Consider the following 230,686-nt stretch of genomic DNA (forward strand, 5'->3'; position numbering starts at 1 on the left):
AAGTTCTGCATATTCTTTCAGCAGTTCATTACCTGATGCCTTTCCGCTATGATATACTGCTTCTAACGCTGCCTTATCTATTATCGCATCACATAATTGGCTGTCCCCGGTATGAAACTGTACTTGATAAGCCTCCTCTGCACAAGAAGACATCCATGGCGGCAATACAGTAAAATCATGTTCTTTAACCGCTTTTAGTATAATCTCAGGTGTTATGGTTCCACGGGATATAAATATCCCGGGTACTTCCTCGTTTATATAGACTTGTTTAATTGCCGCTTTTAGATTATGAAAATCATTTCCATACAAAAACGTATCAAAAACAGATATGTCTTTTACCAGCTCTTTGATTGTATCCCAAATTTTCTCACGTTCTGATTCCAACAACTGTTCGGCAGTTATATCTCCATTCCTGCCCCATCCTTTATCAGACAGCAGACGCAGGCAATCTTCAAAATTCTTACAGGCTATTAGCTGATCAAAAAAAGTTTTATCCAGCAAAGAAAGTTCTAAAGAACGTATACGCGCTACCGCATATATATATTGGTTATCAGCCATATCAATACTCTTCCTTTCTAACCGTATTCCTAATCAAATAGAACTTCACTCACTTTATCCTGCAGGTTTTCTTTTGCTGCGGCAAATAAAGCATCAAAGGAACAGTTTATTTCCACGTCACCATATACTAATATAAATCCACCGTTTACATTAACCGTATCACCGGTTAATGTTAATGATGCTCCTGCTTTTCCTGACAAACAGTTTTTCAGAACTTCATTAAATTGTGACGGTAATCGTTTAGAATCTGTTTCAGAAAACAGAATATATCCTGCCCCAGTCAGCGCGTGCTTTTGTACCATTTTGATAATTACATCAAAATACTCCTTGTCAGGTAATTTTAAAAGAGAGTTTTTCGCATTATTTATAACTTCGCTGATAATTTCCTGCTTAGCCTTTAATATTAACTTCTTTTCCTGTAAATTTGCAGCAGATTCTGCACGGCTTAAACATGACTGAACATCCATTTTTGAGTCTTCAGCAATTTTGGCACATTTTTTTTCACCTTCAGCACGTGCGTCAGCCATAATCTCATCGGCTTTCTGTTTCGCTTCAGCCAGACATTGCTCTGCAGCAGAAACGGCATCCTCTTCGATATGCTTTAATATCTTATCTAATCCAGTCATCGTTTAACTCTCCTAACTGTTATAAGTTTAATGCGGATACTCCATTCACTGCCAGCATGGAAATAAGCAATGCAAAGATAGCGTATGTTTCAACCATTGCCGGGAAAATCATAGATTTACCGAATTGTTCCGGTTTTTTGGCAACTAGGTTAATACTCGATACGGCAGCTTTTGCCTGACTGATTGCTGAAAAATATCCAACTAAAGCCATTGGTAAACAGGCTGCAAGGTACAACAATCCTTTCGCTAAAGAAATGTCACTGCTGCCTCCTAATACACCAATCTGGGATAATGTTATAAATGCAATCAGCAAACCGTAGATACCTTGTGTACCAGGAAGAAGTTGTAAAATTAATACCTTACCGAATTTCCCCGGGTCTTCTGTTACTACTCCCGCAGCTGCTTGTCCTCCCATACCAACTGCAACGGCAGAGCCGGCACCAGCCATAAGTGCAGCTAAAGCCGCTCCTAATAAAGCAAATACTATTCCATATTTATCCATTGTTTTTCTTCTCCTTGAATTTGTAATATTTTGTTTTAACACTGAAAGGATTGAACATTCGTCCTCCACCCTCATAAAATTTACCAAAAAATTCAACATATTGCAAACGATTCGTATGCACATAAGCCCCTAAAGCATTAATTCCTAAATTTAAGGTATGCCCTATAACTATGATAAGAACAAAAGGAATTATACCGATTGCTCCTCCCGCTGCCATTCCGGCCATTTTATTAATAACATTTCCAATTACACCGGTTGCTAATCCAAGAGCCAACAGTCGGGAATACGATAATACATCACTTAAATATCCGGATATTCCATATAATGCATAGGCACCTTTTAAAAACCGTTTAAAAGGATTTCTGGATTCACGGCCATTTGTCAGTATAATGCCTACAGAAGACATAATAGCAATAATACTGCAGATTTTAATCATAATTTCCGGTATGCCCAACTGTATTCCAAATATATCGCTTATCATCTTTGTGGACAATAAGATTATAATTGAGCTTAATAAAAGCATAAGCCAGAAGATTACATCATATACCATAGATTTATAATCTTTTTTCTTGATACAAAGATATAACTTAATTAAAAGACCAGTAAAAATGTGAATAATGCCAAGCAACATGGAAAATACCAGCATTCGCATAGGTTCATTCACAGGTATAAACCAAAGTGGTGGAATAACCACTTTATACCCAAAGAATGATTCTGATACTACATCTACCAGATCACCAAAATAACTGCCAAACATAATTCCCCAGAAAACGGTAGAAATTCCACAGAATAAATACATCCTTAATGTTTTACTCATTGATTCTTCCAGCGTTTCTTTAAACTTAACCAGCCCAACTGCACAACCAATTGCCATAATAGCACCATAACCGGCATCAGAAAGCATTAAACCAAATAACATATAATAAAACAGCGACATAATAAATGTAGGATCCACATCATCTTTTCCGGGTGGGCTAAAGGCTTGAACCGTACCCTCAAGAGGGCTGCTAAATCCATTATTATGAAGTAAAACAGGTACTTCTTCCTCCTCATCCGGGTCCGTATAATCTATTGCAAGTTCAAATCTCTGATTTAGTAACGATGATATATCGTTCACTTGATCAGTTGGTATAAAACCATTTAAAACAAATACCTTGTTGGTTTGAAGTAAGGAACCAATCACACCATACTTCTCCAACCTCATAGTTTCATAGTCTTGGAGGAAACAAATATCATTTCTTGAATCCTTGTATTTCTTAATCTCCTCCTGGGATTGATTAATTATCACCTCAGATTGGGATATCTGATTATTAAGATCCTTTAAATATTCTTTTGCAGCTTTATTAATCTGAGAGCCCGGATACGAAAATCCGATCGACCTCAAAGCCTCTGATACTGCCTCAGCTTTTACCTTAAGACATAAGATAAAGATACAGGTCTGTTCACGGGAAGTACTAATTATTTCAACATTTAGTGGAGCTTGCCCTGCCAGTTTCTCGTAAATCATTTCCAATGTCCACATATCCGGCAATGTTCCGATAAAACTACTTGTAGTTTGTGTACCTGTAAAATTTAATGGAATATCCAATCCCATCCAGGGCGAGAGTACTTCTACCTGCGCTTGCAGTCTGAGAATCTCTGCCTTGTTTTCTGCTATGGCTTTAGCAAGAGATACAATTCTATTTGCCATATGAACGATATCGCTGTATTTAGTATTAAAATTATCGTATGAATCTGAATTTACTTCTTTTCTTCCATATAACGCATTCAATACAGATTTTTTCTCTGGTACGTAATTATTAAGAATTTCTAATGCTTCTTTCGCTGTATTTATATTTTTTGTTAATAAATTTTCAGCGGTGGAAACATCTGCTTTATGAAACACACTGTCCTCAGGCAATATATCATTAATTTCTACAATTCCACGGCGTTGTAATAGTTCCAGAATCTTTTTTCTGTCTTTTTTCAGGGCACATATACATATACGCTGCATTTGCAGCACTGCCATATAGCAAACACCTCCTTTGTTTTTTGTTTAAGTAAAAATAAACTCTTATGAAAACAGATGAGTTAAATTACTTCTGAAAGAACAAGGTCAATTGCTTTCTGTTCTTTACTTTTTACCACTTCTTTTAGTAAAAGTATCTCTTTTACTGCTTTTTGTACAGCAGTCACCATAAGTTCTTCTCCCTGAAGCTGTGCTTGTATCAAGTCTTTTTGAGCTTTTGCTTGAATTTCCTTTGTCATTGATACTATTAAATTTTTTGAATCATCGTTTGCTTTTAAAATTATTGCTTCCGCTTTCTGAGATGCCTCCTTTTCAGTTTTTACAGCTTCCTGTTCAGCCTTGCGAACAGCCTGTACTATTTCATTAGCCACATTTTCACCTCCAAATTTAAACGGTAAGTTTTCTTAAACTGTTATATTTTAATATCATACAGATGGAGAAAGATTTATCTGTATATATGATATTTCAAACAATTATTATTTCCAAACATTGCTTATATTATTGTTATTATATATTATTTTTTAAGCCTTTTCTTAAGATAGAGGTAAACAATAATAACAGCGATAACACCCAATACTATTAACGTAATTTTTGTATACAGGTCGGTTCCGGCTACAATCTTTTCCCAGGAGGAGCTGGCAGCTACACCCAAATATACTAATACCGTATTCCATACGAGAGAACCGGCAGTTGTTAAGATAAAAAAGAAGCCAAATTTCATTTTTGCCATACCTGCAGGTATGGAAATTAAACTGCGTACTATGGGAATACAACGACATATAAATACCGTGCCTTTTCCTTTACTGTTAAACCAGTCACAGGCTTTAAAAACATCTTCTTTATTAAAATGAAGTATCTGACCGATTTTACCGTCTAACAGCTTTCCTAATCTTTCAGCTGAAAGAATATTACCTACACCATATAAAACACATGCTCCTAATAAAGAACCGCCGGTTGATGCTATAATAACCCAGATAACTTTTAAATCTGTATAGGTTGTCATAAATCCGCCGAAAGTTAAAATAACTTCCGATGGTATCGGCGGGAAAATATTCTCCAAAGCAATTAATAAGGTTATACCTAAATAACCAAACTGGTTCATAAAATCAATAATCCAATTCTGCATGTTTTTCTCCTTAAGTTTCCTTATGAGCCAAAAAATCCTTATTTCAATTATATTGTATAGAATACTATTTTACAACCATGTTTTCATCCAAATTTCTGTTTATAATTTAACATGACTTTTCCAAAATTTATAAAATTATTTTCATTATAGAATTTTACAGATGAGCAAATACTATACATGCTATTAATATAATTATTAAATACCGATTGTCAATTGTATACTTTACTTTTTATTGTTAATTACCTTGTTACCAATATTATAGAAAGGAGTCGTTTTATGAATAAAGTACACTATAATGTATCCGGTTTATTAAATGAAAAAATGAAAACTCAGGTAAAAAATGTTTTAAATAAAGTTGAGGGTGTAAGCTCCATTAATGTGGATCTTGTTAGAGGGACCATTGAAGTCGGTTATAATGATCCAGCTGATGCCAAAGAAATAACCGATGGTATTGAGCGGGTTGGATGTAAAATAGAGGGTTAATTTGTTAAAATAACTACAAATCTACATTGGAATTATGAAGTCTACAGACTCAATTCCAAATACCATTATTTACAAGTTCATTAATGTATATTAAATCTTGAATTTGATATAATAATGAATGGATACAAAAACAAGTTCTTTTTATGAATCTAATTCATAAGATGAATTTTATAAAAGTATCCTTCCGATAGAAAATTAAGATTTTGTAGTTTAGTCTCAGAATTGCAAAAGAGAAAAGTTCTTTACCAAAACTTTAGGAGATGGTTGTCTTGGACTGGCTTAGTGTCACAAAAAATTACTATTTCAGATAATGTTGGTAAGACGGATTTTTAATCGAATGAAAACTGAATATTGAGTGAGACACAAAAAATAAAAGCAGGGATTTTAATTAATCTCTGCTTTTATTTTTACATAAAAAACAGTTGCAGCTTATAAGCTGCAACCGTTTTAATCGATAATCTTATTTTATCCGTCTTACTTTATTAATAACAAATCTGCTTTTCGGAAGAGTCGGTATTCTTTTTAAAGAATACGTTAAATTCTGTCTGGGTACATTATAATTTATTTTATTCGCCATATAACCTAAACTTGCTTTCATAATTTCAATTACAACCATTTCGCCGGGGCAGCGGTGTCCATCATAATAATCCCCTCCTCCCTGTGGTATAAAACTGTATGGATTGCCACCCCATTTACGGAATCTTTCCGGTTGAAATTCATACGGTTTTCTCCATAAACGGGAATCATGATCAATTCCGTAAACATCTAAAAGTACTAAGGTACCTCTTTTGAATAAACAGTTGCTCCATACAAAATCATTTCTGACCCTTGCACCTACAAAAGGGGTAAATGGAAAATATCTTCTGACTTCCTGTGCAAACATAAGATTGTAATTATTTTCATTTTTAGCTAGCTTTATTCTACAATCCGGATGTTCATACATGGCCACAGCCCCAAAAGCAACATAAGTAGCAATTGCGACAATAGGCCTAATAATGTTAATTAATTCTACCGCTGCTACTTGTATATTTAACAGTTTACCGTTCAGGCTCCGATGCCTGGCTATGGTATAAGCGGCTGTATTTTTTGCTGCCTCTATTTTTCCCTGACGTATCTGCATAATTATACCCTTTATCCAGCTCTCTGTTCTTTTACGCGCACAGAGTCCTTCGTAATATCTGACACCGATTCCTCCGAAACCGTCAATCAGTTTGCCAAGGTCATCCGCCCGTTGTTTTACCTCTTTTGCACTTAATGGTACACCAGCCCATTCACATGCAATCTTACACATTATATTCTGCACTTCATCAAATAAAATAATCTGTTTTGGATTAAGGAAGGATTTATTCCTGGATTTTGTTTTCCTTTCCCATTCCTTTCCTGCACTTTCCCAATGTTTATTTGTGATAGCTTCCAATTGACTTAAGTTATAAGGTGTCATTATTGACATAAACATTGCCTTGCGGTGTTTGTGGGCATTTCCGTCTAATGCCTGTACTCCGTTTACGCCAAATAGAGTCTTCTGTACCCGTTTAGGAGCTGCACCTGTTCTTGTGAATTTCTGATTATCATAAAAGATTTTGGCAGCTTCAACCCCGCTGATGCAAATTACTTTTTCTCCCAACAATCTTGTTATAAATATATCAGAATGATATTTTCTGCACCTGTTTGGAATAAATTCATATCCCTCCATTAACAATGCCATACTGTTATCTAAGGTTTTATCTTTTGGAACTTTACCCATTACATTCATTTTCTATATCCTTTCTTCTAAACCTTTTTTAACTTTAAACTTTTATTGAATTCAATTATTCCCAATTTTTAATCGTTATTGTTATTATGTGTACATAATGAAAAATAATACCAAATCATATATAAAAAGAGCCGGATTATAACTTATCATTAATACTTAAAGATAAGTTATAATCCGGCTCTTTTTTTAACTTCTTTTATATATTTATTAATATAATAAACTGCGTGTGACACTTTATTAGCTGGTATTAATTTTATTGAACTTACAACAAGCTATTTAATCTTAACAAAATCAAATAACAAAGAGGCAAAATCACCACCGGCCCGATTTAAATCTTTACGGTTTATGATTAGTCCGATATTCATCAATTCATCCCCATATGCTTCCATAGTTTTACCAAGACAGGAAACCTGATACAACGCCCCCTCATCCAATCCTTTTACCTTTAATCGCAGCCAGCTGGCATTTACTTTATTTAAACGCTGATAAAAACCTGCAATTGCTTTCGATTTATCATCTGACACCACAATCCAAGCCGTATCATTGCCCTCAAACGGACTCTTTAGTCTGTAAAAGGTACCCTGCTGTATAAGAATGCGGTTTTCCTTATAATATTGTACCTGTTCTTTCACTGCCGTAATTTCTTCCTCTGACAATGTATTTAAATCCAACTCGTAACCAAATGCACCGAAAAATGCGACATTGGCTCTGGACTGTATCGGTGTCAGTCTTCCAAGCTGATGATTTGGAACCGCCGATACATGCGCACCAATGCTGGAAATAGGATAAACCATACTGGTTCCATATTGTATTTTTAATCTTTCACTTGCATCCGTATTGTCGCTGCACCAGGTCTGCGGTGCAAAATATAACATACCAGGATCAAAACGTCCGCCGCCACTGGCACAGGATTCAAACAAAATATCCGGAAATTCAGTAATTAATCTTGTATATAAATCGTAAACCCCCAAAATATACTTATGCATTACCGTACCTTGTTCTTCCGGCAAGACCGCCCTTGAATAACATTCCGTAATATAGCGGTTCATATCCCATTTAATATAAGAAATTTTTGATTCCCTTATAATTCCGGCAATCATAGAATGAATATAATCCACGATTTCCTTTCTTGAGAAATCCAACACATGCTGAGTACGGCTTAAGCTATCAAACCTGCCAGGTGTTGAGATAATGAAATCCGGATGATTGCGGTATAAGTCGCTGTTTTTATTGGTCATTTCCGGTTCGATCCAAAGCCCGAACTTCATACCCATAGCTTCAATTTTCTCGGATAAACCACTAATACCGTTCGGCAATTTTCTTTTATCTACATACCAGTCTCCTAAGCTTTGTTTATCATCGTCTCTTGTACCAAACCATCCATCATCTAAAACAAATAATTCCACTCCTACTGATTTGGCTTTTTCTGCAATCTTTAAGATTGCTTCTTCATTAAAATCCATATAAGTAGCTTCCCAGTTATTTAACAGGACAGGACGGGCTTTATCCCTCCACATTCCTCTTACCAGTCTGGTTCGGTATATCTTATGATACGTCTGGCTCATCTTATTTAGCCCCTGATTGGAATATACCATAACTACTTCTGGCGTCTGGAAAGCTTCCCCTGTTTTTAAAGGCCACTCAAAATTATTAGGGTGAATTCCGAATAAAACCCTGGTCATATCATGGGTACAAACTTCAACCTGGGCCAGGAAACTCCCGCTGTATACCAGACTAAAACCATAAACTTCTCCCTCGTGTTCTGTCGCTTCCGGACGTTTCAGTGCAAGAAAAGGATTATGTTCCGTACTGCTGGCACCGCGCATGCTGTATATAGACTGTATTCCCTGTTCCAGTTTTCTTGCCTTTACATAACGTTCTCTTGCCCAGGCACCCGCCAGATGAAGCATCTCAAAGTCCATATCGGGCAAGTCAATGCTTGCGCTCATAGCATTGGTAAGGCAAATGGCATCCTCTCCCTCCTGAATAAATTTGGCACTTCTTGTTATTACGGGCAATTCAGCGTATATGGTATAAAAAAGGAACAATCTTGTGCCTGTCAGGGCATCAAATAACTGAATTTCAAGACTGTCGGCTTCCTTTTCTTCTTCCACATAAACAGCAGGAAGCGGTTCTATCTTTTTCTTTCCTTTATAAATAGTATGATCAACATATTCAAAATGACTGATTCTGCTTCCGTTATTCTGTTTTATTTCAAAAGCCGGATAACGATAATCTCCGGTACCATAGGAGGGATATTCCTGTTTGGTATATTGTAAACACAGCTTGGACGGTTCCGGTAAATGGACTGCAGACTGGCTCCGACTCATTTCTTCATGCAGATGGGCAAAAGAGTCCCGATCTTTTACTTTCTTTCCGTAATAAAGATTTCCCAGCTGATTGTCTTCCATTATTTCTATAATATAACTGATTTCGTTATTATAAAGATGGAATTCTTTTGATTGTTCATGGTATCTAATTGGCATAGTTTTCTCCCTTATCTGGTTTTGTTCTTTTATGATGTGATTTTAAAGATCTTATATTTCTTACAGCTTACCGCCGCTGGTTGCAATTCCCTCAATAAATTGTTTCTGGAAAATGATATAAATAATAATCATAGGAATGCAGGCAAGTAAAGATGCGGCCATAAGTTCCGGATAGTTGGAGGCGAATTGACCCTGAAGTTTCGCTAATGCTGCTGATAATGGCATAGTATTTTGTTCCGTATTTACTACTAACGGCCACATAAGGTCCTTGTATGCAAAAAGGGCAGTAAAAATTCCAAGGGCAACCATAGCAGATTTCGTAAGCGGAGCCATGACATATAAAAATATTTGACCGATATTGCAGCCATCAAGTGTAGCTGCTTCCTCTAAATCCTTCGGAAGACTCATATACGCCTGCCTTAAAAGAAATGTACCAAAAGCAGTTACCAGCCCCGGAAAAATAAGTGCAAAACTAGTATTTAACATTCCCATTTTACTAACTATTAAGTATTGAGGAATTATAAATATCTGACCAGGAACCATCATTTGGAATAATACTAAAGAAAAAGCGATATCCCGTCCTCTAAAGGTAAGACGTCCGAAAGCATAACCTGCCATAGTGGCCGTAAGAACGGCACAAATAACACGGCCCGCAATTAATATTAATGTATTCAGATATAATCTTTCAAAATGCATTTTGCTTAAAACCGAAGTGAAAGCGTCCGTTCTCCAAATAGTCGGAAAAATAATAAACGGATTCATTTGTGTAGATTCGGATATTGACTTGAATGAAGTTAATGTCATCCATAAAAAGGGAACAAGCATGGTAATTGCTCCAATAATTAATACGAGGTGTATAATAGCTAGATTGATTTTACTCTGTTTTCCCATATCTTCTTCTCCTTTCTAATTATAGTTAACCCATTTTTTCTGAAACTGAACCTGGATTATGGTTATTATCATAATAACCAGAAGCAATAGCATTACAATTGCAGAACCGTAACCTTTATTGGACTCGATAAAGGAATATTTATAGAATAAATATACCAGGGACTGAGTTTTGGGAAATGCAGGATTTGTTCTGTCCATCATCATAAAGATAGTATCAAATACCTGCATTGCACCAATAATTCTTGTTATTGTTACGAAAAACATTGTAGGAGAAATTAAAGGCAAGGTTATTGCAAAAAATTGTTTAAATCCGTTAGCACCGTCAATTTCCGATGCTTCATAATAATCCCTTGGAATTTCCTGAAGACCTGCCAGAAAAAGCACCAAATTATAACCGATAACAGACCAGATACCTACTGCTGCAATCGATATAAAAGTAAAATTAGGGCTTGAAATCCAATTAACAGATTTTAACCCAATGGAATTTAACATATGGTTTAACAGACCAAACTCAGAATTATACAGCCATCTCCACACCATAGCTATTGCTGCCGGTGCTGCGACCATAGGCAAAAAGTAAATAGTTCTGTAAACCGTACGTCCATGTATTTTACGGTTTAATAAAACAGCCAGAACAATCGCAATCGCAATGGAAAAAGGTACCTCTATGACAGCATATTTAAATGTGTTAATAAGTGCCTGCCAGACATTTTCGTCTGCAATCATTTTTTTATAATTATTAAAACCTATAAATATATTCCCCTTACCAAACGCACCGGTCTTAAAAAAACTCTGGTATATAGTTTGAAAAATAGGAATAATGTTTAATACCACTAAGCCGATCATAGTAGGCAGAATAAATAACCATCCCCAGAAAAATTCATTTCTTTTCTGATTTATTCCTTTTGATTTTACTTTTCCTGACACGATATCATCTCCTTATATAATTTCTCTTTTAGAAGAATGGCAGACTTCACCCATTGCTACCTGGACGATGCCTGCCACAATTGTTCTTCTGTTATTCTTAGTATTAGCCCCGAAGCAGTATCAGGAACTATTTCTATTATTCTTCTGCTAATGTTGCATTCATTTCTGTAGTGATGTCTTTACATACATCCTCTACACTCTTCTTACCTGTCCAGGCATCTACTAATTTTTCACTAATCATGTTTTCCCAAGTTACTGTTGTTTTAGAATATGGTCTGATTACTAAATCTTTCATCATATCCAGATATGCCTGAGTATTAAAATCAGGATAAGCTTTTGTCCAGTTAGATACGGTTCCTTCATAAGCTGAAATAACGATACCTAAATCGGATTGTTTTTGCTGAGCTTCCTGTGAGCCTAAATATTCGATAAGTGCCCATGCCTGATCCGGTTTATTCGTGTTAGCTGCTGCTGCCCAGCCAAGACCATTATAGATAGATGCTCTTCTTCCGGTCGTTGCATCTTTAGGAAGTACAGCAACATCACAGTTTGCTTTTACATAATCATTGTTGCAAAGGTCTGCAAGCATCCAGGAACCCTGTGTGATCATAGCAACTTTACCTGCTTCAAATAAAGCATTTGCATTATTTTCAGCAATTGTTTCATATGGCGGTGTTAAACCTTCTTTTACTAAACCGGATGCAAAATCAATTGCTTTAATGGTACCAGGCTGATCAAATCCGGAGGCTTTCTTATCATCAGATATAACGGTTCCGCCCATATCATAAACCATATTATACCATCCATCCTGGTTACTGCTTGGTGCAAGTGTAAATCCGTATTGACTACCGTCCGGTTTCGTTAACTTCTTGCAGGCATCTTTAAAATCATCCCAGGTCCAGGAATCATCCGGATAAGAAAGACCTGCTTCATCAAACATAGTTTTGTTATACCATAATGCTATCGTATCGATATCTTTTGGCATAGCATATTGCTTTTCACCCTGCCATTTGTAGATATTTACAATGTCTTGCGGGAATTTAGACATATCTACCACACTACTTTTATCGATTCTGTCAGTTAAATCAAGTAACATTTCATATTCGGAATATTTAGCAATTTCATTAGAATGCATCCAAAATACATCAGGTAATGTTCCGCCTGTAGCACCTGCTTCCAACATGGTCCAGTATTGATCCCAGGGAGTAACCTGTATTTCTACCTTAGTACCGGTCTTAGCTGTAAAATCATCCATAATTTTTCTTAATCCCGGTTCCTGATTAGTATCCCAGATAGCTACCGTTAATGTATCTGCGGAAACCTCTTTTGTGGCATCTGCCTTACCATCTGCAGTCTGAGTTGCTTCTTCTCCTGATGATTCACTTACCGTATTGGCAGTATCTGTTGAGCCGCTGTTTTGTTTGCTGTTACCACATGCCGATAAAGACATTACCATAATTGTTGCCATCGTTAAAGCTAATAACTTCCTAAGTTTCATAAATTTTCCTCCTCTTATTTATAATGCCGAGTGCTCTACCGAATCAATAAACAGATTCAATGTAGTTATAATTATATAGACATATTAACAATTAGAAAATGGATTTATGTTATATAAACATGTCATTATGTTGCTTCTAAGTCAGTTTTTTATTCTTTTACTTATGCATTTTAACCATAGTGTCAGTATCAGATTAGAAATGCATTAAAAAACGTGAACTTTCTTTGTTATTTTTATATGTTAATTCCTATAAATTTATACCTTAATCGTAAATATGCCAGTAAGATAAAAATATTGTGTTATTATCCCTGAACTTCGATTGAATTAAATTAAAATATCTGATAAAATTATAATAATTTATATTTTGGATATTAACCTATTAACAAGAAGTTGAAAGGGGAGGTTTTATGGAAAAACCTACAACCTATAATACAACAGTCGGATTTCGCTGTCTTAGAAATATTAAAAAGCAGACGAATGATTTGTATCTGGTGCATTGCGGACAGCAGCAATGTCCGCCGGGATACACCTATAATCATAAGATACCTAATGAATACCATCTTCATTTTGTACTAAACGGCAAAGGTTCTTTAATTATAGATGGTAAACATTATCAAGTTAAGAAAGAGAATATTTTTTTAATCCCAAAAGATGTTTCTTTTCAATACAATGCCGATATGGAGGAGCCCTGGGAATACATCTGGGTTACTTTTGACGGAGTTAAAGCGGCAGACTATTTAACTTATGCGGGACTTTCAGCGGATAATCCCGTGGCCGTTTCCGCAATCCCCATCGCAACCTATCTGCCGATGGTTAAAAAGATGCTGGATTCCAATATCCTCACCTTAGCTAATGAAATAAGACGAGTGGGATATTTATTTGACTTGCTGTCTACGTTAATTGATGCGCAAAGTTCAACCAGAAGTAAAGACAAACGATACGATTATTCCAGCGAAACATATGTAGAACATGCCCTTCAATATATATCCTTAAACTATGGTCATGTAAAAGTGTGCGATATAGCGGATTATATTGGAATTAACCGTTCTTATCTTACTTCCATATTCAAAAAGGAACTGCAGGTATCTCCCCAGGAGTATCTGGTTAATTACCGGTTACGTAAAGCCGCCGAATTGATTCGGACCACAAATTTATCCATACAAGATATTTCAAATCAGGCCGGCTATGATAATCCTTTCAATTTTTCCAAGATGTTTAAAAATACTTATGGCGTAAGCCCTAAGACTTACCGCCTTGAGAATTCAAAATTAACGGAACCGATTGACTAATCGGACAAGCTGTAAAATAAAGTGTCAGGCTTGCCAGACTCCTGTGCTGACGTGCTGTCACGACAGTGACATCTTCCTTAAGCGCGTCATGTGCATCCTGCCGGTCGGGCTTTTTATGCAATAGGACGCAATGTCCTATAGCATAAAATAAGGCTGTTGCTTAATCATTATCTTATTACATTCTGCTGAATGTGATAATACTGATTTGCAACAGCCTTAGTATATCTCAATTATCTTAATTCATGTTTATTTTTTATCTATATTACTAAATTATTTTGATGTTTTCTTTTTCTGAGATAAAAGCACCACACCTCCGAGTAATGCCGCAACTCCGGCAATACCTATGATTGGCAAGCGATTATTATCTTTGGAGGCTGTTTCCTCAACTGGAGTGTTATCAGCTATACTGACAACTTCCATATTGCCCTCTCCTGCTTTTACCTTACCGTCCTGTACTGCATTGGCAGTTTTTACTTCATCTGCTGCAAGACCGGATGTTGCCATTAACTCCGGCTCTTTTCCCAGGACAACTTTTACCATATCTTCACCGGTCAAACTATAAATAAATTTAGCATTATCTTCATTGTATGGATTTATTCCAACTTCGATATGACCGTCAATAGGAGTTGTATACATAATAGAAATCCCTTTCGTTTCTAACTCAGAAACCTTATCTTCAAACAAGGTTTTATTCACTTCATCCTGTCTGGTAACCAGATTATTATCTATCCCCTCCGATGATACTGCGGTATCCGGTGCTTCTGCCTGACAGGCTACATATGATACGGCTTCTTCCCCTTTTATAACCTTTACTTTTTCATTGCCAAAGATGTCGTACAGATAATCTGCATTTTCATCACTATAAGGAGTAATCCCAATCTCTACATAATGATCTGCCGGTACGGTATGGGTTACGGTAAATCCCATTTTTTCTATTTCTTTAAAATGATCTATAAACACATATTGGTCAATTTCACTCTGTAATTTCAATAATTCACTGTCAATTCCGGAATCCTGTGCTGTTACTTCTGCTGATTTACTGTCAATGGTTTCTGCAAATGCCACACCTGTAGACAAAACCGATACACATAAACCTAACATAATAGCTTTCATAAATTTAGTCTTTATCATCAATAATACCTCATCTCTCTTATAATAAAATTTATATGGTAGTCGCTGTCCAATTTCATATATTTATATTGAAGTCATATAATTTTCTTTTGAATATGTCATTTTTCACTTTATATTAATTTTTTGTCATATAATACTTTTTCATTTTATTTTTCGTTCAATTATTAGTTATCATTAAATTTAATAATGATTAATTATTTTATCATCTCTATTCCAACAGATAATCTCTTTGGTACCGAAAGAGATTATTTAAGTGCCTCCTTTCTTAAGCCTTTACATTGATTAGACGAGAGTATTTATTTTATGGTTCCATAATATTAAAAAATACTAAAAATTTTTTCAAATTTTTTTTGAACTTAAGAATAGTAGATTTAGAGCACAAAAAAGCACAAAATTGATGTGATTTTTGTGCTTTTTATTTGGGCCGCTATTATTTTCCCTTACCTATTCTAATTTCTTATTGTTATCCGTATCACTTAAATTTAGATTATATCAACCACTCCGGCATTAATCAGCTTGGCAAGTAATTCTTCTACCTCCATCCTGGATTCCTCTTCATCCAAGTCATTTCTTACAGCGACTGCCTGTATCAATTCATTATAAGTTGCGTGTTTTTCCAGCCTTGACCAAAGAAAACATCCTAATTCATTTATAGAATTCATACTTATTACAGCACCTGCACCATCCTTCTCATTAAAGATATTAAATTCTCCGCCAAACTCTCTTAAAATATATCCTTCCTTGATCCTGACCTTTTGTATTATCATAATATTTCCTCTCAAAATCACCTCATAATAGGAACTCCCTGTTTCATTAATTCAATATCTTCCTGATCCGGTTGTACACTCACCATAAGAACATCGGCATACAGCCATTCATACACAACGCTTACCGCCTGATGAAGTGCGGTTGTTACGACAGCGGCAGCATCAAAAATGCCTGCTGCTTTCATATCGGTAAATTCATGTTTTACTAGGTTATAACCTATTTTACCTGCCGAATCTTCCATAATCTTTAAAGATTCTTTTTCGCCCAGTCCATCCTTACGGACAATGATTCCGGCCGGAGCTCTTAAAGCATCCAATATTAATAATTTACCAAGAATTTCATCTTTTAAGTCATTCTTATCATAAAAACTGTCCACCAGGATATTGGCAATCGCAGCTAATGCACTTCCTCCTCCGGACAGCACTCCTCCTTTCGCAACTGCTCTGACAAAGGCAAGTGCCGACTGAATTTTATGCGTCTCCTCATGCATCTGCAAAAGAGTATGTCCTCCTACCCGTATGAATGCAATTTTACCCTCAAGATTGCCGATTCTCTCATAATACTGATTCTTATCCAAAAACTCTGTTTCATTTGATTGAATGTATTCTTTTATTATTTCAACCCGTTTCTTGACAGCTTCCTTTGTGCCCCTGCTATTCAGAAACAAAGTTTTATTCTTTTCAATTCTGACTTCCCCGGCTCTTCCCAGCTCAGATAATTTCACATTTTCTAACGTGACTGCGTTTTCACTGCATACACAGCCACCGGTAACCACCGCCAGGTCATTCAGTAAATCCGCTTTTCTTCTGCCGATTCCGGGAGCTTTAATAGCCACAGCGTTAAAAACCTTTTTCTGAATATTACTAATCAAAAGTGTCAACGCTTCCCCCTGAATTTCTTCCGCTATGATGATCAGTCCGGCATTCGTCTCAACAATCTGCTCCAATACCGGAAGAAGTTGTGCAAACTGATTAATTATCCCGTCGGTAATTAATATATATGGCTGCTGCATTATTTTTACATTACTTTTTAAATTGGGACATATGCTCTCTGTCAGATAACCTCCAGGAATTTCAAATCCCTCCATAAATTCAAGTTCCGTCTTAAGTCCATGGCCTTCTTTTACAATAACGGTACCGTCTTTACCAACTTTCTCATATGCATCATAAACCAGTTTTGTAAGTTTTTCATCCGCTAACTCATATTGAAGTAATTCAAGAAGTTTTTCTTTGGTAAAAGGTTGTGCCAGCTCTTTTATCTTTTTTAGAACTGCTGGCAGCGCTTTTTTTAATCCCCGGCCCAGAATGACCGGATTTGCTCCGGCAGCCATTAACCGCTTTCCCTGATTGATCATCTCATTGATAAATAACAAGGTCATAACCGATCCGTCCCCTGCCAGCCTTTCTGTGTTGAATGCAGCTTCTTTCGCCAGCTGTATGCCTTCATCTACAAATAAATCTTTTGCTTTCAGGTTACGCAGAATGGAATAGGTCTGGGAACTTAATAACAGATTTCCATTTTCATCATCCAAAACTGCGTTACAACCTGTTGGACCAAACGTTGAGGACAGTAATTTATATACCTCCTGAATTCCTTCGGCTAGGGCTGCTCTGGCATCTTCTGAATATTTAAAATTTTTAATCATAGATTCCTCCGTTCCTGCGTAATTATTTTACGAATACGCCTCCGATTTATATTTTAGTCATTATAATTATAATGCAAACATAGTCTGGTCTCCCACCAGTTCAAAACTGTATAAAGAATCTGTCAGCTCCCGCTGCGCAAATATTAATAATTCATGGTGTTTCTCTTTCTCTTCCTGATACCCTATCGTTACAAGAACGCTGAAGGTAGAATCGTCTTTACCGTTTTTGTATAACTCACATTTTACTTTTGTTTTCTCTCCAATCTGATACTTGGGATTTAATCCTATGTAGGCTACTTCACAAAATGACATGACACAGTTACCCAAGGTTATACCCTCTTCACAGATTGCCTGGAACGTTGAACAATAACCTTCCGGAGTATATTCAAATACTTCCTTTCCCTCGTCATTCAGCTGTTCATAGAATTTTTTACTCAGAAACATCTTGCAGGTAAGCATTTCCTGCTCTTTTTCCTGTCCCGGCCGTATTTCCTTATTCTCCATACGCAATCCTTCCTTTCCGATATTTAATCTATTTCAGATCCCGGTACTGCATTTGCTGCAATTGCTGCAATCTCCACATTTCTGGTACAGGTTTTCTATTACCTGCTCTGTCCCCATCTTAAACTGCAGAAGTGAATATTCATGTATATACCCACTGCTGTCAGTGATCCGTACGGATTGGTTCAGAAATTCAATATTGATCGGATAAACCTCCATAGCATCAATATCTGTCTGACTTATTTTCTGTTCCGGTGCAATACGGATTTCTTCCTTTTCAGAAGTGAGTACCACTGCTGTAATCGTTGTCTTCAAAGCTTTTAAAGTACCATTCTCATAAAAACTCAAAGAATTCTTTTCTCCATGAATACCTAGGGGATGATTATCATAAGCAAAAAAGCTGCAGGCATCATATGTTAAATGTACCGGATTCTCCGGCTCAATGGATTCGACAGCACCACTTTCATAAAAAGAAATTCCGAAACGCACCTTAATTTTGCTGTAAGGCGTCTTTATATCAACATTTTCTCCCGGCCATAATGTCAGACTCTTTACTGCTCCTGATTCATAAAATACAATACAGCTGATTTTTGCCTCTATCTTCTGTTCCCCTATTTCAATTGAATAAGATGTCAGTAATTCAGCTTCTTCCCTTTCCGACCAGTAACCGTTTATCTGCCCATAAACCGGAAAGATACGCAAGTATCTGCCGGACTCATAGAAGGATACAAATTCTGCTTTCATCTTTCCCACAGGACAATCTATCTCCTGCCGTTCGTTTAGATACAGGGATTTTAACTTACCGCTCTTATAAAAAGAAACAGCATCCCGGTAACGGGTCCTGACATCTCCGCTCTCATATTTAGGAATATAAATTTCCCCATGATGTGATATTTTATTCCGGCTTTTAAACATACAGGAACGAAGTATCCCGTCTTTATCAATCCGTTCACCGACAACTCCGGTCAATAAGCCTATTTCGGTGTAAAATTCTTTATCTTTTAACATACACATTCACCTCACTGCTTTTTACAGCTTTTATGAGTAAGCAATATATGAGATACTCCATTTTCACGTTTTGATTCCATGTTCAGCCCATGACTTTTAACAAACTCATCCAGCCATGGCATGACATGCTCACACCGAATCAGAAGGGAAAAAAATAAGTCATTGGTTAAAAAAGGAATCAACATTTTTTTACTTGACAATTCCGGATGGCATTTTATAGCTTTTGTAAAATCAAAGAAATAATTCCCCTCATCATCTGTCGGAATAGGTGCTGGTGGTACCATCTCAATTTCTTCCGGTCTTTTATCTTTTATCATTAAAAAATCAGCATAAATCTCATCCAAAAGCTGATTGCTGATATTATCTGCTTCAAAAACTTCCAAGCCGGCCCTGCAAAGTGTATGATAGGGGATTCCGATAATCTCTTTTCCTACAATGTTATTGCAATTCCTATCCAAAATATCTTTTGCAACTTTTTCGGCTTTCTCTCTTACTGCAGCCGCAGTAACCATATTTGGCTCCGGAAGAATCGGAAAACGGTCTACAATACTCCACTCTTTCTGCTTTTCATAAATAAAAACTTCCCTGATGGCATAATATCCGGCCAGTTTTTTGTCAGAACCGACTGCCAATGCAATTCGCTCCATCCCTCCACCTCCTATAAGCTATATTTTAATATGTCAATTAATGTCTCTTCAACCAGCTTCACCTTATGTTTATCTACCCCTAAATCAAACAGTCGTTCCGCGGAGTGAATCAGATCATACATATTACAATTTCCGGCTCTTTCTCCGATTCCAAGTAATGTACAGTCAAGCAGTTTGGCTCCGGCACCTGCCATCGCTATTGTATTTGCAACTGCCATTCCCAGATCATTATGTTCATGTGTTTCAATTGTAACAGGTATTTCCGATATCAGTTCCTTTACCATCGCTATACTGTTTGAAGGTACAAATACACCTACCGTATCTGCCAGCCGTATTGTAGATGCACCCATTTCACTCACATAACGAGCCATTCTTTTAATGAATCCGATATCAGCCCTGGAAGAATCTTCAAAACCGACTGTAGCAGAGATTCCTGCCTTACTGATAATCTCAAGACATTTTGATGTCTGATTGATAATCCAGTCCTTATTTTTATTTAATTTTCCATAGATCTGAATGTATGAAACCGGCATTCCTATATGAATCCGGTCAGGGCATAAGCTCACGGCAAACCTGACATCTTCTTCTACCAGCCTGCACCATACTGATATCTCTGAATTTTTCTTATGGCTTATTATTTTATCAATAATATAAGCTTCCTGCTCTTTGGCAAATACGCCGATTTCTATCTCATGAATACCTATCTCATCCAGAAGCAGGGCCAGTTTTATCTTGTCTTCAGGCTGAAAAGCAATTCCAGGACATTGTTCTCCATCCCGTAATGTAGTATCAACAATCCATCGTTTTGGTTTCATTATAACAACCCTGCCTTTCTCACACTTGTAAAACTTCGAGCCTCTGACATTTTTTTAACTCTTCATGATACAATTGCACCCGCTCCTACCAGCCTGTTAACAAGTTCCGTAAATTCCTCATCTGACACACTTCTTCTGTTTCTCATGCTGATTTCCTTGATCTGAGCCAGAACATATCCAGCCTGCTCTTCCGTCAATTTTGGCAGCTTCAGCTCTAACCTTTTATATTCAACACTTGCTTTTCCGGAATGTTTTCCAAGTACAATCTGCCTTGTTCTTCCCAGTATCTGCGGGGAAACACATTCATAATTTGACGGTTTCTTTAAGACCCCGTCAACATGAATTCCTGATTCAATATCGAAAATAGAATCTCCTACGATAGGGCTTTTGCTCCCGACTTTACCAAGACAGAGTTCTTCATATAATTCCTTCATTTCAATTAACGCTGTGTAATTCTGTTTCATACGGAATTGACCGGTCACTTTAAGTGCCAGCAGTACCTGTTCGGTTGCCGCCAGATTTCCCACTCCCAAAAATGAGGTAATTACATCCCCACCGCAGTCCATGATATATTCAACCGCAATTGCAGTGGCACAATTAAGATTGTTTTCGGGACGTATGATAATCCGGTCTGTATTGACATATTTCCTGATCTGCCGGAATTTAGTCTTATAGTCAAAACAGATAAAATCATCCAGACCGGTCAACATAACACCACTGGATAAATTAAAAGTTTTTAACTGCATGATTTCCCGGACATCGTTTAACTGATAACTGCAAATCACCTTGTTTTCACCGGTGTGATGTCTCTTAAAGAAATTACTGATGCCCCAGAAGCCAGAGGGTGATTCCAATGATTCCAGTTCCAAATATAACTTTACATCTGTCGGAATTTCACCCTCTAACAACCGATATACATACTTGGAAATCAAAATATCATTAATCCCGGCTTTCTTAAGTAAACTTATAAACTGTAATACATTTACTTTAGTAAATTCCGTATTTTCTTCGGTAATATAGTTAAGAGTTGAATCAATGATATGAAACATAAAATCACCCCCGTTTTTTGTTTCATCGTTATCAGATCATTAAATCTTTTACCGGTGCTCCGCCTTCGAAATGCTCATCGAATATTCTTTCTACATCCTCCTCCGACACATTGCCATACCAGACACCTTCCGGGTAAACTACAACAATCGGCCCTTTCTCACAAATACCAAAGCATCCGGTATTATTCACTACTACCTCTCCTGACAGATCCCGGTCCGTGATCTCTTCCATAAACTTTTGTAAAAGAGGAACGGAACCCTTATTATAACAGAACCCCCTTTGCTGACCTGTAATTGTGCAGCTTGTGCAGATAAAAACATGATATTTTGGCTGAACCATATAAATTCTCCTTTCTTGTTGATTTAATAATTTTCCGCAGCTTTTACCACTGCGTCCGTTACCCTGTCGTAAGTTGTAATAACTTTGATACCATGTTCCCTTAATTTATTTTTAGGATTTTCTCCTATCCTCATGGATAGGACTCCATGGCAATCTTTTACAGAAGTGATCATACGTTCTATTTTATCTGATTCCTCCTGACATTCACTGTTTCCGCCGCAGTATTTATCAACACTTCTGATTTCCAGTAAATTAGCTTCTCCGTCCTTGTACTCATAGATATAAAATTCTTTGGCATGACCGAAATGCAAATCGACCAGGCTGCCGTTTTTCGACGCTACTGCAAAGCGGTAGTTTTTATTTGCTTTACTTAAGGATTCGTTATCCTGAAATCCATATATATCGATTGATTTATCCTCATCCAGGGTACCCACCGCGTCTGCTCTGCACTGCTTGCAATGATACATTTGTTTTAATATGCCGCTGCATTGCTGTCTTATTTGTTCCAGTTCTTTTTCATTTAACTTGGGCAGCTTTTCAAATACACTTCCCTCCACACTGATATGGGGCATAATATTGGTAATGAAACCACCGATGTCCTTTACCGTCTGCACAATTTCAGGAATATGAGTATCATTAATTCCTTTTAATGTTACAATATTAACCTTACAAACAACACCATGTGCAATCAGGATTCTCAGACCATTCAGCTGGTTGGACACCATAATTCCGCCTGCAGCATCTCCCTCATATCTTTTTCCCATATAATAGATGTACTTGTATATCTGTCCGGCAATATGGGGATCCACCGCATTTATGGTAACGGTTATGTGGGATACTCTCAGTTTAACCAGCTCTTCTGCATATGCGGGAAGCATTAACCCATTGGTGGAAAGGCAAAAAGTTACTTTTTCATCATATTTCCGTATTAGTTCCAGGGTATGTTTTGTCTCTTCCCAGTTGGCAAGTGCATCCCCCGGTCCTGCAATACCAACAACGGTAAGATTTTGCATCTTTTCTTTTACTTTTTTGTAACGCAGGAAAGCTTCTTCCGGAGTCAGCACACTAGTTGTTACTCCGGGTCTACTTTCATTGGGGCAGTCAAATTTTCTGACACAATAATTACATTGAACATTACATCTGGGTGCGACGGGAAGATGAATCCTGGCATACTTATGGGCAGCGCAGTTATAACATGGATGACTTTCTGTTTTCTTATGCAGTTCTTCTCTTCGCCGGTCCAAAATAAACTCTGCGGCGATTTTACCTTTATCCGGAGCCTGAACCGTATTAGTATCAATTTCGGTTCCTTTATAATATTTATTGTACACTTCCTCCCGAAATCCGGTTTCTTTCCGGCTTAGAATCGCATTGGTTATCTCATCTAAAAGAGTCAGTGTGCCCTCATATCCCAAAAGCCTTAACCTCTGGCCTCCCACGCGGTCATGAATGGGAAATCCCCGTCTGATGAGCGGGATTCCAAGACTATGCTCTATCCTCCTGCCGTCTGAGTTACCAATTAAAATATTGGCCTTGTGGCTCACTGCCATAGATTCGATTTCCTTAAAGTCTGTATCATCTTTTATTTCATAATCCGATATCAGATAGTTTTCCGCGACTTTTTGTATTTCTCTTTCCACATAACGGGCAAGATTCGGACAGGTGGAGCCCGTTGCTACCGAGATGGGAACGATACCATTTTCCCGACAGAGACGTACGATAGATATGATTTGATCCGGTTCTCCAAAAACAACCGCTCTTCCTTCTGAATTATATTTATGGCTGTCTATCATACTGTCCAGATAACGACTCCTTTGTTTCTTTATCTCTTCCGGAATTTCCCTGCCGGATAATCGGGCCAGTTCCTCATAAAAGAAATCCGTATCCCTAAGGCCTGTGGGCAGATTTAATCTTTTATAGGGAACCCCATATTCTTGTTCCAGATATTTTCCGGGAGATTCCGTAAGCTCCATATTACACAATTCCAATGTAACTGCCGCACCGGCCATTTTCCTTATTTCTTCTATAGGGGTACCGCCCTCGGGGAGTTTGTTATAGTTTTCCTTAAAACCTCCATCCAGATTATCCGATAAATCCGGTAAAAGAATAATATCCAATCCAAAAAGTGAGAAAACCTCTTTTAAAAATCTGGTATCCGCTGCACTGATATACGAAGTAATAACATTTATTTTTTTATTCGGTTTACTCTCCATTGATAAACGGGAAACAATATGGTACAGTGCCTTAAAATAACCCTCAAACTGGGTCCCGCCATATCCTGCCGAGTTAACCGGGATGATTACCACATCTTTATACTCAGGATTTTCATCATAAAAATTATTGATGATTCTCGGTACATCCTCACCAATAGTCTCCGCCAGACACGTGGTGGGCACTCCTACAACACTTGGCCTATAAATATCAATTAGATTTTTCAAACCCTTTTTCAAATTGACCTCTCCGCCATAAATAGTACCATTCTCAGTGAGGGAAGAAGATGCTATATCTACCGGTTCATTATAATGCGTAGCCATATGACGCCTTATATATGTGCTGCAGCCCTGGGAACCATGCAAAATTGACATACACCCATGAATTCCATACAGTGCGGTTACTGCCCCCAGTGGCATACACATTTTACATGGATTAGTATTAAGATTCACTAATGGTCTTATTGTTGTTTTCATACACATCACCTGATTTCTGAGATCTTAAGTATTGCCATACCGGGCTGTTAATACTTTGATTTATCTCCCTTGTAAAATTATAAATACCCTCAAATCCTGCTAAAGGATGCTTTCTTTCATGGTTATGGTCGCAAAAGGCAATTCCCAGTTTATATGCTAGGGGCCTTTCTTTCACTCCCCCTACTAAAATATCCGCCCCTTTTTCTTTCATAAATTTTTCTAACTCTGCCGGATTGGCATCATCCAGTATCACCGTATCCGAATCTGCAAGCTGTTCTATGATCTCGTATTCATCCTTTTTTCCTGTCTGGGTACCAACAACAACCGTTTTCATTCCCATATAATTAAACTGTTTTATTAATGATATTGCTTTGAATCCGCCGCCTACATAAACAGCAGCCTTTTTTCCTTTTAACTTAGGCCGGTAGACTTTTAAAAATTCTTCTGCTTTATTCGCTTCTTCCATACAGAACTCTTCTGCTTTTTTTCTTGCTTTCTGATCTCCCAGCGCATCGGCTATTCTGACCAAAGAGGAGGATGTATCTTCAATACCAAAGAAGCTGACTTTAATATACGGTATTTTGAATTCTTCCTCCATACGTGCCGCAAGATATGTGCTGGAGCCTGCGCATTGGACTATATTCAGTACTGCCTGCGGGGCTTTTATCATATTATCGTAGCTTGCATCACCGGTAAAAGTTGAGACTACGGGTATTCCCATCTTTGTTAAATAGTTTTTAATGATCCACATCTCACCGGCCAGATTAAAATCTCCCAGAATATTGACTCCCTGTATTTTATGCTCCGTTTTATGTGGCAACAGTACTTCCATAATGGCATTACAAGCCATTTTATAACCGGTGGATTTATTTCCCGAAAATCCTGCAGATTTAACAGGAATAACAGGGACATGATATTTTAATGACATCTGTTTGCAGACAGCGTCCACATCATCTCCTATAACACCTACTATGCAGGTTGCATAGATAAAAATAACCTTGGGATTATAGCTTTCTGCAACTTCTTCAATAGCCGCCGTAAGTTTTTCCGCTCCGCCGAATATAACATCTCTTTCTCTTAAATCCGTTGAAAAGCTGTTTCGGTATAAGTCATCTCCACTGGAGAGACTTCCTCGGATATCCCAGGTATAACTTGCACATCCAATCGGCCCATGGACGATATGAAAAGCATCTGTTATAGGATTTAGAACTACCCTGGCTCCGCAATATACACAGGCCCTCTGGCTTACCGAACCGGAGACGGAAGACGTATCACAGCGAATACCGCTTCCGTCTCCGCTGCAGCCACCCTCGCTCTTAAACAAAATAAACTGTTTTCTCTCTTCCAAAACCGAACTATTATTAACAACAGTATTATCATTCATACTTATCACCCCTATCTTTTCCTGTATAATCTTTAAGCAGGTACCATTATGCGCTTTCACATACTATCACCTGCCTAAAGTTTATAAACTACATAACCATTTCAACATCTTTTTCATCACAATGACTGTCCTGATAATCCATAAGGGCATTTGTGATTTTATCTAACATATGAATCGCACCCCGGTATCCGACCAAAGGCATGTGATAATGAACATAGCGGTCAATAATGGGAAATCCCATTCTAACAAGCGGTATATCTTCCGCACGGGCAATATATTTACCGTGTGTTCCTCCTAGCAGAATATCAACCGGATCATTTTTAATCCATTGATGTAGCAGGAATAGGTCCGTCGTTGTATTTAACTGTGTCGCTGCCTGAACCGTACATCCCTCCACACCGTATTTTGTAAGTAACGCCTTTCCTTCACTTTCAAAAAACTCACTAGGTGTACCTGTAATACAATACTTTGGAATCATACCAAGTTCCAGACAAAACTGCATAATGCCAAGAACCGTATCCGGGTCACCATAAATGGCGGCTTTCTTTTCATAAGTATACTGGTGGGTATCCGTCATCATATCAACCAGCTGACCTCTTTCATATTCAATTTCCTTAGGAACCTCTGTACCGGACACGGCCTGAAGCTTCATGATAAAATCATCCGATGCCTGTATTCCCATTGGGTATGGCAATACATCACCTTTAATTTTTGTACTCTTTTCAAAGAAGTTGACACATGGCGTGGAAATTGTTGTTCCAAGTCCAAGTGAGGCCTTGCAATTACCCATATCCTGAATATCAGAAATTTTGGTGCCTCCTGCGGGATACATCTCATAGGTACCTGTTAACGGTGTATCAACTACTCCGTCCGTATCCGGAAGCATGATAAAAGGGACCTGCATAAGATTTAATAATCTCTTTAGCTCTGCATAATCTCCCGGATTTCCCCAGCCCGGAAAGATAGCAAGCTTTCCGTTGGCTTTCGTCGCCGGCTTAACGAGATATTTTAAGAATCCGTTTACCATATTAAAAAAACCGTTTATATGAGATCCCGAGTAACTGGGTGTATTGCAATGTACAATATATTTTCCTTCCGGAAGTGTCGGTGTGATATCCGTTAGCAGAGCATTGAGGTCATCACCGATTGTCTCCGACAGACAAGTGGTGTGCACGGCTATAATATCAGGATTATAGATATCCATAATATTTTTTGCCGCCGTCTTTAAGTTGGAACCACCGCCAAATACTGATGCACCCTCTGTAAAGGAACTGGTCGATGCCTGAATCGGATCTTTAAAATGTCTGGTCAAGTACATTCTGTGAAAAGCTGCACATCCCTGGGAACCATGGCTGTGAGGAAGACAAGCGTGTACTCCCAATGCAGCATACATGGCACCAACCGGCTGGCAGGTCTTACAAGGGTTAATAACTAACGAGTCTCTATCTGCTATAACTTCCTTAGTAGTATAATTTAACATTACACTTCACCTCCTAATTCTCCGTTTAAGGTAGGTACGGTTTTCCAGGGTGCTTTCATAAAGCTCCATGCCGGAGTATAAAGGCCCATTGTTAAATCATGTGCAAAATTAACTGCTCCCTGAAAACAGGAATACGGTCCCTGATAATCATAAGAGTGTATCTGTCTGGATAAACGTCCGCCTTTCTGGATCACAAATTTATCTTTAATACCGGAGAAGAATACATCCGGTTTTAAGGCATTCACAAACTCCTCTGTTTCAAAATGGTTTAAGTCATCGGTAATAATAGAGCCGTTTTCCATATCCTTAAACATACCGCCGTAATAATTCAGCTTACCCTCTCCTTCCAGCTTTTGCCTTCTCTCTTCCGGTATCCGGTCAGTGCGGTAAAGCAGCGAATCCGGTTCCATCGTCAGATTTTCAATGTTCTTGGAATCTGCATCCGGCTTAATATTAGGAATTACTTCACGGCCTTCGTAATCATCCCTGTGGGCGAATTCATATCCAGCCAGCACTGTCTTCATACCTAGATCCATCATCAGGAGCTGATAATGGTGGGAACGGGATCCCCCTACATAAATAGCAGCGGTTTTGCCTTTTAACTTGTTTCTGTAAAACTCTATATCTTCTTCTATCATTGTACATTCATCGGTTATTACTTCTTCTACTGTCTTAGTTAATTCGGGATCATCAAAATATGCAGCGATTTCCCTTAAAGATTCTTTTGTTGCTTCAATACCGATAAAATTAACTTTGATCCAGTCCATACCATATTTGTCTTTCATCATTTCCGCAACGTAATTGATGGATCTGTGGCACTGAACCAGATTCAGGTCCGCCAAATGCGCATTTTTAATATCCCTGTAACTTCCGCCGCCGGTAAAAGTTGATACCACTTCAATCCCGCATCGTTTTAACAGTCTTTCGGTTTCCCATCCGTCACCTCCGATGTTGTATTCTCCCAATACATTCACGGTATATTTTGCTTTCGGTTTGGTTGTACCTGTTCCGACAATATAACGGATTAACTGGTTTGAAGCAATATGATGTCCTGCCGACTGGCTGACTCCCTTATATCCCTCACAGGAGAATGCAATACACTTTAACCCCTCATATTCGTCCTGGGCCCATTTAGCAACTGCATGAATGTCATCACCTATGAGTCCTACCGGACAGGTTGAACATATGGAGATTAATTTGGGATGGAATATTGCCATACACTCTTCAATCGCTTTTTTTAATTTTTTCTCTCCGCCGAATACAATGTTAGACTCCTGCATATCGGTAGAAAAACAATATTCCAGATAACAGTCCGCATGTTCTCCATTTTTATCATTGGCGGTATTTTTATGTCTTCTGGTACCCCAGGTATAAAAGGAACATCCGATTGGTCCATGAACAATAATTGCATTATCTCCCATCGGTCCAAGTACAACACCCTTGCAGCCTGCAAAACAACAGCCGCGCTGTGTAATAATACCGGGAATTGTACGAACGTTAGCAAGCACTTCATTCGATTCTGTTTCACCAACGGTGATTACATGCTGTTTTCTGTTTCTATATACTTTAGCACTGTACTTTTCAAGTACCAGCTCTCTTATATCACTCATGATCTCGACCTCCTTGTATCATTTTATTTAAATATCATTTTCTTTCTTCATAAATGTGGAATTTCTCAATAAAATACTTAATATCCGTTATTAAAAATTCGGAAAATGTGACATTGCTTATCATCTGATTTGTGTTATAATATTAATGAGAATACTCTTAAAAATTTGATTAACTGGCTGGTTAATATATTAATTTTACTTTGAGGTATTCTCTTTTTCGCCTGCAGGTTCTTTATAAACAACCAGCTGCTAATATGAATCATTGTCACTTTGCAGGGAACCATCCCGAACACGAAGTGATTCCATTACGGGGAGGACAAAGATTTTGCCGTCTCCCGGGTTACCCGTGCTGTTCACGTCCATTATAATATTAATAATTTTATTAACATCTTCATTCTGGACAAACATATTGATATATCTTTTCGGGAATAACCGGATAGCTTCCAGAAGGTTTTCACTTTTTGCAAGAGGCAGACTATCTGGTGCAATTGCATCCACAAGTTCCATATTAAAAATCTGTTTTCCTCTTCCCATGCAATTTCTGCAGGTCATTGCCGGGTAGCCGGCTTCAAGGAGCGCCTGTTTCGTCTGATTAATCTTATTCATTCGGATAAAAGCTAAAATTTCTTTCAACCTAAAGCACCCCCTATAATTCTTTCTTTTTCGTACTGACTGTATAGGCTTCTTCCACGGGTGAAACGAAGATACGTCCGTCACCAAAATTACCATTCTCACCTGTTCTCGCATATTTCATAATAATTTTAACCAAATCGTCTTTATCTTCTTCTTTACATACGATCAAAAGCATTTCCTTAGGAATTTCATCATAATAAATATTTCCGATCTTAACACCTTTTTGTTTACCACGTCCGAAAACATCCATTTTCGTTACAGCCGGAAAACCTGCTGACATCAATTCCTCCAGAACAACATTTGTCTTTTCCGGTCTTATTATAGCTCTGATCAAATACATATTTTTTTCCTCCTTTATTTTTTTAAGATAATTAATCCAATGCACCATATTCCTGAAGAATAGTTTCCAGTTCTTCTATATTCATCGGATTAGGAATTACAAGCATGGTATTGTTTAATACTTTCTTGGACAACGCTCTGTATTCATCTGCCTGCGGTACATCCGGCGTACATTCAATAACTGTTTTCTTTTGATTTTCTGCATGCTGTACTGCGTTATCGCGGGGTACAAAATGTACCATCTGGGTACCGATTTTTGCTGCTACCTGTTCTACCAATTCTCTCTCGTTATCAACTTTACGTGAATTACAGATCAAACCACCAAGTCGAACACCTCCGGTTGTGGCATATTTTCTGATACCTTTTGAAATATTGTTTGCAGCATACAGAGCCATCATTTCACCTGAGCAAACGATGTAAATTTCCTGTGCTTTACCCTCGCGAATCGGCATTGCGAAACCACCGCAGACAACATCCCCCAATACATCATAAAATACAAAATCTAAATCGTCCGTATAGGCACCTAATTGTTCCAGAAGATTGATGGAAGTAATGATACCGCGGCCGGCGCATCCGACACCAGGTTCCGGTCCGCCGGACTCCACTCCCCTGATATTGGAACAAACGGTTCCGTCCGGACCTGTTTTCATAATTTCATCCAGGTCGATGTCATCCCCCTCTTCACGAAGTGTATCAAGAACTGTTCTCTGTGCCAGACCCCCAAGAACCAATCTTGTTGAATCTGCTTTTGGATCACATCCGACAATCATGATGTGGTTACCCATTTCTGCTAATCCTGCACATAAATTCTGGGTAGTAGTTGATTTACCAATTCCTCCCTTGCCATAAATAGCCAGCTGTCTCATTGTCATAACCTATTCCTCCTTGTTTGATTTTTTAGTGTTATTAATTAGAAGCAGAGTGCTTTAATTTCATAGGGTATTCTACGAAATAAAAAAGTGTTCATAGAGGCTCAGTTTTCACCGATCGCTCTATCAACACCTTTGTCATAAACGAATCCTATATTCTAAGTAGTGAAGCATTAAAATAAATCCCGTTATACCCTAATCATTAAAATTGAAACATAAACCAATAAAAACATTATGTCAGGTTTTTTGTGGTTCGCGTGCATATTCGCATTCATCCGGAATCATTAGTAATGCAAATTATACTTTCACGAAAAAAGCGCCATCACTTTAACAAGTAATGACGCCTGTGTCAAATAGACTGCATGCAATTTCTATAGGTTAGATTCTATCATCTCATAAATATTTATTCAATACATCGAATTGTCAATAATTTTTCTCAATAAAGCATCTTTTTGACTAAATTGACTATAAACTTATTCATTCTGTCTCTTTTGTGTTATGATAAACTCTTTCTCGTGTACCTTAAGGAAAACCGATATCGTACTCCCTCCTCAAAAAGTGTATGGTATGCCAGACTCTGGCGCTGACGCGTTGTCATTTCAGTGACAATCCACCTCTGGTGTCTCATGTACATCCTGCCCGGTAGGGCTTTTTATTTTAAAGGGAAGTTTGTAGAATTATCCTTAAATGAAAAATAAGTGTTAATATAAACTTAAAAAATAAGTTTTCTATTAACACTTATTGACACCTGGCAAACGAAAACCGGTAAATACAAGCCAACGTTCAGTCTGCCAGACTCTAGCGCTGACGCGCTGTCACTTTAGTGACAATCTACCTCTTTAATTACCAGAGAAGGCATTAATCTTCATCCTGCAGAGCAGCACAACCGGATTCACCGGTGCGTACTTTAACAACATTTTCAACATCATATACAAATATCTTGCCGTCACCGATATTTCCGGTATACAGGGCTTTTTTCGCCTCATTGATAACAAGATCTACCGGAACATTGCATACGGTGATTTCCACCTTAACCTTTGGCAGAAGATTCATTTCCAGGGGAACACCGCGGTAATATTCCGTCGCTCCTTTTTGTATACCGCATCCAAGCACATTGGTAACTGTCATCCCAGTAACACCAATGGCATTCATAGCTTGTTTCAAGGTTTCAAATTTACTTTGTTTTGCAATAATTACAATGGTTGTAAGTTTACTTCCGTCAGATTCTGACTCTGTATAGCCGACTTTGGATACAGGAACAGCCTGTTCAGCCGGTACTTTCTGAAATTCGGAAATTACATCTACTGTAGGCATAAAATCAGCATATGCACTTGTTAAACCATGTTCTTTTACATCAAGACCCATGATTTCTTCTTCTTTGGATACCCTGAGTCCTATTGTATGTTTAATAATCTGGAAAGTAATTGTAATTGCTACTGTAACCCATGCGATAACAGCAACAACACCAAGGATTTGTGTTAATAATAGGGATACTCCGCCGCCATAAAACAAACCGTCTTCCTGTGCGAATAAACCTACCATTATCGTACCTGAAGCACCGCATAAACCATGAACACCAACTGCACCCACCGGATCATCAATTTTTAATTTCTGATCTATAAATTCTATACCAAATACTACAATAAATCCGGCAATAATTCCGATAAGAGCCGCTCCGAAAGGTGTTACTAAATCACAGCCTGCAGTAATAGCAACTAAACCTGCAAGAGAACCATTAAGAGTCATGGATACATCCGGTTTTTTATAACGAATCCAGGTGATACACATTACTGTAACCGTTGCCACCGCTGCTGCCATGTTGGTAGTTACAAATATGTTACCCATGGAAGCCAAAACATCATCACCGGTAGCGGATACGGTTGATCCACCGTTAAAACCAAACCAGCAGAACCATAAAATAAATACACCTAAAGCGCCAAGTGTTAAGCTGTGTCCCGGAATTGCTTTTGATTTTCCGTTTTTATCATACTTACCGATTCGTGGTCCAAGGATTTTAGCCCCAATAAACGCCGCTACACCACCAACCATATGAACTGCGGTAGAACCGGCAAAATCATGGAAACCTAATTGTGCCAGCCAGCCCCCGCCCCAGATCCAATGTCCGGAAACCGGATAAATGATTGCACTGATTACCATACTATAGATACAATAAGCCGAGAACTTCGTTCTTTCAGCCATAGCACCGGATACAATGGTTGCTGCTGTTGCACAGAAAACTGTCTGGAAAATTAAAAATGCCATAAGCGGAACGCCGGCCGGTAATATGGAGGAGTAATCTCCTTTTACCATAGGGTCAAAACCACCGATCAAAGCGCTGCTCCCGCCAAACATAATACCGAAACCTAACAACCAGTAAATTGGTGTACCTAAACTAAAATCCATTAAATTTTTCATTATAATATTACCGGCATTTTTTGCTCTTGTAAATCCGGTTTCTACCATTGCAAATCCCGCCTGCATAAAGAAAACAAGTGCTGCGGCAACTAAAACCCAAATTGTATTTTCTGCTGAGTACATAATTTTTCCCTCCCAAATAAAAAAAACATATACTTTGGCTTTACTATCCTCCAAAATACACGTCTTTGCGTTTTGTTTTATTCAATTTGTTAATAATTTAGTTACTTCATATTAAATAATATTTTATTTGCTTAAAAACTATTTTAAATTAGACATCCTCCATCTGCAATATAATAAATAAAGATTACCCAAACTACATCCCTCCTTTAATACCGATGATCTCACTTGGTTCATTTTTGCTCTAAATTTGAAAATACCTTTTTAAAGTAAAAAAGAAAAAAGCGCTGTAGGTATTAGTCCTACAGCGCCTTTGCTTTATTGGTCTAGTATAAATGGCAAATAGTTGTTTGTCAATTAATTCTTTACAAGATTTCAATTTTCCTATATATTTCATAATTTTTTTTCAATTTTAATGGTATTTTTGTTTAAATGCACCAAGTTAATTCTCATCTATTCAGATTAAAGTAATTCTTTTATTTTCTCTTCCACCACTAATAAGGGTTCCGTCGGCTCAAATCTTTCTGTTACATTACCGTTACGATCAATTAAGAATTTAGTAAAATTCCACTTGATACTGGGGTCTTTTTCATAATCAGGATCCGCCTCAGACAGCATATTCTTTAAAACAGGAGTTAACTTATGATCTTCATCAAAACCTGCAAACCCTTTCTGACTTTTTAAAAATTTATACAATGGATCTGCATTTTCACCATTTACTTCAATTTTTGAAAACATAGGAAATGTAATACCGAATTTTGCATCACAAAAACTTAATATTTCTTCATTACTGCCCGGGGCCTGATTGCCAAACTGATTACATGGGAAATCTAAAATAATAAAATCCTTGTCTTTATATTTTTCATATAAATCCTGTAATTCATCATATTGAGGGGTAAAACCGCACTTGGTGGCAGAATTAATTATTAAAACTACTTTACCCTTATATTTTTCCAGTGAAACTTCTTCTTCCTTAACATCTTTTACTTTAAAATCATAAATATTCATATTTTTTCCTCCTGATATCTTTTTATGTTTATTTTGTTTGATTCATTTAACTTATATGACTAAAATATATTTTAGCAAATCCATATATATATCGTTTTCAATTTAATTGTATTCAATTAATATTGTTTTGTCAATACTTCCTTGACTTTTTTTTAAATCTTTATTACTATTTAATTGCTAAAATGTATTTTTTCATGAAAGTTAACCTTAAATATATATATTTAATACTAATAAAAGCATTCATTAATTTTGATAAAATGAGGAAGGATACTACTAATATGAGTGATAACCAAGCTGATAGGATCAAAACGGTTACTATAACTAATAATTCAGGAGATGAAATGTTAAAACTGGATAATCAACTCTGCTTTGCCCTGTACGTCTGTTCCAAGGAAATTATCCGGAAATATAAACCCATTCTGGATCCCCTGGGTCTTACTTATACCGGATATATTACTCTCTTAGCATTATGGGAAGAGGATAAAGTTACCGTTAAAGAGCTTGGGGCACGACTTTATTTAGATTCCGGAACACTGACCCCGCTTTTAAAAAAGTTAGAACAGCAAGGTTATATTGAAAGAACACGAAGCACTTCAGATGAACGTAATGTTCTAATTCAGTTATCCAGTGAAGGAAGAGAGCTAAAAAACAAAGCATATCAAATACCGAAAGACTTAATATGCGCTACTAAATTGGAAAGTTTTGATGCTTACAGCCTTTTATCGGATTTGCATAAATTTATGGCACAAATTATTGATAATTAAGATTTATTACTATTAATTCTCCTTACTGAAGAATGTAATTTATATTTCTAATATCAGCAAAATCTTATATTTCCTTTAAGTTTTAAAAGTTTTACTGCAGATTAAGATATATTGCTTGTTATGTTGCCGCTTAAGTTTTACATCTTATTCCGGAAATTTAAACTACATTCCTTCTGTAAGTCCATGTATTTTATCTGTTTGCTATCTTTTATTATTGTTTGACAACCGTATTATACATTGCTACTACATCCGTACCAACATTCGTAAAATCTCCCCGAATCATTTTCAGAACGGTCTTTTCAATATTGATTTCTTCCGATGTCCTAATACCCATCTTTCTAAGAATCGGTAAACTTGGGCACCATCCGTATAAACCATGGTTTAATAAGAATAATCCCACCATACTGGTCAAACAGAACCAGAAACGACCTCCTTTTACTCCCATTAATGCACTAAGAAGAATAAGCGAGGCTGCATGAACTTCAATAACTCTTTCTGTATCCCATTCACAGTTAAGTTGTTTTATTTGTTTTGATATTTCTGCTTTACTGCTGTTTTTTACCTTATTTAACTTGCAGATAGTCTGGTTTCTGATTAAGTTATTCTGACTCGGGCAGGTCTTAAGGGGAACTCGATGTGTGGTATGTGGAATTTTTTTCATTTGTTTCTTCATAATAATCACACTCCTTTCAATTTGTCCAAATTAGTATGTGCCTAAAATTTCATATCATACTTCATTTTCCGATTGTAAAGCTAAAATTATGTTACTGTTCACAGGCAACAAATTATTCCTGCTAAAGTTTTATTTTTTAATACCAGACTTCATAAAATAGGTTACATATGGTAAAATTGGTTAAAAGACATTTGAGGGAGGATACAAAAATGAAATTACTATGGAGGCTTGGCAAAGAGGCTATAAAGTATAAAACCTTATACTTCATAGCCATTATTTCCACCTTGGCATTGACATTCCTTAATCTGGCATCACCTAAAATTCTATCATCCATGACTGCAATTGTAGAGAAAGGTGCCTCCGAAGGAGCTTCAAAAAAGATTTTTTTATTAACTGCTATATTAGTCATCTTATATTTATTTCGGATTTTATTCCGCTATCTCAGTAATTATCTGGCACATAAAGCAGCCTGGAATCTGGTTGAGGATCTCAGAGTGAAAGTATATCAGCATATACAAGAATTCTCCATGAATTTTTTTCATGACAAACAGACCGGGGATTTAATGAGCCGGGTAATAAATGATACTGCTACTTTTGAATTATTATATGCCCATATCATACCGGAAATGGTAACTAACATAGTTACAGTTTTAGGTGTTATGATTATCTTATTAACCATTAACGTAAAATTAGCTCTTTTAACCTGTATTCCGGTTCCGTTGATTTTATTTTCCGGCTGGGTTTTTGCGACAAAAATCCGTCCGAATTTTAAAGTATCTCAAAAGGCACTGGCAGATTTAAATTCAAAGTTACAGGATAATTTCTCCGGAATCCATGAAATTCAGGCCTTTTGCCAGGAAGAATATGAACAGGTTCAGGTTACGGAACATGCCGGCCATTTTACTAAGGCCATGCTGCATGCCCTGAATTTAAGTGCCGTATTTCATCCGGGGGTTGAATTTCTTTCTTCTGCCGGAACCGTTATCGTTGTAGGTGTAGGCGGTGTTTTAGCTTTTCAGGGAGAATTATCCGTAGCTGATATCGTCGCCTTCTTATTGTACTTATCGCTGTTTTATACTCCCATATCCGGACTTGCCAGGCTATTGGAAGATGTACAGCAGGCTTATGCCGGTGCAGAACGTGTTATGATAATTCTGGATACACCTACAGATATAAAAAATGAAAAAAATGCAGAGGATTTAAAAGAAGTAAAAGGCAGTATTACCTTTGATTCCGTAGATTTTGCTTATGAAGATAATGTACCGGTCTTAAAGGATATTAATTTCAACTGTAAACCCGGGCAGATGATAGCACTGGTTGGTCCCACCGGTGTGGGTAAAACCACTTTAACTCAGCTGATATCCAGATTTTATGACCCTACAAGCGGACGAGTTTTAGTTGACGGTAAAGATATTAAGAAAGTTACTTTGGAAAGTTTACGTTCCAATATAGCTCCCGTACTTCAGGATACTTTCCTTTTTAACGGAACCATAGCTGATAATATCGGATACGCCAATCCTTGTGCCGATATGGATGAAATCATAGCTGCGGCAAAAGCTGCCAGAATCCATGATAATATAATGGATATGCCAAATCAATATGAAACGAAAGTCGGCGAGCGGGGAATGCGTTTGTCCGGAGGCCAGAAGCAGAGAATTGCCATTGCCCGTGCCATTTTAAGAAAAGCTCCTATTATAATTCTGGATGAAGCCACCGCTTCCGTAGACGCCCAAACGGAACGGGAAATTCAGCAGGCAATTAATGATTTAGCAGGTACCAGAACAATCGTAGCTATAGCTCATAGACTTTCCACAATTCAAAACGCCGATCTGATTCTGGTTTTAGAAGAAGGTATGATTGTACAAAGCGGTACCCATAATGAATTACTGAATCAGGATGGCTTATACAGACGTTTAAATCTGGCGCAAAATAAACAGGTTTCCTGATACTTCTTCTACTATCTTGTTTAACGTAGTTATCAGCAGCAAATGATATTTATTTTAATGTTCTCATAAATCGAGGTGTAACATGGAAAATTCATTATTAATTGATATCCCCCAATATAAATCCTGGAGAAAAATTGAAAAAATTAATTATGGATGGTCGGACGATATAAAATTCTATGATTTCAACCGCTGGGAATGCGGTGACCGCTATGAGGAATTTTATAAGCTTCAAAGTTGTGACGTCGACCTGAGTACTGCATTTTCAATAGGGCAATTATTTGGGTATTTTGATGGTGAACCGCCTTTGGATTTCTGGAGAATTCAGGCAGTTTATGTTGCACACAGTGCATTATTTTCCATAGAATGGGCAGCCAGATTCGGAGAAAAAGAGATTGCTAATATGACACGTATCTGTCAGAATGCATTTCGTGATTACGATAATTTCAACCTGCTAATACCCAAATGGTACATTGAGAATAAAGATAAGTTCATGTCAAGTTAATTTGCTGTTTCCTTAATAACTATTAATAATAAAAATATATCATCCAAAATATGCCCCATGCTTTTTTTAGGAAAGCATGGGGTTTTTTAGATAATTTTGTATAAACTTTTACAATTATTACTTGTTTACATTCGAACATTTGTTTGTTATAATTATTTTCAACGGAGGTAAACATATGTTCGACAAAATTATATTTCATGTAGATGTGAATTCCGCATTTTTGAGTTGGGAAGCCGTCTATAGACTAAAAATACTCGGGGAAAAAATTGATTTGCGTGAAATACCATCCGCTGTAGGCGGTGATGTAGAAAAAAGACATGGAATAATTCTTGCCAAATCAATCCCGGCGAAGAAATATAAGATACAGACTGGCGAATCGATCCATGAAGCACTTATAAAATGTCCTAATTTAACATTGGTACAGCCTCACTATGATTTATATGATAAATCCTCCAAATCTTTTATTGAGATATTAAAAGAATATTCTTCTTGTGTGGAGCAATATAGTGTTGACGAGGCTTATTGCGATATGACGGGAACAGATTATTTATTTGGATCACCAGTTGTAGCCGCCACTATAATAAAAGATCGTATTTATAGGGAACTTGGATTTACTGTAAATATTGGGATATCCACGAATAAACTTCTGGCTAAAATGGCCGGTGACTTTAAGAAGCCGAATTTAGTTCATACTTTATTTCCGGATGAAATTGAAAAAATGTGGCGTTTACCCGTATCCGAATTATTTTATGTAGGCAGAGCCACTACAAAAGTTCTGTTAAAATTAGGAATCAAAACAATCGGAGAATTGGCAAAAGCAGACGTCACTATGCTGCGGTCACATTTAAAGTCCCATGGTGAAGTAATTTGGTGTTTTGCCAACGGTATCGATGTATCAATCGTAGAGCCGCAAGCTCCGGCTAATAAAGGATATGGTAATTCAACGACTATTGCCTTTGATGTGGAAAATGCTGCTATTGCTAAATTAGTCTTACTTTCTTTAGCAGAAACTGTATGTACCAGATTACGTAAAGATAATATGATAACCTCTGTAGTTTCTGTAAGTATTGTCAATTTTGAATTTAAATATGTCTCTCATCAGATGACTTTATTTACGGCTACTAATATAACAAACGAAATACACAAAGCATCCTGCCGATTATTTGATGAATTATGGGATGGTACCCCCATTCGAAAGCTTGGCATCCATACCAGCAGAGTTATTGAGAATGACCATGTCCGGCAGCTTGATTTATTTACAATGGATAAATACGAAAAATATGAAAAACTTGACAGGGCTATTGATACTATTCGTTTCAGATATGGAGAGCATTCCATCATGAGAGCAACTTATTTAAACGGAATTTATAAGATGGATCACATGAGCGGCGGAATTAGCAAAGAAAAATTAAAACCGGAAGGAGAAGAGGTGTTTTATAAATGAATACCGGTATCGATGTTGTGGCAGCATTTAATCCGATTGGAGATATCAGACCTGTTTATGTAAGAATCGAAGACGAAAACCATGTGCTTAAAACCTGTAAAATAGAAAATGTAACTAACAAAAAAACAGAGAAATATTCCGGAATTAATGCTGTTCTTTTTAGTTGCTCGGTCCAGTATGACAGCCAAACAAAAGAGATTAGACTTCGGTTCTATTGTGACTCTCACAAATGGGTATTAGTTATATAATTCAGTTGATTTAAGAATTAAGCTGGAAATTGGAATAAAATGGTGGTTTTAATCTGCTTATAGTGGTATAATATGAATGGTTCGCGTACGAATCCAAACGCCCCAAAGGATGTTTATCAGGATTATGATATTGTGTATGTAGTTGAAAAGTTTGAAACGTTTATTGCGGATATTAATTGGATAGATATTTTTGGTGATAGGCTTATGCTGCAAATGCCTGAAGCAATGCGTTATCCAAGCGGTAAAGGGCATTTTAATTGGATGATGCTATTTACAGATGGTAATCGTCTTGACTTGACTCTTATTCCAATTCAAAAACTTGAGCTTATTGGAAATGATAGCTTGAGTACAGCATTGATGGATAAGGATGGTATTTTGCCGCCATTTCCCAAAGCAAGTGAAAACGACTATATCATTAAACCACCGTTTGAACTGTTTTATTTGTCTTGCTGCAATAATTTTTGGTGGTGCTTACAAAATGTTGCTAAAGGAATAGCTCGTAATGAATTACCTTATGCTATGCTGATGTTTCACAATGTTGTCCGTGAGGAATTGCATAATATGGTGGCATGGTATATTGGTACCATCACTGATTTTACTGTTTCAACTGGTAAAATAGGGAAATATTTTAAACGATTTCTGCCGACAGAGGTTTATGAACAATATTTGCTTACTTATTCTGACAGTGATTACAATAACATGTGGAAAACGGTATTTAATGCAAGTGGTCTTTTCAGCTTTCTTGCCATACATGTTGCAGACCATTGTGGTTATTACTATAACAAGCAAGATGAAGATAATATGAGAATTTATTTAAATAATGTAAAAAATAATGTTTATTCGGAAACATCTTGTAGGCGGTAAATATAATGAAAAAAAAACTAGCAATAATTACCTTAATAATCGTAGTATTCCTCATTACATCAAATATAAAAAAACAGGAAAAAATCGAAATCTATTCTTTTAGCGGTGAAAATGAAGCTGTAACGATAAATAATGGATTAATTATTGTAACTGGTAATTTAGAAAAATTTATTGGAGGAGATTTGTCTTTTAAAGGTGAAAAACCATCCGATGTTAAATATAGTAATACCAAATTCTTTTTTTATAAGGACGGGTTTGTAGATACTATTTTAAATAATTCTCTAAGTTTTGAAGGCACAGCTAAAGGTACACATATTGAACAAGATATGGGATTGATTAGTTCAAAAGACCTGTTTTACGGAGATGATTTGGAACTAATTCAGAAATCGCTAAATTTTTCGATAAGTGGTATTTACATGAATGGAGAAAGTTTTAAATATAATTTAATTCTTGATGTTAAAAAAGCTTATTAAACCGGCATCAAAATAAATACCAATTTTAATAATTGGTGTGGTAAGTAATAAAATACCACTATTATTTTTCCAGCAGTATCAGAAACTTTTTTAAGTAAGAACCATAAAGATTTTTCATAAAATTAACCCGCTACTCCTAAGGGGAAGAGTTTATATTCAGAATGTATCATGGGGAGGTCAGTTCGGACCAGCTCTGTTACTATTAAGGTTATACTGATAAGTGAATTTTTTAATTTACCTCTGTCCTATCACACCCCCGCATAATGCGCATATATTAAATATAAATGTTTACTCTAAATGAGAGGTTTTTATGGATATTCATGTCGTTCAGCCGGGTGAAACCTTAGGCTCTATTGCAAACCAATATGGCGTGACACAGGATAGATTAATAACAGATAATGAACTGCCAAACCCTGATAATTTAGTGGTCGGACAAAGCATAGTGGTTTTATATACAGAGGTAACACATACGGTTGTAGCCGGCGATACATTGTATGGGATTGCAAATGCCTATGATGTTACTCCCACACAGATTCTTCAAAATAACCCCTGGATAAGTGAAGCGGAAGGATTGGTTCCCGGACAACTGGTAGTTATCCGGTTCCGCAAGGATGAGAATCTTGGAAACCTTATAATCAATGGTTACGCTTATCCATTTATTGACAGGACCGTACTTAGGAAGACTTTGCCTTTCCTTACTTATCTATCCATATTTAATTATGGTTTTACCCCAGAGGGAGAACTAATTCCTCCTGATGATGAAGAGCTGATACAAATTGCAGATGACTTTGAGGTAGCTTCTTTAATGGTGCTAGCTCCCATGGATGCAAAAGGTGCTTTCAGCAATGAACTTGCACATGCCATGTTCGTTAATACAGCCGGACAGAACCAGTTAATTCAAAATATATTAACCACATTAGGTGAAAAGGGTTACCGAGGCGTGGATATTGATTTTGAATTCGTTTTGCCGGAGGACAAAGATTTATTTATAAATTTTATCAGAAATATGAAAAATGCTTTGGAACCGGCTGGGTATATATTAACCGTTGCCCTGGCACCCAAAACCTCCGGTGAACAGGTCGGACTCTTATATCAGGCCCATGATTATCCAACCATCGGCGGAATTGCAGATTTGGTACTGCTTATGACTTATGAATGGGGATATACATTTGCGCATACTTGTTACAGGTAATTAATAACGTAACATTTGACTTAAAATTGGGGCTTCGAAAATTAGCATAGAAAGTAATGATATTGCAGGTGGACCCGTTACATTATACCAAAAGGATAAAAAGCCATAGCCGTAGAAGAATCTTCAAAGCCATGCATTTCGTAAAGAGGCCTACCCATTTCAGTCGTGTTCAATAAGATTCGTTGGCATTGATATTGCTTTGCTTCTTCTATAAGATGAGAAACAATATTTGAACCAATTCCTTTTCTTCTAAAATCAGGCAGAGTATATACATTACCAATATAAGCAGTTTTTCCATTAGGACACCAGTCGTTGGGTGGAAACGAAAAGAAATTAATACATCCCATGCTCACTATATTTTGACTATTCAGAGCAATCCAGGATATAAGCGATTTATTTGTCATTCCATCAACTAAAAATTGTTTTGTATTTTCTTTCATTAGATTTCTTTGGCTATTTGATAACGCTCTCTCCTCGCAAAGCATTTCAACCCGCATATTAGTTAATATATCAATATCAGGTAAAGTGGCTTTTCTGTATTCCATAAATACTCTCCTCCCGTTTAATAATAGCTATAAATCATTTTATATCTATTATTTGACTAAGTAAACTAAAACTTGTTAATAAAAGTAATCCATTAAAAAGCATTTTTATGGCTTTTTATATGTAAAAAGGATGACTTTAATAAAATTGGAATAAATAGGTAGAGATAATCTTTTCCTGGTGGTATAATACATTTATTGATTCGCTATAGCTTTATAGAACAAATGAAAAATCATTTATATACTGTGGAGGTAGTAAGCAATGGCTGATTTAACTTTATCAGAAATAATGAATATGCAAAAAGAACTTCAAGATAAACACAAAGGTAAATGGACACCATTAACTCCTAACTATGGTCGGAGCAGTTTGCTTTGGATGGTAGAGGAACTTGGCGAGGTTGTATCTGTAATAAAAAAGCGCGGTGAAAACGCTATTATGACAGATTCATTAGTTCGAGAGGCTTTTATTGAAGAATTTGTGGATGTCCTTATGTTTATGAATGATGCACTCATGTGTTATGATATAACCGCTGAAGAATTGTCTGAAGCTTTTATTAAAAAACATTCAAAAAATATGGGGCGCAACTGGGAAGAAGAAGATGCAAAATATATTCGACGCGAATGATACTACTGTATAACATAATGTGACGTTATTACTTCGTTAACTTTCACAATAGACCTTTGAAATTATTGATGGTTTGAAGAAAATGGGTTAAGATAATAAAAAGAATTCGTCCTAGCAAAGGAGAACAAATGGCAAGATCTATTTTTGTAAAAATTCTATTAATAGTGGGTACTGTATTGATGATAATATTTATAGGTGGATTATTTTATCTCCACTATGATTATTATACGAATTCATCACCGTATGCCTCTACGCCATTATCTGTTTATTATTGGATTCATGGATTATTTTTTTTAGTTCCTAGTCTTTTATGTTTTCTAATTTCACTGATTTTAAGGGTTCACTCTAAAAATAAATGAATTTGTATGGTTAAATATATCAAATATTATATCGATGCCTAGTCAATGTTAAATACAATTATATTACGTGTCTATATCGATATTATCAGTTTAGCATGTATACCTTAATGCCTCATGCGCTCCTCTATTGCGCAAGGGGCATTTTTGTTTCGTATTGACAAATCAGGTAATTTCCCCCATACTATAGGTATTATTTTACATAGGAGGATGTATATATATGAAAAGGATATTATCATTATTTTTAATTATCATCTTAACTTTATCGTTAGCTCCATCTCAAACGCAGGCTGCTACGGTAAAGTTAAACAAAACTAAAATAACACTGAAAGTTGGTTCTACATTTAAGCTTAACTTAAGTAAAATAAGCGGCAAAAAAGTTTCATGGTCTTCTAACAAAAAATCTGTAGCTACCGTCAGTAAATTGGGAACAATAACAGCAAAATCAAAAGGTAAAGCCACAATTACAGCAACATATAATAAGAAAAAATATACCTGCGCCGTAACTGTAAAGGCAAAAGACTATTCAGACTGGGTGGAATATAGTACTGACGACTTAGATAGTTTAATGGACGGTATTCTAAGCGGTAATATCGTTTCTATTAATGGAAAATATTATTGTTCTCCCGAATACTTTGAAATGTTCTCCGATGCAGGATCATATGAATTGGATGATTCTACCGTTGATGCAATTAATCAGCATTCATTAGATCCTAATGCAAAATTTACATGGGAAGATGACACTGAAGAAAGCAAGGCGGAAGATGATGCGGCATTACAAGCAAGAATAAATGAAATACTTAAATCAGGATCCGCCAGTGCAAGCGACAAAGATAAAAGCACTGAAGAAAGCAGTGCAGAAAAAGCCTATAAGGATTTTATCGCAAACTGGATAGGTGAAACTGAATTAAAAGACAAATACCAAATAACCGTAGATTGGGATATGGATGAGCAATATATTACTCTAACCTCAGACACTGGTAATGTATACACTCTTGATGATATTTCTAATTTCTATACTATTGGAGAAGTTCAAACTTCTGGTGGTATCCAATACCGAGTGGATGATTTTTTTAATTTATATTTCAACAGAAATGATTTAATAGCTAAAGGTATTATAAAATAAAAATGAACCCCGGTCATTGTAGTGTCCTACCGTCAATTGGAACACCATAGTCATTGACCGGGGTATTTATATTATTCTAACAATCTCTTAAGAGCAGTAGCGCCTAATTTTCCATTAGCACTCCATTTATTTAATTTCCGAAACTTATTTACGGATTCCGTTGTCTTCACTCCCCACTTCCCATCTGTGACCAGTCCGGCCTTTATTTTACGATTAAGGGCAATTTTTACCGCCATAGTAACATATTGAGTTGTATGTCCAGAATAAAAGAGAGTTGTAAAATCTCCCTTGACCTGAAAATGAGGACTGTCCGGATTGGCCCCCATTTCTAACTTTAAGACCGTGATTCATGATCTTTATAAGTACCAATGTAGAATATGCAAAAAACATGTAGAATGCGCAGATATTATTGATAATATTTGGAAAATGTGTTAGGCTTGTCTTATATCAAATCACCGTACAGCATAAGTTAATCATCAGATATTATAGTATTCTCTAAATTTTTAATCCGGATGGAGATGCTTTAATATAAAGATAAGGAAGTGTAATTTATTAATTATAGTTATGTAGAAAGGTGGTTATTTATTATGAAGAAATTGAAAAAAATGTTTACCAGAATTCTTGCTCTTGTCTTAGTTGCTGTATTTTTTACAGCTCCTTCTGTCGCTCCTTCTGTCGTACAAGCTGCTACTACACCACAGCCAGTACTAATTCAAAATGAGGAGTGGCTAAAGTTCTATGAATATCAACCAACTCCAAAAACCGTAAGAAGAACAATCGGCGAAACATTACGCAATACAATACGCTCTGATAATAAGTGGTACATACCAGCAAATAAACAAAGTACGTTTTATGTATCTTTTGCTTACCCCTGCGATTATAGAATTACAATACTAAGAGATGGCGTACCTGGTGTATATTATGGTAGTAATTACTATGATTCAACATCTATGTCTATAAACTTAGATCCTTCGCCGACAAATGGATATTATCAGTTTTTAGTAACTGCTTTATCTGATGAAATTGCAATAAAAGATTACCTTGTTTTATTTGATACTGATGATACATATTAAAATTTAATTATTAATTATAGTTTTGTCACGTTTACCTAAGGCTGCCGAGAAAGGCAGCCTTATTTTTTTTTGTCACTTTAGCTTTGCTAAGGTCTCTCTTGTTCCCGATCCGACAATCCATCCGGTGTCCTTACCGTCCTGTTTCCATCCTCTGGATTCCCAGTATGATAAAACACCAATCCGAACTTTTTGGCTGTAAATGCCGTCCACCTTAAACGGTACGTACTGACAGTCCGGAACTGCTTTATTAAGCTTCTCCTGGAGCCACTTAATATCCTCTTTAGAAGAGTTTCTGGTTATATCACCCTTTGGCATCTTTACATCCTCCTTGTATGTAACACCAAAGTATTTACAGATTCCCCTGCAGCATGCTTCTGCATCGACTCTCTGAAAATCAGGATCCAGCATTGTCTTAGCCTCGGTTTGGTTGTCCATAAACCCCGATTCCGTTAGGATAGCCGGCATGTTGGTATTACGCAACACAGCTATATTAATGTCAGACTGTACGATATCTGCTTTAACACCTCGATCTGTTCTCTTATGTGTCCGTACCAGTTCTGCTTGAACCAGATTAGCGAGTTTCTTACTGTCCAACCCTGCATACTGTGAGATAATCGTTTCTATCCCATTTGCGCTACCCCATTTACCTGTAGATGCATTGTAATGCTTTGATATAAAGGCATCTGCCTTGGCAGCATTGGCAGCCTTCCACCGGTCAGTTAGTGGGACGTCTTCCATTCCAGGACTTACATTTAATGTTTTAAATCCGCACCTCTCTAAAGCTTTAATCAGGTATTCCGCTGTTGGTTTATTGAATTCCTTTTCATGGATACATTCACCTTTTTTCTTATTGAACCAGGCTTCTGGAATGGCAGGAGTCCGCTTCCCTGGTGTTTCCATACCATGACCACTATCTACTGCTATTAAATAAGACATATTTATTCACCATCTTCCTTGCTTACTTCCGGAAGACCGGCAACAGAAGTCAGTATAGAAAGAATTCCGGATAATACTGCCGTACTTGCTACCATTGTCCAATCTACACCGCCAAGAGTTGCTGTTGTTCCGATTGTTGCTACTGCCGTCTGTGCTACTGTTTTTAATGCTCTTATTCCAGCTGCTTTTAACCATTTTTTACTCATTTAATTCACCTTTTCCCTTTCTTATTTTAATCCTATCTGCACCGCTAAAAAAACAAGTACTATCGTTACGATTCCAGCTACCAGAAGCCATTTAAACTTATCCCATTTATTAATATCCTTGTTCTCAAGTTTATCTAGTCTTTCTATAGTTTTGTTAAGGTCCTCACGCATGTATTTGGTTTCTGTTGCAAGTTCCTTAATTGCTATAATGAGGTTATTGTTTTCTTTCATATCAGCTTCAATTTCATCCAGCCTTTTGGTATTGGATTTAGACCTCTCTTCAACCTTAGTTAAAGCAACTTCCAGGCTATTTACCTTTTCATCAAGTGTCATAGGCACCCCCTATAATATTTTATAATATGGTTTCTCTTCCCCTAAGAACCAGTAACGAATGTAATCATCCAGGATAATGGCAGGAAGAGATAAAAGAAACCACAAGTCTGTATATAAAAGGCATATCTGCCCATAAAAATTGTAGGGCATCCGGGAATAATCCCAGACACCCCAGCCCAAACCTATATTAACGATAAGCCCGGTTATTAACTCTAAAACAGCTATAACCAAAGCAGAGATAAACATTTGACTTATTAAAGCCATATCCCAGGAATACAGCTCATTAAGCAAACCTATAATAATAAAGCAAGTACCACCTAAAAACATCATAGACCAGTGTGAATACCCACGCCATAGCATTTCTACCATGTAGTAAGCTATACCGCCGATCAACCACAAAAATAGAGCCTTAAGTATTTTTCTCATAGGCTCCTCCTAAAATTCTATGTTTACAATCATAACGTCATCTTTGGTTTTCGCTGTATTAATATGTGCTTCTATTGTCTGCTGCTTGCTGACTAAAGGCCTTACAACGGCTTCTGCTTCAAATGCTAATTGTTGTAATTCTGCAAGCGTCCAGTCATAAGTACAAGGTTCCCCTTGGGCATTCCAACTTGGTTGATAATCTATTCCGGCTTGAATAGCAACCTGCGTGATAAGTATCATCTGCGTAAGAAGCGATTGTTTTTCTTTCGTGATGGAATAATTCTTTTTTATACCACCGTGGCATTTGGATGTGACCGGATTGTTTTCTAGATAAGCTTCAAGATTTTCTTTACTCTTTGCTATCTGATAGGCTTTCAATTCCTCTATAGTACAAGTATCCAAATCTAATGAGTTAATGTCCCAATAGATAGGTTGGTGTGGTGTTATTAAGGTATCTATCCTATTAATGTATTTTCCCTCCGGTATCTCAACCCACATAAAAGGCAGTCCTATAGGTTCATTTACATTACCTGAAGCCTGATAATATAACTTGCCTGTATTATCATAAATAATTAAGCTTTTCATTTATTTTATCTCCTTTCTACTATTCAATTGCTATCCAGTTATAAGTAAAAGTACGACCATATACTGGTAATTGGAATCCGGAACTATTAACATAAGCATTAAATGTTAAACGATAAGTTGCTGTGTCTGCATCATCTCTCATCTCAGCAATTGTATTACATACTATTATCTTAGCATCTGGATAACTTGAGAAAAGATTCATATCCCCTCTATAAAGTGTTAAACCACCTAGAGCAGAACCTGTGGCATGAGTTAATATTATTATTGAAGGAGTAAAACCGAGCCCATTAACAGTTACATATGGAACTGTTCTGCTAGTTTCTTTTTGTCCTGTATGAAAAGTAGTGGTATCTGAAGAATAAACTGTACCGCTTGCAAACCGTTTGCCAGATATAGCACTTCCCAGTACACCCATAATTGTTTTTCCATTCAATATATTAGATGGTATTAAATCTGGTTGATAACTTCTTACCCAACGAACACCTTTATAATAAGCATCACCGAAGTCTACTGATAAATATACATGAAGTGCATTAGGATCACCAGAATACGGTCCGACAGCAATTTGCGATGAATATATTTGGTCTCCATAATCCGGATTTACAATTGGAATACTTCCTGTAACTTTATTTCCTTTTACATATGCTGTCTTACCAGATAACATATCGCCTGCTACTGCATCTGCATCAGAGGTAAAGGTTCCATACATTTGCCCTGTTCCATATCCAGGATATTGTCCGATACATTGACCAGCGGCAATATTGGATGGTATTAATCCCCATAATTGCATCTTAATTTTGGTAGTATTATTAATATAACCTGTAACACCATACGAATTTGGGACAGTAAGATTTCCCATTCGGGTATCGTCTGATTGAACTTCAACAACCATTGCATCACCATGATTCGCTACAAATACAGTATCCCCGCTACGATTTGGCATAGTTCCTGTTATTTTTACTCCCTTAACATATGCTGTCATACCAGCAAGTATCTGCTCCGCTATTGCTGTGGCATCATCCGTATTAACACCGGTCTTTATCTGGTTTATAGCCGTTGCTAATTGTGCAAATGTAGCATCGGTTGGTATCGTTACTTTCGGATCCACGCCAGTAATGGCATTTTTAATTACTGCTTTCCCATTACTGGCTGACTGAAAAGCCTCGTTTGCTTTTTCGCTTATTTCTTCCAGTTTCTCATCAACGGTACTATCCCCGTGTTTCACCACAGAAGAATCCGTATGAGGATAATAAATATTCCCATTACTATCCTGCATTTCAATTTTATTGATTGACAATGTTGTCACCCCCATTATGAAGTAATTTTAAAGAATAATTTCGCCTGGGTACCGTTCGCATATGTAGTTCCGACCCTTACCGTTTCCCCTGTGTCTCCTTTAGGTCCGGTAGCGCCAGTCGCACCAGTTGGACCCGTCGCTCCGGTAGCACCCGTCGGGCCAGTCGGACCGGCTGGACCTTTAATCGTTCCACTATAGACCCATTTTGCAACGGACGCTGCTCCGGCTACTGTACAGGAATATACATATCCGGTAGATATATTTAAGTACATATCGCCGACCAATGCAGATGATACCCCGGAACCGGAAAATACCGCCGCTGTAGTGCTTGTACCTGTAATCCCTGTGCCGCTATACCATTGGCTGCCTCTCTGCCCTGTTGCTCCCGTAGCTCCTGTAGCTCCGGTTGCTCCTGTGTCTCCTTTTGGTCCGGTTGCTCCTGTATTACCTTTTGGACCTTGTAACGTACCAGCATCAAGTTTCTGCTGAAAAGTTTCTCCATCATCAAACTTAACTGCATCGGCACTGGTTAATACATCAACTTCTTTTAGTACTTCTCCTGTTGATCCATCCAATAACTGAACTCTAACTTTTTCTAACGATGCCATATTAATATTCCTTTCTTCTATTCTTCTATTTTAAGCCCCATGGTAGGGCTTACTACAATATTGTTACTCACTCCCTGGTTAACGGTATCCGTTATCTTAAAATACAGGGTATTTTCTTTCCGGTCACTTACTTCCGGCAGTTTATCCGATATGACGATTTCCCATTTCTCAGCTACATCCGCTTTCGTCGCAAAAAACAGGGATTCATTTATGGTTGCCGTTACATTGGCTGCATCCCCTACTATGGCCGTAAGATTAACGACTTTCTCAATTATCTCCGAAGACTGCGGCGGTATATACTCCGCAAGTGTTCCTGCATTACCATAACAATAAAGGATTTCACCGATATCCGGATCTTGGGCGAACAATCCTATCTCCCGCCAATAGAAGCCGGTACTGATATCCTGATTCGTAAAAGTTCCTTTTATCTCTGCATAATTCGTATTCCGTCTTATGTCAGATATGGTCAATATCACTTTTGGTTCGATCAACTTGGTTAGTGTAATTTGATTCTGCCCTCCCAATGTCCCGGAACCCATCGCAATCTTTGTAAAATTTAAGGCCGCACCTGCTAACGCTTTCGCCTGCAGGGCACGACCCTTTTCCGTAAATAATATTGTACTAAAGCTCAACCCTTATCCCTCCTGTCTAAATGTAATAGATTCACCGGTATGTAAGAAAAATCCGTAGTAGGTATTCATTACTGCACTTAAGGCGATTTCAACCGTATCCAGGATAGCAGTTTTCCTCTTGATCTGGCTGATAACGGTACGGAATTCCTGGATGGTATCCCCGGTGATATTCGGGTTTGATGTAATGATCTTAAAATGATGGGGCGAGCCATCATAATCATACCATTCATTCACTTTCCCTTCTCCGAATAATGTGGTAACAAGTTCTTCCACTGCTGCGACCGTACCTGCTTTTTGGTACCAGATTAAGGTATTGGCAACTAATTCCCTTTTAATTTCTACAGAGAGTGACGTGGAATAATACTGTGTCCGAAGTTCTGCTGCCAGGTAATCCAGTAGGCTTTCATCGACTTCCATAAGGTTTGACCAAATCGCTATCTTTTTGCACCGATTAAGTATTTTCTGCACCTGCTTATCCACCGCATAACAAAAAGCCTGTACCTTGGGATCACATTTCGTATGGGGCGGTACGATGTCCACCAATTTACTTTCATACAAATCAATCATCTTCCATCCCTCCATATACCAGGGCTACCTTGCTTTCGATTGCTATAGAGGTATCATTGATATTGGTAAAGGTTGGATTGGTAAGCTCTGCCCTCTTAACACCGGACTTCATAAGCAGGTACTGAAGATAAAACGGGTTTAAATCCCTGCCTATCTTCTCTTTCTGCCACAACCGATATTCCTGTATGGCCTGAAGAACCGCACTCTGTATTCTTTCTATATTAACTGCATCACTTCTATTAATATAATAAGTTCCGGTTATGTCATAATTCACAACCGTTGGTGCTGTGACTATGACCTTTTCCGTTAAGGGTTTAATATTATTGTTCTGCAGATAATCCTGAATATCCTTTAGAAAACTACTATCCGGGATTTCTCCCTCTTTTTTTAATAGAATAATTTGCACCACATCATCTTCCGGCGTAATTACCTTTACATCGGATATGAACGAGCTGCATTTCTTAACCCAATAGATATAGGCATCTTCCGGCCCGGTGGTTGAATATCCACTAGGCGAAAGATAAATCTTTTCCCTGAAATCATCATCTGACATAATATCCTCACCGCCACTGGAGGCAGCTATATTCTTTACGGATTCTATATAGGGAATCGGTTCGACTAAAACATTGATCTGCCCGATCACATATCCATTGCCCACGGTACCTGTCACCTTACAAATGGTATTGACAGTTACTTCGGAAGTTCCCGGCGGGATCTCTGCATATTCCTGTGTCTCAAAGTATACCCCATCCCCTGCGGTCACCTGGGTTGCTTGGGGGATGGCTACGACACTTGTCTGTAATTCACTTAACGTAAAGGTCACCGGGCAGGTTGCCGCTTTCTCCTCATTCATCTCCACTCCTCTGGCAGCACCCAGATTCAATAAATAATCGCCGGAGGAATATTTGAGTAAATTCATTTTCCCGGCGCGGTCGATGTATTGACAAACCTGATAATTTTTAAGTGCAACAGCATTAAGCAGAATCCGGTATTTATCGAATTCTCCTAACACTTCGTATTCACCGGTTAATTCATTATATTTTTCCTGAAAATCGCTTATCATTTCTTCCAATAACGTGTCCGCGGTCAAATCATCAATAAAGCTGATCTCCGGCAAATCATAAAGTTTCTGAATATCATTCGCCACGGCTTACCACCACCTTTGCTACTAATTTGCCGGCTTCCACGGAAATAAACTCAATATCCGTTACTTCCAGGTCCAGATATAACCTGGTCTTTTTAATAACCTCAACGGAGAACAGATTCTTTGCCATATCAGGCGGCATACTTAGGAAAGACATATCCAGGCCTTTCTCTCTCTCCATAGGGATAGTGCCAACCGGCGTATCATAAAGATTCTTTAAACCATCGATTTCCTCCTGGGATATATCTTCTGACGCTTCAATTCCTACTTCATACATAAATACCTCCTATTTGTTTTTGCCCGGATTAATCCATGATCCGGGAGAGCCTTTCACTTTTGTTACATTTACCATGCCATTGGCCAGGTTAAAAACATAATACGTTCCCGGATATACTTTACCGGTCCGGTTGGTAGCTTTTAAGTTCTTGGCTTCCATGGATGTATAATAACCGGTCAGGTGTGTTACCACCTTGTATGTTCCTCCTACTTTTAAACTGCTTGCAGACACCTTTTTGTTGGACAATAATTTCTTAGTCTTTGACGTTTTCGTGCTGCTTTCTTTCTTCTTTGGAGCATCCGTTACATATTCGGATAAGGTTATGGAAATGTCGGCGGTTAAAAGTTCTCCCTGATTCAATAAGTTTTTCCAATCTTCCGAGATATTGACTATCTTCCATTCGTATTTCCCAACCTGCTTTCCACCAATCACAAGGATATCATGATGACCGCTTTCTAATAAATCGCCCCACTTTTCTATCTCTGCTCTTGGTTTCACCCCAAGGCCGACATCCAATTGAATATCCAGCGTGATTGTTTCCAAACCGGTTCCTGTAAATTCAGAGACAGGTTTATTATTATAACGTTCATGCTCTTTCCACTCTGCAGTTCGGGTGCGTTTCATATTGCCGAAAGAATATACCTTTTTACTGCTTACTGCAAATGTTATTTTTCCGAAACTTCCAACACTCATGTCTCACCGTCCCGCGTAAAGTTTCCACGAACTACGATGTTTTCCGCCTTTATAGTTAAGGTCTTGGAGCTTTTATCATATTCGATATAAGCATCCGTATCATAGTCTTTCCGGATGATATTTTTATCACCGCGCTTTGGGATATTATTTTCATTAAAGGGTTTGCCCAAAATAAAACCTTGGGTATTGTCAAGGAAAACCGCTAATACCATATCTCCGATATCCGGAGGATTATATTCAAAGCTTAATAGCGGTAAATCAAAGGATACGGCATCATCCCGGTCCTCCTGTACAATCTTAACGGTTCCCTCTTTATAATTAATATTGGTTACGGTTCCCCGCCTTATTAAATCATTCATTTTATCCACTCCCATTCTTATTCGGATTGATCCAGGAACCCGGCACCCCTTTGACTTTTGTTACATTTATCATTCCATTTGAGGTATTGTAAATGTAATAGGTTCCCGGATATACTTTCCCGGTTTTCTTCACTGACTTCTGGCTCTTTGCTTCCTCTGCGGTATAATATCCGGTAAGTTGGGTTATGACCTCATACTGACCATCTTTGCCTGCTGTGGTACCTGTCGTTTTGCTATTACCTGACACGGCATCTACCATATGCATTTGCAGAGTGACTGTGTAACCGCCGCTTAGGGTGTGAACTGCCTTATCAATGTAATAGTTACCGTTAAACTTTCCAAAACCGGTTATATTAAAACAAGTACCGGCAATGTATTTAATATCTCCCTTAAGAGTCAGATTTATCGTTCTTGCATCTTTATTACTTTTCCTTAATTTTGCCTTTGCTTTTATCTCTGCATCCGCCAGGCTGTCGGCCTTTTCATTCAGTTTTAGAATCCGCTTACCTTGAGACTGCATGTATTTATAGGTATAAGTTTTATTGGTTTTCGATACAGTGTATTTCATGATGACACCGTGATATTTTCCTACCAGGGTGCCGTTTAATGTGTAGTTTTCACAGTCCTTTTTATCTATTGTACCTACCGCTTTTTTCTTCTCGTAGGCTGTCTCACTGAATATGACAAGCTTGGAATTGTAGATTTTCATAGCAAGTCCATAACTATCACAAAGCCGGAATAAGAAAGTCATGTCTGTTTCGTTTGATTGTTCCAGCTTTTCAATCTTATAGATATCAGCATCATAATGGAGGCTTATGCCTGCGGATTTGGCAATAGTGGAAGCGATTCCTTTGGTCGTGGTTTTACTCCAGGACTTGCTTTTTGTTGTGGATGCGAAGTCTGTATCGATTGGGCAGGATATCGCATTCAGGTTGTAGACATCTGGTGGCCCATTAAAGGTAAAATCATCGACCATAAATTTACCGCATTTTAATCTCCTATTATCACCCTGAAAGTTCCAATCCTTTACCTGTACGGAAGCTTCCATATAATCTTCCTCGACCGGAAACCAGGCATTGATCCATTTATGTTTTTCTTCGGACAAAACAATAGCGAGTGTATCGGTTTCCCCACTCGCTACGTCCGTATATGTAAAGCTTTCTAATTGATCTGTGATTGCTGCTGTAACATTTTTACCGTTGTAAGATAATTCTAAGGCTGTTCTCCTGGGTGTGTTCATCCTTTCCTCCAATCCGGTAAATCATCTGTCTCTTCCTCGTTCAGCTCCGGTACAACAATTTCGGTACCGGCACTAAAAATGAAGATATCCAATAGGTTAAAATTGTTCTGCATAAGGAGGCCGATCTGTTTGGACGTCCCATAAACTTTATAGGAAATCATGTCCCAGGTATCACCTTGTACTGTTATGTATATATCCATCATCTGCCTCCCATACTGGTTCTTGTTATTTCCTTATCATACCTGCTCATATATGATTTAAATTGCGCGTAACTGTCATTAATTGCTGTCTTAACTTTACCAAGGTCAGCTCCACTTTCCACTGTGATATGATTTTCAATCGTTATGGTAGGTGCATTGGTTACACTGCTGTCTGTAGAAGTATTATTCACTAACTGCTGATAAGAATTCGGTATAGATATACTTCTGCTTTTATACTCATTGTCCAGATCAAACATACCAAGAATCTGACCTGCCATCTGCCACAAACGTATGGCTTCTGAGGAACCATCTAAGGGTATTGCTGCTTCCGGACCATCTTCGGCAAACCACGCAACGTGAGGGGTGTCAAAGATTCCGCCATCTTTATGTCCGGCCAGTTTATTTGCTTTGTCAAATACCGTTTGAAAGATACTCGTGGAGGTAGTTTGTCCTGACAATTTTATATTGACAGGAACATCCGCATTTACGCCCTTTTCCAATTCTGTTTTCACAGTATTTAAGATACCATTTGCCGTTACTTGTAGTTCCGGTATTTTATACCCCATGCCATCAACGATTTCCTGCCCTACATTTACCCCGTTGTTATATGCCTCTTGTGTTAATTTAACCTGTTCCGGAGAATCTGCAATTTGTGCACCTATCATCTTTAAAATAGAATCTGTATCCCCTGTTAGGGCTCCAAGGCTTGCACTATCCAGCAGTCCCTCTGATAACCATTCTGGAATGCTTTGACCGTTATTAATATAATTGGCCCTTAATTGTTCCAGGCTTTCCTGTGTTGGTAGTAAATTTTGAAATAAAGCCGAGATATTTGCTTTCTCAGTTTTATCCAAACCATCAAAGTCCAGCAGTTCATCATAGAGTACCGGAAGCATCTTACCCCATAACCCATCTTGTGCCACATTTTCCATGGATTCATTAACCGTGTCATTCAGGTATTTTTCAAATTCCGGCATAGCCTTACCGATTTCATCCGAATAAGCGTCCAGAATTGTTTGATACTGAAAATGAAAAGACTTTACTTCTAATTCTCCGACCTGATTCCGGTAACTATCTTTCGCCATGCTTACAGCATCGTTATATTCCTGTTCGCTGAGTCCTCCCTTGTCTTCTCCTAACTCATAGGCTGCTTTATACGACTGTAATGTACTTGCAAGTGCTTCCGTATAGTCTTGCTTGCTTTTTTCAACCTGCTCACTTAATTCTGCCTGCAGGTTTTGAAAACTCTCCGGTGTCAGCCCGGTTCCGGTATATTCCGTTCCAAGGGCTGTCATTTTTGCTTCAAATTCAGCATTGGCTATCTGTTCATTAATATCAGCCATCTGCTGCATGTAATCCGATATCACTTTAGATTCATCGATGGTCAGTAACCCATCCGAAAATGCCTCGTTCACAGCTTTCTGCAAGTCTTTCCCAAGTCCGCTTATTTTGTCATAATTACTATCATAGAATGTCTTCATTTTGCTCTGGATCTTACTAGCGGTTTCACTGCCGTCAGTAAACAATTCCATATTGATATTGAGCTTATATCGATCCTCAAGCAAAAGATTCTGTGATTCACTAATGAAATTGGTTATATCTGATATGTACTGTGATTGATCCTCTTTGTCTAACTTTAATCCAATACTGACCTTCCAGTTAAATTTCTTTAATGCAGCCATGGTATCGTCCAGTGAATCTTTAATCGTATTAAGACTTTCTTGTGAACTTAGGGACTCCGATAACTTACCCATATTGTCATTGTGAATGATATCGGCTGCAATCGCATCCAAATCTTCCAAAGATAACGAAATATCACCAAATCTGGACGCTAAGTCTGCTGCCCGTAATTCTTTGTTTGCACTTGATATGCTTTGGGCAAACAGGGCTACTCCACCGGCAACTGCACCTATTGCAAGTGCCCATGGATTGGTTATAACGGTTGATAATAGTTTTAAAGGTGAACCGGCTGCCTTTACTCCCTTTACAATTTCCCCGATATTTTTCCCTAACTTATATGTAACAATGGCTCCGCCGGTGGACTTTAAGAAATTCGGGATTAAATCCGGATTATCATCCAAGAGATCAAATACCGGTTTTAATCCGGATAAGAATTCCTTACCTCCCTCTGCAAAAGATTTCATTTGATATACAGCGTTGGGTAAAAACTCTTGAAAGGTATCGGATATTCCTGCCACTGCATCATTTATAATCGGTGCATTTTCTTCTGCAAAATCCCCGAACATCTTTGCTAAATTACCGGTTGTCTCAGAAGCCAGGGTGGAAAGCGGTAACAGAGTATCCCCTATCTTTATCTGCATGGCCTTTATCTTATTATCTCTTAAGATATCTGTATTGGCCGCGGTAGAGGAAGCAGAGATATATTCCTGTTCCATACTTCCTGCATATAGGGCAGAGTCACCAACTTTATTAAACTGTTCTTTTAAGTTATCCAGATTTGCTACCAATGGCGCTATGGAAGATAATGATTCACTTCCGAATAAATTCTTCATGACTGAAGTCTGTTTGTCTTTATCCAGTTTATTGATTCGTTCCAGAACATCCAGGATCGTTCCCTGGGAATCGGTCTGCATCGCTTTGGCAACCTTACCGGCTTCCAGTCCTAATTCTTCAAATGTCTTAGCCTGCTTTTTTGTCGCGCTTTCACCAGATACCAAAGCAAGTGAAAAATTCTTGATACCGGTTGCTGCTACTTCAGGAGCAACCTTGGTCATGGAAGCGGACAGTGCAGCCACACTTGCCGCAGAGATTCCGGCTGTATTGGCCAAGGCACCCACTCTGGTTACGACATCACTTATTTTAAGAGCATTTTCCGACGTTGTGTTTCCCAGGTAGTTTATCTGGTCAGCTAATGTAACAACACTGCTCTGATCTAACTTTAGTGCAGTTCTCCAGGCTGCCATCCAGTCCCCGGCCTGCTCTGCTGTGGTATCAAAAGCGATGCCCATTTTGGTGGCATCCTCCGTAAATTCGGCAAGCTCATTTTTAGCAATATTGGATTGTCCGGCTGCTTCCATTATGGCTGCGATATCTTCGGCTGTCTTCGGCAAGTCTTCACTCATATCAAGAATGGAATCTTTCATCTCGTAATACGATTTGGTTACTTTTCCATTCTCATCCTTAAGTCCATCTACGACTTTCGCTACACCGGCCATAGAGGTTTGCATTTCTTTTGAGGCTTCTGTCGTTTCATCGAACAGGTCTTTTATCTTAATGGAAGCAAAAGCGGTAGCTGCTATACCCGCTACCGCTTTCACAGTTGACCCAACCGTATCTAATTTTCCATTGATTTCGCTGACACTTTTACTGAGGGAATTATCTACCTTACCGCCGATCGCAATCTGGAGTTCATAATCCGTTCTTTTTGCCAACTGCTTTTACCTCCTCTGTGATTTCAAATAATTCTTCGATGGGAAGTTTTCTTAAATAATCCAGATTAACATTTAATCTGGACATGGCCAGTCTGGTACAGATCTTACTTAATATTTTGCCGGTTCCGTACTTTACACCCTTCCGTAGAAAAAACGGTATACTTCCTTTTTTATCTTCATGGCTTCTTTCGCCGGAAGCTTTCCGAAGAATTCAAATGGCTTATCGCTTGCGATATGGGCCAGAATCAAACTGTATAATAACGTTGTTTCCGGATTAATCGAAGTTCCGCCTGTTTTCAGATACATATTTTCTGCGGTTAACAAGTCATCCGTCGACAGATCATCCAGACCGGACAAATCAATTTCTTTATATTCCATACACTCAAATAGATAGGGAGCCTTGAACTGTATTACATGTACCTTAGTTACTGTTTCTGTTGTTGTCATTTCTTTCTCATTCATTATAAATTAGCCCTCACTTTCGCAAACATATCTTTTCCATCGACGATGTAGATATTATTGAATTTGTCATATTCCAGACAAACCTCATTACCGATAATAATTTTTATATAAGTCATTTCTTTTGTGATACTTGAGTTCATTAATTTGGCCTTTTCCAAAGAGCCTAATTCATACTCTGTAGTTATGCCTCTTAAGGTAACAACCATGCTGACCGTATCCGCTTTGCTTGTCTCAATCTCCCTGGTCTGAATACTTGCGCGTAAGATAATATCTTCTTCTCCTGCTACCATGGCAAAATAAGAGTCTTTATCTATCATGGTAAAAGGTATTTTAATCTTCTGGGACGCCACATGTCCTATCACCGGTGCATCATATTCTCCCGGCATACCTGCCAAAGACATGGTATTCGTAATGTATTGGAATGACGGAAGTTCTACCGCTCCTGTGGTTCCAATGATTCTATTTGTCCCATTATATACGTTATAACTATGTATTGCTTCAGGTACTATCATACTTATTCACCTCCTAATGCTGTGCTGTTCAGCGTTGGATCAAACTCTGTTTTTGTTTCTATTACCTTGGCCGGAGTAAAAGGGGAAAGCTTTCTCTTAAAGCTGATATGGCCATCCAATATTTTGTCAACCGGATTGTCTTCTTTACTGAAGCTAATACTTCCACCTGCGATTCTGCCTTGTGAAGCAAGTGTAGCTAAAATCAGGTTTTCAGAATTAACTACTGCTTCTATTAATTGATAATTTGCAGGATTGTCCACTCTGTCAAAGAAATTTAACTTGAACGTGTTGTCCTGGTAATTATAAACACGTCTGCAGACGATAAACCGGTCTTTTACGTCCGTGTTGCCGGGATAACATCCCATCTCATTCCCCCAACTCTTCCAGCCATTCATATTTAAAGCAGTCATAATACCAGCTGCATTTATATCATTGGCTTCTGCCATGTCGAAATAAATCTCTTCTCCGCCCTCAAGACAAGTACCATCAATCTCAATTTTCTTATTGGATGGTGAGGCATAAGGCCCGCCATTAACATTATCAGTACTTGCAATGACACAGTCTATAATGGCAGATAAGAACAGCTCATATCCGTTTTTTATTACCTTGGGATAACATGGAATGTTATATTTATCATCATAACCATTCTTAACCTTATACTCCAAAAGTTCACCGATGGAAGTAATTACTTCGGTGTCTAAGTCCGTAATCGTGATAGCATAATACAGGCCATTCATTAATTTAGCTTTTACGCTTAACATAGCTGCGACCATAGGAATATGTGACCAGCCGGGCGCAAGTAATTGACAAGGAACTAACCCCAGTAAGGGCTGTACCATATTAATGCACTCTATTCCGCTTCTTTTCCTTGTCTCCGTATTAAATCCGCCTATAATATCTGCTGTTGTGACTAATGACGGATCAATCACGGAATAACCTACCTTTAAAGTTGCTGTACTTCCTATGGCACCATCCGGTATCATCGCAATCATCACTGTTCCATCTTCCAAGAACGATGCAATATAATCATCGTTTTTCTTATAAGTAACCGCTCCATCCGAAGATTTAATTACTATTTTGTCTAACAGAATTCCTTGTACTTCGATGGATATTTTTCCATTAGCAACCGTGAAATCACTAGCTGCAATATCTTTCTTATGTTTTGCCGGATCCAGTACATTAACAACCACTAAAGGTGCCATTTTAAATAAAATAAATCTGGCATAGATGCTTTGGCAGATTGTATAATTCTTAAAGTCATAGGAAAATCCAATCTTTTTCGCGACCTCATTAAAGTTTTGTATCAGTATCGGCACATTGACAGCCCCATATGGATTACTTAACAGATTAACCGGGGCGGTGCCAATTACAACTCCTATAGCACTTGCAATATTGGCCGGTTTTGGTATCTGGGTAGCAATTTCACTCGATATAATGCCATGTTCATAATTAGACATCACTATTCTCCTTTCTGGATTTTAATAAAAGTGAGGTTTTCAATCGTCCCTTTTATCTGAATATTTTTCTTTGTTTCTACTAATTTCTCAACAGGAACGATTAACCTCTTAACCTCTTTATTCTGCTGAGAGTACTCACTTAACTTTTTAGGCAGCCCATTATTATAATGAGCGAATTGGGCAGCAACCCCTTTTATGGTTGGCCCACAATAAACAAGAATTTCTGTGTTACTTTTTGGCTGCTTGCCTGACTTTCTAACAGCTTCCTCTTTTACCTCAGAAGTTTCATTTACGGTTTCTTCTACTTTCTCAGCTGTTTCATTTGATTTTTTCATTAGATGAATTCTTCCTCCTCTTGTTTCATTGTTTTTAGTTTCCAGTTAGTTTCGGCCCCTCCGATATATTTTGGGAAAGTATCTTCATCCTGAATCACCCATTTGAAAGGATATTGTATTTCATATCGATCATCTATAAATCTCTTATGAAATAGATGCTCATAAATAGTTGTTAGGATATTAATTACTTCCATATCCCCCTGGGCATTTTCATTGGAATCATAAATACCAACTACCAGGTAGATCATAACATTATGCTCTTCCTCATTTGGGACTTCTCCCTCTTCCAGACAAACCAGAATATAAGGAAATGGCCGTTTATCATCTTCTTTTTTCCGATAGGGAAGATGCTGTGAAAATACATTAATGTCTACAAACTCATTTTTTGAGTTATATAACTTATACCCTTGAAAGAGTTCTTTCATTTCTTTCACCAGAGCCTGTTGTAAGAAAAACGGAATCAATTATGCAGCCTCCTTAATTCATATTCGATTTCATGATCTACTCTTTGCCTTAACATTTTCATTGAATTCTTACTGATTTTTGTATAAACATCATCGCTTTTAATCATCTGTGGAACGGAAAGGGCCAGTTTCAACCAATTCTTAATATTATTATTTTCTTCTCTGGTTGCTCCCTCCGGCCTTTGTAATAACTGCCCTTTCGCATAAAACATTCGCTTTACTCCTTTAAAAGAACTTTTTCTTAAAACCCTGGCTTTATATACGTTAGGACTATATTTTCCTTTTTTTAATTTCTTTCTGACTTTCAAAGGAGTAACTGCCTTCTGCTTACCATCACCAAAATCAGCCAGAGCAAAAGAAGTACCTTTCGATTTGATGAAAGCAGTCGGATTATTTTTCGTAGCTTTTATCGTTGAGAGTGAACCCTTAACCGTTTTTTTATTAATAAGATAACGGAGACTTACCTGCTTCGCTATATCCGTTTTGGTGGTGCTTAAAGTACGGTTTATCGCTCTGTACCGGATCACATATGCCCTCTTGGAAAACTCTCCTAACCTGGCTTTAATATCCACAATATCCGGAGCTTCAATGTTAATTTCAATCAATCCTCATACCACCCAACTATAATTTTTAAAACATCTCCATTACTAGATGCCCCTATTACCTTGTACATATTATCATCTATTTCCATCAGTGCATTAATTGCCGGTTTACTCCCAATATCGCTTGTCTTAGCGTAAAACAGCAAAACAGATTTATATATACCGTCGTAATCAACATCTTGGGTAACCTTTAGTTCTTCCAGGGCATCCTCATCCATTATGATTGGCATTTCGACGCCATCAATAATATGGATTTCTGCAAACTCATCCAGGTTAAAAAATACTTCCAAATCATCCTCTAATGCTTCTTTAAAAGTCATCCTTACTCCTATTCTGCTGCGTTCTCCATTTCCTCGGTATAATTCAAGACTGCATCCACAAGCTCTTCTTTTGACATCTCAGCCTTAAGTTCGTCAAGGCCAATGCTTCCCGCATACTCAACGATTTTGGCTTTGTTTAATTTATTAAGTTCCTTTTCGGTCAGGAATTCAGCCGGTTCCCCATCACCAAAGAACGTATCCTCAGAGTCATCGAAATCTTCGGCTCCCTCAATTGCTTTTAATCTTTTTAGCCGTTTGATATCTTCCTCATTAAATTCAGAGCCCAGCTTTTCGCCGGGCTTATATGTTTTAACTTGTGATGTTATTATTACTAAAGCAATCATATTGCACCTCCTACAGAACTACAAGAACATACCAGCTGTCCACATCATCAGGTCTTGGAACAGGTCTGGAAGTCATTCTAAGTTTTTTCACTTCATTTTCATTATCAGCCCATGTCTTGGGAACCACCTCGGCTTCATATGTTTTATAGTTTCCCTCTTCCAGTTGGGTAACTGCTCCATACTCAAAGGTACCAATTCCTTTTGCATTGGCCATAATAACGGTTCCATTCGGAATCATTGGCTGTTCCTCTCCATCATCATCAAGAAACCATTCATCATAAGAATAAATTTCACATCCTAAGTCAGATATTTTCCCAAGGAAAGTCAAGGCCGGATCTATGATTTGAGGTTCTAAAACCACATTTTTAAGGTTCCGGATATCCATGGCTTCTTTTACTTTAGGATGTTTCATAAAAGCTTCTGCTGCATCCGATGCCATAATAAGAGTATCCGGTGCGACTCCGGTTTTTTTAATAATTAATCTTCGCTTAACTTTTAATAATGCAACCGGATCGGAAGTATCACTATTCCAGGTTTCGGTACCGGCAAGAATTTCACGGTTTGTAAAATTGTAATCAACCTGTACATCCAAGCCTTCCTCTTCATCCAGAACATGGAACTTACCAAATAGTAAAACCTCTCTGGCTTCCCACTCTTTACGCCTTTCAATAGCCTCCTGCAGATCTGTCATATCTTTTGCTAATAATTCATCTTCTCTTTCTTCCGGTGTTCTTCTGCTGTATGTATTTTCACCGATGGTACGTTTTGTAATATCGTCAATGGTAATAGGACGTTCCGGGGAAATCTTCGGAGTTTTAATAATGTTTGTCTTAAAACCCTCTCTTACCATAACTTTACCGCCACGCCTTGGAGCAACAAACGGAGCCATTTTCCTCTTGCCTTTTTTTACATCAATCTCAATAGTTTCCGCTACATGGGTGTTATTGCCCGGAAAAAAAGTACGTGACAAAAATGTACGTACCGGCGGAGTTTGTTCTAATGCGTCAAGCATTTCTCGTGTTGTATAATCTGGCATATTATAATACCTCCCTAATTAATAGTATTCTGCATGAAGATACCAAGCTTTCTTAATTCGTCTTCGTAGTCTTCCAGGTTAACGGTTTCATGAACATACAGTGCATCACGGTTAAAATCACCTGTTATGTATTGTGTCGTAACTACCGGATCTGTTGCTGTTGCCTCCCCGGTATCGGTATCATCTGTTAGCACCCCGGTAACACCGGTTGGAACATCGGATACCTTGGTTCCCGTCAGATAATACAGACTGTCTGCTGCTTTACCAATTAAACTGCCTCTTTTTAATATTCCCTGTTTCGGTGCAAGCTTGGCGCCTTTGGTTATTAATCCGATTTTGGTGGATACAATTAAGGAATCCGGTGTAAATTCACTTTCCTTATGAAATAAAACCTCTGCCATTACTTAACCCTCCTTTTGTCTTTATTTAGAAAGCCTGCTAAATTATTAACTTTAGCCTTTTGTTTCTCTTCCTTTGTTTTCTCAGGTTCATCGGCTCCAACTCCATCCGCACCTGATCCATTTAAATCATCTTTCATGTTGTTAAATGTCTGCTGCCCGATAGAATTATTTGCAATCATTACCTGATAAGCTAAATCTTTCGAAGAAATTGGTTCTTCATATTTTGCTTTATTTAGCATTTCTTCCGGCACACCTCCGGATAGCTTATCAATTTCCTGAAGCCTGTTTCTTTCATCTGTTACAGCTTGATTCATAGCATCAGAAATAATCTGATTCACATAATCCGGATAAGCCTTTTTTAAATCATCTACACTCTTAATCTCCATTTCGTCACTGGTTCCTTTCTTGTTATTATTTTTATTTATAAAATCCGCAGGTGCGGTTTTATCCAATAGATTGATAGGGAAGTTTTTATACTGCTTGTTGTTATATATAGTAGTCTGGTTTGTTGTAACATTATTTACAAACACTGCACCGTTTTTCATTTCAAAAGCTACTTCCTGAAAGAGAAGTTCATCCGCATATCCCAGATTAACTGCATCTCTTCCGGTCATCCATTCCTCGTTATTCATAAGGTCGTTTAGTTCATCTTCGGTTTTATCATATTTTGTACGATAAGATTCAATAATGGATTGCTTCACTTTCCGGTTTATTTCTGCTAATTTTTCTAAATCCGATGTTTCATAATACCCGTAAAGACCGACTTTATTATTGTGATACATAATTAATGCATTGGGTGCAGTCCTTATGGTATCTGCTGCCGCTGCCACAACCGTAGCTGCACTTGCACAGATTCCCTCAATAAGAGCAATTACTTTCGCAGAATTTAATTTTAAGTTAGTAAATATAGCATGTGCTGCAAATACATCACCGCCACCGCTATTGATATGTACATTAATTACTTCTCTTGTACCAAGCTTGTTTAACTCTTCTATAAACAGCTTATAATACACATAATCTTCACTAAACCAAGGTTCCTCTGACATGATCTCCCCATATAGGTTTAAATCCGCCGTATTATCGTCCCTTGCAACGAAATTCCAAAACTTATTCGGCATTTTGTACCTCGCTTTCTTTTCTGATCTGAATTTTTTCTACCTGTTTATTTTCTTTTTCCAACTGAGCAATATTTTTCTTATAGTCAGTTCCTGTAAGTTCCATCGCTTCGCGCTCTCTTGTGGAAACGCATAAATCAACCCTTGCTTTTGCAGCATTGATTTCTCTTACAGGATCAATCATACCTGCCGACGGTCCATTCCATTCACAATTACACCATGCTTTTTTTATAGCTGGATCCAAGAAAAAACCAGGCGCTTTAATTCTTCCAACAGCAATTGCTTCTGTAAGCCACATTTCATATACGGGCTGGCAAAAATCCTTTACTAACCATGCCCGTTTCATCTTGAATGCTTTCCAGGCTTCAAGCAAGGAAGCCCTTGCAGCACTATAACTACTGGTAAATGATAAGGTCAATAATTCAACCGGTATATCCAGCGCAGCTCCGATGTATTTGGCCATGGACGTAACGAAAGCATCGAAGTTCTGACTTGGTCTTTTACTGTCAGCGATTTCAATGCTTTCATTTTCATTTAGAATATTAATAGCACCTGGCCCTAAGGCATAATCATCGGGTGAAGTTATGAATCTTTCTCCCTCCTCTTCGATTCCTCCAAAGGTCATTTCACCAGGGTTACTGTCTGTTTTAATAAATACCGTAAAAATTCCGTTAATCACGGCAGCCATAAGCTCTGCTTCCGAATATCTGGTTAATTGTTTTAAACTCTCAATTACCGGTGCAAGATAAGGCACTCCTCTGTATTGATCTGCCCGTTCCGTTTCGAATATCATTAGAACGTTAGGCATTCCTGTTTTATCTCCAAACGCCTTTATTCTGTACCACTTTTTCTCCCTGCTCAACCTAGATGAGGGGTAAGTTGTACATATGTAATAAGCCACAACTGCTCCTTTGTCATTAATCTCCACACCATTATAAATTCGATTGCCATTCGTTGCTTTAGCATTTAAATTCACTGAATTACCGGTAGCATCCGGTGAGCATACCCTATCCGATTCGATCATATGTAATCGAAGTCCATATGGTAAAAAACTTGTAGGTTTATCGTATTCTACTAAACTACAGGCATCGCCATTAGAAAGCGCTGATATGATTGCAATTTGCTGCATATCATAGAAATCATGCACTTTAGTTACATCGCAGTGTTTTGATTCTGCCCACAATGCAAATTCTGTTTCCGTCCTTTTTTTCCATTGGTCAGCCTGTTCTGACGTTAGATTAAGAAGTTCAAAATCAATTGAGGGTTTCGGCCTAAGACCTGATCCAACAACATTTACAACATTCTTTCTTATAGCTGACTTGGCCAGGGGTGCATTCATGATTAGGCTTCTCGATCGTTTCCGTAACAAAGGAAGATTCATATCAATATCTTCCTGCGGGCTTTTACTATCTGCATTCCAGCCTTTCATCGAATTCTTTTTCCTGGAAGCTCCTCCCTCATCATAACCACTATTTTTAAAACTTCTTATGGTCTGCAATTTATATCTGTCGCTTTCTCTTTTAAGAGCAGCACTTGGATTCATATATTCCAGTGCTTTATCAATTAAATTCATTGTATCACCTGCCTTAAAGGTCTATTGGTACTACTCTTACCACTTTGTTTTTACCACCTGATTCCAGACGGGCAATTTCATTCTGCAGCTCTTTGATTTTCTTTTGCACATCATCCAGATCTGCTCTCCTTAATCTTTTGGTACCCATCTGGTGCTCCTGACTGGTTAAAATAGCTGCTTCCGCTTTCAAATATGCATTCAGCCTGTTTCGTGCCACGGTTAACTGTTCTTCTCTGCTTGCCATAATACCTCCTATATTTCGTATCCTCTGTTTACAATACCGGTTTTTCTTTCCTGTGCCGGTTTCTTTTTCGCTGTTACTTTCATATAATTAATGCCCTCTTTCACTTTTTTCTCTAACAGCCGCCAGTTTGGTTTTAATATTTCCACTGCTGCCGTAGCATAGTTTCTCATGTCCAGAGGTTCATTTCTTACACCTGATTTTTTAACCCAGACAATCTCCGGCTTACCTTTCTTATTTGTTCGGATTATTCTCTGTTCACTGGTTAACCCTTTCATATAATCCTCGTCATATCCCTTTTCACTTTCAACCGGAAAATGACAGTAGCCCGGGCCCACTTCCTTTAATTTTAATCTTGATAACAAGGTTTCTTTTCCGGAATCAACTCCTAACAAGAATATCTTTACCTTTTCACTATTGTTCGTACTGATCTTATATACAAAAGGAATTCCCTGTCCTCCCATACCTTTTATTCCATATACTCGCTTTCCCTTAGCTAACATCTTCTTTAGCCATTTATATGTCTTAGTCGTGTGGTGACCGCCTGTATCAATACAACTGGCTGCGATTATAAGGCCATTCCCATTTTCAAAATGAAATTCCTTATTTAGATATTCCTCTAAAGCTCTCCATGGTTCTTCCGAATTCTCCAAATCACCATATATTTTATCGGTACGGATTCCCCAGCTTTCATATTCTTTACCCCATCCGGTAATTTCTAATTCAAAACGATCATCTTGTACGTCAATACCTGCAGTTATGATTAATACTCCCTCCGGTAAATCTGCTGTATAGGTTTCTCTTCTTGATATTAAGGTGTCTTCATCGGCTGCTTCCCCTTTTTCCTCCCATGTTTCACCAAGGGAAGTATTAATCCACACCTTTAATGATTCTGGATTTCTTGTCTTTTTATATGTTTTCCAAGCTTTTTGATAATCCTTAATAATATCATTCCAGCTCTTCCAGGGGGATGCCATCTCATTTAAGTGAAACCCTCTGACCTTTCTGTTATCATTCTCTGCAATCCATTTACCCGGCTGCTGCTTCCACTCAACCTCTGAAAAATATTCTTCACAATATTTACATTTCATTTTAACATCCGAAAATCGTAATCTACCCCATTCAAAAGGCTGATACTGACCACAGCATGGACATGCAACATTCCATTTTTCCTTACTGCTTTCATTGTAGTCAATTTCGATTCTGGAAGCATTTTTTATAGTTGGTGTCGATACCTTTACAATTTTCTTATTCCAGAATGTAGTTGTACGCTTTTCAGCAAGGTCAACCGGATCACCTTCGGTACCGGCTGATTTCGGATAACGGTCTACCTCGTCACAAAGTAATATTTTTATGGGACGGGAGGCAAGACCGGAGGGAGCATTGGCACCGATCATGGTAATGTGACCACCTGGGAAAGTTTTATGTAATATCGTGTTCTCACTATCCCTAGATTTAGCCGATGATATTTTATCTGATAAGGCCGGTGTATCTCTTATCATTTTTGACAGTCTGTCTTTTGAGAAAGTTTCTGCCATTGAATCAGTAGGTTGAATCACTAATATCGGGGATGGATCATAATCAATATAATAACCTATGATATTTAAAATGATTTCTGTTTTGCCGACCTGAGCAGAACTCATAATTATAATTTCCACGCACTCATTATCATTGACTGCATCCATAATTTCCCTTTGGTATTCCGCTCTACTTGTATTCCACTTACCTGGTTCAGCACTTGCACCGGCAGAAAGAATTCTATAATTATCTGCCCAATCACTAACCTTTAATATTGGGGGCGGAGACATAAATTTAACGATCATACGGAATAATTTAATAGTCTTATAATCAATCTGTACTTCTCTTTTCTTACTCATAGGATGCTTCATCCTCTTCTGTATCAATATACTCTTCTGAGTAAAAATCATTTGGATCATAGTCTTTTAGTTCATTTAAGACCTCAATAACCTCTTTTGTTAATGATTCTCTTATCCAGTCGGCATTGTCCCTCATTACTAAAAGCGGTGCAACCTTTGACGGCAAGTTAAGCATTCTTGCCCGGAAAGAAGAAAGCATATCTTTCATAACAAGTTCAACATCAGAGGACTTATGTAATTCTCCCTGCATTAAAGAAAGCTTTAGCTGTGACATATGCATCTTTACTTTTTCATGCTGGGCTTTAATTTCCTCTAAGGTTAATTCCTTGTCCGGGTCCTCTCCATTATCTGCAGCGATTTTAATTGTAAGGATATAATTCTTAATACTTTCCTTAAGGTTATAACGGCCTTTTGCCGCCCGAACTAATATACCCTCATCTGCAAGCATTCGTACTCGTCGATCTCCAACACCCATAATCTCAGAAAGTACGGAAGCAGAAACCGTTACTGCACTGATATCTTTTGTTTTCATTGAATCAATTGTATTTTTTTCCATATTTACACATCCTTTCAGCTTATAATCGGAAACGGCAATTAACAAAATTTTTTATTAGTAACTAGGCAATTCTTGGGCTCGGCGACCCTCGACGCTCAAAAAAGGCGCTGGAAGTACCTTTTTCCAAACGCCTGTTCTTGCGATATTTGATTACGTTTTGGCTCACATGGAATCCGTTTCCATTTCATTCCAAATCATTTGACATATCTACAATTCTGTAAAGTATGTTAAAATTATGTTTCTTCTTATAGTAAGTCAGTCATTTTTTATCTGTTCCATTTGACAACCCCTTATTATGTCAAATGATAATTTAAATAATATATCGCTTCCGATTTTTATTATAAAAAGATAAAAAAATAAAGCCTTATAAAAAAGCCTTTCATTTACTCTAAGATATCAATTTCCTTATATATTTTATTCTTTGTATCCTGGTTAACACCAATATATCTGAGTGTCGTATGTGGGTTAGAATGGTTAAAGATATCCATTAGCATTGCAACATCTTTCGTTTTCTGATAAGTCAGATAACCAAATGTTTTCCGGAGCGTATGACAACCCACAGATTCAACCCCGAATTGTTTTGCTGCAATAGTTAATATGTTATAAGCTTGTTGCCTGGATATCGGTTTATTTAATTGCTTTGGTGATTTAAACAAATATTCGAAATCCTTTTTATCAGATATGTATTCATCTATTTGTCCGCGAAGATATTTATTAATCAGAATCAGCTTTTCTTTCTTGGTCTTTTTCTCTCTTATGCTGATGTATTCTTTATTCCGTACATCACGAATCCGAAGATTTAAGATATCTGATATTCGTAATCCTGTATAGACACCCATTGCAAACATCAAAGCATCTCTGCTATTTTTTAATTTCAGATAATCATGAATGTCCTTGACAATTGCCTTATCTCTGATTGGTTCCACTGTATTCATCTAATCACCTGCCTTTCAAGAAAGAGAGATACCAATTAACTGATATCCCTCTTCTAAAATAAATCTTTAAATAATACCCAAAGACAATTATAGTAATCGAACATGCGTTTGTCAATGAGTATTAATAATTTTTAATTATAAGCTCCTTATACTTTGCTCCCGCTGTTTTACTTACGAGATTATTTTGTCTTTCCGTTTCAATAATATTATAATCAGAATAAAGTTCCCTTATATATTCCGAATCATTGTAAGACAATATAAATTTCCCCTTGATATTACTAAGGGTTTCCCTTAACCTTAAGTGATCTGCTTCGGTAAAGTTAATGTCATAATATTTCTCTGCCTGGTAATAAGGCGGATCAAGATAGAATAAAGCACGTTCTCTGTCATAGGTTTTTATTAGATTTTCAAAATCCTTATTTTCAATCACAGTACTTTTTAACCGGTCTTTTACCAAACTTAAGTATTCAATGGAGTTATCAAGATTTTTACCTTTCAATGCAAATGAACGTAAATCGGTTCCAAAGCTGTTCTTGATTAAGATAAAATACCTTGCAGCTCTTTGGATGTCCGTCATGCCTCTGACTTGTATCTGTTCTTTGTAATCAAAAAACTGATCTCTTGATACCAGGTTCCATTCCAGTTCTTTCTGCAAAGCTTCGGAGTGATATTTCACACACCGGTATAAATTAATAAGTTCACTATTAGCATCATTGAACACTTCCAATTCTGCATGTTTTTCCTTTGAGAACAGAAGCCAACCGGCACCTCCGATACTTCTATGTACCGATCGTATTCTTCAGTGCCGGGGAATTGTTCTAATATTTTGTTACGTAGCAGCTTCTTGCCGCCAATCCATGATATAAAGCTATTCATGTAATCATCACCTTTCAAATAATATTGGGTACTATTTAGGTGATTTATTTATATATTAATAGATGCTTAGACTTACTGCCTAAACATTCCTTTAATATCCTCATGTTTTATAATCTTTAATTTATCATAAGTCCTGGTTGCATTAAGGTCTATCAAATATTCATCTGCAAATAACTTCTGTTTATCTGTTAAAGCTTTCAAAGAAAAAAGGAACCTAAGGAGGTTCCTTAGGTTCCTTAATAATTAATTTAAGTTATTTGATTTCAGTATCTAGGTTAACAACATATGTAATTTATCACATGCATCATCAATAATAGAGATATAATTCATAACTTCTTTTTTAGAGTTATCCATGTAAGTGGCATCATGTCCATGATCTCCATAGAATTCCTTTAATTTATTAAAAGTATCATCAACTAATGATATTAACTCTTGATTTTCATCTGTATTCTCACACTCTTTTAATAGCGTTATCTTATTTCCAACAGTCCTAATCATAATCAATGTCTTCTGATTATCTTCTTTACTTTGGTATTTTATAAAATCCTCATTTAAAATAATATTCTGTATTTTACTAAGTAAATAATTTATTTTCTCATTCTTTTTACTTTTATCATTTCTTAATTGAACTAAAAAATAAGATACAAGTATGACAGTTAATAAACTTAAAATTTGAACTAAAGATGATTGTAAAAAATCATCATTTTTTAAAACGTTATATATTATTAAAACTATGGATGCCACCAATATAATGCCAGGGATAAAAATATTGGATTTCTTATTCATAACACCCTCCCATGTATATTACAATTCTTTTTCAGCCTTACTTACATACTTTTCTATATCATTTTTTAAAGAAAAATCTTCTTTAGATATTATTTCAATATTATTTAAAATACCCTTAGTTCTTAATTCTCTTACCAGTCCTCCGAAAGACTCTTCGAGAAACGAAGTTGAATATCCGAAAGCTCCATCAAAATCTATTGATAATTTTTGATTTGTATCCTTAGCCTCAATATACTTAGGCTTCAAAAAATTTTTTCTGAATTCTTCGCCAGAAAAAGGGCCTTCCTTAATAGTTCTACCGCCAGGTGCATCTGAAAAATCTTGAGCTATTTTAATGTTTATCATATTATTCACTCCTTCCGGTAATCTCAAAGCTATAAATTGTTCCATATATTCTATTATTATTTTCTATTTTTGTCAAATTATTCTTATTTCCTTCATTATACAATTTACAAATACCTTTACCTGATAAAACAAAAAAGTTTGATAGCTTACCACTAACAACAAAATTTTTAATAGCTGGTAACCCAAGCCCCCTATTCTTTTGTTTTGTTTCAGTCCTAAATTCACCATTAAAAGCTGATTCTATAAGATCAGAGTCAGTATTCTTTTTTAATTTTACTATTTCCCAGAAATTCTTTCTTACTGTATTAGCTATTCCTAAACCAGTATCTATAAATATAAATTGCACTTTATTATCAATATGTTCAGCATATAAATACCAACAAGGAAACATTAATTCATCATCATCATTATATGCGTGATGTACTGCATTTGACATTAATTCAATTAACGTTTTAAATAAAGTAGTCGTAAATGCTCTGTTTTCGTCAAGTTTTTGCATAACAAACAAACACATTTGTTTAGCTATACTTTGATCCGTAACTTTCCCAGTAACTATTTGCATTTTTTCATTACTTTTAGGCAGTTCTTTATATGTAAGCTCAACATAGTTAAAAAATCCAGATTCTAAATATGTTTTTTTTGCTCTTTCTATATTGGGTAAATTTCCTTTAAAAGAATATCGTTTTATACGATTCAATTTGATATTATGAATTATAGCTATTATATATACTAATGCATCAGTGGTAACCAAACAAACATTTGCTGAATCAATAAAAAATGTTTGTTTAAACTTTCCATTTCTAATTTCATTTATAATATCATTAAAATACATAATTGTATAATCAGTATTTTTAATAAAGCTAAATATCGTCGGTGCATCTTTTGTATAAAATCCCCAATTAACATTATAAAAATCATTAGCTATTTTTGGCGTTTTAGCTAAATTATTTGAAGTTTTATTAGGATTATATTTCTTATTTCTTTTCTTGATATTATATTTTTTACTTTTATTATCAAGCCATTCCTTTCTTGTTAAACCCATAATATTCCCCCAAATAGTATTATAAATTATTATATACCATAAAAACCCATATTTCAATATAGAACACCTATTGTTTATGATATTTGGAGAGCATAATTAATAATGGATTATCCGCCATAAAAATAAATTTGCGGGATCAGTAACTCATAAATAAAATCATAAAAGACGCGCACTAATTTTCAGATACTCCTTGGGAGAGAAAAAAGGACACTTATAAAAGTGCCCATATAACAATATATTATTATTCTCTTACTCTTACATACACCTGACCAATAAGTTTTCCTGTATCATCAGTTGCAGTTACTAAAGCTAAACCCTTACTTACAGCTGTTACTTTACCATTACTTGCTACTGTAACAACCGACGGATCCATAGAAGACCATGTCACATTAACAGTATTAGTTAAATCATCAACTGTTAACCTGCATGACTTTCCCACTTTTAAGTCTACTGCCAATCTTAAATCTTTCGCATCATCTACAACCAGTACATTAATATAATCTGTATAAGTTCCATCTGCACTTGCTACTGTAATTACTGTATTTCCGGGTTTTAAGGCAGTAACTACACCGTTACCATCTACAGTTGCAACTGCATTATCTGAGGATGTCCAAATCATTTCTGTATTTACATCTAAATCATCATCTACACTTAATTGAAGTTGTTCATTTACTTCAAGTACAACTTTTAAAACATTTACAAGAGGTACTTCTGGTAGTACTGCAGAAGCTTCATCGGATTTTGGTCCTTCCGTTCCGGAAACAACAGCACTTACGACATAATAGTATGTTGTACCCGCTGTTACCTCAGTATCTATACATGTAATAGCTGAACCCGAGACTGTTTTTTGAACTGGCTCGATAGAAGTATAAGGACCTCCAAGTGTAATTGAACGTTTTAAGATGTAACTTGTTGCTCCATCTACAGCATCCCAACTCAGTTTTATTGCATTACTTCCTGGAGTAGCAACTAAATTTGTAGGTTGATAATAATCTACGAGGTATCCGGTATCGTCAATATCTATTGCATCTAACACGAATTCCTTTCCAATATCTTGATTTGTTATTCGAACGGTATGTATACCATCAGCCAACCCAGTTTTTTCATAAACTATAATTTGGGTTTTCCATGAACTCCTAATATCGGAATATTGTTCTATCTTACCATCTAAATTAATATAATTTGTACTTCTATATGATGAATCAGCTACACTAGATATTATACGTATTTTCGTACCTTTAAATTTAAACTTCATAATTCCATTTCCCGATTTTGTTACTGCTACAGTACCATCATAATGGTTTACATGATTAGTTGTTTTCCAATCATTACCTTCGTATGTGATATTAGGATTAAGGTTATCATATCTAAGCCAACCGTTTTCTGGAGTTGTTAATTGGTCACCAACTGTGGCAGCCTCTACATTAACAGGGGCTAAAAATAAAAAGAACATCATAAACAAAATTCCTAAAACACTTACTTTTTTAAATATGCTCATCTTTTGTATCCCTCCATAATTTTGATAATTAAATTATAAAATAATGTCGATTTAAGAAACAGTCTATAAAATAAAAACTATAAGATGTAAAATTAAAGGTTGGTATTATTACCCAATAAAAGATCCCTGTCCAATAAGAACAGGGCAATTAATTATAAAAAACTGTCACCAGACTTTTGACACCTGGCAGCCGCAGGAGGAAGTCTCATTGTAACTTCTCCATAATAATAATACCATATGTTTATTGGGAAATGGGGGAATTATGGGAATTTATAATATAGCTTCTAAATCTTTTTGAATATGTAGTTCTGTCCTTATCCTCATCTAGCTCAGTTGCTATTTCTATCCAACCCATTTTCTCATAAACTCTCATTTCGAATAACAATTGCAGCTCCGGATCATCAATTAGATTTATAAAATCTTCAATTTTCTGGATTCTGTTTTTATCCTCATTAATAGATTTTTCTAGCTTATGAATCCGGTTACTGCACTCATCCATTTCTTTTGGTTCATACATCTGTACATTGTAATGAGTTTCAATATAAGGAAAACTTTTAGACGATCCTTTTACCTTACCATTCACGATAGGAATATCTTTATTTCTTAACTTTTCAAGCTTAATTTCATTTCGTTCTAATCTTGCTTTTAATGCCTTATAATGGCTTAATTCCTTTTCCGTCAATAAATTTCCTCCTTTCCAGCAATTAACTGTTGTGTTTAAGAACACATGTTCGTATAATATATAGAAATCTTATTTGTGAGGTGCTTACTATGCCATTCTTCGAACCGGATCGTAGTCCGGAATATAAAATTAATTATAATAGCCGTCAGCCTATTTCCGTTATAGCTGCCTTTAATCCTACCGGTGATTTTAAGCCTGTTTGTTTTGGTATTAAGGATTTGTACAATAATGTTTGTAAAGTCCAAATTACAGGGGTTAAATACAGCAAGGATGTAAGAAATGGTAAGTCTTTTTGTTGCACCTATCTGGCAGGTGATCAGCAGAAAGAATGTATATTGACTTATTACATATCAGACCACCGGTGGGTATTAGGCTCCTGAAAATGTTCACAGTAACTTAACATTACCATCAAACCCTGTACACATATGAACGATATACTTAGTTCATAAGATAATAACAAGGTTCCCCACCTTGCTAACATAAATTTCTTTTTCATAAACCGGCCAGTAGGATAACCTGCTGGCCCCTCCTCTGTTATGGAGTAATTTTAGTTTAGCGAAGAAAAAACCTATCAACCTTATATTGATAGTTGATAGGCATAAACTATTTCTTATTAAATTAATTAAATAATTAATACGTTATTTACAATGATTGCAGACTAACTTATATACGTAATATGAATAAAACTAAAGAGCTACATAAAAGACCACTCATTATATTCATGTTTAAGAAATTCCACATCATATTCCCAATCAATCTGACTTAATTTTTTTAATTGTATAATTTCTATTTTATCGCTATTTTCTTGAAAACCCCAAGAAAAACCAGTCAGATAACGTATTTGATTACCATTCACATAACTTGGCATGTCAACCAAATATGTATTTGCACTCCATATTAATTCTTTGCCCATTCCATAACTGTTTACAGGTGCGTCATATGCTTCGGCAGGGTATCCATAAGAGAAAAACGGTATCTTTTTTTCTTGAAAAATTGGTGGTGTGTCTACAATTTTAACTTTATCTTTACTGTTATTAATTTCAACTATTTGTATAAATCCACAGTATCTATAAAATCCAAGCCTCGTATAAATGTCCTGCCGTTGTTTGAATAGCAATTGCGTTAGTTACATCTTTCGAATACAGTTTCCACATAGCTTCTGATTCATAACTATTTAAATGCCAGCAACTTATATATGTGTTTTCTCTATCTTTCTCTCCCGATTTATTTATTTGATTTAACAATTGCTTAGAATCCGCTTTTATCTGCTCATCTGTCAACTTACTTATATCTTGACCTGGTGCAGTTAAAATTGCCTTTTTGAAAAAATCCAGATAAAAACTATCCCAATCTTCCTTTTTATCCATTATTCCTTTTGCACCTTCAAATATATCTTCAAATGTATTAGCGGCGGCAAAATATAAATCTTTCCGACTAATCATAGAGATAAATTTTGATAAATCCATATATCTCCATAGCATATCATCTGGTAATGGTTCTTCATATTCAAGTTCTTGCCAATGATACCTTACAACAGTTTCCTCTAATAAATGTGAGCATTTATCACATAGAACAGCATATTGTCTCCCTGTCAAATATCCTAAATGCGCACAGTCTCCCTCTGTAAAACCTTGTCCACAATTCGTACATTTTTTTCTATGCTCATTATAAAAAATATCAAGTTCTCTTGTGTGTTTTAATGTCATTTCTTGCATATGCACCCCTATAGCTTTCTCGTCATTAATTCGCCATCGCTACCAACAGTGAATCAATATTTATACTATATCATACTGATCAGATCAATTCTACCTTTTTATTCCAATTCTATCAACTATCAATATTCAGTTTTCAATGTACATAATTAACTAAATCCTAATTTACTGACTAAACTCAACTACAGAAATATTATCCTTTATAGGTGTTCCGGCTGCATTAAGGATCGGATTTGCAACAAACGTTAATCCATCAACAGCATAGCACCCTCTAAACCCATCAAGCCATACACATAATGTTCCACATACTTCCTGTGGTTCAGATATCACAGTAAAAACTTTATCCTTGTTTTTTTCAGAAACAAAATACTTATCATTCATTTTTACTAAGTCATATTTATTTATCATAAAACTCTCCCTTCGTTAGATTTCTTCTTGTCTCCTGGGCAATATATAACTGTATTCAAATTAAATCTTCATCACCTTTATCAATTAACTAATATTGCTATAAAGGGGTGAATCCCTCACCCCTCCACTTTCCTCTTAAGCAATTACGGTAAACTCCGTCTGTGTCCCAACACCATCGGACAACTGATTTTTCAAATACTCAGCCACCGCTTCAACCGCTGCATTCCTCCATGCTCCGCCGTCTGCTTCAAATAAAGCACAAAAAACGCCTCTTTCCGAACTCTTCATTCGGAAAACAAATTCACTTGGTATCTGCTGTACTTCCTGGAATGTTCTATAAGGTGCCAGGGTAACCGGATTCGGTACCTCGAATTCTTCCTTACTTGCCAGGCCTGTTTTAACAGTAGCTTTCTGGGTAACTCCATCATCACCATAATTAGCGATTGTCTTATCTTCCACGTTCCCGGCAAATGCGGTAACAATCTTTCTTTCATCATCACTAACGAACTGCGCTTGCATCATGATAATGAATTCTTCCTGGATTACGAATTCATTCAGCCGGATTCTAGGCAGATTGGCTTGTACACTTATCAAGACTTCTCGCCTCCGATCTGCATCTAACATACTGGTTAATTGAACTTTATCCGGTGCCAGTACGTGGATTATCATTTTCGGTGCCATGGAATCAGTATTGCTCTTTATGTAGTCAAGCAGACTTGTAAGGGTTGACATCTCAAGGCTGCTTGCCCGGATATTCTTATCAAGCCTCTTTAAATCTTTATCCGTGAATTTCTCTTCACCAACATCATAAATCTTTGCCTCTTTTAAACCAACAATATACATTAATGCATCTTTAATCATCTTTCATTCCTCCTATTATTTGTTCATTGCTTTTCTAAAATCAGTTACTTTTTGTGGCTGTTCTGTGATATCTTCCTCGTCCGGCTCCGTGACCTCTTCAGATGGTTTTGCCTTATCAATCGGCAGGCTCATCTGTCCACGTATCGTATTGCGGTTACCATATTCTTCGAATTCGATCTCGCCGGTATCCAGATCCTTACCTACGAAGAACTGCGTTTTAGCAGGTAAGACTGCCGCAAGTTTTGTCTTAACTCCAATATCCACGCTGACATCATCTCTGGTTTCATTCTGCGAAAATGTAATATTAACCGTTATCCCTCTTTTGTCCTTGGAGCTGGTATTGACATCCTGCATATTATGTATGACCTGATAGAACGCCCTTGTAAATTTCTCGCTTAACACGCCTCCTGCAAATTGTTCTAAATTAACTTTTTGCATCTTACTACCTTCCTTTCGTTTATTTTGAATGCTTAGCATCACAATCTAACTAATTAATCAGCCTAGCTTATCAACTGCATTAAAAAATCATTATTTTCTTTTCTTGCCAGCGAATCTCGGATGGATTCATTGGGGAACTGAACCGGCAGCGCCATCTTACCGATCCGGCTTCTTATCCGTTCATCCAGTTTCAAATCTTCAATCCGGACATTACTTGTAAAGATAGTTATCTTCTTAGAAATCAAACGGTTGTCCAGAATGCTATAGAATTTTTCATCTACCCATGGAGAAGATTTCTCAACCCCGATGTCATCAATTATCAGAACCGGCACCTGGGTAATGTCATTGACTAATTGCATTTCTGAAAGCAGTGGCTTTTCTGCATCCCTGTTGCTATTCCAGGTGTTTTTAATTTCATCCAGAATGCGGATGGCTGTTGTAATCTTTGCCGACACCATGTAATTATTGATAATGTCATTTGCCATGGATACCGCCATTCGGGTTTTACCGCTTCCCTTTTCTTTGCTGTACAGGTATAGACCTTTACCGGTTTCTTTGATTTGGTTAAACTGGTTGATATAATTACGGCATATAGCTTTAACCATTTCTGCCTTTTCCCTGGTTTCAACTTTTGAATAACAGTCGGTTTTAAAGGATTCTACCGACAGACTTTCGAACTCTCTCGGAATATCCGCAAACTGCAGCTTATTACTCTTAATCTTTTTAATACGGCATCCGTTGGAACATTCCCTGCTGTATTCATAACCGTCCTTTATGTAGAATTCCCAACCTGTATCTTTGCATTTGGGGCATATGGATTTAGCTGCCTCTGTTTCGGAATGCTCTGATGGCTGCCTGTTCTGCTTCATCACTTGCATCCATTCCTCGGTTAACCGGTTGATTTTCTCCATCCTGTACACCCCCTTTATTGTTGTTATAATTACCCTCCACCACCTTGATGGCATTCGTGGAATTCATAAGCCAGTCGAAGCTGCACCAGCCGTTAGGCTTATATCTGCCTGTAAGGAAATCACTTTCCTGAGTAAGCTTAAATATATATTCAAATCGTTCATAGATACTCATATCACTTAGCACTTTTGCTTTATTCAGTGCATTGACTAAAGATTTAATCTTGCGTTTCCTTTCATCCGATACTGCTCTCACCTTAGGAAGATCAATACAGATCCGGTTATATAAATCAATAATCTGCCCATAATCAATTCTTTCACTGCCATTATTGTTATTACCGTCATTTTTTTCAGGTTCAGCCGGGTAATATTCTTCGTTAGAAGAATATATATTATTTATTTCTTTTTCTTTCTCTATTTCTTCTTCTATTGCGTGACTTGGTGTGACATCATCGTGACATGTCACGTGACAATCTTCAATCAAAGCGATTTCTTTTTGCTTATCCCTCTGCCTTTGTTTACGGATGCGATTCTGTTCTTTAATTTTTTCCATACCGTCAATATTCTGATGTTTTTCAAAATTAGTAATATAGATTCCCTTAACCGTTCGCTCTATCATGTTAAACCGTTCAAAGGTTGTTAAAGCCAATTTAACAGTATTAAGCTGCTTGTTAAAAATGGTTGAGAGCATCTCATCGTTATATGGGAAATCTTCTTCGATCAGTACATATCCCCCGGCATTACATTTACCCGCTAAAGCAATTAACCTGATCCAGATTACCAGTATGGAATCACCCTCCGGCAGCGCTTGAATCAACTTAATTTTTTCATCATCAAACATATCAATTTTTAATTTTATCCATGAAACCTCTGCCAACATTGTCACCCCTTAAAATATTTACTCATAATATCCCTTTTGGATTTTGGTTTATCATCCTTGGGCTGTTTTGGACTATGAGCCGATAAACCGGTGAGAAAATTCACATCTGCATTCAGTTTCATTTCTGAGGTGGCTTTTAGATTCTTAATAATCATATCCTGGTTATCCTTTATCTTCTGATATATCGCATTAAGGCGTGTCTTGGGATATGACAAACCGGATATCATGCAGACCGTTGCCTCTTCGTTGTAAGTCTGGAATGTATCAAGTGGTATACCAACCACTTTCTCAATATCTGCCACCTCAATCTCACCCTTGGAAGATAACGCTATGTATTTTACTGTCCCATCACTCTCGATCGGCGCCAGGGAAGTTTCATGCAGTGCTTTAATCAATCCCACCGAACCGGCTTCTTTCGCTTTCACCATAACGGCCATTCCATGGGTTTTCATGGTTTCTTCCATCTCGGCCTTATCAATGTTTCCCTTAATACTTTTATGCTTCTCCGGAATTTCGATAAAGTCCTGATATACTTCCACCAGTTCTTCATTCAGGGAAAGCTTCTCCCCTTTCTCATTGTCCAATACCAGTACAGACGCACTGCCCTGAATTTCGATTAATTCAGAAAAACACTCATAACTGTTAATCTGTGCCTTGATACTTTCCTTGGTACCTGGCAATATGGTGATTGCTCCGACTATCTTCTTTTCATCGATTAATAAATCCATAAGCATCGGCCCGGCTCCGCTTCCGGTACCGCCGCCGGAAGCAAATATCACATAAACAATATCCGTATTCAGTTTTAAATCAATTTCCTGCGCGATATTGTCAAAGTCATCAATAACCAGCTGTTTGGCTTTATGACGGTCTTTATTACAACCCTCTCCGCCCGTTATGTGATAGATAAATTTCACATCATCCAAGGTATCCAGATCCTCTTGTGATGTATTCACATGCAGAACGGGAAAGCCTTTCTTCTCGAACAGCCGTCCGATATTACCACCAGCCTGTCCAATCGCAACAAAGCCTATCCTTTCTTTCATCTGTCTTTTTCCTCCTTTAAGGCTTCTAAGCCCTGGGGAGTAATATAAAAGGTCATAGCATTGCCCTCTTTTGCCCCAAGACTTACGTAGCCTTTTTCCTGAAATTCTTTTAAATATTTATAAAATGTGTTACCCTTATATCCAATCTCCTCCGCAGTAATAATCTCATTCACAGTCATGCCGGTATTGCGGCTGAATGCTTCATTACCTGACAGAATGGATAAAATCAGTAATTGCAACCGGTTCACATCATCACCTTCCAACTTTGATTTCCTCTGATTTCCTCGGATTTTCTCTGATAGTCTCTGATTTCCTCGGATATGCTCTGATTGTTTCGGATTTTCTCGGATATCCTTGTCCTACTTTAATCTTGTAAAATGATACTTACCTACCTACTTTTGACAAAATGGCACAAATATGCTATTATGAATTATCATTATTTGTTTAAGCACTTTGTGCTTTGCCTGCCTAACTCGCAATTAGGTAGGCTTTTTTTCATTTTGATTCTCCGATAAATATACTGTTTCTGCTCCGCATTTCGTACAGGTATTGCTTCTCTGTACGGTCCATGTAATATACCCACAGCATTTACACTTTGTGAGATAAAAAGGAGCCGTGATCGGAGTTCCATCCGGGTAAGTAGTCATTTTAAACTTCATGAATAAACAACTTCGCCTCCCCACTTTGATAAATAGTAATCCATTGATCGCTTGTCCGACTTAGATACAACAGCCGCTTTGGCAATCCCTTTATTCCAATAACTTAACAATTCCGATTCATTAAGCTTATTGTCCGGTCTTAAAAGTAAATGTATCGCAGGGTGATTTTTCATAATCGGCTTTACAATATAGCAATACTTAAACTTACCTGTAATGCTCTTTTGAATCTTTTCCAAATATGTTAGAATATCTTTATTAACTGTCTCAGCATCCACTTCATTTCTGTAAGCGAGAATAATATGTAAGTCTTTACCCTTTACCTTTTTGTCTGAAGCTTCACTTAACTGGTCATCTACATTAATCACTGTTTCTCCTGCCTTTCTCTGACTTAATATATATGTCAACTTGTCCTCCTGGCAGCCACCTAGGTGGGCCTATCTTTATTTGTTTCTTCCAGTTCTTTCTTCTTAGCGTATTTTGCTGATAAATGCCTATATGCAATTTCATTGACCCGTTTCATAATCTCCAGGCTTTCTTCCGGACTTCTCATATAATCATCATGGATACGTACTAACCCACCTTTAATTATCATTTCTTTAACTACCACTTAATTCACCCCCTGTGGTATATGGTATGCGTTATCGTTTGTACAACTTTCGTGTTATTATTGTATATCTTCCATTTTTCTCCTATAATGTAATTACGGTACGGCAATACCGCAATTACATATGAAAGGAGATTCTTATGGGCATTGAAGCAACCTATGAAGTTGTTGAATCTGATGGTAAACTTGTAGAACTTCCTAGTGGTACTTATTTTTGTTTTGAATGTAATAAATTTAGAAAAACAATACCTTCACGATGCAAAGGCACCATCGAGCCATGTAAGTGTGGATCAACAACCGTATTTACCACTTAATAAGTATTACCCTTGGCGCCTTGTGGCCTTTGTGTATCCGGCACAAGGCGTTGAACCTTATTAAAAAATGTGACAAATTCTTTTTCGATTTCCTTTTGAATATCATCTGGTACTTGTTCCAATACTAAATCCACACGAACTCGCTGAGAATTTTCTATATCTAATGAATCCCAGTTAATTGTTTCTTTCATAATTTTCTTTAAATCAAACATGTTTTATTCTCCTATTCATAATTTTCTGCTGCCTTGTCAGGCAGATAACAATTTCTTTTCCCACTTAGCTCTTTCCTCTTCTTTACCCAGCATGTACCAGGCAACTTTATCTTTTGTCTCTTCATCAAGCTGAGTAAATTTTCCGGTCACTCTTTCTAAGATTTCACTTTTCTTTTGATTCATATTCTCACCTCGCTTTCTTTGTCCCTTGTAGCTACATAATAATCCCTTTAATTAATTTTGTCAATACATTTTTGTTGACTTAAGGGATTTTTTTTGATATATTTGTTTTTGGAGGTGATTAAACTTTGAATGAAAGATTGAAAGATCTTAGAAAATTTCTTAATCTAAATCAAGAAGATTTCGGAAAGAGATTGGGTGTAGGAAAAACTGCTATATCTAAATTAGAAAAAGGTGAAAACAATTTAACTGATTCTATGGTAAAACTAATTTGTAAAGAATTTAATGTTGATTACATATGGCTTACAACAGGAAAAGGTGAAATGTTTATTGAGCCTGATATCGATGCTATGGAAATAATTGATCGCATTATGACCGGAGAAAATAAATTCCATAAGGATTTATTTAAGACATTTGCACATTTGGATGAAGAGGATTTACTGGCTTTAGAAAGAATTATTGACAAATTCATAGAAATAAAAAAAGCCGACTAATCGGCTTTTTTTGTGTAAATATATAGAACCAGCTTATAGATTCTTTTTATGTTTGAGTTTCCGTTAATTTTATCAACCATTTTATGTATTGCATCTTTGTATTCTTTTTCATTCATTTATTACATACCCCCGTTGTAAAATCTCAGCCGCTAAGAAAATTATAGAACGTTTGTTCGTATTTTGCAAGGTTTAATTTTATTTATTATAACATAATCTTACATTTTTTACAAAATTTTCTTTCAATTTATTGAAATATGTCTTATTTTGGGATAATATAACATTATAAATAATTTATAAGGGGGAAGATATATGCATGAGTATGATTTTATTGCTATTGATTTCGAAATAGCAAATAACAACATGAATAGTGCCTGCTCAGTTGGTATTGCAGCTGTCAAAGATTTAAAAATTGTTGAAAGTGAATATCATTTAATCAAACCACCTACAGATAATTTTCGAAAGGAAAATACTGAGGTTCATGGTATAACTTTAGATGATGTTAAGAACGCCGATTCATTTCCTATTATCTGGGAAAAGATAAAAAAATATTTCGGAAGCTTTGTTATTGCTCATAACGCACATTTTGATATGTCTGTATTAAAGAATTCTTTCGATACATATGATATGGAAATACCTCAATTTTATTACCTGGACAGTATCACTATTTCTAATACTATATGCAGTACTGCAATTGGTACTTCTTTAAAAGATAGAACCGATTATTTCAGTATAGATTTGCAAAATCATCACAATGCCTTAGAAGATGCCACTGCATGCGCCAATATTGTAATCTGCTCCATAAAAGCAGGAGATATGATTAGTTTAGCTGATTATATCAATAAATACTATACCGTGAATCCGCATAGCTTCTCAGATATAAAAGCCAATAAAACTTTTAATGCCTCCAAACGTCCGGCATATTCAAACGTAAAGATTTCAGACATTGTAGCTACCACAACTACCTTTAATAAAAAGCACCCTTTCTATAAGAAAAATATTGTACTAACCGGGGAATTAACCACATTAGACAGAAAGGAAGCAATGCAGAAAATTGTTGATGTTGGTGGTCTCGTTAAAAGCGGAGTTTCATCAGTTACACATTATCTAGTGGTGGGTAGACAGGATAAAAAATTAGTCGGTGAAGACGGCCTGAGTGGTAAAGAAGAAAAGGTTTATGATTTGATTTCACAGGGATATAAAATTAAGATTATAAATGAAGAGGAATTCATTAAGTTATTGTCTGAATAATCTGGTTACAAATTTGGATGAAGAGGATTTACTGGCTTTAGAAAGAATTATAGACAAATTCATAGAAATAAAAAAGCCGATAGCTATTCGGCTTTTTTTGTGTAAATATAAAGAACCAGTTTATAGATCCTTTTTATGTTTGATTTTCCAGTAATCTTATCGACCATTTTATGTATTGCTTCTTTGTATTCGTTTTCGTCCATTAATTTTATTCCCCTGTATGTAATTACTTTCAGCCGCTAAATAAAATTATAGATCATATGTTTGTTTTTGTATGTTTTATTTCCCTTTTATTATTATTAATAAATCTAATTGGTGAATAATCTTGAAACATTAATAGTATTTTCAAGTTAAATTAATAATCTTAAAAAACATATTTTTATCATAATTATCTATTAATATTCTGTCTAAATTATATTTATAATTTGAATTTGCCTTAAACATAAAGTCATATGTACTTAAAATGATTCCTAATTTTTTGTTTTCATCTGACTCTCTTGAAATAACTCTTAAAGTGTATGAATTTATAATTGAACTTTCTCTAAGTAAATTTTCTAGTTCTGTTCTTAATTTTCCATTTAAAAATAATCTAGCCTTTTCAACATCTTTTATGCTTAAAGCCAATATGATTGGCCCGAAAACTTGCAACAAATAAGAAAGACCCGAATTCTCCATAGAATTAATATCCCCAGTCATTTTAAATATTTTTTGATAATATATATTATAATCTCTAATAGAAAATTTATAGTAATTTCCAATTTCACCCATTATTTTTTGAAAATATTTTTCAGAATTACTGTACGGATCAATAAACTTAATGTAATCATCTACATTAATATCTTTCAAAGAAAATTGAAAATCAAAAAATCTGTTCAAATAAGTGGTTCCATCAAAATGATACCCATAAAAATTTTTTATAGTATGTACTAATTGTTCTTTGTTTGTAGCGAACAAGAAAATTACTCTTTCATCATCAAAAAAATGTTTGACCTTTTCAAGTAATTTTACTGCATAATCTGGCCTACATCTATCCAATTCGTCTATGATTATAAGAAGTTTTTGAGTATGCTCTGTGATTATATCATTAAATATTGATTTTAATATTGATTTAATTTCTTCTTCTATAAGCACAGATTTTATATAAGTTTCTGGTTTTTCAATTAATTTCTCAAAATTAATATTAATACCTGTAAATGATACTAAAGAAGTAGCTAATGAAGCAATTTTTTCTTTAGCTTTGCTTATTTTTACTGCATCATCATTTCCATATCCACTTTTTATAATTGAAAATATAATTGATAATAATGGATCATTATGATCATCATATAGCCACGAATCATAATATATCGGAATAAAAGTTTTTTTCATTTCAAGATATTTTAAGTAATTACTATTCTTTACAATTTGTCTTATACGACTGTTAGTGTTATTCCTATAATAATTTAAAAGCAATTCCAACTGTTTAACAAAAAAAGTCTTGCCATTTCCCCAATTAGAATCTAATGATATATTAACGCTTCCATCAATTCCATCTAATATCATTAAAAAATCTGCTATTTCCTGGTTTCTTCCTATACAATCAATCTCTAAAGTATTTAATAAGTTTTCTTCTGTTACACTAAGTTCAAATTTCTTCATAAGTATTTACCTCACCTAATTATTAACATTTATTATCAATAAATAAATTAAACTTAATTTTCCTGTCTGGTTCATACAGCCAACATCCAGTCTTTTCGAATATTAGCTTAATTGTTAAATTTTCTTCTTCCGAAATTTTCAAAGTTTTGCGAAAATCACTTTCGTTTGATCTTTCAAAGTCTTCTTCTTTAGAAAGTGTATCTATAATCTTATCAGTATCAATTACATCATATATATTGTATCCCGAAGTACATATTCCTCCTCCAAAAGGATAATATGTACTTCCATCTTTTGTCGTAATTAATGTATTGACACCATTATACCTAAGTACGTATTTCTCCTTAGGTTCTAAATGGTCACCAGTAATCATTCTTGCTTTATAGACATCAATCAATTCTGGCCAATTATTGTGTAAAATTTCTAACAATTCAGAATTTACCCAAACTAAAGGATACTTCTTCCCATGTGGCATTGCTTGTATAACATAAGCATCTGTCTCAGTAAACATAGTGAATAATACATATTCCGTGCCTTTTCGCTTAAAATGAAGATGTGTTATTCCCCAATCATTAAGCATTAGTTCTTTAAAGTTTTCATCCTTTTCTAATTTACGAGATAAATAGGGATATAAGTCATTACCATTTCTTATCATTTTTTTAATTTCTTCATAATCGTTTGCATGTTTTGACGGAACACATAGCTCCTTGGATTCATGAATAGTCCTTTTGTTATTACTAATTACTATTCTTTTTAAATTTAAATAATTAGTAGTATTCCATTCAATTGTAGCACTCTGGTTATATAATTTCCCCAATATCACCATTTCCTTTTCCAAGTATTTCTTCCAATCTTCCATAAAATTTAACTCTATCATATTTCCTCCTCTAATTAGAGTTACTCTTTAAACATCCAAACAGTTATATTAGTTCATAATTACCAGTTTGTATATTATATTAAGTAAAGCGGCTTGCTCTACATTTAGCATATGATCACCAACCTTTGTAATTATTTAACATTATTTTATCACAAAATGGATGTTTGTACAATTTATTTACTCCTGTCATTTCCATATCTCTTAAGGATTATTTCTTACTTGATCTTATCTCCCTCCAATTCATTTTAAGTCGGCAACACAAAATAATATTGTACTAATTTATAGAATAATAGTTAATGCTTTTATTATCTCTATTTAATCTTTCCATTGACATACGCACATAACAGGCGCATAATAATATTCATAAGTAAGACCTAGTAATATAATTTTAGGAGGGATAACATTATGCCGGAGTTAAGTAGATTTCAGGGGATGATAATAAAGATGTTGTTTTTGGATGATGATAAACATCATAAACCGCATGTACATGTATACTATGGAGATTATGAAGCTTCTGTGGGAATTGACGGTGAATTGCTTGCAGGTTCTATCCCTGTAAAACAATTAAAGATATTAACTGCCTGGCTGATCATACATGAAGATGAATTGTATATGGCTTGGAACAACGCAGTAAGAGGCTTACATTTTGATAAGATAGAACCTTTAAAATAAAAAGAATGGAGGTATTTAAGTATGTATATAATTAATGGTATTGCTTATGCAGGTGAACCAACGGAAACAATTAAAGTGAAATCCGTTAAGGTAGTTTCTGACCTTTGTCTGCTTATAACATTTTCGACAGGTGAAAAACGTATCTTTGATGCTACTACCTTGTTACAATATCCCGTATATCAGCCTTTAACAAATGAAGAACTATTTAAACAGGCATATATTGAGGGCGGAACTGTCGTATGGGATAACGGAGAGATTGATATAGCACCGGAGACCTTGTATCATAACAGTTTTAAATACGATGAAATCAATGTGTGAATGTACAAAGGAGAGGTATTATGCGTAAATTAACTTATCTGGCTGTACTGGAACCCTCTAAGGATGGTTACGGTGTATATTATCCGGATTTACCCGGCTGTATCAGTACCGGAAATGATATCGAAGATGCTCAAAAAAATGCTAAGGAAGCATTAGAATTACATGTCTATGGTATGGAAAAAGGCAATAAGAAACTTCCTCTGCCCACCTATTCTTTGAAAACTAAGGATATAGAGGGCCGTATTGTTACTCCTATTACCATCTTTCCTGACATTGTACGCAACGATCAGGATAACCGGCGTGTTAAAACCAATGTAACTATCCCCTTATGGTTAAAGGATAAGGCAGAGGCGAGCGGTGTCAATTATTCCAGATTATTGGAAGTATCTTTAATGGATTACCTAGGTCTTACCGGCAAAGACTTAAGAAGCTAAGGAGTTAACGATGCAAGAAGAATACGCAATCTACTTAAGAAAATCCCGCGCTGACATGGAAGCGGAGGCCCATGGAGAGGGTGAAACTCTCCTCCGCCATGAGAAGACGCTATTAGATTTAGCCAGAAAGTTAAATCTAAATGTCACTGAAATCTATAGAGAAATCGTATCGGGTGAGACCATTGCCGCCAGGCCGGTGATGCAGCTGCTGCTCTCCGAAGTGGAGCAGGGTAAATGGAAAGGTGTCCTGGTTATGGAAGTGGAACGTCTGGCAAGAGGTGATACTATCGACCAGGGAATTGTATCCCAGGCGTTTAAGTTCTCTGGTACCAGGATTATCACACCGGTTAAAACCTATGACCCCTCCAACGAATTCGATGAGGAATACTTTGAATTTGGTTTATTTATGAGCCGCAGAGAATTTAAGACCATTAACCGCCGGATTCAGCGCGGCAGAATTGCATCGGTGAAAGAGGGTAAATATATCTCCTCCGTTGCTCCATACGGTTATGAACGAATCAAGTTAAGAAACGAAAAAGGTTATAGTCTAAAAATAAATGAAGAACAGGCCAAGGTTATCCGGATGATTTATAATTGGTATGTCTACGGTGATCTGCTGCCGGATGGTAAGAAAGAGATGTTAGGCTGCACTAAGATAGCCAGGAAGTTAGATTCCATGTCGATAAAACCCATGATTAAAGCTTCCTGGTCCAGAGCCTCTATTAAAGATATCTTAGAAAACCCTGTATACATAGGCAAAATTCGCTGGCAGCACAGAAAAGAAGTAAAACAGATTCGCAATAATGTAATATCCATTACCCGGCCTAATGCTACGGACTATATTCTGGCCGACGGTTTGCATGACGCAATTATTGAGGATGAAACCTGGTACAAAGCACAGGACATCTTAAAGAAGAGGGGTAAGCCTCCTATTCCGGGAAGTGCAGTCCTTAAGAACCCTCTGGCCGGTATCGTATACTGCGGTAAATGCGGTACCATGCTGACACGTCTTGCACCCAATAAAAAGACAGCTTACGATTCCATGAAGTGTCCCAATATGTATTGTAATAATATCTCCTCTCCCCTTACTGTTGTGGAGGATTCCATTATCGATGCCCTTGAGGACTGGCTGAACAATTTTAAGTTCCAATGGAACAGCAAAAAGCAAGACCTGCCTTATGAACAGTCAATCAAAGACAAAGAAGCCATCTTACGTGATATCAATTCCCAGTTAACCAAGTTACGCAACCAGCTGGATAAGACCTTTGAATTATTGGAGCAGGAAGTTTATACAACCGAAGAATTCCAGGACAGACGGAAGAAGTTAACGGAACAGATCAATACCCTGGAGGAAACAAAGCTTTCCCTGTTAAAAGAAATAAACGCTTTAAAGGAACAATATAATAATAATGATATCCTGATTCCTAAGATTGAACATCTGTTGGAAGTGTATTATGATCTGGAGGATGCCACCTCCCGGAACGAACTTCTGAAAGAAGTATTAGAAAAAGTGGACTACATAAAAACAGAGCCCAATAAGAAAGGAAAGCGGGAAAACCGCAATTTTACTATAGATATCTTTCCAAAAACAACTCAGATATAATGACCTATAACTTGCATGTGCATATACATTTGGCCCTCCAATGGCTACAGCGCCACTTGCAAGTGTGAGAAGGGTTTTAGAATATGGCGTATCGGTAATTGACCCGGATAAGATCCTAATGGGCATGCCTAACTACGCTTATGACTGGCCCTTACCTTTTATTAAACAACAGACTTCAGCCGAATCTATCAGTAATGTACAGGCAATTGAACGGGCAGTCCAATATGGTGTGGCTATTCAATTTGATGAACAGGCACAAACTCCTTTTTATTATTATACAGACGCTCAAGGAGTAGCACATGTGGTTTGGTTTGAAGATGCCAGAAGCATGAATGCGAAATATAGATTAATACCTGAATACAATCTAACAGGTGCTGGAATATGGCAGATTATGAATTTCTTCCCCCAGAGCTGGCTGATAGTGAATAACCTTTTTACCATAGCCAAAGTTTAAAGTTCAATGCAAAAGATATATTAATTCTTATATATGTACTTATAAGTCACATACAATTATAAAAAGGCCTGTTGCAGGGCCATAATTTATCTTAATTTGGATAGAATCGTTTATATTCCTGACCCAAACTCGATAAATTTGTTTTAGCGACAGACCTTTAAATGAATACCTACATCTAACCATGGAATTCGCTGACATTAACATTTCAGTCAACTTTAAATTATAAAAATTTTATTAAGCGTTTAAATTTATTAAACGTTTAAATTTTATTACGGTTAACCTTTAACGGTTTAACCTTTATTATTGTTCTATTTTCTTTTATTTATAATTACTAATCTAGCCTTATCCGAATTATAAAATAAATTTAAATTCATTCCGCATTTAATACACGGCTTAAAAATTCTCTGGTACGTTCTTCTCTTGGATTGTTAAAGATCTGTTCCGGACTTCCCTCTTCTGCTATAACACCCTTGTCCATAAATACAACTCGGTTAGAAACTTCTTTTGCAAATCCCATTTCGTGAGTTACTACCAACATAGTAAGCCCAGACTGGGCCAGTTCTTTCATAACCTTAAGAACTTCTCCTACCATTTCCGGGTCAAGTGCTGAAGTAGGTTCATCAAATAACATAACATCCGGTTCCATAGATAAAGCTCTGGCTATTGCCACTCGCTGTTTTTGTCCGCCGGATAATTGTCTTGGTTTCGCATTGATATATTGTTCCATACCAACTATTTTTAAATATTTCATAGCAACCGTTTTTGCTTCTTCCTTGGAACGTCCAAGTACTTTAACCTGTCCAACCATACAGTTGCTTAATACATCATGATTATTAAATAAATTAAACTGCTGGAATACCATACCGAGTTTAGTACGGTAAGCATAGATATCATGTTTATTATCCAGGATATTTTCCCCATTGTATATAATCTGTCCGCCGGTAGGCTTTTCTAACAGGTTAACACAACGAAGCAGCGTTGATTTACCGGAGCCTGAAGAACCGATGATACATACTACTTCACCTTTATTTACTGAGAAATCAATATCTTTTAACACTTCATGAGACCCAAAGGACTTACTCAGATGTTGAATATCAATTACTTTTTCCATTCTATTAACCTAACCTCTTTCCCTGTATTTTTCCTATACCTGCATCTGATTTCCCATCATAATGTAATTATCTGGGCCGTCTAATTTTCTTTCAATTGCGCGTAAGATTCTCGTGACTGTAAATGTCATGATAAAGTACAATACACAGGCAACTGCAAAAGACTCAAAATACCTGAAATTATTACCTGCAACGGATTTCGTCTGGAAGAATAATTCGGATACAGCAATTACATTTAATACGGAGGTATCTTTAATATTAATTACAAATTCATTACCTGTTGCGGGTAAGATGTTACGGATAACCTGTGGCAATACTACATGTAACATAGTTTTAATGTGGTTCATACCAATTGCAGCAGCTGCTTCAAACTGACCTTTATCAATGGAAACGATACCACCGCGGACAATTTCGGACATATAAGCTCCGGTATTAATGGATACAATAAATATTGCTGCAACGGACTTATTCATATCAATATGAAACGCCTGTGCAGAACCATAGTATATAACCATAGCCTGAACGATCATAGGTGTTCCCCTGAAAAATTCAATGTATACTGAAAGTATAATATTAATAATTTTTAATAGGATCTTTTTTAAACCACGTTCCGGTACCGGTATAGTACGAATGACCCCTACCATCAAACCAATCAGAGACCCTAATATGGTACCAATGATAGAAACGTATAAAGTAACCCCTGCCCCTCGTAAAAACATCGGCCAGTTATTTGATATAATCTTAATAAGCCAATCCAGGCTCATATCATTACCTCCTTAAATAAAAATAAACAAAATCATAATTGTTGAATCCTGAGTTTTAGCTCTAAATGTTTTCAACAACTTGAGTCCAGCTTATCAGACTCTGGCGCTGACACTTAATAATTTTTGCAGCAATTAACTCTTAAGTGTCAAACACCTCCCCCGGAGGGTTTTTATCTCATAGGATGAACTCTCCGATGAAAGATAGAAACCGGCTGCTTTCTTTATACACCCGGTTTCGTAAGTAGTCTCATTACTGAGCTGCTGGCTGATTTAATATAGCAGTGTCCATAATGCTTGTACGCTCTTCTTCTGAGACACCTGCTAAAATTTCATTGATTTTAGCAGTAAGGTCACTTCCTTTAGCAACACCGACTGCTATAGCAGTATCATCATCCGATGTTTGAAATCCGTCTGTAAATTCTACCATTGCAAAATTATCATTGGCCGCGGAAGCGCTGACACCCTCTGGGCGTTCTGAAACATAACCGTCAATGATTCCGGATTCCAGTGCGACTCTCATAGCCGGGAAGTTGTCCATTGCAGTTTCTTTTTTAACACCTTCAATTTGATCTATAACTGAATAATGAAAAGTATTTAACTGAGCTGTAATTTTAGCACCCTTAAAATCTTGAATAGATTTGGCATTTTCATATTTTCCGCCTTTTTTAACTACCATAACCAAATCAGATTTGTAATAATTATCTGTAAAATCAATGGTTTCTTTTCTCTCTGCGGTAGGTGACATACCTGCAATAATCGCATCTATTTTACCGGATGTTAAAGCCGGAACAAGACCATCCCATTCTGTTTTAACAATAACTAATTTTTTACCTAAACCGTCTGCAATTTTCTTTGCGATCTCTACATCATAACCGCCTGCAAATTCCGCACCGCCCTCTATAGCAACACCTCCGTTGGAATCATCCATCTGCGTCCAATTAAATGGTGCATATCCAGCTTCCATACCTACTTTAAAAGTCTCTTCCTCTGTTGTCTCTGCCCCTGAATTATCAGAAGTTGCAGCAGCATCCCCGGATGCAGTCTGTGCCGTGCCCGGATTCTGCGAATCGGTTTTGGTTCCGCATCCCGCCAATAAACAAGCTACCGATAATGACATTGCTAATAATACACCTAATTTTTTCTTCATATCTTATTTTCTCCTTCTTTTTATTAATTTAATTCTAAATTATATATGTTCTATACAGGGAAAACCTGACAAGACAAAACACCCTATGCTAGTTTCCTTGTTCGAAAATTTATTCGCCTTTACACTAAAATTTGCAAAGTCGAACAACAAAGCAAAGAAGTCCGAAGTTCGGAGAACTTTCCTATAAATAAGAAAGAGTCTGGTTTGTCAGACTCTAGCGCTGACGCGCTGTCACTTTAGTGACGATCCACCTCTGGCGCGTCATGTGCATCCTGCCCGGAGGGCTTTTTATGCAATAGAACGCAATTTCCTATTGCATAAAAAAAACCTGAGGAAACCTCAGGCAATATACAAGATTGACCTAATAACCCCCTTCTTTCCCAACCGAGATAGCACAACTCAACAAACTGGGATGTTCATTGAGACAGTCCTACAGCTGTTAACTGTAGGCCCAGCAGATAATCCTGAGTTATTATCCACTTCGGCGATATTTCCTTCTCTATAGCATCTTTGCTTCTCAAACTCCACTAAAGACTGTTAAATATCGCGCCTCTACCTCACCTGCATTAGTGAGGTTATATTTAAATTATGTTATATATCTTACAACAACAATCTATATCTGTCAATCTACCAAATTATATTTCTTACTATTAATTTTTAAGTATTTTCTATAATAAACCATAATCAGTGAAAGTGTTAGATTAATGCAACTTAATTAAAGGAGGGTAAAATTTTGTTATCGGCTGATTTCAGTAACCATCCCATATTTTTATCATACTATAAAATTAGTTTATTATAACTTATATTTGGAATAAATTTGGAGGTAATAATATGATAAAACTTGACACTGTATCTGTAGGCAGACAGGTTACTGTTGAAGAGTTATCATCCACTGATATAGTAAGGGAACGAATGCTCGCTTTAGGATTAACTAAGGGAGCTAAAATTGAAGTCATTCGAAAAGGACCCAGTGGTGATCCGACTATATATAATATCCGTGGTGCAATGATAGCCTTACGTAAAGAAGAGGCTTCTCTTGTAAATGTACTGGACGCTTAAGATAAACCGGTAGGTGAAAATTTGATTAAAATACCAAAAATAAGCTTAGGAGGTTCGAAATGGGTTTAACATTTCAATCGATACAATCCTGTTCCCTGACAGATATTTTTCAAATAGACAAATCTGAAAAACAATATGTCATTGCCCTTGCGGGTAATCCAAACACAGGTAAAAGTACTGTTTTTAATGCGTTAACCGGACTTCATCAGCATACAGGAAACTGGCCGGGTAAAACTGTTGTAAATGCCAGAGGTGAATATCCCTATAACGGCCTTGAATATATTCTGGTGGATCTGCCGGGCACTTATTCCTTATTTGCCACCTCGGCAGAAGAGACTGTTTCCAGAGATTTCTTGTGTTTTGGAAATTCTGATGCCGTAGTGGTTGTATGTGATGCAACTTGTCTAGAACGAAATCTGAATCTGGTTTATCAGGTAATGGAGCTTACAAACCGAGTTATATTATGCATCAATCTCATTGATGAAGCAAAGAAAAAAAACATTGAGGTAGATGCAAGAGGAATTGAAAAAGAACTAGGTATTCCTGTAATTTTATGCGCTGCCAGAAATGGTACCGGTCTTTTGGAATTAAGAGAAATGATATATAAAGTGACAACAGGTGACGTTAATCCAAGTCCAAATCCTGTCCATTACAGTAAGGATATTGAAGATAAAGCTGCTGCATTAATTCCCGTATTTGAAGAGAATGTAAAAGGTGTTAATTCCAGATGGCTGGCCTTGCGGTTAATTGATGGTGACACCAGGTTTTTGGATTCCATTTTTACAAATTTTGAACACCCTCTGATAAAAAAATATATTTCCACAGACTGTTCCTATGAAGCGGAAGCAGACAAAAAGAAAATACGAGACGAAATAGCAAAACAACTTTATCAGAAAGCTGAAACAATTAAGTTAAAATATATAACACAAGACAGTTTAAAAATGAATCGTGACAGAATACTAGATAATTATGTAACCTCAAGAATATTTGGAATTCCCCTTATGCTGCTTGTTTTAGCAGTTATTTTCTGGATTACCATATACGGAGCCAATATACCCTCAGCTATGATATCCAAAACGCTCTTTTATGTGGAGGATAAATTAACACTCCTTTTCACCCTGTTAAATGCTCCCCAATGGCTGCACGGTGTATTCATTCTCGGACTTTTCAGGACCATGGCATGGATTATCTCCGTAATGCTGCCTCCTATGGCTATATTTTTTCCGTTATTTACGATATTAGAGGATTTAGGTTATCTTCCAAGGGTAGCATTTAATATGGATCATTTATTTAAGAAAGCCTGTGCCCATGGCAAACAATGTCTAAGCATGTGTATGGGATTTGGTTGTAATGCGGCTGGTATTGTATCCTGCAGAATAATTGAATCACCAAGAGAACGGTTAATAGCAATTTTAACAAATAATTTTGTTCCCTGTAACGGTAGATTTCCTACTTTAATTGCCATATCCTCTGTTTTTCTTGTGACAAAAACAGGTATAAATTATGGTATACTTCCGGCTTTGTCCGTAACAGGCCTTGTCATTTTCGGAATCATTGTAACGCTATTGGTCTCTTATGGATTATCCAAAACTATATTAAAGGGTATCCCCTCCACCTTTACCCTGGAACTGCCGCCATACCGGGTACCCCAAATAGGCCGTGTACTTTATACTTCTATAATAGACAGAACTCTCTTTGTACTTTGGAGAGCAGTTGCCGTAGCAGCCCCAGCCGGAATTTTTATCTGGATTTTGGCAAATATTCGTGTAGGTGATTTAAGTATTATCAGTCATGTTGCATTATTTCTGGATCCATTTGCAAAAATGATCGGGCTGGACGGCTATATCCTAATGGCTTTTCTATTGGCTCTTCCTGCAAACGAATTACTGCTGCCGATTTTAATAATGAGTTATTTATCCACAGGTGCTATGGTACAATATGATAGTATAGAATCCTTAAGAAGGCTCCTTTTAGATCATAACTGGACCTATCTTACTGCACTTAACGTTATGTTATTCAGCCTTCTTCACTGGCCCTGCGCTACAACTCTTTTAACCATACGAAAAGAAACCGGAAGCCTTAAATGGACTATTCTTGGTGCTGTTATCCCAACCGTTATTGCAGTAATTATATGTTTTATGACAACAATGGTTTTTCGGATATTTAACTGGGCATAGACGATACTATGTTAAAAACTATTTTCTAATAAAGTGGTTGTTGCAAAATTCTTAAGATTTAAACCATATAATTTTGCAACAACCGGCTTTTCGTCAATGCTTATCTTTGGAATTCCGAAAGGTAAGAAAATTATTCATAACTTGCGGATTATTGTCGAAGAACTCTATAAAATCTTGAATTCCACGTAATATTTCGTTACTTATAGTATGTTCCATCTTTTCTGTACTATCTAAAAGACCGTCTTTAATGTTCAGCAGGGTCAAAAAGCGCTCTATTAAATTATGCCGGTTCAGTAATGCTTTTCCTATTACTACTCCGTTTGATTCAAGCATAATAACCCCATACTTTTCATATTTTAATAAATTAATATCCGCTAATTTCTGAATCATTTTCGTTACGGAGGGCGGTTGTACATTTAGTGCTGCTGCGAGATCGTTTACCCTGGTAAATCCGTTTTTCTCTGATAGTCTGTATATCATCTCCACATAATCTTCTGCCGATGCAGATAAGAGTTCCTGATCTTTTCTCATATATTCCCGAAAAGTAAAAAATTCATGTTCTTGCATAATAAGCCTCTGACTGAAAACTTTTATTAATCTCATTATATGATAATACACAGTTAAATATGGATATTGTTTAAATAAGTGAACCTAACTAACTCTATATCCTGCAGGTAGTTTCAATTAAACTAATGGTTTTTAGGCGGTTGCGAAACAGTGATATTGTTGCTATTAGCGGAACTTTGTCATATTAAACAAACGGTAATAATTCAGTTTAAATACTAAACTTACGGGTCCCTCCTTGCGTTTTCATTCTAAAACAGGAAGTCACTTGGTATTTTCAAACATAGTTTCCAGTAATATTTTGTAGAAATTTAAAATACAAACCGTTACAATAAATTAAGACATTTTATGTAAACCACTACTAACCTTCGGGAGGTTATTGAATGAAAAAAATCTATTTTATAATACTGTCTATCCTAGTGCTTGTATTAGTTGGCCTGACAGGATATCAGTACCTGAATAAAGATAAGACAGAATTAGAGATGTCCTACCCCTCATTTTTAGACCTGGCAGAGAAACATCAAGTGGAATCCGTTGTCTTTAATGTAAACGGCAATACTTTTAAAGCAGTTCTCGGCAATGAACCAGATAATATTTATATAGTACCTAATCCCAAAACAGAAGATTTTATTGAATATTTACTTACCAATAATATTACCGTAAGCTATGGCCAGGGCGGTGTGGGAATAAAATTTTTACAATTTGGCTTTCTTATCCTGATAGCAGGCGGTGTTTTCTTATATGTGCGTAAAGGCGGAAGTAACAAACCTATGATTTCGGACGCAAATAAAAAGACCGGCAATGACTTTCCTATCACCTTAAATCAGATTGCAGGTAACACTGAAGCTAAATTAATGGTTGAAGATATCATAGAATTTATAAAACAACCGGAAAAATACTCTGCTGTCGGAGCAAGAATGCCAAAAGGTCTTCTTCTTTATGGCCCTCCCGGTACCGGTAAAACCTTAATGGCAAAAGCTATTGCCGGAGAAGCTAATGTACCTTTTTATGCCATGAGCGGTTCGGATTTCGTTCAAATGTATGTAGGTGTAGGCGCAAGCCGTATCCGAAATCTATTTTCGAAAGCAAAAAAAAGTGAAAAAGCAGTTATTTTCATTGATGAAATTGATGCTATCGGTAAAAAGCGCGCCCGGAATACTTCTGCCAGTAATGATGAACGAGACCAGACCCTGAATGCACTTCTGACGGAAATGTCCGGCTTTCATGAGAATAAAGGAATTGTTGTAATCGGTGCGACCAATCGGTTGGATACTTTGGATGAAGCCCTTTTAAGGCCCGGTCGATTTGACAGGCAGATTGAAATCGGTCTGCCCGATGTAAATGCCAGAAAAAAAATTTTGAATCTGTATGCAGAAAAAAAGCCTATCTCTGATGATGTTGATTTAGATGCCCTCTCAAAATCCACAGTATATTTCAGCGGAGCCATGTTAGAAAATCTTTTAAATGAAGCTGCAATTAATGCTGCTAATGAAGAACAGTCTGTAATAAATATGGAACATGTTGAAAAAGCATTCTATACGGTTATTGCCGGAGCACCAATGCTAGATCGCAGTTTTATCTCCGATCGTGACCGCCGGATTACAGCTTATCATGAAGCCGGACACGCGCTGGTAACCAAACTGCTTCAACCCGACCATTATATTTCCAAAGTGACTATCATACCAAGTGTCAGAGGAGCCGGAGGTTTTAACCTAAGTATTCCGAAAGATACCATGTTCCAGACACAGAAGCAGATTAATGCTAATATTCAGATGCTGCTTGCAGGCAGAGCAGCGGAAGAATTAATCTTTGGAGAAGAGGAAATAACCACAGGTGCCAGTAATGACATTCAGAAAGCCTCCTCCATCATTGTGGATTATATTAACAAATACGGCATGGATCAGGATATGGGGTTATTCAGTACTGCTGTTTTATTGGATGGTTTTGACCGTGAGCTGGTGAACAAATGCAGGAATCAGATGAATCTTTTATATAATGAGACCAGAAAATTACTAGAAGCTAATTTAGAACTTCTTGAAAATATCACTGCTGAGTTATTAGAAAAAGAATCCTTGAATGGTGAAGATATAGAACGTATCTGTGCATAATTTTTCAAGGTTTAATGCAAGATTCTATTTATTATGTAATAAGTGAAAAGACATATACCATTATATTTTTTATATATAATTCATATTAAAAATGCAGTTAAACCGTATCTTTGCTTAACTGCATTTTATTTATATCTTTATAGTAATTCGAAAATAATTACAATTTGGGTTGTTTAATCTAAATTTTCACAATAACAACCCACCTGAAATTTTTATCGAAAAAGGAGCTTTCATATCACTCAGCTTTTATTAAATAACAATTTCAATCTGATTTCCATCCGGGTCCAATATACAGCTTTCATAATAACCATCCCCTGTAGTTCTTGGCATGCTTATGACTTTATAACCGTCTTCAGCTAATTTATCAGTCAGTTGATCAACTCTCTCCCTGCTTCCCACACTAAAAGCCAAATGAATGAATCCCAGATGATTAAGTGCCGATGTCCTGTCTTTTAAATCGGTTAAAAACATGAGTTCCAGCCTGGTATCCTCATCAAAGGTTATAAAATATGACTTAAAACCTTTTTGCTTGTTTTCATATAGATGATTAGCTTTCCCTCCAAAATAGGTAATATAAAATTGCCTCATTTCTTCCAGGTTGTCAGTATAGAGTGCCATATGATTAATTTTCACTTTTACTCCCCCTTTTATCAAAATACACATAACCAATTATTTTATATAGATTAATCCACCATGCATACGGGTAGTTAAATACCACTTAAGTAAATCAAACCGAATTAAACTACCCTGATCTGATGCCGATGCAATCAAACTGTCTTCTTTCATTTCGGCACCGGTAATTGTTATCCAATGCCAGGCCTGAAGACTGGTCTCCTCACCCCTTGACAGATTTAAAAATGCCAGCGGACAGTCTGATTCAAGTCCGTGGTTTACAAATTCAAATAATCTTTCAACATTTCTTTTCCTGGTAAAGCAATTCTCCACCGAAAATACTTCCGTCTCCAGTAATACACCTCTATCCTCTGCAAACTTGGTAATACCGCCGGTAAATTTATCCACATGGTTGACACCCATGGCACCGGGAGTTATATATTTAAAAAGTTCATCCATATGTTTTAGAAAATCATTTTTCTCCAAGCTGTTTGGTATAAACAGTTCCTTATATTTATCCCTGGTCTGTGCAAGATATGCAGTTATATTAGAAGCACAGGTAGGACCGCAGCCGGCTTCCCTATTCCATGCTTTTGTATACCAAACCTGATTAGCTCCAAAATATGTTTTATGTCCCAAGCTATCTGTAATGTTCAGCAGTTCCGGCTGATTAATAGATATAATCATATTTCAACCTTCTTTCTATCCGGATTTGATATACTTATTTATACGCTCTCCGGTCGTTTTACATTAAATATATCATATTTATGTTCCTCAATTATATGCGGTATTATTATGAAATGCAACAATAAATTTCAGGTAATTTTATAAATGACATTGGGAGTGAACAGTAACTAATACTGCAGGCCTCATACACAAAAAACAGCCTAGCTATTGCTAAACTGTTTTTTGTGTTCATACATTTATTTTATGTATTGTACCGCTAATTTACTTATTTAAATCAATAATAATTAATTTATCTGCATAAAACAACCATAACGTCATTCACATTGGTTCCGGTTGCTCCTGTTATTATTAAACCGTCCACTGCCTTTAATCCATGATAAGAATCGTTATTATTAAGTATTTCTTCTGTGTTCATACCCAGTTGGTTTAATTTATTAATAGTATCGCCATCTACCATTCCTCCGGCAGCATCTGTTGGGCCGTCGGTACCATCAGAACCCAGAGAAAAGATAAGAGTATCTTTCATTCCTTCAATTCCAATTGCAGCAGTTAATGCTAATTCCTGGTTTCTGCCGCCTAGACCGGTACCCTGAATTTTAACAGTGGTTTCGCCGCCTACAATAAGAGCACAAGGTGATTTAATACCGTATAGATTGCCATTACGAACTTCTCTGGCCATGGAGGATAAAAATTTGCCGGCCTCCTTGGCTTCACACTCTAAGGTTGAAGATAAAACATAAGGGCTATATCCAAGTTTTTGTGCATTTTCAGCTGCTGCTTTGCATAATTCGCTGACACTCCCGGTGATAACGGTTTCCACATTACTAAGTTCCTTTGGTGTTTCTACACTTAAAGCATTCATAACTGCTTCATTAAAATTTAAATTATACTTTTTAACTATATTTTTAACATCTGTTATTGTTGAGCTGTCCGGATAAGCCGGCCCGGAAGCGATAGAATCTAAACGATCACCGATTACATCGGATAAAACAATAGAATAAACTTTCGCCGGAGCACAAAGAGACGCAAATTTACCTCCTTTTACATCGGATAGGTGTTTCCGGATGGTATTCATTTCAACAATGTTTGCACCACTCTTAAGTAAATCCTCTGTAACATTCTTAATATCCTCTAAGCTAAGGCCTTCCGACGGTTTCTCAAATAATGCAGAACCTCCACCGGAAACTAAAAATACTACCTGATCCTCTTTCGTCAGCTCCTTAACGGCTTCAATTGCACGCACCGTACCCAGAACAGAATTTTCGTCCGGTACTGGGTGTCCTGCTTCAATAATTTCAAACCCCTCGATCTCTCCCTGAGAGTGATGGTATTTCGTTACAATGACACCTTTTTTAATGGACGAACCAAGTATATTCTTTGCAGCTTTCGCCATAGTCCAGGCAGCTTTACCTATGGATATCACAATGATATTACCTGAAAATGATTCATTTGCAAGCGCTTTTTCCACTGCTGTTTGAGGAAGTACGTTTTTTATTGACTCCTCAATGATTATTTTTGCCTCGTTTTGTATCTGACCCATTTTTATTCCTCCGTTGTTATTTAATCTCCGATAACGGTGCCTGAAATCTTAGCATAATATTTTGCTAAAGCACTATGATCATCTCCGCCGCAATGATCTGCATGCAGCGTTTGAAACATCTCCATAACTTGAGATGTGAGCGGAAGAGGTGCTCCGACTTCATGAGCGGTATCTAATGCATTGTTCAAATCTTTTATATGTAAATCAATTTTAAATCCAGGTTTAAAATTATTTTCCATCATCATAGGAACTTTGGCATTCATAACTGTTGAACCTGCTAACCCGCCTTTAATCGCATTAAATACGGATTCCGGATCTACCCCTGCTTTTTTGGCCAAGGTAAAAGCCTCTGCACAAGCTGCGATATTTAATGCCACAACTACCTGATTTGCTAATTTTGTTGTATTACCGGCGCCTATCGTACCGCAATAAACAGCACTGGCACCCATACATAATAAGATGTCCCGAACCTGTTCATAAATTTCTTTATTACCGCCGACCATAATAGATAGGGTTCCGTCAACGGCTTTTGGTTCTCCTCCGGATACGGGAGCATCTATCATATGAACACCTTTTTCAGCACAGGCTTTTTCAATTTCCTGGGATGCAATGGGAGCTATCGAACTCATATCAATTAATATACTTCCAGATTTTGCACCCTCTAATACTCCGCTTTCTCCCATAACAGCATTTTTTACATGAGGGGAATTTGGCAGCATGGTTATGATGATATCACTTTGCTCTGCTACTTTTGCACTTGTATTTGTCGAAGCTGCTCCTGCTGCAACAACCTCGTCAACTGAAGTTTTATTAATATCATATACTGTTAATTCATAACCGGCTTTTAACAGATTTATACTCATGGGTTTACCCATAATACCTAATCCAATAAATCCAATTTTCATAATAAGTCTTTCCTTTCTTATATAAATTATCTTAGGATTCGAGTGTCAAAAAGGTCAATTTTTTGTTTTGAATGAATACTAGCGTATATATATTCAATTTAGCTGCCTTTCCCTCAAGTTCCTCCGAACTGACACTCTTTCAGGTTATTGAAAATTTACTAATTTACAACATTAACCGGCTTACCGCTAAGGTATGCTTTCAGGTTCTCTACGGTAATCTCCATAAGCCTTTGTCTGGATTCCTTAGGTGCCCAGGCAATATGAGGAGTAATTATGATATTTTTAGCAGAAAGCAATGGGTTGTCCGATTTTATTGGTTCTGTAGAAACTACATCAACAGCAGCCCCTGCTACTTTACCGCTGTTTAAAGCATCCCTTAAATCTTCTTCTACGATGAGCGGTCCCCTGGAATCATTAATAATCAATACACCGTCTTTCATCTTGGCTATTGTTTCTTTATTAATAATTCCCTCTGTTTCAGGAAATAGAGGGCAATGAAGAGCAATTACGTCGGAATTTGAGAGTAATTCATCTAAATCTGCATATTTACAGGTTTCACTTTCCAGTTCCGGATGCCGGTTACGGGAATATGCTAATATTTTCATCCCAAGAGCCTGGGCTATTTTCCCAGTACCTTGTCCGATTCTCCCGAATCCTATAATACCCATGGTTTTTCCGGCCAATTCTATAAGCGGATAATTCCAATAGCAATAATCGTCACATTTAGCCCAGTCTCCCCTTAAAACACTGTCGGAGTGGGAACCAATGTGATGACACAATTCTAATAATAATGCTATCGTAAACTGACTTACCGCGTCGGTACTGTAAGCCGGTACGTTAGCAACCGGTATTCCTTTATTCTTGGCCGCTTCAACATCTACCACATTATATCCGGTAGCCAGTACTCCTATAAACTTAATGCCCTGACATTTTTCTAATATTTCTTTATTTATTACCGTTTTATTGGTATATATAATTTCAGCGTTTCCGATTCTCTCTATTGTTAATTCTTTTGGTGTACGGTCATAAACGGTCAGATCTCCCAATGCTCCAAGACTATCCCAGCTTAAATCACCCGGATTTTCCGTATATCCGTCCAATACAACAATCTTCATTCGTTTTTACTCCTTTAAAAAATAATATATTCCGTCCATGAAACACATATGTTTTATATTATATATTAAACTTGTTTAATTTTTCAATACACTTTAATTATGATTTTAAAATGATAAAAAATGAAACCAATTCTTTTCCTATCCGATATAGATTATAAATTATACCAGCCAATTATATCTAATCCTCTAACAGTGCCCATGCCCTGTTAATCACACGTTTGGTATTAGCAAGTATAATATCACCGTCTTCATCTCCCCATGGTTTTACTTCCATGGAAAGAACATAGGGATTTTCTTTGTTAAAAAATCCTTCCTCTTTTAATACCTTAAAAAAATCCAAAAGTTCCATGGTATCATTAGCACTTTCCGGGAAACCAAAACGTGGGTGCATATCACCATATGCAGTACAACCCGGTTTAACCACAGCGTTGCCGATGTGAAGATGAGTAATAAAGGGACGTAAAGTCTGAATTACAAATCTGCTGGTTTCATAGGTTGTAGGAAAATGGGACAAGTCTACAAGAAGACCGAAATTATTGCAAACCATTCTCATATCTGCCGCAAACTGTGCCGCATAAGGAGCCGGTCCAATTAAAGCTGCCTTATCCATATCAAAATCGAATACTTCCAGATTAACCTGCATATTCTTTTTGGCTGCATAATCGCATACTGCTTTAGTAGTTTTCAGAAGTTGGGAATACGCCAAACTCTTTGTCTCCTCTTCCCATTTGCCTGCTAAAAAAGCGATCCCTTTCGCTCCAAGATATTCCGCTTCATCTACCGCTTCCAAGAGAGTCGCTTCGGCTTTTTTTCTTCCCTCTTCATTGGTATCATTGGGATTAAGTCCTGTGGATAATAGCCTTGGCTGTGCTCCGTAACAAACTTTTAGATGGGACTGTTCCAATATCTTTTTTGCTTTTTCCCTGATATCATTATCCTTAATCTGTGTAATTTCAATCGCATCAAAGAAATCATCACAGGCTATGGTTTTAAGGGAATCCAGTAAATTATATTTATCCGGCGGATGACTCATCCACTGGATGGTACCGATTTGAAAAAATTTATGTATTGAATCTTTCATAAAACTAAACCTCCTTTTAATCAAGTAACTATATGTTTATTACTCAACAACTAAATATTAAAATACGCCGGTCAAAATAATACTTGTTTCATATTTAAGGTCCCTGTCAGCAGGTTATAGACTGAAACATAGTATTATTTCCGTTACTGTTCACGGGTAACAACGCGACGTGCTTTTTGTGAGTGTATTGTCACAGTAAAACGGAGAATTGCAGCGTAGGAATGCGCTGCCTCCTCGTTTTGTGTGTATCGTGAAGCGCGTTATAATCACGGAACAAGTAACTTATTTTCACGGCAAAGAAACGGTAATATTTTATTAATAATATAAATCTTTAAACATTACAGATATAATATTACCGTATATCAATAACTGATTTCAATTTTAATGTTTTAGGCTGGCCCTCTATAATATCCACGGTTACCATACCGGCTTCCATATCAAAATAATTATCACTTAAAATCAGGTCACAGTCATCCGATACGATCTCTACACATTTCGCATATGCTTTTGCTTCAACTGCAATCTTATTGCCTTCTATAGTATAGGTTAATTCCGGATCTACAAAGTGATAATGTTTCGGTGCAGTAAATAAAACCGTACCCTGGGATATAATCTTGCCGTCCACTTCATAATCATAAGTATAATGGTTATCCAGATAATCGGTATCACTGAAATCCTGTTCCTCTAACCATACACTTTCAAAAGATGGAACTATTAGGTTAACTTCTCCTGATTGCAGGACATTACTTCTTGCATCCCTTAAGGACCAGTGTACGATACCCTCCATATCGGATTTGGTTTCATTCGTTACGGACAACCTTGCCGTACTGATATTAGGTCCTGGTTCCGTCACTACTGCCAGACGGGTTGTTGTTTCACAAACTTCATGGCAGGAGATCATAACCGGCGCAAAGAAACGTTTTGCATAATAATGAAGCGCTTTCCATCTGCCATAATAATCGATGGAAGCCCAGGAGGCTACCGGCCAGATATCATTTAACTGCCAGTAAATTGCACCCATACAGCGGCCCCGGTTTCTTCTCCAGTGCTCCACACCATATTTAATAGCCTCTGCCTGAAGTAACTGGGAAGCATAAATTAAGGTTTCAAAATCATTTGGATATAAGAAAGTTTTTGATAAGTAATTCATAATCTTACCGTTAGCGCCTTCATTTCTTTGATGCATTTCCATTACTCTGGAAAATATATTACGGTCTTCTTCTAACGTAAAGGTTTCTATCGTTTTCATGGAAGGAAATGACTGAAAACCAAATTCGGAAGCATACCGGAAATAATACTTTCTATATTCAGAAAACGGTACGTTGCCGTGCCATACCTCCCAATAGTGAACATCACCTCTGTTTGGATCATTGGGTACATCAAAAGAACCGCCTGAAGACGGCGATGCCGGCCAATAGAACGTAACCGGATCTTCTTCTTTCAAAATATGAGGAATAATATGCTCATACATACGGATATAATGTGCTTTGGTTACATCGGTGCCGTCATATTGCATCGTTTGCGCAAACATTTCCATTTCATTATTGCCGCACCATAATCCCAGGGAAGCATGGTGGCGGATACGCCTTACGTTATCTCTTATTTCTGCCGTAATATTATCTTCAAAATCAAAATCCAGCTTATAATTGGCACAGGCAAACATAAAGTCCATCCAGACAACTAGTCCCAACTCATCACAGATGTCAAAAAACTCATCGGATGGATATGCTCCTCCCCCCCAGACACGAATGGCATTAAAGTTAGCATCCACACACTGTTTTAACAGTCTTCTGGTACGTTCCGGTGTAATTCGCGAGAAAATATTGTCTTCGGGAATATAATCGGCACCCATGGCAAAAAAGGATAAGCCGTTTACGCTATGGGCAAAACTTTCTCCCCATTCATCTTTTTCCCGGAGGATTGTCATGGTTCTTAATCCGATTCGTTTCTTGCTGCTGTCTACAACTTTTCCGTTCTCTTCCAATATAACCGTGACTTCATATAAGGGCTGATCACCCAGACCGTTCGGCCACCACAATTTTGCATCAGGAATCGTTACAAATTCCTCATTAACACCTTGTAATATTTTTCCGTCCGGAGTTTTTATTTCTATCCTGATCTTAGCATTACCGGATTGTTCTACTTTGGTTTTCACCTTAACCAATCCATCCTGATGTTCCTGGTTAATTATTACATTTTCAATCCTGGAACTGTTTAATCCGATTAGGTAAATATCTTTCCAGATTCCAGCGTCCGGGAGGCGTGGACCCCAATCCCAACCAAACATACAGTGAGGTTTACGAAGATGGGGAAATCCTAACATTGCATGATAAGAACCTCCCACATGATATTTTTCATCTTCTTCTTTTATAAATTTGGTAGGGGATGCAATTTTAACCGTAATCGTGTTATCTTCTTCCTTTAAGGCTTTGGTTACATCATATTCCCAGGTTCTGTGAAAATTATTGGCAGTCCCAATTAAAATATCGTTAATATATATGGTACATAACGTATCAAGGCCGTCACAGTGCAACAGAACCTTTGGACTATTTAATATTTGAGCAGCCGAAAAGCTGCGTTTAAACTCATAGTTTTTCTCCATAAGTTTCAGTGCGTTCAGTTCATTATCCCTGTAATAAGGATCTTCCATAACCTGGTTCTCCAGCAAGATTGCGTATACCGAACCAGGTATATTACCTTGATATAGTTCTCCTTCACTGGTAACCAGCTGCCATATCCCATTTAATAAAATTCTTTCCATATCGGCTCCCGTCTGTGTATATATAACACGCATATTATAGAATAAAGGTAATCTACCTTATCTTCTTATTATAATACTCCTAAGCCCTTTCAATTACAATCATTTCATGATCTGCTAAAGTTTCAATCATAAAAGATTTCATTTTGCCGTCTCCCATCAAAGTAACCGTTTTATCGGCCACTGTCAGTTTCGCTATTAAGGCGCCGGCATAATCCGCTTCAAACATAACAATAACGGGACCTACAGGCAATGTTTCATCAAGACAGCCTGGCGGGCAGTTACAGCCGTTCAAATTAACCAAATGAATGATATACTTACCATCCTGTTCATAAAAGTTAACATTAATATGCCCAAGGCCTTTTACTACAATCGGCAAATTATCCTTAGCCAGCCAACGTACACAGCCGGCTATCAGTTTACCGTGATCCGGAATAAGCTCTTTTCCGTAGCAGCGGTCAATGTCACCAGCGAAATATAAGATTCTGGAACCAGTAGACAAAGTACCTGCATAGATTGGAACTATCTCCTCCTTTTCCTCCCGGATCCAGGAGAATTCCGGTGGATAGATAGGAAATGCCGGAATATAACTGCATACCGCCTGCAATGTACCATCGCTTTCCATTATTTGAATACCGCCGCCAAAAGGTAAGATATCCGTGTCTTCAAAACCTGCAAATATTTCATGACGTTCCTTCGGAAGCCTGATATAATTATGAGCTTCATGATTCATCCAGTTGCTGTCCTGTTTGCCGAAAGCTCCTATGGTTTTACCGGTATGCCTTAAGCCCAATAATTTATAAATCGGGCTTTCTATAAAACTTTCACCCTCTTCATCCAATGTACCTGTTTTTCCTGTAAGGATCAGATTTTTTCCCTGACTTATGTAATCACATATACTCTTCTGCTGTTTCTTTGTTAAAATAGCTACTTCCGGAAGAATTAACGTTTGAATGCGGTCCGCATATTTTTCTATATCATCTGCATGGACCGGCAGAAAAGGAATACCGTACTTTGAGAGAGCTCTGCAAATCCCGGCCCATGGGTAGGATGTTTTCTCAACATAATCATTTCTTCCATAAAAATCAACGTTCTGCTGACTCCAGACTACTGCCACATTCGCCAGGTTTTTGCGATTATATAAATACTCTTCGTTTTTTTCATGCCAGGTTAAGGTTGGAATACTGGCCCCAAACTGTCTTCGGTCATTAGTACCACCGCCTACGTGATGATACCAGGGAGAAATACCTCCCGCAATTCCGGTCTGCATCCAGGTTGCGGTTTCTTTTGATGGGCTGGAAGATAAACGAAAAGTCCGGTTCCCCTTAAAATAGTGGGACATACTTTCAAGCACAATGATATTCTCATCACTTGCCAGACGAAGCAAAGCTCCATTCGCTGAATTCTGCTCAAATCCGTTCAGTGAATCCCTGGTCTGATGATCTGAAAATATAATAGGGCAGCGTTCCACCAGAGATTTAATATCCGTAAAACTTCCTACCGAACTAAAGGGATCCGCATTAATCATTCCAAACCACAGACATTCCTCACCACCGGCCTTTTTGGTTGTTACATTAAATAAATCCCAATTTTCATTACGGCACTCATAACTCCATCTTATCCAGGCACGATAAACAGGATCTTCCCAATTTACCTCATCGGGCAGATCCAGTCCATAGTCTTTTTTGAATTTTTTTCTGCAGTTTTCACAATAACATATAGTATTTCTTCCCAATCCCTTCCAGCTGTTATCAGCAAACCCATTGGGCTGGTATTTCTCAATAATTTCTTCTAATACTGCAGGTATGTATTCCTTATAATATCCGCTGTTAACACAGGATACATATCTCCCCTGGGATAAGATCGGCTTACCCTCCTTATCATAGGAAAACCAGTCCGGGTGTATATCATAAAATTCCTTTGTAGCACAATTTATATCCATTCTGGCTATCACTACCAGACCTTCTTCTCTGGCAGCTTTATTAAACTCACCAAATAAATCTTTACCGCCCAGACTTGCTGCATGATATTGCTGCGGGAATTTACTCTGGTAATAGGCTACAATTCCACCGCAATTAATTATAACACCCTGTACTTTAGCTGCTTTCCAATGATTTCTCCAGAAATTAACATCACACTTTTCCGGATCATCCTCCGTCAAATTGGTTTGTCCAAACCGATGAAGCCGTTTGTACCATGGTTCTTTCATTTCCTGATTCATTCTTAACCTCCGTAACCGTATAGAGATTTCCCGGAAAAAATATAACCGGGATTTCTCATGCTAACACCATTCATTCCTGACTTAAATCAGTGAGGAACAGCCGCTTTATGATTCACGAGCCTCTGATTAGAGACTTTTTGTCCTTTATTACTGATGAGTCGATTCCCGTTTTCAGATTTCTATTAGAAAAGCCGCATATTGATTTAATACCGGTATCCTAACTATATCGAATTCTACCAGCTCTATTTTACCATCTGCAAATAAACCATAAATATGTTTTGGCCTAATTTCATTAAAAGTAACTTCAATATTAGAAATCGGTATAGGTTCAAACACCGTAGTTCCGTTAAATCCGGATAAATTAAGAAGTTGCAGAAGATATTTATCTTTACCGCATTGATCAAAAAATACTTCCACCTGTTTCGGAGCATTGGTATCAAATGCATTTTTAATTGTTTTAATAGAATCAATTACATTTAACAGTACATATTTAAAGTCTTCAAAGCCCTGTTTATAATACAATGTTCCGGGTTTCCACGGAAAATAAACCGCATTATCCTTAATTGTAACGGATGGCTGATTTGTGATTTGGTGGCCGAAACACCGTTCCGGCGGACCATATCTGCTTGGAGTAATAAGAGGTAAAATATTCTGGTTTCCCCCTGATGTATCCATGTCATAATATTCCATATCCAGATAAACCCAATCACGTTTTTTAAATTGTTTAAATATTGATTTAGGTTCAGTAAGAAGATATCCCCCTCTTACTTTTTCTAACTTTTCTTTTAAGTTTACACCAAATATTTCTTTTAACTCGGCTTCATTCTGGATAAAAGATAAACCGGTTGATACAACACAGGCCTTCGTATGTTTTAAGGCTTCTATAAATATCTTGCTCTTAATGAAAGGAATGCCGGGGATCAATATCAACTCATACTTATCTAAAGCATTTGAAACGGCATCCAATCTTCCTGCTTCTGCCACATCAAATAAACGGTGTTCTTCTTTTAACATCTTAAAGATGCCCAGATATTCCTGTGAGGCAGGACTATGAACGCCAAATGGAGACGGATTTATGAGAAGTATCTTTGCCTGACCGATAAAATCGCCAAAATACTCCTCATATTTTTTATGGAACTGAAATACTTCTTTTACCGTATCAAAATTATCCTTATCCGGGTAATCCTCAAAAGAACCGATGATGCACCAGTCAAGTCCTCCGCCGGAAGCCATATCACCGTATAAACGGATCTGATTTAAATATTTCGATACGCCCATAAATCGGTAATAAATATCCACTGCATTAATTACACAATTACTGGAGATTTTATCAGTAAAGCTGCCCTCCACCACGGATACATTATTCTCGCTGGTATAAATCCAGAAAGGATAAGGCCGGTCTATGGCAGAATTAGATTCATTTCTGACCATATCCACTCCCTGGTGATTGTAAGTGCAAACCAATACGTCAGGATTCATTTTTTTGACCGCAGAACTGATTTTATTCAACAGCTCATCCACCGTAACCTGTTTGAATTCCTTATATTTCAAAAAAGCTTCATCCGACTCATTTTCTTCTTTCGGAAGTTCCATATGATACATCGCTTTAAAACGGCTCTTACAGCTGTCGCACTGGCATATTCCCACGTAATTGTCACTGTAATCTTTGGTCTGGTAACCAAACATATTAAAAAATACACCGTCAACCGGGTAACATCCCAAAACTTCTCCTAAAATTTCAAGAGAGCATTCCTGCTGATATTTTCCGTTTACACAGGTTGCCACAGTATCATGGTATCTGACCGGTTCCCCGAAAATGGATTTTGTAAACCATTCCGTATGTCTAGCGTATATGCTTTCATGGGTTTTACTGAAATCAAATCTTGCAATAACCCGAATCCCGTTTTGATGGCATTTTTCAATTAACTCACCGAAAAAATCACCATCCATATATGGATTACGATATTGAAATTCCAGATTTGTGGGATAAAAAGAAGTGATCCCACCACAGCCGACCATACAGGCGTTTGCCCCAAAATCCTTTAAAATAGAAATATACCTGTCTATATCCATTTTAGCATCAATATCACGTAGATTATTTTGTATCATCCGTAATTTATTATTAGACCACCAGGCCATATTGTTCACCTCTTATCGAATCAGTATCATATCCCAAAAATCCAACTGCTCTAAATTTATTGTAATATATCCGTCTTTTTCTTCCCAGTTTATTTTACTTTCACCGATTACGGAGGTTACATCATTTATTTGTTTTAAGGATGTTGGTTTAATCCGTAACTGTAGGTTATGGTATGGAATATTATTCGCTAAAGGTCTCTGTCCGATACCATTTACCAGATGTATCATGATTCGTTCCTTGCCGCCATATACCATAGCCTGTAAACCGCCTACCATGTCCATGGAAAATTGTTTCTGTTCCCCTAACATAAGGTCAAGACAGTTCTTCATCAGTGTATAATACTCATTGAACTTATATTCCAAGGCAAGTTTGCTAAGTTCAAAGGGTAGAAAAAGGACCTGGCCTTTCTTATAGTCCCTTAGGGTACATAATGGTAAGTCCGTATGGGATATACACATACTTGCTCTTTCCGGCGGGGCTCCTACACCGTCCATAGGTGCAAAAGGAGGTACCAGGGTTAATAAAGTTCTGGTGCCTGTACCCGGAGTGCAATATAATACTTTTTCCCGATGAGGCAGCAGTTCTACTTCATTCAAAGAATTTTTTAAACCCTGGCCTTCTGCCTCAAAACGGATATAACTTGCCAGTAACGGCGGACTGGTTGTTTTATCCTGTTTAATACCGATAAAATCTGCTAATTCCGTAAGCATCCTTTCATTGGTATTTTCTAAAATCAACTTTCCTCCGTCGGATACAAAGTCCTGTAATAAGGTAACAACTTCCCTGGTAAGGTTAAAATTATCCGGAACCAGAACCACCGGATATGCCTTCAGTTTATCCAGGCTTAGATGCAATTCGTCCAGTAAATCAAACTGGTACTGAGTATTCATCATAGCCTCCGCCCAGCCCATAGCTGCTTCACTGCCGTTCCATAATAATAAAACCTGTGCCAAACTTACTGCATCTTCCATAAATGGTTCACATTTTTTAATTCTTTTATTAACCAGACCCACACTATGTAAAATTCTTTTATCACTGATTGTATCATTAAATCCTGTAAGGGAATGCCATATATTTCCCTTGTTGGCAGGGACCTGGCTCATCCAGTAAAGATATTCCGCTATCGGCATACCTGTATGTCTCCAGTCCATTCCCGGGGAAGAGTGGATGATTCCAAACGGATTTGGTGTATTATCCATACTGTTTCCGATTTTCATATTTAAGGCAGGTTTCCAGGATTGTGGTATCCGCTTAAAACCTTTTGATAATACATCCTGGGCTTCGGTACAGATTAAATCTGCCGTAGCATAACGGTCATCCAAGTTATCGATACGGTTTTTACCACCCTCTTCAAAGGTGGAATAATATAAGATCACCGGAACCTCAGGGCGTATTTCTTTTACCAGACCGTAAATCTTACCTATATTATCACGTAAACATATAGATGCCCAATCCGGTTCAAAATCTTCTTTTGATTCCGGAAGTTCCTTTCCATAAAGATTGAAGTACTTACTCTTGCAAACACCGCAGTGACATTCTTCCACATGGGGTGCGTTAAAAAAGATTCCGTCAATCTTATAATTATCCAGAACTTCCTTTACAACGGGCATTGCCAGGTCTTCATTCCGGTAACCGCCATTTACGCAGGTAGTAACTAGCAGTGACCATTCACCCATCCGGTCTTTTCCGTAAATACGCGGTTTTTTGTCCGTATCACAGACAAACCAGCTAGGTTTTTCAAGATACACATAGTCATCCGTTTTGCTGAAATCAAACCTGGCTATTACTTTAATATCCAGGTTATGACATTCTCTAAGAAGTTCTTCCAGCAAATCATACTCAGTTGGCAGATATTCATTAATATGGTGATATTTTATTTTGCTTGGATACCAGGCATAAATACCACCGACATTTAAGACGACTGCATTTGCCTCCAATTCTTTTAAATCCTCCGCAATTTTCTTCGGATTCATCATAGGTGTATCTTTTACCTGAAGATTATATTGGATAATTCGCAATGGTTTTTGCCACCATGTTTTTTTTACCATAATTTTTACTCCTTATAAGCAAAGATATACAGATTCTTTACTGTTTAATACCGCTGACTGCTATACTTTGTACAATATGTTTTTGTAATAATAAAAATACAATCGTTAAAGGAATCGCACTGACTACGGCAACTGCCATTCTGGGTCCGTAATAAACTGCATCCTGCTGTGCATTAAAAGCAGCCACACCAACGGAAATCATCTGTTTCGTTGCTGTTTTAATGGTAACTAACGGCCACAGATAATTATTCCAGTTTGCAAGTATCTGAAGGATACTTAAAGTTGCAATTAATGGTTTGGATAAAGGAATTATAATTTTTAAGAAGATTGTCCATTCCCCTGCGCCGTCAATAAAAGCAGATTCACGGAGAGAATCCGGAATGGATTCAATATTCTGTTTTGCAAAAAAGGTACCGTAAACATAAGCAAAACTACCAAAGATCAAAGGAGCATAAGTATCCAACATACCCCAGTTTTTATATTGCATAAACAAAGGAATCATTCTGGATTCAAAAGGAATCATCATAACTGCCAGCATAAATATAAACCAGAATTTTTTAAGTATAAAATCGCCTTTTGCAAAAGCATAACCACACATTAAGGCAAAAAACACAGATAAAATTGTATTCGTTGCAGTAACAAATAATGTATTTGCATACAGTCTGGCAAGGGGAATTGCAGTAAAAGCATATTTATAGTTAAACCATGTAAATTTTTCAGGCAATAATGCAAATGGAGGCAAGTTTTGTAATGCATTACGATCAAAGGATAGAATCAGACACCAATACAGTGGAATTAATACAATGACTAACATAACGAATAATAAAATGCAAATCATTATTTTTCTTATTTTTTTAGCTTTCATTTCATCCGCTCCTAATATTTATTTTTCTTGAAGAATCCGGTCATCCTCAGATTTAACAAAGTAATTGCTAAGGTTACAACAAATAAAATCATGGCACCTGCTGATGCTACACCGTATTGAGGAGTTTCAAAACTAAACTGGTAAATATACATTAAAATTGTCTGTAATGTTCCACCCGGGCGTCCCGCAGAAGTATTTCCACCAAGTATGAAAAGATCGGTAAAACGTGCCAAACCGCCTATGATATTTGTAATAAAAAGGAATGCAAAACAGGAAACCATCTGAGGTATCGTAATATGTAACCAGCTTTGGAAACCGGTAGCCCCATCTACTTCAGCAGCTTCATATACTTCCCCCGGAATTGACTGAAGACTTGCCAGGTTAATTAACATGGAATACCCCAAATGACTCCATACGGATAATATGGTAGCACCAAATTTACCAAAGTGTGCATTTGTAAGCCATCCGATCTCTACCTGATGACCGGTTATAAAAGACAAAGCATTGTTTAATAAACCGTCATTTGCTTTTAATACAATTTGGAACACTAATATTACACTGACGCCGGTAATAATATTAGGGAAATAATAACCAACACGGAAAAATCCCTGGGCTTTTCCATCGCCAAGACTATTAATCAAGGAAGCCAATATAAAACCTACAGGAATGGATATCAGTCCCATTAAAGCTAATACCACGGTATTACCGACAGCTCTTAAAAAAGAAGCATTGCTTAATATCAAGTTGTAATTTTTAAGTCCGGCAAATTTTTCACCGAATCCAACTACGGAAACATCATAAAAACTATATTTAATCGTAGTTAACATGGGAATATAAGTAAGTATAATCAAAGTCAGGATACTAACAATGATAAAGGAATACCATGTCAGTTGTCTTTTCGCTTTATACCAACCTAAATTATTATTTTTCATAGGCTCTCCTTACATTTAACATTAAATTGTCTGAAATCTACCAAATGACAGTATCCGAAAGTGCTTTCGGATACTGTCTTTAGTAATTAGGTATTGTTCTCTAAATCTATATATTTTTATTAACTATTTTACTGAACTAAGATAATCATCCAAATTCTTCTGAACAAATGCCACTGCTTTATCCGCATCGGAATTGCCTACAAACATTTCATTTAATACGGAAGTTACATCATTGGCAAAAGTACCGAAGTTACCGCTGTCATAACACTCATTGGTAGATGCACAGAATTCCAAAGGCTGTTGATTTAAAATGGATTCAATCGCATTATAATAATCTGGTTGAACGCTGTCCTTTAACTTCTGAAGAGCTGATAAATTGTTAGGGATTGCATTACAATCAACGATCCATTGTTGAACTACTTCATCCGTAGCCATAAATTTAATAAATTCCCAAGCTAAATCTTTATTCTGGCTGGTATTGCAGACAGCCATGTTCCAGTCACCCATATGACTTGATGTAATTCCTGCGCTATCTCCGCTTTGGATTGCAGGAAGTGGTACAAACATGTAACGATCTAAAAGATTAGCTGCCGCAATCTGATTGTAATCATCCATAGGTGCTTCTGAAATACGCATTGCAAGATTATTTTCAGCTTTATTAGCTACAGAGGTGTCTAATCCTTCTAAGTAGTCAGGACTTGCAAAAGATTCTAATTTTGTTATGTAATTTAAAACGTTTTTGGTTGCATCTGTAGTAAAATCACCAGTTGTTTCAGCAAGAGTCTTACCGAACTTGAATACTGGTGCATTAAAACCGCGGGATGCCCAGATATAGTTTTTATTTGCACTGGCTGCTTCTAACATACTCATACCATAAGTCTGATTGCCTGTAACAGGGTCTTTGCCTGTTGTCTTCTCTGCTAAAGATAATACATCGTCAAAGGTCCAGGAAGCATCCGGTACTTCAACCCCGTAATCTTTAAATATCTCTTTATCAACGATAACAACAAGAGGATTAGCAGTAATTGATAAACCATAAGGAATATATTTTGAAAAATCTCCGCCATTACCTTCTGTCCTACGCATTGCCATCATACTGAACATATCATTTAATTCAGGATTTTTTTCAAGATAAGAACCAATCGGTTCCGCTATTGCGGTAATGGAGGCGCCATGGAGTAACACATCCACATCACCGGATAATGCCGATGTCTGAAGTACTGCTTTCCAGTTATCCCAAGGACAGGTTTCAATTTCAAGTTTTACATTTGGATATAATTCATTCCATCTCTGTAAGACTTTATCATATCCCGGTAATTGAATTCCGGTAACTAAATCTGTTGTTCCGGTTTCCCCTACAGAAGCAAATAGTCCAGGACCTGCTATTTTTAAAGTTGCACTTACATCACTTACAACATCTGCTCCGCCTGCTGTTGTGCTGGCTTCCGTCGTATCTGCAGCTGCTGTGTTAGCCTCTGCACTTGTTTCTGCATTACTGTCTGTTGCTGTTTCATCTTTTGATGAGCAAGCAGATAAAGATAATATCATAATTAAACATAATAAGAATGAAATTAATTTCTTCATTGATTTCATAAAAAATCCTCCTCGATTATTTACATGATAACATTTATATAAGTTTAACTGTTAATGTGTTTTATTATCGTCTATCCTCCTTTCTGATTCCAAAAATACACACCAACAATTTACTTCAAAATTAATTAAAATACTAAAGCATCAGCAGTTATTATTATTTTTAAATGCTTTCATACAATTAATGACTGCATCATTAAGCAAACATTCAAAATCACATTTTATTTATGTATTTAACAAACAATCCATATGGCATTTCATTGTATTACCCACCACTTGAAGATTTTTTTCACCTACAGCTTCTAAAATCAGCCTGTGATCTTCTAAATCTTTATCAGTAATATTGTTTACATAACTGGTAATCTCAGCCTTTTTACATATTAAGTCGATATATTCGTCAATCAGGGGATTACCACTTGCTTTTACTAAAGTATTATGAAATTTTATATCATATATAGAAAACGCTTTCCAAGATTCTGAATTAATAGTTATCAGTTTTTTTTCAGTATTCCACAGCTCTTCCATATTTTTTTGTATTTTTTTTAATTCTGATATCTCGTTTTCAGTGATATTATCGATAGCCCTTTCCAAAGCAAACTGCTCTAAAACTTCTAAAATCTCAACATAATAGTTCAGTTTAATATCTTTATAGGCAACAACCACACCATAACCTTGAATGCGTTCTAATAATCCCTCTTCCACTAAAACCTCAAACGCCTTTCTTATAGGAGTCCTGCTAACCTCCATAATCTTGCACAGATCTGTTTCAATCAGTTTTTGATTGGATTTAAACGTACCATCCTTGATTCCCTCTCTTAACTTGTTCGCTACCATATCTGTAATGGAAATATGTACAATGGACTGATTTGAATCCATGTTCGTAACATCACCTCTTTTGTGTTTTTTTACAATACATTTTATGTTTATTGTATGCAATTCATCAAACTTTTAGAGTTATTTTATTTTATATAAACTCGTTTCTGAATTTCTTGCATACATTGTACCAAACTTATACCTGTTTGTACATAACAATACTTCCTATATTATCATGTTTTTTTTGTATATATTGCACAAATATTCAGAGATGTTTCAAGAAATTAAAAAGCCTGCCATTTCTGGCAGGCCGTTTTTTGTATACAAAAAACCGATTTTATTTTTTTAATAAATTTGAATTGTATGCAATAATTTTGTCTCTCAATGATTTTGTACTTTTTTGGAAATGAATGTCCATATATTTTTTAGCTACTTCTGCTTCATGTTGGGCTAGGGCATTAATAATATCCTCATGTTCCTTACAACTATAGGGTATACGGCCTTTCTGAAAAGGTACAAAGTTTAATACCATACGTGTTTTTCGATGAAGAATCGCAAGTTGTTCCTCCAAAATAGGATTATGTGACAGTTTTGCAATATATATATGAAATTCAATATCATAACTATCAGCTTCTTCAGGGCTTTCATCTGCACAGATACGCATTTTATTATTGATTTCTCTTAGCTCATTCAGCTGCTCCTCCGTAATATAATTAGCTGCACTATATACGGATAGCTGCTCCAATACTCCTCTTACTTCATAAAGCTGTACAACATCATTAATACCGATGGAGGTTACAACAACACCAATTCTGGGATTATGTACCACAAGGCCTTCTGACTGCAGTATACGAAATGCTTCCCTTATGGGTGTACGGCTTACATTTAATTGCTTACTTAATTCCACTTCCCGGATTTTATCCCCTGACTTTAAAGTCCGGTTCATAATATCATCCCGTATTTTTTGCGCTACCATCTCTGCGATGGATTCCTGCACAACCCTCATAGAATTATTTGTCATTTTATAACATCTCCTGACTATATTTTGACACTATAATACCATAATATTTTTATTATCTCAAACAAAATTTGGCAATTAAGTAAATTCATTACAAATAATAATTAAGCAGGCTATTTTTTTCTGGTGGTCTGCCTGATAACCAAAGAGGTAGGAATCCGAATCACCTCAGATTTATTTTCGATTTCACCGGCAATAATAGCACTTAAAATCCGGGCAGCCTCTTTACCGATTGATTCCCTATCCTGATGAATCGTCGTTATAGCCGGCGACACATATTCACATAACGGTAAATCATCAAATCCTACTAACGATATATCCTCCGGTATTTTAAATCCCTGACTGTTTAAAACAGAGACAGCTGCTGCTACATATTCATCATAAGAAGCATAAATGGCAGTCGGCATATCGTCCCAGCATTGGCTTAACAACTGCCGGATCGCCTGTTCACCAGATTCCTTGGTAAATTTTTTCGCCTCCACAAAATAAGAGTCTTTTCTTTCCAAACCTTTTTTCTCCATAAATTCCACATAAGCTTCATAGCGTTCTTTTGCGGCAATACTGGTCTGTAAATCCGATGCGATATGAGCAATTTTCCTATGACCTAACAGATATAAGTGTTCTAAAGCCTGTAAGGTTCCAAGTCGATTATCAGCAATAACGGTATATACATCCGGGTATACGGTTTCAACTGAAACTTTAGGCAAATCTGATTCCAACACACTCTGCAGAGTACTGTTGAATTTTTCACTTCCGGCAAGTATTACCCCGTCAACCCCTCTTGCATTACATTTATCCAGGAGCGTTAATTTATCGGAGCCAACAGAATTATTCAAAAATATTGTATCATATCCACATTTACCTATGTTCACCTGAAAGCTTTCCAATATTTTATTAAAATGCGGATGTACAATACCTAAACCTTTTTCTTCCGAATACAATACTCCGATAAGCCAGGATCTTTGGGTAGCTAAAGTCCTGGCATATTGATTTGGAGTATATCCTGATTCTTCAACAGCTTTTTTTATAGTTTTCTTAGCTTTTTCACTAACACCGTAATAATTATTTAATACCTTTGATATGGTAGAAATAGAATAACCGGTCATTTTTGAAATATCGTATATTGTTAGCATGATCCCCTCTTTTATCTTAGGTAAAATATTTAATTTAATTTAAATAGATATTTTACATATTTTTCTTTAGAAAACGCTTTATTATTTTAGTATTATATTATATTTATTCTTTATAAGTCAATCACATTATTTCATAAAATAAAGAGGCTACTGCAGAATCTTTACTGTTCACAGGCGCAACGCGACGTGTTTTTTGTGAGAGTATTGTCACAGAAAACCGGAGAATTGCAGCGTAGGAACGCTGCCCTGGCGTTTTATGTGCATCACGGAACATGTTTTTGTTCGCGGAACTGCTGCTTTTTGCAGGGGAGTGAACAGTTACGCAGAATCTTTAGTTTGCAAATTTCGTACAAGTTAAACACTAAGAATTTTAAGTTAACGGACTTCTCCGTCGTAAGTTAAAATTACTTGATATAAATCAGGTCTGCGATCTCTGAAGATACCCCATTCCGCTCTTTGAAAAGCAATGGCATCCAAATCAAATTCCGCAGTCAGTATGGTTTCCTCCGTGCGGCCTGCTTCAGCAATCTTCTCTCCAACCGCATCGGTGATAAAAGAAGAGCCGTAAAAATTAATGCTGGAATCGCCGATTGTTTCATTTCCAATCCGATTTGAGGCTACAACAGGCATTAAGTTGCAAGCCGCATGTCCGATCATACACCTCTGCCAGTGATCTTTAGAATCAACCTCTGGACTTTCCGGTTCAGATCCGATTGCCGTAGGATAGAATAAAATTTCCGCTCCCATAAGTGCCATACATCTTGCTGTTTCCGGATACCACTGATCCCAGCAGATTCCAACCCCAATTTTACCAAATCTTGTATTCCACACCTTAAACCCGGTATCACCGGGATTAAAATAATATTTTTCCTCATATCCGGGACCATCCGGTATATGGCTTTTCCGATATACCCCCAGGACCTCTCCGTCAGCGTCAATCACAGCCAGAGCATTATATCTGGCATTATTTTTCTTTTCATAAAAGCTGATAGGGAGTACAACTCCCAGTTCTTTTGCTATCTTTTTAAAATGATTGATTGCCTTATTTTCAGATATTTCTTTAGCGTAATGATAATACTCCGGTATTTCTTTCTGGCAGAAATACATAGTCTCAAATAATTCCTGCAATAGAATGATCTGAGCACCTTGTTCCGCCGCCTTTCGAACCATATCTTCAGCTTTTGCAATATTTTTATCTATATTGTCGGTACAGCTCATTTGTGTAGCTGCGACTTTTACAATTCTCATTCTTATTTTCTCCTTATACCAACGGGCATTTGTTGGGTAATACAATGTACATTACCGCCCTCCTTAATTAAAGGCATGCCATCTACTTTTACTATTTTCCGATCCGGAAAAACTTTTAGCAGGATTTCATAAGCCATTTGATCCGTCTCTTTTGCATCCTCCCCAAAGACCGGCAGAATAATTCCATTATTTACAAAATAAAAATTAAGATAACTCAATGTCAGTCTTATATCCTTGTAACAGCGAACCGGCGGCTGGGGTATTTCGATTATCTCTAATTTTCTTCCAAGGGCATCTGTTTCATTTTTTAAAATCTCCAGATTTTCCATGGTAATTTCATAATTCGGATCCTTTTTGTCTTTGCAGGTTTGAATCAGAACTACACCGGGTTTGGCAAAGCAGGCAATATTATCAACATGTCCGTCTGTTTCATCTCCAAATAACCCCTGATTCAACCAGATTATTTTCTCTACATTTAATGAATTTTTAACATTTTCTTCTATTTCGTTCTGGGAAAGCTTAGGATTTCTGTTTGGATTAAGAAGACATTGTCTCGTGGTAAGTAATGTGCCTTCTCCGTCTACATGTATGGATCCGCCTTCCAGTACAATCGGTACATTTATAACTGGTACTTTATAATAATTTAATACCTCTGCGGCTACCTTATCATCCAGATCATAAGGTTTATACTTTTCTCCCCAGGCATTAAACCTCCAGTTTATTCCTTTTAATTCATTCTCCTTATTTATAATAAAAGTAGGCCCATTATCTCTGCACCAGGCATCGTTATGGGGGATTTCAAGTATTTCCGCGTAGGTTTTGCTTAATTTTTGAACCACTTTCTTGTCACTCTGGTTTACAATAATGGTAACTGTTTCAAATTCTGATATTGCTTTTACTATTGCAGCATACCCCTCACATACTTCTTCATAATTATCAGCCCAGACTAAGGATTCCTTAACCGGCCATTCTATAAATGTTCTTTCATGTTTCTCCCATTCTGCAGGCATGAAAAAATTATTTTCTTTTAACATGTTAACCTCCAAGTAAAACCTTTCACTTTGTCCCATCTATTATAACGATATCATCAACATCTGACAATCCCTAATTCGATTTCTTTCGTACCTCACGTACTGACATAATTCTTTTCTCCAGTCTAATCATTAATAATATAGGTAACAGCCAAACAAGAATATTCACGCTTAATGCAACTTCAGCGTTAAATCTTAAAAAGCCAATAAATTTATAAAATTCATATTAATTTATATGGTTTATTCAAAAAAATAAATAGTTACATATTATATAATTATAACAGACATGAGTAAAATACCGCAACTCTTGATATTTAATTGTCAATTCAGTCCTTATACATCATTTCTTATTGACATCTGTTGATTTATTTTACATAATTATACTAATATTTACGTATAAAGAAGGTAAAATTAATGTTGATTCTCACCACCGCGCTTTATTGTGAAGCGCTTCCTTTTATAGAATATTATCATTTAAAAAAAGATAATTCTTTTGTAAAAGTTCAGGTTTTCAGGAATGAAGATATCCTGCTTTTAATAACCAAATCAGGAGCCATCCATGCTGCTATCGGAACGGCTTATTTATGCTCCCGGATTAACCCCTCACCGAAAGATCTCTTCGTAAATATCGGAGTCTGCGGCTCTTCTTTAAAGGAAGATACCCCGGGAACCCTATATTTATGTAATCAAATAATGGAATGGGAAACAAAACGCTTTTTCTATCCGGATATCCTGTATACCCACCCTTTTAAAGAAAGAAGCATTATATCCAGCCCGATTGTTGTGAGTTCGGATAATTTTTTTACTGACCAAGCTGATGCAGGTAAAATAGATCTTCATCAAACCATTATTAATCAGGCTACTCTTGTTGATATGGAATCTGCCGGTTTTTATCAGGCAGCCTCTTATTTTTATCAACCCCATCAGATATTTTTCCTTAAAATAGTATCCGATAACTTAACAAATGCAGCTATTACTCCGGATAAAATTACTGCACTTATAAAAGGAAATATACCGCTTATAACAGACTGGACAGCAACTATAAAAACCGAATTTGATAAAAATAATTCCGCTCTTACTCCGGAAGAAGAAGCTTATCTTGGAACGCTGAGTAAAGATTTATGTTTATCCGTTTCCATGGAAAACCAGCTTATCCAACTTTGTAAATATTATAAATTAAAAGAGGGAACCTTGATCGAGCCTATTAGGGAATTCATTAAGGATAACGCTTTACCCTGCAAAACCAAGATAGAAGGGAAGAAGTATTTTGAACAACTCAGGCAAAAATTTATATAATCCTTATTTTTCCCATATATATATTGAAAATGATGTAAAAACCCATCCGAAAACCAGGGAGATTCTTTCACAGTTTCCGAATGCCAGGCATATTTTCATAAATCATTATAAAGATATTTTCAACAGGGGACATCAAAATTATTCACTTCAAAAAACAACCCCCAATCTGATACTCGCGCAAAAAAAACAACCCTATGTTTATGAAGGGGCTCCGGTCTGCCAGGACTTTGGAAATCAGCACTTTTATTATTCTTCCTCTGTTATGAACTGTTATTACGACTGTGAATATTGTTATTTGCAAGGAATGTACCCCTCTGCCAATCTCGTTATTTTTGTAAATCTGGAAGATATTTTTAATGAAGTAGAAAATTTACTAAAAAGTTATCCTGTATATCTATGTATCTCGTATGATACGGATTTACTGGCATTGGAAAATAAATTAGGTTATGTAAAGGAATGGCATAAGTTTGTGGGTACTCACCCTGATTTGACTATAGAATTACGTACAAAAAGTGCGAACTATCATGCTTTAAATAATCTTGAACCTCTGAATAATTTTATTTTAGCCTGGACCCTGACACCGGATTCCATACAGAAAAATTGTGAACATCATACCCCTGCTCTGGATGAACGGTTAAAATGTATAAAGCAAGCTATGGCAAAAGGGTTTTCTGTCCGTTTGTGCTTTGACCCGATGATTTATCAAAAGCATTGGAAATTATTATATGAAGATATGATAAATACAGTCTTTTCCGGGATATCTGCCGATAAAATAAAGGACGTAAGTCTGGGGGTATTCCGGGTTTCTCATGAGTATATGAAGCAGATGAGAAAACAGCGGCCTAATTCTATTATTATCCAATATCCTTACGAAAATGATAATGGAGTATGCCACTATGGAAAACAGGTGTCCCAGGAGATGATTTCCTATACCTACAACCTGGTAAAAGGATTTATTCCTGAAAAAAATATTTATGTATGGAAGGAAACACAGTAATGAAAGCAGCAATTGTAACCGGGGCATCCTCCGGAATCGGTCTTGAAATCAGTAAAATATTAATCAGCAGACAGTACAAGGTATATGGAATAGGCAGGGATTTTAAAGAGATCAATTTACCCGCAGAAGATTTTATCAAAGTACCCCTTGATCTTACTAAGTCTACTGAATTAGTAACCAAAATAAAAGAAATAAAAAACTCAGAGGAAATCCATATATTAATCAACAACGCCGGTATCGGTTATTTTGGCCCACACGAAGAACTAAATCCCCAAAAAATTCATGAAATGGTTACGGTAAATCTGGAGACTCCTCTTGTTTTAACCCAGCTGCTTTTAAGAGATTTAAAAAAATTCAGAGGATATATCATAAACATATCCTCTGTTACGGCTAAAAAATCCAATACCCATGGATGTGCATACGGAGCTACAAAAGCAGGCTTATCCAGCTTTTCAGACAGCTTGTATGATGAAGTAAGAAAATACGGTGTAAAAGTAATCACCATTCACCCCGATATGACAAAGACGAATTTCTACCGGAATTCTGCCTTTTGTGAAGGTCCATCAGAAGATACCTATGTCAAACCGGAAGAGATCGCGAATGCCGTAGATTTTATTCTGAGCCAAAGGGAGGGTATGGTGGTATCGGAAATTACCTTAAAACCTCAAAAGCATCAGATTCAGAAACGTTAAATAAAGAAACAATATTAGCAGGCATGCTTATACATTATTAACTTTTTATCCTATATCAGTCACCATGCAGACCTTTTATTTTATCCTTATCAAGCACAACTTCCTGCCCATAAGCTGCCATTGAAAAAATTTTTTCTGCTTCTTTAAGAGCGATTCCTTTCATTATCATATGACTGGGATCTGTTTCTCCAACCCGGCTTTTTGACAAGGCATATAGATATTGTACTCCCTGGGGTAAAAATCCTAACAAACGTGCACCAATTGCATCAGCTGCTACCGCATCTGTCGAAGCAATTACCAGTCCTTTGGTATCCACTGCTTTTCCATCTGACGGACCGGTTCCAATCATTGCTTTATCTGCACTGATTATAGCTAAATCAATTGGTATTTTTTTAGCCATGGCAGCAATAAAGCCGTGGAGATCTTCATGAATACCTAAATTTTTCTTAGGGAAACCATGGATTTCTGCCGGCGGCCAACCCAATGCGATATTTTTAACGGAAGCCGTTACCGTAGCTTCTTCATGCTGTTTTAGCTGACTGAAACTGATTAGTACCTCCATTCTGTCAATCAGAGTATTGATTTTTATTTTTGGTACAATAGAAAACTCCAGCTCTAAATCGGTATAAGGTCCATAGTTTAGATCAATAAACTGCACCTGTTCTGCTTTTATAACTTTATCATATCCAATGTTTTTAAATACCTCACTGGTTTCTTTTCCTCCTGAACCGGTGGCAATAATGATTTCTTTCGGATTAAAACGTTTCACATATTTAATAAGTTCCTGCAAAGTATAAGGACCTACAACAGTACCATTCTCAGGCGGTTTATCATTCACCCAGTTCGGAGTAATAACTACAACTTCTCCTCCCCTTATAATATCCTTTACCGGTAATAAATCCAAAGCTTCTGTCAGGGCTTTCTGCTCGGATTCATTTTTTGTAATACTTACAATCGCCTGTTTTATTTTTTTCTCTCTCATAACTGCTCCTATCATTATGGCCTAAAAGCCTCTCACCATTGCCAATAATCAAGTAATTTATTATGGATATTTATTACCAGTAATATGTAAAGTATGCATTATATCTATTCGTTATATGGATTTATTTATGTGTATTCATTTATCTGTATTTATTATCTGTATTTATTATCTGTATTTATTATCTGTATTTATTTATGGATCTTCATTTATCTATATTTATTTATATGTAATCATTTATAAGTATTTTTAATATTCTTACTTTTGTTCCTGCAATATAAAAAATTCCCTTTCATACAAGGGAATTTTTTATATTTACTATTTTGATTTTTTGTTAGTACCTGAAGATACAGAGGCTTGTGCACCAGATTTTTCTGATCCCTTTTTCTTAGGCGCTTTTTTTGGATTCTTATCTCCCATACTGTTTCACCACCTTTTTTTCATTTTAGTACTATTAAAATTATTTTATCTCTTATTCCAGATATTGTCAAACTGTTTTTCCCATTTTGTCCCATATCTATATTTACTTTCTCCCGGAATTCAGACAAATTCTTTCTGAAACAGTAGAAACCTTTTATAATTTTTACTTTACATTGATGCATTTCTTCGAATATTATGATATAATCCGGAATGATGAAACAAAACAGCAGGTAATTATGAAACCTAATAGTTACAGGCAAGTTGTTTCGCAGCTAATGCTAAAAAATTCATAAGGAGTGTAGATAATATTATGGGAAAAACTGCTTTGTTAGTAATCGATGTCCAGAATGCACTGGTAAAAGAACACCCTTACCAGGAAGAGGGTATGCTTCATTCATTGGAAAATTTAATTTCCTGCTGCAGAGATAAAAATATCGAAATTATTTATGTTCAGCATAATGGTGACAAAGAAGAAGATCTGGCCCCAGGTACGGAGGGCTGGCAGATTTATGATAAAATAAAACCACTCGGAACAGAGAGAGTATTTCATAAAAATTACAACAGTGCATTTAAAGATACCGGAATGCAGGATTATCTTGATACAAAAGAATTTACCACATTAATCATAGCCGGAATGCAAACCGAATATTGTATTGATACTTCCATTAAAGTAGCCTTTGAGAATGGCTTTAATTTAATCATAGCCAAAGATGCCATTTCGACCTTTGACCAGCCTCTAATGACCGCAAAAGAAATATGTGAATTTTATTATTACAAGATTTGGAATAACCGTTTCGGTATGGTAATAGGGAGTAACGATATTATAAATAATTTATAAAACAAACGCGCTGGGATAAACCCCAACCCGGTTTTAAAGACTGCTGAATACCTAATATTATGATCCCGAGGATTCTGCCCTAAACTGACAGCAGGAAACGAGCCAGTAGATGGTTGTACCGGAAGAGGTATTCAATTGGATGCGAATTATAAATTCTAATATTTTGAAGCGCAGGCTAAGAGTATTGGTACCGGGGTTTTACACTGTACTTATTCCTCTTAGTCTGCGCTTAATTCGTTCATTCAACCGGTATTAGTACCTCCGGTTATGAATACTTTTTGGATTTATAGGTTTTATAGGTTCAAAGCACTTCATAGGATTAAAAACTTAAGATAATTCAAACATACCGGTATATAACTGATAATATTTTCCTTTCTGTTCGATTAACTCGTTGTGATTTCCCCGTTCAATTATCTCACCATTTTCCAGAACCATAATAGCATGTGAATTACGGACCGTGGAAAGTCTATGGGCTATAACAAATACAGTTCTTCCCTCCATCAGACTATCCATACCTTTCTCAATCAACGCTTCCGTTCTGGTGTCTATGGAAGAGGTTGCCTCATCCAATATAAGTACCGGAGGGTCGGCAACAGCTGCTCTTGCAATGGTAATTAACTGACGTTGGCCCTGTGAAAGATTTGCACCATCGGAAGTTAACATGGTTTGATACCCCTGTGGCAGATGTTTTATGAAAGAATGCGCATTTGCCAGTTTTGCGGCTGCAACTACCTCTTCATCACTTGCTTTTAGATTACCGTAGCGTATGTTTTCCATAACTGTTCCGGTGAACAGGTGTGAATCCTGCAATACCATTGCTAAAGATAGCCTTAAGTCATCCTTTTTGATTTTATTTATGTTAATTCCATCATAACGTATTTTACCGTCCGGTACGTCATAAAAACGGTTTATCAGATTAGTTATGGTTGTTTTTCCGGCTCCGGTTGAACCTACAAATGCAATTTTCTGTCCCGGTTTCGCATTCAGACTGATTCCATTTAAAACTGTTTTGTTTTCCTCATAACCAAAAACTACATTATCAAAGGTAACTTCACCTTTAACCTGGGTGTAAGTAACGGTTCCATCGGATTTATGCGGATGTTTCCAGGCCCAGATTCCTGTATGCTCCATCGCTTCTGAAATATTGCCACAGGCATCTATTCTGGCATTAACCAAAGTCACATATCCGTCATCAACTTCAGGACTTTCATCAATCATATTGAAGATTCTTTCGGCTCCTGCAAGGGCGGATAATACGGAATTTAACTGCTGGGATATCTGGGTGATCGGCTGTGAAAAACTTCTCGTATACTGTAAAAATGCAACCACCGTACCTAAGGATATGGAACCCATAACTGCAAGTACCCCGCCGAAAACTGCGGTACAGGCATAAAGAATATGCGATAGGTTACCCATAATCGGCATTAGTATATTAGCAAAGGTATTGGCATTCGTAGCTGCTTCACACAATTCATCATTTAATTTTTCGAATTGGGCTTTGGAGGTTTCCTCATGACAAAATACTTTTACAACCTTTTGTCCCTCAAACATTTCTTCTATAAAACCATTTACTTTTCCAAGCTTCATCTGCTGATTCTTAAAATACATACCGCTTTTTCCGCCGATTTTTTTAATAACCTTTAACATGATAAATAACATACAGACCACTAAAATCGTAAGCTGCCAGCTGAACATAACCATCATAATAAAAACACCGGTCACAGTAATTGCAGAAGATATAAAATTAGCTACACTGTTACTTAACATTTCTCGAATGGTATCCGTATCATTGGTGTAACGGCTCATCAAATCTCCATGGGTATGGGTATCAAAATACTTAATGGGGAAGGATTCCATCTTATCAAATAAATCCACCCTTATTTTATATAGGGTCTTTGTAGAAATATTTAACATAATTCTGCTGAAAAGATAAGTCGATATCGCACCACTAAGGAAGATCAAACCCATAATACAAAGAGTCTTAATGAATCCGATAAACAAAGCACTGTCATAGTTTTTTGCCAATGGTTCGATATAGCTGTCAATGACTGATTTTAAAAAAGATGTGCCGATAATCTGGGCACTGGCACTTAAAAGTATAAAAAATAATACCAGTACTAATTGTAATTTATATTCCGCCATATAATCAAAAATACGTTTTAGGGAACGTCCTACATTCTTAGGTTTGTTACCCGGTTTTAATTCTCTCATCGGTCCCGGCATTTTACTCATCCCCTTTCTGCTGTGATTCATATACTTCCCTGTAAATCTTATTGTTTTTCATCAATTCTTCATGACTTCCAAAAGCATCTACTTTACCGTCATCCAACACCATAATACGATCCGCCTCACATACAGAGGAAATTCTCTGTGCAATGATAATTGTTGTTGTATCTGATAATGTATCCTTAAATGCCTGACGGATTTTACTGTCAGTAGCAGTGTCAACTGCACTGGTGGAATCATCAAGGATAATAATCTTCGGCTTTTTCAGTAACGCTCTGGCAATACATAATCTTTGTTTTTGCCCGCCGGACACATTTACACCGCCCTGTCCCAGGTCCGTCTCAAAACCATCGGGAAATGACATTATAAAATCGTAAGCCTGTGCTGCCTTACAGGCATTGATTATTTCTTCCTCCGTTGCCGCTTCATTACCCCATTTTAAATTTTCCCTTATTGTTCCTGAGAATAGTACATTTTTCTGGAGAACCATAGCGACCTCATTCCTTAAAGTCTCCAATGCATAATCTTTTACATTTATACCACCGACTTTGATTTCTCCCTCCAGTACATCATATAATCTGGGAATAAGGCTGACCAAAGTAGATTTGGAAGTACCGGTTCCACCGATAATTCCAATTGTTTCACCGGAATTAATGCGAAGATTAATATCACTTAAAGTTAAATTATCTTTATCTTTTGCATAACTAAAGGATACATGGTTAAATTCGATGGATCCATCTTCTACTTTATTATGTGAACCGGTATTATTATCTTTAATATCAATCTCTTCATCCAATACTTCTACAATACGGGTCATGGATGCCCTTGAGATAACAAGCATAATAAAAATCATGGAGATCATCATAAGCGACATTAAAATCTGAGTGATATAATTAATAAAACTAGATATCTGCCCAATCTCAAAGTCACCTTTCATAACCATATTTCCGCCAAACCATAAAACAGCCAGAATACAGCCATACATACTCAACTGCATAACAGGACCGTTTAAGATGATTAATTTTTCAGCTCTGACCTGGGCTTTACGCACGGCATCAGCAGAATTCTGAAATTTGGATTTTTCGTAAGCTTCTCTTACAAATGCCTTTACGACCCGTATTCCAACCAGATTTTCCTGTACATCGGAATTCATTCTGTCATAAAGCTTAAGCATAGCAACAAATCTCGGATGTGCTTTCGACATAATTATGTAAAGTGCAATTCCCAAAAAAGGAATCGCTATTAAAAATACAATAGATAACTCTGCGCTCATAATGATTGCCATGACAGTAGCCCCGATTAACATGATTGGTGCACGGACGGCCATACGTATCAGCATCATAAATGCATTTTGTGTATTGGTTACATCTGTTGTCAGCCTGGTCACAAGAGAGGGTGTAGAAAATTTATCTACATTGCCAAAAGAAAAATCCTGCACTTTATCAAAGAGCTTTTTTCTTAAGTTCTTTGCAAACCCCATTCCGGCAATCGCTGCAAATTTTCCTCCTACCGCACCGAAACACAGGGATATTAACGCCATGGATATCATTATAATTCCCATTCTAATAATATAAGTGATACCACCGTTTCCCAATATACCAATATCAATAATTTTCGCCATAACAAAAGGAATTAAAATTTCCATCATAACTTCCCCTACCATTACAACAGGTGTAAGAATGGCATATTTCTTATATTCACCGATACAAACAGCTAGCTTTTTAACCATAATAACCTCCATCTGCCGCTATGGCGGCCTACTAACCTCACTTCATTACCTGAATAATTTGCTGACATTATTCAGACTCTTTTTCAATAATTTATTAAATAATTCTTTCTCATCACCTGACATATCGCTAACGATTACTAATTCAAGTTTACAGATAAAATCCTTTAAGGTTTTAGACAGTTTCGATCCCTTTTCTGTCAGGAGCACTCTTTTAATCCTCCCATCAGATTCGTCCCCGATTCGTTCAACCAGTTCACTTTTCTCCATATTCTGAAGTATATTGGTTACGGATGAACGTTTGATTGCAAAATTCTGCTCGATATCTTTCTGGTAGGCGTAAGAACCCGGGCTCTCACTTAGAAACCGTAATATCTTAACCTGTTCAATTGTAATATTATGATTAGATAAATTCTCATCTGCCAGATATTTCATATTTTTGGCAAGCCTTTGGATTAGAATTCCATTATCTTCTCTATCCTCTTTGTTTCTATTAGGACACATTATTTCATTCACTCCTTTGTTAGATGTCTAACATTTAATATATACATATCTTATAAATTTGTCAATTCTAAGATTGTAATTCATGAAATTGAATCATAAACTTTGCAGAAAACCTTTATCATAATTATTTACTGCCCGGTCAAGCTTTTTCTGTATAATAAAGAAATGGGGCTGTCACGGCAGCCCCTAAATTTTAAATTGTTAATGCTCTAATAGAAAATTTATTCCAAAAGTCAATTAACGTTGCATCATGTAATCAGCCCTTTAAATAGCGAATACTTCTTCCTACGTCGGACAGTCCATCCGGTGTTGGTTTATCATTTTCAACAATCAGCCACTCCATACCGATTCTTGCTGACATTTCTCTGATTCCTTTTATATTGTTGAAACCTTCTCCAATTGCACAAGGCACTCCTTCAAAGCTTCCGTCTTTTAAATGTATCAGTGAAATAACATCCGTATTATCACGAATAAAAGTACAAGGTTCTACTCCTGCATTAAATACCCAGAAAGTATCTAATTCCAAATTACAGCTGTCTCCGATTAACGCTAACGGAATACTGCCGTCTTCCAGAATCTTAAATTCGTGGGAATGATTATGATATAATAATTCCATACCGCTCTCTGCAACTGTTTTCTTAGCAGCACTCATTACTTTAACCACGTGATCCACTTCTTCTTTATTACCGGTTGGTGCAAATGCGCAAACCATATATTTACAGCCCAATGTTTTGTTATATTTAACCAGCTCATCCAGTTTGAATTCCAGATCATTTAATCCATGGTGGCTTGAAATAGCTTCCAATCCAATCTCATCAAGAAATGCTTTTAAATCTTCTGCAGCCATTCCGGCATATCCGGCAAATTCAACCCCATCATAACCTAATTCTTTTACCTTTTTGATATTTGCCTTAAATTCATCGGCATTTTCATAAGTGTCTCTTATGGTATACAGCTGTAATCCTATCTTCATATAATCCTCCATCTGCCGCTGCTGCGGCTTATAATTAAGCCTAATACACTTCTATCTGCTGGCTTTCAAAAATACTAGTACTCTTTAACACTTCAATTGCTTTCAAGTCCCCTTTGATTGTAATACACCTCTTAATCATAATTATCAAAATTTAAACTATGCTAAATTGTATATTCTAATCAAAATATACCGGTTTTCCTGTTTTAGCAGACTCATAAATAGCTTCCAGAATTCTGGTAACTACCGCCGCCTGTTCCGGTAATACAGTTATTTCACCTTTACCCAAGATAGCATTGGCAAATATCGTTTGTTCTATTACCTGAGGAGATGCATCCTGCCCTTCGTAAAAAGCAACTCCGCCTGCTTCCAAATTAGGTTTTGTAACAAATTGTCTGTCATGTTTTACACCGTTAATGCGAAGACCATCCTGCATATCAGCACCTGCTTTGGTTCCGCATAATACAGTTTTTGCTTCCAATACATCCAAGGTATTTAGGGCCCAGCTGGACTCCAAAGTAATCGTTGCACCATTTTCCATAACGATGAAACCAAAGGCACTGTCTTCTACACTGAATTCTTCCGGCTTCCAAGGTCCAAAGGCATTCCCCTGGTCCGTATCCTGATTCAGCTTGTGATAGGTTGTACCAACTGCATATTTAGGCTTATAGTTGTTCATTGTCCAGAGAGTTAAGTCCAGTGCATGAGTTCCTATATCAATTAATGGACCACCGCCCTGTTCATATTCATTTAAGAAAACTCCCCAGGTAGGAACGGCACGACGGCGGATTGCCTTAGCTTTGGCATAATAGATATCGCCTAATACACCCTCTTCACATTCCTTTTTTAAGTACTGGCTGTCACTGCGGTAACGGTTCTGGTAACCGATTGTAAGGATTTTACCTGTTTCCTTGGCTGCATCTACCATGGCACAGGCTTCTTTATAATTAATTGCCATCGGTTTTTCACACATAACATGCTTATCGGCATGAAGTGCATCAACCGTAATAGCCGCATGGGAACGATTTGGAGTACATACATATACTGCATCTAAATCTTCCTTCAATAATTCTTTATAATTAGTAAAAACTTTCGCATCTTCTGTTCCGAATTCCTTAGACGCTTTGACTGCTTTTTCTTCAATTATGTCACAAAATGCTACCATATCTGCATAACCGGCACTTTTGATTGCCGGCATATGTTTACCGTTGGCAATTCCGCCGCATCCTATAATACCTACTTTTAACTTCTCCATTATTTCCTCCATTCCTGCGCGTTTTTTATGCGCATCTGAAATTTGTGCCAAGTGTGTTTGTACACTTTGGTTACGCAGACACAAATTTCTGTGGTTGAAAGTGAATTCTTTCACTTATGCCTCCACACTTTTGCAATTGTAATTTTATGATATTATGATTATAATAATATTATAAAAATATGTCATGTCACTTAATGGTATATCAGTGTCAAAAAATGCTGTAAATTGGAGGACTTATGAAAAATAATTTTTCTTATGAATATATCCGGGACAATTTTAATCAGATTGTATGCTGGAAAGTGGATAATAATCATTACTGGCCCCATTTTCATAGCAGTATAGAGATCATTTATGTAACAGCAGGTGAATTAAAAATCACCTTAAACGGTCAGGTTTATCTTGTAAAGCAAAATAACTTTTTAATTATTCCAAGCTATTATATTCACAGTTATGCGACAGACTTCTATTCAAGCGCATATATATGCATTATACCGCTGGACTCCATTCCGTCTTATAAATCAACGTTTTCGAAAAAAACTTTTGCTAACCTAATGGTAGAAAATCCTCCTTTTGAAGTAGAACTAAAACACTGTCTGGATTCATTATGTAATATAACAAAATCCATGAACCATTCTGCTTCTGAAAATATATTGAAAGGTTATATTTACGTGTTTTTAGGGCTTTTAATTAATCATGTGGGACTCGTTGATATTACGGATACGAAAATGATATCTCTGGCTCAGGAAATTTTAATCTATCTCCAGGATAACTACCTAAAGCCAATGAAATTAGTAGAAATCTCGGAGCATTTTGGCTACAGCCCAAGTCGCTTTTCTCATATTTTTAATGAATTTTTTGACTGCAAGTTAGTGGAATATATCAATGGTTTAAGGTGCCGACACGCCTTAGAGTTACTTCGCGAGAAAAATACAACCATAACAAACATTGCATTAGCTTCCGGATTTGACAGTACCCGTACCTTTTACCGTGCTTTTCAGAAATGTTTTGGCTGTACTCCCAACGAATCCTTAATAAAATTGTAGTGCTTACTTACCGGGACAAACTTAATAATTACATAAATAATACGATTTCCTTAAATTTAGTTAATAAACTCCTATGAGAAAATCTATATGTTATAATGAATAGTGCACATATACGAGCATAACCGCGTTCCTATATTCCGATGTATGGCGCTAAATCGCGCCTTTTTCAGTAGTTTGAAAAGTTACTTCTGATAAATTATTTTATGATTCATTGTTAATGTATTATCCAGGAGGATTACCCCATGAAACCTTACAGATTTTCTCTGGCAGCCCTTACTCTGCTAACCGTTTTGGCAGTATCGGGAGGTTGCTTTAAACACAATATACCGACCAACTCATTAAATAAAAATATTAAATCCGCAGAAGTAATAACAGAAGCACCGCAGATCATGAAGAACAGAATCGAAACACAGGAGACAACGGACGTTCCTGTCCCTTCCAGTTCAACGAACCTTTACCCCGCGTATGAATATGTAAACGGAGAAAAACAATATGGATTTATTGATGAAAACGGAATCTTTATTATCCAGCCCGGTTATTCCTATGTTACTGATTTTAAAGACGGTTATGCAGTTATCACTGCATCCCGGGATTATAAAGTAATAGACCAAAGCGGCAGTATTATATATGAAAGTGATTATTTGATTAAGCCTTACAGCAACGGAGCCGCTGTTTTTTCGAAATTATCGGGCAGTACTTTCAAGGAGGGGTATATCGATACAAACGGAAATGTAATAATTGATCCGGTTTATTTACAGGCAGATGATTTTAAGAAAGACAATACAGCTCTTGTAGAAACTGATATAGGTAACTATGCCCTTATTAATAAAAGCGGAAATGTTTTAGAAACTTATCAGTTAGATAAAAAATATAATTCTGTCGTTGATTTTAAAAATGGTTATATTATTTATTCGGGCGATAAGGATGGAAAAGTCGGCGTTGTAACTTATAAAGGTGAAGAAATATTTAAACCGATTTATAACGAAATTAAGTATCTGGGAGATGATTTATTTGCCATAAAAGATCCATCTTTGGACTCGAATGGAACTTTAACAACAGAACCTGCAGCAATTTTTGATAAAACCGGAAAACAGTTAACCGATTATGTATTCTATGATTTGAGTGAATTTCATAATGGTTACGCATCTGCAACGAATAGTCAATATACTTATTTTGTAGATAAGAAAGGTAAAGAAGCAATCTCTTTACCCAAAATGGAGGGCAGAGGAACTCTCACTTTATTCGGGGATATTATTAAGGCGGAAATCGACGATGACCTTGTCTATATGAGAAAAGACGGAACTGTCGTCTGGCAGAATGACCGCACTCAGACTCTCTCGCCCGAAATTACTGTAAAAGAATTGAAGTTTAAACCAAATAAGTATGTATATGTTTATTATCCTAATATTGAGGGTTTTAAAAATGAAACGCTTCAAGCCTCAGTAAATGGCAGATTATATAAACTATTTACGGATCCCAGAGCAAACAGTAAAGAAGAAGATAAAACATCTATAGCGGATACATTTAGTGCGGAATTAAGGAAAGATTTATTGATCATAAATAAAACCGGTTACGATTATCCCTTTGGTGCTGCCCATGGTATGCCAAGCAGCGATTATTATTTCATTGATATAAATACCGGCGAATTTTATGATTTAAGTGATCTATTTAAAGAGAACACGGATTACGCAAAGAAAATTAATGAAATCATCAACACCAAGATCCAGGAGCAAAGTAAATCGGAAGATTCTTTTATATTCCCGGATAGTTTTAAAGGAATCTCTGAAAATCAATATTTTAAATTAACGGAAGATTCTCTCGTTATTTACTTTTATCCTTATGAAATTGCCCCATATGCTGCCGGATTTCCCGAATTTGAAATTTCTTTCGAACAACTGCATGATATTATAGATTATGACGGCAACTTTTGGAAATCATTTCAGGATAAAACGGTTAATTAAATAAAAAAACTTTGTACTGCTTTATTTAAGCCGTACAAAGTTTTTTTGACTCTTTGACAGTACACGAAAATGTTCTAATTCCAGAAAGGCATTCTGGATTTCTTTTTGCCCATCTTCCATAAAAGAATACTATAATTACAGTTCACTCCGTATATTTAAATAATTCTTAATCTTATTGGGCTTCTTAATTTTCTTACCCAATATGATAAAAAACAGGCACAGGAGCTGTAATGAAAACTTTAACCGGATTAATTAAACATCATGGCGGAATTATTTGTATCATTACCTATACAATAACCTGGTTCTTATTTGGTTATCTCTATTGTTATATTGCTAATAATTCCAACGGACAATCTTTTGTATTTCATGAAGATATCCTCTTGCAAACTAAAATTATAGAATTCCAAAAAGAACTTAAAATTAATATCAATCAAAATATTACAAAAGATTTATTTCTTAATTATGATAAGAATTTTATTTTGACTAAGTTAACGAAAAATGACAGTCCGCTTATCACTTTTAATCTGTCTTCTGCCGGTATTAATCCAATTGGAGTAAACTGGGCAAATTATTACATAGCCAAATGGAAATCACAGGGTTTTAATTTCTGCAGCGCTGAAGTTATTGCAAGGAATCAGGTTGTTATGGATAATACAAAATACGTTAAAATCATGTTCAGTATCTACACCATTCCTACTGACACTATTAATATTATATCCTCAAAGGATTTAGTTTATCTCCCGCAGGTTTATTCTATGTTAGTTAAAAAACAGCATGATTTCTTTATCTGGATAAAGGAAAATGATTTGGATCTGTCAAATGAGAATTGGACTTTTACGGGAAATGACAATAAATTTGCTTCACTGGATTATGGAAAATTATTTATCTCCAACTCCATTAATTATTTGGACCGTGCAATTGATATTATCTACAATTATGAGACCCAATGTAAGTTTAAATACCCTTTCATCGACTTTTTATATTTTAGTGCGGTAACTATTACTACTTTAGGTTATGGAGACATTCTGCCTAATTCTTCTTTGGTCCGCGAGTTGGTTATGACAGAAACCTTGATTGGTGTAATTATTCTAGCGATTTCAATTTCCTTTTTGTATGACAGGATAAAAAACAGGCGATAAGCTTAAAAGTAACTCTAGACATAAAATATTTGAATAAATAATTCTGTATATTAATTTCCCTCAAATGAAATTGGGATTTCATGTTGATAGATGGTAAATTTTGTATTATAATGTTTATATCTATTATAATACCTTTATATTAATTTATTAATTTAACTAATCACTTCAATAATTACTTTATCAATTACTTTAACAATTACTTTACTGTCTATTTATTGAACTGCATTTTATTGTTTTATATTAATTTTTCTTTTATTTAGAAAGGAAAAGGATATGGGCTGCCTTATTTGTGAGAGAATTGAAATGATTAAAAACGGAACAAATCCATATTTTGTTACGGAACTAAATACCGGTTATGTTGTTCTTGGAGATTATCAGAAGTATAAAGGTTATACTTGTTTCTTATGTAAAATGCATGTTACCGAGCTTCATTCCATGCCCTACGAATATAGGATAAAACATCTGGAAGAGATGAGTATTGTCTCAGAAGCTGTTTTTCATGCATTTAAGGCAGATAAGATGAATCATGCCATGTTAGGAAATCTTGACAGCCATGTTCATTGGCACTTAATACCAAGAGTTATAGGTGATGCCCCCGCAAATGCTCCTATCTGGAGATTACCGGATGAGGAATTATTCAAAGACTCCTATCGTCCGGACACGGGAGAGTTACAAGAAATGGTCATAAAACTAAGAAAAGAAATAAATTGTTTAACCAGTATATACGAGAATTAATATTCTTATGAGGAGGCAGCTTTTGAATTACTTCATTACTATGAACAAATGTGTTACCGGCTTTCGTGTTGATAACCAGTTTATTGATTGTATTTCCAATGACAGTGTTTTTAAAATAGATAAACAAACAAAAGAAATAGTGTATTCCACAAAGCTTTTCAAAAAGGAAGGATTCTCCAGAAACTTAATATCCAATCACGAGTTATTAATCATTAGAGATTTCTACACTCTATATATCTTGGATAAGAATAATTATTCCTGTGTATCTACTTTCCAATTAGGAACAGATTTACGCACAGATATTTGCGGCATGACAATGGATGAAACTAATATCTATGCTTGTATAAGAAATGGTTCAATCATTGTTATTGAACTTAGTAACCTTACCATAAAAGGCGTATATCATGTATCTTCAAGCAGTATTTGGGATATAAAAGTTTATAGCAATGTTTTAATAGGCGGAAATGTTGAGGGGAATCTGCTGTTAATTGATAAAATAAAAATGGAACCTATGACCTCTATGATACTTGGTAAACAAAATATTGGAAGCATTTCTTTACAGAAGAATAAGGTATATGCTGCCGGGCAGGATAAAACACTTTATTTTGTGGACCTAGAGCATAGGACATGTATAACCAATAAACGAAATGTTCATAAAAGAATGTTCGACTGCGTAGGTATCTATAATAATTTCTTTATTACAATTTCCTATCCATGTAGCGAAATATCATTTTGGAATAAGGAAACACTGGAATTTGTGGGATCTATAAATATCCCTCTCTCTTTGTCAGGACGTACTTTTATTGAAGACAATATTTTGTTTGTTGCTTCAAGAAATATCAATGGAATCATCTCGCTTGACCTTAGATCTAACATCATCAAATGAGAATACATAAAATATTACTAAAGCACATTTATTCATACCAGAACTTGTCCTGTCCTGCATATGGACTGAACCGTTACTATTGAAGAAAACACCGAACATATTGTAGGTTAATATTCGTCTATGATATCTTAGAGGATTTAATATCTTTGCCACAATAACTTAAATAAGGTTGCAATTAAATAAAAAGTGGAGGTTTTAATATGGAATTTAGGATAATATCATTGCCGGCATTCAAGGCGGCTTCATCAGGTGTAGATAAGAATTTTGATTTCTCACCCACCGGTGTTTTAGGTAAATTCGATAAATATTTTTCAGCTATCAAGCCATCAGACAGGGATAGTTTTTTACCGCGTGATTTTTTATATTTTGATGAAGAGAAACAAGGCATGGTATGGATATGGGCACTGAGCGAGGATATGGAGGACGGCGGAAATGAGGTAATTAATTTTGATGGCGGTTGCTATTTGACTTATACCTATAAAGATGGTGACGAAGCAACAAATGAAAAATTATATCATGAAGCCTTAAACTATATCGAAACTTCGGATATTATTGAAATGGATGTTCGAGCAAACCATTATGCTATGGGTCATATTATTACCCCGGCTGAAATTATTAAAGCTCAAGGCTGGGCACAAATGGAGACATTTATACCAATTAAGCTAAAAAATAGCTGATTTGTATTTCTTGTTATTTGTATTAGACCAATACAAAATAAATAGTTGTAAAAGCAAACTATAAAAGGAATGAATAAATGAAAACTATATTAGCAGAAGAACGATTTAATTTTATATCAGATGAAAACAAGAAGTTTATTATTGCTTTTAATAATGAGATTTCAAAACTCGGTTACGGTTTCGGAGGTAATATTGGCAGTGGCTATTGTTGGGGTAAATATATGATTATTTATTCCAGGATTGGTATAAAAAGCAAAAAAGTTGTTGCACGTATCTATATCAGGGAAGATAGCATTGTACTTCGGCTTTTTTTTAATAATATTGACAATCACCGTGATCATATTGAACATTCACCTAAATATATAAAAGACGTTTTTACAGGGGAATACGGCAAATGTAATCATTGTCATAATGATAAGGGCGGAAAATGCAGATTCAGAAAGACATATTCCATAGACAATAAATTTATCGAAAAATGCAATGGTATTACTTTTGAATTTTCAGAACCCGATTTAAAAAAATTACCTGATTATATGAATTTGCTAAATGAATTTTATCCAAAAAGAAGAAGTACGATTTAATAGGCGTTCACAAGAAACAAGTTCATTATGAACGCCTTACAACCGTATCAAATATAGTACATTTTTCTTCATCATTCAATCCTTGGTTTGGCCGGGTCACAATCCGGTTTTGCTGTTTTTGCTATTTGGGATAATTTCCTTAAATAGTAACATTCTTCTCTTGCCATATGGTCGGCCATCAGCGGCATTAAAGTCCCTAACAGCCGCCCATCTGTTCGTAATGCCATAATCTCTTCCAACAGTTCCATAAAAGGTACCATAGTATTTACTGTCTGTTCATTTAAACGTTCTAAAGATGGAAAATTATCTAATCCGGTACGAAGATATCCTTCTACCTGAACTGATTTCATAAACAAATCAGTAAATTCTTTTTCGTACCACGTGCTTTCTTCTATCATGTCCTTCTCAACTTCATCCATATTCGCAGCTACGCTGGCTGCGTGCCCCACCGCATCGGATAACCACCTAAGATGGTAATGGATCGGATGAAAGATCGGATTCTCTCCTTCTGAGGCTGCAACAAGTACTAATATATATTCCTCCAGTTCATTAATCATATGGTTATAAAAGGAAGTGGGTAAATGTACTTTTATATCATTCGTCAAGGTAAGCGCCATAAGTTCTAATTTAAATTTACGAAATTCGTATGTAAGTTCATATGCCTTTTGGTTTAATTGATCCAGTTCAGATTGTGTAAGCTGCTCTCTTGCTTTCGCCAGTAACTCATCATACTTATCCATATACTGTTTTGCTTTTTTTATGGGTTCAATTTCATTCGGAGCAAGAGAATAAAAAATAAATCTTGCATGATCCCCCAAAATCTGAAGCCAAAACCGGTGCTCGAAAACCACTTCATTTGTAAACATAATATTTACCAAGCAATACCTCACATCTTAAATTTGTTACTATTATATGCTATAAATCCTTAAAGTGAATAATAGAATGAAAAATTTAATAAATCTTCCAGCTGCCATTTATTTTTCAGATAGAAATGTTACCTAAAAAATCAATGAAAATGTTCAAAATATTTAAAAACCCTTGACCTAGAGCTACCTCTAGGATATATAATCAAAACATGGATTATCAATACAAAAAATATCTAAAACTAAATTATAATCCAGGAAAAGAGGTATATTATGAAAACAATAAATATGTCAAACGGAGCTGTTCTTGCTTCTGAAATTTCATTAGGTTGTATGAGAATCGCTGATTTATCAGATAAAGATGCGGCTAATTTAATTCAGACTGCGGTAGATGAGGGAATTAACTTTTTTGATCATGCCGATATCTATGCAGGCGGTAAATCGGAAGAATTATTTGCTAAAGCAGTGGATATGAATAAAATTGACCGTGAAAAGTTAATAATTCAGACAAAATGCGGGATCAGACCAGGTTTCTTCGACTTTTCAAAGGAACATATATTAGAAGCGGTAGATGGTAGTTTAAAACGTCTGAATACCGAATACATTGACGTGTTGCTGCTTCACAGACCTGATACTTTAGTCGAACCGGAAGAGGTTGCGGAAGCTTTTGATCGATTGCTCAGCAGCGGAAAGGTGCGTAATTTTGGTGTAAGTAATCAAAATCCTATGCAGATAGAACTGTTAAGCTCTTATCTAAATCAAAAAATTGTAGCGAATCAATTACAGCTCAGCATAACTAATACAGGAATGATTGATGCCGGACTTAATGTAAATATGAAAATCGACAGCTCTATTGTTAGAGACGGCAGCATCCTTGATTACTGCAGACTTAAAAATATTACAATTCAGGCATGGTCTCCTTTCCAATATGGATTCTTTGAAGGTGTATTTTTAAATAATGAGAAATTTCCTGAATTAAATCAAAAAATTGACGAAATTGCAAAAGCAAAGGGTGTTACTAATTCTGCTATCGCTGTGGCCTGGATCTTAAGACATCCTGCTAAAATACAAACTATCGTAGGAACCACCAACGCAAAACGTTTGAAAGATATCTGTAACGCATCCAATGTAGAGTTAACGAGACAGGAATGGTATGAGATCTACAGAGCTGCCGGTAATAAACTGCCGTAAGCCTCGTTGCAGCCACTTACAATTGGAATGATAAATCTGATATGAATAACCCACCCAAACTAAGAGCCGATTATAACCCGTTTATTTAGCAGATAAACGGGTTAATAACCGGCTCTTACATTTGAAACTACTTTCCGCTTTTTCAGTTTTTTATTATTACTCTTATAATTCCTTATTTTAATCCGTTATACAAAGAATTCAATAAAATTCTGTTTGGATCCTGGCTTAACTCCCAAATCATTGCTCCGCCTAAACTTTTTGATTTAATATACTGTGCTTTATAACCAATAGATTGTTCATCCTCATAACTGATAAATACGGAACCGTTAAACAACCAGGGTACCATGGACTGGCTGTGAAAATATCGCACGTATGCGGGATTATTTAAGTATGTAGCAGCAATAATCCCATAACTGATAGAGGAACTTCCGGCATAGGTCTGGTATAAACCGCTATTTAGATTAGGAACCGAACTATAAACATAGCCATAGAAAGGAACGCCCATAACAATTTTGTCAGCAGGGAAACCGGTCTTTAACCATAGACTCACACTTTCATCCATACTCCATTTGTATTGCGGTGAAGAATCCGTATTAGAAAATAAAGGTGCATTAAAATCTGTATAGGTATCCCAGGTACCATGAATATCATAGGTCATTATATTACCATAATCCACATATTGTTTTAGCTGATTCAGCTCTGTGTTATTAATATAGGAATATGAGCCTGCCCCTGCAAAGGAAAGAATATATTGTTTTCCATCTGCTGCTCCCCTTGCATCTAATTTTTCACGAAGCTTTTGCATTAAAAGGGTAAAATTCTGTTTATCCGCCGTTCTTCTGACATTAGTAGCTAATCCTCCACTCACTGGGTATTCCCAGTCGATATCAACTCCGTCAAAACCATATTTAGTGATAAAATCCACACAACTGTCCGCAAATATGGTTCTGGAAGCATCCGTCAGAGCAACATCGGAGAAACTGCCTGACCATGACCAGCCTCCAATGGAGATTATTGTTCTGAGCTCGGGGTTTAATTTTTTTAATTCATTTAACTTAGCGAAATTAATTAAATCAATATCCGGATATCCTAAAGTAATCTTCAAATCGCTTCCGATATTGGCAAAAGCATAATTAATGTGGGTTAATTTACCTGCATCCACCATATTTGGATAAAAACCGGAATAAGCTGCCCAAGCAGCATAATACCCTACTATCCTCTGTTGAGGTACTATAGGAGCTGGACTTACAGTTGGTGTTGGTGTCACGCTTACGATTGGAGTTGGTGTGACTGTTGGAGAAGGCGTTGCTGATGGTACCGGCGTTACTGTTGGTGTCGGAGTTACTGTTGGTGTCGGAGTTACTGTTGGTGTCACTGACAAAGTCTTTATCGTTAGGATATTACTCGAACTCGAAAGATTTCCTGCCGTATCTTTGGCTTTCACTGAAAATTGATAAGTTGTGGAGGGTGCTAAACCATTTGCAGTAAATGTTGTTGCAGAAGTATTACCGATAAGCACATTATTTTTATACAGGTTGTAAGATATTATACCGACTTTGTCGTAGGATGCATTCCAGGTAAACGAAGCCGATAGATCAGAAATAGTAACAGCTCTTAAATTTACTGGCGTAGTAGGTGGAGTTTTATCCGCCTTTGCAGCTAAAACATTAGAATGATAAGAATTCATTAAAGCAAAAATAATAACTAATATTACTATGTACATTTGTTTTTTCCCTAGAAACTTTTTCGTCATACAGAGCCCATCCTTATTGTTTATTTTATTAAAGATTTGAAAAAGCAGGAAGAAAATAAATAACTATTTTATACATTACCGGTAATATATTTCGTTATTATATAATAATGTTAACAATTTCAGAGAACTCTGTCAACGAAATTGCGTCATAATGCACATAGTATATTTTGGTAATACTTAAATTCTTAATTAAAATTTCACCCTTAAATGATTAAAGGTTCTTAATTTTTCTCAAATATAAACTGCCTTTATTAAATACTTTACTTATTATTTACTTATTCTATTTTACAGTTTAATTATATACCCGCCTTTTCACCAAATTTCTTTCGATATCCGCATTTTCTGCATAATTCCTCTACCGCTACCCGTTCAGAGAATCCTTTATAAATATCCTCTGCTCTTTGATGCTTTAATATTTCAGAAAAATGAGTGTGATGTATATTGCCAAGGTTAATTATGCCCTCACCATCAAGACAGCATGGTACAACAGTTCCGTCAACAAGTATAGCGACCTGATTTCTTAAGCCATAACAGTATCCTTTTCCATCATCTTCTTCCTCTTTTAAATCAGGCCATTTGAATTCATGTTCATGATTTAAAAATATGTTATCTGCAAGTTTAATTCCTCTGACTGCAGTAACCATGTCCTTAATTGGTTCAGATAAATTGTATTCCTTTTCTATCATCTCTAGAATAACTCGATTTTTATTTTCTTTTATATTAACATCATTATCTTTTGTTAAATTCCACAATCTCAGCGATAATATAATATTCTGTCTTTCTCTGATTTCCTTTATAAATGTTAAAATATTATTAATATAAACTTCCTTACCGTCAAAAATATTACCGTCAAAACTGTGCAGAGAAAAGTTGATCTGCCTTAAGGCGGGTTTTAACATTAATTTATGCTTTTCCCGGTTAATAAGTGTACCATTGGTGGTAATATTAACCTTAAACCCTTTTTCATAACAAATATCTAAAAATAAATCCAGTTCCGGGTGCAAAAGCGGTTCTCCTTTAACGTGAAAGTAAAGATGTTCCGTATATGGTTTTATCTGATCTAATATATTCGTAAATGTCTCTTTATTCATAAAACCGGCCTGCCGTTTTGTCTCAGGGCAAAAACTGCAAGCCAGATTACATACATTCGTAATTTCTATATAAAACTTTTTAAATTTTCTCAAGCTGCTCTCCTTTATTGTGTCTAAATAGTTATACCATTGTCTGTCTATGCTTTGAATGCCGTAAGCTCTTTCAACATATAAATTAAGGATACTGTGCAACTATTATTATCTCTTGAGGAATGAGCTGTTATTATAGAGTATCAAATATATCTTAGAATATCAACATTGAATTAATTTATGATACAGTTTCCCTATCGTTTCTGATTTTCACGGTTACATAATAATATTATCATTGGACAATACTATAATGGGTTATATTACCTGAATAACCAGCTTTTTAATATGTGAAATAGAAAATTTTGCGGGGTGAATCATATGTTTACGGATCAAAGATTAACAGGTGCTTTTAAAAAAGCTAAAATTGAATACTTTGATGAAAATTCCAAATATATATTCTTTAGTGACAGCCATAGAGGTGATGACAGCATGTCTGATGAATTTGCCAGAAATCAGATTGTTTTTCTTAGAGCACTGGAATATTATAACAATAATAAATATACTTATGTAGAAGTCGGGGACGGAGATGAACTTTGGGAATATCCGGATTTTAAAGTAATACGTTTAGCACACAGTGATGTATTTTTAGGACTTAAAAAATTTTACGACGATAATCGGATGCGTATCTTATATGGAAATCATAATATTTATCTTAAAAATAAATCATTTGTAAAACACAATTACTTTAATTATTATGATGAATATAATCAAAATAAACAAGAACTATTTAAAGATATTCTTATCTATGAAGCGATTGTCTTAAAAAATAAAAAAACCAAACAGGAGATTTTTATAGTACATGGACATCAGGGGGACCTAATGAATGATCAGCTTTGGCCGGTTTCCATGTTTATGTTAAGGTATTTCTGGAGATATCTCCATGTTGTAGGTTTCCAAAACCCTGCCAGTCCGGCTAAAAATTTATATAAAAGACATAAAATTGAAAAAGCTTACAAGAAATGGATCCGAAGACATAAAAGAATGCTCATCTGCGGTCATACACACAGACCAAGATTTCCAAAAAACGGTGAACTTCCTTACTATAATACCGGCTGCAGTATCCATACGAAAGGGATAACCGGAATCGAAATTATAGGGAATACGATATTAATGGTTGATTGGCGAATACGTGCGGATGAACAAGGCGGTCTTAATATTGTCAGAACTGTAATGCGTGGACCGGAACCGATTGAGAAATATAATCTACAGAATTATCCTTATAAATCCATCAAGAAATAAAATACAGTAAAGATAACTAAATCCTATACTATGCTCCGCCCTACAAAACCAATTTAAATGATTTGTATGGCCTTTGTGGGGTGAAGCATAATCAACCTTCTAATCTACTTAAAACAGCGACAATAAATATACTGTAAGATATCACTGTTCTGCTTCCTTACGCTTACATTTTAAGCAGCGAACTCTTTTGTCAGCTTTTTTATCCAATCGTAACGATTGACTTTAACCACAGCAACTGCACATTTTAATATCTGGTCACATTTTAGGCATAAGAATACTACCCAGGTAGGTGCTCCTATTACAAATGCCATAATAAGAGAAAGCGGTATTACAATAAACCATACAAAAATAATATCATTTATTAAGACAAAATGGGTTGCTCCCCCTGCTCTTACTATACCTGTTAAAGTGGACATCTGATAAGCAGTTCCAATAACCGTTACCGATAATACCGTCATAAGAACTTTGGCTATATTCAAGGTTTCATCTGAAACATTATATAATAATAAGACATAATCTTTAATTATAAATAGAAATAATCCAGTACACAAGCCACCTATCAGAAATACAAACTGAAGTTTCTTTGTATATGCTTTGATTTTCTGCAAATCACCTTCTCCTGCGGTATTCCCGATTATTACGGCGGAAGCACTGGCTATCCCATAGACGCCGACACTGACTACAGAAAAAACAACATTGGCTATGCTTACTGCAGCTATGGAATCCGCTCCAAGCCTGCCGACAATCGCACCTTGGACCGCCAGATTAATTCCCCATAGCACATCCCCCACAATTACAGGCAACCCATAACGAAAGAAATCTTTTACTAATTCTAAATTGGTATGTAAAACATCCTTAAAATACATCTTTAATTTCTGGTCCATAAATCTCATATATATGATATAACAGCTGAACTCTACTAATCTGGAAATCAGGGTAGCTATTGCAGCACCTCTTATTCCAAGGGCAGGTGCACCTAGATTACCGAATATAAATACCCAGTTAAGCGTTACATTCAGAAAAAAAGATACGATGGAAAGATATAATCCAATCTTAACGGTGCCAATGCATCTTAATGATGCATTTAAAACATTGCTGATACAGAAAAACAGATAGGTAAAACAAATAATTTTCGCATATTTTCCGGCTTCTGTTACCACACTTGTATTATTTGAAAATAAGCTAAGAAATTGATCAGTAAAAAAGAATACCAGTATAAAAAATATAATCGCACAGGCTGATGCAATCTTTAACCCAATCCCCATAATATTTTTAGTACTTTCTTTATCATTTTTGCCCCAATACTGTGCTGCTAATACAATAAGTGCTGCCCCGATTCCCGCAACTAACATCTGTAAAATAATCTGGATCTGATTGCATAGATAAACTCCAGAGATCGCTACTTCCCCTAAGGAGCCTACCATTACGTTATCTGTCAGGCCCACAGAATATGTAACAATATTCTGTAAGGCAATGGGAACTGCCAGAATAAACAACCTCTTATAAAAAGCTCTGTCCGCCATAGTCTATTAGTCCTTCCATTCTTTTGATTTCTATTTTATCTTATAGCAATAACAAATTTTTTATATAATCCAGACTTATTTTTAAATCAAAATAGCTGTCCCTTTCATATGCAAGGTCATGATCCGCTAAAAGCCAGGAGGGATTACAGTCTTTAATCAGTTCCATCAGTGCCGGTATATTTAATATACCATACCCTACCGGCCTGAATTCGAAATGGCTGTGTCCTGCGTCCCCTTTCTGATTATTCAAATCAAATACATCGCCTATGCTGGATAAATCCATAGCATAAAAATCTTTCAAATGAATTATCGGACAGCGACTCTTATATTTAGCAAGAAAATATTCCGGTTTGCCTCCGCCAATAGCTATCCATCCCAAATCCGGTTCAAAAGAAAGTAACTCCTTTGGAATACTATCCAGAATCTCCTCCAGATAATATTTGTCTTTCATTTTATATGCAAGTTCACGGTCATGATTATGAAATAGCAGTGTAATTCCGTTCTCCCTGCAGAGCTTTCCTATCTCTTTTACATCTGAAATATACTTAGAAACTAAAGCATTATCTGTAAATTGCTCTTTTGACAAACCAGTGATCGTAATAAATTGGCATCCGATTTCTTTATGAATTTTAATGGTAGTATTAACGTCTTTTACAAATTCAGAATAATCCACATGATTTCCTACTGCCTTTAGATTTAGCTGTTCCAGCTTATCACGGATTTCCTCTGGTGTTTTTTTGAAAAAACCCAGAAACTCAATACCATCAAAACCTATTGTTTTTAATTTTTCCAATACGGAAAAAAGATCTTTCTCACATTCCTCTCTCAAAATGTATAAGGGTGCTGCAATTTTTACATTTTTCATAAAATACCACCTTTTTTCAGAATATTTTTCATATAATTATATTACTATAAAGCATATACGTAAATTCCTTCCCAGTCAATATGCCACTAACAACTATATAAAATACTACATTATAATGCTTACCTTATCCATTAAAGCGGCTATTCTCCAATTTTATGCCCATAAAACATGGTTCCATTTACAAATAGTTACAGTATTTATTAAAACATAAATTTGATAAAAAAATTTTTCGTGGGCAACCTAAGTTTGGAGGTGATAACATGAAAGTAAAAGATATTATGTCAAAAGATATTGCCAGTGTTAAATCAGATGATTCAATCGCAAGTGCTGCCAGGTTAATGAAACAATATAATGTTGGTTCCATTCCTGTATGCAGTCAGGATAAAATAGTCGGTATTATTACAGACAGAGATATTGCTGTAAGATCTGTTGCTGCCGGCCAGGATGTCAGTAAACAGAAAGTCAGAGATATTATGACTACGGATCCCACTGTGGGTAGTCCTGAGATGAATGTTAACGATGCCGCTCAAATTATGAGCGACAGGCAGATTCGCCGCCTGCCTATCGTTGAGAATAACAGTCTGGTAGGTATTGTAGCATTAGGTGATATCTCATTGGAACCCTCTTATTCTGATAACGCAGAAGAAGCTTTAAAGGATATTTCAAAACCAAATAAATCTTTCTAAATTCTTTTTTCTTCGAATTTCTTGCTTAAGAATGTGGGTTAATTTCGCTTAATTAGGTTAATAACCCACTATTCCATGCAAGTAACTTTCATTCACGTTAATTTTACTAATTTGCGTTTACAGTATATTGACAGAACGCAAATAATGTTTTATCATTCATATAGAATTACTATGATTGTTGGTATTACCACGAAGTCATATCAATGTTTTTGACAGAAAGGCGGAAATAAATGGATTTACACGTTAAGTATGATCTATTAAAAGAAAATTTACGTAATTTAGAAAGTGTTGCCGTAGCTTTTTCAGGAGGTGTCGATTCAACTTTTCTTCTAAAAACAGCTTTTGATGTCCTGGGCGAACATGTCCTTGCAGTCACAGCACGTTCTTCTACATATCCTGAAAGAGAATTCAGGGAAGCCAAAGAATTTACAGATAAATATAAAATACCGCATGAAATTATAGTATCCGAAGAACTTGAAGTGGAAGGTTTTTCCGATAATCCGGTTAATCGCTGTTATTTATGTAAAAATGAACTATTTGAGAAAATTGGTGATATTGCTTACAAACATGGAATTCTTCATGTTGCAGAGGGATCTAACCATGATGACTTAAGTGACTACCGCCCGGGTCTTAAAGCGATCTCGGAACATGGTGTAATCAGTCCTCTAAGAATGGCAGAATTAACCAAAGATGAAATTCGTATCTTATCCAAGGAACTAGGTCTTCCAACCTGGAATAAGCAGTCTTTCGCATGTTTATCCTCCAGATTTCCATATGGTCAGAAAATTACAAAAGAGAAATTGGAAATGGTAGACAAAGCTGAACAGCTTCTATTAGATGAGGGTTTTAGACAGGTACGTGTAAGGCATCATGGAGATATCGCCAGAATTGAAGTTTCACAAAACGAAATACAGAGATTTTTTGACCTGAATTTTATTAACCATATTAGTGAAACCTTTAAGAAAATTGGCTTTTCTTACACGACCCTGGATTTAAAAGGTTACAGAACTGGCAGTATGAACGAGACTTTATAGAGTATTATTAAAGCTTTCTATAAATATATTTATTTAACATATAAAGGCATAAGATACTCTCCTATAGGAAATAATTTAGGAGAGTATTTTACTTATGTAATAATATAATGAGTTTAACAGATACTCTCACCTGGTAAGCCGCACATGGTTTACTCTCATTATTTAATATAATACTTTAACATTTATAAAAATATTACCTGTCAACCGTTTTTGAAAATGTCCTCAAAAAGTTTAAACATAAGCACCAGATTTCTGGTGCTTAGTTTTAAATAGTACTTTAGGAGAAAATCCATAGCTCAGTCGGTATTTGGATAACCTTAATAAACCTACAGACTTCGAAATATCAGTTAAGCTACATCTTTTCTATGTAATTGACTTTTAGCGTACTTTTCAAATGATGCCTGCTTCCAAGGATGGTTCATAGGAGGTATGTATTTCTTTTTTGGTAATTCCGGAATGGTCGCTAAATCAAATGCTTTTGAAGAAAGCTTGTGTTCCGGAAGTAACTCAAGTGCATAAACCTGCTCACCAATACAACTAAAAAGTTCACCATTGAATGATCTAATTACCATTGCTGTGGTGCCCTTACGATGGTGTACAGCGATTCCTTGACTGTTTACAGGAAGATAGTATTCATTTTGATATTTCAGGCAACTTCCGTTATCTATCTTTCTAGAAGATAATACCGCCAACGTCAGATTGATTTTATCACTATCTGGTTGCATTTCGAACACAGATTTGATACTATCAATAGGTAAAGCGAACTGCTTATTAAATTTCTTTATATAGGTGTGGAGAAATTGATTGGCTTGCTGAATGCTGGTTACATTCGCAAGTCGGAGTTCAACAGGAAGGCGGGATTGAAGAGTGCCAAACATTCTTTCAACCCGCCCTTTTGCTTGTGCAACGCTGGAAGTACGAATGTCGATTCCTAATTGTTTGCAGGCATAACCAAACTGAGTAAAGGTATCTTTCTCTAAAGAGGTTTCATGCTTCTTTTTATACTCAAATACAGTTCGGTTGTCAGTAAAAAATTGATATGGAATGCCATAATTACTAAGAACCTGATAGAGAACATGATAATAGCCATTTAATGTTTCTTGTTCATCAAAGTAGGCGCCAACAATCTGCCCTGTGGCATCATCAACGGCGATGTGGAGTTGTGTTTTGAATTGCCCAAACCAAAGGTGTAGGGACGCATCCATTTGAAGCATTTCACCGAAATACGCGCATCTAGGATGCCTAGGATGCGAATCCTCCAGATCCATGATGGAACTTTGAATAATAGCTGCTTTCTTTTTAGACTTAGTCTTTGATTGAATAGCCTTTAGTGCTTTTTTTACCGCTTTCTTGGAAGAACGGTTTGCTTTAGGAGAAAGGATGTATTCCTTTCTAAGAATAGAAGTAATGGCACTGACAGATACACTGATATGTTCTTTTTCTTTGAGAAGTTCAGAGTAATGGGTCAGATTGCAGTCACTGTACTTGGTACGATATAAGTCCAAGATTAACTGTTTTGTATCTGTAGGAAGAGTAATGGCCGGCTGTCGCCCTCGGTTACCATGAATAAAGAAAGACTTACCTTGTTCTTGATAGCCCTTTATTAAGCGATTGATGTGTCGATCTGAACAACCTATTTTAAGAGCAGCTGTTTTCTTATTACCATTTGTGTCTACGAGTTTTTTAATGACCTCGTACTTTTGGTTTTCGTCCATTGTTAGTAATACCTTTCTGATTGTGTCCACCTCATTTCTAAGTCATGAGGTTCTATTATAATATATGAACGACTAATTGGGACATAATCATTTGTGGTACACTAAGACATTATCATAAATGAATCATATACTTTAACATTTATAAAAATATTACCTTGTTAAATCATAGATAATAGTATATAATAATAAAAAGCTATATTGCAAACAGCGATGATAAAAGCTGCGGTTTATAAATTTCTTCAGAGAGCCGGTGGATTGGTGTGAACCGGTGAAAGATAAAACCTTTCCACTTTTGGAGCTGTCGGTGATAAACCGAAAGGTTAGTACCCTCTATCCTACTACTATCGAGAGGTTAATTCTTATGGAATTAACAATTTGGGTGGCAACGCGGAATTCTTTCGTCCCATATTTTATATGCGGTGGAAGGATTTTTTTTTGACTAAAATTCCTTACCCGCAACACCAGAATTTATTTATATTTTAAGGAGGAAATTATGTTAGATTTAAAATTTGTCAGAGAAAATCCTGAAATCGTAAAACAGAATATCAGAAATAAATTTCAGGACAGTAAACTTGGCCTTGTTGATGAAGTTATCGCTTTGGATGTAGAAAGCAGAAATGCAAAACAGGAGGCAGATTCCTTACGTTCCGAGAGAAATAAAGTGTCCAAACAGATCGGCGGCCTGATGGCACAGGGGAAGAAAGAAGAAGCAGAAGTATTAAAAAAGCAAATCACTTTAGATACGGAGCATTTGGCAGAACTGGAAGCGAAAGAAAGTGATTTGGAAGAAAGAATCAAAAAAATAATGATGACCATTCCTAATATCATTGATCCCAGTGTACCAATCGGTAAAGATGACAGTGAAAATGTTGAGGTTCAACGTTACGGTGAGCCTGTTGTTCCTGATTTTGAAATTCCATACCATACTGACATTATGGAAAAATTGGAAGGAATTGATCTTGACAGTGCAAGAAAAGTAGCAGGAAACGGTTTTTATTATTTAATGGGAGATATTGCAAGATTACACTCCGCAGTAATTTCTTATGCAAGAGATTTTATGATTGAACGCGGTTTCAAATACTGTATTCCGCCTTTTATGATTCGCAGCGACGTTGTCACCGGAGTTATGAGTTTTGCTGAGATGGATGCCATGATGTATAAAATCGAAGGAGAAGATCTATATCTTATCGGAACCAGTGAACATTCCATGATAGGTAAATTTATAGATACCATCCTGCCTGAGACTACCCTTCCTCAGACTTTAACCAGCTACTCACCTTGTTTCCGTAAAGAAAAAGGTGCTCACGGTTTGGAAGAGCGAGGTGTATACCGTATTCACCAATTCGAAAAACAAGAGATGATTGTCGTATGTAAACCGGAGGAAAGCAAAATGTGGTTTGATAAGTTATGGCAGAACACCGTTGACTTATTCCGAACTCTGGATATACCTGTAAGAACCCTGGAATGCTGTTCCGGCGATCTGGCAGACCTTAAGGTAAAATCAATCGATGTAGAGGCTTGGTCTCCCAGACAGAAAAAGTACTTTGAAGTGGGAAGCTGCTCCAACTTAGGGGATGCACAGGCCAGACGTCTTAAAATCCGCGTAGTCGGCGAAGACGGTAAATATTTTGCACATACCCTAAATAATACTGTAGTTGCCCCTCCGAGAATGCTTATTGCTTTCTTAGAAAACAATTTAAATGCGGACGGCTCAGTAAATATTCCTGTTGCCCTGCAGCCATATATGGGTGGAAAGACTATAATAAAATAAGGAATAGTCCTTTCCCGGACTCAGGCGCTGACGCGCTGTCACTTTAGTAATAAACAATAACGGCACCCCAAACTGATCATCAGGAAACCTTTCAAATGATAACACAGGTTTTATTCTAATTGGGGTGCTTTATAGATATGAGGAAATATTATGACATCTTTTAAGACAAATAGTAATCTGGTTGGGCACATAACTGCGATTTTTACGGTTATTATCTGGGGAACGACCTTTATTTCAACCAAGGTTCTGTTAAATACTTTTACACCTGTAGAAATTCTTTTTATACGATTTACCATTGGATATCTGGCTCTGTTTCTTTTATCTCCTCACAAAGTGAAGATGTTTGACCGTAAACATGAACTCTTATTTATCGGCGCAGGTTTAAGCGGTGTTACTTTGTATTTTCTTCTGGAAAATATAGCTTTAACTTATACTTTTGCCTCCAATGTCGGAATCGTTGTATCCATTGCACCAATCTTTACAGCAGTGTTAGCCCATATGTTCTTAGACGGTGAAAAGCTGAAGCCATCCTTTTTTGCCGGTTTTCTAATAGCAATGGCAGGTATATTCCTTATCAGTTATAATGGAAGTACCGTATTAAAACTTAACCCCTTGGGAGATATCCTTGCTATTTTGGCAGCTTTTGTCTGGGGTTTTTACTCCATCTTTTCCAAAAAAATCAGCAGTTTAGGTTATCCTACCATAACTGCCACCAGAAAAATCTTTTTCTACGGTTTATTATTTATGCTTCCGTCATTATTTTATTTTAATATAAGTCTATCCTGGAATCAGCTTCTCAAACCTATTAACCTGCTTAATATTTTATATTTGGGGTTTGGAGCTTCAGCTCTGTGCTTTGTTACCTGGAACCTGGCTGCTAAATTATTGGGAGCAGTTAAGGCCAGTGTGTATATTTACATAATTCCGGTAATTACAGTAATTGTATCTTTTCTAATCCTGCATGAGAAAATTACAGGTGTATCTGCTTTTGGTATCGTCCTTACCCTTTTAGGTTTAATCTTCTCAGAAAGTAAATTTAAATTTGAAAAAGGAAAAATCCCTATTTTAAGCAGATTATTTAATTCATAGATTTATTGAAATAAGGAAAAATCCATAGAGGTATTCAATAATAAATAAAATCGGCAAAAGTGCTGTGTGCTTCTAACTATCATCCCGGTTGAAAGACACATAACTTCTGCCTGTTTTAACTTATCTTATTTACTGGAATCAAAAAGTAATTTGGCATCCTTTAAGTTCTCAATACGGTTCTCTATGAGCTTACCCTCTAATCCCATATAACCCTCATAACCCGTCTTCTGAATTATGCGAAAGATTTCGGCATAGTTGATTTCACCCTTAGTAATATTACCTCTGCCCGGATTTCCTGCACAGTGAAAATGACCTATATCTGCTATATGCTCCGTAATGGTTTGAATAAGATTGCCCTCAGACACCTGAAAATGATAAATATCGTATAATAGCTTGACATTCTTACTATCCACTTCTTTAATCAGCCTAAAAGCTTCTTTCGAATCAGTCAGGAAATAACCGGGATGATCCATCAAATTTAGCGGTTCTACAACTAACGTTATATCATTTTTCTTTAGGACCACATCGCATTCCCTTAAACCTGTAACCATACTATCCCACTGTTCATTATAAGACTTTTCCGGTATGATATTCCCCACTTGGCTGATAAGAATTTTAACATCAAAGTCTTTGGCTGTCTTAATACTTTCTTCCAGACCTTTTTTATATTCCTGCCTTTTTAGCGGATCTAATAAGGTTACAAATTTAGTACAGAAACTAATGCATTTCATATTCAGCGTTTTTTGTCTTTCCAAGATGGTTTTAATATCTTTATCCCACCAACTCCAGAATTCATAAGAAGTAATTCCTGCTTCTTTGGTTTTTTCCAATGCTTTAGAAAAAATCTCTCCTTGAAAAACCATATCTACACAAACATCAAAATTCATATATTACCCCCAAACTATAAGTTTTATATCTATATACTGCTTTCTGCCTTTATATATTCCTGCCGTTATATTTCTGTTTGTATACTTCCGTTTATATGTTTCTGTCAATATATTCTTTCCTTATGTTTTGCCCTTACATGCTGCCTTTATATCCCTAACTTCTTTGATTCTCCCGGCTGAATACATATAACTTCTTCTCCCAATTTAAACCAGATATCCACAGAAGACGGATTATAAACCTTGTCCCGATTTACACTGAATATTAGATTTATATTCTCCAAATGCATAGGACATATGCTTTGGTTTTATTCTTTGGGTATAGAAACTGCAGTTTCATGTGTAATTCTCCTTAAATATCACAATAAGATGCCTTTGAATGATTTGAGAAATCTTCAAGGCATCTTATTTCATTTATTATTTCAGATTATTCAATATTAAAATATCTCTTAATTTACCCAGTTCCTGATTCCATTAAGCAAATGGATTTTCAGTTTTATATAACATTCCTTTTGGCTGATTGAAGCCGATTTCTTCTACTGCAACTCCTAAATATTTAAATACTTCATAAATGGATTTGCCGAAGTGTCCGAATGCAACTGCTCCATGGTGAGGATAATTACCCTCAACTAATACATGGCGGTAAAATCTTCCCATTTCAGGAATTGCAAATACACCGATTGCTCCAAAAGAACGGGTTGCTACAGGAAGTACTTCACCTTGTGCAATATAGCCTCTTAGTTTAGCATCTGCAGTACTTTGTAAACGATAAAATGTGATATCTCCAGGTACGATATCTCCTTCTAAGGTTCCCTGAGTAACTTCTTCCGGAAGACTTCTGGCCATAATCATCTGATATTTCATTGCACAGAAAGATAATTTGCCTGCTGCTGTATTACCGCAGTGGAAGCCCATGAATGTATCTTTATGGGTATAGTTGAATTTGCCTTTAATATCTGCTTCGTACATATCTGCAGGAACAGTATTGTTAATATCCAATAAAGTAACAGCATCTTTACTGATTACAGTACCGATAAATTCACTTAATGCACCATAAATATCAACTTCGCAGGAAACCGGAATACCCATTGCTGTTAAACGGCTGTTAACATAGCAGGGAACAAATCCGAATTGGGTCTGGAATGCAGGCCAGCATTTTCCGGCAATTGCAACATATTCTCTGGAACCTTTGTGAGCTTCTGTCCAGTCTAATAAGGTCAGCTCATATTGAGCTAATTTAGGTAAGATTTCAGGTTTTAAATTACCTTTACCAAGTTCTTCTTCCATACTCTTAACCACTTCCGGAATTCTCTCATCACCGGCATGTTTATTAAAAGCTTCAAATAAATCAAGTTCAGAATTTTCTTCAATTTCAACACCTAAATTGTAAAGTTGTTGAATTGGTGCATTACATGCTAAGAAATCCTGAGGACGCGGTCCGAAAGATATAATCTTTAAGTTATTTAGACCAATAATTGCACGGGCTATCGGTAAAAATTCACCAATCATATCTGCACATTCAATCGCAGTGCCAACCGGATATTCCGGTATATACGCTTTGATATTACGAAGTTTTAAATTATAGCTTGCATTTAACATGCCGCAGTAAGCATCCCCACGGCCGCCTACTAAATTATCTCCTGTTTCTTCTGCTGCTGCGACAAACATAACCGGTCCGTTAAATTCTTTTGCTAATAAGGTTTCTGCAGATTCGGGTCCAAAGTTACCAAGATATACAACCAATGCATTACATCCGGCTTCGTTTACTTCTTTTAATGCGGTTCTCATATGGATTTCATTTTCAACACAGGTTGGACATTCGAAAATTTCACCATATTTTTCTGTAAATTCTTTTACTACTGCTTTTCTTCTGGATACAGATAAGCTCATTGGAAAACAATCACGGCTTACTGCAACAATACCTAATTTAACTTCAGGTAAATTATTCATTTTTATTATCCTCCACTTATTTAAAGTTATGGCGGTAATTTATAAGTCCGCCACACTAAGGTCTGATCTTATACCACTTATTTCGGGTATAAGTATAATTTATGATATGGATATATTCTCACCGATTAATCCCACAAATGCTCCTTCAATTTTAGCATCGGAATGTGCAATTAACCATTTATTTCTTGCAAATAATAATGAATCTTCTTTTGCCCCCATAGGTTTCATTACTAAATCCAAGTTGGTATCTTTCGGTAACACAACTACACACCTAAAACCTTTTCCGTCTACACCACAGGGCGCATAATGTAAGGTTGTGGCATACACTTCAATCATAGTGCCCGCCGGTACTAAAAAGGCTTCAATTTTATCTGTGGCATAAGTATATTCCGGTGTAATATCCTGCTGCATACCAATTAATAAAATTAAATCCGTAGCTGCAACATTAATTTCGGATGATCTGTGATATTCTGCTGCGTTCAAAAGATGGTTATGCCCGTTACAGTAACCGATTTGAATTGGAAGCCCACCGTACACACTGTCTGTAAAAGTCTTCATAATCGGAAGTTTTTCCAAAGTCTCAACTGACGGCTCATAAATAACACCCTCCGGAATCGGCGTCCCCTCCATCACAGTTAACAAATCTTTTAAATCATAATCTTTGGTCAGTATCCTGCCGTATTTGCCAAAAGATTCGTCTGTTACGTTCTTAATTTCCACGCCCATACTACTTTCCTTCTTTCTTAAAATTTTAAACCCAATACTAATTAAGCTAAACTTATAAGAGTCTAAGAGATAACATCTGCTCTATGTCCTGCAGATTAATTTCAAACTCTAAACTTTTACAAAGTGCTTTTCTAAAAGTATATTATTATTCTAATTTATTTTGAACAAACTGTCAATAGTTTTTATAAAAGAAGCTGCTGCAAAAAACTTATGCAACAGCTTTAGTAGCCCTATATAGATTCAATAAATTTGTTAACAAGCTGCAGCGCTGCGCCAATGGCAGTAGCTCTGCTTTGATAACCGGTCAGTTTAAAATATTCCCCGCTTTTCTCAAAAAAGTTACGCTCTGCCAAACGCTTTTTGATTTCGTCCAGGTAAGGGTCCAGATACTGGGCTAATACACCTCCCAAAACCACGTCACTATCATATACCATATAAATATTATTAATACCCATACATAAGTATTCCAGATATTCGTCCCAGATTTTTAAATATTTTTTATTTCCTACTGTCAGTTCAGAAAAGAAATCCTCAATCTGACATCCTAAATCATCAGAAATCCTGGCAGTTGAGATGTAAGCTTCCAGACATCCTTTCTGTCCGCAGTTACAGAGTCTGCCACCCGGTGAGATGGTCATATGGCCAAATTCACCTGCTCTATGATGATGCCCTTTATATAATTCATCCTTTTTAATAATACAGCCGCCCACACCTTTTCCGACAGAGAGGTATGCCTTATCTTCCCCCTTGGAGTTATTCCATAATTCAGTAAATGCACCGGCATTGGCGTCATTATCAACAATACACGGATAATCAATCGCATGGGTCAATTTACTGATAGGATACCTGTTTACTCCTATGGAGGGTGCCTTAATAATATATTCTTTCTCCTGATCAAAAACTCCGGGCACAGCAATTCCGACTCCAAGAATCTTACTTTTATCAAAATGATTGTGTTCAATGATATTATGAACCAAATATCCTAAGTAGCGGCTGTATTCCTCTTCTTCCGAGAAAGTTTTTACATATTTTTCGTAATCTAATACCGTACCGTATAAATCGATTGCTAAGATACTGACATGATTTTTTCTGATTTCAAGCCCTATGGTTATTCTGGCGTTATGAACTGGAGTAATCACCTGTGCTTTTCTTCCGCCGGTTGACTGAAAATTCCCGACATATTCAATTAATTCTTCTTCTGTCAATTCCTTTAGATTTTGATTTACCGTCGGTAGACTTAAGGATAACCTTGCAGCTATTTCCTGCCTGGCTATTTCCCTGTTATTGTAAATCAACCTGTAGATACGGTTTTTATTCATTTTTTTAACTTCAATCGATGTAATCTTTTTTCCTGTCAACTCTTCACCACCTGCATCAAATCCTTTTCTCTGTATTATAACTGCTGCAAGGTATTATGGCAAGGGCATGTTGATTTCAGGATAATGTACTGTTATAAGCTTGTTACTGTTCACAGGCAACAAACGCGACGTGTTTTTTGTGAGTGTATTGTCACAAAAAACCGGAGAATTGCAGCGTAGGAACGCTGCCTCCTCGTTTTGTGTGCATCGACAAGCGTGTTATTGTTCGCGGAACTGCTGTTTTTTGCAGGGGAGTGAACAGTAATATAACTTCATAATTTCTAAAAAAACTAAGTAGGACAGTTCAGTTGATACTTTTTACATATCAGCGAAAATATCCGTTTCTATATTATCTTCAGATATACTGAAGTTTGCTTCATACTTTTCTACTGCCTGAAGCATTATATTTTTAAGGTTCCGTTCTATATCTGCCGCCTTTCTTTTTAATTCTTCGCCAATATCTTTTTGATTTATAGAATAGGATATATTGGATTTTAAATTTTTTTCATATTTGGTATTAATGAATTCTTCACCTTTTCCTGTATAATCAACTCTATCCGAATCTATTGTCTCTAAGACATCTGCTAATTTACTTACTCTGCTTATTCTTTCAAATGGTATTGTACCGGTAATTACCTGGTTTTTCCCGATACGGATCTTATATTCCATTTCATTATATGGTAAATTATCTTCCGGCTCTTCTTGTGCAATTACATCCTTGCCCGTAACCATGGTGTACATATTTTGGGGCCCATCAGGTATATATGGACTGTAAATCAGTTTTTCACGGACCGTACGGCCGCTGGCGGTTAAATACTCCGCAAGAAATTCTTCGAATTCTTTATTTGTCCCCTTTCTTTTTTCAACCTTTTCCGGTATATTAAGCTTCTCGTCAAACCGTTTTGAGAACTGTTTTATTAATTTACCCTCATTATCCGCTATTTTAATATCTATATCAATTAACATCCGATCACCCTATAATTTTCAGTTTTTTACTATTTATATGATTATCGGATTAAACTCTAATTCCAAATACCTATATTTTGGTATTTTTAAGCTAAGTATTTTTAAGCTAAATATTTCTAGTTAATTTAATTGTAATTCATTGTTAATTTCATAACAATTCCCATCCTTAATTATTTCTGATTTTATATCATAAATCCAAATAAATCTCGTTTCTATTCTTGACTTTACTTAAAAGCCAGGTATAATACTAGCAGGGATATATTGGTTATAAGGTTATGTAAGACTAGTTTAATAAGGAAAGAGGTAACTATGAAAAAGCATCTTATTATGAATGTTAACCTGACAATCAGTCTGATTATCACTGTTGGCTTTTTGTGTATGGCTTTATTAAACTATAAGACTTATAGCCACATAATTGATGATGATATCAGAAATATTTCTAAGCTTACGAGCACCAATATCTACTCAGAAATAAATAATGAATTAACAAAACCAATATTTGTATCTTTAACTATGGCAAATGATAGTTTCTTAAAAAACTGGCTGAAAAACGAAGCTAAAGTTTCCACTGATAGATCATATTTAAAGAAACTTCAGGATTATCTCATAGGTATTAAATCCAAATACCACTATAATTCCGTATTTATGATATCTTCCAGTTCCAATTATTATTATCACTATAATGGGATACTGAAAACCGTCTCTGAAAAGGACAAACATGATAAATGGTATTATGATTTCGTTAACAGTAATGAATTATACGATTTGGATGTAGATCAGGACCAGGCAGCACAAAATACGCTGACTGTTTTTGTTAATTGCCGGGTGGAAGATACTGACGGATCCCTGCTGGCTGTTGTAGGCGTTGGTGTTGAGATTAATCAATTACAGTCAATGTTAAAGAAATTTGAAGACAACTTCGATTTGGAAGCTTTTTTAGTTGATCCAAACGGTTTGACTCAGATACATACCGATGTACAAAAAATTGAGAAGATGAATATCTTTGAACAGCCTAACTTGGCTAAATTCAAAACTAAAATAACAGGTAATTTAACTTCTTTAGAAACAAGTAAATATAAACAGGAAAAACTGGACGGTTACTTGATAACCCGGTATGTGAATGAAATGAACTGGTTTTTAATCATTAAAAAGGATACTTCCATATTAAATCAATCTTTTCATTTACAGCTTATCCGTGATCTGAAGCTTATGTTATTTATACTGTTTTTACTCCTGACCTTAAGCACTTACTGTATTACCCGGTATCAGCGGCTTATTACAAACATAGCGAGTACGGATGAACTGACGAAGCTGCCAAACCGACGGGCTTTTAACGATGAACTATATAAGGCGATTATGAATTATAAACTTTATAATAAGCAATTTTTTGTATTTGTTTTTGATATTGACTTCTTTAAAACTATAAATGATACATACGGTCATCTCTTTGGCGATAGAATCATTACTGATATTGCAGTTATTGCGAAAAATACAATAAATACATATGGTATGACTGCCCGCTGGGGCGGAGATGAATTTGCAGGAATTATATACGGAGACAAAAAGGATGTTCAGGAAATTACTGATGAACTGCTAAACCAAATCAGTTCACAGGACAGTTTACGAGAATACGGAATAAGCATCAGTCTGGGTGTAACCCAGATAAAAGTAAACGATAATATTGATTCCATTTTAAAACGTGCCGACGGAGGTTTATACCAGGCTAAATCAGAAGGCAGAAACAGAGTGATACAAGCATAATAGAATTAACAGAAAACAAATCGAATATGCAAATTGCATTGTAACTTTTTGGAAAAGTTGTATAATAAAAGTGGTACAACATTTTTTGCATCGGAAAGGAGTTAATGCTATGCCTATTAATGATTTTATGACCTGGAATTTTCTTGGTACAATGGCCGGAGCCGTGGCAGCCACTACTTTAATAGTACAGTTTTTAAAGATTCCTTTGGATAAAGTATGGAAAATACATACCCGTTATGTGGTCTATTTTATCGCATTTTTTCTATTATTTTTTGTAGAATTATTTACGGGAAAATTAAACTTTGAGTCTACTATACTTATTATGCTCAATGCAATCCTGGTTACTATGGCTTCTATGGGAACATACGAAGTAACCTTTAAACAGACGGAAAGTAAGAGTTAAAACCCTCAACCGGAAGAAACATTCGTGTAGTTTCTTCCGGTTTTTCTATATAATCTTACGTTACAATTCAACCACAGACTGTTCTGTATAAAACTAACGTTACTGTTCATACCCCTGCCAACAGCAGTGTTGTGAACAATAACATGCTTCGTAATGCACACAAAACGAGGAGGCAGCGTTCCTACGCTGCAATTCTCCGGTTTTATGTTACAATACACTCACATAAAACACGTCGCGTTCGTTACCTGTGAACAGTAACAAACTAACAATATATACCACTTTATTATTCTACTAATTCGTTTACAATTATATTATAATAAGTTAAACTAAATGTAATATGGTCTTAAGCCAGTAAAGAAGGGATGACGAATGAAAAAGAATATATACCCAGCTTTCCTAATTTTATTAATACCATTCATTATTTTTATTTACAGTCAGATATATGTTAATGCCAGAGCCGGTAAGGACAGATCAGTAACCGCACACGAGGGTGATAATGCATCTGATTTGCAAAGGCTCCTGGATTATAATAAGTATAATACGTATCATTTAACCGTTAATATTCCGGCCGGCAATTACGAACTTAGTAAAGAACTCAGGATTTACAGTAATACTACCATTATTGCCGATTACAATGCCAGATTATTTAAAAAACATCAAAGGGGCGGTATCCTTGCAAATGATTTAACCAATGACAAAGGCGGTTATAACACTACGGAAAATATCACGATAATTGGAGGTATCTGGGATTCCTATCAAATTGCTAACATGGATAAAGGTACGGAAAGCTTTCGTTTTATCCATGCCACTAATGTGACCGTTAAGGACGCTACCATATGCAACGTGCCAAACCGCAGCCACCTTGTTACTTTTGGAGGTGTGAAAAATGGTGTGGTAGATAACTGTACTTTGTATGGATATTCCGGTACCACTCCAAAAGAAGCAATTCAAATCGATATTGTCCATAATGATACCATTCTTCCTTCCATGCAATCTAAGATCCTGGTTTATGATGATCTTCCCTGTGATGGAATTACTGTAACAAATTGTGATATCTATAATTTTCCTAGGGCTGTAGGATCACATACTTCCGTTAAAGGGGTCTTTCATAAAAATATTATAATCTCTGATAATAATCTGCATGATTTGGCAGAAGCAGCTATCAAGGCTTTTAATTATGTTAATTTAGAAATCAGTAATAATACAATTACAAATTCCGGACTCGGTATTTTAGTTTATACTTATATAAATAATCAATACTACTTGGAAGCTTTAAGTAATACACGAAAGGAACCGTTGCCTGATAATTATAATATACGAATTAAAAATAATACGATACAAACTATGAAAGCAATACCATCAAATACCGGATCATTATGGGGAGACGGTATCCGAACTATAGGTAATACGGAACGTCCATTAAATGGTGTAACCATATCCAATAATACAATAAATGGCACCGACCGTTATGGCATGTTCTTAGAGGGAACACCAAAATGTAAAGTTACCAATAATAATGTTGCTCAGACAGGTAAAAACGGAATTTACCTTATAAACTCATGTAATTCCTCTCAAATTATCAGTAATTCGATAACAAAATCCGGAGATAATGGGATTTCCTTTTCCAAGCAGAGTAATGATAGCAGAATTATTGGAAATAAAATAGCAGGCTACAAACGTTACGGTATATATGCTTACCAAATCGGCTCCGCAACAATTACCGATAATGAAATTAATGGATCAGCAAAGATGAAAAGTGATGACGGAATCCATGTAACCGGGGACAATAGTTCGGATAAAGCATTTATATTAAAGAAAAACGTTGTAAAAACAACGAATCGGAATGGAATCTATATAAATACAGCCCCGGAATGTTATGTGGGCGGAAATACAATTAACGGTACATTAAATTACGGTATTTATATTGGTTCCGGAAGTAACGGTAGTAAAATTTATTACAACAGTATTACAGATCCCGGCAGCTTAGGGTCAATGAAAAACGGAATCGGTCTGGCTAAGGAAATTAGTGCGGATGTAGATAAAAATAGATTAAACCCTTAAAAGATAAAAATAGTCTTTTGCAACTGGTATTTCGCACTTTAATGTATTTGCCCAAAGCCTGATAATACATACAAACTGTTTCTCTGTATGGACTGATATTAATTCTTCCTGACATGATACAAAAAGCCAATTAAAGGATGAAAAACAATCTAATCTGTTATCATCCTTTAATTGGCTTTTTGTTTTTATATGTAATTAATGTAATTATATACTTGGAATAAATTAAAATGTTATACTTTCGATAGGAACCGGACGGCTTAAAAGAAATCCCTGTCCAGTCTGACATTTATATTTTTTCAAAAATTCCAGTTGCCCCTGCGTTTCAATCCCCTCTGCAACCACTTCATAATTTAAATCCAGGGCAAGGTATAGAATAGCTTTAATTATCATGGCATCTTTTCCGTCTTCTTCAATACTTTGAATAAAACTCCGATCCAGTTTAACTATATCAATGGGAAGTTCTTTTAAATGAGTTAATGAGGAATATCCGGTACCAAAGTCGTCTAAGGCAATTTTCATACCCAGCTCTCTTAGCTTCTTTAACCTGTAAACTGCAAAATTAATATCAGATATGATTGCAGTTTCCGTTATCTCTACAATAATATGAGAATAATCAACATCATAAGATAAAAACAACTTTTCTAAATTATTGAAATTAATATCGCTGCACAAAGACTTACTGGATAAATTTATGGATATGGTTATATCATAATTTCCCATAGTTTCAAATATCTTTTTTTGCTGCAGGGAAGATTCGATAATCCAATATTCAATCTCATATATTTGACCGGTTTCTTCAGCAATTGGAATAAACTTGGCGGGTGGAATAAATTTATTATCATGCAACCAGCGAACAAGCACTTCAAGTCCGGTTATCTTACCGGTTTCCAGGTTGTACTGGGGCTGATAATTTAAAATCAACTCACTATTATCCAAAGCATGTTTTAACTTATTAGCCAACTTGTTGTTTTCCGCATTCGCCAGCATAATATCGTCCGAATAAAAAACATAGCGCCCTTTTCCCTCTCTTTTTGCTTTAAACATAGCAATATCTGCATTTCTGAATAAAGTTATAAGATCATCGCAATCTTTAGGGTATACGGATACACCGGTACTTACGGATAAGAAGAATTCATGGTTCTCAATTTCCCATGATTTACCGAAATCATTCATTAATAGCTGCAGTTCACTTTCAATAAGTTCTTTATTTGCAAATGGATAGATAATTGCAAATTCATCACCACTAAGTCTCGCTATTCTATGATTGCATTTAATCGTACTTCTGAGTTTATCAGCAAGATATTGGAGGAATTTATCCCCGGCAGAATGTCCCAGTGTATCATTTACCTGTTTAAAATTATCAATATCCATATAAACCAAAGCAAATTCTTCTTTATTTTCAATCCGTTTTTTTACTTCTTCTTCAATCATATTTCGGTTATATAAACCGGTTAAATTATCATAATAAGCAGCTTCTTTTAATTTTTCCTCCAGTAACTTTCGCTCCGTTATATCGGTACCTATTGATAAAATTTCTATTTTTTCATTATACTTTAATAGTCCGCTGTTCCATATAATATCCAATTTTCTTTTATCATGTGTTATAAACTGGCTTTCATGATTTTTTAAATGATTTCCTTTTCGCACCTGCTCATAAACCTGTACCATTTTTTGTTTATTCTCTTCTGTAAGAAAATCTCTCCAGTTTTTCCCGGTTATCTCACTTTCATTATACCCAAATAGCTCCATGGCATAGGGATTAAGTCTTTTTATCGTTCCATTTTCGTCCCAGGTTCCCATTATAACATGTGACTCAGTAAAAATCTTTTCGTTAAATAATTTTTGATCTGACAACTCTCTTTCCATCGTTACAAGCTCAGTGCAGGTATTCTGTAATTCTTCGTAGATACGGTTTAAATCAACTAATGCTTTTTTCATTCGTACGGAACGTTGTTTTACCAATAAAAATAAAACAATAACATTAATAATGATGTAAAACCACCCTTTATACGTTTGAGCTTGCTGATAATGTTTTACATCTTTAAAAAATCTTATTAGTACCTCATCCGATAAAATTATCCAAAGAAAACTTATTATCCCATAAATACTCGCAATAAAGCAAGCTTCTTTAATAGGAAATATTTTATAATTTTTATTCTTTTTAATCCTATCCGGCTCGGTCCCATCGGTTCTTTTAGTATGTAAATCATTACCTTTGTTTATTAATATTCTCCTCACTAATTTACCCCTCTTCTGTGTAATATTTGCCTTACACCTTAGTGAATTACCATACTATTTGATTACATTATACGCTTTAATTTTCCATTTTTCAACTTAATCCGACTTAATTTTTATTGAAATCAATAGGTAAATTTTTCAATTTATCACTCTCATCTTTAACAAATGAAATTAGTTATAATTAAAATTATAAAAGCACAATTGTAAAAGGCATCATTACACTTATTAAGTATAATGATGCCAGATGGTTAACTATAGATGAATTTAACTTTATTTCTTATCCAGTGAATAGTCAGCTGCACTCCCACCGCCAAGCCGTCCCGATGTGAAAGAGTAACCGATACCCACCCCATTTCCAACATAAGTATCATTAAATAATACGCCCTCCGATTCAAGTCCGACTGCAAATAACCCTTTGATCGGTACGCGCTTGTCATCTAATACTTTAAAATCCGTATTAACCAGAAGGCCGCCTACGGAACCTAAATTATTAATTTCAGCAATAACTGCGTAATATGGGCCCTCTTCTCCCATTGGAAATAAATAATCTGCATTTTTTCCAAACTCTGTATCAACCCCTGTTTTTACAGCTTCCATGTAATTATTGTATTCTTCCTTAAAGGTTTCAACATCCATTCCTGCATTTTTAGCCAGTTCTTCAATAGTATCTCCCTTATAACCATCACCGTTTTTTACCATAGATTCGAATACTTCCTGGGCATCCGTCCAGGGATTATCCAAAGTAAATTGATCCTTAAAATCTGCATAGAATTCCGGCGGCATTCCCGGAAGCTGTGGTGCTTTCACTCCGCTCATACCTTTTTTAGCCAAAAGGTCTAACTGGGATTTGGATACGATAACCAGATGGTAAGGACCGTTAAAAGCACTTGTATTTGCTGCTGCAACAGCAGTCAATGTAGCTGCCTCATCCCTGAATCTTGCACCGGATGGTCCAACGTTCATAAAATTAGGCAAATAAGCTGTCATAAGGGGATAACTTGCTTTAAATGAATCAAATTGTTTCTTAAGATCAGCTGTAGCTCTTGCAAGGGTCTGGTGCAGCATCTGACCACCGACATTATCGGGTACTTTTGCTCCTACTGCCCAAGCCATTTTTAAACCTTCTCCTATGTTTTGTCCTAAACCGCCGTTCACTCCCTCAAATCCAAATAATTCTTTCACCATTTCTGCATTTGCAGCATAACCGCCGGTTGCCATTACTACACTTTTGGCGGTAATTTCCAATGTTGTTCCGTCTGCTTTTTCTGCGCTGACTCCAACTACATCACCGGAATCATTGGTTAATAATTTTTTACCCGTGGTTTCGGTAAGTACCTCTCCCCCGCCTTTTACGACGGATTCGCTTAACATATTCTTAAGTAATTTTTGACGGTCTTCATAGGGCGGTAAAAGATGAAGCTGTTCCCCTCCAAAATTCATGAAAGTAGTCTGGTATCCCTTATCAGCAAGCCAATCGTAGGTTTCTCCCGATTTGGTGACATATTGTCTTATAGCCGCTGCATCAACTCTCCAGTGATTATTTACAATCCAATTAGCAATTTCTTTCTCAACTTCAACTTTAACTCCGTTTTCCAGTGCGGCGGAGGAATTATAAAATTTTCCTGCCCAGGATAAATTACTTGCACCTCCGATAACAGCTGTTTTTTCAATAATAATAACTTTTGCTCCTTTATCGGCTGCTGTCACTGCTGCGGATACACCGGACGCTCCCGCACCGATAACCACCACATCTGCATTCATTTTCTCAACTTTGCCTTCATTTTCTTTCGTTACTTTGTTTGATTTTAATGCATCCACATCACCGTTTGCCTGTTTAACTGCATCTTCGATTGCTGCAAGTAAACCATTACTGGATTCGGTAGCACCTGAAACTGCGTCCACAGCTAAAGTCTGTCCCTCTAAGACTTTCCCTTTGATGGCATTCAGTGCATCATCTCCTAATCCCTCTGTTTCTGTCTGACTTAAAATCTTGATATCGGTAATCTCTGTTTCACTAAAGGTTACTTCTACTTTGATTAATCCATCTTTTCCCTGTGCTTCTGCCTTATAGGTTCCTGCTTTATATTTCTGTGTTATAGTACTGTCAGTACTTCCCGAATTACCAGAAGTTGTATTTTCTGTACTGGTCTCCATACTGTTGGTATTTACTTTAGCTGTATCCTGATCTTCTTTTTTTTGCTTACATCCTGCTAAAAGCAGCATAAATAATGACAAACATACTGCTAATACAATAAGTTTGTTCCATTTTTTCCTCTTCATAAATTCCCTCCGACTTTATATCGTTAAATTACTGATTGCCTGCTAACTATAAGTATTACTAACAATACTGAGTCAAATTATTATAAGACTTCAAAACTGATTTATTTCTCCTTTCTCTCGATCTAAAGTAAGTAATTATAGTCAGCATTGTATTACTTATAGCTGTATCATAAACCTTGGTGTAACACCAAAGTCAATAGTTTGTTAAATATCAAACAATAAAAGATACATAGGTAATATTAAAACATACAAGTTTCATGAGAGAATAATTTAAGGGGACTCCTTTGTTTTAAGACTTCTCCTCTATTTAATTAACAGGTATATAAACCTCCAGGTAAAATCGTTTTTCTGTTCCTATATTTTCAGCAGTAATGATTCTGCCAAAAATATTACCGTTTATGGTATATTGATTTTCTATAATATAGGAAAACATAAACTCCAAAGAGTCTCTTTTTATATCTTCACCGTAGGAAATTATAATAGAAGAAATATAACTTCCTGGTTTTATATATTCTGTTGAATCATCTACTTTAATATTTAATTTTCTAATATCGCTCTCAAATAATGCAAGACCCCAGTTATAATCAAAGGAAACATCCTCCGCTAAAATATTCTTATTGTTTATTCGGAAAGAAAAAAAAGCATAGGGTAATAATTTCATCCACTCTTCCACTTTATTCGGTAATGCTGCATCTTTTAACAGATCATTTTTATCGGTCTGCCTAAGACGGTAAATCCCAGGCAGATTCTTTCTTATACAAAGGTTAAGATTATTCCTGACTTGGGTAAGATCAGCTGATATGTCCTTCATTCTATTTAACAGCATGGTTTTTCTTCTGATTTCCTCTTCTAACTCCCTTTGTTTTTCCTGGATTGTATCCGTTATATCCGCAAGGGAAGCCTTTCTTGTCAGGTGGGAAGCTTTCTGAATCGGTATATCCATACTTCTGTACCAGCGACTCATCAGTAGATTTCTGGCATCCATATCTTTAAAATAACGATAGTTATTCTTATTATCTTTGAACGGTTTAATGATTTCATATTTTTCATAAAATCTTAAAGTATCTGTTGTTACTCCAAGTAATTCTGCGAACTCACTAATAGTGTATTTCATGTTAACTCTTCTTTCTGTTGATTAATTTACGAATTTTCATATTACTCATATTTTATAACATTTATGCTCATAAGGTCAAATGAAACCGGATACCTAAAATTCTTGTCTTTTCTCTCCTATGGTACTATAATTTCATTAGTATAATTACTTGGAGGAAACTTATGGAATACGGAACAAAAAGACAACAAGGTTTGCTGCTCACTGCAGTCGTTTTATTCTGGTTTGCACAGTATGTCTATATACCTTTTCAGACTACTTATCTTACTGAAAGAGAAGTATCCGAAGCTTATATCGGAGGAATACTTGGTGCCTATGGTATTGCACAGTTGGTTATGCGGATTCCGGTCGGGGTTATGGCTGATTCCATCGGCAGGCATAGAGGGTTTATTTTGGCCGGTACCGTTGCAGCAGGACTTGCTTCTATAATTAGGATAAATATGCCCGGAGGCACCGGGTTTTTTATAGCCAACTTATTCTCCGGATTTGCTTCCGCTATGTGGATATCATTTATGGTCCTGTATACCGGATTTTTTCCTGCTGCCAAACAGCAGAAAGCCACCAGCCGGATTATCCTGTTTAACAATCTTGGTATACTTCTTGGCTTTATAAGCAGTACTTATCTATACAAAACTTTTGGTATGTCATTCTTATGTTTGCTTAGTTTAGTTTCTGCATTTGCAGGGACAATCATAGCATTACCGCTTCGTGATACCAAAGAAAAACATCAGCAGTCCGGTTCTCCCTTAAAAACCTTAAAAGTATGTCTTAATAAACGCCTTCTCCTGTTTGCCTGCCTGGCACTGATACAACAAGGGATTCAGATGTCCACAACGATGTCTTTTACAACTCAGATTTTAAAAAACCTTGGTGCTTCCTCAATCCTTATCGGTCTGTCGTCCATTGTTTACATGTTGTCGGCAGTAGGTTTTTCAGGACTGGCATCTTTCCCATGGTTTTCTAAAAAAGGTCCGGCTTTCCTGATTCCGGTTGTCTTTATCCTGCTGGCATTCTATTGTTTCCTTATCCCGATGGTTACCTCTGTCCCTATTCTTTTATTTCTTCAAATTTTACCGGGTCTGGCAACAGGAATCTTATTTTCATACCTTACTTCCGAAGCTATGAAAGATATCGCACCTGGTGTAAAATCTACGGCAATGGGATTTTATCAGGCCGTATATGCTGTAGGTATGACTTTGGTTCCTGTCTTTACCGGTAATTTTGTACATATCCATTCCATGCGGGCAGCCTATTTTATCCTCGCCGGTTTAGCAATAGCAGGAAGTATTATAGCCGTGAGTTATTACCATATGAAAACTTCTGAATTATATCGGTAACTTAAAATGCATTAATTATATAATTTAATAATAATCAAATGCATGTGTATTGTAAAATATTTCGTAATCCCCTCCTCTTATTACCTGCTCGACTGCGCAAAAGGAATTGAGTATTTCCTCTGAATTATTATCGGTATACCAGGGCAGCTTTCCATAAATTCCTTTGGGTTTATAGATACAGATACCTGTCCCCACCGATGCATAAGCCGGAAATACAAGAAGGGGGGCTAGAATCTCATACAGGATTCCCATTCTCGGGATTAATTCTAACTCCTGTTTTGAAAAAGATAGATGACTGACAATATCCAGGAAAGATTCATACCGGTAATGGGTAATCGAATACTCTTTTCTGAATGCATCATCTCCTGCTCTCGGAGCGCCAAACGTATAAACAATAATCTTATTATTAACATATTTCTCTAATATTTTTGCCATAATGGCAGCCATAGCTCCGCCCTTGCTGTGACCGGTTATGTATATATCAGTAGGTGTATTATTTTTTGTTTCCGAAACCAATTCTAACGTTTTTGCGATAACACTGTCTTGTATGCTTAGAACCGAATTGAAGAATCCCATATGTACGTTTCCATTACCATAAGGAGCAAAAGAGACCGGAACAGCCAGAAAATTATTCAGCCAATCTAAAAAACTTCCAAATTCACTATCATTTCCATTCGTTCCCCTGAAAGAAATAATAATGCCGGAACTCGAGGTACCAACTAATCCTGCATTAATTTTTTCGATTCCTCCGGAAAAGGAATATACCTCTCCAAGAAAACCCGCTCTCTGATAACAGTTATCCTCTATATCTCCGAACTTATAATCCATTCTGGTTTTATAATCCACCGGTAATTTTCCGTCAACTATACTGTATGCTAATTTAGAAGCTGCCCATAATCTGCTTTTCATCAGATTATTACCTGCTATTTTACTATCGGCCATAATTTCCACCTAAGCTTTCTTTTATTGATAATATCCTGTTAAAGTAATTTTTGCTCCTGCCTCCAAAAATAATAAATTAGAAATATACCCCGTGACAATTAATGATACTTTCTGCTTAATTTCAAAACTATAGGTTACAGATTCTGTTTCATATAGTTCCACGAAGTCCATCCTGCCGTTTTTATGGATTTCACCATTAGATAGGAGCGTTAACAGACATCCCGTACTTCTATCCTTATGTCCCTCAATATAGATCTCACATTTTTCCCAAAGTTGGTTATTATCTAAATAGAAATTATCTATGGTGCTTTTCTCACCGGTATCAGCTTCCCAAATTACAGAGCTGCTTTTATACTGTTCATTTGAATCATAGGTGCAGGTAACATAAATGTTTCCCCCTGCCGTAAAAAAGCCCCCACTTATAAGCTGTCCGGTTACGTCAATATATACATCCTTGTCAATACTTCTCTCCAGCACTTTAATTTCATTTTCCAATAAACTAAATTCCTCATATGCTATTATTTTATCTCCTGCTTTTATTATTATGGAAAATTCCTGATATTTCATGGTTCCTCTCACAACCACAACCAAAGATTTCCATTTTTTATCTCCTCTGAAATGCAAATGATTGATATAGCTCACATCTTTAGTCTTATCCGCCCAATATGCATTCTCCGTATGATGTTTTGGTTCTTGTTTTTTTTCACCTTTAGATCCCTGCTCCACTCTAATTACTCCTTAAAAATTTCTCTGGCATATAATTCATATCTCATTTGATTTATAATATGCTTCAAAAGAAACAGGAATTCTAAAGAAAAAAATTTTTTAAAATATTATAATTTTTATAACTTTTTAAATAAGAGAGTTCCATTGTTTTGAAAAAAATGGAAAATTACAAGACAGAATTGTACTTGTTACTCTTTAACTTTAAACTATTTTAACAGGTAATAAATACTATCTTAATTTTTCATACTTTATATTTACATTAAAGTAATAATAAGGTAAACTAATATGTAATCAATGACATAGATAGATATTTTAAGACAAAATATCATTTTTTGTCATAAAATTAGAAAATGGCAACTAGCAGTAATACGAGAGGGATTAAAAATGAACAAAAAATTTTTCTATGGTTTTATACTTGTAACAACAGTTTTTCTTTTATTTCAAAAGCCAATTCAGGCAGAAGCGCGTCAGAATAAGGTGGTTTCAGCTGAGTCAGGAGATACTTCGGCTGAACTTCAAAAATTACTTGATTATAATAAAGACGGATCTTATAATCTGACTATTAATATACCCTCAGGCACTTATGATCTTAGAAGTGAATTGACAATCTACAGTAATACTACAATTAATGCTGATGCTGACGCAAAATTAAACAGAAATCATCAAAAAGGAGCCCTTATAGCCAATGATTTGAGCAAGGATAATGGTGGTTATACCTCCGGAGAAAATATTACTATAAAAGGTGGTATCTGGGATTCCGTCAGTATCTCAAGAATGAATAAGGGCACGGAAAGTTTTCGGTTTATTCATGCTTCTAATATTACGATTAAGGATGCGACCATTCGTAATGTTCCTAACGGCAGTCACCTGATTACTTTTGCAGGAGTAAAAAACAGTCTGATTGATAATTGCAAATTGTACGGTTATGTAGGGACTATGGCCAAAGAAGCAATACAGCTTGATATCGTTCACAGTAAAACCCTTGTGCCCTCCACGCAGGCAGCCAGTATTAAGTACGATGATTTAGCCTGTGACGGAATACAGATCACTAATTGCGATATTCGAGACTATCCCAGAGCGATTGGTTCCCATATATCTATAAAAGGTGTCTTTCATAAGAACATTACAATTTCTAATAATAATTTACTAAATCTTAGAGAAACAGCAATTAAATTATACAATTATCAGAATGTTCAAATAAGCAATAATACAATAAGTAATACAAGCGTAGGTGTTCTGGTATACACCTATCTCAGCAATCAGAGTGCCCATTATCTTCCTGCGCTGCAAGATACCATAAAGGAACCTCTTCCAACAAATTATAACATTGTAATTAAGAATAATAAATTTTATCATATATTACAGCTTAAAACTGGTGATTCCTATTCCTGGGGTGAAGCTATCCGTACGATTGGTGTTGCTTCGAGACCTTTAAATGGAGTAACAATTAAAAATAATACAATCGCTGACATTGAACGTTATGGAATCCTGATGCAGCAGTCACCGAGCAGTTCTGTTACTAATAATACGATAAAATCCACCTCCAACAGCGGTATTTATCTCATTAACGGCTGCGACTATTCAGTGATTTCTGGAAATAAACTGGCGCAAAATGGCAATGTCAAAAACTCTCCTGCAGGAGGAATCGGGCTGTCTGCTTCCAGTAACGTAACCGTATCGGAAAATACAATCACTTTACCTGCAAACGATGGTATTTATCTATATAATAACAGCGATACTTGCGCAATTACCAATAATACGATTACTCAGGCTAAGAACAACGGTATAGCATTATATAGTGAATCTAATGAATCATCCGTAATGAATAATATAATTAAAGATTATAATAAATTTGGTATATATACTTCAAAAATTAATTCGGCCATTGTAAACTCCAATGAAATATATGGCAGGCTGGGACGAAGCCAGGATGGAATTCATTTATTAGGTAATAATGAAATCACCAGCAATTATGCCTTAGAAAACAATCATATTGAAACAACAAAACGATACGGCATTTTTATTGACGGTGCACTAAATTGTTATGTGGGAAGCAATACCATATCAAATACTGCAAAAAACACAGTATATGTGGCTGATAATAGTGACGGTAGCGGGACAATTTATGACGAGTCGGAAGATACCGATGATTCAGAAGATATTGATGATTCAGAATACATAGAAGATTCAGGGTATACAGAGGATTCAGGATATATTGAGGATTCAGGAACTTCAACATATGGTAATAATAATATGACCCAAAAAATAAGTAAAACTTATAATTAAAAAGAAATGGCTGTTGCAAAATCCTTACAACTTCACCTGCAAATTCGTAAGTGAAGTAAAAAGATATTGCAACAGCCATTTAATTATAAGATAAGACACCATAAAGGTATTGTTATCATAGAAAGTAAAGTAGTAAATACCACACATTTGGTGGCAAAAATGGAATCGCCGTCATACTTAGCTGCCAATATAGCGGTTGTACTCCCTGCAGGCATCCCGGCTAAAAGTACAGATACTCCTGTTAACAGATCATTGATCTCTAGTATTTTGCAGGCAGCAAAAACCAGCAAAGGTATCAAGATAAGTCGAATAAAAGCATAATAGATTGCTGTCCTGTTAACTATGGTTTTAATATTTACTTCTGCTAAGATTGTGCCAATTAATATCATGGATAAAGAAGTCGTACAACTGCTTATATTTTTTATGGTATTTTCTATAAAAACCGGCAGCGGTATCTGAAAAATCATAATTAACAGGCCTATGTACACTGCGACAATACAAGGATGTGTGACCACCTTTTTTACTATGGTTTTTCTGTCCGGGCTTTCAGTAAAATAGGAAACACCTGCAGACCACATAACAATTCGCTGCGGAATTAAATAGATAGAAGCTAACAGCAGACCATTTGTCCCAAAAACTCCTTCCGCTATGGGATTTCCCATAAAACCCGCGTTAGAACACACCGTTCCGTATTGCAGTACTTTCTTAAACCCAGAGGTTTGTCTGTTATACAAAGTATTACTAAGAATCAAACAACCAAATTGTATGAAACAGGATATCAAAAGTATAATTATGAAATTTTTTAATACTTCCAGATTAAATTCAATAAAAAAAGAATTTATTATATTACAGGGAAGTACTAAGTAAATGACTATGTCAGTCAGAATAGCCGTACCCTGTTTGGGTAGTACATTAACTTTCCTTAATATTAATCCTACCGCAACCAGCAGAAACAGCATACCCTGTAGATTAATCAAATTGCTAAAATCCATTATAGTTTCCCCCTGGACGTCTAATATTAATTACAATAGTCTCTATTGTAACCGAAAAAATAACTATAATGGAAATACTTAATTTTTGCAAGAGCTCATTCTTATTGTTTTAAACTCACTCTTCTGGCATTTTCCATTCACCTGTCAAATATAACCGCTAATTATATCTTGTATGGTTTGCCGTCAAGATCTTTCCATACAAATTCCTCTTCCAGTATGATATAACTATGGGCACTGTTTTCTTTCGGTATGGATACTGAGCCCGGATTGATATAACTATAGTCTCCCCAATCTTCGTATTTAGGGATGTGGGTATGCCCGTTTAATAAAATATCACCTTTTTTTAACAATGGCTTGTCTGTCTGATTAAACTTATGCCCATGGGTTGCAAAGATCATACGGCTGCCAAGATAGAGAATACAATATTCTGCCATAATTGGAAATTCCAGAACCATCTGATCTACTTCCGAATCACAATTTCCCCTAACACATAATAAATCTTCCTTTATACCATTAAGCATTTCAATGACCTTTTTAGGTTCATACTCCTTGGGCAGATTATTTCTTGGTCCATGATATAGCAAGTCTCCTAATAAAAGCAGTTTATCTGCCTGTTCACGTTTATATGCTTCAATCATTTTATGGCAATAATAAGCGGAACCATGTATATCCGACGCAATCATTAATTTCATAAATAAAACCTCCTAAAGTTTAACCCTAACTGTGATTATTATAAATGATTCCTTCAAAAAGTTAATATCGATTAAGTTTTTTCGTCACAATAATAAGAATTACATACTAACTCTAAGACTTCAATAAATTTCTTTACACTTACCGATAAGTATTTGTTCTTATTGTAAATAAGACTATATGGATATTCTAAGGTAATATCTTCTTTCATTTTCAATTCCTTAATAAGCCCCATTTTAATATCTGATTTTACAGAGTAATAAGGCATCAATGCAAGTCCCAAATCTGCATAAATAGCAGATTTAATTGCATCGATACTTCCAAAATACATACTTATATTTTCCGGCAGATTAAAAACATTCATAATATTTTTATAATACGTATATAATTGGGAAGTTTTGCTGTGAACTACAAAACTATACCCTATCAAATCCTCTTTGCCGATATATTCTTTTTCACATAATTGATTACCCGGCGATGCCACAAAAATCAATTTATCGCGAATTAATTCTTTTGAATAAATATTGGAATTATAAACACAGCTGCCTCCGTTAACTGCTACATCAAGGGTCCCATTTTCCACTAAATTAGTTATTTCTGATGTATCTGCTACATGGAGGTTGACTGTTACTAGCGGATACCTTTTCTTCATTTCACCTATAATTTTGGGCAAAATATAGGTTCCTGGTGTATTACTTCCGCCAAGATTTATGGTTCCTGCAATTTCTTTCTTCTGTTTTAATATATCAAATTCCATTTCATCCATAATGTGAAATATTTTTTTCGTATATTCATAGAGCATATTACCTTCTTCCGTTAAGTTTATTTGATTGCCCATTTTATAGAAAAGTTTCAAATCAATTTGATTTTCTAATTTCTTAACCTGGATAGATAACGCCGGCTGACTTATGTGAAGAATTTCTGATGCCTTTTTAAAACTTTTATATTGTGCCACTGTATTAAATATTTTCAGATAATGTATTTCCATATTTTTCACCCTGTGAGATATTTTTATGTCTCTTGGCCTTAAAGTCTTTATATAATATTAGGCCACCCGCAATATAAAACTTTATCTTGTTAATATTTTGTCATTGCTTTCCAGATAATAACTTTTATTTATGGGCCTCTTTTATAATATATATTAGTATTGTATTTATTATAATAGTATAATTACCATGACAAAATTTTTATTTAATAACGAAAGGAGAAGTTATTATGACTGCAGCTATTCTTATACCAATAAAAGTATTCGGTATTGGTTTTATTATTTCCATGGGTATTTCCGTATTAATTAAGTTTTTATTAGATGTCATCAAATTATTTTCAAAAAATTCAACTGACTGATATACCCAATAATTTGCATTATATCATAATAAACAATAGAAAGACAGGTATTTCTCATGAATATTTTAGATTTATTTCAGGGAATCGGCACTATGTTTGCACAAAATGCTCATATCGTTATATTCCGAATCCTACTTATTTTACTAGGTATCCTGTTAGTTTACCTTGGAGCAAAAAAAATATTAGAACCTCTTATTATGATTCCTATGGGTTTTGGTATGTCTGCAATTAATGCCGGAGTTTTATTTTTGGAAGCCGGAAAAATCGGTAATCTATTTATAGATCCCCTTGTTACTAAAACAGATTCTTTAATGAATATTATGCAAGTTGATTTTTTGCAGCCAATCTATACTTTTACATTTAGTAACGGTCTTATTGCCTGCCTTGTATTTATGGGAATCGGTGTTATAACCGACATTGGTATGGTATTGGCACATCCCTTTATTGGTATGATAATTGCCATGTGTGCTGAGCTTGGTACCGTTACCACTTTCCCGATTGCAAAGTTAATGGGATTTACTGACGGTGAAGCTGCCGCTGTATCCATTATCGGCGGTGCAGATGGTCCTATGGTGCTTTTTACTTCTCTTACATTAGCTAAAGATTTATTTGTACCAATAACAATCGTTGCTTATCTTTATTTAAGTCTAACATACGGTGGATATCCTTTCCTGATACGTTTACTTATTCCTAAAAATCTTCGTGGGAAAGTTATTGTTAATAAATCAACAAAGGTAAGTAAAATTACCTCAAAAGAAAAGCTTGTTTTCGCAGTGGTTGCAAATACACTTTTATGTCTGCTCTTTCCGGTAGCTGCACCATTATTTTTAAGCTTTTTTATAGGTATCGCAGTACGTGAATCTGGCCTTGAAAAATATACGTCTTTAATTGAAAATGTATTTCTGTACGCATCTACTTTCTTTTTAGGTTTAATGTTAGGCGTTTTATGTGATGCAAGTACAATTCTTAACCCTAAAATACTTAAATTGTTACTTTTAGGTATGCTTGCTCTGTTATTATCGGGTATCGGCGGTATTCTGGGCGGTTACATAGTATATCTTTTTACAAATAAGAATTTTAATCCGGTAATCGGTATCGCTGGTGTATCTTGCGTTCCGACAACAGCAAAAGTGGCGCAAAAAGAAGTATCTAAGGCTAATAAGATGAGCTTTGTTATGGAGTATGCCTTAAGTGCTAATATTTGCGGTGTAATCACAACCGCAATATTAACCGGTATCTATGTTACATTAATAGCCCATTAATAGCTAAAATATAGTTTGGTATTTTATTCTAAAAACAACGTTCTTATTAATATGCTATAAGAACGCTGTTTTTTTATTAGTTATTCTATCACTATAATTTATTACTTTCTACTTAAATAATTACTTTCTTCCTATTATAATGCATTATTTCCGCGTTCTTTGGTTCTGATACGTATACAATCCAGTACATCCGACACAAATATTTTTCCATCACCAAATTCACCGGTTTCCGATACGGAGATAATCGTATCAATGATCTCATCTAATCTCTCATCGGGCACAATGATTTTAATTTCTATTTTAGATAAGGTATTCATAATTATAGTGTTACCTCTGACATACTCAGTAAAGCCATATTGCTTTCCACATCCAAATACCTGATTAATTGTAATACCATTGATTTTCTTTTTCAGTAACTCATCTTTTAAGGGCTCCAGCTTTTCCGGTCTGATAATCGCTTCTATTTTCTTCACTCTTATATCCTCCATTCTAAAATATATAATGATGGCAATCATGAAACTTACATATTGTATCTATATATCATGCAATTTATACAATTTCAAAGCTGAATCTTACCCTGCGGGCAACTGAAGCTAGAAACAAGTATCAATTGTATGGCAAATTCAAAAAACTATTTTGTTTCATAATTGCCTAGTATATAATGAAACAGTTGAAACAAGTTCATTGTTGCAATAACATATACGAATGTTTATTATTTAATCTAATCCGTTAAAAGAGGGATATGCAAGTTCACTATGCTGCGTTAAATCCAGTCCTAAAGCTTCTTCTTCTTTCGTTACTCTTATTGCCATGAATTTTTTCATTATAAACAAAATGATAAATGTAGCAATTGCTGCAAATGCTATTGTAATTACGATACTTATTATCTGAACGATGAATAATTTTGTACTGCCAAAAAATAATCCATCCCATTGTGCAACGGAATTTATTGATTTTTGTGTAAATAACCCGGTTGCTATACCACCCCAGATACCACCGATACCGTGACATCCAAACGCATCCAGGGCATCGTCATAACCGAATTTTGCTTTCACTTTCGTCATTGTAAAATAGCAGATGGGGCTTACTAAGGCACCGATAATTATGGAAGCCCAAATCGGAACGAATCCTGCTCCAGGTGTAATTGCTACCAGCCCTACTACTGCTCCTGTAGCAGCACCTAAAACAGTTGGCTTACCATGTATCACTTTCTCCAAAAGCATCCAGGATATTAAAGCCGTTGCAGCAGAGATATGTGTTGTAAGTATAGCATGTACCGCCAAGCCATCAGCAGCTAATGCACTTCCTCCATTAAAACCAAACCATCCAAACCAAAGCAGACCTGCGCCGATAATAACAAATGGAATATTATGAGGTTTATAGGAAACCACTCCATATTCTCTTCTTTTCCCTAACATGATACACGCTACCAGTCCGGATATACCGGAACTTATATGTACTACATTGCCGCCGGCAAAATCAACAGAACCAATTGCCCTAAGAAATCCTCCGTCTCCCCAAACCATATGTGCTAAAGGATAATACACGATTACAGACCAGCAGACAATAAAGATAAACAATGCTTTAAATCTCATTCTACCTGCAATAGAACCGCAGATTAAAGCCGGCGTTATAATTGCAAACATCATTTGAAATGCTGCAAACAAAGTTTCCGGTATCGTACTTGAATAAGCTGCATTGGGATCCATACTAACTCCATTAAAAAATACATGACTAAAATCTCCGATCACGCCTCCGTGATCTGCTCCAAAAGCTAAAGAATACCCGAATACGATCCATAAGAGAGAACCTACTCCACAGATAAAAAAGCAAGACATTAAAGTATTTAACGTATTTTTTCTTCTCTCCATTCCTGCATAAAATAATGCCAGTCCCGGTGTCATAAGAAAAACAAATGCAGTACTCATAATTACAAATGCGCTGTTTGCTAAGTTAATTTCCATAATCATGCAACCCCTTCTTTGGTTTTTTAGATAAAAAAATAGACGACATACTTTATGTATAAAAATACATAAAGATACATCGCCTTTGACATAAGAGTATTATATATGTTTTTAATCAAATGTCAATTATTTTTTTTAAAATATCCGAGTCATATGATTCATTTATGATAATGTCTTAGTGTACCACAAATGATTATGTCCCAATTAGTCGTTCATATATTATAATAGAACCTCATGACTTAGAAATGAGGTGGACACAATCAGAAAGGTATTACTAACAATGGACGAAAACCAAAAGTACGAGGTCATTAAAAAACTCGTAGACACAAATGGTAATAAGAAAACAGCTGCTCTTAAAATAGGTTGTTCAGATCGACACATCAATCGCTTAATAAAGGGCTATCAAGAACAAGGTAAGTCTTTCTTTATTCATGGTAACCGAGGGCGACAGCCGGCCATTACTCTTCCTACAGATACAAAACAGTTAATCTTGGACTTATATCGTACCAAGTACAGTGACTGCAATCTGACCCATTACTCTGAACTTCTCAAAGAAAAAGAACATATCAGTGTATCTGTCAGTGCCATTACTTCTATTCTTAGAAAGGAATACATCCTTTCTCCTAAAGCAAACCGTTCTTCCAAGAAAGCGGTAAAAAAAGCACTAAAGGCTATTCAATCAAAGACTAAGTCTAAAAAGAAAGCAGCTATTATTCAAAGTTCCATCATGGATCTGGAGGATTCGCATCCTAGGCATCCTAGATGCGCGTATTTCGGTGAAATGCTTCAAATGGATGCGTCCCTACACCTTTGGTTTGGGCAATTCAAAACACAACTCCACATCGCCGTTGATGATGCCACAGGGCAGATTGTTGGCGCCTACTTTGATGAACAAGAAACATTAAATGGCTATTATCATGTTCTCTATCAGGTTCTTAGTAATTATGGCATTCCATATCAATTTTTTACTGACAACCGAACTGTATTTGAGTATAAAAAGAAGCATGAAACCTCTTTAGAGAAAGATACCTTTACTCAGTTTGGTTATGCCTGCAAACAATTAGGAATCGACATTCGTACTTCCAGCGTTGCACAAGCAAAAGGGCGGGTTGAAAGAATGTTTGGCACTCTTCAATCCCGCCTTCCTGTTGAACTCCGACTTGCGAATGTAACCAGCATTCAGCAAGCCAATCAATTTCTCCACACCTATATAAAGAAATTTAATAAGCAGTTCGCTTTACCTATTGATAGTATCAAATCTGTGTTCGAAATGCAACCAGATAGTGATAAAATCAATCTGACGTTGGCGGTATTATCTTCTAGAAAGATAGATAACGGAAGTTGCCTGAAATATCAAAATGAATACTATCTTCCTGTAAACAGTCAAGGAATCGCTGTACACCATCGTAAGGGCACCACAGCAATGGTAATTAGATCATTCAATGGTGAACTTTTTAGTTGTATTGGTGAGCAGGTTTATGCACTTGAGTTACTTCCGGAACACAAGCTTTCTTCAAAAGCATTTGATTTAGCGACCATTCCGGAATTACCAAAAAAGAAATACATACCTCCTATGAACCATCCTTGGAAGCAGGCATCATTTGAAAAGTACGCTAAAAGTCAATTACATAGAAAAGATGTAGCTTAACTGATATTTCGAAGTCTGTAGGTTTATTAAGGTTATCCAAATACCGACTGAGCTATGGATTTTCTCCTAAAGTACTATTTAAAACTAAGCACCAGAAATCTGGTGCTTATGTTTAAACTTTTTGAGGACATTTTCAAAAACGGTTGACATTATTTTTTTTAAAATATCCGAGTCAATATTTTTTTTAAATTATCGATACAATATTGATATTTTTTTCACAAAAATACGGCCCATATATTTACAAAATAGCGACTAATACTTATGCTTCTACAATATAAATGAATTCTGAATATAACAAAATCCAAACAATTTAGTTGACAGGTCAACTAATTGTAGATATAATAGTTGACGTATCAACTTTTGAGAAATCATTTGAAAGTAGGCTTTATATGAATCAAGGGAAACTATTAACAAAGAGAATATCACATATTTCTAAATACACACAATTCCATATGGATGAAGTTCTAAAACCATATAATTTGAGCAGCGGAACTTATCCTTTCTTATTAGCTTTATGGCAGAATGAAGGAATTAATTTAGAAAAGATAAGCAGAGAAATGAGAGTAGATAAAGCTTTATCAACCCGTAATATTCAAAAGCTCATTGAATCTGGCTATTTGGAAAAGTTATCGGATTTGAACGACTGCAGAGCATACAGACTTTTTCTCACCGATAAAGCGAAAGAGGTAATCCCAGTCATTAAAGATGAAATCCATCTATGGATTAGCAGTATTACCCAGGATCTTTCTCAGGAAGAAATTAAATTATTGGATACCATGTTAGAGAAAATTTTATTAAGAGCAGAAGAAAAAAAATTATAAAAAGGTGGTCAGCTATGGATATTATCACATCAGAAAGTACAATCCATACCAGTAAAAGATGGAGTATTTTATTAATAATTGTTTTATCAATATTTATGTCAGCATTAGACGGCAGTATTGTTAATGTCGCATTGCCTACCATGGCAAACAGTTTAGGGGTTACATCAGCGGCTATTGCTTGGGTAGTAAGTGTTTATCTTATTGCAATCTCCGCTACTATGCTGTTATTCGGCAGGTTAGGTGATATTTTCGGAAAAACTGTAATATTTTTATTCGGAATCGCTTTATTTTCTTTAGGATCTCTTCTTTGCGGTCTTACGTATTCTTTAGGAGTTCTCCTCATAGCCCGTGTCATTCAGGCGATTGGAGCTGCGGGGATGATGGCTAACAGCCAGGGTATAATAACACAGGTATTTCCTGTTAAAGAACGCGGGAGAGCTTTAGGGCTGAGCGGTACCTTTGTAGCTTTAGGGTCTTTAGCCGGACCATCTTTAGGTGGTTTAATCGTAGCCTATACCAGCTGGGAATATATCTTCTGGATTAATGTTCCGGTTGGTATCATCGTATTTATATTAGGAATTAAACTGCTGCCTCGTTCTGCTAAAAGGACTGATGAGAAAGTCGATCTGTTAGGAGCCATATTGTTTATTATTACCATTGTGCTTTTATTTACTGCATTAGGTCAAATTCAAAATATAGGATTTAAATCCCCTGTAATTTTGTTATGCCTCTTGATTACGGTAGTTCTATTCATCCTTTTTCTTGTAGTAGAAAATAGATCGGAAATGCCTTTACTTGAGTTAGAACTATTCCGAAATAAATGGTTTTCCGTTAGTATAATCTGCGGTTTTATCAGTTTTGTAGCTATCTTCTGCTCCAATATCGTAATGCCGTTTTATTTGCAGGATATACTACCGTTTACCCCCGGACAGGCAGGAGCATTTTTATCCATATATCCTTTAGTTTTAGCGCTGACAGCCCCTGTAAGCGGGTATCTATCCGATAAAATCGGTTCTGAAATCTTAACATTAATGGGACTGACGCTTACAAGTTTAGGACTATTTCTCATGTCCACCCTAAATGAACATCCATCTTATGTTGCCATGGGTATTTTTGTAGCGATTATGTCTTTAGGAAATGGATTGTTCCAGTCTCCCAACACCTCACTTATTATGTCCACCCTGCCTAAAAATAAATTAGGAATCGGTGGAGGTATCAATGCCTTTGTTCGTAATTTAGGTATGATCTGCGGGATAACATTAGCTACCACTCTTTTATATGGCTGTATGAGCCGTAAATTAGGATACCGCGTAACGGATTTTGTTGAGGGTGAAAGCGGTGTTTTCATCTTCGGCATGCGGGCAGTTTATATTACTGCTGCTTTTATTTGTTTGGTAGGTGTACTTATTACTGCCTTCCGATTGTTTTCCAGGAGAAAAGAGAAATTAAACTCTATGCATTAATTGTTCAAACAAAGTTACTTCCCTTATACTAAGAAAAACCTGCCCTGTTATAAATCAATTTTCAGGACAGGTTTTTATCTTGATACATATGCTTATTTTCCTAAGGTTTTGTTCCATCCGGGTTCCTCAAACCCAACATTACCTTTTGATTCTACTATAAGTCCCTCTTTGCTGAATGTAAATCGGAATTGTTTCGCAAAAGGAGTTTCAACTAACCGGCATTGGATTAATAAGGTAGTATTATTTAGCCAGATACCGGTAAGCCTGGCCGGCATTTTACGATCAAAACATTCAAGATAACCGGCAGTCCATGTTCCAATCCCGGCCTGTAATGTCTGCTTTTTACCCCTGGCGGTAATATGTAGATGTATGACATCTTCATCAAATGCAAAAGAGATTGATTCAATATGATCTTCATTATCATCCAGGGTAAAACATTTACCCGCAATCTCTTCTGCCATCTCAGAAATTTTATCTCCCTTGGGCAGTAAAACCTTTAAAGTATTTAACTTATTCATAAGTTCCTGAGAAACTGCACTTTCCGGTAATTTAGCATCACATATTCCTGGCAGTAAATGATCCCATAAAAGATTAAGAGGAATCTGCATATCTTTTAGTCCACTGGTAATAGCTACAACCATGTCATAATCCGGCATTACGATGCAATATTGTCCGAAAGCTCCATCTCCCCTGTAAATATTAAAACGGCAGCGCCAGAATTGATATCCATATCCTTGACACCAGTCGCTGTTTGAATCATTTCCATTACTGATATGGGAGCAAGTTGCTTCTGCGATCCATTCTTTCGGAAGAATCTGCACTCCATTAAGAGAACCCTGGTTTAAATACAGCTGACCAAACTTAGCAATGTCTTCTGTTCGAATACTTAATCCAAATCCACCAGTATTATAACCCATTGGACATTCTTCCCACTTTGGTTCTTTAATCCTTAATGGTTCAAAAAGCCGCGGCCGTAAATAATCTATTAACTTTACTCCGGTAACTCTCTGAATAATGACAGATAACATATAAGTAGCTCCCGTATTGTACAAAAAGTGAGTACCCGGTTCTTTCTCTACCGGTACATTTAAGAAAGCTTTAACCCAATTACCATCTTCACTTTCCTGTAAAAATTCCATTGTATCAACTACATGTCCGGTTGACATACTAAGCAAATGTTTGATACGCATCTCTGCCAAATAACCCGTTGGATCAGGACACTCTTTTTTAAAATAATCAGTAACTAGATCATCCACAGTCAGTAGTCCCTCAGAAACGGCTAATCCAATGGCTGTAGAAGTAAAACTTTTGCTTAGGGAAAATAGCATATGTGGCATTTCCTTAGCGTAAGGCTCCCACCAGCCCTCTGCTATCACTGCCCCATGTCTCATTATCATAACGCTGTGAAAATCCTGATCCATGTCCAACGTTCTGCATTGCGAAACAGCGTCTAAGAAATCTATAATAGCTTCAGATTTGACCCCCTGCTGTTCCGGTGTGCTAATGTTAAATTGAAACCCATTCATAATGTAAACCTCCTATGCTTTTTAAACTTTTAATTCTGTTTTTATTCGTTTCGGTTAAATAACTATAAGCTTCATTACTATTGTTTACTTGTACCATTCGTGTATAGCACAATATAATTTTACCATATATTAACAAAGAAATAAATATAAATTCAAAAACATTCAGGTATTAATTCTTATTGTTTTGCTTAATAAATAGGGCTGCCGCACTAGTGCGACTGCCCCATTCAAATTGGTCCTATCTTAGTCTCTTCATTTTTCAAGTTGGCAGAGCATGAATCCCGGTGCCGACAAATCACCTCTGTCATTATCCAACCATCCATTTTTCCTAATCAAATCAAAATCAATTTCCAACTCAATATCACCTTTTTTTACCAGTTCTGTCACGTCAACAGCAGCTTCCCTGCACAGATCCTGCAGATATATTCTTCCGCTCACCGCTTCTTCCAAAGGAATTGTTAGTTTCCCAAATTCGCCGAAAATACCGATTGGCTTGGTAAAAGAGGCAAGCCGCATTGTAATGTCAGCCCTGGGCGTATAAATTTTTTGCTCTCCCAGTGTCCTTGGCATGACAGCCAGGCTGACAGCTCCCGTCATGGGATGTCTGCTGCAGGCCAGGAAAGGTTTCTCATCCTCCCATGGGGTAACAACAGGGCGTTCCATATTCCTGGTGATAATATATGGGGCACTTTGTTTAATGATTTCCTCTGGTTGGATCATGTTCGCAAGCCACCCGTCTGCCTCCGGCCCATCCACCGAATTCGTCCAGTCTATCAGATTCTCACCACTGGCCCGATTAATCGTTTCCATAGCTCCAAAAGGCGGGGCAATCCGCTGCCAATGGAGTACACGCTCTACTTCATTGTACTTCAGCCCAAATTCCAGGACATCTGTCTGTGTGCCCCCCCAGCAGGGGTGACGCATCACCCCCATAGAGCATCCAAGACCTGCCCCAAGAAGCAGTGCATCCTCCACATTTACAATTCCTGCACAACCATATTTCTTCCGATAGACTGTCTGCAGTAAAGCCCAAGTCCTGGATATTGTCGTACTATAGGTAAATTCCTTCACAATGTCATAGGTACGGATATAATCACTAAAAGACAATAGTTCTTCTGGATAAATCTCATTTCCTTCATTTCGATCCAACGGTCCCCGACAGGACGCATGCTCAATCTTTAAGTCTGAAGCATACTGCTTTACAACTCTAGTCATCATATCACGGTAAGCAGGAGCCATGCAATGATATCCCCAGTCAACTTTCCAGTAATCAATACCGGCTTTCCTGGACAAAATCGCTTTTTCTTTCCAGTAATCCTCCGATTGCTTTAGCGATAAAGGTGTTTTCTCACTTTCCCCTGTTGCGTTGGCACAAATCCACAGGCCCAATCCACGGTAGCCTAGCTCGATTACAGCCTTTTTCATTTTGTACAATCTTTCTTCCGGTGTTCCTGTAAAATTCGGAAACTTTTCTTCGTTTAGTTCCAAACTTCCAAATACACTTACCTCACCGTTACCCGGTGTACCCGGCGGTACGTCCCAGCCATCATCCAAAATGATGTACAAATCTTTCCTTATCGAATGAAAATAATTATTAAGTACACCATTTTCTGCAAATAAAAACTCCTGTGTTAGTACATTTCGCAGATTTACGGTATCCTTACCGTCTTCCGCCGAATTGAGACGAAATTGCGTATCCCAGCTGCACCAATAATTTCCGGTATCCGGTCCATAATCCGGAATTAAATTTATCTGACTTTTCTGTCTGTCCATAGTATTTACCTTTTCCCTTTATTTCATTGCACGATCATACCTGGCCTGATTAATTTCAATCAGATCATCAAGTCCTAACTCTTTTAAATCCTGAAGATAAGAATCCCAGTCGTCCAGACTCTTTTCTCCCATGATCAACTTGGTTAAAAGCTCTGATGCATAGGTTGCTAAATCATTACTGATTTCATTTGTTCTGCTGATTTCATCCAGCGTCGGAACTGCATAGGCGGTCTCATCATGAAATAATCTGTGATCCGGGTCATTAATGCCTTCCAGTGTAAAATCATATTTACCCTCCGCATTATTTTTCACCCCATTATCTTTAGCAAACTGAATGGTATTCTTCATTTCACCGCTTATATCTTTATTCAGTTCAAAACGCGGGAAAATAGAGTTATTGGTCCAAAGCGCCATTCCCACAGCATCCGTATTTTCCAAGGAGCCGTCAATAATATTGCTGATATTTCCATCCACCATCTTATAGCTTACACCCTCAATCCCATATTCCGTAAGTTCAATACTCTCTTCGGATACAAGGTAATCCAGAATCTTTGCAATTGCCGCCTGTTTATCACTATTAGAGGATACAGCATAAGCACGCGAGCTTGAATTATATTTATTTTGTCCTCTGAATAACGGCACCTGTCCCTCTACCGCCTGGATACGGAACGGTACATACCATGGGTATGCTGCGCTCTCCGGTACGGTAATGGATGGTTCCAGCCACATTTCTGTTCCCCAATCAGAAATACCGGCAATCTGATTATTTGCCATATACGTATTGAATTGATTATCCCTCATCTTTAAAAGTCCTGCCGCATACAGCTTTTGCATGTAGGTAATATAATCCTTTACATGCTCCTGGTACCAGGGTGAGGTCACCTTATTACCCTCCTGAGAATTGATAAATGTAAGACCGATCCCCAGTCCGAACCACTGTGCGATATCCGTTGAAAAACTGCCCAAATCCAGACTGATAAATTCATCGGCTGTACCACTCTGATTCACATCTTTATCCTGAAACTCTTTCAGCACGTTAAAAAATTCATCCAGCGTTGTCGGGATTTCTTTACCAATTATATCCAGCCAATCCTGCCTTAATTGAAAACCGAGTATAGAATTGGTTTCCTTTTCTTTTTGATAGTTTGAAGTACCAAAATCGGAGAGCCAATAACATTTTTCATCTTCCAGTTTCATATGATTAAAGAAATACTTTCCCGCTTCTGTAGAGAAAAATTCTTTGGCCGGTCCTTCCGAATACTGTTCCCAGATATCGCTGATAGGTTGGATCTGTCCCTGTTTTACCAGATTAATCTTTGTCTTATCGTCAAGTGGTGTGATGTTAAGCATATCATACTTTGCGAATTGACCGCTGGCAGCCATAGTCTGACAGGTAGTTTCATATTGATCCGGTTCAATTAAATCCAGCTCCAGCTTCACACCTTTTGCTGCCAGATCATCTGTCAATTTCTTCCATCTTCTACTCTTTCCTTTCGTCGACCAGTCCTTTAAAGTAACCGTCCTGCCATTAGCACCTGTAAAAGTATAATTTGAGCCAAGAATTTTTACAGTACTCAGTTCCTGTCCTTTCGTACCCTGTTCTTCCGAAACAGTTGTTTCTCCAGGGACTGTCTGTGCTGCCTGATCCGTTTTTCCACAGCCGGTTAAACCTGCTGCCAGAATAAAACTCATTGCTATGGCAATCATTGTATTCATCTTTTTTCTCATTTTATGTACCCTCCTTTTAGCATTTTCTATCAAAACCCCTGTCTGCAGGCCGCCAATAACTTCTGCTGCTTTAGCCACCTATGGGGCAGATATTCAAGTCCATCCTCTGTTACTCTTTTAAAGACCCTAGCATAACCCCTTTCACAAAATATTTTTGAAAAAATGGATATGTAAACAAAATCGGCAATGTTGTAAAAATAATCATAGCGTATTTTAACTGTGCGCCAGACATCTGCCTCTTTACCATCTCTGCTGCCATTTCCGGGCTTAGTACCTCAGACACTTGTCTTGTACTCTCTACCAGAATTCTTCTTAAAAACAACTGCAACGGCTGCCAATCGGTTCTTGGCAGATAAATCAATGCATTAAACCAGCTGTTCCAGGTTCCGACAATGGTGTAAACTGCTATAACTGCCAGAATCGGTTTTGACAAAGGCAGATAGATATCCTTTAAAATTCTCAGGACTCCGGCACCGTCGATTTTGGCAGCTTCTCTCAAACCCTCCGGTATACTGGAAAAAAAAGCTTTCATGAGAATGATATTCCATATGGAAAAACTGGCCGGAATAATCTGAGATAACGGATTCCCATACAATCCCAATTTAGTGATCAGAAGAAAAGCAGGAATCATTCCCCCGCTAAAGTACATAGGAATCAATAGAAACATATTTACATATTTTCTTCCCATTAGCCTCTTGTAGGTCAGCGGATAAGCAACCAGAACACTGGTAACCAGCATGAGAAACGTCGTTGGCACTGTATAGAGAATCGTATTCAGATACGCCCTCCACATCTCCCAGTCTCCCACCAGCATTTTATAGGCATCCAGAAAAAACCCTTTTGGGTACCAGTATACATCCATTCTAGCAGCTGCTTCCGGTGCACTGACAGATAATATCAGTACGTAATACATCGGATAGATCGTAATAATACAAATTGCAATTACAAGAAGATAAATGAAAATTGTAACAAACCGATTACCCTCTTTTATTTTGCTTCTTTTTGTAATACTTCTCATAATCTCCTCCTACCATAGACCGAATCCGGTCATTTTGTTGCTAATCTTATTAGCGATAAATGTAAGTACAAAACCGATAGCTGACATAAACAATCCCGCCGCCGCCGTATAACTATACTCCCCAGAAATAATTCCTAACCGGTATGTATAGGTGCCGATTACGTCTGCCACATCATAGGTTGCCGGAGAATATAACAGCAGGATCAAATCGCTGTTAGTACCCAGAATACCGCCAATTGCCAGAATCAAATTGATCGCAATAATATTTTTGATTCCAGGCAATGTAATGTAACGGCATTGGTGCCAGCGGTTTGCTCCATCAATTTTAGCCGATTCATATTGGCTCTGATCAATGGATGCAATGGAAGAGATATACAGGATACTGCCGAAACCAAATCCCTTCCACACATTTGTAATCGTATAAATCGTAGGAAAGGCCAATGCCTCATTTCTCCAGTTTTTATTGGGCAGCCCAAACACGTTTGTAAGAAAATTGGTAACCATTCCTCCCTCGTCAATAAAGGAGAGTACCATACCGGCCACTACAACGGTGGAAATGAAATAAGGCATATAGCTGGCTGTCTGCGCAAATTTTTTTAATTTTAACCGTTTTATCTGATCAATTAACAATGCAAATAGTATTGGTGCCGTGAAACCAAATAGTAGATTTAGCCCGCTTAAGACTAATGTATTTTTAATCAGCCTGCCAAAATATTTTCCCTCTATGAATCGTTGAAAATGATCTAACCCAACCCATTGCACATTCCCACCAAAAAACGGCGCACCTGGCAAATAATCCTGAAATGCTATTATCAGACCGAACATAGGTCCATAACAAAAAACCACAATCAGAACCAAAACCGGAAGCATAAGTCCATATAGCTGTAAGTTTTCCCTTATCACTGCTTTCGTTCTTTTTTTTTGTATCCTTTTTTTCTTTCCTTTTTGCAAATTTCCTCCTCCTTTAAACATAAAGCAAAGGTTTACCTTTCCTGTTTATCTGAAATATTTGCTTTCTTGCCTATTATAATCTTTCGTCTTATCGTTTATCAATGTGAATAATTTTCACCTGATTTGAATTTTTTTAACTGTAAAAGGCCAGTCATTGACAATTGCCTTTGTTCTGATAGAATGAATGTACAGAGCAATAATCATATAAAATCATTTGGAGGAAATAAAAATGAGTTCTTCTTTTAAGATACTTTTGGTAGATGATCAGAGATTTGTATTAGAGGGGCTGATAGAACAGCTCAACTGGGAACGTTTTCAAGGTGTCTTATGCGGAAGTGCCGCAAATGGAATTCAGGCTATGGAATATCTTAAAACCTGCTGCCCGGATGCTATTATTTCCGATATCAAAATGCCATTTATGGATGGGATCGAGCTTGCCAAACACGTGGATGAATCCCCTGAGTTGTCCGGTATTCCGGTTATTTTGCTGTCCGGTTACCGAGAATTCGAGTATGCCAAAAGTGCTATGAAATATCATGTGAATCACTATATACTAAAACCGGTCACTCGCCAGAAAATAGAACAGCTGGAAGATATCCTGACAGAACTATATCAGGCCAGGGAATCCTCTCGTTCAAAATTAATAGAACTAACTGAATACAATTACCAGAAAGAAATTTCTCTTGCACTTAACAATCATGATATCAGCAAGATTGAAGACTTTTTCCATTCACGTCTTTACCAGGAATGTATGTCCGGAAAATATTGCGACCTCATGGGCGGAGGACTTTTGAATCTTTTGTTTGACTTTCTTTCCGACCTCCGTGTAAACTCAGAGGCGATTCAGTCCTCCCGTTCTCATACATTGGAAAGTTTTTACGAGCTGCCCAATTCGGCTTCTAAATTAAATTATGTTGAAACTACTTTTTTTGACATGCTTAATCTGCTAAACCATCAGAAAAGCAGCAATACAGACGCATTGTATCGATATGCACTGCAACACATCGAAGAACATTTTACAGATTCCAATTTTAATATTTCATTTCTGGCTACGAAAATGAATATTACCCTTTCTTATCTGAGCACGATATTCAAACAATCTGCCGGAACGAATCTGAATGTATATATCACAGGCAAACGTCTGGAACATGCAAAAAAACTATTGAAAGATCCACAATATACTATTTCCGAGGTCGCCCATCTGTCCGGCTATGAAGATCCAGGTTATTTTTCTTCCCTGTTTCGAAAAAAAATAGGTATGAATCCATCTGAATATCGTAACTGCCAACTCTGAGCAAACAACAACGAGGATTATTCATGAGAAAAAAAATGTTTCTTACCCTGTTTTGTGGTTTATCGATTATATTCTTTATTTCCTATTGCCTGATTTACATAATCTTCCGTTCTACCCTAATGAACGAAATTGAGCAGAAACAGGCAAACCTGCTCGCCTTTAATGAAACCATATTTACTAATTATGTAGATTCTTTCAATATGGTTCCTTTTCAACTGATCAATGACGAAGAATTTGGTAAAGCACTTAATACAGACAGCCCGGTATATCTCAAGATGTTCCGAGCTAAGGTACTCATTCGGAAAAAATTTGAAAAATATCTGAACCAATTGCTTTATTCTTCCAGTATTACATGCAGTTTCACATTCTACTTACAAAAATCCATACCTCTGGCTAACTACTTTGATTCGCAGACACTTTCAGATAATTCTGAGATGCTTACCAGCCAAGTATATTCTACAGAAGCAATTTCACAGGAAGAATGGTACCAACGTACTATGTCTGTAACATGGTCACCTTATTTTTTCTTGAATGAACATACTGATGAACTGTGTTATGCCAAATGTATCCAAAATTATTATCAGCAGAAACCTTCCAAGGAAGGTATCGGTGTGATAATTATCAGAATTCCAGTTGATTCTTTATTTGATAAACTTTCCCTGGAATCCATTACACCGCATAGTTCTATCTTTCTTATAAATGAAGATGATAAGATACTGTACCAGAGTGGTGAACCAATCGAAAACATTTTAACCAGTGACCTTACCGCCTGCGGCAATGAGAGATACTCCCGTACAATGAAACTTGCCAGTAAAAAATATATCATAAATACAGTTTCTGTTAACGACGACCTTTTTCTCACTTTACTCACTCCCTTCTCCGATATTGAAGCTATGGCAAGACACTCTTTACGTACCTATATCTGGTTCTCCATTTTTACGTACCTGATTGTGATATTAATTCTATATGTAATTTCGAAAAAAATCACTGCTCCTGTTATATCTTTTGCACATCTTATGGGCAAAGTTGAGGACAGCCGTACCTTTGACATATCTCGCCTTTCTGAATTCAGAGATGCGGAACTTCAGGTTCTATGTAACAGTTTTCTGGAATTAATTCATAGGGAAAACACTTTAATCGAACAAATTTATGAGGAAAACCGCGCAAAAAGAGCAGCTGTCCTTCATGCACTGCAGGCACAAATCAACCCACATTTCCTATATAATGCATTGGATGTTGTAAGCTGGATGGCATTATCACGAAAAAATGATGACATTGCAGATGTAATCTCCTCCATAGCCAATTTAATGCACTATAGTATCTCTCATCCGGATGATACCGTTTCCCTGAGAAAAGAACTGGATAATATACAGGAATTTATCCGTATATATCAGTTGGAATGTCCAATAGAAATTCAATTAAATATACTGGTGCCGGATGAGACTATTCTTTTGCAAATTCAGATTCCGAAATTTATCCTGCAACCATTAATTGAAAATGCGATTCTACATAACCCTGACATTACTTCGCTCCTGATTGAAGTTCATATTAAGCAGAGCCCTGAACAGCTTTCCATCACCGTTATTGATAACGGATCCGGTGCTGACCCGGAAAAACTGAACGCTTTCTTATGCTATGAGGAAACGGATCTTAAAGTAAGTAACGGATTTGGTATCCGTAATGTTAACGAACGTATACAGTTGCATTATTCCAATAACAGTTGTCTGTCGTACAAGAAAGACCTGGACGGAAGACTGATGGCAATCATTACACTTTTTTATCCATAGTTAATCTGCCCTTACACAAACGCTTCCGATTTCTGTCTTATCTGTGGCGCCTGTTATTCTATCCATTACTGTTTCCTCCATTCCATCTGCCGGGCATATTAAGGGAACTAATGCCCAGTGTGGTACAAACCAGGGACATGGACAAATGAGATAAAGTGTTCTTAATTAAAAAAACCGGCATATAGTAATCTATATGCCGGCAAATATCTGTTATTTATTATTAAGCTTTTAATCTGCCTTCAAGAGCATCAAGCTGAGCAGATAATTCTTTTGGAAGTTTTTCGCCGTATTTAGCGTAATGTTCCCTAATAGAAGCAACTTCTTTTAACCACTCATCTTTATCAACCTTAAGAAGTTCTTTCATATCATCTTCACTTACATCAAGACCTGTAAGTTCCAGTGCATCCGATGTAGGCATGTATCCGATAGGAGCCTTAACAGCTTTGCCTTCTCCGGAAACTCTTTCACAAATCCATTTAAGAACACGGCTGTTTTCACCAAATCCTGGCCATAACCATTTGCCATCTTTATCTTTACGGAACCAGTTAACATAGAAGATCTTTGGTAATTTATCTTCGGTTGACTTTTCTCCGATGTTTAACCAATGCTGTAAGTAATCGCAAACGTTATAACCGAAGAAAGGAAGCATCGCAAATGGATCACGACGTACCTGTCCGATATTATTGGAGATAGCTGCAGCTGTGATTTCAGAGCCCATAATAGAGCCCATGAACACACCATGTTTCCAATCAAAACTTTCATGTACTAAAGGAATTGTACTTGGACGACGTCCACCAATTAAGATTGCAGAAATTGGAACTCCTGCTGGATCTTCCCATTCAGGTGCAATTGCAGGGCACTGTTCAGCCGGAGCAGTAAAACGTGCATTTGGATGAGCTGCCGGATCTTTAGAATCCGGAGTCCAGTCATTGCCTTTCCAGTCAATTAAATGTTCAGGAGCATCTGTTCCGATCCCTTCCCACCAAACATCTCCATCGTCAGTTAATGCAACATTTGTAAAAATAGTGTTTTTCTCAGTGCTGTGCATAGCATTAGGATTGGAATCATAAGATGTTCCAGGTGCAACACCGAAGAAACCTGCTTCAGGGTTAATTGCATATAGACGGCCATCTTTACCAAACTTCATCCAGGCAATATCATCACCGATAGTTTCAACTTTCCAACCAGGAATTGTCGGAACAAGCATAGCTAGATTTGTCTTACCGCAGGCACTTGGGAAAGCACCTGTAATATACTTCTTATTACCGTTAGGATCTGTAAGACGAAGAATAAGCATATGTTCTGCTAACCATCCTTCATCACGTGCGATTACGGATGCGATACGAAGTGCAAAGCACTTTTTACCTAATAATGCATTCCCGCCATAACCGGAACCATAGGACCAGATAAGTCTTTCTTCCGGGAAATGACTGATGTATTTCTTTTCAATCGGAGCACAAGGCCAGGATGAATCTTTCTGTCCTTTTTCCAGAGGAGCACCTACGGAATGAAGGCAAGGTACGAATTCTCCGTTACCAAGAGCTTCCAGAACTTTCTTGCCCATACGAGTCATGATACGCATGTTTACTACTACATAAGGACTGTCTGTTAATTCAATACCAATCTTAGAAATTGGGGAACCAATAGGTCCCATGGAGAATGGAATAACATACATGGTTCTTCCCTTCATGCATCCCTTATAAAGCTCTTTCATAGTCGCTTTTAATTCATCTGGATCAACCCAGTTATTGGTAGGACCTGCCTCTTCTTTAGTCTTAGAAGCGATAAATGTCCTGTCCTCTACACGCGCAACATCAGATGGATGACTACGGAATAAATAACTGCCTGGACGTTTTTTTAAAGGTACTGCCATTCCAGAATCAACCATCTGCTTCAGCAGGCGTTCATTCTCTTCTTCGGAACCATCACACCAGTAAATATCATCTGGTTGGCACATTTCTGCCATTTCTTTTACCCATTCTTGCAACTTCTTGTTTTCTGTCATAAAAGTTCTCCCTTTCAGATTATTAATTTATGTTATTGCGAAATTGCAATAGCAAAGCTATCTATAAATCAATACTTTAAGAAAATAAAGCATTAATTTCAAAAAATTTCTTCATTGTATATCCTACCAGAAAAATTGGAAAATATCAACCATTCTTTTTATTTTTCATGCTATTTTAATCTTTCATTCTAAATATTTGTTTTATTTGACACCATATTTTTTACTTAGCAAAAAAAATAATTTTTCATAGTTTCTGCTTTACATTATATTTTTATTCGATTTTTAAAGGATGTTATATATAATTAAAAACCATACCCCCGCAAATTTTGCGGGGGTAACGGTTTTCGTAACTTATGTGGGCAACAAAATGTAGAATTGTGGAAAGCAATCGTTATTTCGATCAATCAGCTTTAATTTTAAACTGTTTAACCATTAGTAATAATTTGTCTGAATTTTCCTTTACCTTTAAAGTCTCGTCTATAACCAACTTGGATCCTTTTAATATATCACCAGACATTCTAGCTATATCAGAAGTTCCAATCGCACCCTCATTAGAGGAAATACTTACTTCACTAATTGCTTTAATTATGTTTTGTATGGAAGCTGCCAGTTGTTGCGTTGTGGCACTCAAATCTGTGAGGAACTCATCTAAAAACGCAGCATCTTTACTGTATTGTTCTCCGGTGACTACCATATCCTTATAATCTCTGATTACCTGTTTATCAATAAATTCCAGTACCTTTTCTGAATTCAGTGACAGGTTTTCAACGGAATCCACCACTTTTTTGGTAACATCCTGTATTTTATTTACTGTGTTCTTTGAATCTTCAGCAAGTGTTCTTATTTCATCAGCAACAACGGCAAAACCTTTACCGGCCTCACCGGCTCTTGCCGCTTCTATGGCCGCATTTAACGCCAGAAGATTAGTTTGAGAGGTTATCTGTAATATGGCATCGGATAAAGCCCCTATCTGCTCAACCGCTTTTGATTGTTCAATAGCATTTTTCAGATTATTTTGTGTAGTTATGTATATCTTATCTGCTTGCTGCCTTGAAGAAAGGGCATTGGACCTAAGTTCATTCGCACGTCTGTTAATTTCACCTGCGGAAATAACTCCATCCTGGGTTTTCTTCGCTATACTGTCAACAGCACTTTCTATCTCAGCCGTCGTAACATTCATTTCCAAAGAGGAAGCTGCTGCTTCTTCCATACCTGCCGATAATTGTTCCGTTGTTGCAGAAATATCCTCGATCCCCGCGTTTAATCCGGACAGATTAACCTGAACATCATATATGGTATTATTTACTCTGGTTGAAGCATCATTTACTCCCCGGATCAGTGTACTTAATGATCTTTGCATTTCATCTACTGTTTGAGTTAATATACCTACCTCATCTTTCCTTTTCAGATAAACAGGAGAAACAAGTGCAGTAAAATCTCCGGCAGCAACCAATTTCAGATAAGTAACCACTTCTTTCATAGGCCTTGTGATCTGAACGGCAAGTATAAAAGCAATACCCAAACTAATAAGGAGTAATATAATAGTAATAGAGAAAATCATCCCTGTTATCTCATTTAGTTTATTAAACACTTCCATTTTCGGAGCCGTAACAGCGATAGACCAGGTTGTGCCTTTTATGGGAGCATATCCTAAATACTTCTCAATACCTTTATAATTATCAGGATCCACTTCTTTTCCTAACACTTCGGAAGTTAATTTTGCACCTTCTGTTGCATTCTCTTTTGTAATAATATCTTTATCAAGGTATGAACCGAATCCTGTACCACCTTTTATCATTTTAGTTTCAATTTCAGCTAGTTGTACTAATGACGGGTCATTTTTTGCATTTTCTATATTATTAACCTGATTCTGAACATTAAGCTTATTAGGATCCGCTATAATTACACCGGTCTGATTCACTATAAATGCTCTTCCAAAGTCTCCGAATTTTATGTCATTACAAAACATACTGAATGCATTCGAATCCGCAGTTCCTGTTAAAACCCCCACAACTTTATCCTGATATTTAACAGGGACAGAATATATAATTAACATCGATCCGTCACCTGTCTTTGATATAATGGGGTCTGATACAAATCTTTTGCCGTTTGCAGCATTTATAAAATATTCTCTGTCTTTAGCATTAATTTTTGTTTTCGTCGATAGAAAATTACCATCTAAGTCCATCAGTGTCATTGATTTAAATCTTGATGTATTGGCCTGATCACCCAGAACTGCAATCTTTTGATCTATAGGTACGGCAGGATCTTGTATTACATCCAATTGTGCTACTGCTTCCAACGCGGAAAATTTAGCATCCAGTTTTGTTTCCAGTATAGTAGCAGCTTCGTAAGCAACCTGAGGTAATACCACTTTAACATTTGTTAACAGGGAGTTATAGGAAGAATAATAAGCCACCCCTCCAAATATACAGCAAACTGCAAGTAGTAACGTACCAACAGAAACAACAATCCTGGTTTTTAAACTTTTCATTTGAAATCTTTTTTCAAATTTGCCCACCTTCATAATGATCTCCTCTTTTCTGCAGATATTTCTGTAGATATTATTGATGCAACGATTAGTAAACCATGCATCTTATACTTATTTTAGCTTCCATGAAGAATCTGTACAAGTAATCTAAGTCACTATTACAGGTGCAAAAAGCATCTCTATTTAAAAGTTCATGCCGATAGCATAAATCGACATTTTATAACAATTGTATACCGGAATAAAAAAATAAAAGATGACCATACTGATAGAGAATAATAATATTAAGGAGGCTTAAATGGCACATAATCAGGCGAAAAGTACTAAGAACCATAAAAAAGATGATGGGACATTTCATTCTAAACATATAAAACATGATCCACAGGCAGAAAGTGCACGTGCAGTGTTTGGTTTAAAAGAAGATAATCCTGTCAATAAAGGAAGTGACAGAAGCAGATAAACAATAAAGAAGTGTACATGATTCATTAGAATTTCTGTACACTTCTTTTTTATACTATATTAAAATATAATTTTAAAATTTACTGCACGCATTTTAAATATTTACTTTAATGCACTATGCACTTTAGGCATCCAATCACTGATCATGATTTTCTGAGGACATTTTTCCTCACAAATTCTGCAGCCAATACAGGCAGATGCACGATTTTCTTCATCAAAGAAATTATTATAAGTAGTACGGGAGCCTTCCACATCATCATGGATTACACTGCCGTTATATAATTCAAAATTCCTGGGTATATTTACATTATTTGGACATGGCATACAGTAACTGCATCCGGTACATGGTATAGCTGCTCTCTCACTGTATCTTGTTCTGACTCTCTCAATTACTTTCTGATCCTCCGCATCAAAAAGCCCCACACCAGATTGATCGGCAGATGCCAAATTATCCTCTACCTGCTGTAAATTACTCATACCACTAAGTACCACTGAGACCTCCGGTTGATCCCATAACCACTGAAGAGCCCAGGACGACGGGGAACGCTTTTTACCATTTTCATCAAGAATTTCCCTTATATCCTGGGGAGGATTAGCAAGTCTTCCGCCTAATAGAGGTTCCATAATAACTATTCCCAGACCTTTGGAAGCGGCATGTTTTAAGCCTTTCATACCAGCCTGCTCATTAATATCCAGGTAATTGTATTGTATCTGGCAAAATTCCCATTTATCATATCCATCAATAATTTCAAAAAAAACCTCTTCCTCATCATGGAATGAAAAACCGATATGCCCAATCTTACCGGCCTGCTTCGCTGCCTCAGCATACTTTAGCACATCATGTTTTAAAATAGTATTTCTCCATCTGTCTCTGGATAAAGCATGCAGCAGGTAAAAATCAATATGGTCTGTTTGCAGCTTAGTAAGCTGTTCCTGTAATAGTCTGTCAAAGTCCTCCGGTTTATTGATCAGCCATACCGGCGACTTGGTAGCCAGTTTTACGCTGTCCCGATATCCATCCTGTAAAGCTTTCCCTACCACAATTTCACTATTTCCTTTATGATAACCATACGCAGTATCTACATAGTTCACTCCCTGATCAATTGCATGGCGTATCATCTTTATTGCTTCTGCTTCATCAATGCTCTCGCTAAGCCTGTCACCGTTCTCATTTTCCCGTGTAGGAAGTCGCATTGCACCAAATCCCAATGCCGATACCTTAAAATCTGTTTTTCCAAAATTTCTGTACTGCATCCTTATTCCTCCAATATAAAATTAATTCCAGAAGTACCCTGATATGCCGGAATATACCGAACCTTACTAATACTTTATCCCAGACATACGGATATGTCCCTGTTACCTTTTTATTCTATACCTTAGAGTTAACTATAAGGCAAGTGTTTTTTATATTTTTGGTAAATTCTTCTAAACTTATATTTTCTAATATTAACGTAATATTTAATTTAATAACATTACTACCAGTATCATAACAGCCGGTTTAATCACAAAAATCCATGGCTTATGCCCTGGATTTTCTGCACTTTAAGAATTGTCTTAAAATTTTCTTTAGTGATTATTAATATAGTACCAATTTATTAACAAATGCCTTTATAAATGCAATTTACCCCGTATTTTTCCCCAGATGAACTTCTGGAAATAACTATATGCTTTATCATATACTAGTAATGAAATTTGTCCGATAAATATAGATGCAGCTAATAATAGAGTATTCATCTCACCCTGATAAAATAATTTTGGTAAAAAGATTAAGGTGGGTATAAACATAATATTAAAAATTAAAAATTTAATTACCCATAAGATTAACAATCGTTTGCCCATATCCCACTTCACATATGAAAGTTTATGGTAAATAAATTCTGCAGCTACCAGATAAAATCCCATAGCCGCAAAAGTAATACAGTAAAACTTATTGGGTGCCAGAAAAAAACTAAGAAAAATGCTGGCGATATAAAAACCAAATCCAAATCTAAGTCCGCATTCTCTTATAGCAATTCCAACACCAAAAGATGCTCCTGCTAAAAGAAATAGTGTATTGAATTCTAATAGACCGCTTAAGATAACCATTAAAACGGCACATGCAAGTAAAAGTCCTAAGAAAGACAGTTTTTTTGCATTTAGAAACATGAGCACAAATCTCCTCCCATACATTCACATAAAGAATCCGCACACCATAAGTCACAGCAGAAATTCCCCATATTATAACCACCACCCATATTGGTGCGGTTAGTCTGGTATCTTTGATTCTGCCATTGGAACTGGTTTAAAAAGTTATTGTATTCTGTATTGGTAGGTTCCATATTTACAGCCTGTCTGGCATGCTCGGAAGCAATCAGATTATTTCCCATTCCGGCATTCGCTACCGCGCTGTAATAATACCATCTGGCTGATCGATTTGAAATTCCGGAAAGAACATTAAGAGCTTCATTATACCGTCTGGCTGCCAGATAGTTATATACAGAGGTCATGTGAACGTTATCTTCTTCCGAGCCGCTGTTATAGGCAGTCTGGGAAGTGCTTCCGCTGTTATATCCTCCGCTGTGTCCGTTTTCCCGTTCTTTCATGATTTGATCATAAGCTTCCTGTACTTCTTTAAACTTCTCTTCAGCAAGACCGGCAAGAGGATTATTCACATAAGAATCCGGATGATATTTTCTGCTTAACTCTCTATACGCTCTTTTAATCTCATCATTGGTCGCACTTGGTGAAACTTCAAGTACCTTATATGGATTTGCTATCATAATTATGTTCCTTCCTTTTCATTTCTCTGGTTTTTGGTATTTAATTTCGTCCATACTCCCTCATATAATATATTACGAAGTATATCAATGTCCAGTAGACACGGTAGTTTTTCAAATTCTTTCGTCGCCTCTGCCATCATCATAGTTAACATATTTATGCAGTTTTCTTCATAGGACGTTGTTTTATATATTGTAATTAAAGGATTGTAACTTTTGTTTTTTATATCTTTCTCAAGATCATCATATGCATCCAGAATATATATAAATTTGCCGAGATAAAATCCAACTTTCCGTAAATTTTCCTCCCAAATATCCTGCCGATAAACAAACAATTCTGCCATCAATTCGCCAAAACAACGTGAAACTATATCAATATTTGTTTCATGATTTTTCTCGCACTCATTGAGACGTTGAAGACTATTCTTTATTTCTTCACACTGTCTGGGATATTTTTTACTGATTTTTTTATGAGCTCTTTTTAATGCTCTGGAACCTGCAAGTCCTGCTATACTTTTTTCATCCTGCCAGTCATCCAGCAGGTGATAATAGGATAATGCAATATTCATATCAGTCACATATTCTGTTATTTCATTACATAAAGTATCATGCTTTTTTACCGGATGTATGATACAACGGTTTTGGTCTCTTACCGTATTACTTTCATACAAAGAAGTAAGCAATATAATAAGAAATGTCATATCATACGATAAAGTCATCTGACCTAAACGTCCATATCTATCTTTTAAGGTCTTGCATAAACCACAATAATATGCTTTATATTTATAAAAATCCTTCATTTTCAATTCAGGTTTATAAATATTTACATAACCAAACATAAATCCTCCTAAAGTAATTAAGAATTTATATAGTATATCATAATTCCTGTAAAAATAAAATGGAAAAGCCTAAATCAATCCTTAAGAAAATATTATATCTTTATAAAAAAGTATTATATTAAAACAGATAGCTTGAAAACAACATTACATTTAAAACAGTTAATATTACCGCAATCAACCAAAGTACAAGGTTATGCCTGAGAGAATTTTTGTATTTTCCCATTACCTTTTCCGATGATGTTAAATATATCTGCAGAAATACTGTTATAGGAAGCTGAATACTTAAAAGCATCTGGCTGTAAATAAGACCTTTAAACGGATCGCCGACCAGAAAGATCACAAAAGTTGCTAATGTCAGAATTCCCACTACTCCGATTCTGGTATGTCTATCTTTAATATCATACGGTTCCCCAAACATTCCGGCAAATATAGACCCACCTGCCATTCCGGCCGTCATTGTGGAAGAGATTCCGGATAAAAGCAGCGCAATTCCAAATACAAGTGCTGCTAAATTACCTACAATAGGAATCAGCATCTGCTGAGCCTGACCTAATTCCTCCACTTTCACATGATTAACAAAAAAGGTGGTGGCTGCAAGGATTATCATAGAACTGTTAATTGCCCACCCTATAATCATGGATATTAGGGTATCCAGAAACTCAAATTTTAATTGTTTCTTTATAACTGCATCTTCCTCCAGGTTCCACTGTCTGCTCTGTATCACTTCCGAATGAAGGAATAAATTGTGAGGCATAACAACTGCACCAAGTACAGACATAATAATAGGCATTGAACCGGCGGGGAATTGTATAACCGTCCAGCCACTTACTGCTTCACCCCAGCTAACATGAACCTTGCTTAACTCATAGAGAAAGGAAATTCCTATAATGGACACGAAACCCATGATCCATTTCTCCAGTTTTTTATATGTATTTGTAAACAGTAAAGCAATGATCAGCATTAAAATCAGCACTGCACCTAATTTAACAGGCAGATGAAATAACAGATTCAGAGCAATTGCACCCCCTAATATCTCTGCCATCGCTGTTGATACCGCTGCTATAATACCGGTAGAAAGGACAGTCTCAGATAACCATGGTTTCAAATGTTTTTTGGCTGCTTCTGAGAGACAGTCACCGGTAACGATGCCCAGATGTGCCACATTATGCTGTAACAATATCAGCATAATAGTTGAAAGTGTTACCATCCAAAGGAGTTTATACCCATATTCGGAACCGGCCGCGATATTGGAGGCCCAGTTACCGGGATCAATAAAACCTACGGTTACCAATAAACCCGGACCTATATAACCTAATAATTCTCGGAGTCCGAAATTCGGTTTATGTCCGGTTGTGTTAAAATAATTTTTTATTTTTTGTATATTCATGAATCCTCCAATCAATTACTTTATATAAAGTTATTTTTTACTAGAGCGTCAAAAGCCAATACAAATATTTAACATTTATCGATTTGTGCTTCTAAATCACTCTGCATTTGTATACTTCTTTTTTATTATATCACTAGTATACCATATATTTCAATTTACTCTTACAACCGGGTTTAGTCAAGAACTAAGCTGGCAAGTCCGTATCCTATTGGAAAAGAAGTTCAGCGAACTTCCCTTATAAATAAAAAAGAAGTTTTTGCAGCATAGTTGTAAAGGTTATGCTTGAAAAACTCCATTTTATGAATAAAAAATCTTATGTGGCTGAATTCATATCCGGCAATCTTCCCATCTGGCTGATTACCATATTATAATAGCTTCCCTTTTTCTCCATTAGCTCCTTATGATTTCCGCTTTCCAAAATCCTGCCGTCTCCGATTACCATAATATTGTCCGCATCCCGGATTGTGGACAAACGATGGGCAATTAAAAAGCTGGTACGGTTTTTCATTAAGTTTAATAAAGCACGCTGAATATCTTTTTCTGTCTTTGTATCCACACTGCTGGTGGCCTCATCCAGAATCAGTATGGGACTGTCACACAACACTGCTCTGGCTATGGCAATCAGCTGGCGCTGACCCTGGCTTAAATTATCGGTAGAACCGGATACTTTCGTTTCATAACCTTTTGGTAATTTATCAATGAAATCATGAGCCCGTGCTATTTTTGCTGCCTGTATTACCTGTTCTCTTGTTGCATCTGTTCTGGAATAACGGATATTATCCATAATAGTGCCGGTAAAAAGGCAGGTATCCTGTAATACAACTGAGAAACACTTCCTAAGACTGTTACGTTTTATATTAGTAATCGGAACCTGGTCAATCAGGATTCTGCCCTGGTCCGTATCGTAAAACCTTGTAAGGAGATTTACAATCGTGGTTTTCCCCGCACCGGTTTCACCAACTAAAGCAACCACCTCTCCTGCCCCGACCTGAAAGCTTACATCCTTTAGTATCGGTGTTGACAAATTATAGGAAAAATATACATTCTCAAAGCTAACTTCTCCTTTGGGATTTTCCATAGGGACTGCTTCTTTGACATCAGCCGGCTCTTCTTCATAATCCAATATTTCAAATACACGTTCCGCACCGGCTAAAGCTGATTGTATCGTATTAAACATTCCCGCGACGGCATTAAGCGGCTGGGAGAATTGTTTGGAATAACTTAAGAAACTAACTACAGTACCCACAGCCAGACCATAACCGACCGATAAAATTCCACCCACTATCGCAACGACCGCAAATATAAAATTATTTATCACATTCATAAGCGGCATCATGTAACCGGACCAAATCTGTGCATTACTGCTGCTTTCATTTAACTTTTCGTTGATTTCCTTAAATTGTTTTAGTATATCCTGCTGCTTACCAAACGCTTTTACCATTTTTAGTCCCAATATATTTTCCTCTATGACACCATTTAATACTCCCAGGCTTTGCTGCTGGGATTTAAAATACCCCCTGCTTCTTGAGGCTATCATCTTTGTCAGTATTATTACCAAAGGTATACACAGCAATACAACAAAAGTAAGAGGTATATTTAATGTAATCATCACCGTAAAGGAACCTAAAAGAGTTAATATACTGGATATTAACTGGGTTGTGGTCTGCGCTATGGTGGAGCTGATATTATCCACGTCATTGGTGATTCTGCTCATAGTATCCCCATGAGAACGGGTATCATAAAATTTAAGCGGAAGCCTCTGCATCTTATTAAAAAATTCGGAACGTAACGTAAATACCAGCTTTTGGGAAACTTTAAGCATAATCACACCGTTAATCCAAAAAAGAATCCAGTTAACTGCATAAAGCAATGCGATTATAGAAAGCAGTTCCAGGAGTATTTTTGTTTCCACTATATGGGTTGCAATATGAAAGGTATTAAATGTCTTACCGACGAAATAAGGAATTAAGACGGATATACCAGAGGAAAATACAGTTAAAAACATGGCTAGAAAAATGGTTTTTGCCCATCTCATATAGATTTTTATAATTCTGAAAATGGTACCTTTTGCGTTCTTCGGTTTAGCGGCAGGCGCAAAACGATTACCCCCTCCGCCAAATCTTCCTCCGATTGAAGGCATTTTCGCTTCCTGTCTTACTATTTCCTGTGCCATATCTACACCCCCCTGCTGCCATCAATTTGTGAATGGTAAATATCCTGATAGATCTCACAATTCTTCATAAGTTCCTTATGTGTACCAAATCCAACCTTTATCCCATTATCCATTACCAGTATTTTATCGGAGGCCATTGCCGTTCCGCAGCGTTGGGTAATAGTAATTATAGTCTGGTTCCTTATACCCGCGTTTAGATTATCCCTGACTTTTGCTTCTGTTACCGCATCCAGGGCACTGGTTGCATCATCCAATATCAGTATGGAAGACTTCTTTAGTAATCCGCGGGCAATGGAGATACGCTGCTTCTGTCCGCCTGATATATTAACCCCTGAACTTCCTAATAAACTATCAAATTCTTCCGGCATCTGGCTGATAAATCCAGCCTGGGCCTTATCCGCGGCCATATGAAGCATCTCCTCATCCGCATTAGAGTCTCCCCAGCTGATATTCTGGGCTACCGTACCGGAGAATAACATGGGTTTTTGAGGGACAATTGCAATATTCTCCCGTACTGAGTTAATACTCAGAGCTTTTATATCTTGCCTGTTTATTAAAATTTTACCGCTGTTCACATCATAAAACCGGAGAAGAAGCCAGGCAATTGTAGATTTACCGCTGCCTGTCGGGCCTATAACCGCAAGGCTTTGCCCATTTTTCACAGTGAAAGATAAATCTTTTATAGCCGGTACACCACTGCCGCCGGGATAAGCAAACGTCACATTTTGAAATTCAATGGAACCGTTTAATTCTACTCTATCACCCTCTTCGGTAAAATCTCCTTCGCAGTCGAATACTTCTTTAATTCTTAAGGTTGATGCCTTAGTACGAACAAAGGTATTAAATATATTGGTAATCATAATTAATGAAGTAAGTATTTGCGCCATATAAATGGTAAATGCTGTGATATCGCCCGGTGTTGCCAGATTAACAGTAAATAATCTGCTTCCCAGATAAATGACGATTACTGTACCAATGCCTACTGTAAGTGTCATTAAAGGAGCGATTATAGTAATTACAATTTGGGAAGCTATACCCTTTTGCATAAGATTTATATTTGTCTCAGTAAACCGTTCCGTTTCTTTATCATATGTTCCAAAAGCCTTAACCAGCCGCACCCCTATAAGATATTCCTGTACGGTAAGGTTAACTTTGTCCATAGCTTTCTGTAACTGATAAAATCTTGGATAGCTTAACTTCATACTGACGATGATAAAAACAGCAACGACTGCAACAACCGAATAAATAATCAGACTTAACTTAAAATTTAAAAGAGTGGCTAATACGATACTGCCGATACAGGTTATAGGTGCTTTTAGAAAAATTCGCATAATCCCGTTTACAAACTGAGTTATCTGCGCCGTATCATTTGTCATACGGGTAATAAGGGAACCGCTCTCAATTTTATCAGCACTATCCTCAGAAAAATATACGATTTTCTCAAAGAGATCATACCTTAGATCTGCCCCCATCCGCTGTGATACTTTACTGGCCAGAATATTTCTTGTAATGGCAAAACAGGCTCCCACTAAGGTAACGAGTAACATCCTGAATCCCCAATATGTTACATGGGATAAGGAGCCTTTCTCGATTCCCGTATTTATGATATTTGACATAAGGGTAGGACCTAGTAAATCGCAAACCGCCTCTAACGCTACACAAAAAACTGCTACCAAAAACGGAAATTTGTATTTTTTGAAGTATTTACTGTACAATTTCATGTCTGAAGTTCCTTTCTTTCATCAAGGGCTATCAGTATATATCAAAAATCATATCATCCGGCTTGATTTTAATCCTGCTTTTTTAAACTTAATCCACTTAAGTAATTAAGAAACCTTTTCTCCTTCTAAAACCATATCGCTGTAATAACCCTGTTTTTTCATCAGCTCCTCATGATTACCGCTCTCTACTATCCTGCCTTCGGAAAGTACAATTATTTTATCCGAATTACGTATCGTAGAAAGCCGGTGGGCAATGATAAGAGCCGTTCTGTTTTTGGACATATTTTCAATTGCTTTTTGAATCAGGATTTCAGTTTGGGAGTCTATATTGGCAGTTGCCTCGTCTAAAACAATAACCGCAGGATCATGGGCTATAGCCCTTGCAAAAGATATCAGCTGCCTTTGACCTGCAGAAAGCGTGTTTCCTCTTTCCATAACCGGTTCATTAATTTTCCTGGGAAACCCATCCACAAATTCCTTTGCATAAGAAGCTTTAACCGCTTCCTCTATAACAGAAGACTCGATTTTATTATTTAATGAAATGTTCTTACTTACGGTTTCGGAAAATAAAAATACCTCCTGAAGAACAACCGCAATATTACGTCTTAAATCCCTTTTTTTGATTTCATTAATATTGATTCCATTGATCAGGATTTCACCTTTTTGAATCGTATAAAATCCGCTGATAAGGCTGATTATCGTCGTCTTCCCTGCCCCTGTCTGCCCGACGAAAGCAGCCGTCTGACCTGCAGGTACGATAAAACTCACATCCTTTAGTATCCAGTCTTTTTCGTTGTAAGAAAACCAGACATGTTTAAACTCGATATCTCCATCCATCCGTTCCATACTGAAACCCTGGTCCAGGTCTTCCAGCTCCTCTTTCTGATCCAATAATTCAAAAATTCGGTCGGCTGAAACGAAAGCGGATTGTATATTGGTATAATTGTCAGCCAGATCTGAAATCGGCTCAAAAAATTGCTGAATATAAGTGGTAAATGCATAAAGGATGCCTATCTGTAATGTCTGATTTGCTATTTTATCCATACCATACCAGATTAAGATAGCCACGGTAATATTCCGGAAAACATTTGCTGCAGGTTTTAAGAAACTGTTCATCCAGACCTGAAATGAGGTTACTTTATAATATCCGTCATTGAGTTCCTTAAAGTCAGTTTTTCTTTCCTTTTCTCCGTTAAAAATCTGAATCAGCTTCATGCCTGACAGATTTTCAGCCATAAAACCATTGATTCTTCCAATGAGCGTTTTCATCTTTCTGAAATTCTGTTTTATTTTAGTCCTTAATAAAAAAATAAACAGAAACATAATAGGGATAACACAAAACGAAACAAAGGTAAGTCTTACATCCATTATAAACATGGCAAGCACAATACCTAGGATTAAGAATATATCCCGAAAAAAATTCATAAATACATCGGTATACAATTGGCTGAGCGCCTCCACGTCATTGGTAGCCCTGGTAATCAGACTGCCGGAGGAGGTTTTATCGAGAAACTTAAGTGGAAGGAACTGGATTGTTTTGAATACCTGCCCACGTAAGGTACGTAATATTTCCTGACCTGCCTTATTGATTATATTAATCTGTACAATATTTAAAAATCCGCCGAGTATTACTACGGCAAAATAGAGGATTCCCATACCGGTTAAGGAATAGAATCCTTTTTGAGTTGTATTTTTAGTCAGAAAATCATCAATTACTACTTTAAGGATATAGGGTTTGGCAAGCATTGCTGCGTTGACTAACAGCACACATAGTGCTGCAATCAGAATTTTCTTTCTATGGGGCAGGTTAAATAACATAAGCCGTTTGAAACTTTTCTTTTTAGCCGCTTTAGCTGATACTCCCAAAATTTCCGGTTCCAAACTGGTACTGGTAGATTTCATGATAGATGCCCCCTTTCTTTATCAATTGCTCATGAGTACCCCTTTCTTTTATTTCACCTTTATCCATAACAAGGATCTCATCAGCCTGTTTCACAGCAGAAATTCTGCTGGCTACAATAATCGTAGTTTTATTATTTCTTAAAGTACGCAAGTTATTAAGAATCCTGGATTCTGTCACGGTATCAACCGCCGAAAGGGCATCATCCAGTATTAATATCTCCGGATTCCTTACTAGTGCACGTGCAATGGATATTCTCTGTTTTTGTCCTCCTGATATATTAACTCCCCTCTCCCCTAAAATAGTCTCAAATCCATCCGACAGCTCCATAATACTATCATAGATACAACTATTTCTGGCTGCTTCCTCTACCGCATCATCCGTATAAACATCCTTAAAAAACCGGATATTATCCGAAATGGATGCATGAAATAAAAAGTTATCCTGGGGAACCAATCCGATTCCGTTCTTAATTGCCTCATTCTTATACTCATTAATATCCGTATCTCCATAAAAAATACTGCCATTTTCTACGTTATACAATTTAAGCAACAGCTGAATCAGCGTACTTTTACCGGAACCGGTCTTACCTATGATCCCCAAGGTATGGCCCTTTGGAATTGTAAGGCTTATATTCTTAAGGGCTTGCTTTTCTGCTCCCGGATAGGTAAAGGATAACTTATTTATGTTAATCGATGCCTTTGGTAAATCACGGACAGAACCGTCATTTTTAACTTGTGGTTTTACTCGCAGTATTTCATTCAGCCTGCCGTAAGAGGCCATACCTCTTTGAAAAATGGTGGTCACCTGTCCGATGGAAATAACAGGAGCTAATATCATGGTCAGATATCCGTTAAAAGCAATAAAATCTCCAAGTGAAATTCTCCCCTTCAGTACCATATTCCCGCCCCAAATCAGATTAAATACAAAACTGACCGTAAAGCAGATTTCAATTAAAGGAGCTAAAAAAGCAGAAACACGAATCATATCCAGGTTTGTTTCTACCATTTGATTATTCAGCTTTTCAAATTTTTCTACTTCCTTATCTTCCTGTACGTAAGCCTTAATGACCCGCATACCGTTTATATTCTCATTTACACGGTCTGAAATTGCAGCAAATGTCTCCTGTACCCTTTTAAAACGCCGTTTGACCAGACCACCAATATAAATCATGATATATACCATTATCGGAACCGGAAGCAGGGACAAAAGCGTAAGCTGCCAGTTAACCGCAAGAACCATGGAATATATGGATATCACACAGACCACAATACCATTTATAGCCATAGATAAGGCCGGCCCTAACGTTTGCCGTACCGCATTAATATCATTGATAGCATATGCGATTAAGTCTCCGGTTTTCCTTTTGCTGTAGAACTCGGGAGAAAGTATTTGAAAATGATCAAACAGCATTTCTCTTAAATAGCATTCCAGTTTCCTTGCGTTTCCGATAACTAAGTTCCTCCAGATATATGTAAATGCAAAGGTTCCTGCTGCTATAAGCAGGATATACCCGATATTGGCATACACTCTATTTTCCTGAAAACCTTTTGTTTTTAAAATATCCACAGTATTTCCCAGAATCTTTGGAAATAGCGTCTGTACATAGGAGGATAGGAACATAAACACCAACCCAATGATATAGGAAAGTTTATGTTCCTTAATAAAATCAGTTAAAATATTACTCTCCATTAGTAGTCCCTCATTTATTTTTATTTCTTTCTAAAAACCGATGGCTGTTATTTTATGAATTTAACAGAATCCCGTTCAACCAAAGTGCTGTGAATCATAATATTCTCACAGGGTTTATCCGATATGCCAAACCTTTTTAAAAGAAGCCCAACCGTAGATTGGCAGGCATAATCAATGTGAATTTCCATGGTTGTAAGTGCCGGAATACAAAGAGCCGACATCTCTGTATTACCATATCCCATTACTGATATATCCTCCGGTACTTTCACCCCGTTATCATGGAGATATTTAATTAATTTCAAAGCCGTGTAATCCCATTGGCAGATAATTGCCGTCGGACCATTGTTCTGTCTGATCATATCCAAAAGTTCTCCATAGTTCTCTTCTGAATAAAAATAATATTCCTCCCATATCTCCAGGTTATGATTCTCTAAGGCCAAACTAATCCCCAGCACTTTTTCTCTGCTGACATACCCTTTATTGTTACCCAGGTATCCGATTTTTTTATGACCTTTTTCTATCAGGAACTCACATTGCTTATAACTTCCGTTATTAAAGTTATACCAGACACAATCGCAGTTTTTTGAAGGGGAATAACCGGTATAACATACATAGTTCTTGATTTTTTTTATAATACAATCCATATAGGAGTTATCAAAGCCTCCTATAAAAATTAATCCGTCATAATTAGCTCCCTTTTGTATTTTATTCGGAAGAATTAAGTCAGCCTGGCTTTTTTTGTCCGTAAATTCCATATCATATTCCAGGTTAGCATCCTGCAATGCCTTCTCCATTCCCTGCATGATATGACTGAAATTACTGTTATCCTGGATAAAGGGTTTCTGATGAAGTACCAGTACCCTTTTCTGTTCCAGGCTTCTCACCTTCAGATAACCCATTTCTTTAGCTTTTGTTATTACTTTTTCCCTTAATTCATCACTGACACCACCCTGGCCGGAAAGTGCCCTGCTGACTGAGATACTAGATATGCCCAGCACATTAGCTATATCACTGAGTTTTATTTTATCATTTTTCATAATTACACCCTTTACGTGCTTAATAGCAGCTTTTTTATTTCGATAATTTATTATATAACAAAACGTTATTTTATTGCAATATATATCGTTACTTTTTTAGTAATTATACGTTACTTTATTACTTTTCCAACTCATACTCATAAAATCTTTAGCCGCTGCTTTTGAATTCGTATACCTCCTGTTATAGGCTGTAAACACAGTTGTCTATGCTTAATATCATCATTTAAAAAAAGGCTGCTGCAAAAATTTAAATCTATATTGCTCAGGGAAATATTCCTGCCCTAAACCAGATAAATTTATTATTCTTGCAACAACCTCTGTTATTATTTTATTATTCTGTTTAGATTTCAAGTTATGCCAATTTTCCTTAGCCGATTTTTATAACAGCTTTCACTACATCTTTGGCATTACTTACAACAAAATCAAATGCTTCTTTTGTTTGTTCGAAATCAAATTCATGGCTTACGATATCTTTTACGTTGATTGCTCCGCTTGCAATGGCATTGATTGCTACCGGATATAAATTACGGTATCTGAAGATGGTTTTTAACTCGCCTTCCTTACCCATCAGTTTCATAAAATTAAATTCCACTTCATCTTTTGGAGTCATTCCAACAAGTACTATGGTACCGCCGCGTTTTACAACATCAGCAGTTTGTTTTACGGTAATTTCTGCACCTGCAGTATCAATTACAACATGTGCTCCCTGTCCATCCGTAATTTCATCTATTTTAGATAGTACATTTTCTTCTTTTGCATTGATTACATGGGTAGCGCCAAGCCTTTTTGCTGTTTCAAGTCTGTTAGGAAGAACGTCCACTACGATTATTTTAGCAGCACCTCTTGCTTTACTGGATAAGAGAGTAACAAGGCCAATGCAGCCGGTTCCGAAGATCACAACGGTATCTCCCAGTTTCACGTTTCCTTTACCTGTTGCGTGAAGTCCCACCGCAAGGGGTTCCACAAGTGCACCCTCAAGATTAGAAACATTATCCGGCAGTTTAAAACACATATCTTCCGGATGGGCCACATAATTGGCAAATACGCCGTGATAAGGCGGGGTAGCAAAGAATTCCACATCCGGGCATAAATTATATTGTCCTGATTTACAGAATTCACATTTACCGCAGGTTTTACCTGGTTCTAAAGCAACTCTGTCGCCAACTGCCAGATTTTTTACCTCTTTACCCACAGCTACAACTTCGCCGGCACATTCATGGCCAAGAATGAAATCACCATTAACCACAAAATCACCGATTCTTCCATGCTGGTAATAATGGACATCGGAACCGCAGATTCCGACAATATCAACTTTAACTAAAACATCTTTATCATGAACGACAGGCATGTCAATTTCTTTCCAGATCATATCATTGGTACCGTGCATAAATATTGCTTTATTCGTCATTTTAAAATCCTCCTTTTTATCAATGAAGCTCTGTCTTTCTAATTTCTGTATTTTTGTGACTCACTACTTTCAAGCTTTCATTGTTTAAAACTTAGTTTGAAACTTATATTAAATACATGGGTTGCATTACGAATTATGTTTTTTACGAATACAACCCATATCTTTTGGAAATTCATTTCAATGTTAATTTCCGCATAAACCCCAGATATTTCTTCAAATAATTCTTACCTAATACTTTGTGAATCTTATTATTTAATTGCACCGGATTTTTTGTGCATTTCGATATATTGGTCTACGTTGTCTTTTGTAATTAACGGACAGTCAATATCGATATCAATTTGAGTTTCTTCACCTGTTAATAATTTATTAGCAGTGTCAAGTAAGGAAGTTGCAAGGTCATATGCACTTTGTAAGCTTGTAGAAGTCATTTTTCCGTCTTTGATTAACAGACAAGCTTCTGCAGTACCGTCAACACCGTAAGCTAAAATATTAGCAAATTTAGCATCATCTTTTACAACTTCTAATGCACCTGCTGCCATATTATCATTCATAGCAATGATTGCATCAATTTTATCATTTGCCTGTACCCATGTTTCCATGTAGTTCATAGCTTCGTCTTTATTCCAGTTAGCGATTTCTTTACCAACGATTTTTACATCCGGTCTCTTATCGAAAAATTCTTTCTGCCAGCTTTGTTCTCTCTGATCAGCATGGAAGTTTCCGGGAGGTCCTAAAAGTACAACTACGTTAGCATTTTGAGGAACCTGTTCAAGTGCTAATGCCGCATTAACAGCTGCCTGTGCGTATGGATCAGCATCTACGGAAGATGCGCCTTCAATACCGCTGATACGTGCATTGGTTGTAATAGTAACGATACCTGCTGCAACAGCTTTTTCTACATAAGGTCTTTGTGCTTCACCATTGTTAGGCTGAACAATGATTGCATCATATTTGTTGGTGATTGCATTTTCAATTAAGGAGTTTTCCGTATCATCAGAAGCCTGACCGTCAAATACGTCTAACTTAACATTAGGATATTTTGCAGCTTCTTCAGTTACTGCATTTGCTAACCAGGCTGCGAAGGAATCTGCCTGCGCTCTCGCGATATAGGCAATACGAAATACTTTTTCCCCACTACTTTGATCTTCTGTTTTCGTATCTTCCCCACCGGTCTGCTCGGTAACTGTATTGGTACCCTGATCTTTGGTGCCCTGATTTTTCGTTTGGGAACACCCCGTAAATAATGAAGCCATTAATGCTACTACCATTGTTAGAACCAACAATTTTTTCATACCTTTTCCTCCTGATTTTTTTATTATTCTAAATAGGGCTTACCCTATCATAGACAGTTAAAAGTTTAGCGTTTTTTTCTCATGGTTTTTGCCCAGATGTCGTACATAACAGCAAGTGCTATGATAGCGCCGCGGACAATTTGCTGTAAGTAGGAGTTAACACCTACTAATACCATGATGTTATCTAAAAAACCTACGATAAAGGCACCTGCAAGTGTTCCTGATGCAGTTCCGATACCGCCTGAGAAGCTTGTACCGCCGATGACTGCTGCGGTAAGTGCTTTAAATTCATATCCGATAGCTCCGTTTGGCATACCGCCATTAACACGGGACATAAATAATACTCCGGCAATACCAACTAAAATACCATTGATTATAAATGCTCTCATTTTAATTCGGTTTACATTAATACCGGAAGCATTGGCAGCTTCTTCATTACCGCCGATTGCGTAAATGGAACGTCCAAACACGGTATGTCTTAAGAGATACCAGGTAACGATAAGTGTTCCGACAAGAAAGATCATGGGTGTCGGGATACCAAATATCTTGCCTTGGCCAAATTTGACATAATCACCGATCTGGTAAATATTCTGACCGTTGGTATAAAGGAGGGCTGCTCCTCTTGCCATAGCCATCATAGCCAAGGTTGCAATAAAGGGAGGTGTTTTATATTTGGTAACCATCAAACCGTTTAATACGTTACAGCCCACACCCACCAGCACCGCAACGATAAAACTAATTGTTAAGGAACCTGTAGCGGTATATGAGGAAATGGAAAGGACACCTGCTAATGCCAGTACCGAAGCGGAAGATAAATCAAGCATACCTGATATAATAAGGATGGTTTGCCCAAACGCTAAAATGGTACCTACCGAAATCTGTGTTGAAATATTCTGCAGATTGGCTACGGATACGAAGTTCTTATTTGCCAGCCAGCAGAAGATGAATAATGCTATTAAAACGAAATAGATACTGTATTTACTTTTGATGTTTGCGAACATCTTATTTCCTGTTAAACTTTTGGTATTCAATTTATTTCACCTCTTTCTGGATTTTTGTACCGGTTGCATAGGCCATAATGCTCTCTTGTGTAAATTCATCCCTGGTTAACATGCCGGTAACTTTTCCTTTTGACATGATATAGATTCTGTCACACATTCCAATCAGCTCCGGTAGTTCGGAAGAAACCATAACGAGGGCTTTCTTTTGTTTGGCCAGCTCAGTCATTAATTTGTAAATCTCATATTTGGCACCTACATCGATACCTCGGGTAGGTTCATCCACAATTAAGATATCCGGGTCAGTAACCATCCATTTTGCAAGTATAACTTTTTGCTGGTTTCCGCCGCTTAAAGATTCAATTTTTGTTTCATAGTCAGGAGTTTTCACATTCATCTTTGCGCAAAATTCTTTTACCGCTTTATTTTCTTCGTCTTCATGAAGTTTTCCGTTGTAAATGAATTTTTTAAGACTTGCCAGCGCAACATTTTCTTTAATGCTTCTGACCGGAATGATACCAAATCTTCTTCTGTCCTCGGAAAGCATAACCATTTTTTTATCAATACTGCTCTTCACATTTTTAATCACTGTTTTCTGGTTTTTAATAAAAACTTCACCGGATTCATACGGGTCAAGCCCAAACAGACTTCTCATAACTTCAGTTCTGCCTGCTCCCATTAATCCCGCAAAGCCAATTATTTCACCTTCTCTTACGTGGAAACTGACATCTTCAAATTTATCTTTTTGGGTAAGGCTTTGAACTTTTAATATTTCTCCTCCGAGTTTTATCTCTTCCTTTGGAAAATTATTCTCCAGTTTTCTTCCTACCATCTGGGATATTACGGTTTCTAAGTCGTATTCCTTAATTTGTCTTGAATCTACCACACATCCGTCACGGAATACTGTTATTTCATCTGCGATCCGGAATATTTCATCCATTTTGTGTGAGATATAAATGATACAAGCGCCGCGGCTCTTTATTTCATTAATCTTTTGGAATAATACCTCCACTTCTTTATTGGTAATTGCTGATGTAGGTTCATCCATTATGATAATATCCGAGTTATAAGATATGGCTTTTAAAATCTCTAACATCTGAATATCCGATACGGTTAATTCTTTTAGCTTTGTTTCCGGATTATAATTCAGATTCTCCTTAACTAAAAGCTCTCTCGTCCGTTTTCTGATTTCCTTCCAGTCTATACGTCCGTACCTGTCCCTGGGCCAGTTTCCTACACAAAGGCTTTCTTCAATGGTCATTTCCGGTATATAGTTAAGCTCCTGAAAAATCATTGATATACCAAGACTTCTTGCCTGTATCGGATTTTTAATATCCACAGGTTTCTCATCAATAAGAATTTCACCTGCATCCGGCCGGTAAATACCATTAATCACTTTCATTAAGGTAGATTTACCTGCTCCGTTTTCACCGCATAGAACATGAACGGTTCCTTTTCTCACTGCAAAATTAACTTGATTTAATGCCTTTACCCCCGGAAAGGATTTATCAATATTGGATACTCTCAGCTTAATATCTGTATTAATCATAAATCGCTTCTCCTTTCTAATTATTTTAGGCATTTTTGCTTAGTTGCTTTCTGTAAGTACAATAATACATGAAAATATTGAACAAAAAAATGAAACGAATTAAGTTGTTTGTGTACATTTTTACTTTTGGTCGATTTTTTTTACCCGAAATCAAATAATTTTACTTATCAGGATCTAAAGTTTTATACCGGATTACGATTCTTTTGTACTATATTAAGGTGTTATGAAAAGTACATAAAAAATACCTCAGATCGAAAAATTTGAATTTTATTTAGAATTCAAGATTTTCAATCCGAGGTATTTTTATATACTTTTTGATTTTATTATTTTATACCATATATATCAAAAGGTAACTGATTCGGTATTTATATTGCTGTTTTAGCAAATGCTGTTTATTTCTTTCCCATTCCCTCTTTATATTCAACCACAGTTTTGCCGGTAATTTTTTTGAATACTTTACTGAAATATTGCTGGTCAGAATATCCCACTTTCTCAAATACCTCCTTAATCTTGATATCCGATTCCAATAATAATTGTTTTGCTTTTTCTATTCTTAACTTATTAATATACAGTGACATATTCTCGCCGGTTTCTTTCTTAAAAATACTGCTTAAATAATGCTTGGAGATATTCATCTCATCTGCCACATCATCCAGCGAGATCTTTTCCATATAGTGATATTTTATATAATTAAGTGCCTGGTTAATCATAAATTTTGAATTATAATTTCTTACTTTTCGTATTTCACTTATAAGTTTCTCTGCTAACTCCAGGAACAACCTGTTAATATTTTTAAGCTGATCGGATTGGGTGATTTGATAATGATAGGATTTATGGGACTCAAACATTTCCCTGTCTGCCAGATAAAGACCATAGCTGCTGAATATATCACCGATAAGGTTTGAATAAAATATCTTAACAATCATAGGGGATACCAGGTTGTCTTCAAAGTATTGTCCGATCTCCTTTATCATTTCTTTGACTTTATCCACATTTTCATAACCTATGGCTTCAAGAAAGTTTTTATTATATATCTTTTTTAAATCTGATACGTTGGGTTCACTAAAATTAATCGTATCCGCAGACAGTATTCGATTCGAATTTTTTAAACGGTAAAATAACACAGCTGATTTTTCTGAAAAGTCCTTATATATCTCACCTGCCTGCTCTAAATGTAGAAATACCGGAGAAAAGACTGCATTTAAAGATATATTAAAATACTGCATTGCTCCATTATCTGCCGCATTAAACATCCTTTTTATTTCTGCCGCCCTTAAATTCGAAGAAGATATAAAAAGCAGGAACATATTACTTTGCTGGATATCTATACAATTCAGATCATTCTGATGAAACTGTTCAAAGAGAATATTCATAACTGCAAACCCTACCTGTACCATATCAGTTTGATCATCAACATTCGATACTAATGTGATACACATAAAAGCAAACGATGTATCAATAACCGGGAAGTCCGCTTTCTTTAGAGCATTATATAACCGGTCATCCACCTTAAAACCTTTCCTGACTAAATCAGCAGCCAAAGTGCGTTTTAGTTCCTCCAGATTCGGTTCGTTCCTCTTATCTGCTTCATTTCTACTTTGTGAATCCAGTTTTTCTTTGACAGAAGCCATTAGTTTAATCAATTCTTCATCTTCTATTTCCGACTTTAAAATATAATCATTAGCTCCGGCTTTCAAGGCTTTTCTTACTATCGTAAATTCGTCATAACAGGTTAAAACTAAAATCTGGGCTTCTGTATTATCCTTTCGGATTTGTTCGACTAACCAAAGTCCGTCCTGTTTAGGCATCTTAATATCAGTTATTATGACATCCGGCTTAAACTTCAGATAATTATCATAAGCCTGTTCACCATTGGAAGCTTCCGAAACGATTGAAAACCCGGCTGATTCCCAATTAATCGTCGTTTTAAGTCCCACCCTTACCAGAACCTCATCATCAACTATCATTACTTTATACATCCGCTAACCCCCCTATCTTTTCTCTAAGTTAAAGGAACACTCTGCATCTTGTTAACAGATAATACAACCTGTACCAGCGTACCCTCTCCTAATTTTGTTTTTATATTTATTCCATACTCATTACCGCAATATAAACGGATCCTGTGATTAACATTATTAATTCCTACTTTGCTGAATTTATTCTTATCTGTAGAACTAGATAAAATTTTATTTAAGACCTCTTCTTCTATACCAGGTCCATCATCCTGAATTTCTATGATCAGTTTGTTATTGCTTATAAAACCAGATATTTTAATATCAATTTCCTGCCTTTCATCCGTTAATCCATATATGATGGAGTTTTCAACAATTGGCTGCAATATTAATTTCGGAACAGATAAATCAAGACATTCCTCCTCGATCGACTTGGAAAAACTAATTGCCTGATTAAAACGTAATTTTTGTATAATTATATAATTTTCAACGTAATCTAACTCTTCCCTGAGAGAAATCATATCTCTGCCTAGATTGGTACTTATTCGCAGTAATTTAATCAAAGCCGTGATGGATTTGCTTACACTGGTATTGCCTTGTATTTTAGCCATCCATTTAATGGTATTTAAGGTATTGTATAGAAAGTGGGGATTTATCTGTGCATGAAGTGCTTCTAATTCCACTTCTTTTTTCTCCTGCTCTTCTTTTACCAGTTTATCGATAAGTACCTGCATTTCACCGATCATATTATTTAAGCTGATACCAAGCTGTCCAATCTCGTCCTTTGACTGAATTTCAGTTCTGGCTGTTAAATCTCCCTGTTCCACCTTTTTTATTACTGTCATCATCTTCATCATAGGTTCTGTATAACGGATGGAAAATATGATCATAAAAAGCAGAATAACCGCTACATAGATGACACCGCCCAATATGAGGTAGGTTTGTATCTGGTTAATCTCCTGATAGAGGTAATTGGTAGACAATGTTTTAATTATCTTCCAGCCGTTGCTTTGTATTGTGGAATAAATAGCTATCTGATCCGTATCTGTTTTATAAAGGACATAATTATGTCCTTCCTTATCCTCCAATACCTGGTTGGCATACGGTTCTCCTTTAATGGACTGTCCTATTTTTATTTTGTTAGAATGACTTATAATCCTGCCCCGGTCATCACATATAAAAACTTCGGTATATTCCCCCGGCCCGTTTTCCACTAATCCGGAATAAGCATTTTGCAGTATGGTTTCCTCTAAATCAAAACGTAAATATCCATAATCTTTTAAAATATTAAAATTTATGACTTTACGCCCCAATGTAAAATATAATTTATCAAATTTTCCGGACAGGATTTCAATTAACTTATGGGTGGTAGGCAGCCATATAGGTTGTCCGGTTGATTTAGCAAGTTCGGTGCTTATCTGCACTGCTGTTCCTATTTTATTGACACCTGCAGAATAATAATTATGATCCAAAATTAAATCGATGGATTCAATATCATCTCTTGATGTAATAAAAGTCCTTAATACATTATTAAACTCATCCTGTGAATATTGCTCCTGGTGCTCCAGCATTTTAAGTAATGTACTGTTTGAGATAATTAGTGTAGAAAACTCCTCCAGGTCATCCAGTAAAAAGTCAATTTTCTCTCCTGCTTCGTAAACCGATTGGGTTTCCGATTCCGTGTATTTATTTTGAATAATCTTTTTCACTGTTTTAGAATAAGAAATGGCAATTGCTATGACCGGAATTGCAATTAAAATAATTGCAAACATACCAAGTTTGACCCTTAGTGCGTTATAGAATTTTATTTTTTTCACTGTTCGTCTCCCCGTTATGTTAATTATCATAGGTAATCGCGAAACTTTATTATTCAGAAAACTAAATGGTTTCGCAGCTGTCTATTCATTATCCATTTTATTGCTTCAAATCCGTATATATTTTCATTCTTACCACATGGCTGTCCAGATTACTGATTAACATTTGATGTAAATTATGGATCAAATTTTTTTCTACGTCATAAAAATCAGAGGTTTTAGGCCTTAGATAAATATTCTCCGGCTTCCAGGCAGTTTGAACCGCATTCATAAAACTATTCATGGTTTCAGTATCAGAAATTGTATTTAATTCATTCTGCTGTTGACTTTTTATTTCTTCATAGGACGATTTCCTTGTTGGAAGACTTCCTCCTTCCGGATGTCGCAAAACTTTTAACTGCATGTCCTTAGATGTTGCCCATACAATATATAACCAAGCGGCCTCTTTCTCGGTTTCGGTAGCATATTTATTAATACCGATACCGGAACCGCCATATATATTACTACTTTTCTCATCTCCATAAGGTAAAATGGAATACCCTACCTTACCTGCAACTTTTGAGAGTACGGAATCTTCTAAATAAGTATAATTTTCATCCCAATTAGCCATCATAGCAATTTCACCGTTTCGAAAAGCATTTGCAGAATCTGCCCAGTTCCAATTTACACTTTCCGGCGCAGAGACACTAGCAACTTTCTTATATACATCCAACGCCTGAATAAAATTGTTATTTAATGCATTAACCAGTTTATAGCGCGGTGTACCTACTGTATTGATATTTTCGTCCAGGAAATAATCCCCGCCATATGCAGCCAATATATTAGAAAATTCACAGAAAATAGAATTATGCTCCTGTGCCATCAAACCGCTTCCATATTTTACTTCTTCATCCGGAACATTTTCATTAATCCACTCAGCCACTTCACAATACCTTTCCCAGGTAAAATCCGCTGAACCTGGTACCGGAACATAACCCAGATTCTTTTTTAATTGTTCTTTATAATGTTCAAATATATCCTTTCTATAAAACAGAATCATGGTAGTACTGTCAAATGGAATGGTATAGACCTGGTCTTTATTTAAAAAATAGGAGCACACCTCCGCCTGAAAATCAATAAAATCACTCATAAACCCTTCCATATGCGGCTGCTCCGGAGCCAGATTATAAGGATTTAAAACTTCAAGGTAATTATAAAACCGATTTAAAGTCTGATAAGGATCTACATAAACTAATTGATATTTGCCCGCCTGGGTAATAAAATCTAAATTTACCTTCTGAATCAGTGTGTCAAAATCCACCGCCCGTATATTTATATTAATACCCGTTACTTCTGAGAATTCCTCGCTTTCATGAGTAAGGATATTGGCATACAGATTATTTTCCACGATAAAATTGAGAGTAATTCCAGCGTATTGTTTCATATTATAATTTTCCGGTAATTTGATATTCTCAAAATTGGTTCCGTTTAAATTGATATTTTCGATTGTAGAAGTCACAACTTTCTTATATTCTTTATTTGAGCAGGCTGTAGATAAAAGTAAAATTATAATAGTTATAAGGCCGATATAATAAATGCTCCGTTTTCTTTTTATAAGCATCTTTTCCCTTTCCTGTCTGATTAGCATATATTAATTTTTTTATTCAATTAATAATAATTATAACTTATTATCTGCAGGAAATAAACGTTAATACGAATCCTTAATCATTTTTTATAATGCAATACATTACTATTCATCCCCCAGAAAAAGCAGCAGTTCTGTGAACAATAACACGCTTGATTTTACCTAAATAGTTTTTACGGGCAAAAAATAGATAATACAGAATGTATCCTATGGTGATAATGCGGATACACGTCAGAAAAAAGCCATAAGTTATACTTTAATCATAAAATATACTTTTAAACAGAATAAATGAAATTTTGTTTCTAATATTTCTTCTCAACGAAAATTTCAATTCAAAGGAATTTATCTTACCTGGGTCAGAATAAATAGTTTAGCTCTCACCCAGGTAAGACTTTTAGAGTTTCTTAGTGGTGACCAATTGTTTAATTGCATCAGCAGTTTGTTCAATTGTTAAATTACTTATATCAATTTTTGTCGTATCCATAGAAAGGTAAAGCGGCAACCGGGCTGCACTCCTATCTATGTCTTCCTGCTTACGTCCTCCTATCTCAATATCTTTTTGAATATGTTCAACTAAAACCTGCTCAGTACAAATCAAAGTAATTTTATACAATTTAAATTCTATTCCTTTCAGCCTGCTTAACAGCTGTTCAAATATATATTCTTCATGTATAACCCAGCAAAAGATAACATATTCATACCCTGAGTTGTTTAAGAACGATCTTAGCAGATAACAGATATTGTCCTCAACCATTTCTTTATTTTCTTCCGTTACAATAAAAGGATTCATATTCCAGCACCAGTCACCGTCCAGCCAGACACCGGGTGTAAGTTTTTCCAGTAGTTTTTTACAAACAGAACTTTTACCGACACCCATAGTTCCGTTAATAATAATCAGTTTTTTCATCTTTATATCCTCCCTAAATCTTCAAAACTTAATAATAGAAGATCTTTTTAGTATGCTATAACTATCATACCATGATGACCATAAAACTAACAACCTCATCCATTTTTCAGAAAAAACAAGAAGATAAATAAAGAAAGGCAGAATGAATATTTATAAAAAATTC

216 protein-coding genes, 1 riboswitch and 1 other annotated feature (1 of these 218 only partly in view) are annotated in these 230,686 nt (G+C 36.4%); of the genes, 55 read left to right on the forward strand and 161 right to left on the reverse strand.

Going from position 1 to position 230,686, the window contains the following annotated elements; genetic code table 11:
• The 6 genes from RBU59_RS04610 to RBU59_RS04635 all read right to left on the reverse strand — a co-directional run.
• Nucleotides 1-558, reverse strand: partial view of a V-type ATPase subunit gene (locus tag RBU59_RS04610; protein ID WP_308146703.1) — the 5' portion only. The gene continues 411 nt to the left of window position 1, outside the view; 558 of the gene's 969 nt are visible here — the first part of the coding sequence; its start codon is at nt 556-558; the stop codon falls past the left edge of the window.
• Nucleotides 559-587: 29 nt separating this feature from the next.
• The gene (locus RBU59_RS04615) at nt 588-1,184 is read right to left on the reverse strand and encodes a V-type ATP synthase subunit E (protein ID WP_308146704.1); all 597 of its coding nucleotides are present in this window, start codon (nt 1,182-1,184) and stop codon (nt 588-590) included.
• 19 nt (nt 1,185-1,203) lie between these two features.
• The gene (locus RBU59_RS04620; RefSeq protein ID WP_308146705.1) at nt 1,204-1,686 is read right to left on the reverse strand and encodes a V-type ATP synthase subunit K; all 483 of its coding nucleotides are present in this window, start codon (nt 1,684-1,686) and stop codon (nt 1,204-1,206) included.
• On the reverse strand, nt 1,679-3,694 hold the full coding sequence (locus tag RBU59_RS04625; protein WP_308146706.1) for a V-type ATP synthase subunit I: 2,016 nt from the start codon (nt 3,692-3,694) through the stop codon (nt 1,679-1,681). Before RBU59_RS04625 ends, RBU59_RS04620 begins: the two co-directional genes overlap by 8 nt.
• Nucleotides 3,695-3,756: 62 nt before the next feature.
• Nucleotides 3,757-4,065 (reverse strand): hypothetical protein, encoded by a 309-nt coding sequence (locus tag RBU59_RS04630; RefSeq protein WP_308146707.1) that lies wholly within the window; start codon nt 4,063-4,065, stop codon nt 3,757-3,759.
• Nucleotides 4,066-4,208: 143 nt separating this feature from the next.
• Nucleotides 4,209-4,820: a DedA family protein gene (locus RBU59_RS04635; protein ID WP_308146708.1), complete on the reverse strand. Its 612-nt coding sequence runs from the start codon at nt 4,818-4,820 to the stop codon at nt 4,209-4,211.
• Nucleotides 4,821-5,096: 276 nt separating this feature from the next.
• On the opposite strand from RBU59_RS04635, the gene RBU59_RS04640 reads away from it, so the two are divergent.
• Nucleotides 5,097-5,303 (forward strand): heavy-metal-associated domain-containing protein, encoded by a 207-nt coding sequence (locus RBU59_RS04640; protein WP_308146709.1) that lies wholly within the window; start codon nt 5,097-5,099, stop codon nt 5,301-5,303.
• Nucleotides 5,304-5,763: 460 nt separating this feature from the next.
• Here RBU59_RS04640 and RBU59_RS04645 read toward each other — a convergent pair whose 3' ends face one another.
• From RBU59_RS04645 to RBU59_RS04665, 5 genes are all read right to left on the reverse strand, one after another.
• Nucleotides 5,764-7,056, reverse strand: a complete 1,293-nt coding sequence (locus RBU59_RS04645) for a cytochrome P450 (RefSeq protein WP_308146710.1) — start codon at nt 7,054-7,056, stop codon at nt 5,764-5,766.
• A 272-nt stretch (nt 7,057-7,328) separates the two neighbouring features.
• Nucleotides 7,329-9,542, reverse strand: a complete 2,214-nt coding sequence (locus RBU59_RS04650; RefSeq protein ID WP_308146711.1) for an alpha-galactosidase — start codon at nt 9,540-9,542, stop codon at nt 7,329-7,331.
• Nucleotides 9,543-9,602: 60 nt separating this feature from the next.
• Nucleotides 9,603-10,433, reverse strand: a complete 831-nt coding sequence (locus RBU59_RS04655) for a carbohydrate ABC transporter permease (RefSeq protein WP_308146712.1) — start codon at nt 10,431-10,433, stop codon at nt 9,603-9,605.
• Nucleotides 10,434-10,448: 15 nt separating this feature from the next.
• Nucleotides 10,449-11,363 (reverse strand): carbohydrate ABC transporter permease, encoded by a 915-nt coding sequence (locus RBU59_RS04660; RefSeq protein ID WP_442871708.1) that lies wholly within the window; start codon nt 11,361-11,363, stop codon nt 10,449-10,451.
• Nucleotides 11,364-11,496: 133 nt separating this feature from the next.
• A complete protein-coding gene (locus RBU59_RS04665; protein ID WP_308146714.1) occupies nt 11,497-12,858 on the reverse strand; it encodes an ABC transporter substrate-binding protein in 1,362 nt (453 codons plus the stop codon).
• A gap of 407 nt (nt 12,859-13,265) precedes the next feature.
• On the opposite strand from RBU59_RS04665, the gene RBU59_RS04670 reads away from it, so the two are divergent.
• Nucleotides 13,266-14,147 carry an AraC family transcriptional regulator gene (locus tag RBU59_RS04670; RefSeq protein ID WP_308146715.1) on the forward strand — a complete coding sequence of 294 codons (882 nt, stop codon included), beginning with the start codon at nt 13,266-13,268 and terminating at the stop codon, nt 14,145-14,147.
• A 270-nt stretch (nt 14,148-14,417) separates the two neighbouring features.
• Here RBU59_RS04670 and RBU59_RS04675 read toward each other — a convergent pair whose 3' ends face one another.
• The 18 genes from RBU59_RS04675 to RBU59_RS04760 all read right to left on the reverse strand — a co-directional run bounded on the left by RBU59_RS04675 (nt 14,418) and on the right by RBU59_RS04760 (nt 34,596).
• Complete coding sequence (locus RBU59_RS04675; RefSeq protein WP_308146716.1) at nt 14,418-15,278, reverse strand: hypothetical protein; 861 nt, start codon at nt 15,276-15,278, stop codon at nt 14,418-14,420.
• A 482-nt stretch (nt 15,279-15,760) separates the two neighbouring features.
• On the reverse strand, nt 15,761-16,045 hold the full coding sequence (locus RBU59_RS04680; RefSeq protein ID WP_308146717.1) for a PqqD family peptide modification chaperone: 285 nt from the start codon (nt 16,043-16,045) through the stop codon (nt 15,761-15,763).
• Nucleotides 16,046-16,062: 17 nt separating this feature from the next.
• Entirely contained in the window at nt 16,063-17,691 is a 1,629-nt protein-coding gene (gene groEL, locus RBU59_RS04685) for a chaperonin GroEL (protein ID WP_308146718.1), read from the reverse strand.
• A 66-nt stretch (nt 17,692-17,757) separates the two neighbouring features.
• The gene (locus RBU59_RS04690) at nt 17,758-18,195 is read right to left on the reverse strand and encodes a hypothetical protein (protein WP_308146719.1); all 438 of its coding nucleotides are present in this window, start codon (nt 18,193-18,195) and stop codon (nt 17,758-17,760) included.
• Nucleotides 18,196-18,228: 33 nt separating this feature from the next.
• The gene (locus tag RBU59_RS04695) at nt 18,229-19,200 is read right to left on the reverse strand and encodes a hypothetical protein (protein ID WP_308146720.1); all 972 of its coding nucleotides are present in this window, start codon (nt 19,198-19,200) and stop codon (nt 18,229-18,231) included.
• Nucleotides 19,201-19,211: 11 nt separating this feature from the next.
• Complete coding sequence (locus RBU59_RS04700; RefSeq protein WP_308146721.1) at nt 19,212-19,847, reverse strand: Fe-only nitrogenase accessory AnfO family protein; 636 nt, start codon at nt 19,845-19,847, stop codon at nt 19,212-19,214.
• Between the two features lie 11 nt (nt 19,848-19,858).
• A complete protein-coding gene (locus RBU59_RS04705) occupies nt 19,859-20,662 on the reverse strand; it encodes a homocitrate synthase (protein WP_308146722.1) in 804 nt (267 codons plus the stop codon).
• Nucleotides 20,663-20,724: 62 nt separating this feature from the next.
• The gene (locus tag RBU59_RS04710; RefSeq protein ID WP_308146723.1) at nt 20,725-21,711 is read right to left on the reverse strand and encodes a homocitrate synthase/isopropylmalate synthase family protein; all 987 of its coding nucleotides are present in this window, start codon (nt 21,709-21,711) and stop codon (nt 20,725-20,727) included.
• Nucleotides 21,712-21,742: 31 nt separating this feature from the next.
• On the reverse strand, nt 21,743-22,051 hold the full coding sequence (locus RBU59_RS04715; protein ID WP_308146724.1) for a 2Fe-2S ferredoxin: 309 nt from the start codon (nt 22,049-22,051) through the stop codon (nt 21,743-21,745).
• Nucleotides 22,052-22,074: 23 nt separating this feature from the next.
• Nucleotides 22,075-24,738 carry a nitrogenase cofactor biosynthesis protein NifB gene (gene nifB / locus RBU59_RS04720; protein ID WP_308146725.1) on the reverse strand — a complete coding sequence of 888 codons (2,664 nt, stop codon included), beginning with the start codon at nt 24,736-24,738 and terminating at the stop codon, nt 22,075-22,077.
• Complete coding sequence (gene nifE, locus RBU59_RS04725) at nt 24,704-26,122, reverse strand: nitrogenase iron-molybdenum cofactor biosynthesis protein NifE (RefSeq protein WP_308146726.1); 1,419 nt, start codon at nt 26,120-26,122, stop codon at nt 24,704-24,706. The genes nifB and nifE overlap by 35 nt, the downstream gene beginning before the upstream one ends.
• A gap of 88 nt (nt 26,123-26,210) precedes the next feature.
• A complete protein-coding gene (gene nifK, locus RBU59_RS04730; RefSeq protein ID WP_308146727.1) occupies nt 26,211-27,602 on the reverse strand; it encodes a nitrogenase molybdenum-iron protein subunit beta in 1,392 nt (463 codons plus the stop codon).
• Nucleotides 27,602-29,212 (reverse strand): nitrogenase component I subunit alpha, encoded by a 1,611-nt coding sequence (locus RBU59_RS04735; RefSeq protein WP_308146728.1) that lies wholly within the window; start codon nt 29,210-29,212, stop codon nt 27,602-27,604. The genes nifK and RBU59_RS04735 overlap by 1 nt, the downstream gene beginning before the upstream one ends.
• Before the next feature lie 249 nt (nt 29,213-29,461).
• Nucleotides 29,462-29,845, reverse strand: coding sequence for a P-II family nitrogen regulator (locus RBU59_RS04740; protein WP_308146729.1), 384 nt, complete (start codon nt 29,843-29,845; stop codon nt 29,462-29,464).
• A 13-nt stretch (nt 29,846-29,858) separates the two neighbouring features.
• The gene (locus tag RBU59_RS04745; RefSeq protein ID WP_308146730.1) at nt 29,859-30,185 is read right to left on the reverse strand and encodes a P-II family nitrogen regulator; all 327 of its coding nucleotides are present in this window, start codon (nt 30,183-30,185) and stop codon (nt 29,859-29,861) included.
• Nucleotides 30,186-30,216: 31 nt separating this feature from the next.
• The gene (gene nifH / locus RBU59_RS04750) at nt 30,217-31,050 is read right to left on the reverse strand and encodes a nitrogenase iron protein (protein WP_308148544.1); all 834 of its coding nucleotides are present in this window, start codon (nt 31,048-31,050) and stop codon (nt 30,217-30,219) included.
• A gap of 861 nt (nt 31,051-31,911) precedes the next feature.
• Nucleotides 31,912-33,591, reverse strand: coding sequence for an ammonium transporter (locus tag RBU59_RS04755; RefSeq protein ID WP_308146731.1), 1,680 nt, complete (start codon nt 33,589-33,591; stop codon nt 31,912-31,914).
• Nucleotides 33,592-34,050: 459 nt separating this feature from the next.
• Nucleotides 34,051-34,596 (reverse strand): glutathione peroxidase, encoded by a 546-nt coding sequence (locus tag RBU59_RS04760; RefSeq protein ID WP_308146732.1) that lies wholly within the window; start codon nt 34,594-34,596, stop codon nt 34,051-34,053.
• Between the two features lie 278 nt (nt 34,597-34,874).
• Here RBU59_RS04760 and RBU59_RS04765 point away from each other — a divergent pair, with 278 nt between their 5' ends.
• Complete coding sequence (locus RBU59_RS04765; RefSeq protein ID WP_308146733.1) at nt 34,875-35,360, forward strand: MarR family winged helix-turn-helix transcriptional regulator; 486 nt, start codon at nt 34,875-34,877, stop codon at nt 35,358-35,360.
• A gap of 211 nt (nt 35,361-35,571) precedes the next feature.
• Here RBU59_RS04765 and RBU59_RS04770 read toward each other — a convergent pair whose 3' ends face one another.
• Entirely contained in the window at nt 35,572-36,033 is a 462-nt protein-coding gene (locus tag RBU59_RS04770; RefSeq protein ID WP_308146734.1) for a YgaP family membrane protein, read from the reverse strand.
• Between the two features lie 209 nt (nt 36,034-36,242).
• Between RBU59_RS04770 and RBU59_RS04775 the strand changes: the two genes are divergently transcribed.
• The 7 genes from RBU59_RS04775 (at nt 36,243) to RBU59_RS04805 (ending at nt 42,702) form a co-directional block, all read left to right on the forward strand.
• Nucleotides 36,243-37,979: an ABC transporter ATP-binding protein gene (locus RBU59_RS04775; RefSeq protein ID WP_308146735.1), complete on the forward strand. Its 1,737-nt coding sequence runs from the start codon at nt 36,243-36,245 to the stop codon at nt 37,977-37,979.
• 82 nt (nt 37,980-38,061) lie between these two features.
• Nucleotides 38,062-38,481, forward strand: a complete 420-nt coding sequence (locus tag RBU59_RS04780; protein ID WP_308146736.1) for a hypothetical protein — start codon at nt 38,062-38,064, stop codon at nt 38,479-38,481.
• 175 nt (nt 38,482-38,656) lie between these two features.
• A complete protein-coding gene (locus tag RBU59_RS04785) occupies nt 38,657-39,925 on the forward strand; it encodes a DNA polymerase Y family protein (RefSeq protein ID WP_308146737.1) in 1,269 nt (422 codons plus the stop codon).
• Nucleotides 39,922-40,173, forward strand: a complete 252-nt coding sequence (locus tag RBU59_RS04790; RefSeq protein WP_308146738.1) for a hypothetical protein — start codon at nt 39,922-39,924, stop codon at nt 40,171-40,173. The genes RBU59_RS04785 and RBU59_RS04790 overlap by 4 nt, the downstream gene beginning before the upstream one ends.
• Before the next feature lie 72 nt (nt 40,174-40,245).
• Nucleotides 40,246-41,037, forward strand: coding sequence for an aminoglycoside 6-adenylyltransferase (locus tag RBU59_RS04795; RefSeq protein ID WP_308146739.1), 792 nt, complete (start codon nt 40,246-40,248; stop codon nt 41,035-41,037).
• A 5-nt stretch (nt 41,038-41,042) separates the two neighbouring features.
• Nucleotides 41,043-41,510 (forward strand): hypothetical protein, encoded by a 468-nt coding sequence (locus RBU59_RS04800; protein ID WP_308146740.1) that lies wholly within the window; start codon nt 41,043-41,045, stop codon nt 41,508-41,510.
• Between the two features lie 310 nt (nt 41,511-41,820).
• The gene (locus tag RBU59_RS04805; protein ID WP_308146741.1) at nt 41,821-42,702 is read left to right on the forward strand and encodes a LysM peptidoglycan-binding domain-containing protein; all 882 of its coding nucleotides are present in this window, start codon (nt 41,821-41,823) and stop codon (nt 42,700-42,702) included.
• Between the two features lie 77 nt (nt 42,703-42,779).
• Here the strand turns inward: RBU59_RS04805 and RBU59_RS04810 are convergent, their stop codons facing one another.
• Nucleotides 42,780-43,247 (reverse strand): GNAT family N-acetyltransferase, encoded by a 468-nt coding sequence (locus RBU59_RS04810; protein WP_308146742.1) that lies wholly within the window; start codon nt 43,245-43,247, stop codon nt 42,780-42,782.
• Between the two features lie 259 nt (nt 43,248-43,506).
• Between RBU59_RS04810 and RBU59_RS04815 the strand changes: the two genes are divergently transcribed.
• Nucleotides 43,507-43,869, forward strand: coding sequence for a dATP/dGTP pyrophosphohydrolase domain-containing protein (locus RBU59_RS04815; RefSeq protein WP_308146743.1), 363 nt, complete (start codon nt 43,507-43,509; stop codon nt 43,867-43,869).
• Nucleotides 43,870-44,445: 576 nt separating this feature from the next.
• A complete protein-coding gene (locus tag RBU59_RS04820; RefSeq protein ID WP_308146744.1) occupies nt 44,446-45,351 on the forward strand; it encodes an Ig-like domain-containing protein in 906 nt (301 codons plus the stop codon).
• Between the two features lie 71 nt (nt 45,352-45,422).
• Here RBU59_RS04820 and RBU59_RS04825 read toward each other — a convergent pair whose 3' ends face one another.
• Nucleotides 45,423-45,677 carry a hypothetical protein gene (locus RBU59_RS04825; protein WP_308146745.1) on the reverse strand — a complete coding sequence of 85 codons (255 nt, stop codon included), beginning with the start codon at nt 45,675-45,677 and terminating at the stop codon, nt 45,423-45,425.
• Between the two features lie 261 nt (nt 45,678-45,938).
• On the opposite strand from RBU59_RS04825, the gene RBU59_RS04830 reads away from it, so the two are divergent.
• Nucleotides 45,939-46,424, forward strand: coding sequence for a hypothetical protein (locus RBU59_RS04830; RefSeq protein ID WP_308146746.1), 486 nt, complete (start codon nt 45,939-45,941; stop codon nt 46,422-46,424).
• Nucleotides 46,425-46,496: 72 nt separating this feature from the next.
• On the opposite strand, the gene RBU59_RS04835 is transcribed toward RBU59_RS04830, so the two are convergent.
• From RBU59_RS04835 to RBU59_RS05025, 39 genes are all read right to left on the reverse strand, one after another.
• Nucleotides 46,497-47,360, reverse strand: coding sequence for an N-acetylmuramoyl-L-alanine amidase (locus RBU59_RS04835; protein ID WP_308146747.1), 864 nt, complete (start codon nt 47,358-47,360; stop codon nt 46,497-46,499).
• Nucleotides 47,361-47,362: 2 nt separating this feature from the next.
• Complete coding sequence (locus RBU59_RS04840) at nt 47,363-47,566, reverse strand: holin (protein WP_308146748.1); 204 nt, start codon at nt 47,564-47,566, stop codon at nt 47,363-47,365.
• Nucleotides 47,567-47,587: 21 nt separating this feature from the next.
• Entirely contained in the window at nt 47,588-47,899 is a 312-nt protein-coding gene (locus RBU59_RS04845; protein WP_308146749.1) for a hypothetical protein, read from the reverse strand.
• Nucleotides 47,900-47,908: 9 nt separating this feature from the next.
• The gene (locus RBU59_RS04850) at nt 47,909-48,325 is read right to left on the reverse strand and encodes a putative ABC transporter permease (RefSeq protein ID WP_308146750.1); all 417 of its coding nucleotides are present in this window, start codon (nt 48,323-48,325) and stop codon (nt 47,909-47,911) included.
• A 9-nt stretch (nt 48,326-48,334) separates the two neighbouring features.
• Nucleotides 48,335-48,910 (reverse strand): hypothetical protein, encoded by a 576-nt coding sequence (locus RBU59_RS04855; protein WP_308146751.1) that lies wholly within the window; start codon nt 48,908-48,910, stop codon nt 48,335-48,337.
• A gap of 19 nt (nt 48,911-48,929) precedes the next feature.
• Nucleotides 48,930-50,207: a hypothetical protein gene (locus RBU59_RS04860; protein WP_308146752.1), complete on the reverse strand. Its 1,278-nt coding sequence runs from the start codon at nt 50,205-50,207 to the stop codon at nt 48,930-48,932.
• 14 nt (nt 50,208-50,221) lie between these two features.
• On the reverse strand, nt 50,222-50,815 hold the full coding sequence (locus RBU59_RS04865) for a collagen-like triple helix repeat-containing protein (RefSeq protein ID WP_308146753.1): 594 nt from the start codon (nt 50,813-50,815) through the stop codon (nt 50,222-50,224).
• A gap of 17 nt (nt 50,816-50,832) precedes the next feature.
• Complete coding sequence (locus tag RBU59_RS04870) at nt 50,833-51,447, reverse strand: phage tail-collar fiber domain-containing protein (protein WP_308146754.1); 615 nt, start codon at nt 51,445-51,447, stop codon at nt 50,833-50,835.
• A 3-nt stretch (nt 51,448-51,450) separates the two neighbouring features.
• Nucleotides 51,451-52,014, reverse strand: a complete 564-nt coding sequence (locus RBU59_RS04875; protein WP_308146755.1) for a phage tail protein I — start codon at nt 52,012-52,014, stop codon at nt 51,451-51,453.
• Complete coding sequence (locus RBU59_RS04880; RefSeq protein ID WP_308146756.1) at nt 52,007-53,161, reverse strand: baseplate assembly protein; 1,155 nt, start codon at nt 53,159-53,161, stop codon at nt 52,007-52,009. Before RBU59_RS04880 ends, RBU59_RS04875 begins: the two co-directional genes overlap by 8 nt.
• The gene (locus RBU59_RS04885; RefSeq protein WP_308146757.1) at nt 53,151-53,435 is read right to left on the reverse strand and encodes a hypothetical protein; all 285 of its coding nucleotides are present in this window, start codon (nt 53,433-53,435) and stop codon (nt 53,151-53,153) included. Before RBU59_RS04885 ends, RBU59_RS04880 begins: the two co-directional genes overlap by 11 nt.
• A 9-nt stretch (nt 53,436-53,444) precedes the next feature.
• Entirely contained in the window at nt 53,445-54,128 is a 684-nt protein-coding gene (locus RBU59_RS04890) for a phage tail protein (protein ID WP_308146758.1), read from the reverse strand.
• Nucleotides 54,125-54,487 (reverse strand): hypothetical protein, encoded by a 363-nt coding sequence (locus RBU59_RS04895; RefSeq protein WP_308146759.1) that lies wholly within the window; start codon nt 54,485-54,487, stop codon nt 54,125-54,127. The genes RBU59_RS04890 and RBU59_RS04895 overlap by 4 nt, the downstream gene beginning before the upstream one ends.
• A 1-nt stretch (nt 54,488) precedes the next feature.
• A complete protein-coding gene (locus tag RBU59_RS04900; RefSeq protein WP_308146760.1) occupies nt 54,489-55,727 on the reverse strand; it encodes a phage late control D family protein in 1,239 nt (412 codons plus the stop codon).
• Entirely contained in the window at nt 55,724-55,927 is a 204-nt protein-coding gene (locus tag RBU59_RS04905; protein ID WP_308146761.1) for a tail protein X, read from the reverse strand. Before RBU59_RS04905 ends, RBU59_RS04900 begins: the two co-directional genes overlap by 4 nt.
• Nucleotides 55,927-59,319 (reverse strand): phage tail tape measure protein, encoded by a 3,393-nt coding sequence (locus RBU59_RS04910; protein ID WP_308146762.1) that lies wholly within the window; start codon nt 59,317-59,319, stop codon nt 55,927-55,929. The genes RBU59_RS04905 and RBU59_RS04910 overlap by 1 nt, the downstream gene beginning before the upstream one ends.
• A 132-nt stretch (nt 59,320-59,451) precedes the next feature.
• Nucleotides 59,452-59,781, reverse strand: a complete 330-nt coding sequence (locus RBU59_RS04915) for a phage tail assembly protein (RefSeq protein WP_308146763.1) — start codon at nt 59,779-59,781, stop codon at nt 59,452-59,454.
• On the reverse strand, nt 59,781-60,293 hold the full coding sequence (locus RBU59_RS04920; RefSeq protein ID WP_308146764.1) for a phage major tail tube protein: 513 nt from the start codon (nt 60,291-60,293) through the stop codon (nt 59,781-59,783). Before RBU59_RS04920 ends, RBU59_RS04915 begins: the two co-directional genes overlap by 1 nt.
• A 2-nt stretch (nt 60,294-60,295) precedes the next feature.
• A complete protein-coding gene (locus RBU59_RS04925) occupies nt 60,296-61,750 on the reverse strand; it encodes a phage tail sheath family protein (protein ID WP_308146765.1) in 1,455 nt (484 codons plus the stop codon).
• Nucleotides 61,751-61,752: 2 nt separating this feature from the next.
• Entirely contained in the window at nt 61,753-62,085 is a 333-nt protein-coding gene (locus RBU59_RS04930) for a hypothetical protein (protein ID WP_308146766.1), read from the reverse strand.
• A complete protein-coding gene (locus RBU59_RS04935) occupies nt 62,085-62,549 on the reverse strand; it encodes a hypothetical protein (protein ID WP_308146767.1) in 465 nt (154 codons plus the stop codon). The genes RBU59_RS04930 and RBU59_RS04935 overlap by 1 nt, the downstream gene beginning before the upstream one ends.
• Entirely contained in the window at nt 62,546-63,154 is a 609-nt protein-coding gene (locus RBU59_RS04940) for a phage tail protein (protein WP_308146768.1), read from the reverse strand. The genes RBU59_RS04935 and RBU59_RS04940 overlap by 4 nt, the downstream gene beginning before the upstream one ends.
• The gene (locus RBU59_RS04945) at nt 63,151-63,471 is read right to left on the reverse strand and encodes a hypothetical protein (RefSeq protein ID WP_308146769.1); all 321 of its coding nucleotides are present in this window, start codon (nt 63,469-63,471) and stop codon (nt 63,151-63,153) included. Before RBU59_RS04945 ends, RBU59_RS04940 begins: the two co-directional genes overlap by 4 nt.
• An 8-nt stretch (nt 63,472-63,479) precedes the next feature.
• The gene (locus RBU59_RS04950) at nt 63,480-63,815 is read right to left on the reverse strand and encodes a hypothetical protein (protein WP_308146770.1); all 336 of its coding nucleotides are present in this window, start codon (nt 63,813-63,815) and stop codon (nt 63,480-63,482) included.
• A 10-nt stretch (nt 63,816-63,825) separates the two neighbouring features.
• On the reverse strand, nt 63,826-64,851 hold the full coding sequence (locus tag RBU59_RS04955; RefSeq protein WP_308146771.1) for a major capsid protein: 1,026 nt from the start codon (nt 64,849-64,851) through the stop codon (nt 63,826-63,828).
• Between the two features lie 14 nt (nt 64,852-64,865).
• Entirely contained in the window at nt 64,866-65,252 is a 387-nt protein-coding gene (locus tag RBU59_RS04960; protein WP_308146772.1) for a hypothetical protein, read from the reverse strand.
• Complete coding sequence (locus RBU59_RS04965; protein WP_308146773.1) at nt 65,252-66,370, reverse strand: head maturation protease, ClpP-related; 1,119 nt, start codon at nt 66,368-66,370, stop codon at nt 65,252-65,254. The genes RBU59_RS04960 and RBU59_RS04965 overlap by 1 nt, the downstream gene beginning before the upstream one ends.
• The gene (locus RBU59_RS04970; RefSeq protein WP_308146774.1) at nt 66,360-67,940 is read right to left on the reverse strand and encodes a phage portal protein; all 1,581 of its coding nucleotides are present in this window, start codon (nt 67,938-67,940) and stop codon (nt 66,360-66,362) included. The genes RBU59_RS04965 and RBU59_RS04970 overlap by 11 nt, the downstream gene beginning before the upstream one ends.
• Nucleotides 67,941-67,953: 13 nt before the next feature.
• Nucleotides 67,954-68,184, reverse strand: a complete 231-nt coding sequence (locus tag RBU59_RS04975) for a DUF6148 family protein (protein WP_308146775.1) — start codon at nt 68,182-68,184, stop codon at nt 67,954-67,956.
• Between the two features lie 8 nt (nt 68,185-68,192).
• Nucleotides 68,193-70,058, reverse strand: coding sequence for a phage terminase large subunit family protein (locus RBU59_RS04980; protein ID WP_308146776.1), 1,866 nt, complete (start codon nt 70,056-70,058; stop codon nt 68,193-68,195).
• The gene (locus tag RBU59_RS04985) at nt 70,051-70,614 is read right to left on the reverse strand and encodes a hypothetical protein (protein WP_308146777.1); all 564 of its coding nucleotides are present in this window, start codon (nt 70,612-70,614) and stop codon (nt 70,051-70,053) included. The genes RBU59_RS04980 and RBU59_RS04985 overlap by 8 nt, the downstream gene beginning before the upstream one ends.
• 383 nt (nt 70,615-70,997) lie before the next feature.
• The gene (locus RBU59_RS04990) at nt 70,998-71,549 is read right to left on the reverse strand and encodes a tyrosine-type recombinase/integrase (protein ID WP_308146778.1); all 552 of its coding nucleotides are present in this window, start codon (nt 71,547-71,549) and stop codon (nt 70,998-71,000) included.
• 121 nt (nt 71,550-71,670) lie between these two features.
• On the reverse strand, nt 71,671-72,270 hold the full coding sequence (locus RBU59_RS04995) for a DNA adenine methylase (protein WP_330698550.1): 600 nt from the start codon (nt 72,268-72,270) through the stop codon (nt 71,671-71,673).
• A 227-nt stretch (nt 72,271-72,497) separates the two neighbouring features.
• A complete protein-coding gene (locus RBU59_RS05000) occupies nt 72,498-72,626 on the reverse strand; it encodes a terminase small subunit (protein WP_308146779.1) in 129 nt (42 codons plus the stop codon).
• A gap of 69 nt (nt 72,627-72,695) precedes the next feature.
• Nucleotides 72,696-73,211 (reverse strand): hypothetical protein, encoded by a 516-nt coding sequence (locus RBU59_RS05005; RefSeq protein WP_308146780.1) that lies wholly within the window; start codon nt 73,209-73,211, stop codon nt 72,696-72,698.
• 18 nt (nt 73,212-73,229) lie between these two features.
• Nucleotides 73,230-73,556 carry an STAS-like domain-containing protein gene (locus RBU59_RS05010; RefSeq protein ID WP_308146781.1) on the reverse strand — a complete coding sequence of 109 codons (327 nt, stop codon included), beginning with the start codon at nt 73,554-73,556 and terminating at the stop codon, nt 73,230-73,232.
• Between the two features lies 1 nt (nt 73,557).
• The gene (locus tag RBU59_RS05015) at nt 73,558-74,598 is read right to left on the reverse strand and encodes an ATP-binding protein (protein WP_308146782.1); all 1,041 of its coding nucleotides are present in this window, start codon (nt 74,596-74,598) and stop codon (nt 73,558-73,560) included.
• A 241-nt stretch (nt 74,599-74,839) separates the two neighbouring features.
• Nucleotides 74,840-76,096, reverse strand: coding sequence for an Ig-like domain-containing protein (locus tag RBU59_RS05020; RefSeq protein WP_308146783.1), 1,257 nt, complete (start codon nt 76,094-76,096; stop codon nt 74,840-74,842).
• Between the two features lie 241 nt (nt 76,097-76,337).
• Entirely contained in the window at nt 76,338-76,778 is a 441-nt protein-coding gene (locus RBU59_RS05025; protein WP_308146784.1) for a hypothetical protein, read from the reverse strand.
• 89 nt (nt 76,779-76,867) lie between these two features.
• Here RBU59_RS05025 and RBU59_RS05030 point away from each other — a divergent pair, with 89 nt between their 5' ends.
• Complete coding sequence (locus tag RBU59_RS05030) at nt 76,868-77,158, forward strand: hypothetical protein (RefSeq protein ID WP_308146785.1); 291 nt, start codon at nt 76,868-76,870, stop codon at nt 77,156-77,158.
• Between the two features lie 314 nt (nt 77,159-77,472).
• Here the strand turns inward: RBU59_RS05030 and RBU59_RS05035 are convergent, their stop codons facing one another.
• From RBU59_RS05035 to RBU59_RS05090, 12 genes are all read right to left on the reverse strand, one after another.
• Entirely contained in the window at nt 77,473-77,895 is a 423-nt protein-coding gene (locus RBU59_RS05035) for a hypothetical protein (protein ID WP_308146786.1), read from the reverse strand.
• Nucleotides 77,846-78,493 carry a hypothetical protein gene (locus RBU59_RS05040; protein ID WP_308146787.1) on the reverse strand — a complete coding sequence of 216 codons (648 nt, stop codon included), beginning with the start codon at nt 78,491-78,493 and terminating at the stop codon, nt 77,846-77,848. Before RBU59_RS05040 ends, RBU59_RS05035 begins: the two co-directional genes overlap by 50 nt.
• 162 nt (nt 78,494-78,655) lie before the next feature.
• On the reverse strand, nt 78,656-78,898 hold the full coding sequence (locus tag RBU59_RS05045) for a hypothetical protein (RefSeq protein WP_308146788.1): 243 nt from the start codon (nt 78,896-78,898) through the stop codon (nt 78,656-78,658).
• Nucleotides 78,899-79,033: 135 nt separating this feature from the next.
• On the reverse strand, nt 79,034-79,759 hold the full coding sequence (locus RBU59_RS05050) for a hypothetical protein (protein WP_308146789.1): 726 nt from the start codon (nt 79,757-79,759) through the stop codon (nt 79,034-79,036).
• 15 nt (nt 79,760-79,774) lie between these two features.
• Nucleotides 79,775-80,197 (reverse strand): hypothetical protein, encoded by a 423-nt coding sequence (locus RBU59_RS05055; protein WP_308146790.1) that lies wholly within the window; start codon nt 80,195-80,197, stop codon nt 79,775-79,777.
• Nucleotides 80,198-80,259: 62 nt separating this feature from the next.
• Complete coding sequence (locus RBU59_RS05060; protein ID WP_308146791.1) at nt 80,260-81,066, reverse strand: ATP-binding protein; 807 nt, start codon at nt 81,064-81,066, stop codon at nt 80,260-80,262.
• Nucleotides 81,017-81,985, reverse strand: coding sequence for a phage replisome organizer N-terminal domain-containing protein (locus RBU59_RS05065; protein WP_308146792.1), 969 nt, complete (start codon nt 81,983-81,985; stop codon nt 81,017-81,019). The genes RBU59_RS05060 and RBU59_RS05065 overlap by 50 nt, the downstream gene beginning before the upstream one ends.
• Before the next feature lie 2 nt (nt 81,986-81,987).
• The gene (locus tag RBU59_RS05070; RefSeq protein WP_308146793.1) at nt 81,988-83,028 is read right to left on the reverse strand and encodes a hypothetical protein; all 1,041 of its coding nucleotides are present in this window, start codon (nt 83,026-83,028) and stop codon (nt 81,988-81,990) included.
• Nucleotides 83,025-83,291 carry a hypothetical protein gene (locus RBU59_RS05075; protein WP_308146794.1) on the reverse strand — a complete coding sequence of 89 codons (267 nt, stop codon included), beginning with the start codon at nt 83,289-83,291 and terminating at the stop codon, nt 83,025-83,027. The genes RBU59_RS05070 and RBU59_RS05075 overlap by 4 nt, the downstream gene beginning before the upstream one ends.
• A 216-nt stretch (nt 83,292-83,507) precedes the next feature.
• Nucleotides 83,508-83,687 (reverse strand): hypothetical protein, encoded by a 180-nt coding sequence (locus RBU59_RS05080; RefSeq protein WP_308146795.1) that lies wholly within the window; start codon nt 83,685-83,687, stop codon nt 83,508-83,510.
• Nucleotides 83,684-84,091 carry a hypothetical protein gene (locus RBU59_RS05085; protein WP_308146796.1) on the reverse strand — a complete coding sequence of 136 codons (408 nt, stop codon included), beginning with the start codon at nt 84,089-84,091 and terminating at the stop codon, nt 83,684-83,686. The genes RBU59_RS05080 and RBU59_RS05085 overlap by 4 nt, the downstream gene beginning before the upstream one ends.
• A gap of 20 nt (nt 84,092-84,111) precedes the next feature.
• Nucleotides 84,112-84,294: a hypothetical protein gene (locus RBU59_RS05090; RefSeq protein ID WP_308146797.1), complete on the reverse strand. Its 183-nt coding sequence runs from the start codon at nt 84,292-84,294 to the stop codon at nt 84,112-84,114.
• Between the two features lie 137 nt (nt 84,295-84,431).
• On the opposite strand from RBU59_RS05090, the gene RBU59_RS05095 reads away from it, so the two are divergent.
• Nucleotides 84,432-84,605 (forward strand): hypothetical protein, encoded by a 174-nt coding sequence (locus RBU59_RS05095; protein ID WP_308146798.1) that lies wholly within the window; start codon nt 84,432-84,434, stop codon nt 84,603-84,605.
• Here RBU59_RS05095 and RBU59_RS05100 read toward each other — a convergent pair.
• Together RBU59_RS05100 and RBU59_RS05105 are read right to left on the reverse strand one after the other, a co-directional pair.
• Nucleotides 84,602-84,817, reverse strand: a complete 216-nt coding sequence (locus RBU59_RS05100; protein WP_308146799.1) for a hypothetical protein — start codon at nt 84,815-84,817, stop codon at nt 84,602-84,604. The genes RBU59_RS05095 and RBU59_RS05100 overlap by 4 nt on opposite strands.
• 36 nt (nt 84,818-84,853) lie before the next feature.
• Complete coding sequence (locus RBU59_RS05105) at nt 84,854-85,000, reverse strand: hypothetical protein (protein WP_308146800.1); 147 nt, start codon at nt 84,998-85,000, stop codon at nt 84,854-84,856.
• 125 nt (nt 85,001-85,125) lie between these two features.
• Here RBU59_RS05105 and RBU59_RS05110 point away from each other — a divergent pair, with 125 nt between their 5' ends.
• Nucleotides 85,126-85,491 carry a helix-turn-helix domain-containing protein gene (locus tag RBU59_RS05110; RefSeq protein ID WP_308146801.1) on the forward strand — a complete coding sequence of 122 codons (366 nt, stop codon included), beginning with the start codon at nt 85,126-85,128 and terminating at the stop codon, nt 85,489-85,491.
• 309 nt (nt 85,492-85,800) lie between these two features.
• Complete coding sequence (locus RBU59_RS05115; RefSeq protein ID WP_308146802.1) at nt 85,801-86,739, forward strand: exonuclease domain-containing protein; 939 nt, start codon at nt 85,801-85,803, stop codon at nt 86,737-86,739.
• Nucleotides 86,740-87,084: 345 nt separating this feature from the next.
• Here the strand turns inward: RBU59_RS05115 and RBU59_RS05120 are convergent, their stop codons facing one another.
• Nucleotides 87,085-88,377 carry a KAP family P-loop NTPase fold protein gene (locus tag RBU59_RS05120; protein WP_308146803.1) on the reverse strand — a complete coding sequence of 431 codons (1,293 nt, stop codon included), beginning with the start codon at nt 88,375-88,377 and terminating at the stop codon, nt 87,085-87,087.
• Between the two features lie 22 nt (nt 88,378-88,399).
• Nucleotides 88,400-89,251, reverse strand: coding sequence for a hypothetical protein (locus tag RBU59_RS05125; protein WP_308146804.1), 852 nt, complete (start codon nt 89,249-89,251; stop codon nt 88,400-88,402).
• Between the two features lie 405 nt (nt 89,252-89,656).
• Between RBU59_RS05125 and RBU59_RS05130 the strand changes: the two genes are divergently transcribed.
• Genes RBU59_RS05130 through RBU59_RS05150 form a run of 5 tightly spaced genes read left to right on the forward strand, consistent with a single transcriptional unit; the run spans nt 89,657 to nt 92,732 of the window.
• Complete coding sequence (locus RBU59_RS05130; RefSeq protein ID WP_308146805.1) at nt 89,657-89,923, forward strand: DUF4160 domain-containing protein; 267 nt, start codon at nt 89,657-89,659, stop codon at nt 89,921-89,923.
• Nucleotides 89,924-89,944: 21 nt separating this feature from the next.
• A complete protein-coding gene (locus RBU59_RS05135) occupies nt 89,945-90,241 on the forward strand; it encodes a DUF2442 domain-containing protein (protein WP_308146806.1) in 297 nt (98 codons plus the stop codon).
• Between the two features lie 20 nt (nt 90,242-90,261).
• Nucleotides 90,262-90,675 carry a type II toxin-antitoxin system HicB family antitoxin gene (locus RBU59_RS05140; protein ID WP_308146807.1) on the forward strand — a complete coding sequence of 138 codons (414 nt, stop codon included), beginning with the start codon at nt 90,262-90,264 and terminating at the stop codon, nt 90,673-90,675.
• Between the two features lie 10 nt (nt 90,676-90,685).
• On the forward strand, nt 90,686-92,278 hold the full coding sequence (locus RBU59_RS05145; protein WP_308146808.1) for a recombinase family protein: 1,593 nt from the start codon (nt 90,686-90,688) through the stop codon (nt 92,276-92,278).
• Nucleotides 92,279-92,318: 40 nt separating this feature from the next.
• Complete coding sequence (locus RBU59_RS05150) at nt 92,319-92,732, forward strand: glycosyl hydrolase family 18 protein (RefSeq protein ID WP_308146809.1); 414 nt, start codon at nt 92,319-92,321, stop codon at nt 92,730-92,732.
• Nucleotides 92,733-93,102: 370 nt separating this feature from the next.
• Here RBU59_RS05150 and RBU59_RS05155 read toward each other — a convergent pair whose 3' ends face one another.
• The 3 genes from RBU59_RS05155 to RBU59_RS05165 all read right to left on the reverse strand — a co-directional run bounded on the left by RBU59_RS05155 (nt 93,103) and on the right by RBU59_RS05165 (nt 95,752).
• On the reverse strand, nt 93,103-93,843 hold the full coding sequence (locus RBU59_RS05155) for an amino acid ABC transporter ATP-binding protein (RefSeq protein ID WP_308146810.1): 741 nt from the start codon (nt 93,841-93,843) through the stop codon (nt 93,103-93,105).
• A gap of 33 nt (nt 93,844-93,876) precedes the next feature.
• Nucleotides 93,877-94,605 carry an amino acid ABC transporter permease gene (locus tag RBU59_RS05160; protein WP_308146811.1) on the reverse strand — a complete coding sequence of 243 codons (729 nt, stop codon included), beginning with the start codon at nt 94,603-94,605 and terminating at the stop codon, nt 93,877-93,879.
• Nucleotides 94,606-94,855: 250 nt separating this feature from the next.
• A complete protein-coding gene (locus tag RBU59_RS05165; protein ID WP_308146812.1) occupies nt 94,856-95,752 on the reverse strand; it encodes a transporter substrate-binding domain-containing protein in 897 nt (298 codons plus the stop codon).
• A gap of 382 nt (nt 95,753-96,134) precedes the next feature.
• Nucleotides 96,135-96,315, reverse strand: a riboswitch (Lysine riboswitch).
• Between the two features lie 268 nt (nt 96,316-96,583).
• Between RBU59_RS05165 and RBU59_RS05170 the strand changes: the two genes are divergently transcribed.
• On the forward strand, nt 96,584-96,811 hold the full coding sequence (locus RBU59_RS05170; RefSeq protein WP_308146813.1) for a FeoA family protein: 228 nt from the start codon (nt 96,584-96,586) through the stop codon (nt 96,809-96,811).
• Nucleotides 96,812-96,870: 59 nt separating this feature from the next.
• A complete protein-coding gene (gene feoB / locus RBU59_RS05175; protein WP_308146814.1) occupies nt 96,871-98,988 on the forward strand; it encodes a ferrous iron transport protein B in 2,118 nt (705 codons plus the stop codon).
• Nucleotides 98,989-99,081: 93 nt separating this feature from the next.
• Here feoB and RBU59_RS05180 read toward each other — a convergent pair whose 3' ends face one another.
• Nucleotides 99,082-99,555, reverse strand: coding sequence for a metal-dependent transcriptional regulator (locus RBU59_RS05180; protein ID WP_308146815.1), 474 nt, complete (start codon nt 99,553-99,555; stop codon nt 99,082-99,084).
• 380 nt (nt 99,556-99,935) lie between these two features.
• Here RBU59_RS05180 and RBU59_RS05185 point away from each other — a divergent pair, with 380 nt between their 5' ends.
• Nucleotides 99,936-101,660: an ATP-dependent metallopeptidase FtsH/Yme1/Tma family protein gene (locus RBU59_RS05185; protein WP_308146816.1), complete on the forward strand. Its 1,725-nt coding sequence runs from the start codon at nt 99,936-99,938 to the stop codon at nt 101,658-101,660.
• 249 nt (nt 101,661-101,909) lie between these two features.
• On the opposite strand, the gene RBU59_RS05190 is transcribed toward RBU59_RS05185, so the two are convergent.
• The 18 genes from RBU59_RS05190 to RBU59_RS05275 form a co-directional block, all read right to left on the reverse strand.
• Entirely contained in the window at nt 101,910-102,293 is a 384-nt protein-coding gene (locus RBU59_RS05190; protein ID WP_308146817.1) for a VOC family protein, read from the reverse strand.
• Nucleotides 102,294-102,329: 36 nt separating this feature from the next.
• Nucleotides 102,330-102,959, reverse strand: a complete 630-nt coding sequence (locus RBU59_RS05195) for a hypothetical protein (RefSeq protein ID WP_308146818.1) — start codon at nt 102,957-102,959, stop codon at nt 102,330-102,332.
• A gap of 289 nt (nt 102,960-103,248) precedes the next feature.
• The gene (locus tag RBU59_RS05200; RefSeq protein WP_308146819.1) at nt 103,249-104,499 is read right to left on the reverse strand and encodes a glycerate kinase type-2 family protein; all 1,251 of its coding nucleotides are present in this window, start codon (nt 104,497-104,499) and stop codon (nt 103,249-103,251) included.
• 20 nt (nt 104,500-104,519) lie between these two features.
• Nucleotides 104,520-105,404 (reverse strand): 2-hydroxy-3-oxopropionate reductase, encoded by an 885-nt coding sequence (gene garR, locus RBU59_RS05205; protein WP_308146820.1) that lies wholly within the window; start codon nt 105,402-105,404, stop codon nt 104,520-104,522.
• 158 nt (nt 105,405-105,562) lie between these two features.
• Nucleotides 105,563-106,519: a D-2-hydroxyacid dehydrogenase gene (locus RBU59_RS05210; protein WP_308146821.1), complete on the reverse strand. Its 957-nt coding sequence runs from the start codon at nt 106,517-106,519 to the stop codon at nt 105,563-105,565.
• Between the two features lie 178 nt (nt 106,520-106,697).
• The gene (locus RBU59_RS05215; RefSeq protein WP_308146822.1) at nt 106,698-107,600 is read right to left on the reverse strand and encodes a sugar phosphate isomerase/epimerase family protein; all 903 of its coding nucleotides are present in this window, start codon (nt 107,598-107,600) and stop codon (nt 106,698-106,700) included.
• Nucleotides 107,601-107,952: 352 nt separating this feature from the next.
• A complete protein-coding gene (locus tag RBU59_RS05220) occupies nt 107,953-110,361 on the reverse strand; it encodes a beta-mannosidase (RefSeq protein ID WP_308146823.1) in 2,409 nt (802 codons plus the stop codon).
• Between the two features lie 79 nt (nt 110,362-110,440).
• On the reverse strand, nt 110,441-112,579 hold the full coding sequence (locus RBU59_RS05225) for an alpha-amylase family protein (RefSeq protein WP_308146824.1): 2,139 nt from the start codon (nt 112,577-112,579) through the stop codon (nt 110,441-110,443).
• 171 nt (nt 112,580-112,750) lie between these two features.
• Entirely contained in the window at nt 112,751-114,718 is a 1,968-nt protein-coding gene (locus RBU59_RS05230; protein WP_308146825.1) for a hypothetical protein, read from the reverse strand.
• Between the two features lie 12 nt (nt 114,719-114,730).
• Nucleotides 114,731-116,767 carry an alpha-amylase family protein gene (locus RBU59_RS05235; RefSeq protein ID WP_308146826.1) on the reverse strand — a complete coding sequence of 679 codons (2,037 nt, stop codon included), beginning with the start codon at nt 116,765-116,767 and terminating at the stop codon, nt 114,731-114,733.
• Nucleotides 116,768-116,804: 37 nt separating this feature from the next.
• Nucleotides 116,805-117,632, reverse strand: a complete 828-nt coding sequence (locus tag RBU59_RS05240) for a carbohydrate ABC transporter permease (protein WP_308146827.1) — start codon at nt 117,630-117,632, stop codon at nt 116,805-116,807.
• Between the two features lie 11 nt (nt 117,633-117,643).
• A complete protein-coding gene (locus RBU59_RS05245; RefSeq protein ID WP_308146828.1) occupies nt 117,644-118,564 on the reverse strand; it encodes a carbohydrate ABC transporter permease in 921 nt (306 codons plus the stop codon).
• Between the two features lie 123 nt (nt 118,565-118,687).
• Nucleotides 118,688-120,157 (reverse strand): ABC transporter substrate-binding protein, encoded by a 1,470-nt coding sequence (locus tag RBU59_RS05250; protein WP_308146829.1) that lies wholly within the window; start codon nt 120,155-120,157, stop codon nt 118,688-118,690.
• A 222-nt stretch (nt 120,158-120,379) separates the two neighbouring features.
• Entirely contained in the window at nt 120,380-121,030 is a 651-nt protein-coding gene (locus RBU59_RS05255; RefSeq protein ID WP_308146830.1) for a GntR family transcriptional regulator, read from the reverse strand.
• 274 nt (nt 121,031-121,304) lie between these two features.
• Nucleotides 121,305-121,988 (reverse strand): GntR family transcriptional regulator, encoded by a 684-nt coding sequence (locus tag RBU59_RS05260; protein ID WP_308146831.1) that lies wholly within the window; start codon nt 121,986-121,988, stop codon nt 121,305-121,307.
• Nucleotides 121,989-122,098: 110 nt separating this feature from the next.
• Complete coding sequence (locus RBU59_RS05265) at nt 122,099-123,118, reverse strand: LacI family DNA-binding transcriptional regulator (protein ID WP_308146832.1); 1,020 nt, start codon at nt 123,116-123,118, stop codon at nt 122,099-122,101.
• A gap of 375 nt (nt 123,119-123,493) precedes the next feature.
• On the reverse strand, nt 123,494-124,366 hold the full coding sequence (gene aguB, locus RBU59_RS05270; protein WP_308146833.1) for an N-carbamoylputrescine amidase: 873 nt from the start codon (nt 124,364-124,366) through the stop codon (nt 123,494-123,496).
• Nucleotides 124,367-124,368: 2 nt separating this feature from the next.
• Nucleotides 124,369-125,400 (reverse strand): agmatine deiminase family protein, encoded by a 1,032-nt coding sequence (locus tag RBU59_RS05275; RefSeq protein ID WP_308146834.1) that lies wholly within the window; start codon nt 125,398-125,400, stop codon nt 124,369-124,371.
• A gap of 411 nt (nt 125,401-125,811) precedes the next feature.
• Here RBU59_RS05275 and RBU59_RS05280 point away from each other — a divergent pair, with 411 nt between their 5' ends.
• From RBU59_RS05280 to RBU59_RS05290, 3 genes are read left to right on the forward strand one after another with little or no spacing between them, the layout of a single operon-like run.
• Nucleotides 125,812-126,693 carry a 5'-methylthioadenosine/S-adenosylhomocysteine nucleosidase family protein gene (locus RBU59_RS05280; RefSeq protein WP_308146835.1) on the forward strand — a complete coding sequence of 294 codons (882 nt, stop codon included), beginning with the start codon at nt 125,812-125,814 and terminating at the stop codon, nt 126,691-126,693.
• On the forward strand, nt 126,665-127,690 hold the full coding sequence (locus tag RBU59_RS05285; protein WP_308146836.1) for an SPL family radical SAM protein: 1,026 nt from the start codon (nt 126,665-126,667) through the stop codon (nt 127,688-127,690). The genes RBU59_RS05280 and RBU59_RS05285 overlap by 29 nt, the downstream gene beginning before the upstream one ends.
• A complete protein-coding gene (locus RBU59_RS05290) occupies nt 127,690-128,382 on the forward strand; it encodes an SDR family oxidoreductase (RefSeq protein WP_308146837.1) in 693 nt (230 codons plus the stop codon). The genes RBU59_RS05285 and RBU59_RS05290 overlap by 1 nt, the downstream gene beginning before the upstream one ends.
• Before the next feature lie 55 nt (nt 128,383-128,437).
• Here the strand turns inward: RBU59_RS05290 and RBU59_RS05295 are convergent, their stop codons facing one another.
• Nucleotides 128,438-129,364, reverse strand: coding sequence for a DUF362 domain-containing protein (locus RBU59_RS05295; protein ID WP_308146838.1), 927 nt, complete (start codon nt 129,362-129,364; stop codon nt 128,438-128,440).
• Nucleotides 129,365-130,091: 727 nt separating this feature from the next.
• Between RBU59_RS05295 and RBU59_RS05300 the strand changes: the two genes are divergently transcribed.
• Nucleotides 130,092-130,619: a cysteine hydrolase family protein gene (locus tag RBU59_RS05300; RefSeq protein WP_308146839.1), complete on the forward strand. Its 528-nt coding sequence runs from the start codon at nt 130,092-130,094 to the stop codon at nt 130,617-130,619.
• A gap of 327 nt (nt 130,620-130,946) precedes the next feature.
• On the opposite strand, the gene RBU59_RS05305 is transcribed toward RBU59_RS05300, so the two are convergent.
• The 5 genes from RBU59_RS05305 to RBU59_RS05325 form a co-directional block, all read right to left on the reverse strand.
• Nucleotides 130,947-132,872, reverse strand: a complete 1,926-nt coding sequence (locus RBU59_RS05305) for an ABC transporter ATP-binding protein (protein WP_330698485.1) — start codon at nt 132,870-132,872, stop codon at nt 130,947-130,949.
• Nucleotides 132,844-134,574 (reverse strand): ABC transporter ATP-binding protein, encoded by a 1,731-nt coding sequence (locus tag RBU59_RS05310; RefSeq protein WP_308146840.1) that lies wholly within the window; start codon nt 134,572-134,574, stop codon nt 132,844-132,846. The genes RBU59_RS05305 and RBU59_RS05310 overlap by 29 nt, the downstream gene beginning before the upstream one ends.
• A 45-nt stretch (nt 134,575-134,619) precedes the next feature.
• Entirely contained in the window at nt 134,620-135,075 is a 456-nt protein-coding gene (locus RBU59_RS05315) for a MarR family winged helix-turn-helix transcriptional regulator (protein ID WP_308146841.1), read from the reverse strand.
• A 256-nt stretch (nt 135,076-135,331) separates the two neighbouring features.
• Complete coding sequence (locus RBU59_RS05320) at nt 135,332-136,048, reverse strand: sugar phosphate isomerase/epimerase family protein (RefSeq protein WP_308146842.1); 717 nt, start codon at nt 136,046-136,048, stop codon at nt 135,332-135,334.
• Between the two features lie 175 nt (nt 136,049-136,223).
• Entirely contained in the window at nt 136,224-137,300 is a 1,077-nt protein-coding gene (locus tag RBU59_RS05325) for a Gfo/Idh/MocA family protein (RefSeq protein ID WP_308146843.1), read from the reverse strand.
• Nucleotides 137,301-137,536: 236 nt separating this feature from the next.
• Between RBU59_RS05325 and RBU59_RS05330 the strand changes: the two genes are divergently transcribed.
• The 7 genes from RBU59_RS05330 to RBU59_RS05360 all read left to right on the forward strand — a co-directional run bounded on the left by RBU59_RS05330 (nt 137,537) and on the right by RBU59_RS05360 (nt 144,322).
• Nucleotides 137,537-138,343: an AraC family transcriptional regulator gene (locus RBU59_RS05330; RefSeq protein WP_308146844.1), complete on the forward strand. Its 807-nt coding sequence runs from the start codon at nt 137,537-137,539 to the stop codon at nt 138,341-138,343.
• 242 nt (nt 138,344-138,585) lie between these two features.
• Complete coding sequence (locus RBU59_RS05335) at nt 138,586-140,304, forward strand: WG repeat-containing protein (protein ID WP_308146845.1); 1,719 nt, start codon at nt 138,586-138,588, stop codon at nt 140,302-140,304.
• 230 nt (nt 140,305-140,534) lie between these two features.
• Nucleotides 140,535-141,443, forward strand: coding sequence for a potassium channel family protein (locus RBU59_RS05340; protein WP_308146846.1), 909 nt, complete (start codon nt 140,535-140,537; stop codon nt 141,441-141,443).
• Nucleotides 141,444-141,746: 303 nt separating this feature from the next.
• Nucleotides 141,747-142,178, forward strand: a complete 432-nt coding sequence (locus RBU59_RS05345; protein ID WP_308146847.1) for an HIT family protein — start codon at nt 141,747-141,749, stop codon at nt 142,176-142,178.
• A 22-nt stretch (nt 142,179-142,200) separates the two neighbouring features.
• A complete protein-coding gene (locus tag RBU59_RS05350; RefSeq protein ID WP_308146848.1) occupies nt 142,201-143,064 on the forward strand; it encodes a hypothetical protein in 864 nt (287 codons plus the stop codon).
• Between the two features lie 200 nt (nt 143,065-143,264).
• A complete protein-coding gene (locus tag RBU59_RS05355; protein ID WP_308146849.1) occupies nt 143,265-143,741 on the forward strand; it encodes a hypothetical protein in 477 nt (158 codons plus the stop codon).
• Between the two features lie 77 nt (nt 143,742-143,818).
• On the forward strand, nt 143,819-144,322 hold the full coding sequence (locus RBU59_RS05360) for a hypothetical protein (protein WP_308146850.1): 504 nt from the start codon (nt 143,819-143,821) through the stop codon (nt 144,320-144,322).
• Nucleotides 144,323-144,393: 71 nt separating this feature from the next.
• Here RBU59_RS05360 and RBU59_RS05365 read toward each other — a convergent pair whose 3' ends face one another.
• The gene (locus tag RBU59_RS05365) at nt 144,394-145,200 is read right to left on the reverse strand and encodes a DUF2935 domain-containing protein (RefSeq protein WP_308146851.1); all 807 of its coding nucleotides are present in this window, start codon (nt 145,198-145,200) and stop codon (nt 144,394-144,396) included.
• 258 nt (nt 145,201-145,458) lie between these two features.
• Here RBU59_RS05365 and RBU59_RS05370 point away from each other — a divergent pair, with 258 nt between their 5' ends.
• Nucleotides 145,459-146,376 (forward strand): aldo/keto reductase, encoded by a 918-nt coding sequence (locus RBU59_RS05370; RefSeq protein ID WP_308146852.1) that lies wholly within the window; start codon nt 145,459-145,461, stop codon nt 146,374-146,376.
• 172 nt (nt 146,377-146,548) lie between these two features.
• On the opposite strand, the gene RBU59_RS05375 is transcribed toward RBU59_RS05370, so the two are convergent.
• Nucleotides 146,549-148,129, reverse strand: a complete 1,581-nt coding sequence (locus RBU59_RS05375) for a glycoside hydrolase family 18 protein (protein WP_308146853.1) — start codon at nt 148,127-148,129, stop codon at nt 146,549-146,551.
• A gap of 296 nt (nt 148,130-148,425) precedes the next feature.
• Nucleotides 148,426-149,313, reverse strand: a complete 888-nt coding sequence (locus RBU59_RS05380) for a radical SAM/SPASM domain-containing protein (protein ID WP_308146854.1) — start codon at nt 149,311-149,313, stop codon at nt 148,426-148,428.
• Nucleotides 149,314-149,628: 315 nt separating this feature from the next.
• Between RBU59_RS05380 and RBU59_RS05385 the strand changes: the two genes are divergently transcribed.
• Nucleotides 149,629-150,549, forward strand: coding sequence for a metallophosphoesterase (locus RBU59_RS05385; RefSeq protein WP_308146855.1), 921 nt, complete (start codon nt 149,629-149,631; stop codon nt 150,547-150,549).
• 170 nt (nt 150,550-150,719) lie between these two features.
• Here the strand turns inward: RBU59_RS05385 and RBU59_RS05390 are convergent, their stop codons facing one another.
• On the reverse strand, nt 150,720-152,072 hold the full coding sequence (locus RBU59_RS05390) for an MATE family efflux transporter (protein WP_308146856.1): 1,353 nt from the start codon (nt 152,070-152,072) through the stop codon (nt 150,720-150,722).
• A gap of 40 nt (nt 152,073-152,112) precedes the next feature.
• Nucleotides 152,113-152,937, reverse strand: coding sequence for a sugar phosphate isomerase/epimerase family protein (locus tag RBU59_RS05395; protein ID WP_308146857.1), 825 nt, complete (start codon nt 152,935-152,937; stop codon nt 152,113-152,115).
• A gap of 260 nt (nt 152,938-153,197) precedes the next feature.
• On the opposite strand from RBU59_RS05395, the gene RBU59_RS05400 reads away from it, so the two are divergent.
• Entirely contained in the window at nt 153,198-153,623 is a 426-nt protein-coding gene (locus tag RBU59_RS05400) for a CBS domain-containing protein (protein WP_308146858.1), read from the forward strand.
• Between the two features lie 230 nt (nt 153,624-153,853).
• Nucleotides 153,854-154,657 (forward strand): ATP-dependent sacrificial sulfur transferase LarE, encoded by an 804-nt coding sequence (larE, locus tag RBU59_RS05405; protein ID WP_308146859.1) that lies wholly within the window; start codon nt 153,854-153,856, stop codon nt 154,655-154,657.
• 347 nt (nt 154,658-155,004) lie between these two features.
• Here larE and RBU59_RS05410 read toward each other — a convergent pair whose 3' ends face one another.
• Nucleotides 155,005-156,372: an ISNCY family transposase gene (locus RBU59_RS05410; protein ID WP_308143379.1), complete on the reverse strand. Its 1,368-nt coding sequence runs from the start codon at nt 156,370-156,372 to the stop codon at nt 155,005-155,007.
• 201 nt (nt 156,373-156,573) lie between these two features.
• Nucleotides 156,574-156,781 (forward strand) — a binding site (T-box leader).
• A gap of 84 nt (nt 156,782-156,865) precedes the next feature.
• Here RBU59_RS05410 and serS point away from each other — a divergent pair.
• Together serS and RBU59_RS05420 are read left to right on the forward strand one after the other, a co-directional pair.
• On the forward strand, nt 156,866-158,143 hold the full coding sequence (gene serS / locus RBU59_RS05415) for a serine--tRNA ligase (RefSeq protein WP_308146860.1): 1,278 nt from the start codon (nt 156,866-156,868) through the stop codon (nt 158,141-158,143).
• 150 nt (nt 158,144-158,293) lie between these two features.
• Nucleotides 158,294-159,232, forward strand: coding sequence for a DMT family transporter (locus RBU59_RS05420; RefSeq protein WP_308146861.1), 939 nt, complete (start codon nt 158,294-158,296; stop codon nt 159,230-159,232).
• Between the two features lie 125 nt (nt 159,233-159,357).
• On the opposite strand, the gene RBU59_RS05425 is transcribed toward RBU59_RS05420, so the two are convergent.
• The 5 genes from RBU59_RS05425 to RBU59_RS05445 form a co-directional block, all read right to left on the reverse strand.
• The gene (locus tag RBU59_RS05425) at nt 159,358-160,119 is read right to left on the reverse strand and encodes a TIM barrel protein (RefSeq protein WP_308146862.1); all 762 of its coding nucleotides are present in this window, start codon (nt 160,117-160,119) and stop codon (nt 159,358-159,360) included.
• Nucleotides 160,120-160,590: 471 nt separating this feature from the next.
• Nucleotides 160,591-162,066, reverse strand: coding sequence for an L-fucose/L-arabinose isomerase family protein (locus tag RBU59_RS05430; protein WP_308146863.1), 1,476 nt, complete (start codon nt 162,064-162,066; stop codon nt 160,591-160,593).
• A gap of 99 nt (nt 162,067-162,165) precedes the next feature.
• The gene (locus RBU59_RS05435; protein ID WP_308148546.1) at nt 162,166-162,786 is read right to left on the reverse strand and encodes a DUF4867 family protein; all 621 of its coding nucleotides are present in this window, start codon (nt 162,784-162,786) and stop codon (nt 162,166-162,168) included.
• Between the two features lie 236 nt (nt 162,787-163,022).
• A complete protein-coding gene (locus RBU59_RS05440) occupies nt 163,023-164,150 on the reverse strand; it encodes an ROK family transcriptional regulator (protein WP_308146864.1) in 1,128 nt (375 codons plus the stop codon).
• Nucleotides 164,151-164,468: 318 nt separating this feature from the next.
• A complete protein-coding gene (locus tag RBU59_RS05445; RefSeq protein WP_308146865.1) occupies nt 164,469-165,116 on the reverse strand; it encodes a hypothetical protein in 648 nt (215 codons plus the stop codon).
• Nucleotides 165,117-165,425: 309 nt separating this feature from the next.
• Between RBU59_RS05445 and RBU59_RS05450 the strand changes: the two genes are divergently transcribed.
• The 3 genes from RBU59_RS05450 to RBU59_RS05460 all read left to right on the forward strand — a co-directional run bounded on the left by RBU59_RS05450 (nt 165,426) and on the right by RBU59_RS05460 (nt 169,341).
• Entirely contained in the window at nt 165,426-166,877 is a 1,452-nt protein-coding gene (locus RBU59_RS05450; RefSeq protein WP_308146866.1) for a sensor domain-containing diguanylate cyclase, read from the forward strand.
• Nucleotides 166,878-166,986: 109 nt separating this feature from the next.
• Nucleotides 166,987-167,280, forward strand: coding sequence for a hypothetical protein (locus RBU59_RS05455; RefSeq protein WP_308146867.1), 294 nt, complete (start codon nt 166,987-166,989; stop codon nt 167,278-167,280).
• Nucleotides 167,281-167,649: 369 nt separating this feature from the next.
• Nucleotides 167,650-169,341, forward strand: coding sequence for a right-handed parallel beta-helix repeat-containing protein (locus RBU59_RS05460; protein WP_308146868.1), 1,692 nt, complete (start codon nt 167,650-167,652; stop codon nt 169,339-169,341).
• A 222-nt stretch (nt 169,342-169,563) separates the two neighbouring features.
• Here RBU59_RS05460 and RBU59_RS05465 read toward each other — a convergent pair whose 3' ends face one another.
• The 3 genes from RBU59_RS05465 to RBU59_RS05475 all read right to left on the reverse strand — a co-directional run bounded on the left by RBU59_RS05465 (nt 169,564) and on the right by RBU59_RS05475 (nt 174,973).
• Entirely contained in the window at nt 169,564-171,579 is a 2,016-nt protein-coding gene (locus RBU59_RS05465) for a sensor domain-containing protein (protein ID WP_308146869.1), read from the reverse strand.
• Nucleotides 171,580-171,849: 270 nt separating this feature from the next.
• Nucleotides 171,850-173,859, reverse strand: coding sequence for an FAD-dependent oxidoreductase (locus tag RBU59_RS05470; RefSeq protein ID WP_308146870.1), 2,010 nt, complete (start codon nt 173,857-173,859; stop codon nt 171,850-171,852).
• A gap of 307 nt (nt 173,860-174,166) precedes the next feature.
• The gene (locus tag RBU59_RS05475; RefSeq protein WP_308146871.1) at nt 174,167-174,973 is read right to left on the reverse strand and encodes a MerR family transcriptional regulator; all 807 of its coding nucleotides are present in this window, start codon (nt 174,971-174,973) and stop codon (nt 174,167-174,169) included.
• Between the two features lie 161 nt (nt 174,974-175,134).
• Between RBU59_RS05475 and RBU59_RS05480 the strand changes: the two genes are divergently transcribed.
• Entirely contained in the window at nt 175,135-176,307 is a 1,173-nt protein-coding gene (locus RBU59_RS05480; RefSeq protein WP_308146872.1) for an MFS transporter, read from the forward strand.
• Nucleotides 176,308-176,331: 24 nt separating this feature from the next.
• On the opposite strand, the gene RBU59_RS05485 is transcribed toward RBU59_RS05480, so the two are convergent.
• Both RBU59_RS05485 and RBU59_RS05490 read right to left on the reverse strand, forming a co-directional pair.
• Nucleotides 176,332-177,249 carry a lipase family protein gene (locus tag RBU59_RS05485; protein ID WP_308146873.1) on the reverse strand — a complete coding sequence of 306 codons (918 nt, stop codon included), beginning with the start codon at nt 177,247-177,249 and terminating at the stop codon, nt 176,332-176,334.
• Nucleotides 177,250-177,270: 21 nt separating this feature from the next.
• Nucleotides 177,271-177,975, reverse strand: coding sequence for a hypothetical protein (locus tag RBU59_RS05490; protein WP_308146874.1), 705 nt, complete (start codon nt 177,973-177,975; stop codon nt 177,271-177,273).
• A 384-nt stretch (nt 177,976-178,359) separates the two neighbouring features.
• Here RBU59_RS05490 and RBU59_RS05495 point away from each other — a divergent pair, with 384 nt between their 5' ends.
• Entirely contained in the window at nt 178,360-180,261 is a 1,902-nt protein-coding gene (locus tag RBU59_RS05495; RefSeq protein ID WP_308146875.1) for a right-handed parallel beta-helix repeat-containing protein, read from the forward strand.
• Nucleotides 180,262-180,344: 83 nt separating this feature from the next.
• On the opposite strand, the gene RBU59_RS05500 is transcribed toward RBU59_RS05495, so the two are convergent.
• From RBU59_RS05500 to RBU59_RS05510, 3 genes are all read right to left on the reverse strand, one after another.
• On the reverse strand, nt 180,345-181,253 hold the full coding sequence (locus tag RBU59_RS05500; protein WP_308146876.1) for an AEC family transporter: 909 nt from the start codon (nt 181,251-181,253) through the stop codon (nt 180,345-180,347).
• Between the two features lie 161 nt (nt 181,254-181,414).
• On the reverse strand, nt 181,415-181,945 hold the full coding sequence (yfcE, locus tag RBU59_RS05505) for a phosphodiesterase (RefSeq protein WP_308146877.1): 531 nt from the start codon (nt 181,943-181,945) through the stop codon (nt 181,415-181,417).
• Nucleotides 181,946-182,016: 71 nt separating this feature from the next.
• On the reverse strand, nt 182,017-182,931 hold the full coding sequence (locus RBU59_RS05510) for a LysR family transcriptional regulator (RefSeq protein WP_308146878.1): 915 nt from the start codon (nt 182,929-182,931) through the stop codon (nt 182,017-182,019).
• Nucleotides 182,932-183,158: 227 nt separating this feature from the next.
• Here RBU59_RS05510 and RBU59_RS05515 point away from each other — a divergent pair, with 227 nt between their 5' ends.
• Together RBU59_RS05515 and RBU59_RS05520 are read left to right on the forward strand one after the other, a co-directional pair.
• Complete coding sequence (locus RBU59_RS05515) at nt 183,159-183,287, forward strand: hypothetical protein (protein WP_308146879.1); 129 nt, start codon at nt 183,159-183,161, stop codon at nt 183,285-183,287.
• 56 nt (nt 183,288-183,343) lie between these two features.
• Nucleotides 183,344-184,549 carry a sodium ion-translocating decarboxylase subunit beta gene (locus tag RBU59_RS05520; RefSeq protein ID WP_308146880.1) on the forward strand — a complete coding sequence of 402 codons (1,206 nt, stop codon included), beginning with the start codon at nt 183,344-183,346 and terminating at the stop codon, nt 184,547-184,549.
• Nucleotides 184,550-184,683: 134 nt separating this feature from the next.
• Here the strand turns inward: RBU59_RS05520 and RBU59_RS05525 are convergent, their stop codons facing one another.
• Together RBU59_RS05525 and RBU59_RS05530 are read right to left on the reverse strand one after the other, a co-directional pair.
• Nucleotides 184,684-185,022 (reverse strand): P-II family nitrogen regulator, encoded by a 339-nt coding sequence (locus RBU59_RS05525; RefSeq protein WP_308146881.1) that lies wholly within the window; start codon nt 185,020-185,022, stop codon nt 184,684-184,686.
• A gap of 243 nt (nt 185,023-185,265) precedes the next feature.
• The gene (locus RBU59_RS05530; RefSeq protein WP_334307742.1) at nt 185,266-186,519 is read right to left on the reverse strand and encodes an ammonium transporter; all 1,254 of its coding nucleotides are present in this window, start codon (nt 186,517-186,519) and stop codon (nt 185,266-185,268) included.
• 274 nt (nt 186,520-186,793) lie between these two features.
• Between RBU59_RS05530 and RBU59_RS05535 the strand changes: the two genes are divergently transcribed.
• The 3 genes from RBU59_RS05535 (at nt 186,794) to RBU59_RS05545 (ending at nt 190,445) form a co-directional block, all read left to right on the forward strand.
• On the forward strand, nt 186,794-188,161 hold the full coding sequence (locus tag RBU59_RS05535) for an ISNCY family transposase (RefSeq protein ID WP_308143379.1): 1,368 nt from the start codon (nt 186,794-186,796) through the stop codon (nt 188,159-188,161).
• A 389-nt stretch (nt 188,162-188,550) separates the two neighbouring features.
• Nucleotides 188,551-188,982 carry a MarR family winged helix-turn-helix transcriptional regulator gene (locus tag RBU59_RS05540; protein WP_308146883.1) on the forward strand — a complete coding sequence of 144 codons (432 nt, stop codon included), beginning with the start codon at nt 188,551-188,553 and terminating at the stop codon, nt 188,980-188,982.
• A 14-nt stretch (nt 188,983-188,996) separates the two neighbouring features.
• A complete protein-coding gene (locus RBU59_RS05545) occupies nt 188,997-190,445 on the forward strand; it encodes an MFS transporter (RefSeq protein WP_308146884.1) in 1,449 nt (482 codons plus the stop codon).
• A 92-nt stretch (nt 190,446-190,537) separates the two neighbouring features.
• Here RBU59_RS05545 and RBU59_RS05550 read toward each other — a convergent pair whose 3' ends face one another.
• The 5 genes from RBU59_RS05550 to RBU59_RS05570 form a co-directional block, all read right to left on the reverse strand.
• The gene (locus RBU59_RS05550; RefSeq protein ID WP_308146885.1) at nt 190,538-191,971 is read right to left on the reverse strand and encodes a serine hydrolase domain-containing protein; all 1,434 of its coding nucleotides are present in this window, start codon (nt 191,969-191,971) and stop codon (nt 190,538-190,540) included.
• A gap of 252 nt (nt 191,972-192,223) precedes the next feature.
• Complete coding sequence (locus RBU59_RS05555; RefSeq protein WP_308146886.1) at nt 192,224-193,744, reverse strand: hypothetical protein; 1,521 nt, start codon at nt 193,742-193,744, stop codon at nt 192,224-192,226.
• A gap of 18 nt (nt 193,745-193,762) precedes the next feature.
• Entirely contained in the window at nt 193,763-195,472 is a 1,710-nt protein-coding gene (locus RBU59_RS05560) for an extracellular solute-binding protein (RefSeq protein WP_308146887.1), read from the reverse strand.
• A gap of 109 nt (nt 195,473-195,581) precedes the next feature.
• Nucleotides 195,582-196,490 carry a carbohydrate ABC transporter permease gene (locus tag RBU59_RS05565; protein ID WP_308146888.1) on the reverse strand — a complete coding sequence of 303 codons (909 nt, stop codon included), beginning with the start codon at nt 196,488-196,490 and terminating at the stop codon, nt 195,582-195,584.
• 9 nt (nt 196,491-196,499) lie between these two features.
• Nucleotides 196,500-197,441, reverse strand: a complete 942-nt coding sequence (locus tag RBU59_RS05570; RefSeq protein WP_308146889.1) for an ABC transporter permease — start codon at nt 197,439-197,441, stop codon at nt 196,500-196,502.
• Nucleotides 197,442-197,670: 229 nt separating this feature from the next.
• On the opposite strand from RBU59_RS05570, the gene RBU59_RS05575 reads away from it, so the two are divergent.
• Both RBU59_RS05575 and RBU59_RS05580 read left to right on the forward strand, forming a co-directional pair.
• Nucleotides 197,671-198,735 (forward strand): response regulator transcription factor, encoded by a 1,065-nt coding sequence (locus tag RBU59_RS05575; RefSeq protein WP_308146890.1) that lies wholly within the window; start codon nt 197,671-197,673, stop codon nt 198,733-198,735.
• Between the two features lie 23 nt (nt 198,736-198,758).
• Nucleotides 198,759-200,522, forward strand: coding sequence for a sensor histidine kinase (locus RBU59_RS05580; protein ID WP_308146891.1), 1,764 nt, complete (start codon nt 198,759-198,761; stop codon nt 200,520-200,522).
• A gap of 220 nt (nt 200,523-200,742) precedes the next feature.
• Here RBU59_RS05580 and RBU59_RS05585 read toward each other — a convergent pair whose 3' ends face one another.
• Nucleotides 200,743-202,527 carry a phosphoenolpyruvate carboxykinase (GTP) gene (locus RBU59_RS05585; RefSeq protein WP_308146892.1) on the reverse strand — a complete coding sequence of 595 codons (1,785 nt, stop codon included), beginning with the start codon at nt 202,525-202,527 and terminating at the stop codon, nt 200,743-200,745.
• Nucleotides 202,528-202,927: 400 nt separating this feature from the next.
• Complete coding sequence (locus tag RBU59_RS05590; RefSeq protein ID WP_308146893.1) at nt 202,928-205,054, reverse strand: methyl-accepting chemotaxis protein; 2,127 nt, start codon at nt 205,052-205,054, stop codon at nt 202,928-202,930.
• Nucleotides 205,055-205,313: 259 nt separating this feature from the next.
• Here RBU59_RS05590 and RBU59_RS05595 point away from each other — a divergent pair, with 259 nt between their 5' ends.
• Nucleotides 205,314-205,475: a CPC_1213 family protein gene (locus tag RBU59_RS05595; RefSeq protein ID WP_308146894.1), complete on the forward strand. Its 162-nt coding sequence runs from the start codon at nt 205,314-205,316 to the stop codon at nt 205,473-205,475.
• Between the two features lie 101 nt (nt 205,476-205,576).
• Here RBU59_RS05595 and RBU59_RS05600 read toward each other — a convergent pair whose 3' ends face one another.
• From RBU59_RS05600 to RBU59_RS05685, 18 genes are all read right to left on the reverse strand, one after another.
• Nucleotides 205,577-206,728, reverse strand: a complete 1,152-nt coding sequence (locus RBU59_RS05600; protein WP_308146895.1) for an aldo/keto reductase — start codon at nt 206,726-206,728, stop codon at nt 205,577-205,579.
• Between the two features lie 354 nt (nt 206,729-207,082).
• Nucleotides 207,083-207,619, reverse strand: coding sequence for a hypothetical protein (locus RBU59_RS05605; protein ID WP_308146896.1), 537 nt, complete (start codon nt 207,617-207,619; stop codon nt 207,083-207,085).
• On the reverse strand, nt 207,610-208,233 hold the full coding sequence (locus RBU59_RS05610) for a J domain-containing protein (RefSeq protein WP_308146897.1): 624 nt from the start codon (nt 208,231-208,233) through the stop codon (nt 207,610-207,612). The genes RBU59_RS05605 and RBU59_RS05610 overlap by 10 nt, the downstream gene beginning before the upstream one ends.
• Before the next feature lie 2 nt (nt 208,234-208,235).
• On the reverse strand, nt 208,236-209,069 hold the full coding sequence (locus RBU59_RS05615) for a DUF5685 family protein (RefSeq protein ID WP_308146898.1): 834 nt from the start codon (nt 209,067-209,069) through the stop codon (nt 208,236-208,238).
• Nucleotides 209,070-209,187: 118 nt separating this feature from the next.
• A complete protein-coding gene (locus tag RBU59_RS05620; protein WP_308146899.1) occupies nt 209,188-210,456 on the reverse strand; it encodes an Nramp family divalent metal transporter in 1,269 nt (422 codons plus the stop codon).
• Between the two features lie 313 nt (nt 210,457-210,769).
• Entirely contained in the window at nt 210,770-212,629 is a 1,860-nt protein-coding gene (locus tag RBU59_RS05625) for an ABC transporter ATP-binding protein (RefSeq protein WP_308146900.1), read from the reverse strand.
• A 2-nt stretch (nt 212,630-212,631) separates the two neighbouring features.
• Entirely contained in the window at nt 212,632-214,350 is a 1,719-nt protein-coding gene (locus RBU59_RS05630; protein ID WP_308146901.1) for an ABC transporter ATP-binding protein, read from the reverse strand.
• A gap of 105 nt (nt 214,351-214,455) precedes the next feature.
• Complete coding sequence (locus RBU59_RS05635) at nt 214,456-216,252, reverse strand: ABC transporter ATP-binding protein (protein WP_308146902.1); 1,797 nt, start codon at nt 216,250-216,252, stop codon at nt 214,456-214,458.
• A complete protein-coding gene (locus tag RBU59_RS05640) occupies nt 216,200-217,942 on the reverse strand; it encodes an ABC transporter ATP-binding protein (protein WP_308146903.1) in 1,743 nt (580 codons plus the stop codon). Before RBU59_RS05640 ends, RBU59_RS05635 begins: the two co-directional genes overlap by 53 nt.
• A 47-nt stretch (nt 217,943-217,989) precedes the next feature.
• Nucleotides 217,990-218,979 (reverse strand): LacI family DNA-binding transcriptional regulator, encoded by a 990-nt coding sequence (locus RBU59_RS05645; protein ID WP_308146904.1) that lies wholly within the window; start codon nt 218,977-218,979, stop codon nt 217,990-217,992.
• A gap of 367 nt (nt 218,980-219,346) precedes the next feature.
• Nucleotides 219,347-220,387, reverse strand: coding sequence for an NAD(P)-dependent alcohol dehydrogenase (locus tag RBU59_RS05650; protein WP_308146905.1), 1,041 nt, complete (start codon nt 220,385-220,387; stop codon nt 219,347-219,349).
• 248 nt (nt 220,388-220,635) lie between these two features.
• Nucleotides 220,636-221,679, reverse strand: coding sequence for a sugar ABC transporter substrate-binding protein (locus RBU59_RS05655; RefSeq protein ID WP_308146906.1), 1,044 nt, complete (start codon nt 221,677-221,679; stop codon nt 220,636-220,638).
• Nucleotides 221,680-221,744: 65 nt separating this feature from the next.
• Nucleotides 221,745-222,710, reverse strand: a complete 966-nt coding sequence (locus RBU59_RS05660; RefSeq protein WP_330698487.1) for an ABC transporter permease — start codon at nt 222,708-222,710, stop codon at nt 221,745-221,747.
• A 1-nt stretch (nt 222,711) separates the two neighbouring features.
• On the reverse strand, nt 222,712-224,226 hold the full coding sequence (locus tag RBU59_RS05665; protein ID WP_330698488.1) for a sugar ABC transporter ATP-binding protein: 1,515 nt from the start codon (nt 224,224-224,226) through the stop codon (nt 222,712-222,714).
• A 392-nt stretch (nt 224,227-224,618) separates the two neighbouring features.
• Entirely contained in the window at nt 224,619-226,205 is a 1,587-nt protein-coding gene (locus RBU59_RS05670; RefSeq protein ID WP_308146907.1) for a response regulator transcription factor, read from the reverse strand.
• A 23-nt stretch (nt 226,206-226,228) separates the two neighbouring features.
• Nucleotides 226,229-227,995 (reverse strand): sensor histidine kinase, encoded by a 1,767-nt coding sequence (locus RBU59_RS05675; RefSeq protein ID WP_308146908.1) that lies wholly within the window; start codon nt 227,993-227,995, stop codon nt 226,229-226,231.
• Between the two features lie 97 nt (nt 227,996-228,092).
• A complete protein-coding gene (locus tag RBU59_RS05680; protein ID WP_308146909.1) occupies nt 228,093-229,592 on the reverse strand; it encodes an extracellular solute-binding protein in 1,500 nt (499 codons plus the stop codon).
• Nucleotides 229,593-230,010: 418 nt separating this feature from the next.
• Entirely contained in the window at nt 230,011-230,523 is a 513-nt protein-coding gene (locus RBU59_RS05685; protein WP_308146910.1) for an AAA family ATPase, read from the reverse strand.
• Nucleotides 230,524-230,686 lie beyond the last annotated feature (163 nt).

Origin of the sequence: Anaerocolumna sp. MB42-C2 (assembly GCF_030913705.1) — a bacterium.
In the GTDB taxonomy this organism is placed as follows: Bacteria; Bacillota; Clostridia; order Lachnospirales; family Lachnospiraceae; genus Anaerocolumna.

Coding starts and splice junctions, on each gene's coding strand:
- RBU59_RS05295 (WP_308146838.1), bottom strand. CDS start 129,364: ATGAGAGAGAAAAAAATAAAACAGGCGATTGTAAGTATTACAAAAAAT.
- RBU59_RS04675 (WP_308146716.1), bottom strand. CDS start 15,278: ATGATAAAGACTAAATTTATGAAAGCTATTATGTTAGGTTTATGTGTA.
- RBU59_RS04865 (WP_308146753.1), bottom strand. CDS start 50,815: ATGGCATCGTTAGAAAAAGTTAGAGTTCAGTTATTGGATGGATCAACA.
- RBU59_RS04695 (WP_308146720.1), bottom strand. CDS start 19,200: ATGTTAAAAGATAAAGAATTTTACACCGAAATAGGCTTATTGACCGGA.
- RBU59_RS05640 (WP_308146903.1), bottom strand. CDS start 217,942: ATGGAGAGTAATATTTTAACTGATTTTATTAAGGAACATAAACTTTCC.
- RBU59_RS05335 (WP_308146845.1), top strand. CDS start 138,586: ATGAAACCTTACAGATTTTCTCTGGCAGCCCTTACTCTGCTAACCGTT.
- RBU59_RS05065 (WP_308146792.1), bottom strand. CDS start 81,985: ATGTTGGCAGAGGTTTCATGGATAAAATTAAAAATTGATATGTTTGAT.
- RBU59_RS04735 (WP_308146728.1), bottom strand. CDS start 29,212: ATGAGTGATATAAGAGAGCTGGTACTTGAAAAGTACAGTGCTAAAGTA.
- RBU59_RS04820 (WP_308146744.1), top strand. CDS start 44,446: ATGAAAAGGATATTATCATTATTTTTAATTATCATCTTAACTTTATCG.
- RBU59_RS05495 (WP_308146875.1), top strand. CDS start 178,360: ATGAACAAAAAATTTTTCTATGGTTTTATACTTGTAACAACAGTTTTT.
- RBU59_RS05610 (WP_308146897.1), bottom strand. CDS start 208,233: ATGATAGCAAATCCATATAAGGTACTTGAAGTTTCACCAAGTGCGACC.
- RBU59_RS04710 (WP_308146723.1), bottom strand. CDS start 21,711: ATGTTTCATATCATTGATTCAACTCTTAACTATATTACCGAAGAAAAT.
- RBU59_RS04650 (WP_308146711.1), bottom strand. CDS start 9,542: ATGCCAATTAGATACCATGAACAATCAAAAGAATTCCATCTTTATAAT.
- RBU59_RS05645 (WP_308146904.1), bottom strand. CDS start 218,979: ATGAAAAATGATAAAATAAAACTCAGTGATATAGCTAATGTGCTGGGC.
- RBU59_RS04930 (WP_308146766.1), bottom strand. CDS start 62,085: ATGAAAAAATCAAATGAAACAGCTGAGAAAGTAGAAGAAACCGTAAAT.
- aguB (WP_308146833.1), bottom strand. CDS start 124,366: ATGAGAATTGTAAAAGTCGCAGCTACACAAATGAGCTGTACCGACAAT.
- RBU59_RS05225 (WP_308146824.1), bottom strand. CDS start 112,579: ATGAATCAGGAAATGAAAGAACCATGGTACAAACGGCTTCATCGGTTT.
- RBU59_RS04990 (WP_308146778.1), bottom strand. CDS start 71,549: ATGAATACAGTGGAACCAATCAGAGATAAGGCAATTGTCAAGGACATT.
- RBU59_RS05165 (WP_308146812.1), bottom strand. CDS start 95,752: ATGAAGAAAAAATTAGGTGTATTATTAGCAATGTCATTATCGGTAGCT.
- RBU59_RS04980 (WP_308146776.1), bottom strand. CDS start 70,058: ATGAGTAAGAAAAGAGAAGTACAGATTGATTATAAGACTATTAAATTA.
- RBU59_RS04895 (WP_308146759.1), bottom strand. CDS start 54,487: ATGAATGATTTAATAAGGCGGGGAACCGTAACCAATATTAATTATAAA.
- yfcE (WP_308146877.1), bottom strand. CDS start 181,945: ATGAAATTAATGATTGCGTCGGATATACATGGTTCCGCTTATTATTGC.
- RBU59_RS05330 (WP_308146844.1), top strand. CDS start 137,537: ATGAAAAATAATTTTTCTTATGAATATATCCGGGACAATTTTAATCAG.
- RBU59_RS04850 (WP_308146750.1), bottom strand. CDS start 48,325: ATGAGAAAAATACTTAAGGCTCTATTTTTGTGGTTGATCGGCGGTATA.
- RBU59_RS05535 (WP_308143379.1), top strand. CDS start 186,794: ATGGACGAAAACCAAAAGTACGAGGTCATTAAAAAACTCGTAGACACA.
- RBU59_RS05480 (WP_308146872.1), top strand. CDS start 175,135: ATGGAATACGGAACAAAAAGACAACAAGGTTTGCTGCTCACTGCAGTC.
- RBU59_RS04705 (WP_308146722.1), bottom strand. CDS start 20,662: ATGAAACCAAAACGATGGATTGTTGATACTACATTACGGGATGGAGAA.
- RBU59_RS05255 (WP_308146830.1), bottom strand. CDS start 121,030: ATGGATTCAAATCAGTCCATTGTACATATTTCCATTACAGATATGGTA.
- RBU59_RS05230 (WP_308146825.1), bottom strand. CDS start 114,718: ATGGCCTGGTGGTCTAATAATAAATTACGGATGATACAAAATAATCTA.
- RBU59_RS04890 (WP_308146758.1), bottom strand. CDS start 54,128: ATGAGTGTTGGAAGTTTCGGAAAAATAACATTTGCAGTAAGCAGTAAA.
- feoB (WP_308146814.1), top strand. CDS start 96,871: ATGGGTTTAACATTTCAATCGATACAATCCTGTTCCCTGACAGATATT.
- RBU59_RS04640 (WP_308146709.1), top strand. CDS start 5,097: ATGAATAAAGTACACTATAATGTATCCGGTTTATTAAATGAAAAAATG.
- RBU59_RS05390 (WP_308146856.1), bottom strand. CDS start 152,072: ATGGCGGACAGAGCTTTTTATAAGAGGTTGTTTATTCTGGCAGTTCCC.
- RBU59_RS05050 (WP_308146789.1), bottom strand. CDS start 79,759: ATGATTAAAGATGCATTAATGTATATTGTTGGTTTAAAAGAGGCAAAG.
- RBU59_RS05095 (WP_308146798.1), top strand. CDS start 84,432: ATGGGCATTGAAGCAACCTATGAAGTTGTTGAATCTGATGGTAAACTT.
- RBU59_RS05420 (WP_308146861.1), top strand. CDS start 158,294: ATGACATCTTTTAAGACAAATAGTAATCTGGTTGGGCACATAACTGCG.
- RBU59_RS05425 (WP_308146862.1), bottom strand. CDS start 160,119: ATGAATTTTGATGTTTGTGTAGATATGGTTTTTCAAGGAGAGATTTTT.
- RBU59_RS05470 (WP_308146870.1), bottom strand. CDS start 173,859: ATGAAGAGGAAAAAATGGAACAAACTTATTGTATTAGCAGTATGTTTG.
- RBU59_RS05485 (WP_308146873.1), bottom strand. CDS start 177,249: ATGGCCGATAGTAAAATAGCAGGTAATAATCTGATGAAAAGCAGATTA.
- RBU59_RS05105 (WP_308146800.1), bottom strand. CDS start 85,000: ATGAATCAAAAGAAAAGTGAAATCTTAGAAAGAGTGACCGGAAAATTT.
- RBU59_RS05500 (WP_308146876.1), bottom strand. CDS start 181,253: ATGGATTTTAGCAATTTGATTAATCTACAGGGTATGCTGTTTCTGCTG.
- larE (WP_308146859.1), top strand. CDS start 153,854: ATGGATTTACACGTTAAGTATGATCTATTAAAAGAAAATTTACGTAAT.
- RBU59_RS05670 (WP_308146907.1), bottom strand. CDS start 226,205: ATGTATAAAGTAATGATAGTTGATGATGAGGTTCTGGTAAGGGTGGGA.
- RBU59_RS04775 (WP_308146735.1), top strand. CDS start 36,243: ATGAAATTACTATGGAGGCTTGGCAAAGAGGCTATAAAGTATAAAACC.
- RBU59_RS04715 (WP_308146724.1), bottom strand. CDS start 22,051: ATGGTTCAGCCAAAATATCATGTTTTTATCTGCACAAGCTGCACAATT.
- RBU59_RS05275 (WP_308146834.1), bottom strand. CDS start 125,400: ATGTTAAAAGAAAATAATTTTTTCATGCCTGCAGAATGGGAGAAACAT.
- RBU59_RS05070 (WP_308146793.1), bottom strand. CDS start 83,028: ATGAAAGAAAGGATAGGCTTTGTTGCGATTGGACAGGCTGGTGGTAAT.
- RBU59_RS05220 (WP_308146823.1), bottom strand. CDS start 110,361: ATGGAAAGAATTTTATTAAATGGGATATGGCAGCTGGTTACCAGTGAA.
- RBU59_RS05600 (WP_308146895.1), bottom strand. CDS start 206,728: ATGCAGTACAGAAATTTTGGAAAAACAGATTTTAAGGTATCGGCATTG.
- RBU59_RS04690 (WP_308146719.1), bottom strand. CDS start 18,195: ATGGAGAATAAGGAAATACGGCCGGGACAGGAAAAAGAGCAGGAAATG.
- RBU59_RS05215 (WP_308146822.1), bottom strand. CDS start 107,600: ATGAAAGATTCAATACATAAATTTTTTCAAATCGGTACCATCCAGTGG.
- RBU59_RS05370 (WP_308146852.1), top strand. CDS start 145,459: ATGAAAACAATAAATATGTCAAACGGAGCTGTTCTTGCTTCTGAAATT.
- RBU59_RS04635 (WP_308146708.1), bottom strand. CDS start 4,820: ATGCAGAATTGGATTATTGATTTTATGAACCAGTTTGGTTATTTAGGT.
- RBU59_RS04770 (WP_308146734.1), bottom strand. CDS start 36,033: ATGAAGAAACAAATGAAAAAAATTCCACATACCACACATCGAGTTCCC.
- RBU59_RS04800 (WP_308146740.1), top strand. CDS start 41,043: ATGAAAAAAAAACTAGCAATAATTACCTTAATAATCGTAGTATTCCTC.
- RBU59_RS04905 (WP_308146761.1), bottom strand. CDS start 55,927: ATGGATATATACATAACAGTACAAGGTGATACCTGGGACATGATTTCC.
- RBU59_RS05395 (WP_308146857.1), bottom strand. CDS start 152,937: ATGAAAAATGTAAAAATTGCAGCACCCTTATACATTTTGAGAGAGGAA.
- RBU59_RS04655 (WP_308146712.1), bottom strand. CDS start 10,433: ATGGGAAAACAGAGTAAAATCAATCTAGCTATTATACACCTCGTATTA.
- RBU59_RS05250 (WP_308146829.1), bottom strand. CDS start 120,157: ATGAAATCAATGAAGAAATTAATTTCATTCTTATTATGTTTAATTATG.
- RBU59_RS05410 (WP_308143379.1), bottom strand. CDS start 156,372: ATGGACGAAAACCAAAAGTACGAGGTCATTAAAAAACTCGTAGACACA.
- RBU59_RS05170 (WP_308146813.1), top strand. CDS start 96,584: ATGATAAAACTTGACACTGTATCTGTAGGCAGACAGGTTACTGTTGAA.
- RBU59_RS05060 (WP_308146791.1), bottom strand. CDS start 81,066: ATGAAGCAGAACAGGCAGCCATCAGAGCATTCCGAAACAGAGGCAGCT.
- RBU59_RS05115 (WP_308146802.1), top strand. CDS start 85,801: ATGCATGAGTATGATTTTATTGCTATTGATTTCGAAATAGCAAATAAC.
- RBU59_RS05240 (WP_308146827.1), bottom strand. CDS start 117,632: ATGAAAGCTAAAAAAATAAGAAAAATAATGATTTGCATTTTATTATTC.
- RBU59_RS05400 (WP_308146858.1), top strand. CDS start 153,198: ATGAAAGTAAAAGATATTATGTCAAAAGATATTGCCAGTGTTAAATCA.
- RBU59_RS05160 (WP_308146811.1), bottom strand. CDS start 94,605: ATGAGCCTGGATTGGCTTATTAAGATTATATCAAATAACTGGCCGATG.
- RBU59_RS05195 (WP_308146818.1), bottom strand. CDS start 102,959: ATGATTATATCTATTAATCAGCCGGAACTGCTGAACATTACAGATAGC.
- RBU59_RS05530 (WP_334307742.1), bottom strand. CDS start 186,519: ATGATTATGGAAATTAACTTAGCAAACAGCGCATTTGTAATTATGAGT.
- RBU59_RS05430 (WP_308146863.1), bottom strand. CDS start 162,066: ATGAATAATTTACCTGAAGTTAAATTAGGTATTGTTGCAGTAAGCCGT.
- RBU59_RS05005 (WP_308146780.1), bottom strand. CDS start 73,211: ATGAATAAGAAATCCAATATTTTTATCCCTGGCATTATATTGGTGGCA.
- RBU59_RS04755 (WP_308146731.1), bottom strand. CDS start 33,591: ATGTACTCAGCAGAAAATACAATTTGGGTTTTAGTTGCCGCAGCACTT.
- RBU59_RS05135 (WP_308146806.1), top strand. CDS start 89,945: ATGTATATAATTAATGGTATTGCTTATGCAGGTGAACCAACGGAAACA.
- RBU59_RS05145 (WP_308146808.1), top strand. CDS start 90,686: ATGCAAGAAGAATACGCAATCTACTTAAGAAAATCCCGCGCTGACATG.
- RBU59_RS05650 (WP_308146905.1), bottom strand. CDS start 220,387: ATGACGAATAAAGCAATATTTATGCACGGTACCAATGATATGATCTGG.
- RBU59_RS05280 (WP_308146835.1), top strand. CDS start 125,812: ATGTTGATTCTCACCACCGCGCTTTATTGTGAAGCGCTTCCTTTTATA.
- RBU59_RS04790 (WP_308146738.1), top strand. CDS start 39,922: ATGAATACCGGTATCGATGTTGTGGCAGCATTTAATCCGATTGGAGAT.
- RBU59_RS04665 (WP_308146714.1), bottom strand. CDS start 12,858: ATGAAACTTAGGAAGTTATTAGCTTTAACGATGGCAACAATTATGGTA.
- RBU59_RS04810 (WP_308146742.1), bottom strand. CDS start 43,247: ATGGAATACAGAAAAGCCACTTTACCTGATATTGATATATTAACTAAT.
- nifH (WP_308148544.1), bottom strand. CDS start 31,050: ATGAGACAGCTGGCTATTTATGGCAAGGGAGGAATTGGTAAATCAACT.
- RBU59_RS04920 (WP_308146764.1), bottom strand. CDS start 60,293: ATGATAGTACCTGAAGCAATACATAGTTATAACGTATATAATGGGACA.
- RBU59_RS05520 (WP_308146880.1), top strand. CDS start 183,344: ATGAATATTTTAGATTTATTTCAGGGAATCGGCACTATGTTTGCACAA.
- RBU59_RS05340 (WP_308146846.1), top strand. CDS start 140,535: ATGAAAACTTTAACCGGATTAATTAAACATCATGGCGGAATTATTTGT.
- RBU59_RS04795 (WP_308146739.1), top strand. CDS start 40,246: ATGAATGGTTCGCGTACGAATCCAAACGCCCCAAAGGATGTTTATCAG.
- RBU59_RS05625 (WP_308146900.1), bottom strand. CDS start 212,629: ATGGCACAGGAAATAGTAAGACAGGAAGCGAAAATGCCTTCAATCGGA.
- RBU59_RS04855 (WP_308146751.1), bottom strand. CDS start 48,910: ATGAAAAGCTTAATTATTTATGATAATACAGGCAAGTTATATTATCAG.
- RBU59_RS04960 (WP_308146772.1), bottom strand. CDS start 65,252: ATGGCAGAGGTTTTATTTCATAAGGAAAGTGAATTTACACCGGATTCC.
- RBU59_RS05120 (WP_308146803.1), bottom strand. CDS start 88,377: ATGAAGAAATTTGAACTTAGTGTAACAGAAGAAAACTTATTAAATACT.
- RBU59_RS05445 (WP_308146865.1), bottom strand. CDS start 165,116: ATGTTAATTGATATAGATATTAAAATAGCGGATAATGAGGGTAAATTA.
- RBU59_RS05305 (WP_330698485.1), bottom strand. CDS start 132,872: ATGAATCACAGCAGAAAGGGGATGAGTAAAATGCCGGGACCGATGAGA.
- RBU59_RS05265 (WP_308146832.1), bottom strand. CDS start 123,118: ATGCTAACAATATACGATATTTCAAAAATGACCGGTTATTCTATTTCT.
- RBU59_RS04875 (WP_308146755.1), bottom strand. CDS start 52,014: ATGATTGATTTGTATGAAAGTAAATTGGTGGACATCGTACCGCCCCAT.
- RBU59_RS05345 (WP_308146847.1), top strand. CDS start 141,747: ATGATTAAAAACGGAACAAATCCATATTTTGTTACGGAACTAAATACC.
- RBU59_RS05510 (WP_308146878.1), bottom strand. CDS start 182,931: ATGGAAATACATTATCTGAAAATATTTAATACAGTGGCACAATATAAA.
- RBU59_RS05585 (WP_308146892.1), bottom strand. CDS start 202,527: ATGACAGAAAACAAGAAGTTGCAAGAATGGGTAAAAGAAATGGCAGAA.
- RBU59_RS04925 (WP_308146765.1), bottom strand. CDS start 61,750: ATGTCTAATTATGAACATGGCATTATATCGAGTGAAATTGCTACCCAG.
- serS (WP_308146860.1), top strand. CDS start 156,866: ATGTTAGATTTAAAATTTGTCAGAGAAAATCCTGAAATCGTAAAACAG.
- RBU59_RS05620 (WP_308146899.1), bottom strand. CDS start 210,456: ATGAATATACAAAAAATAAAAAATTATTTTAACACAACCGGACATAAA.
- RBU59_RS04945 (WP_308146769.1), bottom strand. CDS start 63,471: ATGACTTTTAAAGAAGCATTAGAGGATGATTTGGAAGTATTTTTTAAC.
- RBU59_RS04815 (WP_308146743.1), top strand. CDS start 43,507: ATGGCTGATTTAACTTTATCAGAAATAATGAATATGCAAAAAGAACTT.
- RBU59_RS05245 (WP_308146828.1), bottom strand. CDS start 118,564: ATGAAAAATAATAATTTAGGTTGGTATAAAGCGAAAAGACAACTGACA.
- RBU59_RS04645 (WP_308146710.1), bottom strand. CDS start 7,056: ATGAATGTAATGGGTAAAGTTCCAAAAGATAAAACCTTAGATAACAGT.
- RBU59_RS05260 (WP_308146831.1), bottom strand. CDS start 121,988: ATGACAAATAATTCTATGAGGGTTGTGCAGGAATCCATCGCAGAGATG.
- RBU59_RS05310 (WP_308146840.1), bottom strand. CDS start 134,574: ATGGTTAAAAAGCTAGCTGTTTGTATCGGTGAATATAAGAAATATGCC.
- RBU59_RS05055 (WP_308146790.1), bottom strand. CDS start 80,197: ATGCAAAAAGTTAATTTAGAACAATTTGCAGGAGGCGTGTTAAGCGAG.
- groEL (WP_308146718.1), bottom strand. CDS start 17,691: ATGATTAAAAATTTTAAATATTCAGAAGATGCCAGAGCAGCCCTAGCC.
- RBU59_RS05180 (WP_308146815.1), bottom strand. CDS start 99,555: ATGCAAGAACATGAATTTTTTACTTTTCGGGAATATATGAGAAAAGAT.
- RBU59_RS04955 (WP_308146771.1), bottom strand. CDS start 64,851: ATGCCAGATTATACAACACGAGAAATGCTTGACGCATTAGAACAAACT.
- RBU59_RS05100 (WP_308146799.1), bottom strand. CDS start 84,817: ATGTTTGATTTAAAGAAAATTATGAAAGAAACAATTAACTGGGATTCA.
- RBU59_RS04950 (WP_308146770.1), bottom strand. CDS start 63,815: ATGATTGCTTTAGTAATAATAACATCACAAGTTAAAACATATAAGCCC.
- RBU59_RS04845 (WP_308146749.1), bottom strand. CDS start 47,899: ATGACACTTGATGAAAAGGTAAATAGCCTGGAAGTTGCTTTAACTAAG.
- RBU59_RS05680 (WP_308146909.1), bottom strand. CDS start 229,592: ATGCTTATAAAAAGAAAACGGAGCATTTATTATATCGGCCTTATAACT.
- RBU59_RS05130 (WP_308146805.1), top strand. CDS start 89,657: ATGCCGGAGTTAAGTAGATTTCAGGGGATGATAATAAAGATGTTGTTT.
- RBU59_RS05455 (WP_308146867.1), top strand. CDS start 166,987: ATGCCTATTAATGATTTTATGACCTGGAATTTTCTTGGTACAATGGCC.
- RBU59_RS05360 (WP_308146850.1), top strand. CDS start 143,819: ATGAAAACTATATTAGCAGAAGAACGATTTAATTTTATATCAGATGAA.
- garR (WP_308146820.1), bottom strand. CDS start 105,404: ATGAAAATTGGATTTATTGGATTAGGTATTATGGGTAAACCCATGAGT.
- RBU59_RS05630 (WP_308146901.1), bottom strand. CDS start 214,350: ATGAAATTGTACAGTAAATACTTCAAAAAATACAAATTTCCGTTTTTG.
- RBU59_RS04900 (WP_308146760.1), bottom strand. CDS start 55,727: ATGAACACACCCAGGAGAACAGCCTTAGAATTATCTTACAACGGTAAA.
- RBU59_RS05515 (WP_308146879.1), top strand. CDS start 183,159: ATGACTGCAGCTATTCTTATACCAATAAAAGTATTCGGTATTGGTTTT.
- RBU59_RS05010 (WP_308146781.1), bottom strand. CDS start 73,556: ATGATAAACATTAAAATAGCTCAAGATTTTTCAGATGCACCTGGCGGT.
- RBU59_RS05140 (WP_308146807.1), top strand. CDS start 90,262: ATGCGTAAATTAACTTATCTGGCTGTACTGGAACCCTCTAAGGATGGT.
- RBU59_RS04785 (WP_308146737.1), top strand. CDS start 38,657: ATGTTCGACAAAATTATATTTCATGTAGATGTGAATTCCGCATTTTTG.
- RBU59_RS05235 (WP_308146826.1), bottom strand. CDS start 116,767: ATGGTAAAAAAAACATGGTGGCAAAAACCATTGCGAATTATCCAATAT.
- RBU59_RS04985 (WP_308146777.1), bottom strand. CDS start 70,614: ATGGAAAAAAATACAATTGATTCAATGAAAACAAAAGATATCAGTGCA.
- RBU59_RS05210 (WP_308146821.1), bottom strand. CDS start 106,519: ATGAAGATTGTTGTATTGGACGGATATACGGAAAATCCGGGTGATTTA.
- RBU59_RS05550 (WP_308146885.1), bottom strand. CDS start 191,971: ATGAATGGGTTTCAATTTAACATTAGCACACCGGAACAGCAGGGGGTC.
- RBU59_RS04760 (WP_308146732.1), bottom strand. CDS start 34,596: ATGAATATTTATGATTTTAAAGTAAAAGATGTTAAGGAAGAAGAAGTT.
- RBU59_RS04805 (WP_308146741.1), top strand. CDS start 41,821: ATGGATATTCATGTCGTTCAGCCGGGTGAAACCTTAGGCTCTATTGCA.
- RBU59_RS04970 (WP_308146774.1), bottom strand. CDS start 67,940: ATGAATTTAATTGATAAAGCACTGGAATATATGAATCCAAGTGCTGCT.
- RBU59_RS05125 (WP_308146804.1), bottom strand. CDS start 89,251: ATGATAGAGTTAAATTTTATGGAAGATTGGAAGAAATACTTGGAAAAG.
- RBU59_RS04965 (WP_308146773.1), bottom strand. CDS start 66,370: ATGCCGAATAAGTTTTGGAATTTCGTTGCAAGGGACGATAATACGGCG.
- RBU59_RS05355 (WP_308146849.1), top strand. CDS start 143,265: ATGGAATTTAGGATAATATCATTGCCGGCATTCAAGGCGGCTTCATCA.
- RBU59_RS05555 (WP_308146886.1), bottom strand. CDS start 193,744: ATGGACAGACAGAAAAGTCAGATAAATTTAATTCCGGATTATGGACCG.
- RBU59_RS05475 (WP_308146871.1), bottom strand. CDS start 174,973: ATGAAATACACTATTAGTGAGTTCGCAGAATTACTTGGAGTAACAACA.
- RBU59_RS04680 (WP_308146717.1), bottom strand. CDS start 16,045: ATGATAATACAAAAGGTCAGGATCAAGGAAGGATATATTTTAAGAGAG.
- RBU59_RS05685 (WP_308146910.1), bottom strand. CDS start 230,523: ATGAAAAAACTGATTATTATTAACGGAACTATGGGTGTCGGTAAAAGT.
- RBU59_RS04625 (WP_308146706.1), bottom strand. CDS start 3,694: ATGGCAGTGCTGCAAATGCAGCGTATATGTATATGTGCCCTGAAAAAA.
- RBU59_RS05615 (WP_308146898.1), bottom strand. CDS start 209,069: ATGTTTGGTTATGTAAATATTTATAAACCTGAATTGAAAATGAAGGAT.
- RBU59_RS05595 (WP_308146894.1), top strand. CDS start 205,314: ATGGCACATAATCAGGCGAAAAGTACTAAGAACCATAAAAAAGATGAT.
- RBU59_RS05040 (WP_308146787.1), bottom strand. CDS start 78,493: ATGCAAGAAATGACATTAAAACACACAAGAGAACTTGATATTTTTTAT.
- RBU59_RS04835 (WP_308146747.1), bottom strand. CDS start 47,360: ATGTCTTATTTAATAGCAGTAGATAGTGGTCATGGTATGGAAACACCA.
- RBU59_RS05460 (WP_308146868.1), top strand. CDS start 167,650: ATGAAAAAGAATATATACCCAGCTTTCCTAATTTTATTAATACCATTC.
- RBU59_RS05155 (WP_308146810.1), bottom strand. CDS start 93,843: ATGGAAAAAGTAATTGATATTCAACATCTGAGTAAGTCCTTTGGGTCT.
- RBU59_RS05665 (WP_330698488.1), bottom strand. CDS start 224,226: ATGATTAATACAGATATTAAGCTGAGAGTATCCAATATTGATAAATCC.
- RBU59_RS05020 (WP_308146783.1), bottom strand. CDS start 76,096: ATGAGCATATTTAAAAAAGTAAGTGTTTTAGGAATTTTGTTTATGATG.
- RBU59_RS04615 (WP_308146704.1), bottom strand. CDS start 1,184: ATGACTGGATTAGATAAGATATTAAAGCATATCGAAGAGGATGCCGTT.
- RBU59_RS04840 (WP_308146748.1), bottom strand. CDS start 47,566: ATGAGTAAAAAATGGTTAAAAGCAGCTGGAATAAGAGCATTAAAAACA.
- RBU59_RS05590 (WP_308146893.1), bottom strand. CDS start 205,054: ATGAAGGTGGGCAAATTTGAAAAAAGATTTCAAATGAAAAGTTTAAAA.
- RBU59_RS05325 (WP_308146843.1), bottom strand. CDS start 137,300: ATGGAGAAGTTAAAAGTAGGTATTATAGGATGCGGCGGAATTGCCAAC.
- nifE (WP_308146726.1), bottom strand. CDS start 26,122: ATGAATGATAATACTGTTGTTAATAATAGTTCGGTTTTGGAAGAGAGA.
- RBU59_RS05605 (WP_308146896.1), bottom strand. CDS start 207,619: ATGTTTCTAAATGCAAAAAAACTGTCTTTCTTAGGACTTTTACTTGCA.
- RBU59_RS05045 (WP_308146788.1), bottom strand. CDS start 78,898: ATGATAAATAAATATGACTTAGTAAAAATGAATGATAAGTATTTTGTT.
- RBU59_RS05015 (WP_308146782.1), bottom strand. CDS start 74,598: ATGGGTTTAACAAGAAAGGAATGGCTTGATAATAAAAGTAAAAAATAT.
- RBU59_RS05150 (WP_308146809.1), top strand. CDS start 92,319: ATGGCTACAGCGCCACTTGCAAGTGTGAGAAGGGTTTTAGAATATGGC.
- RBU59_RS05375 (WP_308146853.1), bottom strand. CDS start 148,129: ATGACGAAAAAGTTTCTAGGGAAAAAACAAATGTACATAGTAATATTA.
- RBU59_RS05540 (WP_308146883.1), top strand. CDS start 188,551: ATGAATCAAGGGAAACTATTAACAAAGAGAATATCACATATTTCTAAA.
- RBU59_RS04915 (WP_308146763.1), bottom strand. CDS start 59,781: ATGAATGAGAAAGAAATGACAACAACAGAAACAGTAACTAAGGTACAT.
- RBU59_RS05030 (WP_308146785.1), top strand. CDS start 76,868: ATGCCATTCTTCGAACCGGATCGTAGTCCGGAATATAAAATTAATTAT.
- RBU59_RS05450 (WP_308146866.1), top strand. CDS start 165,426: ATGAAAAAGCATCTTATTATGAATGTTAACCTGACAATCAGTCTGATT.
- RBU59_RS05315 (WP_308146841.1), bottom strand. CDS start 135,075: ATGTGTCCTAATAGAAACAAAGAGGATAGAGAAGATAATGGAATTCTA.
- RBU59_RS04885 (WP_308146757.1), bottom strand. CDS start 53,435: ATGTATGAAGTAGGAATTGAAGCGTCAGAAGATATATCCCAGGAGGAA.
- RBU59_RS05185 (WP_308146816.1), top strand. CDS start 99,936: ATGAAAAAAATCTATTTTATAATACTGTCTATCCTAGTGCTTGTATTA.
- RBU59_RS04975 (WP_308146775.1), bottom strand. CDS start 68,184: ATGGCAAGCAGAGAAGAACAGTTAACCGTGGCACGAAACAGGCTGAAT.
- RBU59_RS05565 (WP_308146888.1), bottom strand. CDS start 196,490: ATGAGAAGTATTACAAAAAGAAGCAAAATAAAAGAGGGTAATCGGTTT.
- RBU59_RS05080 (WP_308146795.1), bottom strand. CDS start 83,687: ATGAAGTTTAAAATGACTACTTACCCGGATGGAACTCCGATCACGGCT.
- RBU59_RS05635 (WP_308146902.1), bottom strand. CDS start 216,252: ATGAAATCTACCAGTACCAGTTTGGAACCGGAAATTTTGGGAGTATCA.
- RBU59_RS04670 (WP_308146715.1), top strand. CDS start 13,266: ATGGAAAAACCTACAACCTATAATACAACAGTCGGATTTCGCTGTCTT.
- RBU59_RS05300 (WP_308146839.1), top strand. CDS start 130,092: ATGGGAAAAACTGCTTTGTTAGTAATCGATGTCCAGAATGCACTGGTA.
- RBU59_RS05545 (WP_308146884.1), top strand. CDS start 188,997: ATGGATATTATCACATCAGAAAGTACAATCCATACCAGTAAAAGATGG.
- nifB (WP_308146725.1), bottom strand. CDS start 24,738: ATGAAAACAACAATAAGACCATTAGTGAATCTTAATACTAATCCATGT.
- nifK (WP_308146727.1), bottom strand. CDS start 27,602: ATGTTAAATTATACTACTAAGGAAGTTATAGCAGATAGAGACTCGTTA.
- RBU59_RS05580 (WP_308146891.1), top strand. CDS start 198,759: ATGAGAAAAAAAATGTTTCTTACCCTGTTTTGTGGTTTATCGATTATA.
- RBU59_RS04620 (WP_308146705.1), bottom strand. CDS start 1,686: ATGGATAAATATGGAATAGTATTTGCTTTATTAGGAGCGGCTTTAGCT.
- RBU59_RS04830 (WP_308146746.1), top strand. CDS start 45,939: ATGAAGAAATTGAAAAAAATGTTTACCAGAATTCTTGCTCTTGTCTTA.
- RBU59_RS04745 (WP_308146730.1), bottom strand. CDS start 30,185: ATGTATTTGATCAGAGCTATAATAAGACCGGAAAAGACAAATGTTGTT.
- RBU59_RS05200 (WP_308146819.1), bottom strand. CDS start 104,499: ATGGGTCAGATACAAAACGAGGCAAAAATAATCATTGAGGAGTCAATA.
- RBU59_RS05575 (WP_308146890.1), top strand. CDS start 197,671: ATGAGTTCTTCTTTTAAGATACTTTTGGTAGATGATCAGAGATTTGTA.
- RBU59_RS05655 (WP_308146906.1), bottom strand. CDS start 221,679: ATGAAAAAATTGTTGGTTCTAACAATGGTAGTAGCATTAATGGCTTCA.
- RBU59_RS04825 (WP_308146745.1), bottom strand. CDS start 45,677: ATGGGGGCCAATCCGGACAGTCCTCATTTTCAGGTCAAGGGAGATTTT.
- RBU59_RS05560 (WP_308146887.1), bottom strand. CDS start 195,472: ATGAGAAAAAAGATGAATACAATGATTGCCATAGCAATGAGTTTTATT.
- RBU59_RS04700 (WP_308146721.1), bottom strand. CDS start 19,847: ATGGAGCGAATTGCATTGGCAGTCGGTTCTGACAAAAAACTGGCCGGA.
- RBU59_RS05385 (WP_308146855.1), top strand. CDS start 149,629: ATGTTTACGGATCAAAGATTAACAGGTGCTTTTAAAAAAGCTAAAATT.
- RBU59_RS04780 (WP_308146736.1), top strand. CDS start 38,062: ATGGAAAATTCATTATTAATTGATATCCCCCAATATAAATCCTGGAGA.
- RBU59_RS05320 (WP_308146842.1), bottom strand. CDS start 136,048: ATGAAGATAGGATTACAGCTGTATACCATAAGAGACACTTATGAAAAT.
- RBU59_RS05290 (WP_308146837.1), top strand. CDS start 127,690: ATGAAAGCAGCAATTGTAACCGGGGCATCCTCCGGAATCGGTCTTGAA.
- RBU59_RS04765 (WP_308146733.1), top strand. CDS start 34,875: ATGAGTGATAACCAAGCTGATAGGATCAAAACGGTTACTATAACTAAT.